The 211,705-nt window shown below is 69.4% G+C and carries 216 protein-coding genes, 2 tRNA genes, 1 pseudogene and 1 riboswitch (1 of these 220 running past the window's edge); of the genes and pseudogenes, 138 read left to right on the top strand and 81 right to left on the bottom strand.

What is annotated here, in order from left to right; genetic code table 11:
- Together ESP70_RS18825 and ESP70_RS18830 are read left to right on the top strand one after the other, a co-directional pair.
- Window positions 1-412 carry the 3' portion of an enoyl-CoA hydratase-related protein gene (locus tag ESP70_RS18825; protein ID WP_149690866.1) on the top strand. It extends 338 nt beyond the left edge of the window, so only the last 412 of its 750 coding nucleotides appear in the window; its start codon lies beyond the left edge, outside the window; the stop codon is at window positions 410-412.
- An 11-nt stretch (window positions 413-423) separates the two neighbouring features.
- Window positions 424-906 (top strand): pyridoxamine 5'-phosphate oxidase family protein, encoded by a 483-nt coding sequence (locus tag ESP70_RS18830; protein WP_149690867.1) that lies wholly within the window; start codon window positions 424-426, stop codon window positions 904-906.
- Window position 907: 1 nt separating this feature from the next.
- Here ESP70_RS18830 and ESP70_RS18835 read toward each other — a convergent pair whose 3' ends face one another.
- Window positions 908-1,693: an enoyl-CoA hydratase/isomerase family protein gene (locus ESP70_RS18835; RefSeq protein WP_149690868.1), complete on the bottom strand. Its 786-nt coding sequence runs from the start codon at window positions 1,691-1,693 to the stop codon at window positions 908-910.
- 135 nt (window positions 1,694-1,828) lie between these two features.
- Between ESP70_RS18835 and ESP70_RS18840 the strand changes: the two genes are divergently transcribed.
- From ESP70_RS18840 to ESP70_RS18875, 9 genes are all read left to right on the top strand, one after another.
- Window positions 1,829-2,257: a Zn-ribbon domain-containing OB-fold protein gene (locus ESP70_RS18840; protein WP_149690869.1), complete on the top strand. Its 429-nt coding sequence runs from the start codon at window positions 1,829-1,831 to the stop codon at window positions 2,255-2,257.
- Window positions 2,254-3,420 (top strand): thiolase C-terminal domain-containing protein, encoded by a 1,167-nt coding sequence (locus tag ESP70_RS18845; protein WP_149690870.1) that lies wholly within the window; start codon window positions 2,254-2,256, stop codon window positions 3,418-3,420. Before ESP70_RS18840 ends, ESP70_RS18845 begins: the two co-directional genes overlap by 4 nt.
- Before the next feature lie 255 nt (window positions 3,421-3,675).
- Entirely contained in the window at window positions 3,676-5,592 is a 1,917-nt protein-coding gene (locus ESP70_RS18850) for a branched-chain amino acid ABC transporter permease (RefSeq protein ID WP_188110708.1), read from the top strand.
- The gene (locus ESP70_RS18855; protein WP_149690872.1) at window positions 5,582-6,397 is read left to right on the top strand and encodes an ABC transporter ATP-binding protein; all 816 of its coding nucleotides are present in this window, start codon (window positions 5,582-5,584) and stop codon (window positions 6,395-6,397) included. The genes ESP70_RS18850 and ESP70_RS18855 overlap by 11 nt, the downstream gene beginning before the upstream one ends.
- A complete protein-coding gene (locus tag ESP70_RS18860; RefSeq protein ID WP_149690873.1) occupies window positions 6,390-7,097 on the top strand; it encodes an ABC transporter ATP-binding protein in 708 nt (235 codons plus the stop codon). Before ESP70_RS18855 ends, ESP70_RS18860 begins: the two co-directional genes overlap by 8 nt.
- 59 nt (window positions 7,098-7,156) lie before the next feature.
- Window positions 7,157-8,401 (top strand): ABC transporter substrate-binding protein, encoded by a 1,245-nt coding sequence (locus tag ESP70_RS18865; protein WP_149690874.1) that lies wholly within the window; start codon window positions 7,157-7,159, stop codon window positions 8,399-8,401.
- 151 nt (window positions 8,402-8,552) lie between these two features.
- Window positions 8,553-10,010, top strand: a complete 1,458-nt coding sequence (locus ESP70_RS18870) for an aldehyde dehydrogenase family protein (protein ID WP_149690875.1) — start codon at window positions 8,553-8,555, stop codon at window positions 10,008-10,010.
- A 213-nt stretch (window positions 10,011-10,223) separates the two neighbouring features.
- Entirely contained in the window at window positions 10,224-11,144 is a 921-nt protein-coding gene (locus ESP70_RS20235; protein ID WP_188110709.1) for a DUF7065 domain-containing protein, read from the top strand.
- A 20-nt stretch (window positions 11,145-11,164) separates the two neighbouring features.
- Window positions 11,165-12,238, top strand: coding sequence for a phosphotransferase (locus ESP70_RS18875; protein ID WP_188110710.1), 1,074 nt, complete (start codon window positions 11,165-11,167; stop codon window positions 12,236-12,238).
- 306 nt (window positions 12,239-12,544) lie between these two features.
- On the opposite strand, the gene ESP70_RS18880 is transcribed toward ESP70_RS18875, so the two are convergent.
- The 3 genes from ESP70_RS18880 to ESP70_RS18890 are packed head-to-tail and all read right to left on the bottom strand — an operon-like array spanning window position 12,545 to window position 14,940.
- Window positions 12,545-13,525: an aldo/keto reductase gene (locus ESP70_RS18880; protein ID WP_149690877.1), complete on the bottom strand. Its 981-nt coding sequence runs from the start codon at window positions 13,523-13,525 to the stop codon at window positions 12,545-12,547.
- Window positions 13,526-13,549: 24 nt separating this feature from the next.
- Window positions 13,550-14,275, bottom strand: coding sequence for a cysteine hydrolase family protein (locus ESP70_RS18885; RefSeq protein ID WP_149690878.1), 726 nt, complete (start codon window positions 14,273-14,275; stop codon window positions 13,550-13,552).
- The gene (locus ESP70_RS18890) at window positions 14,272-14,940 is read right to left on the bottom strand and encodes a sugar phosphate isomerase/epimerase family protein (protein WP_149690879.1); all 669 of its coding nucleotides are present in this window, start codon (window positions 14,938-14,940) and stop codon (window positions 14,272-14,274) included. Before ESP70_RS18890 ends, ESP70_RS18885 begins: the two co-directional genes overlap by 4 nt.
- Window positions 14,941-15,048: 108 nt before the next feature.
- Between ESP70_RS18890 and ESP70_RS18895 the strand changes: the two genes are divergently transcribed.
- Both ESP70_RS18895 and ESP70_RS18900 read left to right on the top strand, forming a co-directional pair.
- Entirely contained in the window at window positions 15,049-15,345 is a 297-nt protein-coding gene (locus ESP70_RS18895; protein ID WP_149690880.1) for a hypothetical protein, read from the top strand.
- A 25-nt stretch (window positions 15,346-15,370) separates the two neighbouring features.
- The gene (locus tag ESP70_RS18900) at window positions 15,371-16,813 is read left to right on the top strand and encodes an aldehyde dehydrogenase (RefSeq protein WP_149690881.1); all 1,443 of its coding nucleotides are present in this window, start codon (window positions 15,371-15,373) and stop codon (window positions 16,811-16,813) included.
- Window positions 16,814-16,825: 12 nt separating this feature from the next.
- On the opposite strand, the gene ESP70_RS18905 is transcribed toward ESP70_RS18900, so the two are convergent.
- From ESP70_RS18905 to ESP70_RS18915, 3 genes are all read right to left on the bottom strand, one after another.
- Window positions 16,826-17,308, bottom strand: coding sequence for an HtaA domain-containing protein (locus ESP70_RS18905; protein WP_188110711.1), 483 nt, complete (start codon window positions 17,306-17,308; stop codon window positions 16,826-16,828).
- Between the two features lie 81 nt (window positions 17,309-17,389).
- Window positions 17,390-18,139 carry an SDR family NAD(P)-dependent oxidoreductase gene (locus ESP70_RS18910; protein WP_149690883.1) on the bottom strand — a complete coding sequence of 250 codons (750 nt, stop codon included), beginning with the start codon at window positions 18,137-18,139 and terminating at the stop codon, window positions 17,390-17,392.
- Window positions 18,136-19,440, bottom strand: coding sequence for an acyl-CoA dehydrogenase family protein (locus tag ESP70_RS18915; protein WP_149690884.1), 1,305 nt, complete (start codon window positions 19,438-19,440; stop codon window positions 18,136-18,138). The genes ESP70_RS18910 and ESP70_RS18915 overlap by 4 nt, the downstream gene beginning before the upstream one ends.
- A gap of 231 nt (window positions 19,441-19,671) precedes the next feature.
- Here ESP70_RS18915 and ESP70_RS18920 point away from each other — a divergent pair, with 231 nt between their 5' ends.
- The 6 genes from ESP70_RS18920 to ESP70_RS18945 all read left to right on the top strand — a co-directional run bounded on the left by ESP70_RS18920 (window position 19,672) and on the right by ESP70_RS18945 (window position 25,610).
- Window positions 19,672-20,559: an SDR family NAD(P)-dependent oxidoreductase gene (locus tag ESP70_RS18920; RefSeq protein WP_149690885.1), complete on the top strand. Its 888-nt coding sequence runs from the start codon at window positions 19,672-19,674 to the stop codon at window positions 20,557-20,559.
- Window positions 20,556-20,768 carry a ferredoxin gene (locus tag ESP70_RS18925; RefSeq protein WP_149690886.1) on the top strand — a complete coding sequence of 71 codons (213 nt, stop codon included), beginning with the start codon at window positions 20,556-20,558 and terminating at the stop codon, window positions 20,766-20,768. Before ESP70_RS18920 ends, ESP70_RS18925 begins: the two co-directional genes overlap by 4 nt.
- Window positions 20,769-20,778: 10 nt before the next feature.
- Window positions 20,779-22,011, top strand: coding sequence for a cytochrome P450 (locus ESP70_RS18930; RefSeq protein WP_149690887.1), 1,233 nt, complete (start codon window positions 20,779-20,781; stop codon window positions 22,009-22,011).
- An 81-nt stretch (window positions 22,012-22,092) separates the two neighbouring features.
- Window positions 22,093-23,742, top strand: a complete 1,650-nt coding sequence (locus ESP70_RS18935; RefSeq protein WP_149690888.1) for an AMP-binding protein — start codon at window positions 22,093-22,095, stop codon at window positions 23,740-23,742.
- Window positions 23,739-24,794: a phosphotransferase family protein gene (locus ESP70_RS18940; protein WP_149690889.1), complete on the top strand. Its 1,056-nt coding sequence runs from the start codon at window positions 23,739-23,741 to the stop codon at window positions 24,792-24,794. The genes ESP70_RS18935 and ESP70_RS18940 overlap by 4 nt, the downstream gene beginning before the upstream one ends.
- 12 nt (window positions 24,795-24,806) lie before the next feature.
- Entirely contained in the window at window positions 24,807-25,610 is an 804-nt protein-coding gene (locus ESP70_RS18945) for an SDR family NAD(P)-dependent oxidoreductase (RefSeq protein WP_149690890.1), read from the top strand.
- 148 nt (window positions 25,611-25,758) lie between these two features.
- Here the strand turns inward: ESP70_RS18945 and ESP70_RS20715 are convergent.
- A pseudogene (locus ESP70_RS20715) lies at window positions 25,759-26,160 on the bottom strand (MFS transporter); the annotation flags it as partial.
- 149 nt (window positions 26,161-26,309) lie between these two features.
- On the opposite strand from ESP70_RS20715, the gene ESP70_RS18955 reads away from it, so the two are divergent.
- Together ESP70_RS18955 and ESP70_RS18960 are read left to right on the top strand one after the other, a co-directional pair.
- Window positions 26,310-28,619, top strand: a complete 2,310-nt coding sequence (locus ESP70_RS18955) for a CoA transferase (protein WP_149690892.1) — start codon at window positions 26,310-26,312, stop codon at window positions 28,617-28,619.
- A 14-nt stretch (window positions 28,620-28,633) separates the two neighbouring features.
- Window positions 28,634-29,854, top strand: a complete 1,221-nt coding sequence (locus tag ESP70_RS18960) for a cytochrome P450 (protein ID WP_149690893.1) — start codon at window positions 28,634-28,636, stop codon at window positions 29,852-29,854.
- Window positions 29,855-29,872: 18 nt separating this feature from the next.
- Here the strand turns inward: ESP70_RS18960 and ESP70_RS18965 are convergent, their stop codons facing one another.
- From ESP70_RS18965 to ESP70_RS18975, 3 genes are all read right to left on the bottom strand, one after another.
- Window positions 29,873-30,703 (bottom strand): mycofactocin-coupled SDR family oxidoreductase, encoded by an 831-nt coding sequence (locus ESP70_RS18965; protein ID WP_149690894.1) that lies wholly within the window; start codon window positions 30,701-30,703, stop codon window positions 29,873-29,875.
- A 159-nt stretch (window positions 30,704-30,862) separates the two neighbouring features.
- Window positions 30,863-32,368 carry a hypothetical protein gene (locus ESP70_RS18970; protein WP_149690895.1) on the bottom strand — a complete coding sequence of 502 codons (1,506 nt, stop codon included), beginning with the start codon at window positions 32,366-32,368 and terminating at the stop codon, window positions 30,863-30,865.
- A complete protein-coding gene (locus ESP70_RS18975; RefSeq protein ID WP_149690896.1) occupies window positions 32,365-33,135 on the bottom strand; it encodes a crotonase/enoyl-CoA hydratase family protein in 771 nt (256 codons plus the stop codon). The genes ESP70_RS18970 and ESP70_RS18975 overlap by 4 nt, the downstream gene beginning before the upstream one ends.
- Window positions 33,136-33,253: 118 nt before the next feature.
- Here ESP70_RS18975 and ESP70_RS18980 point away from each other — a divergent pair, with 118 nt between their 5' ends.
- Window positions 33,254-34,018, top strand: a complete 765-nt coding sequence (locus tag ESP70_RS18980) for a crotonase/enoyl-CoA hydratase family protein (RefSeq protein ID WP_149690897.1) — start codon at window positions 33,254-33,256, stop codon at window positions 34,016-34,018.
- A gap of 3 nt (window positions 34,019-34,021) precedes the next feature.
- Here the strand turns inward: ESP70_RS18980 and ESP70_RS18985 are convergent, their stop codons facing one another.
- On the bottom strand, window positions 34,022-34,975 hold the full coding sequence (locus tag ESP70_RS18985) for a PDR/VanB family oxidoreductase (protein WP_149690898.1): 954 nt from the start codon (window positions 34,973-34,975) through the stop codon (window positions 34,022-34,024).
- 122 nt (window positions 34,976-35,097) lie between these two features.
- Here ESP70_RS18985 and ESP70_RS18990 point away from each other — a divergent pair, with 122 nt between their 5' ends.
- From ESP70_RS18990 to ESP70_RS19015, 6 genes are all read left to right on the top strand, one after another.
- On the top strand, window positions 35,098-36,276 hold the full coding sequence (locus ESP70_RS18990) for a thiolase family protein (RefSeq protein WP_149690899.1): 1,179 nt from the start codon (window positions 35,098-35,100) through the stop codon (window positions 36,274-36,276).
- A 40-nt stretch (window positions 36,277-36,316) separates the two neighbouring features.
- Window positions 36,317-37,147: a mycofactocin-coupled SDR family oxidoreductase gene (locus ESP70_RS18995; protein WP_149690900.1), complete on the top strand. Its 831-nt coding sequence runs from the start codon at window positions 36,317-36,319 to the stop codon at window positions 37,145-37,147.
- 94 nt (window positions 37,148-37,241) lie between these two features.
- On the top strand, window positions 37,242-38,393 hold the full coding sequence (locus ESP70_RS19000) for an acyl-CoA dehydrogenase family protein (protein ID WP_188110713.1): 1,152 nt from the start codon (window positions 37,242-37,244) through the stop codon (window positions 38,391-38,393).
- Window positions 38,390-39,349: an acyl-CoA dehydrogenase family protein gene (locus tag ESP70_RS19005; RefSeq protein ID WP_149690902.1), complete on the top strand. Its 960-nt coding sequence runs from the start codon at window positions 38,390-38,392 to the stop codon at window positions 39,347-39,349. Before ESP70_RS19000 ends, ESP70_RS19005 begins: the two co-directional genes overlap by 4 nt.
- The gene (locus ESP70_RS19010) at window positions 39,349-40,167 is read left to right on the top strand and encodes an SDR family NAD(P)-dependent oxidoreductase (protein WP_149691066.1); all 819 of its coding nucleotides are present in this window, start codon (window positions 39,349-39,351) and stop codon (window positions 40,165-40,167) included. Before ESP70_RS19005 ends, ESP70_RS19010 begins: the two co-directional genes overlap by 1 nt.
- A 31-nt stretch (window positions 40,168-40,198) precedes the next feature.
- Complete coding sequence (locus ESP70_RS19015) at window positions 40,199-41,692, top strand: class I adenylate-forming enzyme family protein (RefSeq protein ID WP_149690903.1); 1,494 nt, start codon at window positions 40,199-40,201, stop codon at window positions 41,690-41,692.
- Between the two features lie 13 nt (window positions 41,693-41,705).
- Here the strand turns inward: ESP70_RS19015 and ESP70_RS19020 are convergent, their stop codons facing one another.
- On the bottom strand, window positions 41,706-42,473 hold the full coding sequence (locus ESP70_RS19020; protein ID WP_188110714.1) for an SDR family NAD(P)-dependent oxidoreductase: 768 nt from the start codon (window positions 42,471-42,473) through the stop codon (window positions 41,706-41,708).
- A gap of 102 nt (window positions 42,474-42,575) precedes the next feature.
- On the opposite strand from ESP70_RS19020, the gene ESP70_RS19025 reads away from it, so the two are divergent.
- Genes ESP70_RS19025 through ESP70_RS19035 form a run of 3 tightly spaced genes read left to right on the top strand, consistent with a single transcriptional unit; the run spans window position 42,576 to window position 45,482 of the window.
- Window positions 42,576-43,385 carry an enoyl-CoA hydratase/isomerase family protein gene (locus tag ESP70_RS19025; RefSeq protein ID WP_149690905.1) on the top strand — a complete coding sequence of 270 codons (810 nt, stop codon included), beginning with the start codon at window positions 42,576-42,578 and terminating at the stop codon, window positions 43,383-43,385.
- Window positions 43,382-44,374 carry an acyl-CoA dehydrogenase family protein gene (locus ESP70_RS19030; protein WP_149690906.1) on the top strand — a complete coding sequence of 331 codons (993 nt, stop codon included), beginning with the start codon at window positions 43,382-43,384 and terminating at the stop codon, window positions 44,372-44,374. The genes ESP70_RS19025 and ESP70_RS19030 overlap by 4 nt, the downstream gene beginning before the upstream one ends.
- A complete protein-coding gene (locus tag ESP70_RS19035) occupies window positions 44,361-45,482 on the top strand; it encodes an acyl-CoA dehydrogenase family protein (protein WP_149690907.1) in 1,122 nt (373 codons plus the stop codon). Before ESP70_RS19030 ends, ESP70_RS19035 begins: the two co-directional genes overlap by 14 nt.
- 18 nt (window positions 45,483-45,500) lie before the next feature.
- Here ESP70_RS19035 and ESP70_RS19040 read toward each other — a convergent pair whose 3' ends face one another.
- Complete coding sequence (locus ESP70_RS19040) at window positions 45,501-46,385, bottom strand: FadR/GntR family transcriptional regulator (protein WP_149690908.1); 885 nt, start codon at window positions 46,383-46,385, stop codon at window positions 45,501-45,503.
- 56 nt (window positions 46,386-46,441) lie between these two features.
- A complete protein-coding gene (locus ESP70_RS19045) occupies window positions 46,442-47,350 on the bottom strand; it encodes a CoA transferase (protein WP_188110715.1) in 909 nt (302 codons plus the stop codon).
- 344 nt (window positions 47,351-47,694) lie between these two features.
- Between ESP70_RS19045 and ESP70_RS19050 the strand changes: the two genes are divergently transcribed.
- The 7 genes from ESP70_RS19050 to ESP70_RS19080 all read left to right on the top strand — a co-directional run bounded on the left by ESP70_RS19050 (window position 47,695) and on the right by ESP70_RS19080 (window position 55,140).
- Entirely contained in the window at window positions 47,695-48,711 is a 1,017-nt protein-coding gene (locus ESP70_RS19050) for an enoyl-CoA hydratase/isomerase family protein (protein WP_149690910.1), read from the top strand.
- Entirely contained in the window at window positions 48,698-50,008 is a 1,311-nt protein-coding gene (locus ESP70_RS19055) for an amidohydrolase family protein (protein ID WP_149690911.1), read from the top strand. The genes ESP70_RS19050 and ESP70_RS19055 overlap by 14 nt, the downstream gene beginning before the upstream one ends.
- Before the next feature lie 183 nt (window positions 50,009-50,191).
- Window positions 50,192-51,025, top strand: a complete 834-nt coding sequence (locus ESP70_RS19060) for an acyl-CoA thioesterase (RefSeq protein ID WP_188110716.1) — start codon at window positions 50,192-50,194, stop codon at window positions 51,023-51,025.
- Window positions 51,026-51,082: 57 nt separating this feature from the next.
- Window positions 51,083-51,847: a 3-hydroxyacyl-CoA dehydrogenase gene (locus ESP70_RS19065; RefSeq protein ID WP_149690913.1), complete on the top strand. Its 765-nt coding sequence runs from the start codon at window positions 51,083-51,085 to the stop codon at window positions 51,845-51,847.
- Window positions 51,844-52,833 (top strand): NAD(P)H-dependent flavin oxidoreductase, encoded by a 990-nt coding sequence (locus tag ESP70_RS19070; RefSeq protein WP_149690914.1) that lies wholly within the window; start codon window positions 51,844-51,846, stop codon window positions 52,831-52,833. Before ESP70_RS19065 ends, ESP70_RS19070 begins: the two co-directional genes overlap by 4 nt.
- Window positions 52,834-52,861: 28 nt before the next feature.
- Window positions 52,862-53,983 carry an NDMA-dependent alcohol dehydrogenase gene (locus tag ESP70_RS19075; RefSeq protein WP_149690915.1) on the top strand — a complete coding sequence of 374 codons (1,122 nt, stop codon included), beginning with the start codon at window positions 52,862-52,864 and terminating at the stop codon, window positions 53,981-53,983.
- 404 nt (window positions 53,984-54,387) lie between these two features.
- Entirely contained in the window at window positions 54,388-55,140 is a 753-nt protein-coding gene (locus tag ESP70_RS19080; protein WP_149690916.1) for an enoyl-CoA hydratase/isomerase family protein, read from the top strand.
- A gap of 352 nt (window positions 55,141-55,492) precedes the next feature.
- Here ESP70_RS19080 and ESP70_RS19085 read toward each other — a convergent pair whose 3' ends face one another.
- Both ESP70_RS19085 and ESP70_RS19090 read right to left on the bottom strand, forming a co-directional pair.
- Entirely contained in the window at window positions 55,493-55,900 is a 408-nt protein-coding gene (locus ESP70_RS19085; protein WP_149690917.1) for a carboxymuconolactone decarboxylase family protein, read from the bottom strand.
- A 51-nt stretch (window positions 55,901-55,951) separates the two neighbouring features.
- Entirely contained in the window at window positions 55,952-56,581 is a 630-nt protein-coding gene (locus ESP70_RS19090; RefSeq protein WP_149690918.1) for a TetR/AcrR family transcriptional regulator, read from the bottom strand.
- A gap of 130 nt (window positions 56,582-56,711) precedes the next feature.
- Between ESP70_RS19090 and ESP70_RS19095 the strand changes: the two genes are divergently transcribed.
- The 3 genes from ESP70_RS19095 to ESP70_RS19105 all read left to right on the top strand — a co-directional run bounded on the left by ESP70_RS19095 (window position 56,712) and on the right by ESP70_RS19105 (window position 59,782).
- A complete protein-coding gene (locus tag ESP70_RS19095; protein WP_149690919.1) occupies window positions 56,712-57,257 on the top strand; it encodes a DUF302 domain-containing protein in 546 nt (181 codons plus the stop codon).
- A gap of 163 nt (window positions 57,258-57,420) precedes the next feature.
- The gene (locus tag ESP70_RS19100; RefSeq protein WP_223148803.1) at window positions 57,421-58,755 is read left to right on the top strand and encodes an amidase family protein; all 1,335 of its coding nucleotides are present in this window, start codon (window positions 57,421-57,423) and stop codon (window positions 58,753-58,755) included.
- Between the two features lie 202 nt (window positions 58,756-58,957).
- A complete protein-coding gene (locus tag ESP70_RS19105) occupies window positions 58,958-59,782 on the top strand; it encodes a Rossmann-fold NAD(P)-binding domain-containing protein (protein ID WP_223148804.1) in 825 nt (274 codons plus the stop codon).
- Between the two features lie 9 nt (window positions 59,783-59,791).
- On the opposite strand, the gene ESP70_RS19110 is transcribed toward ESP70_RS19105, so the two are convergent.
- The 3 genes from ESP70_RS19110 to ESP70_RS19120 are packed head-to-tail and all read right to left on the bottom strand — an operon-like array spanning window position 59,792 to window position 63,971.
- Window positions 59,792-60,454: a cupin domain-containing protein gene (locus ESP70_RS19110; RefSeq protein ID WP_149690921.1), complete on the bottom strand. Its 663-nt coding sequence runs from the start codon at window positions 60,452-60,454 to the stop codon at window positions 59,792-59,794.
- Complete coding sequence (locus tag ESP70_RS19115; protein ID WP_149690922.1) at window positions 60,451-62,016, bottom strand: AMP-binding protein; 1,566 nt, start codon at window positions 62,014-62,016, stop codon at window positions 60,451-60,453. Before ESP70_RS19115 ends, ESP70_RS19110 begins: the two co-directional genes overlap by 4 nt.
- Complete coding sequence (locus ESP70_RS19120) at window positions 62,010-63,971, bottom strand: alpha-ketoacid dehydrogenase subunit alpha/beta (RefSeq protein WP_149690923.1); 1,962 nt, start codon at window positions 63,969-63,971, stop codon at window positions 62,010-62,012. Before ESP70_RS19120 ends, ESP70_RS19115 begins: the two co-directional genes overlap by 7 nt.
- Window positions 63,972-64,182: 211 nt before the next feature.
- Here ESP70_RS19120 and ESP70_RS19125 point away from each other — a divergent pair, with 211 nt between their 5' ends.
- The 8 genes from ESP70_RS19125 (at window position 64,183) to ESP70_RS20245 (ending at window position 72,363) form a co-directional block, all read left to right on the top strand.
- A complete protein-coding gene (locus ESP70_RS19125; RefSeq protein WP_149690924.1) occupies window positions 64,183-65,115 on the top strand; it encodes an alpha/beta hydrolase in 933 nt (310 codons plus the stop codon).
- Between the two features lie 81 nt (window positions 65,116-65,196).
- A complete protein-coding gene (locus tag ESP70_RS19130) occupies window positions 65,197-66,489 on the top strand; it encodes a sugar ABC transporter substrate-binding protein (RefSeq protein WP_149690925.1) in 1,293 nt (430 codons plus the stop codon).
- Window positions 66,490-66,491: 2 nt separating this feature from the next.
- Window positions 66,492-68,021 (top strand): sugar ABC transporter ATP-binding protein, encoded by a 1,530-nt coding sequence (locus ESP70_RS19135; RefSeq protein ID WP_149690926.1) that lies wholly within the window; start codon window positions 66,492-66,494, stop codon window positions 68,019-68,021.
- Window positions 68,022-68,028: 7 nt separating this feature from the next.
- On the top strand, window positions 68,029-69,048 hold the full coding sequence (locus ESP70_RS19140) for an ABC transporter permease (protein ID WP_149690927.1): 1,020 nt from the start codon (window positions 68,029-68,031) through the stop codon (window positions 69,046-69,048).
- Window positions 69,045-69,878, top strand: coding sequence for a mycofactocin-coupled SDR family oxidoreductase (locus ESP70_RS19145; protein ID WP_149690928.1), 834 nt, complete (start codon window positions 69,045-69,047; stop codon window positions 69,876-69,878). Before ESP70_RS19140 ends, ESP70_RS19145 begins: the two co-directional genes overlap by 4 nt.
- Before the next feature lie 49 nt (window positions 69,879-69,927).
- Entirely contained in the window at window positions 69,928-70,761 is an 834-nt protein-coding gene (locus ESP70_RS19150) for a mycofactocin-coupled SDR family oxidoreductase (protein WP_149690929.1), read from the top strand.
- Between the two features lie 53 nt (window positions 70,762-70,814).
- A complete protein-coding gene (locus ESP70_RS19155) occupies window positions 70,815-72,164 on the top strand; it encodes a flavin monoamine oxidase family protein (protein WP_149690930.1) in 1,350 nt (449 codons plus the stop codon).
- 34 nt (window positions 72,165-72,198) lie between these two features.
- Window positions 72,199-72,363: a hypothetical protein gene (locus ESP70_RS20245; RefSeq protein ID WP_188110717.1), complete on the top strand. Its 165-nt coding sequence runs from the start codon at window positions 72,199-72,201 to the stop codon at window positions 72,361-72,363.
- A gap of 17 nt (window positions 72,364-72,380) precedes the next feature.
- On the opposite strand, the gene ESP70_RS19160 is transcribed toward ESP70_RS20245, so the two are convergent.
- The 3 genes from ESP70_RS19160 to ESP70_RS19170 all read right to left on the bottom strand — a co-directional run bounded on the left by ESP70_RS19160 (window position 72,381) and on the right by ESP70_RS19170 (window position 74,727).
- Entirely contained in the window at window positions 72,381-72,980 is a 600-nt protein-coding gene (locus tag ESP70_RS19160) for a TetR/AcrR family transcriptional regulator (RefSeq protein ID WP_149690931.1), read from the bottom strand.
- Window positions 72,981-73,052: 72 nt separating this feature from the next.
- Window positions 73,053-73,850 carry a type 1 periplasmic-binding domain-containing protein gene (locus ESP70_RS19165; RefSeq protein WP_149690932.1) on the bottom strand — a complete coding sequence of 266 codons (798 nt, stop codon included), beginning with the start codon at window positions 73,848-73,850 and terminating at the stop codon, window positions 73,053-73,055.
- A gap of 22 nt (window positions 73,851-73,872) precedes the next feature.
- A complete protein-coding gene (locus tag ESP70_RS19170) occupies window positions 73,873-74,727 on the bottom strand; it encodes an alpha/beta fold hydrolase (RefSeq protein WP_149690933.1) in 855 nt (284 codons plus the stop codon).
- A 165-nt stretch (window positions 74,728-74,892) separates the two neighbouring features.
- Between ESP70_RS19170 and ESP70_RS20605 the strand changes: the two genes are divergently transcribed.
- Entirely contained in the window at window positions 74,893-75,648 is a 756-nt protein-coding gene (locus ESP70_RS20605) for an AMP-binding protein (RefSeq protein ID WP_281287350.1), read from the top strand.
- On the top strand, window positions 75,600-76,505 hold the full coding sequence (locus ESP70_RS20610) for an AMP-binding protein (protein WP_342780201.1): 906 nt from the start codon (window positions 75,600-75,602) through the stop codon (window positions 76,503-76,505). The genes ESP70_RS20605 and ESP70_RS20610 overlap by 49 nt, the downstream gene beginning before the upstream one ends.
- 16 nt (window positions 76,506-76,521) lie before the next feature.
- Here the strand turns inward: ESP70_RS20610 and ESP70_RS19180 are convergent, their stop codons facing one another.
- Both ESP70_RS19180 and ESP70_RS19185 read right to left on the bottom strand, forming a co-directional pair.
- Window positions 76,522-76,770: an HPr family phosphocarrier protein gene (locus ESP70_RS19180; RefSeq protein WP_149690934.1), complete on the bottom strand. Its 249-nt coding sequence runs from the start codon at window positions 76,768-76,770 to the stop codon at window positions 76,522-76,524.
- 37 nt (window positions 76,771-76,807) lie between these two features.
- Window positions 76,808-77,572 (bottom strand): DeoR/GlpR family DNA-binding transcription regulator, encoded by a 765-nt coding sequence (locus ESP70_RS19185; RefSeq protein WP_149690935.1) that lies wholly within the window; start codon window positions 77,570-77,572, stop codon window positions 76,808-76,810.
- Between the two features lie 112 nt (window positions 77,573-77,684).
- On the opposite strand from ESP70_RS19185, the gene ESP70_RS19190 reads away from it, so the two are divergent.
- Both ESP70_RS19190 and ESP70_RS19195 read left to right on the top strand, forming a co-directional pair.
- A complete protein-coding gene (locus ESP70_RS19190; RefSeq protein ID WP_149690936.1) occupies window positions 77,685-79,337 on the top strand; it encodes a phosphoenolpyruvate--protein phosphotransferase in 1,653 nt (550 codons plus the stop codon).
- Between the two features lie 31 nt (window positions 79,338-79,368).
- Window positions 79,369-79,908, top strand: a complete 540-nt coding sequence (locus ESP70_RS19195) for a DUF1697 domain-containing protein (RefSeq protein WP_149690937.1) — start codon at window positions 79,369-79,371, stop codon at window positions 79,906-79,908.
- A gap of 3 nt (window positions 79,909-79,911) precedes the next feature.
- Here the strand turns inward: ESP70_RS19195 and ESP70_RS19200 are convergent, their stop codons facing one another.
- Window positions 79,912-80,373: a PPOX class F420-dependent oxidoreductase gene (locus ESP70_RS19200; protein WP_149690938.1), complete on the bottom strand. Its 462-nt coding sequence runs from the start codon at window positions 80,371-80,373 to the stop codon at window positions 79,912-79,914.
- Window positions 80,374-80,436: 63 nt separating this feature from the next.
- Window positions 80,437-81,945: an ABC1 kinase family protein gene (locus tag ESP70_RS19205; RefSeq protein WP_149690939.1), complete on the bottom strand. Its 1,509-nt coding sequence runs from the start codon at window positions 81,943-81,945 to the stop codon at window positions 80,437-80,439.
- A 121-nt stretch (window positions 81,946-82,066) separates the two neighbouring features.
- Here ESP70_RS19205 and ESP70_RS19210 point away from each other — a divergent pair, with 121 nt between their 5' ends.
- On the top strand, window positions 82,067-82,867 hold the full coding sequence (locus tag ESP70_RS19210) for an adenylate/guanylate cyclase domain-containing protein (protein WP_149690940.1): 801 nt from the start codon (window positions 82,067-82,069) through the stop codon (window positions 82,865-82,867).
- On the opposite strand, the gene ESP70_RS19215 is transcribed toward ESP70_RS19210, so the two are convergent.
- Together ESP70_RS19215 and ESP70_RS19220 are read right to left on the bottom strand one after the other, a co-directional pair.
- Window positions 82,864-83,277, bottom strand: a complete 414-nt coding sequence (locus tag ESP70_RS19215; RefSeq protein ID WP_149690941.1) for a cyclic nucleotide-binding domain-containing protein — start codon at window positions 83,275-83,277, stop codon at window positions 82,864-82,866. The genes ESP70_RS19210 and ESP70_RS19215 overlap by 4 nt on opposite strands.
- 121 nt (window positions 83,278-83,398) lie before the next feature.
- On the bottom strand, window positions 83,399-84,415 hold the full coding sequence (locus tag ESP70_RS19220; protein ID WP_149690942.1) for an aldose epimerase family protein: 1,017 nt from the start codon (window positions 84,413-84,415) through the stop codon (window positions 83,399-83,401).
- 150 nt (window positions 84,416-84,565) lie between these two features.
- Here ESP70_RS19220 and ESP70_RS19225 point away from each other — a divergent pair, with 150 nt between their 5' ends.
- From ESP70_RS19225 to ESP70_RS19245, 5 genes are all read left to right on the top strand, one after another.
- The gene (locus ESP70_RS19225) at window positions 84,566-85,150 is read left to right on the top strand and encodes an RNA polymerase sigma factor (RefSeq protein WP_149690943.1); all 585 of its coding nucleotides are present in this window, start codon (window positions 84,566-84,568) and stop codon (window positions 85,148-85,150) included.
- Window positions 85,141-85,404, top strand: coding sequence for an anti-sigma factor family protein (locus tag ESP70_RS19230; protein WP_149690944.1), 264 nt, complete (start codon window positions 85,141-85,143; stop codon window positions 85,402-85,404). The genes ESP70_RS19225 and ESP70_RS19230 overlap by 10 nt, the downstream gene beginning before the upstream one ends.
- A gap of 74 nt (window positions 85,405-85,478) precedes the next feature.
- Window positions 85,479-86,543, top strand: coding sequence for a class I SAM-dependent methyltransferase (locus ESP70_RS19235; RefSeq protein WP_223148805.1), 1,065 nt, complete (start codon window positions 85,479-85,481; stop codon window positions 86,541-86,543).
- Window positions 86,544-86,552: 9 nt separating this feature from the next.
- On the top strand, window positions 86,553-87,278 hold the full coding sequence (locus ESP70_RS19240) for a flavodoxin family protein (RefSeq protein ID WP_149690945.1): 726 nt from the start codon (window positions 86,553-86,555) through the stop codon (window positions 87,276-87,278).
- A gap of 32 nt (window positions 87,279-87,310) precedes the next feature.
- A complete protein-coding gene (locus ESP70_RS19245; protein WP_149690946.1) occupies window positions 87,311-87,721 on the top strand; it encodes a nuclear transport factor 2 family protein in 411 nt (136 codons plus the stop codon).
- A 9-nt stretch (window positions 87,722-87,730) separates the two neighbouring features.
- Here ESP70_RS19245 and ESP70_RS19250 read toward each other — a convergent pair whose 3' ends face one another.
- The 3 genes from ESP70_RS19250 to ESP70_RS19260 all read right to left on the bottom strand — a co-directional run bounded on the left by ESP70_RS19250 (window position 87,731) and on the right by ESP70_RS19260 (window position 89,805).
- On the bottom strand, window positions 87,731-88,300 hold the full coding sequence (locus ESP70_RS19250) for a TetR/AcrR family transcriptional regulator (RefSeq protein ID WP_149690947.1): 570 nt from the start codon (window positions 88,298-88,300) through the stop codon (window positions 87,731-87,733).
- 156 nt (window positions 88,301-88,456) lie between these two features.
- On the bottom strand, window positions 88,457-89,350 hold the full coding sequence (locus ESP70_RS19255; protein WP_149690948.1) for a ribokinase: 894 nt from the start codon (window positions 89,348-89,350) through the stop codon (window positions 88,457-88,459).
- A complete protein-coding gene (locus ESP70_RS19260; protein ID WP_149690949.1) occupies window positions 89,347-89,805 on the bottom strand; it encodes an Lrp/AsnC family transcriptional regulator in 459 nt (152 codons plus the stop codon). The genes ESP70_RS19255 and ESP70_RS19260 overlap by 4 nt, the downstream gene beginning before the upstream one ends.
- A gap of 165 nt (window positions 89,806-89,970) precedes the next feature.
- Here ESP70_RS19260 and pdhA point away from each other — a divergent pair, with 165 nt between their 5' ends.
- The 3 genes from pdhA to ESP70_RS19275 are packed head-to-tail and all read left to right on the top strand — an operon-like array spanning window position 89,971 to window position 93,304.
- Window positions 89,971-91,056, top strand: coding sequence for a pyruvate dehydrogenase (acetyl-transferring) E1 component subunit alpha (gene pdhA / locus ESP70_RS19265; protein ID WP_149690950.1), 1,086 nt, complete (start codon window positions 89,971-89,973; stop codon window positions 91,054-91,056).
- On the top strand, window positions 91,056-92,045 hold the full coding sequence (locus ESP70_RS19270; protein ID WP_149690951.1) for an alpha-ketoacid dehydrogenase subunit beta: 990 nt from the start codon (window positions 91,056-91,058) through the stop codon (window positions 92,043-92,045). Before pdhA ends, ESP70_RS19270 begins: the two co-directional genes overlap by 1 nt.
- Window positions 92,042-93,304: a dihydrolipoamide acetyltransferase family protein gene (locus tag ESP70_RS19275; protein WP_149690952.1), complete on the top strand. Its 1,263-nt coding sequence runs from the start codon at window positions 92,042-92,044 to the stop codon at window positions 93,302-93,304. Before ESP70_RS19270 ends, ESP70_RS19275 begins: the two co-directional genes overlap by 4 nt.
- 13 nt (window positions 93,305-93,317) lie before the next feature.
- Here the strand turns inward: ESP70_RS19275 and ESP70_RS19280 are convergent, their stop codons facing one another.
- Together ESP70_RS19280 and paaZ are read right to left on the bottom strand one after the other, a co-directional pair.
- Complete coding sequence (locus ESP70_RS19280) at window positions 93,318-93,623, bottom strand: EthD family reductase (RefSeq protein WP_149690953.1); 306 nt, start codon at window positions 93,621-93,623, stop codon at window positions 93,318-93,320.
- Window positions 93,624-93,644: 21 nt separating this feature from the next.
- Window positions 93,645-95,690 (bottom strand): phenylacetic acid degradation bifunctional protein PaaZ, encoded by a 2,046-nt coding sequence (paaZ, locus tag ESP70_RS19285; protein WP_149690954.1) that lies wholly within the window; start codon window positions 95,688-95,690, stop codon window positions 93,645-93,647.
- A 112-nt stretch (window positions 95,691-95,802) separates the two neighbouring features.
- Between paaZ and paaA the strand changes: the two genes are divergently transcribed.
- The 5 genes from paaA to paaE are packed head-to-tail and all read left to right on the top strand — an operon-like array spanning window position 95,803 to window position 99,574.
- On the top strand, window positions 95,803-96,750 hold the full coding sequence (gene paaA, locus ESP70_RS19290; protein WP_149690955.1) for a 1,2-phenylacetyl-CoA epoxidase subunit PaaA: 948 nt from the start codon (window positions 95,803-95,805) through the stop codon (window positions 96,748-96,750).
- The gene (gene paaB, locus ESP70_RS19295) at window positions 96,747-97,040 is read left to right on the top strand and encodes a 1,2-phenylacetyl-CoA epoxidase subunit PaaB (RefSeq protein WP_149690956.1); all 294 of its coding nucleotides are present in this window, start codon (window positions 96,747-96,749) and stop codon (window positions 97,038-97,040) included. Before paaA ends, paaB begins: the two co-directional genes overlap by 4 nt.
- Before the next feature lie 6 nt (window positions 97,041-97,046).
- The gene (gene paaC, locus ESP70_RS19300; protein WP_149690957.1) at window positions 97,047-97,988 is read left to right on the top strand and encodes a 1,2-phenylacetyl-CoA epoxidase subunit PaaC; all 942 of its coding nucleotides are present in this window, start codon (window positions 97,047-97,049) and stop codon (window positions 97,986-97,988) included.
- Entirely contained in the window at window positions 97,988-98,476 is a 489-nt protein-coding gene (paaD, locus tag ESP70_RS19305; RefSeq protein WP_149690958.1) for a 1,2-phenylacetyl-CoA epoxidase subunit PaaD, read from the top strand. The genes paaC and paaD overlap by 1 nt, the downstream gene beginning before the upstream one ends.
- Window positions 98,477-99,574 (top strand): 1,2-phenylacetyl-CoA epoxidase subunit PaaE, encoded by a 1,098-nt coding sequence (paaE, locus tag ESP70_RS19310; RefSeq protein ID WP_149690959.1) that lies wholly within the window; start codon window positions 98,477-98,479, stop codon window positions 99,572-99,574.
- Here paaE and ESP70_RS19315 read toward each other — a convergent pair.
- Genes ESP70_RS19315 through ESP70_RS19325 form a run of 3 tightly spaced genes read right to left on the bottom strand, consistent with a single transcriptional unit; the run spans window position 99,571 to window position 102,645 of the window.
- Complete coding sequence (locus tag ESP70_RS19315; RefSeq protein ID WP_149690960.1) at window positions 99,571-100,182, bottom strand: TetR/AcrR family transcriptional regulator; 612 nt, start codon at window positions 100,180-100,182, stop codon at window positions 99,571-99,573. The two genes, paaE and ESP70_RS19315, sit on opposite strands and share 4 nt — an antisense overlap.
- A gap of 29 nt (window positions 100,183-100,211) precedes the next feature.
- The gene (locus tag ESP70_RS19320; protein WP_149690961.1) at window positions 100,212-101,375 is read right to left on the bottom strand and encodes an acyl-CoA dehydrogenase family protein; all 1,164 of its coding nucleotides are present in this window, start codon (window positions 101,373-101,375) and stop codon (window positions 100,212-100,214) included.
- Between the two features lie 52 nt (window positions 101,376-101,427).
- Window positions 101,428-102,645: a homogentisate 1,2-dioxygenase gene (locus tag ESP70_RS19325; RefSeq protein WP_149690962.1), complete on the bottom strand. Its 1,218-nt coding sequence runs from the start codon at window positions 102,643-102,645 to the stop codon at window positions 101,428-101,430.
- A 67-nt stretch (window positions 102,646-102,712) separates the two neighbouring features.
- Here ESP70_RS19325 and ESP70_RS19330 point away from each other — a divergent pair, with 67 nt between their 5' ends.
- Window positions 102,713-103,537, top strand: coding sequence for a hypothetical protein (locus tag ESP70_RS19330; protein WP_149690963.1), 825 nt, complete (start codon window positions 102,713-102,715; stop codon window positions 103,535-103,537).
- A complete protein-coding gene (gene fahA, locus ESP70_RS19335) occupies window positions 103,534-104,685 on the top strand; it encodes a fumarylacetoacetase (RefSeq protein ID WP_149690964.1) in 1,152 nt (383 codons plus the stop codon). Before ESP70_RS19330 ends, fahA begins: the two co-directional genes overlap by 4 nt.
- A gap of 87 nt (window positions 104,686-104,772) precedes the next feature.
- On the opposite strand, the gene ESP70_RS19340 is transcribed toward fahA, so the two are convergent.
- The 6 genes from ESP70_RS19340 to ESP70_RS19365 all read right to left on the bottom strand — a co-directional run bounded on the left by ESP70_RS19340 (window position 104,773) and on the right by ESP70_RS19365 (window position 110,813).
- Window positions 104,773-105,405, bottom strand: coding sequence for an IclR family transcriptional regulator (locus tag ESP70_RS19340; RefSeq protein ID WP_149690965.1), 633 nt, complete (start codon window positions 105,403-105,405; stop codon window positions 104,773-104,775).
- A 37-nt stretch (window positions 105,406-105,442) separates the two neighbouring features.
- Window positions 105,443-106,807: an FAD-binding oxidoreductase gene (locus ESP70_RS19345; protein ID WP_246162097.1), complete on the bottom strand. Its 1,365-nt coding sequence runs from the start codon at window positions 106,805-106,807 to the stop codon at window positions 105,443-105,445.
- Between the two features lie 7 nt (window positions 106,808-106,814).
- On the bottom strand, window positions 106,815-107,948 hold the full coding sequence (locus tag ESP70_RS19350; protein ID WP_149690966.1) for an AI-2E family transporter: 1,134 nt from the start codon (window positions 107,946-107,948) through the stop codon (window positions 106,815-106,817).
- Between the two features lie 36 nt (window positions 107,949-107,984).
- Entirely contained in the window at window positions 107,985-108,893 is a 909-nt protein-coding gene (locus ESP70_RS19355) for a zinc metalloprotease (RefSeq protein ID WP_223148806.1), read from the bottom strand.
- A 100-nt stretch (window positions 108,894-108,993) separates the two neighbouring features.
- Window positions 108,994-109,668, bottom strand: a complete 675-nt coding sequence (locus ESP70_RS19360; protein WP_149690968.1) for a uracil-DNA glycosylase — start codon at window positions 109,666-109,668, stop codon at window positions 108,994-108,996.
- The gene (locus ESP70_RS19365; protein ID WP_149690969.1) at window positions 109,665-110,813 is read right to left on the bottom strand and encodes an MFS transporter; all 1,149 of its coding nucleotides are present in this window, start codon (window positions 110,811-110,813) and stop codon (window positions 109,665-109,667) included. Before ESP70_RS19365 ends, ESP70_RS19360 begins: the two co-directional genes overlap by 4 nt.
- Window positions 110,814-110,858: 45 nt before the next feature.
- On the opposite strand from ESP70_RS19365, the gene ESP70_RS19370 reads away from it, so the two are divergent.
- Entirely contained in the window at window positions 110,859-112,073 is a 1,215-nt protein-coding gene (locus ESP70_RS19370; RefSeq protein ID WP_149690970.1) for an MFS transporter, read from the top strand.
- A gap of 11 nt (window positions 112,074-112,084) precedes the next feature.
- On the opposite strand, the gene ald is transcribed toward ESP70_RS19370, so the two are convergent.
- Window positions 112,085-113,194 (bottom strand): alanine dehydrogenase, encoded by a 1,110-nt coding sequence (gene ald, locus ESP70_RS19375; protein WP_149691070.1) that lies wholly within the window; start codon window positions 113,192-113,194, stop codon window positions 112,085-112,087.
- Between the two features lie 133 nt (window positions 113,195-113,327).
- On the opposite strand from ald, the gene ESP70_RS19380 reads away from it, so the two are divergent.
- A complete protein-coding gene (locus ESP70_RS19380) occupies window positions 113,328-113,795 on the top strand; it encodes an Lrp/AsnC family transcriptional regulator (RefSeq protein ID WP_246162098.1) in 468 nt (155 codons plus the stop codon).
- A 76-nt stretch (window positions 113,796-113,871) separates the two neighbouring features.
- The gene (locus ESP70_RS19385) at window positions 113,872-114,264 is read left to right on the top strand and encodes an OsmC family protein (protein ID WP_149690972.1); all 393 of its coding nucleotides are present in this window, start codon (window positions 113,872-113,874) and stop codon (window positions 114,262-114,264) included.
- Here the strand turns inward: ESP70_RS19385 and ESP70_RS19390 are convergent.
- The 3 genes from ESP70_RS19390 to ESP70_RS19400 form a co-directional block, all read right to left on the bottom strand.
- On the bottom strand, window positions 114,251-114,856 hold the full coding sequence (locus tag ESP70_RS19390; protein ID WP_149690973.1) for a GNAT family N-acetyltransferase: 606 nt from the start codon (window positions 114,854-114,856) through the stop codon (window positions 114,251-114,253). The genes ESP70_RS19385 and ESP70_RS19390 overlap by 14 nt on opposite strands.
- A 67-nt stretch (window positions 114,857-114,923) precedes the next feature.
- A complete protein-coding gene (locus tag ESP70_RS19395) occupies window positions 114,924-116,360 on the bottom strand; it encodes an alpha,alpha-trehalose-phosphate synthase (UDP-forming) (protein ID WP_425458400.1) in 1,437 nt (478 codons plus the stop codon).
- A gap of 21 nt (window positions 116,361-116,381) precedes the next feature.
- The gene (locus ESP70_RS19400) at window positions 116,382-117,371 is read right to left on the bottom strand and encodes a Gfo/Idh/MocA family protein (RefSeq protein ID WP_149690975.1); all 990 of its coding nucleotides are present in this window, start codon (window positions 117,369-117,371) and stop codon (window positions 116,382-116,384) included.
- Window positions 117,372-117,520: 149 nt separating this feature from the next.
- Here ESP70_RS19400 and ESP70_RS19405 point away from each other — a divergent pair, with 149 nt between their 5' ends.
- The 15 genes from ESP70_RS19405 (at window position 117,521) to ESP70_RS19475 (ending at window position 129,806) form a co-directional block, all read left to right on the top strand.
- On the top strand, window positions 117,521-117,817 hold the full coding sequence (locus tag ESP70_RS19405; RefSeq protein WP_056211900.1) for a DUF3263 domain-containing protein: 297 nt from the start codon (window positions 117,521-117,523) through the stop codon (window positions 117,815-117,817).
- An 8-nt stretch (window positions 117,818-117,825) separates the two neighbouring features.
- Window positions 117,826-118,353 carry a LytR C-terminal domain-containing protein gene (locus tag ESP70_RS19410; RefSeq protein WP_149690976.1) on the top strand — a complete coding sequence of 176 codons (528 nt, stop codon included), beginning with the start codon at window positions 117,826-117,828 and terminating at the stop codon, window positions 118,351-118,353.
- A 4-nt stretch (window positions 118,354-118,357) separates the two neighbouring features.
- Complete coding sequence (gene otsB / locus ESP70_RS19415) at window positions 118,358-119,149, top strand: trehalose-phosphatase (protein WP_149690977.1); 792 nt, start codon at window positions 118,358-118,360, stop codon at window positions 119,147-119,149.
- The gene (locus tag ESP70_RS19420; protein WP_149690978.1) at window positions 119,139-119,588 is read left to right on the top strand and encodes a hypothetical protein; all 450 of its coding nucleotides are present in this window, start codon (window positions 119,139-119,141) and stop codon (window positions 119,586-119,588) included. The genes otsB and ESP70_RS19420 overlap by 11 nt, the downstream gene beginning before the upstream one ends.
- Before the next feature lie 221 nt (window positions 119,589-119,809).
- A riboswitch (SAM riboswitch) is annotated at window positions 119,810-119,922 on the top strand.
- Window positions 119,923-119,931: 9 nt separating this feature from the next.
- Entirely contained in the window at window positions 119,932-121,203 is a 1,272-nt protein-coding gene (thrC, locus tag ESP70_RS19425) for a threonine synthase (RefSeq protein ID WP_149690979.1), read from the top strand.
- A 25-nt stretch (window positions 121,204-121,228) separates the two neighbouring features.
- Entirely contained in the window at window positions 121,229-121,507 is a 279-nt protein-coding gene (locus tag ESP70_RS19430) for a MoaD/ThiS family protein (protein WP_149690980.1), read from the top strand.
- Window positions 121,508-121,589: 82 nt separating this feature from the next.
- Window positions 121,590-121,790, top strand: a complete 201-nt coding sequence (locus tag ESP70_RS19435) for a cold-shock protein (RefSeq protein WP_056211909.1) — start codon at window positions 121,590-121,592, stop codon at window positions 121,788-121,790.
- 108 nt (window positions 121,791-121,898) lie between these two features.
- Window positions 121,899-123,728, top strand: coding sequence for a hypothetical protein (locus tag ESP70_RS19440; RefSeq protein WP_149690981.1), 1,830 nt, complete (start codon window positions 121,899-121,901; stop codon window positions 123,726-123,728).
- A complete protein-coding gene (locus ESP70_RS19445) occupies window positions 123,725-123,913 on the top strand; it encodes a hypothetical protein (protein WP_149690982.1) in 189 nt (62 codons plus the stop codon). Before ESP70_RS19440 ends, ESP70_RS19445 begins: the two co-directional genes overlap by 4 nt.
- Window positions 123,910-124,278 carry a hypothetical protein gene (locus tag ESP70_RS19450; protein ID WP_149690983.1) on the top strand — a complete coding sequence of 123 codons (369 nt, stop codon included), beginning with the start codon at window positions 123,910-123,912 and terminating at the stop codon, window positions 124,276-124,278. Before ESP70_RS19445 ends, ESP70_RS19450 begins: the two co-directional genes overlap by 4 nt.
- The gene (locus ESP70_RS19455; protein WP_246162099.1) at window positions 124,275-125,522 is read left to right on the top strand and encodes a hypothetical protein; all 1,248 of its coding nucleotides are present in this window, start codon (window positions 124,275-124,277) and stop codon (window positions 125,520-125,522) included. Before ESP70_RS19450 ends, ESP70_RS19455 begins: the two co-directional genes overlap by 4 nt.
- 22 nt (window positions 125,523-125,544) lie before the next feature.
- On the top strand, window positions 125,545-126,114 hold the full coding sequence (locus ESP70_RS19460) for a dihydrofolate reductase family protein (RefSeq protein ID WP_149690984.1): 570 nt from the start codon (window positions 125,545-125,547) through the stop codon (window positions 126,112-126,114).
- Window positions 126,115-126,274: 160 nt separating this feature from the next.
- Window positions 126,275-127,906: a chaperonin GroEL gene (gene groL, locus ESP70_RS19465; protein ID WP_056211920.1), complete on the top strand. Its 1,632-nt coding sequence runs from the start codon at window positions 126,275-126,277 to the stop codon at window positions 127,904-127,906.
- A gap of 172 nt (window positions 127,907-128,078) precedes the next feature.
- Window positions 128,079-128,648, top strand: a complete 570-nt coding sequence (locus tag ESP70_RS19470) for a nucleotidyltransferase family protein (RefSeq protein ID WP_149690985.1) — start codon at window positions 128,079-128,081, stop codon at window positions 128,646-128,648.
- Window positions 128,649-128,669: 21 nt separating this feature from the next.
- On the top strand, window positions 128,670-129,806 hold the full coding sequence (locus ESP70_RS19475) for an XdhC family protein (protein WP_188110718.1): 1,137 nt from the start codon (window positions 128,670-128,672) through the stop codon (window positions 129,804-129,806).
- Between the two features lie 2 nt (window positions 129,807-129,808).
- Here the strand turns inward: ESP70_RS19475 and helR are convergent, their stop codons facing one another.
- Both helR and kynA read right to left on the bottom strand, forming a co-directional pair.
- Entirely contained in the window at window positions 129,809-131,971 is a 2,163-nt protein-coding gene (gene helR, locus ESP70_RS19480) for an RNA polymerase recycling motor ATPase HelR (protein ID WP_149690986.1), read from the bottom strand.
- Between the two features lie 123 nt (window positions 131,972-132,094).
- Window positions 132,095-132,940, bottom strand: a complete 846-nt coding sequence (gene kynA, locus ESP70_RS19485) for a tryptophan 2,3-dioxygenase (RefSeq protein WP_149690987.1) — start codon at window positions 132,938-132,940, stop codon at window positions 132,095-132,097.
- Between the two features lie 52 nt (window positions 132,941-132,992).
- On the opposite strand from kynA, the gene ESP70_RS19490 reads away from it, so the two are divergent.
- The 10 genes from ESP70_RS19490 to ESP70_RS19535 all read left to right on the top strand — a co-directional run bounded on the left by ESP70_RS19490 (window position 132,993) and on the right by ESP70_RS19535 (window position 142,536).
- Entirely contained in the window at window positions 132,993-133,910 is a 918-nt protein-coding gene (locus ESP70_RS19490) for an ATP-binding cassette domain-containing protein (RefSeq protein WP_223148807.1), read from the top strand.
- Complete coding sequence (locus tag ESP70_RS19495) at window positions 133,907-134,725, top strand: ABC transporter permease (RefSeq protein ID WP_149690988.1); 819 nt, start codon at window positions 133,907-133,909, stop codon at window positions 134,723-134,725. Before ESP70_RS19490 ends, ESP70_RS19495 begins: the two co-directional genes overlap by 4 nt.
- A gap of 40 nt (window positions 134,726-134,765) precedes the next feature.
- Complete coding sequence (locus ESP70_RS19500; protein WP_149690989.1) at window positions 134,766-136,046, top strand: GAF domain-containing protein; 1,281 nt, start codon at window positions 134,766-134,768, stop codon at window positions 136,044-136,046.
- Window positions 136,047-136,120: 74 nt separating this feature from the next.
- A complete protein-coding gene (exaC, locus tag ESP70_RS19505) occupies window positions 136,121-137,644 on the top strand; it encodes an acetaldehyde dehydrogenase ExaC (RefSeq protein ID WP_149690990.1) in 1,524 nt (507 codons plus the stop codon).
- Between the two features lie 25 nt (window positions 137,645-137,669).
- Window positions 137,670-138,059, top strand: coding sequence for a DUF779 domain-containing protein (locus tag ESP70_RS19510; protein WP_056211930.1), 390 nt, complete (start codon window positions 137,670-137,672; stop codon window positions 138,057-138,059).
- Between the two features lie 77 nt (window positions 138,060-138,136).
- Window positions 138,137-139,732: an AMP-binding protein gene (locus ESP70_RS19515; protein WP_149690991.1), complete on the top strand. Its 1,596-nt coding sequence runs from the start codon at window positions 138,137-138,139 to the stop codon at window positions 139,730-139,732.
- A 54-nt stretch (window positions 139,733-139,786) separates the two neighbouring features.
- Entirely contained in the window at window positions 139,787-140,164 is a 378-nt protein-coding gene (locus ESP70_RS19520; protein ID WP_246162100.1) for a type II toxin-antitoxin system PemK/MazF family toxin, read from the top strand.
- Window positions 140,161-141,183, top strand: coding sequence for a YihY/virulence factor BrkB family protein (locus ESP70_RS19525; RefSeq protein ID WP_149690993.1), 1,023 nt, complete (start codon window positions 140,161-140,163; stop codon window positions 141,181-141,183). Before ESP70_RS19520 ends, ESP70_RS19525 begins: the two co-directional genes overlap by 4 nt.
- A gap of 43 nt (window positions 141,184-141,226) precedes the next feature.
- Window positions 141,227-141,622 carry a cold-shock protein gene (locus ESP70_RS19530; RefSeq protein WP_056402941.1) on the top strand — a complete coding sequence of 132 codons (396 nt, stop codon included), beginning with the start codon at window positions 141,227-141,229 and terminating at the stop codon, window positions 141,620-141,622.
- A 71-nt stretch (window positions 141,623-141,693) separates the two neighbouring features.
- Complete coding sequence (locus tag ESP70_RS19535; protein ID WP_149690994.1) at window positions 141,694-142,536, top strand: AEC family transporter; 843 nt, start codon at window positions 141,694-141,696, stop codon at window positions 142,534-142,536.
- Here the strand turns inward: ESP70_RS19535 and ESP70_RS19540 are convergent.
- Window positions 142,456-143,931, bottom strand: coding sequence for an MFS transporter (locus ESP70_RS19540; RefSeq protein WP_246162101.1), 1,476 nt, complete (start codon window positions 143,929-143,931; stop codon window positions 142,456-142,458). The two genes, ESP70_RS19535 and ESP70_RS19540, sit on opposite strands and share 81 nt — an antisense overlap.
- 61 nt (window positions 143,932-143,992) lie before the next feature.
- On the opposite strand from ESP70_RS19540, the gene ESP70_RS19545 reads away from it, so the two are divergent.
- Window positions 143,993-144,739, top strand: coding sequence for a DUF3027 domain-containing protein (locus ESP70_RS19545; RefSeq protein ID WP_149690996.1), 747 nt, complete (start codon window positions 143,993-143,995; stop codon window positions 144,737-144,739).
- Window positions 144,740-144,784: 45 nt separating this feature from the next.
- Here the strand turns inward: ESP70_RS19545 and ESP70_RS19550 are convergent, their stop codons facing one another.
- Window positions 144,785-145,192: a DUF2530 domain-containing protein gene (locus ESP70_RS19550; RefSeq protein ID WP_246162102.1), complete on the bottom strand. Its 408-nt coding sequence runs from the start codon at window positions 145,190-145,192 to the stop codon at window positions 144,785-144,787.
- A 139-nt stretch (window positions 145,193-145,331) separates the two neighbouring features.
- Between ESP70_RS19550 and ESP70_RS19555 the strand changes: the two genes are divergently transcribed.
- From ESP70_RS19555 to ESP70_RS19565, 3 genes are all read left to right on the top strand, one after another.
- Complete coding sequence (locus ESP70_RS19555) at window positions 145,332-146,339, top strand: esterase-like activity of phytase family protein (protein ID WP_149690997.1); 1,008 nt, start codon at window positions 145,332-145,334, stop codon at window positions 146,337-146,339.
- Window positions 146,340-146,408: 69 nt separating this feature from the next.
- A complete protein-coding gene (locus ESP70_RS19560; protein ID WP_149690998.1) occupies window positions 146,409-147,848 on the top strand; it encodes an NCS2 family permease in 1,440 nt (479 codons plus the stop codon).
- A 22-nt stretch (window positions 147,849-147,870) separates the two neighbouring features.
- On the top strand, window positions 147,871-148,389 hold the full coding sequence (locus ESP70_RS19565; protein ID WP_149690999.1) for a gamma carbonic anhydrase family protein: 519 nt from the start codon (window positions 147,871-147,873) through the stop codon (window positions 148,387-148,389).
- On the opposite strand, the gene serC is transcribed toward ESP70_RS19565, so the two are convergent.
- Window positions 148,390-149,496, bottom strand: coding sequence for a phosphoserine transaminase (gene serC / locus ESP70_RS19570; protein WP_149691000.1), 1,107 nt, complete (start codon window positions 149,494-149,496; stop codon window positions 148,390-148,392).
- Between the two features lie 101 nt (window positions 149,497-149,597).
- Here serC and ESP70_RS19575 point away from each other — a divergent pair, with 101 nt between their 5' ends.
- From ESP70_RS19575 to meaB, 3 genes are all read left to right on the top strand, one after another.
- Window positions 149,598-151,403: a methylmalonyl-CoA mutase family protein gene (locus tag ESP70_RS19575; protein ID WP_188110719.1), complete on the top strand. Its 1,806-nt coding sequence runs from the start codon at window positions 149,598-149,600 to the stop codon at window positions 151,401-151,403.
- 76 nt (window positions 151,404-151,479) lie between these two features.
- Window positions 151,480-153,660, top strand: coding sequence for a methylmalonyl-CoA mutase (gene scpA, locus ESP70_RS19580; RefSeq protein ID WP_149691002.1), 2,181 nt, complete (start codon window positions 151,480-151,482; stop codon window positions 153,658-153,660).
- Window positions 153,660-154,631 carry a methylmalonyl Co-A mutase-associated GTPase MeaB gene (meaB, locus tag ESP70_RS19585; RefSeq protein ID WP_149691003.1) on the top strand — a complete coding sequence of 324 codons (972 nt, stop codon included), beginning with the start codon at window positions 153,660-153,662 and terminating at the stop codon, window positions 154,629-154,631. The genes scpA and meaB overlap by 1 nt, the downstream gene beginning before the upstream one ends.
- A gap of 24 nt (window positions 154,632-154,655) precedes the next feature.
- On the opposite strand, the gene ESP70_RS19590 is transcribed toward meaB, so the two are convergent.
- Window positions 154,656-155,981 (bottom strand): hypothetical protein, encoded by a 1,326-nt coding sequence (locus ESP70_RS19590; RefSeq protein ID WP_149691004.1) that lies wholly within the window; start codon window positions 155,979-155,981, stop codon window positions 154,656-154,658.
- A gap of 43 nt (window positions 155,982-156,024) precedes the next feature.
- On the opposite strand from ESP70_RS19590, the gene ESP70_RS19595 reads away from it, so the two are divergent.
- Window positions 156,025-156,816, top strand: coding sequence for a transglutaminase-like domain-containing protein (locus tag ESP70_RS19595; protein ID WP_149691005.1), 792 nt, complete (start codon window positions 156,025-156,027; stop codon window positions 156,814-156,816).
- On the opposite strand, the gene ESP70_RS19600 is transcribed toward ESP70_RS19595, so the two are convergent.
- From ESP70_RS19600 to ESP70_RS19610, 3 genes are all read right to left on the bottom strand, one after another.
- Complete coding sequence (locus tag ESP70_RS19600; RefSeq protein ID WP_149691006.1) at window positions 156,804-157,451, bottom strand: NADPH-dependent F420 reductase; 648 nt, start codon at window positions 157,449-157,451, stop codon at window positions 156,804-156,806. The two genes, ESP70_RS19595 and ESP70_RS19600, sit on opposite strands and share 13 nt — an antisense overlap.
- Window positions 157,452-157,766: 315 nt before the next feature.
- Window positions 157,767-158,687 (bottom strand): hypothetical protein, encoded by a 921-nt coding sequence (locus ESP70_RS19605; RefSeq protein ID WP_149691007.1) that lies wholly within the window; start codon window positions 158,685-158,687, stop codon window positions 157,767-157,769.
- A gap of 70 nt (window positions 158,688-158,757) precedes the next feature.
- The gene (locus tag ESP70_RS19610; protein ID WP_223148808.1) at window positions 158,758-159,540 is read right to left on the bottom strand and encodes a TetR/AcrR family transcriptional regulator; all 783 of its coding nucleotides are present in this window, start codon (window positions 159,538-159,540) and stop codon (window positions 158,758-158,760) included.
- Window positions 159,541-159,633: 93 nt separating this feature from the next.
- Between ESP70_RS19610 and ESP70_RS19615 the strand changes: the two genes are divergently transcribed.
- A complete protein-coding gene (locus ESP70_RS19615) occupies window positions 159,634-160,596 on the top strand; it encodes an ABC transporter ATP-binding protein (protein ID WP_149691008.1) in 963 nt (320 codons plus the stop codon).
- A complete protein-coding gene (locus ESP70_RS19620; protein WP_149691009.1) occupies window positions 160,593-161,402 on the top strand; it encodes an ABC transporter permease in 810 nt (269 codons plus the stop codon). Before ESP70_RS19615 ends, ESP70_RS19620 begins: the two co-directional genes overlap by 4 nt.
- Window positions 161,403-161,583: 181 nt before the next feature.
- On the opposite strand, the gene ESP70_RS19625 is transcribed toward ESP70_RS19620, so the two are convergent.
- Complete coding sequence (locus ESP70_RS19625; RefSeq protein WP_149691010.1) at window positions 161,584-162,687, bottom strand: citrate synthase 2; 1,104 nt, start codon at window positions 162,685-162,687, stop codon at window positions 161,584-161,586.
- Window positions 162,688-162,723: 36 nt separating this feature from the next.
- Here ESP70_RS19625 and pdxH point away from each other — a divergent pair, with 36 nt between their 5' ends.
- Window positions 162,724-163,368: a pyridoxamine 5'-phosphate oxidase gene (gene pdxH, locus ESP70_RS19630; protein WP_149691011.1), complete on the top strand. Its 645-nt coding sequence runs from the start codon at window positions 162,724-162,726 to the stop codon at window positions 163,366-163,368.
- Here the strand turns inward: pdxH and ESP70_RS19635 are convergent.
- From ESP70_RS19635 to rfbB, 3 genes are all read right to left on the bottom strand, one after another.
- A complete protein-coding gene (locus ESP70_RS19635) occupies window positions 163,365-164,672 on the bottom strand; it encodes a sugar nucleotide-binding protein (RefSeq protein WP_149691012.1) in 1,308 nt (435 codons plus the stop codon). The genes pdxH and ESP70_RS19635 overlap by 4 nt on opposite strands.
- 76 nt (window positions 164,673-164,748) lie before the next feature.
- Complete coding sequence (locus ESP70_RS19640) at window positions 164,749-165,216, bottom strand: adenylyltransferase/cytidyltransferase family protein (RefSeq protein ID WP_149691013.1); 468 nt, start codon at window positions 165,214-165,216, stop codon at window positions 164,749-164,751.
- 2 nt (window positions 165,217-165,218) lie between these two features.
- Window positions 165,219-166,217, bottom strand: coding sequence for a dTDP-glucose 4,6-dehydratase (rfbB, locus tag ESP70_RS19645; protein WP_149691014.1), 999 nt, complete (start codon window positions 166,215-166,217; stop codon window positions 165,219-165,221).
- Window positions 166,218-166,275: 58 nt separating this feature from the next.
- Between rfbB and rfbA the strand changes: the two genes are divergently transcribed.
- On the top strand, window positions 166,276-167,142 hold the full coding sequence (gene rfbA / locus ESP70_RS19650; protein WP_149691015.1) for a glucose-1-phosphate thymidylyltransferase RfbA: 867 nt from the start codon (window positions 166,276-166,278) through the stop codon (window positions 167,140-167,142).
- 70 nt (window positions 167,143-167,212) lie between these two features.
- Window positions 167,213-167,878 (top strand): DedA family protein, encoded by a 666-nt coding sequence (locus ESP70_RS19655; protein ID WP_149691016.1) that lies wholly within the window; start codon window positions 167,213-167,215, stop codon window positions 167,876-167,878.
- Here ESP70_RS19655 and ESP70_RS19660 read toward each other — a convergent pair.
- From ESP70_RS19660 to ESP70_RS19675, 4 genes are read right to left on the bottom strand one after another with little or no spacing between them, the layout of a single operon-like run.
- Window positions 167,875-168,168, bottom strand: coding sequence for a hypothetical protein (locus ESP70_RS19660; RefSeq protein WP_149691017.1), 294 nt, complete (start codon window positions 168,166-168,168; stop codon window positions 167,875-167,877). The two genes, ESP70_RS19655 and ESP70_RS19660, sit on opposite strands and share 4 nt — an antisense overlap.
- A gap of 44 nt (window positions 168,169-168,212) precedes the next feature.
- Window positions 168,213-169,499 (bottom strand): MFS transporter, encoded by a 1,287-nt coding sequence (locus ESP70_RS19665; protein WP_149691018.1) that lies wholly within the window; start codon window positions 169,497-169,499, stop codon window positions 168,213-168,215.
- Between the two features lie 39 nt (window positions 169,500-169,538).
- On the bottom strand, window positions 169,539-170,252 hold the full coding sequence (locus ESP70_RS19670) for a hotdog family protein (RefSeq protein ID WP_149691019.1): 714 nt from the start codon (window positions 170,250-170,252) through the stop codon (window positions 169,539-169,541).
- A gap of 9 nt (window positions 170,253-170,261) precedes the next feature.
- Window positions 170,262-171,614, bottom strand: a complete 1,353-nt coding sequence (locus ESP70_RS19675) for a cryptochrome/photolyase family protein (protein WP_223148809.1) — start codon at window positions 171,612-171,614, stop codon at window positions 170,262-170,264.
- A 46-nt stretch (window positions 171,615-171,660) separates the two neighbouring features.
- Between ESP70_RS19675 and ESP70_RS19680 the strand changes: the two genes are divergently transcribed.
- Both ESP70_RS19680 and ESP70_RS19685 read left to right on the top strand, forming a co-directional pair.
- Window positions 171,661-172,350 (top strand): iron-dependent transcriptional repressor DtxR, encoded by a 690-nt coding sequence (locus ESP70_RS19680; RefSeq protein ID WP_149691021.1) that lies wholly within the window; start codon window positions 171,661-171,663, stop codon window positions 172,348-172,350.
- Window positions 172,351-172,464: 114 nt separating this feature from the next.
- Window positions 172,465-172,947: a PGPGW domain-containing protein gene (locus ESP70_RS19685; protein ID WP_149691022.1), complete on the top strand. Its 483-nt coding sequence runs from the start codon at window positions 172,465-172,467 to the stop codon at window positions 172,945-172,947.
- Here ESP70_RS19685 and ESP70_RS20250 read toward each other — a convergent pair.
- Complete coding sequence (locus ESP70_RS20250; RefSeq protein WP_188110720.1) at window positions 172,932-173,756, bottom strand: DUF1707 SHOCT-like domain-containing protein; 825 nt, start codon at window positions 173,754-173,756, stop codon at window positions 172,932-172,934. The genes ESP70_RS19685 and ESP70_RS20250 overlap by 16 nt on opposite strands.
- Before the next feature lie 82 nt (window positions 173,757-173,838).
- On the opposite strand from ESP70_RS20250, the gene ESP70_RS19695 reads away from it, so the two are divergent.
- Complete coding sequence (locus ESP70_RS19695) at window positions 173,839-175,038, top strand: S8 family serine peptidase (protein ID WP_188110721.1); 1,200 nt, start codon at window positions 173,839-173,841, stop codon at window positions 175,036-175,038.
- Between the two features lie 6 nt (window positions 175,039-175,044).
- On the opposite strand, the gene ESP70_RS19700 is transcribed toward ESP70_RS19695, so the two are convergent.
- A complete protein-coding gene (locus ESP70_RS19700; RefSeq protein WP_149691025.1) occupies window positions 175,045-175,914 on the bottom strand; it encodes a DUF1707 SHOCT-like domain-containing protein in 870 nt (289 codons plus the stop codon).
- Between the two features lie 95 nt (window positions 175,915-176,009).
- Here ESP70_RS19700 and ESP70_RS19705 point away from each other — a divergent pair, with 95 nt between their 5' ends.
- The 3 genes from ESP70_RS19705 to cofE are packed head-to-tail and all read left to right on the top strand — an operon-like array spanning window position 176,010 to window position 179,324.
- A complete protein-coding gene (locus tag ESP70_RS19705; RefSeq protein ID WP_149691026.1) occupies window positions 176,010-177,350 on the top strand; it encodes a dihydrolipoyl dehydrogenase family protein in 1,341 nt (446 codons plus the stop codon).
- A 29-nt stretch (window positions 177,351-177,379) separates the two neighbouring features.
- The gene (cofD, locus tag ESP70_RS19710) at window positions 177,380-178,357 is read left to right on the top strand and encodes a 2-phospho-L-lactate transferase (protein WP_149691027.1); all 978 of its coding nucleotides are present in this window, start codon (window positions 177,380-177,382) and stop codon (window positions 178,355-178,357) included.
- A 1-nt stretch (window position 178,358) separates the two neighbouring features.
- Window positions 178,359-179,324, top strand: a complete 966-nt coding sequence (gene cofE / locus ESP70_RS19715) for a coenzyme F420-0:L-glutamate ligase (protein ID WP_149691028.1) — start codon at window positions 178,359-178,361, stop codon at window positions 179,322-179,324.
- 128 nt (window positions 179,325-179,452) lie between these two features.
- Here the strand turns inward: cofE and cofC are convergent, their stop codons facing one another.
- From cofC to ESP70_RS19730, 3 genes are read right to left on the bottom strand one after another with little or no spacing between them, the layout of a single operon-like run.
- Entirely contained in the window at window positions 179,453-180,103 is a 651-nt protein-coding gene (gene cofC, locus ESP70_RS19720) for a 2-phospho-L-lactate guanylyltransferase (RefSeq protein WP_149691029.1), read from the bottom strand.
- Window positions 180,100-182,619: a bifunctional FO biosynthesis protein CofGH gene (locus tag ESP70_RS19725; protein WP_149691030.1), complete on the bottom strand. Its 2,520-nt coding sequence runs from the start codon at window positions 182,617-182,619 to the stop codon at window positions 180,100-180,102. The genes cofC and ESP70_RS19725 overlap by 4 nt, the downstream gene beginning before the upstream one ends.
- A gap of 58 nt (window positions 182,620-182,677) precedes the next feature.
- The gene (locus ESP70_RS19730) at window positions 182,678-183,673 is read right to left on the bottom strand and encodes a DNA topoisomerase IB (RefSeq protein WP_149691031.1); all 996 of its coding nucleotides are present in this window, start codon (window positions 183,671-183,673) and stop codon (window positions 182,678-182,680) included.
- 122 nt (window positions 183,674-183,795) lie between these two features.
- Here ESP70_RS19730 and fgd point away from each other — a divergent pair, with 122 nt between their 5' ends.
- Window positions 183,796-184,803, top strand: a complete 1,008-nt coding sequence (gene fgd / locus ESP70_RS19735; RefSeq protein WP_149691032.1) for a glucose-6-phosphate dehydrogenase (coenzyme-F420) — start codon at window positions 183,796-183,798, stop codon at window positions 184,801-184,803.
- Between the two features lie 32 nt (window positions 184,804-184,835).
- On the opposite strand, the gene ESP70_RS19740 is transcribed toward fgd, so the two are convergent.
- Window positions 184,836-185,717 (bottom strand): AraC family transcriptional regulator, encoded by an 882-nt coding sequence (locus tag ESP70_RS19740; protein WP_149691033.1) that lies wholly within the window; start codon window positions 185,715-185,717, stop codon window positions 184,836-184,838.
- An 88-nt stretch (window positions 185,718-185,805) separates the two neighbouring features.
- Between ESP70_RS19740 and ESP70_RS19745 the strand changes: the two genes are divergently transcribed.
- Both ESP70_RS19745 and ESP70_RS19750 read left to right on the top strand, forming a co-directional pair.
- Window positions 185,806-186,609 (top strand): MBL fold metallo-hydrolase, encoded by an 804-nt coding sequence (locus ESP70_RS19745; protein WP_188110722.1) that lies wholly within the window; start codon window positions 185,806-185,808, stop codon window positions 186,607-186,609.
- The gene (locus tag ESP70_RS19750) at window positions 186,600-187,007 is read left to right on the top strand and encodes a nuclear transport factor 2 family protein (RefSeq protein WP_149691035.1); all 408 of its coding nucleotides are present in this window, start codon (window positions 186,600-186,602) and stop codon (window positions 187,005-187,007) included. The genes ESP70_RS19745 and ESP70_RS19750 overlap by 10 nt, the downstream gene beginning before the upstream one ends.
- A gap of 12 nt (window positions 187,008-187,019) precedes the next feature.
- Here the strand turns inward: ESP70_RS19750 and ESP70_RS19755 are convergent, their stop codons facing one another.
- A complete protein-coding gene (locus ESP70_RS19755) occupies window positions 187,020-187,721 on the bottom strand; it encodes an EthD domain-containing protein (RefSeq protein WP_149691036.1) in 702 nt (233 codons plus the stop codon).
- Window positions 187,722-187,730: 9 nt separating this feature from the next.
- On the bottom strand, window positions 187,731-188,222 hold the full coding sequence (locus ESP70_RS19760) for a MarR family winged helix-turn-helix transcriptional regulator (protein WP_188110723.1): 492 nt from the start codon (window positions 188,220-188,222) through the stop codon (window positions 187,731-187,733).
- Window positions 188,223-188,361: 139 nt separating this feature from the next.
- Between ESP70_RS19760 and ESP70_RS19765 the strand changes: the two genes are divergently transcribed.
- Window positions 188,362-189,849, top strand: coding sequence for an MFS transporter (locus ESP70_RS19765; protein ID WP_149691038.1), 1,488 nt, complete (start codon window positions 188,362-188,364; stop codon window positions 189,847-189,849).
- A 64-nt stretch (window positions 189,850-189,913) separates the two neighbouring features.
- On the opposite strand, the gene ESP70_RS19770 is transcribed toward ESP70_RS19765, so the two are convergent.
- Window positions 189,914-189,987, bottom strand: a tRNA-Arg gene (locus ESP70_RS19770).
- Between the two features lie 94 nt (window positions 189,988-190,081).
- On the opposite strand from ESP70_RS19770, the gene ESP70_RS19775 reads away from it, so the two are divergent.
- The 4 genes from ESP70_RS19775 (at window position 190,082) to ESP70_RS19790 (ending at window position 193,007) form a co-directional block, all read left to right on the top strand.
- Window positions 190,082-191,020 (top strand): extracellular catalytic domain type 1 short-chain-length polyhydroxyalkanoate depolymerase, encoded by a 939-nt coding sequence (locus ESP70_RS19775; protein WP_188110724.1) that lies wholly within the window; start codon window positions 190,082-190,084, stop codon window positions 191,018-191,020.
- Between the two features lie 4 nt (window positions 191,021-191,024).
- A complete protein-coding gene (locus tag ESP70_RS19780) occupies window positions 191,025-191,801 on the top strand; it encodes an HAD-IIA family hydrolase (protein ID WP_149691040.1) in 777 nt (258 codons plus the stop codon).
- Window positions 191,802-191,935: 134 nt separating this feature from the next.
- A complete protein-coding gene (locus ESP70_RS19785; RefSeq protein ID WP_281287356.1) occupies window positions 191,936-192,832 on the top strand; it encodes an NAD-dependent epimerase/dehydratase family protein in 897 nt (298 codons plus the stop codon).
- Window positions 192,819-193,007: a hypothetical protein gene (locus tag ESP70_RS19790; RefSeq protein WP_149691042.1), complete on the top strand. Its 189-nt coding sequence runs from the start codon at window positions 192,819-192,821 to the stop codon at window positions 193,005-193,007. The genes ESP70_RS19785 and ESP70_RS19790 overlap by 14 nt, the downstream gene beginning before the upstream one ends.
- Here the strand turns inward: ESP70_RS19790 and mscL are convergent.
- The 3 genes from mscL to ESP70_RS19805 form a co-directional block, all read right to left on the bottom strand.
- Window positions 193,004-193,414 (bottom strand): large conductance mechanosensitive channel protein MscL, encoded by a 411-nt coding sequence (gene mscL / locus ESP70_RS19795; protein ID WP_149691043.1) that lies wholly within the window; start codon window positions 193,412-193,414, stop codon window positions 193,004-193,006. The genes ESP70_RS19790 and mscL overlap by 4 nt on opposite strands.
- Before the next feature lie 61 nt (window positions 193,415-193,475).
- Window positions 193,476-194,069, bottom strand: coding sequence for an SAF domain-containing protein (locus ESP70_RS19800; RefSeq protein ID WP_149691044.1), 594 nt, complete (start codon window positions 194,067-194,069; stop codon window positions 193,476-193,478).
- A 67-nt stretch (window positions 194,070-194,136) separates the two neighbouring features.
- The gene (locus tag ESP70_RS19805) at window positions 194,137-194,448 is read right to left on the bottom strand and encodes an FmdB family zinc ribbon protein (protein ID WP_149691045.1); all 312 of its coding nucleotides are present in this window, start codon (window positions 194,446-194,448) and stop codon (window positions 194,137-194,139) included.
- An 85-nt stretch (window positions 194,449-194,533) separates the two neighbouring features.
- Between ESP70_RS19805 and ESP70_RS19810 the strand changes: the two genes are divergently transcribed.
- Both ESP70_RS19810 and ESP70_RS19815 read left to right on the top strand, forming a co-directional pair.
- Entirely contained in the window at window positions 194,534-195,898 is a 1,365-nt protein-coding gene (locus ESP70_RS19810) for a hemolysin family protein (RefSeq protein ID WP_149691046.1), read from the top strand.
- Window positions 195,895-196,932, top strand: a complete 1,038-nt coding sequence (locus ESP70_RS19815; RefSeq protein ID WP_149691047.1) for a hemolysin family protein — start codon at window positions 195,895-195,897, stop codon at window positions 196,930-196,932. The genes ESP70_RS19810 and ESP70_RS19815 overlap by 4 nt, the downstream gene beginning before the upstream one ends.
- 62 nt (window positions 196,933-196,994) lie before the next feature.
- Here ESP70_RS19815 and ESP70_RS19820 read toward each other — a convergent pair whose 3' ends face one another.
- Window positions 196,995-197,555, bottom strand: coding sequence for a 5-formyltetrahydrofolate cyclo-ligase (locus ESP70_RS19820; RefSeq protein ID WP_149691048.1), 561 nt, complete (start codon window positions 197,553-197,555; stop codon window positions 196,995-196,997).
- Window positions 197,556-197,578: 23 nt separating this feature from the next.
- Here ESP70_RS19820 and ESP70_RS19825 point away from each other — a divergent pair, with 23 nt between their 5' ends.
- The 7 genes from ESP70_RS19825 (at window position 197,579) to ESP70_RS19855 (ending at window position 203,112) form a co-directional block, all read left to right on the top strand.
- Window positions 197,579-198,949: a UTP--glucose-1-phosphate uridylyltransferase gene (locus ESP70_RS19825; RefSeq protein WP_149691049.1), complete on the top strand. Its 1,371-nt coding sequence runs from the start codon at window positions 197,579-197,581 to the stop codon at window positions 198,947-198,949.
- Window positions 198,950-198,954: 5 nt separating this feature from the next.
- Complete coding sequence (glp, locus tag ESP70_RS19830) at window positions 198,955-200,511, top strand: molybdotransferase-like divisome protein Glp (protein ID WP_342780200.1); 1,557 nt, start codon at window positions 198,955-198,957, stop codon at window positions 200,509-200,511.
- Between the two features lie 2 nt (window positions 200,512-200,513).
- Window positions 200,514-201,002, top strand: coding sequence for a cyclic pyranopterin monophosphate synthase MoaC (gene moaC, locus ESP70_RS19835; protein WP_149691050.1), 489 nt, complete (start codon window positions 200,514-200,516; stop codon window positions 201,000-201,002).
- A complete protein-coding gene (locus ESP70_RS19840; RefSeq protein WP_149691051.1) occupies window positions 200,999-201,484 on the top strand; it encodes a MogA/MoaB family molybdenum cofactor biosynthesis protein in 486 nt (161 codons plus the stop codon). The genes moaC and ESP70_RS19840 overlap by 4 nt, the downstream gene beginning before the upstream one ends.
- A gap of 35 nt (window positions 201,485-201,519) precedes the next feature.
- Window positions 201,520-202,074 carry a GNAT family N-acetyltransferase gene (locus ESP70_RS19845; protein ID WP_281287358.1) on the top strand — a complete coding sequence of 185 codons (555 nt, stop codon included), beginning with the start codon at window positions 201,520-201,522 and terminating at the stop codon, window positions 202,072-202,074.
- Between the two features lie 91 nt (window positions 202,075-202,165).
- The gene (gene sepX / locus ESP70_RS19850; protein ID WP_149691053.1) at window positions 202,166-203,008 is read left to right on the top strand and encodes a divisome protein SepX/GlpR; all 843 of its coding nucleotides are present in this window, start codon (window positions 202,166-202,168) and stop codon (window positions 203,006-203,008) included.
- A 31-nt stretch (window positions 203,009-203,039) separates the two neighbouring features.
- Window positions 203,040-203,112, top strand: a tRNA-Ala gene (locus tag ESP70_RS19855).
- A gap of 96 nt (window positions 203,113-203,208) precedes the next feature.
- On the opposite strand, the gene ESP70_RS19860 is transcribed toward ESP70_RS19855, so the two are convergent.
- The 3 genes from ESP70_RS19860 to ESP70_RS19870 all read right to left on the bottom strand — a co-directional run bounded on the left by ESP70_RS19860 (window position 203,209) and on the right by ESP70_RS19870 (window position 206,010).
- The gene (locus ESP70_RS19860) at window positions 203,209-203,823 is read right to left on the bottom strand and encodes a VTT domain-containing protein (RefSeq protein WP_149691054.1); all 615 of its coding nucleotides are present in this window, start codon (window positions 203,821-203,823) and stop codon (window positions 203,209-203,211) included.
- Window positions 203,824-204,043: 220 nt separating this feature from the next.
- Complete coding sequence (locus ESP70_RS19865) at window positions 204,044-205,351, bottom strand: sensor histidine kinase (protein ID WP_149691055.1); 1,308 nt, start codon at window positions 205,349-205,351, stop codon at window positions 204,044-204,046.
- Window positions 205,348-206,010, bottom strand: a complete 663-nt coding sequence (locus tag ESP70_RS19870; RefSeq protein ID WP_149691056.1) for a response regulator transcription factor — start codon at window positions 206,008-206,010, stop codon at window positions 205,348-205,350. Before ESP70_RS19870 ends, ESP70_RS19865 begins: the two co-directional genes overlap by 4 nt.
- Window positions 206,011-206,101: 91 nt before the next feature.
- Here ESP70_RS19870 and ESP70_RS19875 point away from each other — a divergent pair, with 91 nt between their 5' ends.
- From ESP70_RS19875 to ESP70_RS19890, 4 genes are read left to right on the top strand one after another with little or no spacing between them, the layout of a single operon-like run.
- Window positions 206,102-207,619: a hypothetical protein gene (locus ESP70_RS19875; RefSeq protein ID WP_149691057.1), complete on the top strand. Its 1,518-nt coding sequence runs from the start codon at window positions 206,102-206,104 to the stop codon at window positions 207,617-207,619.
- Complete coding sequence (locus ESP70_RS19880) at window positions 207,616-208,368, top strand: polyprenol monophosphomannose synthase (protein ID WP_149691058.1); 753 nt, start codon at window positions 207,616-207,618, stop codon at window positions 208,366-208,368. The genes ESP70_RS19875 and ESP70_RS19880 overlap by 4 nt, the downstream gene beginning before the upstream one ends.
- Window positions 208,358-208,825: a GtrA family protein gene (locus tag ESP70_RS19885; RefSeq protein ID WP_149691059.1), complete on the top strand. Its 468-nt coding sequence runs from the start codon at window positions 208,358-208,360 to the stop codon at window positions 208,823-208,825. The genes ESP70_RS19880 and ESP70_RS19885 overlap by 11 nt, the downstream gene beginning before the upstream one ends.
- A gap of 7 nt (window positions 208,826-208,832) precedes the next feature.
- Window positions 208,833-209,798 carry an LLM class flavin-dependent oxidoreductase gene (locus ESP70_RS19890; protein ID WP_149691060.1) on the top strand — a complete coding sequence of 322 codons (966 nt, stop codon included), beginning with the start codon at window positions 208,833-208,835 and terminating at the stop codon, window positions 209,796-209,798.
- On the opposite strand, the gene ESP70_RS19895 is transcribed toward ESP70_RS19890, so the two are convergent.
- Window positions 209,795-211,171, bottom strand: a complete 1,377-nt coding sequence (locus tag ESP70_RS19895) for an NAD(P)/FAD-dependent oxidoreductase (protein WP_149691061.1) — start codon at window positions 211,169-211,171, stop codon at window positions 209,795-209,797. The genes ESP70_RS19890 and ESP70_RS19895 overlap by 4 nt on opposite strands.
- A 58-nt stretch (window positions 211,172-211,229) precedes the next feature.
- Here ESP70_RS19895 and ESP70_RS19900 point away from each other — a divergent pair, with 58 nt between their 5' ends.
- Window positions 211,230-211,574 carry an MmcQ/YjbR family DNA-binding protein gene (locus tag ESP70_RS19900; protein ID WP_149691062.1) on the top strand — a complete coding sequence of 115 codons (345 nt, stop codon included), beginning with the start codon at window positions 211,230-211,232 and terminating at the stop codon, window positions 211,572-211,574.
- Window positions 211,575-211,705 lie beyond the last annotated feature (131 nt).

Genomic DNA, 211,705 nt, shown 5'->3' on the forward strand with positions numbered 1-211,705 from the left:
GTCACGCACCGCGACATTCGGGCTGCCCGAGACGCGACGCGGCGTTGTCGCATCGTCCGGTGCCCTGCTCCGCGCGGCGCGCGACCTGCCGCCCAAGATCGCCCGCGAGCTGCTCATCAGCGGCGCGACCCTGACGGGCGAGCGTGCCCACCAACTGGGACTCGTCAACCGGGTCGTCGAGCCGGGCGAGGCGCTGGACGCGGCCCGCACGCTGGCCGACGAGATCTGCCTGTCGTCCCCGTTCGCCGTGCGGCAGACGCTCGCGGCGCTCGACACCCAGCTTGCAGACGGTGATGCCGCCGGCTGGGCCGCGACGGCCGGGGCGGTCGACGCCGTCCTCGCCTCCGACGACATGGCCGAGGGCGTCAGTGCCTTCTTCGAGAAGCGAACACCCCGGTGGACCGGGCGATGACAAGGAGCACCATGAGCGAGGTCAAGCAGCAGAAGCGCGGACGCCGTATCGCGATGTCGCCCGAGGAGGTCGACGCATTCCTCGGCGAAGAGCGCACGTGTCGCGTCGCCACCGTGACGGCCGACGGCCGACCGCACGTCATGCCGATGTGGTTCGTGTGGGACGGCACCAGCGTATGGCTCAACTCGATCGTCAAGAGTCAGCGGTGGACCGACCTGACCCGCGACCCGCACGTCGCGGTGGTCATCGACGCGGGCCACGAGTTCTACGAGCTGCGCGGCGTCGAGGTGCAGGGCACGATCGAGGTCGTCGGCGACGTGCCGCGCACCGAGCAGCACGAGCCCGAGCTGGTGCGGCCCGAAGCGCTGATGGCGTCGAAGTACACGTCGTCCGACGAATTCCGTCCCGACGGGCGTCACGCCTGGCTGCGGATCACGCCGACCAAGTTGGTCAGCTGGGACTTCCGCAAGAACCCGGCCCTGCAGCCGTCCTGAGTCAGCGGGTGTCGCTGCTGAGGTCGCGCGCCCGCTCGCTGAAGCGGCTGAGCGTCCCGGCGGCGGCCTCGCCCTCGAACCGAGAGCGATGGCGCTCGGTCTCGACGGCGATGTAGTCGCGCAGGCCGAGGTGTTCAGCGTCGACGAGGTTGGCCTTGATGAGGCGCAGGGCCACCGGGTCGCGCAGCGACAGCTCGGTGACGAGCGCGTCGACGTCGTCGGCGAAGGTCTCGGTCGGGAACACCCGCGACACCAGCCCGATGTCGAGGGCGACGTCGGCGGTGATCTTGCTGGGCAGCAGGTAGAGCTCGCGCGCCCGGGCGGAGCCGAGCATGCGGGTCAGCGTCCAGCCGGCGCCCATCTCGCCGGATACGCCGACCTCGAGGAAGGCGACCGCGATCTTGGCCGTGCTCGCGGCGACGCGCAGGTCGCACGCGCTGGCCCACGCGAACCCGGCCCCGGCGCAGCCGCCGTTGATCGCGGCGACGGTGATCTGCGGCATCTCGACCAGCAGGGCGCCCGACAGGTACGACTCGCGGGTGGGGATGGACGCGGGTTGGCCGTGCTCGCGATGCAGGTCGGCGCCTGGGCAGAAGGTGGGGCCGTTGCCGGTCAGGACGACGACGCTGAGGTCGTCGCGAGCCGCGAGGGTCTCGAGCGCGGCGTGCACCTCCTCGACCATGTGGGCCGTGACGGTGTTGCGCCGTTCGACGCGGTCGAATCGCAGGTACGCCACCGGGCCGCGGACGTCGATCTTGATCGTGTCGTACGGAAAGGTGTCAGTCACATCGGGTCTCCCGTCGTGCGCCCGCGCGACAGGGCGGCGGTCTTGTGTATGTAATCATTGTCAAGATGATGACCTCAGGGCACTGTAGACCACGACGGGCACACGGTCATTCCCGGCGACACGAGACGAGACGAGATGGCGAACGAACGCGACCAGGTCCACCCGTTCAGCGCACGGGTCGACGCCCCCTACTGGGACGGCCTGGCCGACGGCACCCTGAAGATCCAGCGATGCGACTCGTGTCGCGAGTGGCGCTGGCCCGCTGACTGGCGATGTGGCAGCTGCGGCAGCTACGACCTCGGCTGGGAGGTGGTTGAGCCAACCGGCATCGTCTACAGCTGGATCCGCACCCGTCAGCCGTTCGTCGCCGCGTACGCCGACCTAGTGCCGTACGTCAACGTGCTGGTCGAACTGCCGCAGGCCGGGGGAGCGCGGCTCATGGGGCTGTTGACCGGTGACACCGACGACGTCGAGGTCGGGCGCCGTGTGGTCGGGAACTTCCAGCCGGCGAGTGCGCGCACGATCGACCTGCCGGTACTGACCTGGACGCTGGAGGCAGCATGAACCGGCCGAGCGGAGTCGCCGCGATCGGGTATGGCGCCACCCCCTACTACAAGCGCGGTCAGTCGCCGCACGCCGAGCGCAAACTTCTGCTGATGGCGATCGACGAGGCGGCGCGGATGGGCGGCATCGACGCGGCTGACATCGACGGCTTCGTGTCGTACGGCGCCGACCTCGAGGACGGACCGCGACTCACGGCGCCTCTCGGCACGAAGGAGCTGCGGTGGAGCAGCCTCGTGTGGGGAGGTGGCGGAGGCGGCAGCGCCGGCGCGATCGCCCAGGCCGAGGCGGCGATCCTGTCGAGCCAGGCCGAGACGGTCGTGGTCTACCGGGCGACGGCAGAGTCGACTAGCGGCCGGCTGAGCTCGGCGGTCATACAAGGCGTGTTCGGCGCTCAGTACCGCGCGCACGGCATCGACTCGCCGGTGCAGGCCTTGGCTCTGCGCACGCAACGCATCCTGGAGGGGGCAGGTGTGCCGCGCAGCGCCTTGAGCGCGATCGCCCGGGCCAGCTACTTCCACGCCAACCACAATCCGGGCGCGGTGGGTGAGGCGATCGAGCTCACGGAGGAGATGTACGAGCAGTCGCGGCTCGTGGTCGACCCTGTGCGGCTATTCGACTCGTCGCGCGAGAACGACGCGGCGGCGGCCATCATCTTCACGTCCGCGGAGCGCGCGAAGGACCTGACTGACAAGCCCATCCACTTGCTGGCGTCGGCGTACGGCGCCGACGGCCCCAGGTGGGGCGAGATGGATGAGAACCACGAGCCGTACATTGCGTCGTCCCAGGCCTCGGCCGGCCGGCGCATCTGGGCGCGCACTGGTCTCGGCCCGTCCGACATCGACGTGATGCAGCTGTACGTCAACTTCACCGGCCCGCCGGTCTCGGCGATCATCGACCTCGGCTTCTGCACGGCGGAGTCGGCGGGCGAGTTCTTGACGTTTGAGAACCTCATCGCGCCGAACGGTGTGCTGCCGATCAACACCAGCGGCGGCGACATGGCCGAGGGATTCCTGCACGGCATGGGCAACGCCGTGGAGGCCGTGCGACAGCTGCGCGGGGAGTCGAGCAACCCCGTGCCCGGGGCGAAGACGTGCTTCGTGTCGGGCGGTCCGATCTCCGAGCTGAGCAGCGCCGCGCTCTTCTCGACGGAGCCGCTCGACTGACGTGCGCCTTCCGAGCCGTCGAACGGCGTCCGCCCGACCGGGTGGACGCCGTTCGTGTTTCGTTGCGGGAAACATCAAAAGGTCGTTTTGTTATAAATCCTTGTCAAGATGACATCTTTATGTCACGATCGGTCTGAACGTGACTCAGCACACACCTGCGCAGGAGCCCCCAATCGTGACGCACGACCGCACCACACCTACCCGGACGAAGGCCGCGACGCCGGCGACCGTCCGAGCCCGCGAAGAAGGTGCCTCATGACGGACTACCTGCCCATGTTCGTCAGCGGCATCGCCGACGGCTCGGTCGTGGCGATCGCCGCGATGGGCCTGGTGCTGTCGTACAAGGCCTCCGGCATCTTCAACTTCGCCCACGGCGCCATCGGCGCCGTGGCCGCCGGAGTCTTCTACCAGCTGTACCACCTGAACGGCCTGCCCGCGTGGCTCGCGCTGATCATCACGCTGGTGGCCGTCGGTCTCGTGTTTGGCTTCCTAATGGAGCGCGTCGCGTATTTCGTGGCGAGCGCCAGCGCGACCATGAAGGTCGTCTCGACGATCGGCATCATGATCTCGCTGTCGTCGCTGTTCAACATCCGCTACGGCGGCATCACCAAGGAGTTCCCGAGTTTCCTGCCGCAGGAGACCTTCACGTTCCTCGACGTGAACATCGCCTACGAGCAGGTCATAGTCATCGCGCTGGGCCTCGCGCTCGCGATCGGCATGACGATTTTCTTCCGCACCACGCTGCTCGGCCGTGGCATGCGCGCCATCGTCGATGACCCGCAGCTTGTCGGCCTGATCGGCCTCAACCCCACCACGGTGCGTCGCTGGGCCTGGGTCATCGGCGTGACGTTCGCTGCGATCGCCGGCGTCTTCATCGCCCCGAATATCGGCCTCGACGGCACGACACTCACGCTGCTGGTGGTCGAGGGCTTCGGCGCCGCCGCGATCGGACGCTTCTCCAGCCTGCCGCTGACGTACCTCGGCGCAGTGCTGATCCAGATCGGCGTCGCCGTCACGGGCAAGTATTCCGCCGACCATCCGTCGTGGCAGAGCGTCCCGTCGGCCCTGCCGTTCGCGGTGCTGTTCCTCGTGCTGCTGCTGAGCCCCAAGGGCTGGCTGGTCGAGGTCGGTGCGAGCCTGCAGCAGCGGGTCACCACGATCCCCAACCAGAGCCGCAAGATCGGCGCTGCCAAGCTCGTCCCGATGGTGGCCTTCATCATCGCCGTGCCGTACCTGTTCCAGGACCACATGCTGGCCTGGACCAAGGGCATGGTCTTCGTGATCCTCATGCTCTCGCTGAGCCTGCTGGTGCGCCTGTCCAACCAGGTCTCGCTGTGCCAGATGACGTTCGCAGCCGTCGGCGCCGCAGCGTCGTACCACCTGATCGACCACGGTATGCCGTGGTCGGTCGCCCTACTCGGCGCGGGCCTCGTCGCGATCCCGATCGGTGCATTCGTCGCCATCCCGGCGGTCCGCCTGTCGGGCGTGTACCTCGCGCTCGCCACCCTCTCGTTCGGCCTGTTCATGCAGACCTTCATGTTCGAGATGCCGTTCATGTTCGGCGACAATCCGCTGCCGCTCATCACGTCGCGCCCCAGTTTCGCTGAGTCCGACAAGGCGTACTTCTACATGATCCCCATCGTCGGCGCACTGTGTTACGGGCTCGTCCGCCTCATCGAGCGCGGCAGGCTTGGCCAGTTGCTGCGCAGCAAGGCCGACTCCCCAATCGCCCTCGAGTCGCTCGGTGTCAACATCGCCCTGCTGCCGCTCGTGGCCTTCTGTGCCGCCGCGTTCCTCGCCGGCATCGCCGGTGCGCTGCTCGGTCCCAACATCGGCGTGGTCAGCAAGGGCGACTTCCATACCATCCCGACGTCGCTGCTGCTTGTCGCGCTGCTGGTGCTCAACGGCCGCGAGCGCCGGATCGGCTCGCTCGGCGCGTCGCTCGGCGCGGCCATCGGCCTGGTCGTCCTGCCGGAGTACATCACCTCGTACGACTGGTTGCAGGGCCTCAACCTCTTGTTCGGCGTCCTCGCCGTCGAGGCGGCGCTCGCGTCGACCCGCAGCTCGAAGACCAAGGCAGTTCCGCCCGGCGAGCCCGCCCCGATCGAGACCGTGCCCGGGAGCTCAGACCCCGTCGCCGCTACGCCCGTGGGAGGCAGCCATGTCCAGTGACACCTTCAGCGGCCTGCGCACGCGCGGCCTGACCGTCCGCTACGGCGGCGTCCTCGCGGTCGACAGCGTCGACCTCGACGTCTCCGGCACGGGCATCACGGGCCTCATTGGCCCCAACGGCGCCGGCAAGACGAGCCTGTTCAACGCGTGTGCCGGGCTGGTGCGCGCGTCGGAGGGCACGGTCGAGCTGTTCGGCAAGGACGTCACGCGCCAGAAGACGCACAAGCGTGCCCGCAACGGCTTCGGCCGCACGTTCCAGCGCGTCGAGCTGTTCAAGACGTTGACCGTCCGCGACAACGTGGAGATGGGGCACGAGGCCGCGTACGTGTGGCGTCACCCCTATTCGCTGCTGCGGGCCCTGCCATCGGAGAGGCGCGAAACGCGGCGCGTGGCCGAGGAGGTCATGGAACTGTGTCAGATCACCGACCTCGCCGACCGGGTCGCCGGCTCGCTCTCCACGGGTGAGCAGCGCATGGTCGAGCTGGCCCGCGTGCTGGCCGGTCCGGCCCGCCTGCTGCTGCTCGACGAGCCCTCGTCGGGTCTGACTTCGCTCGAGCGCGGCCGGTTCGCCGAGATCCTGCTCGACGCCACCAACGCCTTGGGTCGTGGGGTCTTCGTCGTCGAGCACGACATGGACCTCGTCGCCCGCATCTGCACCAACGTCTACGTCCTCAACTTCGGGAAGTTGATCTTTGCCGGCTCGATGAAGGATGCGCTCGCCAGCGAGACCGTCCAGCGCTCGTACCTGGGGGAGTCGGTCCCGACCGTGGACGAGGCCGCTTCCGAAGGAGCTGTCAATGCTTGAGCTCGAGAACGTGACGGTGGGCTACACCAGTGCCAGCAAGACCCTTGACGGCCTGTCGCTGTCCGTCCCGGACGGCTCGGTCGTCGCCCTGCTGGGCCCCAACGGCGCAGGCAAGACCACGACCCTCCGCACCGCGTCGCGCATGATCCCGCTGCAGAGCGGCCGCATCACGTTCGAGGGCAAGGACGTGTCGAAGCTCGCCCCGCACCAGATGAGCAAGCTCGGCCTGTGCCACGTGCCCGAGGGCCGCGGGATCTTCCCGGCACTGTCGGTGCGCGACAACATCGCGCTGTTCGGTCGCGGCATGCCGCCGTCGGAGGCCGTCGACAAGGCGATCGACGCCTTCGCGTTCATCGAGCACCGCATCGACCTCCCAGCCGGCAGCCTCTCCGGCGGTGAGCGCCAGATGCTCGCGCTGGTCCGCGCATGGCTGACGCGCCCCAAGATCGTCCTTCTCGACGAGGTGTCGATGGGCCTTGCGCCCCTGATCGTCGACGAGGTCTACGCCTTCATCCGAAGGCTGGCCGAGGAGGGCATCTCCCTCCTCATGGTCGAGCAGTACGTGGATCGCGTGCGGAGGTTCGCGGACCACATCTATCTCATGCGAAGCGGCGAGATCCGGTTCTCCGGGACACCGCACGAGCTGGGCTCCGAGGAAGACATCCTCGGGCACTATCTCGGGGCGGCTTTGCAGGAGTGACATCCCGGGCACAGCACCCGCTGTGCGTCCGGCGGCAACATCTCACGATAGGAATCGGTATGCAGCGCAAGTTCAATCGCACCAGCGCCATCGTCGCGTCGGTTGCGGCGATGGGACTCGTCCTGGCCGCATGTAGTGACAGCGGAGGCGGGGACTCCGAGTCGAAGTCACCCATCTCCATCGGCCAGGTCGGCAACTACTCGGGACCCGTGCCCGGACTCGCCGACCAGGGCAAGGGCCTCGAGGCTTGGGTCAAGACCGTCAACGCCGAAGGCGGCGTCGACGGCCACAAGATCGAGCTGCACACCGCAGACGCCAAGGGTGACCCGGCATCCGAGGTCTCGCAGGTCACGCAGATGGTGTCCAAGGACAAGGTCGTCGCGTTCGCCGGCATGGGCCTGACGACGCTGTCGGGCTCGGCTCCGTTCCTTGAGAAGCAGGGCATCCCGGTCATCGGTGGCAACACGAGCGACGTCACGTGGGCCGTCAAGCCCGACTTGTACGTGCCCGGCTCGGGTCTCATCGGCACCTACCTCCAAGGCTTCGCGGCCGTGCCGGAGGGCAAGGAGAAGATCGGCCTCATCTACTGCAAGGAGTCGGCAGGCTGCACTGCGGTCAAGACCGTCATGATTGACCTGGGCCTGACCAAGGCCAACGGCGGCGACCCGGTCTACAACGCCGAAGTCTCATTGGCGGCCCCGAGCTTCACGGCTCCGTGCCTCGCGGCCAAGCAGGCCGGCGTCCAGACCTTGGCTGTGGCCTTCGACGGTGCCAACCTGATCCGCCTGGCCAAGGACTGCGCCAAGCAGGGCTTCAAGCCCACGTACGCCTTCGGCGGCACCGTGGCGACCGACGAGGTCGCGGCCTCGGGCGTCGTGGAGGGTGCCGTCTCCGGTCAGTCGCAGGCTGCCTGGTTCAAGACAGACGGTGAGATCGGCAAGCACCGCGCCGCCATGGCGAAGTACTTCCCGAAGGATCCGGTGACCAGCAACACCGTCGCAGGCTGGGTCTCCGGTCTCGCGCTGCAGAAGGCGATCGAGAACGCGCTGGCGGACGACCCGGACTCCAAGCTGACCAGCGAGGACATCCGCAACGGCCTGGGCAAGATCAAGGACGAGACGTTCGGTGGCACCACCCCGCCCGTCACGTTCACTGCCGACGGCGTGCAGGAGCAGAGCTTGTGCGGCTTCTCGATCACCGTCAAGGACGGCAAGTGGGTCGAGAACGGCACCGACGCCATCTGCCCGCCCGATACGGTCAAGACCGTGGCCGACAAGGCGATCGCGACGCTCTCAAAGGGCTGATCGCAGTGAGCAACGGTAGTTGGCCGGGCCGTCAGGCCCGGTCGGCTGCCCTCGGTGTCCGGCGTCCCCCTCCAGTGGCGCCGGGCACCGTGCTTGCATGACATGAGCAGCAGACATCCACGAACACCCTCGAAGCGACCAGGAGCCAAGCATGACGACGATGGAAGACCGCGCGAAGACCCTCCCCAACCAGCTGATCATCGGCAATGAGTTCATCGGGTCGGCGTCGGGCGGCTCCTACGACCATGTCAACCCGTCGACGGGTCGCGCCCAGCAGACGATCCCCATGGCCGGCCTCGACGAGGTCGACCGCGCCGTCGCGGCCGCCCGCGCGGCGCTGCCCGAGTGGAGCCGCTGGAACCCCGTCGACCGCAAACGGGTGCTGCAGCGCTTCGCTGACCTGATCCGCGAGAATGTCGACGAGCTCGCGATGTTCGCCTCGCTCGAGATGGGCGGCCCCATCAGCGTCACCCCCTACGTCGTGCACTGGGGCGCCGACTGGGTCGAGGAGGCAGCGGGCTGGGCCGACCGTCTCGCCGGTGAGACCCGTCCGCTGTCGTCCCGTGGCGTCCTGGAGTACACGGCCGTGGAGCCCTTCGGCGTCGTCGCGGCGCTCTCGACCTGGAACGGGTCGACGGGCGCGTTTGCGATGTCGATCGGCGCCCCGCTGGCCGCGGGCTGCACCGTCGTCGCCAAGCCGTCCGAGCTGGCTCCGTTCGGTGCCATGCGCACCAGCGCGATCGCGCTCGAGGCCGGCCTTCCGCCGGGTGTCCTCAACCTGATCACCGCCGGCCCCGAGGCGTCCGAGGCCCTCGTGTCGCACCCCGGCATCAACAAGATCACCTTCACCGGTAGCCCGCAGACCGCCCGCAAGATCGCGGCGGCCGCAGCGCAGCGCCTGACTCCCGCAGTGTTCGAGCTCGGTGGCAAGTCCGCCAGCTTGATCTTCGGCGACGCCGACGTCGACCGCGCCGTCGCGAGCGCGATGCAGCTCGTCCAGAACTCAGGCCAGGTGTGCACGCTCGGCTCGCGCTTGCTGGTGCACAGCTCGGTGCGCGACCAGTTCGTCGAGAAGCTCGCGGCCGCCGCGGCCGCCACGCCACAGGGCGATCCGTTCGCCGACGGCACCGTCATGGGTCCGGTCATCAACGAGGCAGCCGCCGACCGCATCGTCGGCATGATCGATCGCTCCCGCGAGTACGGCACGATCGTCACCGGCGGCGAGCGTCTGGGCGGTGACCTTGCCGAGGGTTTCTTCATCGCACCTACCGTGGTCGAGCTGCCCGACAACTCCGGTGAGCTGGCGCAGGAGGAGGTCTTTGGGCCCGTCGTCGGCGTCATGACCTTCGAGGACGAGGACGAGGCGGTCGCAATCGCCAACGACTCCGAGTACGGCCTCGCAGGGTTCGTGTTCACCGGAGACGTGGGCCGCGCCCACCGGGTCGCTGCTGCGCTCGACACCGGCAACGTCGGCGTCAACGGTGGCACCACGCCGGCCGGCGCGCACATCGGCTTCGGCGGACGCAAGCAGAGCGGCTACGGCAAGCAGGGCGGCCTCGCTGGCGTCACCGAGTTCGTCAACCACAAGACCGTTCAGGTCCTGCTCTAGGTGACTTGGGACATCGAGGAGGACAGGCTGCTGCGGGAGGTCGTGCCGTCGATGCGAGGCCGTGGCCGCGGAGCGGTCGTGAACCTGGTCAGCCCCGCGAACTCCGGGTGGTCGAAGGACCCGGTGTCGACGGAGGGCGTGTCGCACACTCCTGAGCGCGGCGCGAGCCCAGTCAACATGCATTCCAAGACCCAACGAACCATAGAATCTAAGGTGACCGTGTTTCGTACCGCGTTCGACGAGAGCGACCTGCACAGCCACGTGGCTGACGAGGGCGACCAGATGTGGCAGGAGAGCTTCTGCATCGTCTGGCACGACCCGATCACGCAGAGCGGCGGCAACCACCACTTCAGCCTGTGGCGCAACCAGGGCATCGCCGACATCTGGAGCTGGGTCGTCGTCGAGGGCAAGGAGGTCGCCCGCGAGCAGGTGCACGACATCCCGATCCCCGACGAGGACTACGCCGACACCACGGTCGGCGGCATGCACGCGATCTGCGGCAACGACTTCCAGCACTACACGCTGGTGCACACCTTCGAGGGCTGCACCGTCACGATCAGGTACTCGGCCTACCTGCCGCCGGTCGAGCTCGACTACGCGAGCGGCGGGGCGTCCCTCGGCAAGCGGCACTTCGAGACGCTCGGCACGGTCGAGGTCACGGTGGAGCTCGGCGACCGCGTGCTCGACCTGACCGGCGTCGCGTTCCACGACCACTCCTGGGGCCACCGCGAGCTGGAGCGCAACCCCGCCGGCCAATGGATGTTCGGGGTGTTCGGACCCGACCTGATGGCGTCGGTCTACCTGCGCCAGACCGTCGACGGGCCCAGCCAGGACGGCTGGGTCTACGACCACGGCGACCTCAAGCGGGTGCAGTCGGCGTCGGTGCAGGCGACGATCGCCGGCGACGGCCTCTACCCGCGTCGCGCGATCTTCGACGTGTGGACCGAGGGCGGCGGGCACCGGTTCACCGGCGAGCTCCAGGCTGGGGCCGTCGAGGGAGGCATCGGCCTGCTGGCCGGCGACGGCCTCATGACCTTCGAGTGCGGGGGACGCCTCGGTGGCGGCCTCGTCGAGCTCAAGCCGCTGCGCTTCGCCCTGCCCGAGCACCGAGCCGTCCTGCGGCTCCCGGATTGACCCGACCGCGAGGAGACACCATGACCAGCCCCACCGACGCCGTCGCGACGATCGACTTGCCCCGGTCGCTCGAGGACGTCACCGTCCCCTGGATGTCCGAGGCCCTCTCGGCCCGGTTCCCCGGCACCGTGGTCGCGTCGATGACCGAGGGATCGACCATCCGCGGCATGGCCACCAAGATCCAGCTGCACCTGACGTACGCCGACAACCCGCACGGCCTGCCGCCGTCGATGTGGCTCAAGACCGGCTTCGAGAAGCACAGCGAGCGGTCGGCCGAGCTCTATGCCGCCGAGGTCAACTTCTTCCGCGTCGTCGCTCCGGCCGTGCCCACCAACTCGCCACTGACGTTCTTCGAGGCGATCGACGGCGAGACCGGCAACGGCGTTCTGCTGATGGAGGACCTCACGCTGCGCGGCGTACGCTTCGGCGACCAGACCCAGCCGCTGACGCCCGACGTCGCCGCGTCGCTGCTCGACGTCCAGGCCCGCTACCACTCCTTCCTCGCCGAGTCAGCCGACGACCTCGACCTGTCATGGCTGACCGTCGGTGGCGCCATCCACTCCGTCGACGTCGCGGGCGAGTACCTCGAGTTCTGGGAGACCGCCTCGCAGGCGCCTCGGTTCCGGTTCGTGCCCGAGGAGCTCGGCGACCCCGTGCGCATCAAGGCCGGCCTAGACCGGATGATCGCGAACGATCGGCAGGAGTCGCAGTGGCTCGTCCACGGCGACGTGCACCTGGGCAACGTCTTCTTCGACGACCAGGGCAACGGCGGCTTCCTCGACTGGCAGACCGTCATGCGGGGCACGTGGGCATTCGACGTCGCGTACTTCATCGTCGTGTCGCTCAGCGTCGAGGACCGGCGTGCCCACGAGCAGGACCTGCTGCGCACGTACCTCGCCCGCCTCGAGGAGTACGGCGGCCACGCGCCCAGCTTCGAGGACGCCTGGCTTGCCTACCGGCAGCACGTCATGTGGACGTTCCTCATGGTGCTGTGCCCGGTCGAGCGGCAGGCCGAGGAGATCTGCACCGCGCACGCCGAGCGCATCTGCGCGGCCCTGGTCGACCTGCAGGTGCTGGAGTCACTGGGCGTCTAGTTCACCCCCCGGTCCGGGTCTGTGCCGTTGCTAAGGACGAGATCTTCAACGGCACAACTCCGCCAGTCTCGTTCACGGCTGACGGGGTCAGTAGCAGAGCCTGCGTGCGTTCTCGATCGTCGTCAAGGGCGGCAAGTGGGCCGAGAACGGCTCGGAGCCGATCTGCCCTCCGGCGGCTGTCGGCGAGAGCGCCGACAAGATCGTGAAGGAGCTGGCGAAGGGCTGAGCCCTGCCGATACAGCAGTGGCGGGCGGGTCCAGGTGGCGCCCACCACTGTTGGTCCCTTTCCTGCCGTCGACCCGCGCCTCAGAACCCCTCAGGGAGGCGCGGCGTGTACGGCTCCTCGAGGCGCCGCAGCTCGTCCGCGGTGAGCTCGAGGTCGAGCGACGCGATCGCGTCGTCGAGCTGGGCCATCGAGGTCGTGCCGACGATCGGTGCGGTGACGACCGGCTGCTGGCGCACCCAGGCGAGCGCCACCTGGGCCCGTGAGGCACCCCGCTCGGCGGCGACCGCCGCGACGGTCTCGGTGATCGCCCGGTTGGAGTCGTCCGACTGGCGGTAGAACCCCTGGGCGATGGTGTCGTGGTCGCTGCGCGTGGTGGACGTGTCATCCCACGCGCGGGCGAGGCGTCCGCGGGCGAGCGGGCTCCACGGGATGACGCCCATGCCGAAGTGGTTGCACAGGGGATGCATCTCGCGCTCCTCCTCGCGCTGCAGCAGGTTGTACTGGTCCTGCATCGCGACGAATCGCGTCCACCCGTGGGACTCCGCGGTGTGCTGGGCGTCGGCGAGCTGCCACGCCGGCATCGACGAGGCGCCGAGGTAGCGCACCTTTCCGGCCTTGACGACGTCGTGCAGCGCCTCCATGGTCTCCTCGATCGGGACGGTAGGGTCCCACCGGTGGATCTGGTACAGGTCGACGTAGTCGGTGCCGAGGCGACGCAGGCTGTGGTCGATCTCCGACAGAATCGCGGTGCGCGACAGCCCGGCGCCGTGCGGGCCGGGACGGGTGCGGGCGAACAGCTTGGTCGCGATGACGACGTCCTCGCGGGGTGCGAGGTCGGCGAGCGCCCGGCCGAGGATCTCCTCGCCCGTGCCCCCGGAGTAGACGTTGGCGGTGTCGAACGTCGTGATGCCCGACTCGAGGGCGCGCTCGATGAAGGGCCGGCTCGCGGCCTCCGAGAGCGTCCACCCGTGGCCGCCGGCCGACGAGTCGCCGAAGCTCATGCACCCGAGCACGAGGGGCGAGACCTCGAGCCCGCTGCTGCCGACCTTGATGTGCTCCATGGTTCCTCCGGTGGGGTGGTGGTGTCAGACGAGCGCGTCGAGCACCTGGACGGCGGTGACGAGCTGGGCCGGGTACGCGCCGATGAAGTGCTTGGCCGCGGCCTGGTCGGCGTCGCTCAGCGCCGCGGTGCAGTCGGTGACGAGGTACTGGCGGTAACCGAGGTCGAAGCCGGTCGAGACCGACAGCAGCACGCACGCGTTGGTGACGGCGCCCGCCCAGAGCAGGGTGTCGATGCCGCGGGAGCGTAGCTCGCGGTCGAGGTCGGAGCCCGTGAACGCGCCCGAGCCGGACTTCACGACCGACAGGTCGCGCGGGTCGGGGCCGAGCGCCGGCAGCGGATCGGCGCCCCAGGTGCCTTCGCGCGCGCCGGCGGCGTGCACGTAGGGCGCGAGCGCTGGCACCACGTCGGACGCGTCGTAGGTGCGGGTCGCGAGTCGCGCGTGGACGACGAGCACCCCTGCGTTGCGGGCGGCAGCCAGCACCTCGACCAGGCGGGGGAGCAGGGTCGAGGCGAGCCGGCGCTCGAGGTGGTCGGCCTGGGTGGTCGACCCGGCGGCGCGGAGGATCTGCAGGTTCGTGCCGGCGGGGTCGGACTGCCAGTTGATCAGGTCGACCAGCACGATCGCGGTGCGGTCTGCGCGCAGGGATGCCCACGGGTCGTCTGCGTCGAAGGCGGAGTCGTTGTACCAGTGGCCGCGCATGCCCTCGGGCAGGACGGCAGAGGAGGTCGACTCGTCGAACCTGGTCACGCCGTGGCCTCCCGCCCCGCAGCGAGGTCGGCCAGCATCGGTCGTACGACCTCGGCGAGCTCGGCCGCGTGCCGCGGTGGGTCGTCGAGGGGCCAGCCCATGTGCGGCAGATCGAAGTACTCGATCGACAGCAAGCCGGAGTAGTCGAGGCTGTCGAGCGCGCCGAGGACGCCTCTGACGTCAACCTCGCCTTGGGCGGCCGGCAGCTGCCCGACGCCCAGCGCGGCCTGGCGCAGCTGCACGTGGTCGGCGTGCGGCAAAAACGCCAGCACGTCGCCGCCCCACTGGGTGACGTGCCCCGTGTCTACAACGAGGCGCACGCCGGGCACCTCGTCGAGCAGCCGGTGGATCGCGGCGTCGGAGCCCAGCAGCGACCCGGCCCACGGCTCGACCCGGGGCTCGTCGACGGTGCGCAGGCGCGCGACCATCTCGTCCCAGTCCCTGTGGGGTGCGGGTGCCGGCCACGCCCAGCCGCGTCCGGGACCCGGGCCCATGCGGATGCCGACGGGCAGGGCGAGCCCCTCGGGGTCGTCGTCACCGACCAGGTCGAGGTGGTCGAAGCCGAGTCGCTGCGCCGCGACCGAGGCGGTCGCCGCGTCCGACGTCCACGCGAGGCGGCACACGCCGAGCGGCCACCGCTGGGGCGGTGGGGTGGGGTCGGTCATGATGGGCTCCTGACTGCCGGAACGCGTGACGCACCGCACGCTCCGGTGATTCTTTTGATACATTAACTTACAATCCTTTTGAAGATAGAAGACCGGGAGCACACAACGATGAAGCCTCAGGTGGGACAGCGGCTCGGCAGCGTCACGAGCGAGATCGAGGTCATCGTTGTGCGACCGCCCGCGGACGACGTCGACCTGACCTGCGGCGGCGCGCCGATGGCCCCCGCCCCCGCCGAGCGCAGCGGCGAGCCCGACGCGGGTGGCGGCGCCCTGCTCGGCAAGCGCTACCACCACGTCGCCTCCGGCATGGAGCTGCTGTGCACGAAGGCTGGCGCGGGAACCCTCGCCGTCGACGGCGAGCCCCTCGGCGTCAAGGAAGCCAAGAACCTCCCGTCGTCCGACTGACCACACTCCGCGAGCAAGGACGCCCATGACGACCCTCGAGCACCTCTGGATCGACAACGCACCCCACCGACCGCACGGCTCGGGCCTGGTGCACCTTGTCAACCCCGCGACGGAGCAGGAGATCGGCACGGCGCCCGAGGCCGACGCGGCCGACGTCGACGCCGCCGTGCAGGCCGCCAACCGCGCACTGCATGACCCCGCGTGGCATGGCCTCACGCCGGCCGGACGCGCCGAGCTGCTCCGCGCCCTGGCCGACGCGATCGACAAGCGTGCTGCCGAGCTGGCCGAGCTGATCACGACCCAGAACGGCATGCCGATCAAGATGGTGCGCTGGGGCAACGTCGCCGGCACCTCGGCCTCGTACCGCTACTTCGCCGACCTCGCCGAGGCCACACCGATCGAGCAGGAGCGCGTCACGCCTTACAGCCGCACCCGCGTGCGCCGCGACCCCATCGGCGCCGTCGGCATCATCGCGCCGTGGAATGGGCCGCAGATCCTCGTGGCCTGGAAGCTCGGTCCCGCGCTGGCGTCCGGATGCACCGTGGTGCTCAAGCCGGCTCCCGAGACGAGCCTCGACGCCCACCTGCTGGCCGAGGCCGCGGCCGATGCGGGCTTCCCGCCCGGCGTGTTCAACGTCGTCACGGGCGGACGCGAGACCGGTGCCGCGCTTGTGGCACACCCCGGCATCGCCAAGATCGCGTTCACGGGCTCGACCGCCGCCGGCCGCGAGATCGCCAAGGTCTGCGGCAGCCAGCTCAAGCCGGCGACTCTCGAGCTCGGCGGCAAGAGCGCCGCGATCCTGCTTGACGACGCCGACCTGTCGCTCATCAACGCCCAGGTCACCCGCATCTTCTCGCCCAACTCCGGGCAGGTCTGCTACTCCTGCACCCGGGTGCTGGCGCCCCGCTCGCGCTACGACGAGTCGGTCGAGGCCGTCGTCGAAGGCATGGGGCTCGCGCGCCTCGGCGACCCGCTGCTCGACACCACGAACTTCGGCCCCCTCGTCAGCTCGCGCCAGCGCGACCGTGTCGAGGACTACATCGGCATCGGCAAGAACGAGGGTGCCGACGTCGCGCTGGGCGGCGGACGTCCGGCCGACCTCGACCGCGGTTTCTTCGTGTCGCCCACGGTATTCCGCGGCGTCGACAACTCGATGCGCATAGCCCGCGAGGAGATCTTCGGGCCCGTGCTCGTCGTCATCCCCTATGACGATGACGACGACGCCGTCCGCATCGCCAACGACTCCGACTACGGCTTGGGCGGCACGGTGTTCACGTCCGACCCCGAGCGCGGCCTGGCAATCGCACGACGGGTCGAGACCGGCACGGTGGGCATCAACGGCTACGAGCCGACGCTCGACTCGCCGTTCGGCGGGGTCAAGGGCAGCGGTATGGGACGCGAGCTGGGCCCCGAGAGCCTCGATGGGTACGTCGAGCTCAAGTCGATCTACAATGCTCCGCCGCTGTAGCGGGTCGGTCGCTCAGTCGGCCGGCAGGAAGATCGCGAGCGGCGAGAACGGCTCATCGACCTGGTAGACGTCGTTGAACAGTGCGACGCCCTCGACCGTCAGCGCGACGTCGGTGGCCAGCCAGATGCGCAGGTCCTCGTTGGTGGGACGCGGCTCGAGGGTGAACCTGACGAGCGGTAGTCGGGTGTCGCCCTCGACGTCGCGCGGCTCGACGACGGTCATTTCGCCGCGCCCGTCGGTGACCTTGACGAGCGGGTGCGCGATGCGGACGAACATCATGCCGGCGTGCGCCGCGAACCGCAGGTCGCCTCGGAACGCGAACGTGCCGGCGTCGACGTCGGAGGCCTCGGGATCGGGCTCGAACACCATGACGTTGCCTTCGGTGGCGGTGACTCCGTCGTGCAGGCTGGCCCGGCCGTCGGGGGTACGTCCGACGTAGTCGAGGAAGCTCGACTTGATGCCCCAGTGCAGGCCGAGGTGCTGCTCGTCGCTCACGATGTCTCCTTGGTGCAGGACGCTAAGGGTCTGTCCAGAACTTTAGGCCCGTCCTCGGAGACCGCCCGGCGCGGCGTCACGTCAGTACAACCCGCCGTCGACCCGGATGAACGCCGCGGTCGTGAAGGACGAGTGTGGGCTGGCGAGGTACAGCGCCGTGGTGACCACCTCGTCGGGACGCCCCGGGCGTCCGACGCTGCTCTGCGTCGTGGTGCGAGCCTCCTCGCTCCAGTGCTCGGCGACGTCGGTGAGAAACGGCCCGGCCGACAGCGTGTTGACCCGCACGTTCGGCCCGTACTCGCGGGCGAACACGTGGGTCGATGCGTTGAGGGCGGCCTTCGCGGCGGCGTAGGGACCGAACTCGGGCTTGGGCCGGATGCCTGCGAACGACGAGACGTTGATGATCGAGCCGCCGTCGCCGGCCGCCATGCGTGCCCCGATCAGCGCCGACAGGCGGAACGGCCCCTTGAAGTTGACGTCCATGACCTTGTCGATGAGCTCGGCCGTGGTGTCGACCGACGACGGCGACAGCGGCGACATGCCGGCGTTGTTGACCAGCACGTCGACGTGGCCCATCTCGGCGTACGCGCGCTCGACCAGCGCGTCGATCTCGTCCCACCGGCCCACGTGGCACGCGACAGGCAGGGCGCGGCGACCCAGCGCCTCGATCTCGGCGGCGACCTCCTCGCACGCGTCGAGCTTGCGGCTCGTCACCACGACGTCGGCGCCGTGCTGGGCGTAGGCCAGCGCGATCTCGCGCCCCAGCCCGCGGCTGCCACCGGTGACCAGGGCGACCTTGCCCTCCAGCGAGAACAGGTCGGGACCGCTCACAGATCCACCCCGGCCGCGGCGAGCGCGGCGGCGTGGTGCTCGCGGGCGGCGGCGAGGCGGGTCGGCACGTGCTCGCTCGGGAACAGGCCCGCGGCGGGCTGCTGGCCGCGGAGGACGCCCTTGGCGATCGTCGTACGGTGCACCTCGGTCGGGCCGTCGACGAGCCCGATGTGCGGGGCGCTGGACCACCAGCCGGCGAGCGGGGTCTCACGTGTCGTGCCCAGCGAGCCGTGTAGGTGGACGGCGCGCTGCAGGATGTCGTGCAGCACCTTGGCCATCTGCACCTTGCACATCGCGATACCGGTGCGGGCCGCCCCGTGCGGCTGGGTGTCGATCGTCCAGGCGGTGTGCAGCACCAGCAGGCGCAGTTGTTGCAGCTCGATCCACGACTCCGCGAGCATCGTCTGCACTGACTGCTTCTGGGCGAGCGTCGAGCCCTGCGTCGTGCGGGACACTGCCCGCTCCGTCATCATGTCGAAGATCCGGTGGCACTTGCCGACCGTGCGCATCGCGTGGTGGATGCGGCCGCCCCCGAGACGGGCCTGGGCGACCTTGAAGCCCTCGCCGGGGCCGCCGAGCATATGGTCGGCCGGCACCCGGACGCCGGTGTAGCGGACGTACGCGTGGGTGCCCTCATCCTCGCGCGACTCGACGAACGTCGCGACGTTGCGGACGATCTCGACCCCGGGCGTCTCGGCCGGGACGATGAACATCGACATGCGCTGGTGCGGTCCCGCTTCGTCGTCGGTGACGGCCATGACGATGAGGAACGAGGCGTATCGGGCGTTCGACGTGAACCACTTCTCGCCGTCGATGACCCACGAGTCGCCGTCCTGCCGGGCCCGGCACGTGAACTCCTTGGGGTCGGCGCCCGCGTGTGGTTCGGTCATGGAGAACGCTGAGACGATATCGCCGTCGAGCAGCGGCTGCAGGTAGCGGTCCTTCTGCTCCTGCGTGCCGAACATCGCCAGGATCTCGGCGTTGCCGGTGTCGGGAGCGGCGGTGCCGAACACTGTCGGGGCCCAGTGCGACCGACCGAGCACCTCGTTGAGCAGGCCGAGCTTGAGCTGGCCGTAGCCGGGGCCGCCAAGGTCGGGGCCGAGGTGGCAGGCCCACAGGCGCTGCTCCTTGACCTTCTCGCGCAACGGGGCGATCACGGCTCGCGACACTTTGTTGCGGACGTCGTATGGCGCACCGCCGTCGGGAAAGACGAGGTCGAGGGTTTCGCACTCCTCACGCACGAACGTGTCGGCCCAGTCGAGCTTGGCTTGGAACTCGGGATCGGTGGAAAAGTCCCACATGCGAGCGGACCCTTTCGTCGGGCTCCCCCAGGCTGTCGAGCGGGGGGAAGCGATCTTCTCGCACCCTAGCCATAAACATTTAATGCTTGCAAGGATAACTACGATGTGTGAGACTTGGCGAAGAGTGACTGGCGCCACATCGCCGGGCCTGTGACAGGTCGCGGCGGCTCAGGGCCAGAGCTTCCCCAGACACGAGATTTCACAGGCCCAGAGGGGTCGAGGAGGAGAACCATGCGTCTCAAGGACAAGGTCGTCGTCATCACCGGTGCGGGTTCGGGTCTGGGACGCGTCTCGTCCCGGCTGTTCGCACAGGAGGGGGCGAGGGTCGTCATCACCGACATCTCCGAGGCGCGCGCCAAGGAGACGCTCGAGCAGGTGTTGGGCGACGGCAACGAAGCGATCGCCGTCAAGGCCGATGTCACGATCGAGTCCGAAGTCGAGGCCGCCGTGCAGGCGGCCGTCGACACCTACGGACGCCTCGACGTCATGTTCGCCAATGCGGGCATCCCGGCCAAAGGATTCGGTTCCGCGGCGCTGGAAAACATCACCGAGGAGGAGTGGGACGAGACCAACGACGTGGTCCTTAAGGGCGTCTTCTTCTCCGTCAAGCACGCAGTCCGGGCGATGAAGAACAACCCCGGCGGTCCTGCCGGCAGCTCGATCATCTGCACCTCATCGGCCGCCTCGATGGCCGGCTACCCCGGCTTCCCGCAGTACGGCGCGGCCAAGGGTGGTATCAACGCGTTCGTCCGCCTGTGCGCCGCGTGGGAGATCGGCAAGTACGGCATCCGCATCAACGCGATCTGCCCCACGCACGGCATGTCGGCCAACTTCATCCTGCCAGGCGATGCGCCGGTGCTCGGCAAGTCGCACGAAGAGATGCAGGGCGAATGGATCAAAGAGCACTCGCCGATCCCGCTCAAGCTCGACCGCGCCCCGAACTTGCTCGACAACGCCTACCCGGCGCTATTCCTCGCCTCCGACGAGTCGATGTACATGTCGGGCGTCTCGATCCCGATCACCGACGGAGGCACACTGGCCACAGTGGCCATCCCGTTCGGTGACAACTGGCGCGAGGACCTCTACGGGAACGCCTCGGGGGAGGCGCAGCAGGCATGAGACAGCAGCGCCCGCCAGTCGAGATCGATCGCGATCTGTGCGTCGGTCACGGCCGCTGCTACAACAAGGCGCCGGGACTGTTCTACGCAGACGACATGGGTCTCGGGCATGTCAAGGACGTCATCGATGACAACGCCACCCCGCCTGACCTGGCGCGCATCATCCGGGCTTGTCCCGAAAGCGCCATCCACCTGACCGCGACGAGCTAGGAGACCACGCATGACCGACACCGCCATCGACATCGAGGCACTGCGTGCGTCGCACGCGCGCCAGTACGACCCCTACAGCACGGCGACGATCCAGGAGCACCTCGACGACATCGCCGACCGCCGCGAGAACCTGCCGATGTCCTTCTCGGAGAAAGGCGGCTTCTGGCTCGCCACGACGTACGACGACATCGCCGGCATGCTGCGGCGCAACAACAAGGGCTTCATCAGCTTCCCGAACATCCCCGACGGGGTCCTCGCCTTCGGCCAGAAGCGGCAGATCCCGATCGAGCTCGACGGCCCGATTCACGCGCAGTATCGCAAGCTGCTCGACCCCCTGTTCTCGCCGTCGAAGGTCAAGGGCATGGAGGAGCAGGTCCGCCAGATCGCGATCGACCTCATCGCCGGCTTCGCCGACAAGGGCGAGGTGGACCTCGTCCCCGAGTTCGCGTTCCCGTTCCCGGGGACGGTGTTCCTGTCGGTCATGGGGTGGCCCGTCGAGGACGCCGACATGATGAACAAGTGGGTCGGCGCCTTCCTGCACGGCGTGCCCGGTGGCACCGAGGAGGAGACCCTCGCGGCGCGCGTCGACGCGAGTGAGAAGTCGCGCGCGTACATCCAGGCGATTGTCGACGACCGACGCGCCAACCCGCGCGACGACATCACGACCGCGATCGTGCAGGCGGAGTTCGACGGCGAGCCGATCCCGGACGAGGACCTTTCTGACCTGTTCATCCTGCTGATGATGGCCGGCCTCGACACGACGGCCAGCGTCATCGCCCAGAGCATGGCGTACTTCGCCAAGAACCCCGCCAAGTGGGATGAGATGTTCGCCGACCCTGACGACATCGACGCCGCGGTCGAGGAGCTGCTGCGCTGGACGTCGCCAGCTGTGCCGACGCGCAACGTCGCCGACGAGTCGGCCGAGGTCGGTGGCCTCGAACTGCCTAAGGGCGAGCGCATCCACTGCCCGCTGGCCGCCGCGAATCGCGATCCGAAGTACTACCCGGACCCCGACGAGATCCAGTTCGACCGCGACCCGCATCCGCACCTGACCTTCAGCCTGGGCACGCACCGGTGCATCGGCGTCCACCTGGCCCGCCAGGAGCTCCGCATCGCATTCGAGGAGCTGCGCCGCGTCATGCCGACGTTCCGGCTCGCCGACGGCGTCGAGCCCAAGGAGCACCTGTCGCTTACCTGGGGCGTCGAGGACGTACGCCTGGTCTTCACGCCGCAGGATTCGTAGGAACCCCGAGGTGTGAGACGTGACCCGTCACGTCTCACACCTCGTCATGTTGACCAGCCCGACCAGCACAGGAGCACCGAGATGACGCCCCCCGTCGAGACCCTCGTCGACGAGCCGAGGAGCTACGGCTTCCTCCAGCTCTGGGACGCGGTCGCCACGTCGATCCCCGACCGTGAGTGCATCGTGCAGGGTGAGCGCCGGCTCACGTGGTCGCAGGTCGCAGACCGTACGACGCGGCTGGGCTGGTGGCTGACCGGGCTGGGCATCGGCGCCCGTCCGGGGCCCATCGACGACTGGCAGTCGCCCAACGACCTCGTGGGCCTGCTGATGCGCAACAGCTCCGAGTACCTCGAGGCGAGCCTTGCCGGGTATCGGTCGCGCTGCGCACCGTTCAACGTCAACCACCGCTACCAGGCCGAAGAGCTCGCGTACCTGCTGACCGACGCGCGCCCGTCGGCCATCGTCTACCACCTCGAGTTCGCCCCCGTACTCGCCGAGGCGGCCCGGGTCGCGGGCGTCGACCTGCCGCACCTGATTCACGTGCCCGACGCGTCTGGGGAGCAGCCGCTGCCCGGCTCGGTGGCGTACGACGACGCCCTCGCGCAGGCGGTGGAGCCGACCGAGCCCGTCGAGCCGAGCCCCGACGACGTCCACGTCCTCTATACCGGTGGCACCACAGGGATGCCCAAGGGCGTCATCTGGCGCCAGCGCGAGCTCGCCGGACGCACGTGCGGCATCACGGTCAAGTCGCTCGAGGCGGCACACGCCGACGCCCCGCGCCGGGCGTGGCTGCGGGCGTACCCGGCCCCGCCGCTGATGCACGGCACCTCGTCGTGGTTCTCTTACGGCGCGTGGTCGCGCGGCGGCACGATCGTCCTGTCGGAGGACCACAGCTTCGATGCCGTGCGGGCGCTCGAGCTCATGCGCGACGAGAGCGTGGCCCACCTGGCCATCGTGGGCGACGCGTTCGCACAGCCGCTGCTGCGGGCGCTGGCCGACGGTGAGGAGCCGCCGTCGACTCTGAAGTACGTCTTCTCCAGCGGTGCCGCACTCGCGTCGACAGCGTGGGCCGAGCTCGACCGATACTTCCCGGGCCTACAGCTCGTCAACGCCCTCGGGTCGTCCGAGACGGGACCTCAGGCGGTCAAGACCAGCAGCGGTCAGAGCCAGTTCTCGGCCGGGCCCGACACGATCGTGGTCAGCGAGGACTACTCGACCCTGCTGTCGGCGGACAACCCCGGCACGGGCTGGCTTTCCAACGGCGGCGACATGCCGCGCGGCTACCTCAATGACGAGACCCGCACCGCCGGGACGTTCCGCGTGATCGAAGGACGTCGCCTGTCGGTGTCGGGCGACCGGGCCGCGGTCGACGAGACCGGCGCCATCACGTTCCTCGGCCGCGAGTCGGGCGTCATCAACTCCGGCGGCGAGAAGATCTACGGCGAGGAGGTCGAGCAGGTGCTGCTCTCCCTGCCCGAGGTCGACGAGGCCTTGGTCTTCGGCCGGCCCAGCGAGAAGTGGGGCCAGGAGGTCGTCGCGCTGCTCGTGTCGAACACCGGCCAGCGCCTCGGTCGTGACGACTTGCGTGCTGCGTGCGGTGACCGGCTCGCCGGCTACAAGGTGCCCAAGCAGGTGGCGTGGGTCGACGCGATCCGCCGCCACAACAACGGCAAGGCCGACTACGCGTGGGCGCGCGAGACGATCGAGGGGCTGCTCGAGGTCTCAGCATGACGGCTGAGGCGTCCGCGCCGTCGATCGACGTCACGGCCCTCGGGCCCTGGCTGGACGAGGCGGGTCTGCCCGGTGCGGGCGACGAGCTGACGATCACGCCGCTCACCGGCGGCGCGTCCAACGAGGTCTACCGGCTCGAGCGCGGGGGCGCTGCGGTGGTGCTGCGCCGCCCGCCCGCCCACGCGGTCGAGGAGCGCTCGGCGACTATGATGCGCGAGGCACGCGTGCTTGGTGCGCTGGCCGACACCGCGGTGCCGCACGCCCGGCTGCTCGGGTCGTGCGAGGACGCCTCGGTGATCGGCTCGGCGTTCTACGTGATGGAGCTCGTCGACGGCTGGTCGCCGATGTCGGCAGGTTCGCGCGGGCCGGTCCCGTTCGACACCGACCATGAGGCGCGGGCCGGGCTGGGACGCGAGATCGTCCGTGGCATAGCCGAGCTGGCGTCGGTCGACTGGCGCGCGGCGGGACTCGAGGGCTTTGGACGTCCCGATGGCTTCCACGACCGGCAGGTGCCGCGGTGGACGTCGTTCCTCGACAAGGTCGCGTTCCGGGACATCCCGGGCCTCGACGCGGCCGGGCGGTGGCTGACCACGCACCGTCCCCGCACGTGGGAGCCGGGCATCATTCACGGCGACTACTCGTTCGCCAACGTCATGTTCGGGCACGGCACCCCGCCGCGGCTTGCCGCGATCGTCGACTGGGAGATGGCCACGATCGGCGACCCGCTGCTCGACCTGGGCTGGCTGCTCATGCGCTGGCCCAGCCCCGACGGACCCCGGCCGACCGGCTCGTTCGACATGGACGGCATGCCCACGCCTGCCGAGGTGCTCGACCTGTACTCCACGGTGTCGGGGCGTCCCGTCGACGAGATTGACTACTACCTGACCTTGGCCTGCTTCAAGAACGCGATCGTGCTCGAGGCAGGCTTCGCCCAGTACATGAAGGGCGACGCCGACAACCCCAAGATGGCCCTGTTCGGCGACATGGTGCTCGAGATGGCCGAGCTGGCCGCCCGGGTCAGTGCTGGGTCGTCGCTGCCCAGCGCGGGCTGAACGGACCGGTCGATGGCTAACGACGAGGTCCCGTTCCGGGTGGGTGACGCCCCGGTCATCGACCTCGCCGGGCACGTCTCGGTCGTCACGGGGGGCAACAGCGGCATCGGCCTGGGCATCGCTCGAGGCCTGGTGCGCGCCGGCGCCGACGTCGCCGTCGTGGGCAGGGACGAGGAGCGCAACACCACAGCCGTGGCCGAGCTCGCCGCCGTGGGCGGAGGCACGGCCTGGGCCTACCACTGTGACGTGTCGGACGAGGCCGAGGTGGTGCGGACCATGGCGCAGACGAGGTACGACCTCGGGCCGATCCGGTCGCTGTTCGCCTCGGCCGGCGTGCCGAGCTCCGGGTCCGCGTTCGTCGACCTGACGCTCGACGACTTCCGTCGCGTCCTCGCGGTCAACCTCGAAGGCGCGTTCCTGTGCTTCCGCGAGGCGGCGCGGCACATGGTGCACGACGAGGTGTCGGGAAGCCTGGTCGCGATCGCGAGCCTGTCGGCCGTGCACGGGCAGTCCCGCGGCCAGAGCTACTCGGCCAGCAAGGGCGGTCTCGTGGCGATGGTGCGCGCGTGCGCGGTCGAGCTGGCCCGCGATGGTATCCGCGCCAACGTGATCCTGCCTGGAGCATTCGACACGCCCATGGCCGCACCGTTCCAGCGCACCGAGGCGTGGGACGCGAAGATCAGGCCGCGCATCCCGCAACGGCGCCCCGGCCACGCCGACGAGGTGGCGGGTGCCGCGGTGTACCTGGCGTCACAGGCTTCGGCGTACCACACAGGCGACACTCTGGTGATCGATGGCGGCTACTCGGTCTACTGACCCGGCGGGGTCGTGATCGCAGATGACGCATCCGCGGCGGGTGCCGGGCGTCGGCGGGGGATTGCCACGGCGCACAGCACGACCATCGAGAGCCGATGCCCATCGCGGCGGTCGCCCACCCGACGGCGGCGGGCAGGCGACGGATGACCAGCTGGTGGCGCATGATGCTGAGGGAGATCGACATCATCGGCAGCGACATACCATGCAGCACCCGACCGACCAGCAGCACCGCGAGGTTCGGGGCGAGGGCGCAGACGACCGAGCCGACGATCAGGAGCCAGATGCAGATGACGAACACGCGACGGTTGCCGAACATGTCGGCGAGCCGGCCGGCCACGGGGTTGGCGACGGCTCCGGTCAGGAAGAAGCCGGTCGCGACCCACGACGTGCTCGACGGGCTCGTGCCCAGCTCGCCCGGCAGCACGGGGATGAGGGGGATGACCACGTTGAAGATCATGCACACCAGCAGGCTCGCGCTGGCGGGGGCGGCCACGAGCGCGTGGCGGGGCCGGTCCTCCGGCGGAGCCGACACGGGCGCGACGGCAGCCATGACATCCTCGCAGCGGGCTGGGCTCACTGTGCCAGCGAACTGCTCTTGCTGTAAATCCTTGCAAAGATGACTAGGTTCTGCGAGAGTTGGTGAGTGGTGACGGCGGTATTCCGCGACCACGCTATGACGACATTTGGGAGTGATCGCACGTGAGTGACGCAGCGTCGCGCGACGACGAGGTCCGCGAGGCCGCACTGGCAGGTGTGAGGGTCGTCGAGATCGCCACCGGGCTGGCTGCGCCAGCCGCCACTCGCCTCCTCGCGGAGGCCGGGGCCGACGTCGTGAAGGTCGAGTCGCTCGACGGCGACCCCACGCGTGAGCGTCACCCCGCGGCCTTCGCGTCGTGGAACCGCAGCAAACGGTCCGTCGTCCTGGACGTCGACTCCGCCGACGGACTCGAGGGCGTCCACACCCTGATCGACCTCGCCGACGTGGTCGTGCACGACCTTCCGGCCGCCCGCGCCACGGCGCTCAGCCTCGACACCGCGTCGGTCACCGAGCGTCATCCGGGCGTCGTCGTGGCGTCCGTCCCCGCCTACCCCGTGGGCCATCCCCGCGCCGACGACGACGTTTCCGACTCACTCGTGCAGGCCGCCGAGGGTCTGATGGACGAGCAGCAAGGTCACCGCGAGGGGCCCGTGTTCGTGCGCATCCCGTACTCCAGCTGGTCGGCTGCCTACCTCCTCGCCGCCGGCACCGTGGCGCGCCTGGTGCAGCGCGAGCGCACCGGTTTGGCGTTGCCCATCTCGACGAGCCTGTTCCAGGGCGCGCTGTCGGCTGCGGCCCTCTACTGGCAGCGCTGGGAGCGGCTGCCGGAGACGCTGACCCGCCACACGCTGCCCAAGATCGACCCCGACGCCGCACTCAGCATCTTCGAGTGCTCCGACCACCGCTGGGTGCAGCTCGCCGGAGCTGTCGGCGGCTGGATCGAGTCGCCGCCGGTGCTCGAGGCCCTGGCGCTGATGGATCGGGTCGAGCTGTCCGAGATCGGTGTCACCCGCGCCAACCAGGAGCAGTGGAACGAGGTGTTCCGCCAGCACGACAGCGAGTGGTGGAGCGCCGTGCTCGCCGAGGCCGACGTGCCGTGCATGATCGTTCGCGAGCTGGGGGAGTGCTTCACGTCCGACCAGGCCGCGGTCAACGACTACGTGGTCGAGGTCGACGACGCTGTCGTGGGCAAGGCCCTGCAGGCCGGCCCGACGGTGCACACCACGCCCCGCAGCGTCGTTCGCTCCGCGGCCCCCGCGCTCGGAGCGTCCACGCTCGACGACGTCCGCGCCAGCTGGGCCGTCGCCCCGACGCGTCCGGTCGCACCCACCGCGCTGCCGGCCGACACGCGCCCACTTGCCGGGCTGCGTGGGCTCGACTTCGGCACGGCGATCGCCGGGCCGTTCGGGGCCCAGTGCCTGTCCGACCTCGGCGTCGACGTCGTCAAGGTCGAGCCACTGCGCGGCGACCGCGGCCGGGTGCTGACGCAGTTCGCCGGCAGCCACCGCGGCAAGCGCGCCATCGCACTCGATCTCAAGAACCCCGCCTCGCGTCCGATCCTCGACGGCCTGCTCGAGCGCTGCGACGTCGTGCTGCACAACATGCGCCTCGCCCCGGCCTCGCGCCTCGGCCTCGACGGTCCAGGCCTTCGGGCCACCAACCCGCGCATCGCGTTCAGCCACGTCAGCGCCTACGGCCCGGCCGGCAACATGGCCGCGCTGCCCGGGTACGACCCTACCGCCCAGGCGTTCACGGGCTGGGAGCACGCGATCGCTGGCGAGGGCAACCCGCCCGTGTGGCTGCGCAGCTCGGTGTTCGACGTCCAGGCCGGCCTCGCCAGCGCGTTCGGTGCCGTCGTCTCCCTGTTCCAGCGCGAGCGCACCGGGCTGCCCGGCGACGCCGCCACGTCACTGCTCGCCGTCGGCATCACCGCGTCGTCCGAGCTGGTCGTCGACCCCGTGACAGGGCAGGCCAGCGAGATCGAGGTGCTCGATGCCGGCCAGCACGGCCTGTCCGACACCCACCGCATCTACCAGCTGGCCGACGGCTGGATCGCCGTCGCCGCCCTGGCGGCCGACGAACAGGCCGCGTTTCGCGACGTCGTCGGAGCGGGCGACCCGGCCGACGCGCTGGCAGGACGTTCCGTCGCCGCGACGCTGGCCGCGATGGCCGAGGCGGGCGTGCCCGCGAGCCCTGTGCGCCTCGACCAGCTCGACGCGTTCCACGACAACCCGGTGCACCACACGCTCGGCGTCAGCCGCACGCTGCAGACCCCTGGCTTCGGCCAGATCGACCTCGTCGGCGGCTGGTGGGACTTCGGGCCCGCCCCGGCCGACGAGTCGGTGCCGGCTCTCGGCCAGCACACCCACGAGGTCCTGCGCGAGCTGGGCCTCGACACCGACGCCGTCGAGTCGCTGCTCGCGGACGGCGTCATCGGCGTGGCGCCCCGCGTCCCCACCCTGTCGGACTGAAGAGGAGATCCATCGTGTCCAAAGAACCGGTCATCACGTTCGACCACCACTCTGCCGAGTTCGCCCACGACTCGGTGCAGCGCTTCGCCGAGCTGCGGTCGCGGGACGTCCCGCTGGGCTTCACCGAGAGCCACGAGGGCTTCTGGGTCGCATCGAGCTACGAGCTGGTGCGCGAGATCCTCAGCGACAACGACACGTACACGGTCGAGCGCAGCGCGGACGGCACCAAGGGCGGGAAGCTCATCCCCACTTCGGCCAAGGCGCCGGCGATCATCCCCGGCATCCTCGACGGCGAGCCGCACGACCGCCTGCGTCGTCCGCTGCGCTCGCTGTTCGCCAAGCCCAACATCGAGCGCACCGTCGCCCCCGTCGCCAAGCAGCTCGTCAGCGACCTTCTCGACCAGGTCGTGCCGCTCGAGGAGTTCGACTTCGCGACCGGCTTCAGCTTCAGCCTCACGGTCAACACGATCTTCGAGTTCGTGGGCCTGGCCGAGGTGGAGGACCGGGAGAAGTTCATCCTGATGCTCGAGGACGCCTTCGCGATCGACCCTGAGATCGGCGCCGATCGTGACGCGCTCGCGGGGTCGACCTCGGTGCAGTTCGCCGCGGCGTCCGACCTGGTGCGCGACGTCGTGCGGGCGCGCGTGGCCGACCCCACCGAGGACCTCATCTCCAAGATGGCGGCACCCGGCACCGACCTCACCGAGGACGACGTCGTGGCGCTGACGCTGTCGATCATCCTCGGTGGTGTCCGTACGACCGCCGCCTCGCTCGACAACATGGTCGAGCACCTCGCGAGCCACCCCGACCTGCGCGACGAGCTGCGTGAGGACCCGTCGCTCATTCCGTCGGCCGTTGAGGAGATGCTTCGCCTGTTCACAGTGACCCCGCTGGTGGCGCGCACCGTCACCACCGAGACGGAGCTCGGCGGCGTCACCCTCCACGTGGGCGACCGCGTCGCCGCGGTGCTGGCGCTCGCCAACCTCGACGAGGACCAGTTCCCCGACCCGCTCGAGGTCGACACCGACCGCAGCGACGGCATGCACGTGACATTCGGCCTGGCCACGCACTACTGCCTCGGTCTGTGGCTTGCGCGTATGGAGCTGCGCATCGCCCTTGAGGGCATCCTCGAGCGTATGCCGTCGTATGAGGTGGTCACCGAGCGGGCGCAGCGGTTCAGCCGGCTCGGGGTCAACAACGGATACGCGCACCTGCCGGTCCGCCCCAACGTCTGAACCCGGCCCGCGAGGGCGTCACGACGAGTTCTTTGCCATCATCCCCGCGCTGACTGTCAGCACGTCGCCCGTGACGTAGCGGGCCGCGTCGGACGCGAGGTGCATGATGGTACGGGAGATGTCGACGGGCTCGACCCACGGGACCCGTTGGGGATGGAACTTCGCCATCTCGACCCGGAACTCCTCCATCGTCGGGTTGCTCGACGCCGGCAGGAATGCCTTGACGAGCTTGTCGTTGACCGCCATGGGCGTGTCAACGCTGCCGGGGCAGACGACATTGGCGGTGATGCCGGTTGGGGCCAGGTCGAGGGCAATGTCCTTGATCATGCCGATGATGCCCCACTTGGACGCCGCATAGTGCGCTGCCCGTCCGTACGCACGACGGCCGGCCATCGAGGAGATCGCAATGATGCGGCCCGATCCTTGGTTGAGCATGACGGGAAGGACGGCCTTCACCGCGTTGAAGACGCCGCCGAGGTTGGTGGCGACTACTCTCTCGAAGTCGTCCACGGCGAGCTCGGCGATGGGAGCGTTGTGCAGGATGCCGGCGTTTGCGATCAAGATGTCGATGCGGCCGAGCTCGGCAACGGTCCTGCTGACGAGGTTCTCGAGATCGGCCGGCACGCGGACGTCACCCTGCACCGCGATGCACTGACGGCCCTGCTCCGTCACGAGGCGGCGGGTCTCCTCCAGGTCGGCCAGCGTTGACGACGGATAGGGCACGTCGAGGGGAGCGCACAGATCCACCAGCACGATGTCGGCGCCCTCCCGGGAGAACTCGACGGCGTGGGAACGACCCTGCCCGCGAGCCCCGCCAGTGATGAGCACGACCTGATCGGTGAATCTCATCTCTGCTCCTTGTCCGGCCCGCTGGCGAGAGTCCTGCCTGTGCTGTCGGTGGCCCAGCCATCGTCGAGCCCGACCCGCTCGACGACCGTGGACGCGCGGCAGTCGAGCGAGCCGGTGAGGGGCATGGACAGGCCTATCCTCATGCCCGGCCCCGCACGATCACTCCGCGCCAAGAGTGAAGAGGCGCCGCTCGCCGGCCGTCACGACGCGTCCGGCGAGGCCGATCGGGTCGCCCTCGGGGTCGACGAGCGTGTTCATCGTCGCGGTGTCGTCCTTCGACACCCGGATGCCTACCCGTGCGCCGTCGGGGTTGAGGCCGATGACGTAGCCGCGTGCCGGAACGCCCTCGCGGTCGAACTCGACCGTGAACGTCTCGATCTCCAGCGGGCCGACCCAGGTGTCGTCGACCGTGAAGGGCGGGTTCTCGTCCTCGGTGACGATCGACCACGAGAAGCCGTGCTCGGGCTTCTCGGTGCGCAGGATCGTCGTGGCGTGCTTCGTGAGGTACTCGCCGTTGGCGAACACCAGTCCGGTGCCGCCCGTCGCGCGCAACTTCTGCACGGCCGACACGAGCGCGTGCGACGAGTAGTTGTTGTGCGGGCCGCCGAACGACGTCAGCCCGCCCGTCGTCGTCAGCTCCGCGTCACGGTCGAGGCCGAGGTGCAGGGCACCGAGCTTCGGGACGATCGGGAAGCAGCTGTAGAGGTCGACGACGTCGAGGTCGGCGGCAGTGGCCCCCGCCAGCTCGAGCGCCGTGTCGAGCGACCGCTCGAGCCCGGGTGCCCGGCCGTACGTCTGGCGCTCCAGCACGTCCTCACTGTCGGTGTCGACCGCTCCGGCGTCGACGTAGACGCGCTTCTCCTCGGGGATGCCGAGGGCGTCGGCACGCTCCACGCTGGCCAGCAGCACGGCCGCGGCCTGGTCGACGCGGTTGAGGGCGTTCATCAACAACGGGTACGGGTAGCAGATCATGCGGTTGCGACCCTCGGTCGTCGTGATCTCCTCGGCCGACACTGCCTCCTGGTTCCATGCGGCTTCCCGCGTCGCCGCGACCTCGCTGAACCGGGAGTACATCTGGCCCGACCACGCCTGCGACTCCGCGAACGACATCCCGAGATCGTGGCGCAGCCGGTTCTCCCACAGGGGGTAGATGCGGATGGGGGCCACGAGGCCGAGGTCCCACATGCGCTCGGTGCCGCCGGTGGCGCGCGAGAACTTTCCGGGGCCACCGGGGGAGTGCGACCAGTCGGCCGCCGCGGCCGGGTCCTTGGCGGCACCCAGCAGTTCCAACGAGGCCTGGGCCTCGCCGCCGCACAGCACGGCAAGGTCGGCTTCGCCCGTGGCGATCTTGGCCGCGAGCTCGGTCAGCACCGCGACGGGCTGATGCCCGCCGACCTCGCTGACCGTGCTCTTGGCCGCGAGGGCACCGATGCGTCCGGCGACCGAGGCCGACACGTCGTCGTACGCCCACGAGACGACCTGCACGACGCCGACCGCGTCGACGTCGGCCAGCGCGGCCCGGTCAATGCCGGCGTCGTCGGTGGCCAGGACGATGGCGCGGTCGATCAGGTCGAGTGGCTCGACGGCCTGCTCGGGCGTGCGCTCACGGTTGTTGCGGAGGTCGCCGACGCCGATGACGACGACCTGACGGTCGCCGCGGGTCACGAGGCGCTCCACTCCGGCGGACGCTTCTCGATGAAGGCCTTCACGCCCTCATGGAAGTCTTTGGTCGCGGCGACGTTGGCGACGGCAGACTTCGAGCTCGCCCAGCCTTCCTGCTCGTCGAGGTAGGTGGCCTCGATCATGACCTTGCGGGACAGCTGCACTGCGATGGGTGCGTTGGCCGTGATGCGTGCCGCGAGCACCTTGGCGCGCTCCAGGGCTTGGCCGGGCTCGGAGACCTCGTTGATGAGGCCACGTTCGAAGGCGACCTGGGCCGGGTACCCGTCGCCCGTCAGGGCCCACTCCATAGCGATCGCGTAGGGGATACGGCGCCCGAGGCGGAACAGTCCGCCGCCGCCGGCGACGATCGAGCGCTTGACCTCGGGCAGCCCGAATGACGCCGTCGAGCCGGCGACCACGAGGTCGCAGGCCAGGATGATCTCGGTGCCGCCCGCGAGGGCAGGCCCCTCGACCGCGGCGATGATCGGCTTGGTGCGGTGACGTCGGACGATGCCGCCGAAGCCCCCGCGCTTGGTGTTGAGCGCTCGGGCGTTGCCCGAGCCGACCTCCTTCAGGTCTGCGCCGGCGCAGAACACCGGGGGAGTGCCCGTGATGATCGAGACCCAGATGGAGTCGTCGGCCTCGATCTGGTCGATCGCGTCCTCGATGCCTTGGGCGACCTCGCCATTGACCGCGTTGCGGGCCTCCGGCCGGTCGATCGTGATGACCGCGAGGTGACGGTCCGGGTCGGGCTGGTACAGAACTCCCACAGTGCGTCCTATCGTCAGGGCGCGATGTCGTGTACGACACCGGCATGTCATTATTTCACATACATTTCCATCTTAACAAGGATTAGAGAGCCGCGACTCTCGCCCCTAGGAGGTCAGCATGCCGGTCACGACGATCGAGAAGGCCGACGGCGTCGCCGTCCTGACGATGAACCGCCCCGAGTCGCGCAACGCGATCAACGTCGAGCTGAGCCAGGCCATCGCGGACGCGCTCGACGACATCGAGGCCGATGCGTCGGTCACGGTGACGGTGCTGGCCGGCGCGGGTGGGACCTTCTGCGCGGGACTCGACCTCAAGGCGTTCGCCGAGGGCGAGTGGCCCGAGATCCCCGGACGCGGCCTCGCCGGTCTGACAGAGTGGGAGGAACGCACCAAGCCGATCATCGCCGCGGTCGAGGGCTGGGCCCTGGCCGGCGGGTTCGAGCTGGCCCTGTCGTGCGACCTGATCGTCGCCGCGAGTGACTCCCGGTTCGGGTTGCCCGAGGTCAAACGCGGGCTCGTCGCCGCCGGTGGCGGGCTGCTGCGCCTGCCGCGCACCCTGCCATACCAACTGGCGATGGAGCTCGCCCTGACCGGCAACCCGCTCACCGCCGACCGCGCCTACCACCACGGCATGGTCAACGCCGTGGCGGAGCCAGGCGGCGCGACCGCAGCGGCCGTCGAGCTGGCCCGGGTCATCGCGGCCAACGGTCCGTTGGGGCTGGCCGCGAGCCGCACGATCATCAACCACGTGACGGGCTGGACCGACGCCGAGGAGTTCGCTTGGCAGCTCGCGATCACCCAGCCGGTGTTCGACTCCGCCGACGCGATCGAGGGCGCCACGGCGTTTGCCGAGAAGCGAGCCCCGCGCTGGACCGGCGCCTGACGGCTACAGCTCGAGCGTCAGCTTCGGGCAGGCGGCACGCGAGACGCAGATCATCATGGTCTCGTTCGACGCCTGCTCGTCGGGGCTGAGCACCGAGTCGCGGTGGTCGGGCTCGCCGGCCAGCACGACGGTCTCGCAGGTGCCGCACGTGCCCTCCTCGCAGGACGACCAGGCCTCAACCCCGGACGCGCGGACTGCCTCGAGGATCGATTGGTCGGGGGTGACCGTGATGGTCAAGCCCGACTCGGCGAGCTCCACCTCGAACGCGTCGGCCGAGGCCGGCTCATTGAACCCCTTGGGTGCGAAGCGCTCCACGTGCAGGGCGCCCGACGGCCACGCGGCTGTGGCAGCCTCGACCGCGTACAGCAGCGGCTCGGGGCCGCAGCAGTAGACGAGGGCGTCGGCGCGGGGCGTGCCGAGGATGCCCTGCAGGTCGAGCAGGCCGCGCTCGTCCTGCGGGTGCAGCTCGACCTCGCCGCCTCCCAGCATCTCGAGCTCGTCGCGGAAAGCCATCGACGACCGCGAGCGTCCACCGTAGTGCAGCTCCCACGTGGCGCCGCGGCGCTGGGCCTCGCGCACCATCGGGAGGATCGGCGTGATGCCGATGCCGCCGGCGATGAACACGTAGTGGTCGGACGGCTCGAGCGCGAAGTGGTTGCGGGGCCCGCGGGCCGTGACGTCGGTGCCGGGAAACAGCCGGTCGTGGACATGCGACGACCCGCCGCGGCTCGACGGTTCGCGCAGCACGCCGATGCGCCACCGCGCCCGGTTGTCGGGGTCGCCGCAGAGCGAGTACTGCCTTGTCAGGTCCGGTGCGAGGTCAAGATCGATGTGCGCGCCGGGCGACCACGCGGGCAGATCTGTGCCGTCGGTCGAGCCCAGCTCGATCGTGAGGACGCCGTCGGCGGCCTCCGTCCGCGTGACGACGCGGGTCGCGATCTTCGACTCTTCGTGCATTCTCACCGTCCCCGGGCACGTACGCCCATTGTTCTTCTCGAGGCCCGGGCTTGTTGACGCAACCCGTTCCGCGAGCCTATCATCCCTCTAATCTTTGTAAACATTATGAATTGGAGATCTCGATGCGCCAGGCCGTCATCGTCGACGCTGTCAGAACCGCCAGCGGAAAGGGCAAGCCGGGGGGCGCGCTCTCGGGCGTGCATCCTGCGGATCTCTTCGCAACGGTCCTCGAGTCACTCGTCGAGCGCACGGGTATCGATCCAGCAACGATCGACGACGTCATCGCCGGTTGCGTCAGCCAAGCCGGCGACCAGGCCATGAACATCGCGCGCACCGCTGCGCTCTCGGCGGGCTACCCCGAGTCCGTCGCTGCCACCACGATCGACCGCCAGTGCGGCTCGAGCCAGCAGGCGGCGCACTTCGCGGCGCAGGGTGTCATGGCCGGTGCGTACGACATCGTGGTCGCGGGCGGCGTGGAGTCGATGAGCCGGGTGCCGATCGGGACGCCCGCCATCGGTCGCGACCCGTTCGGCGAGAAGATGCACGCCCGCTACAGCGAGGGGCTGGTCAACCAGGGCGTCTCCGCTGAGCTCGTGGCCGAGCGCTGGAAGATCGACCGCGAGACGCTCGACGAGTACTCGGCGCGCTCGCACCGCCTGGCGTCCGAGACCGGCGCGGCCGGCGGGTTCGACCAGGAGATCGTTCCGGTGACGGTGGAGGGCGGCACGCACCTCATCGACGAGACGGTCCGCTCGACCACAACCGCCGAGGGCCTCGCGGGTCTCAAACCGTCGTTCCGCACGGACGGCACCGCGGCCCGCTTCCCCGAGGTGGCGTGGAGCATCACACCCGGCAACTCCTCGCCGCTCACCGACGGCGCATCGGCGATGCTGATCATGAGCGAGGAGAAGGCCAACGCCCTCGGGCTCAGGCCCCGCGCGCGCTTCCACTCGTTCTCGGTGTCAGGCGACGACCCGCTGATGATGCTGACCGGCCCCATCCCGGCCACTCGCAAGGTGCTCGAGCGCTCGGGGCTGACCCTCGACCAGATCGACACGTACGAGGTCAACGAGGCCTTCGCGTCGGTGCCGCTGGCCTGGGCGCGCGAGCTCGGTGCCGATCTCGATCGCCTGAACCCTCGCGGCGGCGCAATCTCGCTGGGGCACGCGCTCGGCGCCTCCGGCACTCGCCTGATGACCACGATGCTGCACCACCTCGAGGCGACGGGCGGTCGCTACGGGCTGCAGACGATGTGCGAGGGCGGCGGCATGGCCAACGCCACGATCATCGAGCGCTTGTGACCTGCACACCTCCTACCCACCCCGACGAGAGGCGCCCCGCATGACGACAGGACTCGACGGCAAGGTCGCGCTGATCACCGGCGCAGCCCGCGGCCAGGGACGGTCGCACGCGATCGCGCTGGCCCAGGAGGGCGTCGCGATCATCGCGACCGACATCTGCCACCCGATCGACACCGTGCCGTACGACCTGGCGACCGACGCCGACCTGGCCGAAACGGCCAAGCTGGTCGAGGAGGCGGGTGGCCGGTGCATCACGGCGGTCGCAGACGTGCGCAGCCGCCTGGACCTGGTGGCCGCGGTCGAGGCGGGAGTCGAGGCGTTCGGTCGTCTCGACGTCGTCGTGGCCAACGCGGGCGTCGCCCAGGGCTTGCCGCCGCAGGAGACCACAACGGTCGACGAGCAGTGGGCCGACTACATCGCGATCAACCTGACGGGCGCGTGGAACACGATCAAGGCCGCGCAGGAGGCCATGGTGTCGGCCGGCAATGGCGGGTCGATCATCATCACAAGCTCCACCTCGGGCCTCAAGGGCATGTCGCGTGGCGACGCACGCGCCGACGCGTACACCGCGGCAAAACACGGGCTTGTCGGCCTGATGCGGGCCTACGCGATCGAGCTCGGCCCCGCCGGCATCCGCGTCAACACGGTCCACCCCACGGCCATGAGCACGCCGATGGTCGACAACCCCGCGATGGCCGCGTGGGTCGAGGCCAACGTGTCGCGCGTGGCTGGGGGCTTTGGCGACGCGATGCACAGGGGACGCATCGAGGTGCAGGAGATCTCCGACGCCGTGGTGTTCCTCGCGTCGGACCGTGCGCGGTCGATCACGGGCGTCGCATTGCCGGTGGATGCCGGCTTCTCGATTGTCTGATCACTTAAGGTTCTAAACCTTGCAAAGATAAACAGTTTATGAAACGCTGAACTCCCGCGGTACGTGCCGCGGGAGATGAATGATGGAGGATGCGGTGGACTTCAAGGACTCCGAGCGCAGCGCAGCGTTGCGCCAGGACCTCAGGGGGCTTGTCTCCGATGCCGTGCCTGAGACGTTCCTCGGGGCGTTCACCAGCGACCCGAAGGACCTTGAGCTCGCGCAGTCGTTCTGCCGGCTCCTGGCCAAGAAGGGTCAGCTGACGCCGGCCTGGCCCGTCGAGTACGGCGGATCGGCCTCGAGCCAGTGGGAGCAGACCGTCGTCCGCGAGGAGATGTGGGCGCACTTCGAGCCCCGCGGCGCGCAGTACATGGGCGTCAACTGGGTCGGCCCGGCCATCATGCGCTTCGGCACCGACATCCAGAAGGCCGAGCACCTCGGCCGCATCGCCTCCGGCGATGTCATCTGGTGCCAGGGCTTCTCCGAGCCCGAGTCAGGTTCCGACCTCGCCTCGCTGCGCACGGCCGCGATCGCCGATGGTGGCGGCTGGCGGATTGAGGGCCAGAAGGTCTGGACGTCGTACGCGACCATGGCGGACTGGTGCTTCCTGCTGGCCCGCACGACCCGCGGCGAGAAGAAGCACCACGGCATCACGGTCTTTCTCGTGCCCATGGACCGCCCCGGCATCCGCGTCGTCCCGATCAAGGCCATGGTCGGTCCCCACCACCTCAACGAGGTGTTCTTCGAGGGCGTCAAGGTCGGCCCTGAGGACGTCCTCGGCGAGGTCGACGGTGGCTGGAACATCGTCCGCGAGGCCCTCGCCTTTGAGCGCGTGGGCATCGCCCGCTACGCCCGCTGCGACCGCCTGCTCAACCTCGCGCCGTCCGCGCTCGGCGACCGCTGGGATGGCCTGCCGATCGAGCTGAAGCAGCGCTGGGCTGCGGCGCTCCTCCACGTCCGTCAGGCTCGCTTGCTGGCGTACCGAGTCATCGAGATGCAGGAGACCGGGGCGGTGGACCCGGCCGACGCCGCGGCGTACCGCATCGCGGCGACGACGGCCGACCAGGAAGCCGCCGAGGTGCTGATGGACATGCTCGAAGAGCGCGCCGTCGGGGCCGAGAAGCCCACCGACCTGTTCGACCGCGCCGTTGACGACCACTGGCGCTATGCCCAGGCGGCGACCGTCGCGTCGGGAAGCATCGAGGTGCAGCGGATGCTGCTCTCGCGATCACTGCTGAGGACGTCATGAACACCGAGCTGACCGAAGAGGCCCTCGAGATCGGACGCGTCGTGCACGCGGCCCTCACCAAGGCAGGCGGGGTCGACATCGCCCGCGCCGTCGAGGGCGGCACCGCGGGCCCCGACGCGACGGACATTCTGGCGCGCATCGGTGTTTGGGAGCTCCGACCGCGCGAATCCGTCGATGACGCGGAGGCCGCGGCCGCGGTGTGCCGCGCCGCCGGACGAGTCGCCCTGCCTGTGCCGGTTGCCGAGCGTCTGTCGTCGGCTCCCGAATCAGGCTACGACGCGCTCGCCGTGGTGGGTGCCGTGCCGCGCGTGAACCTCGCCGCTGCCTCGTCGGACCTGCGCTGGGCGGTCATCGACGGTGCGGGTGTCCGCTCGCCTGTCACCTCGATCGGCCCCATGCTCAACACCCAGCTCGGAGGCCTCGTGTCGCCGGTCGAGATCGGCGCCGGCGAGGATGACCTCGCGGCGCTGCCGCTCGCGCTCACGCTCCCGTGCTGGACGCTGCTCGGCATGATGGACAGCGCCATGGCGATGACCCGCCAACACCTGCTCGACCGCAAGCAGTTCGGCCAGCCCCTGGCGTCGTTCCAGGCGCTGCAGTTCCGCCTGGCCGACACCGCTACGGCGCTGCTGGGCTTCGACGAGCTCGCCAAGTACACGCTCTGGTCGGTCGTCACGGGCCAGCCCGGTGCGCTGGTCGATGCGATCGCGTGTCGCCTCGCGGCGATCGAGACCGCCGAGATCCTGTTCCGTACGGGCCATCAGATGCACGGCGCGATGGGCTTCTGCGATGAGGTCGACCTGTCGTGGCTCTCGCGCCACAGCCAGCCGGCCCGCCGCCTGCCGTGGGGCAAGTCGCAGACCCAGGCCCGTCTCCTCGACGCCATGACCGAGCTGCCGTTCGACGGCCTCTACGGACAGGGTCTGGTCGGGATCGTCCCGACCGCCACGGGGTGATGGCACGCGTCGCGGTCGTCACGGGCGCCAGTCGTGGGGTGGGCGCCGCCGTGGCGCTCGGCCTCGCGCAGGACGGCCACGATGTCGTGGTGGCCTACCGCCGCGACCACGACGCGGCCCGCGAGGTCGTGGCGGCCATCGAGGCCATCGGACGCCGGGCGGTCGCCGTTGCGGCGTCGCTCGCGGACCCCGACGGGCCCGCCACGATCGCGTCGACGGCGATCGACACGTTCGGCCGGGTCGACACCCTCGCGCACTGCGCTGGCGTCGCATGCCCTGGCGCCGACGTCGTGGACACACCGGTCGCCGAGTTCGAGCGCCAGCTGGCCGTCCATCTGTACGGGCCGCTGCGTCTGACCCAGGCGCTCGTCCCGCACCTGCGCGAGCAGGAGCGCTCGGCCGTCGTGTTCGTCTCGTCTGCTGTCACCGACCACATGCGCGGCCTCGGCTCGCCGTACAACGTTGGCAAGGCCGCGATGGAGGCCCTGGCCCGCACCCTCGCCAACGAGGAGCGGTATCACGGTGTGCGCGTCAACATCGTCGCGCCGGGTCTGGTCGACACCGAGCTCGGGCGGCGTTTCATCCGCGCGGCCCACGGCCGAGACATCCATGACCTCGCACCCCTGCTGCCTTTCGGCAGCGTCTGCGCCCCCGAGGACGTCGCGGCCGTTGTGCGGTTCCTCGCCTCTGAGGGAGCCGCCCACCTCAGCGGCGTCCGGCTGCCCGTGAACGGCGGGGACGATGACGTGTCGTCGAACGTAGCGGCCACCCGAGTCGCACTCGACGAGCTCGCCGACGGCCCAAGGGTGGGACCATGACCACATCAGTGCACAGAAACGGAACGTCCACGTGAACATCTCCATGCTCCTCGAGATGGCAGCAGACGGCTACGGCGACCGCATCGCGGTGGGCTCGCTGGCCGGCGGCGTCTCCTACACCCGACTCCGCGACGAGTCCCGGGCCGTGGCGTCCGAGCTGACCCGCCGCGAGGCCGACCGCCTGGTGCTGGCCAGCGTCAACATCGACGAGATTCCGTCTCTGCTGTTCGGCAGCGCGATGGCGTCCAAGACCTTCACGGCCGTCAATTACCGTCTCGCCGACGACCGCCTCCGCGACGCCGTCGCGCGCTGCGCCCCCGCGGTGGTCGTGGCCGACCAGAGCACGGGTGCGCGCATCGCTGGAGTGCCGGGCCTGGACGACGTCCCCGCATCCGCGCTCGTCGGCGCCGTGCCCGGCGACGCGGCCGACCTGGCCGAGCCCGACCCCGACGGCGTCGCGATCTCACTGTTCACGAGCGGCACCAGCGGTGCGCCCAAGACCGTGCTGCTGCGCCACCGCAACCTCGTCTCATACATCATCTCCACGACCGAGTTCATGGGCGCTGAGGAGGGCGAGGCCGCGCTGGTCAGCGTCCCGCCGTACCACGTGGCTGGCATGGCGTCGGTGCTGTCGAACGTCTACCTGGGCCGCCGGGTCGTCTACATGGCGCAGTTCGACGCCCACGAGTGGACCGCGACGGTCGATCGCGAGGGCGTCACCCATGCGATGATCGTGCCCACGATGCTCTCGCGCATCCTCGACGTCATCGAGGAGACCGGCACGACGCTGTCGTCGCTGCGCCACCTGTCGTACGGCGGCGGCCGCATGCCGACCCCCGTCGTCCAACGCGCGCTGACGCTGTTGCCTGAAGTCGCGTTCGTCAACGCGTATGGCCTCACGGAGACCAGCTCGACGATCGCCCTGCTCGGCCCCGCCGACCATCGGGTGTCCTTCGGCCACGCCGATCCCGCCGTGGCCGCGCGCCTCGGCTCCGTCGGGCGCGCCGTGCCCGGCATCGAGTTGCAGGTCTGGGGCTTCGACGGCCGGCCGGTGGCACCGGGCGTCAAGGGCGAGATCGTCGTGCGCGGCGAGCAGGTGTCGGGCGAGTACGACGGCAACGACGCCAAGGACGCCGACGGCTGGTTCCACACCAATGACAACGGCTGGCTCGACGACGAGGGCTACCTGTTCATCGAAGGCCGTGCCGACGACGTCATCGTCCGCGGCGGCGAGAACATGTCGCCCGGCGAGATCGAGGACGTCCTGCTCCAGCACCCGAGCGTCGCGGAGGTTGCGGTCGTCGGCATGCCCGACGAGGAGTGGGGCGAGGCCGTCGCGGCGTTCATCGTGCCGGCGGACGGTGCCGCGGTCGACGCCGACGAGCTGCGCAGCTGGGTGCGCGAGCGCCTGCGGTCGTCCCGCATGCCGAGCGTCGTCGAGTTCCGCGAGGCCCTGCCCTACAGCGAGACCGGCAAGCTGCTGCGGCGCGAACTGCGCGCGCAGCTCGCCGAGACGGGGAGGTAGCTCGCGCGACGGGTCAGCGGGCGGTCCAGCCCCCGTCGACCATGATCGTGTGGCCCGTGACGTACGAGCTGGCGTCGCTGGCCAGGTAGAGCAGTGCACCGTCGAAGTCGGCGGTCTGGCCGTGGCGCGGCAGCATCGTGTTGTCGAGGATCCAGCTCTGCACCTTGTCGTGGTGGATGACGCCGCCGGTCATCTCGCTCTCGAAGAAGCCCGGTGCGATCGCGTTGACCCGGATGCCGTGCTTGCCCCACTGGATAGCCCAATGGCGCGTGATGGCCTCGAGTCCGCCCTTCGAGGCGCCGTAGGCTGCCTGCGGGAAGAAGTCGAGTCCCACCAGGCCGGCCATGGAGGTCACGTTGACGATGACTCCGCCGCCGCGCTCCTTCATCGACGGGAACACCGCCTGCGCGAGCGCGATGGGCGACAGGAGGTTGACGTCGAGCGTCGTCTGGATCTGCTCGGCGGTCTCGTCCTCGGCCCTGACGCCGCCGGCGATGTACGCCGCGTTGTTGACCAGCACGTCGATCGGGCCCATCAGCTCGACCGCGCTCTCGACGAGGGCCGGCACGCCGGCGACGTCGGACAGGTCGTGCGGCAGGGGGACGCATCCCGGGTGCTCGGCGACGATCTCGTCGAGCAGCTCGGCTCGACGACCGATGATGCCGACCGTGGCGCCCGCTTCGGCGAGCGTCGACGCGAACCGGCGGCCGAGGCCTGCGGTGGCGCCGGTGAGGAGGACCACCTTGCCCTCGAGGCTGAACAGGTCACTGGCACGCGGCATGGGTCGAGCTCCGATCATGGGCGGTCGAGGGCGGTATCATCGTATACCTTGCAAAGATAATAGACTAAAGTGCTGCCACACCCTGTCGACGGAAGGCTACTCATGACGACCCCGGCTTACGAGACGATCGAGCTGACGCGACCCGCCGAGGGCGTCGCCCAGGTCATGATCAACCGCCCGGAGGTGCTGAACTCCTTCAACGAGCAGATGCGCCGCGAGTTTGCTCAGGTCTGGGCCGAGCTGCGCGGCGACGACTCGGTCCACGCGATCGTGCTGACCGCGGCCGGCGACCGCGCCTTCTCGACCGGCCTCGACGTCACCGAGCGCATCGGCGACAACGACAGCCCGTGGGTCGACACGGCCGACCCGTGGCGCGAGTCCGAGGACCCCGGACGCCAGCTCGGCCCCAAGACCAACGAGGTCTGGAAGCCCGTCATCGCCGCCGTCAAGGGCATGTGCGCGGGCGGAGCGTTCTACTGGATCGGGGAGTGCGACATCGTGCTCGGCACGCCCGAATCGACGTACTTCGACCCGCACGTCACGTACGGCATGGTGGCGGCCCTCGAGCCCATCAGCCTCACCTACAAGATGAGTTACGGCGAGGTCGTCCGTATGGCCATCATGGGCCTGCACGAGCGCGTGACGGCCGAGACGGCCCGCCAGACCGGTCTCGTCAGCGAGATCGTCGAGGGCGACCAGATCGTCGAGCGGGCCGTGTCGCTGGCCGCCACGATCGCCAGCCAGCCGGCTGCCGCGGTACAGGGCACGATCAAGGCGCTGTGGCAGTCGCGCGACCTCGGCCGTTCGCAGGCCATGGCGACGGCCCTGATGTATACCCAGGTCGGCAACCCGATCGCCGCCGCCGGGCTCGACCGCGCGGCCTCCAAGCCGTCCGGCTGGTCGCCCCGATGACCGCGACGCTGCACGAGTCGGAGGAGGACGTCGCGCTGCGGCGCACCGTCGCCGACATCGCCGAGCGGTGCCGCTCCACCCGCGCCGCCGAGGTGGACGACCACACGAGCTGCTGGGGTGCCCTCGTCCGGTCGGGTCTCACGGAGCTGCGTGGTGCCGACGACGACGGTGCGCCGCTGGCAACCGTCGGCCAGGTCGTGATCGTCGTCGAGGAGATGGCGCGCGCGGTCTGCGGCGCTCCGCTGGTCGGCACGCTACTGGCAACCGAGCTGCAGCGCCTCGCCGACGTCGACCACGTGGTGCCCGACGAGGCCCTGACCGTGCTGCTCGACCAGGAACTGCGCGGGCTGGCGGCCGACGACGCCCTCGCGTGGGACGCCGGTGTGCCAGTGACCCACGCCGTCGGGCTCGACGGCGAGAACCTCGTGGTGAGGGCGCTCGAAGGCGCCACCGGCAGCCAGGATCTCTCCCGTCCCGTGGCCGTCCCGGCCGGCGATGCCGAGCTCGTCGGCGGCACGCTCGACGCCGATGCCCGCACGGCCTTCGAGGCGTTCGCGCACGTCGTCCTCGCGGCCGACCTCCTCGGCGCCTCGGGCGCGGTGCTTGAATCAGCCATTGAATACGCTGGCCAGCGCGTGCAGTTCGGGCAGCCGATCGGCACGTTCCAGGCCGTCCAGCACCTGTGCGCCCGCGCGCACGTGCAGGTCGAGGCCCAGCGCAGCGCTGTGCTGTTCGCGGCCTGGTCGCTCGACTCCGGCCAGGGCGACGTCGTCCCCGCCATCGTGGCCAAGGCTTACGGCGCCTCCGCAGCCGTCGAGGTCGTCGAGAAGGCTGTGCAGGTCTTCGGCGGAGTCGCGATCACCTGGGAGTTCCCGGCGCACCGCCACCTGCGGCGCGTCCTGCTAGACGCCGAGGTGCTCGGCAACGGCTCGGCCCTGAGCGGCCACCTGTTTGACGTCGTGGAAGGTCGGTCCGATGGACTTCAGTGACAGCAGCGAGATCGCGGAGTTCCGATCGGGGCTGCGCACCTGGCTCGTCGACCACACCATAACGCCGGAAGCCGAAGAGTCCGAGGCGATGTTCCTCAAGCGGTGGCACCAGGTGCTGTTCCGCGGAGGCTGGGTCGGCTTGTCATGGCCCACGGAGTACGGCGGCAAGGGCCTCAGCAACGCGTATGACGTGGTGCTCAACGAGGAGATCGGTGCCAGCGGCGCCCCCGACGCGCCCCGCATTGGCTACATGGGTCGGGCCTTCCTTCAGTGGGGCACCGAGGAGCAGCGGGAGCGCTTTCTGCCCGGCTTGCTGAGCGGCGACGACTACTGGTGCCAGGGCTTCAGCGAGCCCAACGCGGGGTCTGACCTCGCCAACCTGTCGACGCGCGCGGTCAAGGACGGTGACCGGTATCGGATCACGGGCCAGAAAGTCTGGACGAGCTACGCCGAGTATGCCGACTACTGCATCCTGCTGGCCCGCACGGGCGAGCCGGGCGGGCGCCACAAGGGCGTGTCGGCATTCGTCGTGCCGATGAAGTCCGCGGGCATCGACGTACGGCCGATCGTGGCTGCGACCGGCGAGTCGGAGTTCTGCGAGATGTTCTTCGAGGACGTCGAGGTGGCCGAGGAGAACCGCATCGGGGCCGAGGGCGACGGCTGGGCCATCGCCATGATGACCGTTGCGTACGAGCGCGGCGCCGCCGATGTCGGCTACCTGTCGAAGTTCGGTGCAGCGCTGGGCGAGTTGCGCACGCTTGTGAGCAGTGACGGGCACGTGCCGCCCCTCGCGCGGCAGCGCCTCGGTGAGCTCGAAGTGCGGTTTCGTGTGCTGACTGAGCACGTCCGACGCCGGCTTACCGAGCGTGAGCAGAACGACTCGCTGCCGGGACCGGAGATGTCGGTCGACAAGATCCTCATGACAGACGTCGACCAGACACTGCATCGTGCCGCTCTGGAGTTGCTCGGGCCCTCAGTGCTGACGACCGGACCGGGGTCGCGCTGGCTCGAGAAATACATCTACTCGAGGGCGGCGTCCATCTACGGCGGATCGGAGCAGGTGCAGCTCAACATCATCGCGCAGCGACTGCTCGGAATGCCGCGTTGAGACTAGTGCCTGCATTCATCAAAGTGAGCTGACCCAGGCGCGTCCGCTCGGCAGGTCGACGCCGGCATACAGGCGGGAGCTGTCGGACTGGCGCGCTGTCTCATCGCGCAGGCCGCGTACGGCGCGAGCCGAGGACGCGTCGACAACACGGTCGCCGAACAGGCTGAGCATGCTCTGTTGGGAGGCCGCCAGGTGAGTACGGGCAGAGCGCTCGGCGCCGGAACCATCGCCATTCAAGATCTTCTCGGCGATGCGGGTGTGTGCCTCGAGGACCGAACGCTGCGCCTCCTCGGTCGGGTACTGACCCAGCTCGCTGGCCTCGTGTGCCCAGATCTCCTCCTGGGCCGACCAAATCGCCACCAGGCTTCGCACCAGCAGACGTGTTGTCCGCGAGGGTGTCTGAGCGACGACGAGATCATGGAACTGGCGGGCGCGATGTGTGAACACCGGGCCGTCGCCCATGGCTTCGGCCGTCTGCTGCAGGTTGAGTTCGAGGATCGGCCGCAGAACTTCTCGTACATCGACGTCGTCTGCGCACGCCTGTGCGCAGACCGGTTCGAATGACAGGATCGACCCGCCGAGGTCCCGCAAACGAATCTGGTCTCCTTGAAGAGCCATGCCAACGGCGTGCGACACGGATCCGCCGTCGGGGCGATGGATGACGGCACCGCCGACCTTGCCGCGCCGTACGGTGATGAGTCCTTCACCCTCGAGAATGCGAAGGGCTTCACGAAGTGGAGGCGCACTCACGCCGAACATCGCCACCAGATCGTCCTGCTTGGGGAGCAGACCTGACGTGTGAACACTGTTGAGGATCTGCTCGCGGAGCTCAGATGCGATCAGCTCGGCCAGGCGCGGCTGGACGCGGGCGCGGCGCGGCGAATCTGAGATCGGATCTAACATCGCACGTCCCCTGTATTGTCGGTGGCGTCCATTCTAGGAACCCAGTTTGGACATTCTTATTTAAGTTTACACTGATTGTGGCCGGAATCGGGTATTCCCGCCGCGTGGGCGGCGACACCACTCATGGCCAGGTCGACCACCCACGACCCGCCTTCGCTCAGGCACGCCAGCGCCGCGAGAGCCGCCCTCAGGCCGGTCAGCGGGTCGGCGATGGCGTCGCCGACGAACACAGGTCCGTTCGCGTCGTGTGCAACAAGCCCGCCAGCGACTGCCGCGTCATCCCCGTACGCGATTCGCTCCGCCGGCCGTGGATAACCCGTCAGGCGCAGCCATACGCGAGGTCGCTTGTCCGGCATGATGCTCTCGGCATCGACGCCGAGCTGGCGCAGCGCTCGTGGCCGGCTTGCCTCGATCACGACGTCGGCCTCGGTGACAAGCTCGCGCAGGTGGTTGCGCCCGTCTGGACTCGTCAGATCCACATGCTCTGTTTGATGTCCGTCGTGAAGGCGATCTCGCCAACGGTCGTTCACGTCTTCGCCCCGTCCCGTACGCACATCCACGACAGTCGCTCCACTGCGGTGGAGCACGTGGGCGGCGAGTGGCGCGGCCCAGAGTGCGCCGAGGTTGACGACAACCGGTCGTTCTTGCCGCCTTGGCCGCGATGTCTTCGGCCATGGAGTGATGCTCCAAGGACGGGCATGCATCTGCTCCCCGAGGCCGGCCGCCGCGAGGCCGAGTGTCGCAGCGCGGTCAACCGCTGAGGCGGTCTCGACCCGGGAGGCCCACATGGCGATCTCCGACCAAGGATCTGATGCTTCGCCGCTCACGAGGGCGGGCACGAGCTCGAAGTCGGACGAGCGAGCCAGGCTGATCGCGAGCCAACCGTCGCGGGTCGGCAACAGTCGCGCCGTTCCATTCGCCGACTTCGTGCCGCCGCGGCTCAGAGGCAGGATGTCGCGACGCATGCCGAGCAGGGCGGCGCCGTCGTCGGCAACTCCGCCAAGCGCGCGAATAGCGAGAGTGAGACCGCGCGCCGCAGTGCCCGGGGCTCCGACGGGCACAAGTAACGGACCACTCGGCCGCCCGGTGAGCGCAGCCAGTCCTGTCGCCGCCCAGTCCTCGTCCGAGCTCGTCTCTGGACAATCGACCACGCAACCGTTGAACACGACGGCGGCTGCCGGCGGGCGGGTGTCGGGCTCGGCGCCGAGCTCTCGCAGCAGCGAAGCCGCCACTGTCGCTGCCGGCCAAGACTGCGCAGCCAGAGGCTTCCCAGCGAGAGGGAGGGTTCTCATGCTGCAAGGATGGCAGCATGTCGTGGGTCGAGGTCGGATCGCAGCTGTGGTCGCCGCGTGGCGCCGAACTGGGCATCGGGCCGGACGGTAGGCCAACGACGCCCGTCGTGATTCTCACCGACGGACTATCGGCTCCGTCGAACGACGCGTATACCGAAGAACCTGGCCCGGTCGTGGTCGTCCTCGCGAGCTCGTCCGCCGAGGTGGCTCCGGCACTCGCGGAGCGAGCCGATGTCGTGCTGGTCGAGCGTGACCCGGATCGTCGGGCGGTCGCAGTGGCCGATCCCCTGGCATCCGCACGAGCGTTGGCGACCATCGTGTGCGAGCGGCCTACCAGTTCCTTGAGCCTGGTCTGGTTGCTTCGTTCCGAGTCGTATCGAGACCTTCGTCGCGGACTGGTGGCGGAGTCGGCCACGTACTCGATGCTGCTCGCAGGCGAGGAGTTCCAGCGTTGGCGCGAGGACCGCCCCCGTCGCTCCCGGGAGCAGGCGGCCACACCCCGCACCCGGGTGTCTCGTGACGGGGACGTGCTGCGCGTGACGCTGACGCATCCCAGCAGGCGCAATGCTATGGACGCACAGATGCGGGACGAACTGCTGGAGGCGTTGGAGCTCGCTCGCTGGGACGAGTCACTGTCGGTCGTGCTCGACGCCGACGGGCCCTGTTTCAGCTCAGGCGGTGATCTCGACGAGTTCGCGACCACGCCTGATCCATCGAGAGCTCACCTGATTCGAAGCACAGCCTCGGTGGGCGGAGTGCTGGCCGAGTTGAGCGGGCGGGTGCTGGTCCGGGTTCATGGCGACTGCTTCGGCGCGGGCGTCGAGTTGCCAGCCTTCGCGGGCCGGGTCGTCGCTCGTCCCGGGACGACCTTCACGCTGCCGGAGATCTCGATGGGCCTCGTGCCGGGGGCCGGTGGCACGACGAGCATCCCCCGACGGATCGGGCGCCATCGCACCACTTGGTGGGCGTTGTCAGGCCGAACCCTGGACGCTTCGACAGCACTCACGTGGGGTTTGATCGATGCCACCGAATGAACCCTGGCTGCTCCGTTCGGTCGAGGTCGGCACGGATCTTGTGGATTGCCGGATCGCCGAGGGACGGGTTGTCGACGTCGCGGCGGGGCTCGACCCCTTGCCGGGGGAGGGTGTCGTCGACGGCGCCGGGGGAGCGCTCCTGCCCGGCCTGGCTGACCACCACGTACACGTGCTTGCCATGGCCGCTGCGCGCGCGTCGATCGACCTCGCCGGCGCAACCGACCTGGATCATGCGCCGGCTCCTGAAGGATCCGGCTGGTTGCGAGTCGTCGGCGCGGGCAGCGAGCTGACCCGGCACGATATCGATCGCCATTGGGGCGATCGTCCCGTCAGAGTGCAACACCGCAGCGGAGCGCTCTGGACGCTCTCCACGGCGGCGGTCGAGGTGCTGGCCAAGGGACTCGCGGAGACCGAGCGGGAATCGGGCCAGCTGTGGCGCGCAGACCGGCGGCTGGGCCATCTGCTGGCCGAGGTCGACGACGGGCTGGATGCACACCTGGCGGACGTCGGTCGCGACTTGGCGGCGCGTGGTGTCACGCACCTCACCGATGCCACCCCTGACCTGGACGCGAGAGGTCTGGAACGCATCGTGTCCGCGGTCCCACAGCACGTGCTTTCGATGGCGGAGTCTGGAGGGGGTCCACGCAAGATCGTGCTGCCGGATCACACGGCGATCGATTTCGATGAGTTCCGTGCGACCGTGCGGGCCTGCCATGGTCAGGGTCGACCCGTAGCAGTGCATGCGGTCACCGCGACCGCCCTGGCTGTCGCCATCGCAGCCTTCGACGAGGTGGGCACGCTGTCCGGCGACCGGATCGAGCACGCCGCGATCTGTGAGGACGCCGCCGCCGAGCGGCTCGCCGAGCTTGGTCTGACGGTCGTCACCCAGCCCACAGTCTTCGCTCGGCACGGTGCGAAGTTTCGCCAGGAGAGCGCGCCAGCCGAGCGGCCAGCGCTGTGGCGGCACGCGGGTCTGCTGGCTCGCGGTATCCGAGTAGTCGTGAGCAGCGATGCTCCGTACGGCGACCCGGATCCCGCCCGGACGCTTCATGCCTGTGCCACCCGACCTGACGAGGGCGTACGAGCGGACGTGGTGCTGGAGTCGTACTTGTTGGAACCCAATCGACTCGAGGCTGCCGTGCGCACGGTGGCCCCGGGCGCCGAGGCCAGCCTTTGCCTGCTCGAGGTGCCGATCCGCCACGCGCTGGCGGCTGTCGAGACCGGCGGCTCGTTGGGTGTTCGCGCCACCTTCATCTCAGGTAAATGTGTGTACGCACGGGATTTCAAATCCTTATAAGGACTATATACTTTTAAAAGTCAAATTGGTATGCTTGCGACTTCGAGAGTGCATGTCGACGGGCGAGGAGTTAGTCGTGGGGAGACCGACCGGCACTGGACCCGTCAGGACGAGAGCGCTCCACCTCTCGTGAGCGCGACTTTCGAGGCATCATCTTCTGCCGAGCCGGAAGCCATGAGGAGCTTGTCGGGCATCCTCCGGCTGGATCAACTCGAACCGACCACGTTCCGCGCCGATGCCCGACACGGCGTGGCCGGGAGGGTTTTCGGCGGGGAGGTCGCGGCGCAAGCCGTGATGGCCGCGACGGCCACCGTGGCACCTGGCCGGCTGCTTCATTCGGTTCACACGTACTTCTTGCTGCCTGGTGACTCGTCGGTCCCGGTGATCTATTTCGTTCGTACCGAGCGCGACGGCGGCACGTTCAGCAACCGCTCGGTCGCGGCCCACCAGCATGGCCGTGTCATCTTCACGATGACGGCCTCGTTCCAAGTGCCCCGCCACGGAGTGGCACATCAGGTGCCCAGCCTCCGCGCCCCATCGCCCGATGTCGTGCCGGTGCCCGCGGTGACCTTCGCCCAAGACAAGGCGACGACCGACTGGCTCGACGGGCTGATGAGCCGCATCCCGGTCGAGCTCCGGTTTCCTGAGGACTTCGAGCGCAACGCGCAGCCGGTGCGCTCCCAGCCGTTCACGCGGGCATGGATGCGCTCCGCCGAGCGGTTGGCCGACGACCCTTCGGTGCAGGCGGCCGCCGTCGTGTACCTGTCTGACCTCCTGATGCTCTCGACAGCGCTCGTACCTCACGGGATCGCGATCGATGACCCCGGCGTCCTGTTCGCCACGGTCGACCACACGGTGTGGTTCCACGCGCCTTGCCGCGCCGACGACTGGTTCATGTACGAGGTCGAAAGCGACTGGGCCGGAAGCGGTCGCGCGCTGTGCCGCGGTCGAGTCTTCGACCAGAACGGTCAGCTGTGCGCCACCACCATGCAAGAAGGAGCCATCCGCGTTTCATAGTCCCGTAGCCACAGCGTCGGGATCCTCGTCATGTGCACACCCAGAAAGGTATTTCGTATGGACATCAGCACCACAGTCGCCCTCGTGACAGGGGGCGCTTCAGGGCTTGGCCGGGCGACCGTCGACGCGCTTATTGCCCGGGGCGGAAGGGTGGTTATCGTGGATCTGCCCGGATCGGCCGGTGAGGAAGTCGCGGCCGACCTTGGTGATGTCGTGCGGTTCGCGGCTGCGGATGTCCGTGACCCTGAGGCAGTGCAGGCGGCGGTCGACCTCGCGAGTGAGCTGGGCGATCTCCGTGTCGCAGTGAGCTGCGCCGGGACGGGTGATGCCGTCAAGACCGTGGGTCGTGGCAATGTGCCCTATCCGCTGGACGCGTTCCAGCGGGTCGTCGAGATCAACCTGGTTGGTACGTTCAACGTGATCCGGCTCGCGGCCGCTCGCATGGCGGAGCTCGACCCGCTCGGCGAGGAGCGCGGCGTAGTCATCAACACGGCCTCCGTGGCGGCGTTCGACGGTCAGATCGGCCAGGCGGCGTACGCGGCATCGAAGGGCGGCGTGGTCGGGATGACCCTGCCCATCGCGCGGGATCTGTCGAGTCTCGCGATTCGCGTAGTGACAATCGCCCCAGGCTTGTTCGACACTCCGCTCTTGGCCTCGCTGCCCGAGGAAGCTAAAGCCTCGCTCGGTCGTCAGGTGCCGCATCCGGCTCGTCTCGGTAGACCCACCGAGTTCGGCGAATTGGCTGCACACATCGTCGAGAACGCCATGCTCAACGGTGAGACGATTCGTCTCGACGGCGCCATCCGGATGACTCCCCGATGAGGGCCCCGACGTTCCGCAACCGGTTCACCGAGACCTTTGGTGTGAGCGTGCCCATCATTCAGGGTGGCATGCAGTGGGTGAGCCGGGCGCCGCTCACCGCCGCGGTCGCCGAGGCAGGCGCTCTCGGCTTTCTTGGCGCACTGACACAACCCACACCTGACGATCTGATGCGGGAGATCGCGAGAACGCGAGAGCTCACGGATCAACCGTTCGGAGTCAACCTGACCATCCTTCCGTCGATCAACCCGCCACCGTATGACGAGTACCGGGCGGTGATCATTGAGGCCGGCATCACAGTGGTGGAGACTGCAGGCTCCAATCCCGCGTCTCACCTGCAGTTCTTCTCTGCTGCGGGGGTCAAGGTGATTCACAAGTGCACGAGTGTCCGTCACGCTCTCAGCGCGCAGGCAGCAGGGGTGGACGCCGTCAGCATCGACGGTTTCGAGTGTGCAGGCCATCCGGGCGAAGATGATGTGACGGGTCTCGTGCTGCTGCCGGCCGCCGCGGACGCCCTCGACATCCCCGTGATCGCCTCCGGCGGTTTTGCCGATGGTCGCGGGTTGATGGCGGCCCTCAGTCTCGGCGCCGACGCAGTGACGATGGGCACGCGGTTCATGTGCACAGCGGAGTCGCCGGTGCACGAAAACGTCAAGCGAGCGATCGTGGAAGCCGGCGAGCGAGATACTGAGCTGATCTTCCGCGAGCTCAGGAACACTGCTCGAGTGGCCTCGAATGGCGTGAGCCGCCGGGTCGTGGACATCCTGTCCAATGGTGGCGAGTTCGCCGACGTCAAGGACTTGGTCGCTGGCGTGCGCGGACGCAAAGTCTTCGAAGAAGGTGATGTCGAGGCGGGCATTTGGACGACAGGCATGGCGCAAGGACTGATTCGCGACATCCCGCGAGTCGCGGACCTGATAGATCGGATCATGGCAGAAGCGGCCGACGTTCACGCGGCGGCCGGGTCCGGGTTTGCCGTGAGCGTATGACATTCGAGCACGGAGCTCGAGGTCGCCGATGAAGACGCGTGGCGCCGTGGTTGTTGCTCCAGGGCGACCTTATGAGGTCGTTGACCTGGTGCTGGATGAGCCGCGGGCCCGCGAGGTTGTGGTCAAGATGTCAGCATCGGGCATCTGCCATTCGGATGACCATCTCGCCACGGGAGACCTGCAGGTCCAGACCTATCCGTTCTGTGGTGGGCACGAGGGATCCGGCGTCGTGGTGGCCCTTGGAACAGACGTCACCGAGGTCGAGGTGGACGACCACGTCGTGTTCTCGTTCGTCCCGGCGTGCGGCAGGTGCAGGTGGTGCGCGGCCGGCCAGCAGAATCTCTGCGACCTTGGGGCGCACGCTCTGAGTGGGTGCCGTCCAGATGATCCCTCGACGTGGCGGGTGCATACGCCGGATGGCCGACCGGTGGGGCAGATGAGCTCGATCGGTACGTTCTCCGAGCACACAGTTGTCAACGTCGCGTCGGTCATCAAGGTTGACCGGGACCTGCCGCTACACGTCATCTGCCTACTCGGTTGCTGTGTCAGCACCGGCTGGGGTAGCTCCGTCAACGATGCTCGGGTCGAGCCGGGCGACACGATCATCGTCATGGGTCTCGGTGGCATCGGGATGAACGCCGTTCAGGGCGCTCGGCATGCCGGAGCTGGGTGTGTGATCGGCGTCGATCCTGTGGCGATGAAGCGGACGTTGGCGAGCGATTTCGGCGCGACTCACGCAGTCGCCTCGATGCAAGAAGCTGGCCGACTGGCGCGCTCGCGTACTGATGGTCAAGGCGCCGACAAGGCCGTCATCGCAGTCGGCGTCCTCGCTGGAGATCACTTGGCAGAGGCATTGTCGACCGTGCGCAAAGGGGGCACCGTGGTCATCACGAGTGTCGCTCCGATGACCGATCTCGGCGCCCCCATCAGCCTCTTCCAGGTGGCCATGCTGCACCAACGGATTCAAGGATCCATCTACGGAGGTTGCAATCCGAGGCGCGACATTCCACGCCAGGTACAGATGTATCGCGACGGCCAACTGATCCTTGACGAGCTCGTGACCAAGACGTACTCCCTTGACGACATCGGTCAGGGATTCGCCGATCTTCGTTCTGGGCTCAACTTGCGTGGTGTGGTCACGTTCAACTGACGATGCCGCCGGACGGCGCCATCAGATCACGGCTTGGCCCCGGCCCGACTCGACAGCCAATTGGAGGATGAAATGGAGCCGTACGAGGTCATCGACATGTCCGTCGTGTCGTGCGCACACGGTGGTCACGTGAGAGCGGTGACAGTCTCCGATGGTGCAGCGCGAAGTGTCCGTGAGTGGACCGTTCCAGAGATCTGGACCGCGATCTACCAAGGGCAGGTGTTCCTCGTCCGTGATCCATCGCAGCAGGGAGCGCGGGTGGTTGCCACGGAGTACTGCCGTTGTGGATGGGGGACTCTCCGCACCATCGACTCCGAGGCCACCGAAGGTGACCTCATCCCGTCGCGATCCAGGATGAACGCCCAAGGTCTACAGCACACTCAGTCGCGGGGTCACTGACGGTGATGGAGTCGCTCAGCCTTTCGATTCACGATGGCATCGCCCATCTTCGGTTGACCCGTCCCGACCGTTCGAACGCGTTCGATCTGGCGGGCGCTCACGCGTTCGACGCTGCGGTTCGCAGGATCGAGCGGGACGACGATGCGCGAGTCGTCCTGCTCAGTGGGGCTGGATCAAGGTTCTGTGCCGGAGGGGATGTCTCAAGTATGATCGCCGCCGAGAACAGAGGGGCGTACGTCCGGGATCTCGCGGATACCCTCGACGCGGCCTTGCAGCGCTTGGACTCCATGACCAAGCCGACAGTCGTGGCGGTGCAGGGTGCGGTTGCGGGTGCTGGGATCGGCGTGATGCTTGCGGGCGACCTGATCGTGGCTGAGCGGGCAACGAAGTTCGTCACGGCCTACGCCGGAATCGGGCTCACGCCCGACTGCGGAGTTTCGTGGTTGCTTCCGCGGGCCGTTGGGCAAATGCGAGCCTTGCAGATGATCCTGACACCGACCGTGGTCGATGGCGAGACTGCGTTGTCATGGGGCCTGGTCAGCGAAGTCGTGGGCACAGATGCACTGGCCCGCGCTGAGGAACTTGCGCGCTCGCTCGCAGCCGGCCCCGCGGAGGCACTGGGACACGCACGTCGTTTGTTGCGGACGTCATGGTCTGTCGATCGCGCGACGGGCGGCGCGGAAGAGACGCGAACCATCGAGCGGGCCATCCTCTCTCCCGAAGCAGCGGCGTTGATCGATGCCTTCGGTAGAGGTTGAATCCTGAACGCGGAGGGCGCAAGCACATCGTGAATACACACGTTCGTAGGTCATAAGTCTCCTGCTGAGGTTCGCCTGCGCTCATGCATCGACTCCGGAAGGTCGTCGATCAGCCAGGCGGTCGCGGTGAGAGCTGGGTTCCAGCTTTGGGCCGGGCGCTCTACGTGTGCCCCCGGCGCACCCCCGCGGCGCAATCGCGGGCACCGTTGCCACAGATACGACTGAAATCACAGGCAGAAACTCCATCCTGCGTCACTTGTAATGAGGATGTCGCGGGTTCGAATCGTGTCGGAGGCTCAGGGAATTTCGGGTCCGGACTGCGCAATCAGGTGATGGCTGCCGCATTCTGAAGTCATTCTTGTTCCGCGAAGACTTCCGCCGCGATCTGGTAGCACTCGAAGGCTCGCGCAACGCCGCCGTACACGGCGATCTGGATGAAGACTTCAACGATCTCTTCTTTTGTTGCGCCGGAGTTCAGTGCGATACGCAGCTGTCCCCGCAACGGCTCCAACGTGCCTAGCGTTGCGGCTACCGTCACGGAGACAAGTGCTCGGGTCCGGACATCGAGATGCTCATCTCGCGGCCACACGTCGCCGAACGCGTGGACCGTGGCGATCCGCTTGAAGTCCTCGGAATTGGCAGGTTCGCTCGGTGTGCTCTGGAGGAACCGCTCCAGGCGGAAGCCGAGAAGCGCCTCAGCATTGTCGAGAGCTTGTGCGAAGGGTGCGTGAGAGTCGTTCTGATCAGGTTGATCGGACATGGCTGTCTACCTCCGTTGCGAGCAGTGATGTGCGAGTCGACTGAAGAAATCTCATTGGCCTGTCTCCATCCTTGTGCTGGTTCCGCCGATTCCCTCGATCAGACTCGTCGCCACATTCTGGGCGTCCTCGAAAGGTTGGGTGTCATTGAGTGAGGCGGACATGGCGCGAGCGCCTTCGAAGAGCACGGCGAGTTGCCGGCCCACGGCCTCGGGGTCGTGAGCACCCGCTTCGGCGGCGGTTTCGATCAAGCGAGCGATGAAGGACCTCTTGTGGTGTTCGACCAGTGCTGCGACGTCGGGCATGGTTCCGGCTGTCTCCACGGCGGCGTTGTGCATGGGACAGCCGCGTAGGACGGTGTTCGGCTTGGGGTCATCCGGCCGCACGGAGAACAGGGCAAGAAGGCGTTCGCGGGCGCTGATGTCGCGACGCTCCAGCATGGTTTCGACGTGCAGCGGGCCATCAGGTTCCGATTCGAGCCGTCGCAGGTACGCGCTGACGAGCGCCTCCTTGCTCGAAAAGTGCTGGTAGAGAGTGCGGGTCGACACGTGGGCGGCATTCGTCAGTCCTGCGATGCCGGTCGCGTGGATTCCGTCGCGCGCGAAGAGCTCGACTGTGGTGCGCAGGATCCGCTCCTGCGCACCACGGCCTCCCTTGGAGGCGCCTTCTGGTGGGTGCGGCATGCGTTAAGTATAGCGATCGTTTTACCTCGGACGAATTGGCTGCTACCCTCGAGTCAAGGTAAAGCGATCACTGTACTTTGAACCTTGACGAGCGCGCTTCCGCCTCGCAACAAGGAAGGAATCGAGATCCATGTCCACTCAGAACGCTGTCTCAACACCCCATGAGGTCATCCGGTGGTCGATTGATACAGAAGCGTCCTTTGCCGACTTCCGGGACCGGTACGAGGCAGCTGTGCCGGTCGTGGATCTCCAACGGATGGCTCAACTGCGCGCCGAGCACGCTAGCTGGGACATCGTGATGGCTGCTGCCGCGGAGAACGCGCCACACGGCTTCATGCGGTTCTGGGGCAGCGATGTCAGTGAGCTCATGCAGCTCGCGGGTGATTCTGGCGCCTGCGTCACCTACCTGATGGGAAATCACACGATTGCCGAACGTATGTATCGGCATGATCCGGCAGTGATGCTGTACGCCCCGTTGCGGACGACGATTCACCTCGACGAGCAGGGTCTGACCCGGTTCTCGATCGATCAACCCAGCACCCGATTTGGCAGCTTCGACGCCCCGGAGATCGCTGCTGTCGGAGCAGAGCTGGATCGCAAGGTCGCCGATCTCCTCGAGCTCCTGAACGTTCGGGTTCCAGCTGCCTTGACTGCCGCTCCCGGTTCCCAGATGTGATCCCGAGACGACCAAGCCCAGAGAGGTACTCATGAACGACCAGGAAGCATTCACTGACATCGAGCCCACGTCTGACGAGGATTCTCTCGCCGAGCTCGGCGTAGCAGCGGCTGCTGCTGCAATCCGCGACGGTGGCATCACGTCTGAGGCCTACACCTCCGCCATGCTGAGCCGCGCTCGACGATTGTCCGGCCTCAACTCGTTCATCACGATTGACGAATCCGCCGTGCTGGCGGCAGCGGTAGAGGCAGACAATGCTCGCGCCGCAGGAATCGTGGCGCCGCTGCTCGGAGTCCCGGTCGGGGTGAAGGACAGCTACCAGACGCGTGGCCTGCGTACGACCCTCGGCGTGAAGACATTGGCACAATTCGTGCCGGAGACGGACGCCGACGTCGTGGCCGCCATCAAGGCGGCCGGCGGGCTCGTGTTCGGCAAGAACAACCTCGTGGAGATGTCTTTCGGGCTGACTGGCCACAACCAACACCACGGACAGGTCAAGAACCCTCACGCCCCCGATCATGTCTCGGGTGGATCATCGAGTGGCTCCGCGGCCGCCGTGGCTGCAGGCATCGTGCCTGCGGCGTTGGGCGGCGACACGGTCGGCTCCATCAGGGTGCCGGCTTCCCTGTGTGGGGTGGTCGGTTTCAAGCCCACCACGGGACGATGGCCGCGCGATGGCGTCGCACCGATCTCGCACACGCTCGACACGACGGGCGTGTTTGCGCGTACGGTCGAGGACTGCATGGTGGTCGACCAGGTCGTCACGAACGAAGCTGGCTCTCAGCCTCACCGATCCGATCTGAAGGGCGCCAGACTCGCCTACGCGCCCAGGCAGTACCTGGATCTCGTCGACGCCGAGACCATGGCGCAATTCGAGGACGCGTTGCTCCGTCTGAGGGACGCCGGAGCCGAAGTTGAGGAGGTCGACCTTGGCGACGACTTCTCCGAGATGGCGGGCCGGGTGACGTGGGACATCTTCTTCCGCGAGACGAAGGAAGGTGTTTCGGAGTTCCTCCGCCGCAATGAGTTCCCGGCCTCGTTCGAGGAGATCTACCGCGACCTGAAGCCGCAGCTCAAGGACGTGTGGGGCCACCTGGTCCTGCCGAGCGGACCGGGCCACCTCACCGAGGACGCCTACAGATCAGCAATGTCTGTCGACCGTCCGGAGATTCAACGTCGCCTCGGCGACGTGTTCACCTTGGGTGGATTCGACGCTCTGGTGTTTCCCACCACGCCCTCCGCAGCCCCCTCAATTGACCAGCAGTGGAAGTTCACGATCTCAGGAGTGGAGGTCGACGACCTGGTCCTGGCCAAGAACACGGTGCCCACCAGTGGCGCCGGGATACCGGGTGTCAGCATCCCCACTGGGTTGAACCGTTCGGGCCTGCCCATCGGGATCGAGTTCGACGGCGCACACGGTCATGACAGGAAACTCCTCGACCTGGCGCGTCAAGCGGAGTCCGTGTTCGAACCTCTGCCGGCTCTCCTGTCGCACTAGTCAGTGGCGCGACACCATTCGCTCAACTGTCGTGCCATCCCGCGGTGCCGCCGCCAGCGAGTCTGCGCCGCTCGTGCCCGCAGGATGTCGCGGGTTCGCCTCCTGTCGGAGGCGGGAAGATTCAGGTCTGACCAATCGGATCGCGCACGAGTCGAGCGGGGTGAGGCGCCGGCGCCATGGCCTGAGCGCCTAGCCTCGTGACGTGACTCCGGACGTGGTGCTGGTCGGCTGTGGCGACCTTGGTGGTGACGTGGGCCAACGGCTCGCCGCGCGGGGCCACGCCGTGCTCGCCCTGCGCCGCCGCGCCGAGCTCGTCCCGCAACCTCTGCGGGGTCTGTCAGTGGATCTCACCCGCGAACAACCAGACCTTCCGCCGCTCGACCTGGCGTACCTGGTCGTGGCGTTGACCGCCAGGCCCCGGACCGAGGAGAACTACCGCGCGACGTATGTCGAGGGCATGACCCGCGCGCTCGACGCGCTGGCCGCATCCGGTCAGGTACCGCGGCGTGCAGTGCTCGTGTCGTCGACGGGAGTGTTCGGCGACCTGGACCCGGCCGTGCTGGCCGACGAGTCCACGACTCCCCGCCCTGCCGATGGGCCGGCACGGATGCTGCTCGAGGCCGAGCGGGTGTTCTCCGATCGAGTGCCGGGCGGCACGGTCCTGCGCCTCTCAGGGCTTTACGGCCACGGCAGCACGCGACTGGTCGACCAGGTGCGCGCCGGAACGGTGACCGACCCGAACCGGTGGACCAACCGCATCCACCGCGATGACGCCGCCGCCGCGGTGGTCCATCTGCTCACTCGGGACACGCCGCCGGAGCCGCTCTATGTCGGGACCGACGACGAGCCCGCGCTCCTGGGCGATGTCGCTGCCCACCTGGCCGCACAGATGGGCGCGCCCGCCCCTCCTTCAGCCGACGCGGCGCTCGGACACGGCAAGCGGTTCACCAACGCGCGTCTGCGCGCCAGCGGCTGGGCGCCAAGCTTCCCGACCTACCGCGAGGGCTACGCGGGCCTGTCGGCATAGCCGCCAGCGTCATCCGACGACGAACCACACGGCGCGGACGAGCTGGTCGGTCGTGTTGCGCAGCCGGTGGGGCACGTCGCCGCGCAGGTGGATCGCCTCTCCGGCGCTGAGCGTCCGCTGGTCGCCGTTGACCTCGACCGTCAGGCTGCCTTCGAGGACGTAGCCGTAGTCGTCGCCGGGGTGCTGCTGCGGCGAGTCGCCGGGCGCCGAGTCGGATCCGGGGTCGTACTCCGTCAACAGGAACTGCACGTGGTGGTCGGCAGGGGTGTCCGCCAGGCGCTTCCAGCGGACGCCGTTCTGCAGGGTGAGGTACTCCTCGAACTCCGCGGCGTCCTGCTTGTCGAGCACCCGGGGACGCGCTGGCGAGGGTCCGCCGTCACGGCCCGTGTCGACGCTGCTGCCGAGCAGCTCGTCGAGCGAGAGGTTGAGCTCCGACGCGATGGCGAACAACGTGTTGACCGCAGCCTTGCTCTGGCCGAGCTCGAACTGCGACAGGAACGATGCGGAGACCCCGAGCCGGCGGGCGAGCTCGCGCACGGAGATGCCGAGCCGTTCACGCTCGGCGCGGACGTTCTGGCCGACCGTGGTCCCCAGGCCGCCGCCGTGCGCCCCGTTGGCCTTGGGCCCGGGACGTCCTGATCCGCGCGACGACGTTCCCCCGTTGGCTGTCATCTCCGCGACTCCACTTCGGTAGGCAACGCGGCCCAGCCTAGACCCTCACGCAGCCGGAACTTCTGGATCTTGCCGCTGGCGGTGCGGGGTAGCTCCATGACGATCTCCAAACGCTCGGGACTCTTCTGGACGGCAAATCCTGCGTCGACGAGGTGCGCGCGCAGCTCGTCGAGGGTCGGGGGACCAGCTGAGGCGGGTACGACGAAGGCGCACGCGCGCTCGCCGAGTGTGTCGTCGGGATAGCCGACGATCGCGACCTCGCTGACGAGGGGGTGGTCGAGGAGCGCCCACTCGACCTCGGCGGCGCTGTACTTCTCGCCGCCGCGATTGATGATGTCCTTGATCCGCCCGGAGATGTGCAGGGTCCCGTCGGGCTCGATCACGGCCGTGTCGCCCGTGCGGAAGAACCCGTCGGGCGTGAAGCTGGCGTCGTTCAACGACGCGTCGACGTAGCCGAGGAACAGCTCTGGCCCGCGGGCCAGCAGCTCGGGCACGCCGTCGGCGGCCCGGATGGTCATCTCGTTCTGCCCGATCACGGTGCCCTCGCCGTCGGCCGCCGCGTCCAGGTCGCCGAACGGGTCTGCCATGGCGAGCGTCGGCAGCTCGGTCGACCCGTACGTCCGCACGACGGCGGTGCCCATCACGGCGTGTGCGCGCCGCACGAGGTCGGGCGGGATGTCCGCGCCGCCACAGATGAACGTACGCAGGGAGGAATGGCTGTCGTACGTCTCGCAGAGGCCGCGCAGGAACGGGGTGGCGCTCACCGTGAACGTGCAGCGCTCCGCCTCGATCAACGCGACGGCCGGCTCGGGGTCCCACCGATCCAGCAGCACGGCGGCCGCGCCGATGTCTGCCGTCAGCACGACGGCGTACGAGAGGCCCGTGATGTGGCTGAGTGGCGACGGCATGAAGACCCGGTCGGCCGAAGTCAGCCGGCAGGCGTCCCGGATGCTCGCGCTCTCGGCGAGGAGCGTGCGATGGCTGTGCAGGGCGCCTTTGGGGGCCGACGTCGTGCCCGAGGTGTAGAGCACCAGGGCGACGTCGTCGGCCGCTGTCGAGACTGCCAGTGTCGCAGCCGACTGCATGGCCTCGAACGGCGTGATCCCCTCGACCTCGGCCGTCATGCGTACGCCGACGACGAGCCGCCCCGGCGCCAGGTCCCTCAGCTCGACGGCGTGGTCGTGGCCGCGATACGTCATCGGTGCGACCAGGACCGCGGGATCGACCTGGTCGATGATGAACGCCAGCTCGTGGGCGCGATAGATCGGCACGACCGGCAGCACCACCCCGCCCGCGAGCCACGTGCCCCACACCGCGACCACGGTCTCCCACCAGTTGGGCAGCTGGATGAGCACGACGTCGCCGGTGACCAGCCCACCCTCGCGCAGGGCGCCGGCGAAGGCCTCGGCCTGCGCCATGAGCTGGGCGTACGTGAGGCGGGTCGTGCCGTCGACCAGCGCCTCGGCGTCGGGGAAGGCCGTCGCGGCGACGCGCAGTCGGTCGGGCAGCGTCGCCGCGGGTGTCGCCGCTGCGAGGTGGTGGGGTCGCGTCGCGGTCAGCATGCCATGACCTCGCGTGCCGCGGCGACGATGTCGGCCGCCCCCGCCTCCCACACCCGTTCGAGCACCGGGGCGTACGGCGCCGGCGAATAGCTGGCGCCCACCCGGACGACGGGCGCGTCGAGCGACCAGAAGCCGGGTCCGACGGCCATCGCGGCGAGCTCGGCGCCGACGCCGAAGTCCGTCACGGCCTCCTGGGCGATCACCATGCGGTTGGTGCGGGCGAACGACTCGAGGACAGTCTCCCGGTCGAGCGGGACGATCGTGCGGAGGTCGATCACCTCGGCGTCGATGCCCTCGGCCGCCAGCGTCTCGGCCGCGTCGAGGGCGTGCGTCACCATGCGCGACCACGCGACGATCGTGACGTCGGCCCCGGGGCGTACGACATGGGCCTTGCCGAGCGGCAGGCGGTACGACGCGTCGGGCAACGCCGACTTCTTCTCGTAGAGCAGCCGGTGCTCGATGAACACGACCGGGTTGTCGTCCTCGATCGCGCTGCGCAGCAGCCCGTACGCATCGGTGCCCGAGCTCGGCATCACGACGGTCAGCCCGGGGATGTGGGCGAGGATCGCCTCGAGACTCTGGGAGTGCTGGCTGCCGGACGACCGGCCCGACCCGAACTGGGTGCGGACGACCATCGGCACGGTGACGGCGCCGCCGGTCATGAAGCGCAGCTTCGCCGCCTGGTTCATCAGCTGGTCGAGGCACACGCCGAGGAAGTCGAGATACATCAGCTCGACGACCGGCCGCAGCCCGGCCATCGCCGCTCCGACGCCGAGCCCCATGATCGCGGACTCGGAGATCGGGGTGTCGAGGACCCGGCCGGGGTGCGCCTCGGCGAGCCCGCGAGTCAGGCCGAACACGTTGCCCCCGGCGACGTCGATGCCGGCGAGGAACACCGAGGGGTCGGCGTCGAGCGCGTCGCCGAGTGCCTGCCGGATGATCTTGGACTGCGACACGACCGGACGATCGGCGGCAGGGCGAGCGGGCTCGGGCGTGACTGACCGTGGGGCGTAGACGAAGTCGTGTGCCGACGCGGCCGGTGGCTCCGCCGATGCCCGGGCGAACTCCTCGGCCTCGTCGACGGTCGCCAGGGCCTGCTGCTCGATCGTGGCGAGCTTGTCCTCGGACACGCCGCGGGCGAGCAGTCGTACGCGCGTGAGGGTGAGGGGGTCGGCGGCCGCGACCTCGGCCGCCATCGTGGCGGCGTCGCGATAGCGCTGTTGGTCGCCCTCGTAGTGGCCGTGCACCCGTACGGTCGACGCCTCGACGAGGATCGGGCCCTCGCCGCGGCGGACCCGTTCGAGGACGACCCGCATGCCGTCGGCCACGGCCTCCACGTCGGCGCCGTCGAGCTGGACGACGTCGATCCCGTACGCGAGTGCGCGCTGGGGGATCGGGACGGGGTGCTGGTCCTCGGCGCGGGAGAACTCCGAGAACCCGTTGTTCTCGCAGAAGAACACCACGGGCAGGTGCCAGAGCGCGGCGAGGTTGACCGCCTCGTGGAACGCGCCGGTCGCCACGGCGCCGTCGCCGAAGAAGCTGACCACGGCGTCGCCCGCCGCCTTGGCGCGCTGCGCGTGCGCGGCGCCGACGGCGATCGGCAGGCCAGCACCGACGATGCCGTTGGCGCCGAAGATGCCGAGGCTCGGGTCGGCGACGTGCATCGAGCCGCCCCGGCCCCGGCAGGCGCCGGTCTCCTTGCCCATGAGCTCGGCGAGCACGCGTCGGGGCTCGAGGCCCTTGGCGAGCACGTGGCCGTGACCGCGATGGGTCGAGGTGATGATGTCGTCGACGCGGGCGTGGAACAGCGCGCCGACGGCACACGCCTCCTGCCCGATCGAGGTGTGCACGAAGCCGGGGATCGCGTCCTGGGCGTACAGCGTGGAGATGCGTTCCTCCATGCGCCGGATGACCGACATCCGGCCGTACGCGTGCAGCAATTCGTCGCTGTCCATGTGGCGTGAGCACCTCCGTCCCGATCGTGCGGCTCTCCGGACAGTAGACCGGCGATCCCCACGGTGTCCAGTGACACTTGACAGAAATTTCTGTCCAGTGACACTTGACGCCGAACGAAATCTGGTGTCCAGTATCACTTGACAACTGATGTGACTGCCATCACGCCGATGGTGATCACGCCACCCGAACCCACACCCCAAGGGAGCGCAGATGCGCCGAGAAGATGTCGAGTTCCTGAGCGAGGGGACGACTGTCCGCGGCTGGCTCTACCGTCCGGACGGCGACGCCGGTGACGTGCCGGCGGTCGTCCTGGCCGGTGGCTGGTGCTACGTCCGCGAGCTCGTGATGCCCTACTACGCCGAGGCGTTCGCCGCTGCCGGCATCGCCGCGTTGGTCTTCGACTACCGCAACCTCGGGGTCTCCGACGGGGAGCCCCGCCAGCATCTCGACCCGACCGCCCAGGTCCGCGACTACCAGAACGCGCTGAGCTTCCTCGAGCGCACGCCCGGCATCGACGCCGACCGGCTCGGCGCCTGGGGCATCTCCTACTCGGGAGGCCACGTCCTGCGCATCGCGGCGACCGATCCGCGGGTCAAGGCGATCGTGAGCCAGATCCCGGTCGTCGACGGCTACCGCAACATGCGCCGGGTCCACGGCACGATGGGCTGGCGCCGGCTGTGGCAGGCGATCCTCGAGGACCGCCAGTTGCGCTACGAGGACCCCGCCAAGCGGCTCTACCTCCCGCACGCCACCGAGGAGCCCGAGAACGAGGTCTCCGCCTGGCCGTTCCCGGAGACCAAGACGACGTTCGCCCAGCTGCAGGCCACCGAGGCTCCGCTCTACCAGAACCTCAGCACGATGGAGTCCGTCGACCTGCTGCTCGACTACGACGTCAACTACTTCGTCGACCGCATCTACGACACGCCGACCCTGATGATCGTCGCCGAGGGTGACGACCTGACCCTCTGGGACCTCGAGATCGAGAGCTTCAACGCGATCCCGACGCACAAGAAGGAGCTCGTGGTCCTTCCGCACACCTCACACATGACGCTCTACAGCGATCGCGACAAGCTCGCGGCCGCCGCGGAGCACGCCACCTCCTGGTTCGTCCGGCAGCTGCTGTCGGACCGCACGGAGGACTGAAAGCCGCCCACCACGGTCGACGCGTACGCGGAGATCCCCCACCACGGCCGTTCGGCCACCTGCACAAAAGGACCCCCCATCATGGCTTCAACCGAATCAAAGATCGTCGAGTACGCCAAGAACGGCCACTTCGCGAGCCCGGTCTCACGGCGCTCCTTCCTTGCAGTCGCCGGAGCCGCCGGCATCACCCTCGGCGTCGCCGCGTGCGGCGGGAGCACGAGTGACGGCTCGAAGTCCTCCGGAGGCGGCGGGGGCAAGGTCAAGGAGAAGGCCTGGATCCAGGTCACGACCCTGTCGAACGACTTCTTCGTCGCGTTCAACGAAGGCGGCAAGCAGGCCATGAAGGCGCTCGGCGTCCAGGTGGCCTCGCTGGAGGACCAGGGCAACGTCAACACCGCCCTCGGTCAGGTCGGCAACGTCAAGGCCGCCGGCGGCAAGTCGATCTTCGGCACCCCGGCGACCGAGGCCCAGGCGGCAGCGGTCACCAAGGCGGCACAGGCTGCCGGCATCCTCTACGCCAGCTCCTACACCGCACCGGCCTGGTACACGCCTGCGGACGCCGACAAGTGGGTCCGCTTCATCACGCCGATGTCGACCAAGATCGCCGAGGCCACGGCTCGGGCGTTGTTCGATGAGGTCGGCAAGAAGGGCACGATCATCCACGTGCCCGGTCAGAAGGGCTCGTCCGCGGACGACCAGCGCACCGCCGGCCTCAACGCGGCACTCAAGGACTATCCCGACATCACCATCGTCACGGCGTCGCCCGGCAACTGGACGTCGGAGGACGCGCGCAAGTCGTTCACCAACATCCTGCCCAAGGTCAAGGACTTCGTCGGGGTCTTCGCGCAGAACGACAGCGAGGCCGCAGGTGTCATCGCGGCCCTCGACGCGCAGGGCATCAAGGACAAGGTCGTGACGGGCTTCGACGGCAACCAGCAGAACGTCCAGTACATCGCGGACGGCAAGCAGTTCCTGACCAGCGCCACGATCGGCGGACTGACGGCAGGCCTGCTCGGCGTGACGACGTTCGACGCGCTCAACGGCGTGAAGTTCAAGCTGCCCGAGACGTTCCTCGCCCAGGGCGCCCTGCTGGTCAAGCCCGACTCGGCGGACAAGGTGCTGAAGTCGATCTACCAGAAGCAGCTGCCGTTCGACTGGGCCAAGATGAGCAAGGCGCTGAACCCGGACTCCTGGGACCCGCAGACGGTCCTCAACCCGATCGACCCCAAGGAGTACTACGCCGGCGTCAAGCAGGACCAGTACAAGCTGAACTCGGCGTGGGACTCGGCCGACATCGAGGGCGTCCGCAAGGAGTACGACGCGGCGTTCAAGACCGGCCCCCTGTTCGAGTTCAAGAGCGATCTCGTCGCCTGACGATGTCCACCACGTCAACCATCGAGCTCACCGGCGTCTCCAAGACGTACGGTCCGGTCCATGCCCTGCGCGACGTCTCGCTCGAGGTACGGCCGGGGGAGGTCCTCGGCCTCATCGGTGAGAACGGTGCCGGCAAGTCCACGCTCATCGGGGTGCTCAGCGGCACCGTCCGGCCCGACGCAGGGACCATGCAGGTCCACGGGCAGGCGGCGCCGCTGGGCGACCCCCGGGCGCTGAGCTCGCTCGGCATCTCGGTGGTCGTCCAGGAGCAGGCGCTCGTGGAGTCGCTGCGCGTCTACGAGAACATCTACCTCGGCAGGGAGAGCGCCGTCGGCGGCCGTGGGCCGGGCCGCCGCCGGCGCCTGCGGGCGGCGGCGAGGAAGCTGCTCGAGGACCTGCACATCACGGGCGTCGATGCCGATGCCGTCGTGGTCGAGCTGTCGTACCCGCAGCGCCAGCTGATCGAGATCGCGAAGGCGTTCTCCCGTACGCGCACCGGCTCGGCGGCTCCGGTGATCCTGCTGGACGAGCCCACCAGCGCGCTGAGCGAGACCGAGGTCGAGATCCTGTTCTCGCTCGTGGAGCGGTGGAAGGACCGGGTCTCGTTCATCTTCGTCTCGCACATCCTGCAGGACGTCCTCAAGATCAGCACCCGGTTGCTGGTGCTGCGCGACGGCCGCGCGATCGAGACGCTCCCCAACGTCGGGGTCTCGCCCGAGCACCTGCACGAGCTCATGGTCGGCAGCGAGCGCAGCGCCGACTACTACCGCGAGGACGAGCAGGGCGGTGCGAGCGCCGAGGAGCCGGTCGTCGAGCTCCGCGGGGCGAGCGTCACGGGCGAGTTCGAGGACGTCGACCTGGTCATCCGGCCCGGCGAGATCGTCGGCGTCGCCGGCGTCATCGGATCGGGCAAGTCGACGCTCGCGGCAGCCGTCGCGGGCGCCGAGCGCCTCCACACCGGCGAGCTGCTGCTCGACGGCCGCCCTCGTACGCGATGGAACGTGGCCAAGGCGGTGCAGGAAGGCGTGCTGTACGTGCCGCCCGAGCGCGCCCACGACTCGCTCTTCACCACGACGTCGATCCGGTCCAACATCTCGATCGGCTTCCTCGACCTGCTCCAGACTCCGTGGAACCGCCTGATCCGGCTGCGGGAGGAGCGCACGCGATCCACGGCGCTCGCCAAGCGCCTGCAGATCAAGGCGCCGTCGCTCAGCACGCCGATCGGTGAGCTCAGCGGCGGCAACCAGCAGAAGGCCGTGTTCGCCCGGTGGCAGGGCCGCCGGTGCCGCGTCCTCGTGCTCAACGACCCGACGCGCGGCATCGACGTCGGGACCCGCGAGGAGATCTACGGACTCATCCGGGAGATGGCCGCAGACGGCATCGGTGTGCTGCTGTGCGCCGAGTCGCTCGAGGAGGTCATCGGCATGTCCGACCGGATCATCGTCATGAAGGACGGTCGGGTCACCGCCGAGCTGTCCTCACCCACAGCCGCCAAGCCGACCGAGGTCGACGTCATCAAACACATGATGTGAGGAACCCATGACCAACGTGATAGCCCCGCAGACACCCACGTCGCCCCCTCCGGCTCCCCCCGGCGGAGGGGGGCGTGGGGCCCTGGCCCGCCTCGACCAGTACCGCAACGTGCTCGTGCCGACGATCGCCGTGATCGCGCTGGTGATCTACTTCCAGTCGCAGACCTCGTCGTTCGTGTCGGCCGACTCGGCCCAGAACATCCTGCGCCAGATGGCCTTCCTGACGGTCCTCGCGCTCGCCGGCACGTTCGTGATCCTGATCGGTGGCATCGACCTGTCGGTCGCCGCCAACGCGACGCTCGCCGGCATCCTCATCGCGACGTGGATCGACGACTTCGGCGGCACGCTCGCGATCGTCATGGTCATCGCGGTCGGTGCGTTCGTCGGCCTGGTCAACGGCATCATCACGACCTGGCTGAAGGTGCCGTCGTTCCTGGTGACGCTCGGCATGATGTCGATCCTCGACGGCGTGTCCAACTCGATCTCGGACGGCGGCCCCGTGTCGTACCAGTCCGGGCTGCTGCAGACGCTCATCAACGACTCGACGATCCCCAATGTCCCCAACGGTGCCCTGATCGCGATCGTGCTGACCGCGATCGCCACGGTCGTCGCGTTCGCCACGCCGTTCGGCCGGCACATGTACGCGGTGGGCGGCAACGAGCGGGCCGCGGGTCTGAGCGGCGTACGCGTGCGGGCCGTCAAGCTCGCGGTGTTCGCACTCGCCGGTGGCGTCGCTGCGATCGCCGGCATCATCTTCACGGGTCAGGCCAGCACGGGCGTCCCGATGGGCGCCGATGCGAGCCTGCTCAACTCGATCGCCGCGATCGTCGTCGGCGGCACGGCGTTGTCGGGAGGCGTCGGCGGACCTCACCGTACGCTCCTCGGCGCGCTCGTCATCGTGCTGTTGAGCGCCGGGATGGACATCACATCGGTCGACCCGTACACCCAGCTCGTCGTCAAGGGCGCCGTCGTCATCGCGGCCGTCGCCCTCACGATCGATCGTCGTCGCTACGGGATGATCAAATGACCGGGCGGATGGCGGGCAAGGTCGCGTTCGTCACGGGTGCCGCCCGCGGGCAGGGTCGCAGCCACGCCGTGCGACTCGCCGAGGAAGGCGCGGACATCATCGCGATCGACCTCTGCGAGGACCTGCCCGAGGTGCCGTACCCGCTGGCCACCAAGGCCGACCTCGACGAGACCGTGCGCCAGGTCGAGGCGCTGGGTCGTCGCATCGTCGCCCGCGTCGCCGACGTACGGGACTCCGCCTCGATCGACGCAGCGCTCCGCGAGGGCGTCGACGAGCTGGGCCGCCTCGATGCCGTGTGCGCCAACGTGGGGATCAACAACCCGGCGCCGGCGCACGAGATCACCGAGGAGCAGTGGCACACCGTCATCGACATCGACCTCGGCGGCACGTGGCGCACCGTGAAGGCCGCGATCCCGTATCTCGTCGGCCAGGGCACCGGCGGGTCGATGGTGCTCACGAGCTCGGCTGCGGGCCTCAAGGGCTATGCCAACATCGCGCACTACACCGCCGCGAAGCACGGCATCAACGGCCTGATGAAGACCCTGGCCCAGGAGCTCGCCGAGCACCACATCCGCGTCAACACCGTCAACCCGACCCAGGTCGACACCCCGATGATCATGAACGACCCGATGTACCGGTTGTTCTGCCCCGACATCGAGAACCCCACCCGCGAGGACTTCGCCCCGATCTCGCAATCGATGAACGCTCTTCCCATACCGTGGGTGGAGTCTCGGGACGTCAGCAACTCCGTGCTGTTCCTGCTCTCTGACGAGTCCAGGTACATCACCGGTGTCGCACTGCCGGTCGATGCCGGCGTGCTCATCAAGTAGAACCAGGCGGCCGCACGCGTGGCCGCACGCATCCCGAGGAGGACGGAACATGGCAGGACGAGTCGAGGGCAAGGTCGCCTTCATCACCGGCGCAGCACGCGGACAGGGCCGCAGTCACGCGGTCAAGCTCGCGGAGGAGGGCGCCGACATCATCGCCGTCGATGCACTCAAGGACATCGACACGGTCACGTACCCGATGGCCACCGACGAGGACATGCAGGAGACGGTGCGACTGGTCGAGGCGACCGGGCGCCGCATCCACTCCGCGCACGCGGACGTCCGTGACTTCGAGTCGCTGCGCATCGCCCTCGACGCGGGCGTCGAGCAGTTCGGCCACGTCGACATCGTGTCGGCCAACGCCGGCATCCTCTCGTTCGGCGCTGTGGAGGAGCTGTCGGAGGAGACCTGGGCGCAGATGATCGACATCAACCTCAGCGGCGTCTGGCGCACCGCGAAGGCGGCGATCCCGCATCTCATCAGGCAGGGCACGGGCGGGTCGATCATCCTGACGTCGTCGGTCGCGGGCCTGCGGTCGTACGCCGGAGTGGGCCACTACGTCTCCGCGAAGCACGGCGTCGTCGGGCTCATGAAGACGTTGGCGCAGGAGCTGGCCGAGCACCACATCCGCGTCAACACGGTCAACCCCACGCAGGTCGACACGCCCATGGTGCAGCACCCCGACATGTACAAGCTGTTCAGCCCCGACATCGAGAACCCGACCAAGGAGGACTTCGCGCAGGCGTCCGGCGAGTCGATCCTCTACCCGATCCCATGGGTCGAGTCGATCGACGTCAGCAACGCGGTCCTGTTCCTGGCCTCGGAGGAGTCGCGCTACATCACCGGCGTGGCGCTGCCGATCGACGGTGGCGTGCTGGTCAAGTAGCCGCGGGCGGCGCCTGCGGCGGTCGAATCACGTGGTTCGTGTAGGACTGGACCATGACGAATCAAGAGGTCGACGTCCTGGTCGTGGGCGCCGGAGCGACGGGACTGTCCGCCGCGTACGCCCTGCAGCGCGCGGGCAGGTCGGTGCTGGTGCTCGAGTCGCGCGAGCGGGTCGGTGGCCGGCTGTGGACCGACGAGGTCGATGGCGTCGATCTCGAGATCGGCGGTCAGTGGGTCTCGCCTGACCAGGACGCGCTGCTGGCGATGCTGGGCGAGCTGGGCCTGGAGACGTTCGAGCGGCACCGCGAGGGCGAGTCGATCTACGTGGGCCTCGACGGCCAGCGGCGTACGTTCACGGGTGAGCAGCTCCCGGTCGCCCACGCGGTCGAGGCCGAGATGGCCCGGCTCACGGCCCTGCTCGACGAGCTGTCGGGGCAGATGGACCCGGCGAGGCCGTGGGACATGCCGGGTGCCCGAGAGCTCGACCAGGTCACGTTCCTCGGCTGGCTCGAGCAGAACTGCAGCGAGCCAGAGGCGCGCGACAACATCGGCATGTTCATCGCACAGGCCATGCTGACCAAGCCCGCGCACACGTTCTCCGCCCTGCAGGCCGTGCACATGGCCGCGAGCGCGGGCAGCTTCAGCAACCTGGTCGACTCCGAGTTCATCCTCGACAAGCGGGTCATCGGCGGCCTGCAGCAGGTGCCGCTCCGCCTGGCCGAGCGACTCGGCAGCGCCGTGCGCACGGGCCGCGACGTCGAGAAGGTCGCCTGGACCGACGCCGGCGTCACGGTCTCGTCCGGCGACCTCACCGTCAGTGCTCGTCACCTCGTGCTCGCGATCCCGCCGACCGCGGTCACCCGCGTGCGCTTCGAGCCGCCGCTGCCGTCGATCCAGCGTGAGACCCGCCAGCACCAGTCGTTCGGGCAGGTCATCAAGGTGCACGCGACGTACGAGTCACCGTTCTGGCGCGACGCCGGGCTCTCGGGCACGGCCTTCAGCCCGTACGAGGTGGTGCACGAGGCGTACGACAACACCAACCACGACGAGCCGCGGGGGACGCTGGTGGGCTTCGTCTCGGACCTGCAGGCCGATGCCGTGCTCAGGCTGTCGGCAGACGAGCGGCGCGAGGTCGTCCTGTCGTCGCTGTCGACGTACTTCGGCCCTCAGGCCGCCGCGCCGCTGACCTACTTCGAGAGCGACTGGACCTCCGAGGAGCTCGGCAGCGGAGCGTACGGCTCGAGCTTCGACGTCGGCGGGCTCACCCGGTTCGGGCCCCGTCTCCGGGAGCCGGTCGGCCCGATCCAGATCGGCAGCTCGGACGTGGCGGGCCTGGGGTTCCAGCACGTCGATGGCGCCCTGCGCGTCGGGGCGGAGCTGGCCGAAGCCATCGTCGAGGGTTGACGGGCCAGCGCGCCGGCTTCTTCGGCGGAGTGCGGTGGGCCACGCGCCAGGCGACGATCGCGATGGTGAGGTAGACGGCGTAGCCGGCCAGCCGCGCTGGCTCATCCTGCTGGGCGTTTTCGGGCTGTTCGCCCTGGGCGTCTACCTCGTCGAGCTGCGCAACCTGCGACGCACCCGCAAGGTGACGCCCCGGCACTGAGCCGGCTCAGCTCGCGTCTAGCGCCGCAGCAGCGTTTGCACTTGCTCGCGGATGTCGGCCACGACGGTCTCGTCGCTCACGGCGGGGTCCGCGTGGGTGGCCATGCTGAGGAAGCCGATCGCCGAGATGATGTGAGCCAGCGTCGCAGCGTCGTCGACGAAGGACTCGTCGCGCGCGAGGGCGGCGGCAAGGGCCTCCTCGGTCCGGGCGGAGATTGCGAGCGCCTCACCGTGATGTGGCTCGTCATGGTCACCGAACACCATTTCGCGCAGGTACGTACGACCATTGGCGATCTGGGTGCGGTTGCACTCCACGATGGGCTGCATGATCGCCATCACCGCACCCAGCGCGTCCGGGACCGACTCGGCCGCCTTCCGGCCCCGTTCGAGCGCCTCGGCGTAGTGCGTGTTCTGCACCATGAGGAGGAGCTCGCCCTTGGTCTTGGCATAGAGGAACAGCGTCCCGGTGCCGATGTCAGCCTGGTCGGCGATCTGCTGGGTCGTGACGTCCTCGACGCCGTGCTCGGCGAACAGCTCGCTGGCGGCCGTGAGGATGCGGTCGAGCTTCTCCTGCTTGTTGCGCTCGCGCCGGCCGAGCGGCTGGGAGGCGAGAGTCATGGCGCAACCTCCGGGTCTGGGCTCTGACAGGGCCGGGCTCCATCCTTCCACGGAGGAGCGACCGGCACCGGCCTACGCCTCGTGGTGCGGGAGGACACGGGCGTCCTTCACGTAGGTGAGGGCGGCCGTGACGTCGTACGCATGGATCGTCGCGGCCAGCGGAATGAGCTGCTCGGACAGGCCCCGGATGGCGTCGCCGGCGAAGAACGCGTCACGAGCCGCGTCATCGGCGAACCCGAGCATCACCGAGGCGTGAAAGCGCTGGTCCTCGGGGTTGTCGTGGGCCACGTTGGGGGTGTCCCACAGCTTCTGGCTCCAGGGCAGGAACGTCTGCGTGCGCAGCTCCTTCAGGAGTCCGGTCCCGGCCATCGCTGACACGAGCTGCGTGTTGACGAGCTTCCGGAACGTCCGTGCGCTCACGCCGTCGCGGCGACGCACGTAGATGACGGCGCGCGAGCCGACCGGCTCGCCGGGTGCGACGTCGTACCAGCGGGACATGCCCGGGAGGCCGGCGTAGAGCAGGGTGCGGCGGAAGACGTTGATCTCGTCCTGGTACGCCATGGCGTTCTGCTTGCGCCCTTGGAGCGTGGAGAGCACGCCCTTGAGGGTGACCTCGGCGATGCCGTCGATCTTGCGGTCGTGCGGGATGGCGGTAGCGATGCCGGCGGTGGCCGGCCAGCGGCCCACATTGTCCTCGGCGACGTGGATCTGCCGGTACTCCTTGAGGCCGCGGTTGGCCGAGATGATCCCGGAGTGCGGGCCCTTCCAGTAGTCCATGCCGGTCTGGCGAGGCTGGTCGGTCCGCACCCACAGCAGGATCGAGCTCGAGAGCTGCTTCCTGGCCTTCGGTGCGGCGGTTGAGGTGCTCATGATCGTTCCTTCGGTCGTGAGGTCAGCGGTTCAGGAACTCCACGGCGAGGGGGGCGAACTGCTCGTGGAACTGGAAGATGCCGCCGTGTCCGGAGTCGGGGTAGATGACGAGCTCGGAGCCCGTGATGCGGCGGTGCAGGTCCTCGGACAGGACGGAGGGCACCATGCGGTCGTTGTCGCCGTTGGCGATGAGCGTCGGCTGGGTCAGCTTCGACAGGTCCGACGGCGTGCCGCGGCCGTACTTCTTGATGGCCTTGAGCTGGGTCTGGAACGCCGGCATCTTCATCTTCGCGTCGCGGTCCTCGGTGCGCTCCTCGAGTCGCTTGACGAACGCCTTGGCGGCAGGCTTGCCGGTCGCATTGCGGTTGAAGAACAGGAACTCCTTGGGGTCGGATCGTGTCAACGTCGCGCGCAGGATGTCCCAGTAGGTGACCCCGGCGATCTTGTCGATGTCCTTGCCTCCGCGCGGGCCGGTGCCGGTCAGCACGAGCCTGCGGACGAGCTCGGGGTGCTTGACGACGAGATCCTGGGCGATCATGCCGCCGAGAGAGAACGAGAAGATGTCGATCTGGTCGAAGCCGAGGGCCTTGATGAACGCGTACGCGTCGTCGGCCATGGCCTCGACGCTGTCGGGCACCTTGCCGGACGAGCCGCCGACGCCCTTGTTGTCGAACGTGATGACGTGGCGGGTCTTGGCGATGGGGTCGACGATGCGCGGGTCCCAGTTGTCGAGGGTCGCGGCGAGGTGCACGAAGAAGATGACGGGGATGCCTTCCTTCGGTCCCAGCTCCCTGTAGGCGTACGTCGTGCCGTTGGCCGTGATGGTCTTGGCGGGTGCCTTCGCGTATGTGGTGACGATGTCTTCCGTGCTGCTCATGATCGATCTCCTGTGAGGTGGTGGGTGTGCTCAGAAACGAGCATACTCATTTATGAGTTGACTCAGAAACTTTTGTCAAGTCGGCTGGTCTGTTGGTGGAATGTGGAACTCGGGTCGCTGGTGGGGGACGATGCAGGGAGGCCACCACGGGAGGGAACAGCAAGCATGGATCTCAGCGTCGCAACGGGCACGACCGAGTCACCGCAGCTCACGACCACGATCGGTGCGAACCTGGTCGCCACCGTGCAGCAGCACGGTGCACGGGAGGCGCTGGTCGACTGCGTCAGCGGTCGCCGCTGGACGTACGACGAGCTGCTCGCTGAGGTCGATCGCGTGGCGCTCGGCCTGCTGGCCCTCGGGGTGACGAAGGGGGACCGGGTCGGGATCTGGGCGCCGAACTGCCCGGAGTGGACGTTCGTGCAGTACGCGACGGCGCGCATCGGCGCGATCCTCGTCAACGTCAACCCGGCCTATCGGAGCCATGAGCTGTCGTTCGTCGTGGGTCAGTCGGGCATGCGGACGATCGTCGCGGTGCCGGAGTTCAAGGGTTCCAGCTATGCCGACATGATCGCGGAGGCGCAGGCCGAGCACCCGTCGCTCGTCGACGTCGTGCTGATCGGGACCGACTCGTGGGAGCAGCTCTGCGAAGCCGGTCGCGGTGACGATCGGGCCCGGCTCGCGGAGATCGAGGGTGGGCTCGACGCAGCCGATCCGATCAACATCCAGTACACGTCCGGCACGACCGGGTTCCCCAAGGGCGCGACGCTCTCGCACCGCAACATCCTCAACAACGGTTGGTTCGTCGGCGAGCTGATCGACACTCCGAGGAGGACCGGGTCTGCATCCCGGTGCCGTTCTACCACTGCTTCGGGATGGTCATGGGCAACCTTGCGTGCACGACGCACGGCGCCACCATGGTGATCCCCGCACCGTCGTTCGACCCGGTGGCGACGCTCGAGGCAGTGGCCGCCGAGCGGTGCACGTCGCTGTACGGCGTGCCGACGATGTTCATCGCGATGCTCACCGAGCCGGTCGTCGACACCCTCGACCTCACCTCATTGCGCACCGGCATCATGGCCGGGTCGCCGTGCCCGGTGGAGACCATGAAGCAGGTGATCGGCCGGCTCGGCATGACCGAGGTCTCGATCTGCTACGGCATGACCGAGACCTCGCCGGTCTCCACCCAGACCCGCACCGACGACTCGCTCGAGCGGCGCGTGTCGACCGTCGGCCGGGTCGGGCCGCACCTCGAGGTCAAGATCGCGGACCCGGGCACCGGGGAGGTGCTGCCGCACGGCGAGGCGGGCGAGCTCTGCACGCGCGGATACTCGGTGATGCTCGGCTACTGGGACCAGCCGGAAAAGACCGCCGAGGCGATCGACGCCGACGGTTGGATGCGCACGGGCGACCTGGGGGTCATGGACGCCGACGGCTACGTGACCATCACCGGCCGTATCAAGGACATGGTGATCCGCGGCGGCGAGAACATCTATCCCCGCGAGATCGAGGAGTTCCTCATGACGCATCCCGACGTGCTCGACGCCCAGGTGATCGGCGTCCCGGACGACAAGTACGGCGAGGAGCTCATGGCGTGGCTGCGCCTGCGCGACGGTGCCGCGCCGGTCGATGCGCCGGCCCTGCGTGAGTTCTGCACCGGCAAGCTGGCGCACTACAAGATCCCTCGTTATGTGCACATCGTCGACGAGTTCCCCATGACGGTCACCGGCAAGGTCCGCAAGGTCGAGATGCGGAAGGCCGCCATCGAGCTGCTGCGGTGACGCCGCGGCGGGCGGGTTAGCCGTCGAGGTTGCTGGCGACCAGGTCGGCGATCGTCGCCAGCATCGCCTCGTCGTCGGACTCCACGATGACCTCGTCGCCGAACTTGGCGCCCAGCGTCATGATCATGAGCGCGGAGCCGGCGTCCACTGCGGGCTTGTCCGCCATGGCGAGCGTGACGCCGCTCGTCGCCGCCTGGGCGATCAGGGCGGCCGGTCGGGCGTGCAGGCCCACGGTCGAGCCGACGGTGACGGTCTTGGTTGCCATGGTGCTCATCCTCTGTGTCGGGTGTGGTCAGGGTGGTTCATGCGAGTACGACCTCGACGTCGTGGGCTCGCAGCGCCTCGAGCTCGCGCTGGTCGGCGCCCTTGTCGGTGATCACGATGTCGAGGTCGTCATAGGAGGCAAAGGCGAAGACGTGCTCGGCGGAGAACTTCGACGCGTCGAACAGGGCGACGACCTTGCGGGCCGATCGCACGAAAGCGCGCTTGACGGCGGCCTCCTCGCTGTCGGGTGAGCTCAGGCCGTGCTGCGGTGATGCGGCGCTCGTCGCCAGGAAGCACACGTCGACCTGCACCGAGGCGAGCGCATCGACGGTCGAGTGACCGGCAGCCGCGGAGGTGACGCCGCGCACGCGCCCTCCGAGCATGTGCAGCTCGACCGACGGGATCGTCATGAGCTTGGCAGCGGTCGGGATCGCATGGGTGATGGCGGTGAGCTGGTGGTCGTGCGGGATCAGGTCGACGAGGTGGCTGATCGTCGTACCGGCGTCGAGCACCATGCTGCCGCCGGCGGCCGGCAGGTGGGCCGCGGCTGCGCGGGCGATGCGGCCCTTCTGATCGGCGTTCGGGACCGCGCCCTCGGGTCCGGCTGCAGGGATGCTCCGTCTGCGCGCCGCGACTGCGCCGCCGTGCACCCTCTGGGCCAGGCCGTCGCGCTCGAGGACCGCGAGGTCGCGGCGGATCGTCTCGCTGCTGACGTCCAGCTCCTCAGCCAGGGCGATCACGGCGAGCCGGCCGTCCTGGACCAGGCGCTCGACGAGGAGCTGCTGGCGTTCTGCGGCGTACACGGCGCTCCTCGCGGACAGATGTGGGTTTGTGTGGCTATGCCTTTGGTACGTATTGTTTTACGCCCGAGTGTGTGTAAAGTCAACCAACACCATCCAGCGCTGGAGGAGCAGCATGACGTCGACGATCCTGCACGGCAACGGTGTGGTCCCGGGCATCGGCACCGGGCCGGTCGTCCGGCCGAGCCCTCGTCCCGAGGCCCCGTCCGATGAGGAGAGCCTCGACCCGGAGGTGGGTGCGGCCAAGTTCAGCGAGGCGGCGAGCATCGTCGCCGACCGGCTGGCCGCTCGGTCCGAGCAGGCCAGCGGCGCGGCAGCCGAGGTGCTCCTGGCGACGTCGGCGCTCGCACGGGACCGTGGCCTGGTGGCGCTGGTGCAGAAGCGATTGGCCGACGGCGTGGGCATCTGTGCGTCGACGGTGGGCGCGATCGATGAGCTGAGCGCGATGTTCACCGCTGCCGGCGGGGTGATGGCCGAACGCGTCACGGACCTCGAGGACATCCGCGATCGCGTCGTCGCCGAGCTCACGGGGCAACCCGAGCCGGGCATCCCGAGCCCCGACGTCGCATCGGTGCTGTGCGCCGACGACCTCGCGCCGGCCGACACCGCGACCCTCGATCCGGTGGCGATCGTGGCGATCGCCACCTCGCTGGGCGGCGCGACGAGCCACACCACGATCATCGCCCGCCAGCTCGGCATCCCGTGCGTGGTCGGCACCGAGGGCCTCGACGACATCGCCGAGGGCACGACGGTCCTGGTGGACGGCGCCACAGGCGAGGTCGTCGTCGATCCGGATGCCGACCTCGTAGGGGAACGCGCAGACGCCGCCGCAATGCTGCGGGCGGCCGCAGCGTCGTGGCGGAGTCCCGGTGCGACGTCCGACGGGCATGCGGTCGACATCCTTGCCAACGTCCAGGACGGAGCGGGGGCTCGCAAGGCGGCCGAGACCCAGGTGCAGGGCGTCGGGCTGTTCCGCACTGAGCTGTGCTTCCTCGACCGCGACGTCGAGCCCTCCGTCGACGAGCAGGCAGCGATCTACCGCGAGGTCTTCACCGCGATGGGCGACCGCAAGGTCGTCATTCGTACGCTCGACGCCGGGTCCGACAAGCCCATCGGCTTCGCCACGATCAAGGACGAACCCAACCCCGCCCTCGGCGTCCGCGGCATGCGACTCGGGCTGCGGGACGAGGGGCTGATGGACCGCCAGCTCGATGCCATCGCACTGGCCGCCGAAGGATCGGCCGCACCGGTGTGGGTCATGGCGCCGATGGTCGCCACCGAGGACGAGGCCGAGTGGTTCGGCGCCAAGGTGCGTGCACGCGGCCTCATGCCCGGCGTGATGATCGAGATCCCCAGCGCCGCGCTGCTCGCCGACCGCATCCTGCGCCACGTCGACTTCGTCTCGATCGGCACCAACGACCTGAGCCAGTACGCCTTCGCGGCCGACCGGATGGCGCCGTCGCTGTCGGAGCTCACCGATCCGTGGCAGCCGGCGCTCCTCGGTCTCATCGAGCGCGTGGCGCGGGCCGGAGCTGAGGCCGGCAAGCCGGTCGGCGTCTGCGGCGAGGCCGCCGCCGATCCGCAGCTCGGTTGCGTGCTGGTCGGGCTGGGCGTCAGCTCGCTCTCCTCGGCGGCCTCCGCAGCGCCGCTCGTGGGCGCGACCCTGGCGCGGGTGTCGCTCGAGGCGTGCCGGTCGGCGGCTCGTGCGGCGCTCGGGGCCAGAGGGCCCGCGGCAGCACGGGAGGCCGCGGCCGCGCAGCTCGTCTGAGCTGTCCGACCCATGCGCGAGGATCGACCTCATGACGTACGTCGTGCTGTTCCGTGGCATCAACGTCGGTGGCCGCAACAAGGTCCCGATGGCGGCACTGCGCGACCACCTGGGCGCCGACTTCGCGAACGTACGCACCTACATCCAGTCCGGCAACGTGCTGCTCGACAGCGACCGGTCCACGGCTGAGGTGACGGCGCACATCGATGCCGGCCTGCGGTCGGCGTTCACCCTCGACTCCGACCTCGTACGCGTGCTGGTGCTCGACGCCGACGCGTTCCGTGAGGTCGTCGCCGAGGCCCCTGACGGCTTCGGCGGCGACCCCGACACGCATCGCCATGACGTGTTCTTCTACATGGGCGTCACCGCGGCCGAGGTCGAGCCCCATGTCGTGGTCAACCCCGATGTCGACGAGGTCTTCGTGGGCCGCCGTGCGCTCTATCACCGCCGCGTCACGGCACTGGCGACCCGGAGCCGGGTCAACAAGATCATCGGCTCGCCGGTCTATGCCGGCATGACGATCCGCAACTGGAACACCACGACCAAGCTCGCGGCCATGCTCGACGAGTGAGCGTCAGGCCAGACGGGCGGGGAAGCCGCCGGTCGCGACGGGTCCCCACCGCGTCGGGGTGATGCGCATCAGGCACTTGCCCTGGTCGAGCATGGCCTGGCGGTACTCCGCCCAGTCCGGGTGCTCTCCGGAGATGTTGCGGAAGTACTCGACGAACGCGTCGAGCCCTTCCGGCACGTCCAGCACCTCGCACGTCCCGTCGACCTGCACCCACGGGTCGTTGAAGTCGTCCGACAGCACCACCACGCTGACGTCAGGCCGTTTGCGGGCGTTCTTGGCCTTGGCGCGCTCGGGATAGGTGGAGATGACGATCCGGCCGGAGTCGTCGACGCCACCCGTGACCGGCGAGGCCTGCGGTGAGCCGTCGGCGCGCTGCGTGATGACGATCATCCGGTGGCGCGGTCGGACGAACTCGACGAGCTCGGACTGGCTGACCTGGGTCGACGTGGCGATCTGGCGTGGCATGACGTACGTCCTTCCGGCGGCGCGGGTGCGGCTCCTTCGATCGTACGGACGCGGGCCAGCGGGTCAGGCCACGCCCGCGACCTCGACGGGCTCGGCGAACAGGTCGAGCAGGATCTCCTGGACGACCTCGAGCACGTCGGTGTCGGGGGCGACGCTGGCGGCGAAGCCGGACAGGTAGAGCAGGTTCTTGAAGAACAGCACGAGGTCCTTGGGCATCCGGAAGCCGTTGCGAGCCAGGACCTGCAGGAGCCGGCCGAGCGTCAGTCCGAGCTGGTCGAACGTGACTTGGCCGCGCGACCGGTCCTGCAGGAGGTCGAGCTCGGCCTGCAGCTCGGCGACGACCGTCGCGGTGTCGGCGTCGGCGGCGATCGCGCCGAACGACTGCATCGCCGCGATCTGTCCCTCGGCGTCGTTGGTCGCCCAGGCCGCGAGGTACTCGACGAGGCCGGAGCGCTGCTTGGCGCTCAGCCGGCCGGTGATGCCGAAGTCGACCAGCGAGAACGTCTGCGTCGCGTCGTCGATCAGGACGTTGCCGCCGTGCAGGTCGCCGTGGAAGACGCCGTGCCTCATGGTGGCCTCGAGGACGCCCTTGATGCCGAGCTGCAGCAGGCGTTGCCCTTCGGACCGGCTGAGCCGGCCCTCGAGGTGCGCGTACGAGACGCCGGGGAGGTACTCCATGACCAGCAGTCGCTCGGTGACCATGCCCGGAACGGGCCGCGGGGTGTTCATGTGGTCGGCGCCCAACGCCTCGAGCACGGCGCTGGAGTCGACCAGGTTGGCCGCCTCGAGCTGGAAGTCGAGCTCCTCGAGGGCGAGCTGGGCGAACAGCTCGACGAAGCCCCGGAGGTTGGCCGAGCGAGCGCCGGCATGCAGCTTCTCGGCGGCGGCCGCCGCAAGGGCCAGCGTCTCGATGTCGGCACGGAAGCGCCGGCGCAGGCCGGGGCGGCGCACCTTGACGACGACCTCGGTGCCGTCGTCGAGCCGGCCCCGGTGGACCTGGCCGATCGACCCGGCAGCCAGGGGCTCGTCGTCGAGCCAGGCCAGGCGGCTCCGCTGGTTGCCCAGCTCGCGGTCGATCACCTCGTGCGCGACGCCGGGCGGCAGCGGCGGAGCCTCGTCCCGGCACCACGCGAACCCCTCGACCCATGCGGCCGGGAGCAGTCCCTCCGCCGTGGCGATGAACTGGCCGAGCTTGATGTAGGCCGGGCCACCGGCGCGTACGAGACGCTGGGCCCGGTCCAGAGTGCCGGCGCTCGCGTTGGGCGGCTCGACCCGCAGGCCGACGGCGCAGGCGCCCGCCGCCAGCAGCTGCAACGGGGCATCGGGCGCAGCGGTGGCGAGCAGTCGCCAGCCCGTCGACGCGAGCGACGCGAGAGTGTCGGGCCAGAGCCGTGGCGCGGCCAGGCGATCGGCCTCGCGCGCCAGGGTCTTGCGGCGGACAGTTGCCTCGCGGTGCCAGACGAGCGCCTGCTCGGTCAGCCCGGGCACGGCCCGCAGGCGGGTCGAGCGGCGGATGAGCTCGTCGACCGTCGGCTCGGCCGAGAACGTGACATTGCCGATGGCAGATTCCATACTCGGAGTATGTCCCAGGTTCCGTTCCAGCAGGAGTGCCCATGCGGGTGAGTCCCATCACGCCTCGACGGATGAGCTCGAGGCACCCACGCGGTCGGCGGGCTGCCGCTAGTGTGAGCCGGTGACATCGCTCGAGGTCGTCCTGGCCGCATCGACCACGGTGCTGGCGGTCGGGCTGCTGGTCACCGTGCTGAGGCTGCGCGCGGCCCGGCGCGAGATCGAACGGCTGAGCCGGCGGACCGACCGGAGCCGGCTCGTGCCGTCTCCCACGGATGCGGTGCGAACCGTCGTCGGGACGGCGATGAAGGTGCGGGACCAAGGATTCAGCGGGGCTCTCCGCAGCTCGATCGACGAGCTCGCGCTGTGGGCCGACGTCGAGCGGCCCGACCTGGCCCGGCTCGCCAGCGCGGACGGCTCGGTGACGATCCTGTTCAGCGATATCGAGGGGTCCACGTCGCTCAACCATCGACTGGGTGATCGCGGCTGGGTGCAGCTGCTCTCGAAGCACGACCGGCTCCTCAAGCACGCCATCGAGGCCCACTCAGGCCACCTGATCAAGAGCCAGGGCGACGGCTTCATGGTCGCGTTCGCCGAGGCGAGCCAGGCCGTCGCCGCAGCGTCGGACATCCAGCGGCGGTTCCACCGGGTCCGGCCGGGGTCGCGGCTGTGGGGGGTCAAGGTACGTATCGGTGCGCACAAGGGCTCGGCGGTGCACCGCGACGGCGACCTGTTCGGCCGCAACGTCGCCTTCGCCGCGCGCGTCGCGGCGCAGGCCGAGGGTGGGGAGGTCCTGGTCAGCGAGAGCGTCGTCGAGTCACTGCCCGAGGACACCGTGACGGTGCTGGCGCCCCGTGCGGCAGAACTCAAGGGCGTACCGGGAACGCACCAGCTCTATCCGATCGACTGGAGCGCCCGCCACTAGGAGTCGTTGGCCATGCGGCTCTCTGCGGTGCTGCGGAGCGTGTCGGCGAACGTCGGGTCCTGCTCGATGAGCGACTCGAGGGCGGAAGCCTCCAGGCGCAGCGCACGGATCGCGGTCGAGGCGATGACGGACGCGCTTCGCAGCAGATGGTTGACGAGGGCGATCTCGCCGAACACGTCGCCGGGGCCGAGCGTCGCGAGGACCTTGCCCGACTTGCGGATCTCGACCTCGCCCTCGAGCACGATGTAGGCCGAGTCCGCCGGCGTCGACTGCATGATGATCGACCAGCCCTGCGGGATCGAGACCGGTGTGCCCACGGTGGCGAGCGTCTTGATCAGCTCGTCGTCGAAGTCGGTGACGCGGCTCAGGTCCGCCTGGACCTCGGGGTCGATCTTCTGCCTACGGATCATGGGGAGTCCTTCGATCGAGAGTGCGACTGCGGCGTCGCCGCCGGGGCCCACGGTAGCGACAAATGGGGACATCCGCCCGGATTGTGTGGGCAGACACGCCCTGCTCGGGCGGGTCGCCCGCTCAGACGACCGAGAACTCGTACCGCACCACGTTGACGTAGGTCTCGCCCGGCCGCAGGACCCGCTGCGGGAACTCCGGGTGGTTGATCGAGTCGGGGAACGTCTGCATCTCGGCGGTGACGCCGGCGAATGCGGCGTACGTCCCGAGGTCGCCCTTGGCGCTCGCGCCCTCGAGGTAGCCGCCGGCGTACACCTGGATGCCGGGCTGATCGGTGACCAGGGTGAGTCGTCGACCGCTCTGCGGATCGGTCAGCGTCGCGACCTGACGCATGCCGTCGCCGTCGAGCACCCAGTTGTGGTCGTAGCCTGCGTTGTCGACCTCGTCGATGTGCGCGCCGATCGGCGTCGGCTCCCGGAAGTCGAAGGGCGTGCCGGCGACGCTGAGCACCTCGCCCGTCGGCAGCAGCTCGGCGTCGACCGGGGTGTAGGCGCCAGCGTCGACCTGGAGGACCTGGTCGAGCACCGTGCCGGAGTCGTGACCCGCCAGGTTGAAGTACGCGTGGTTGACCAGGTTGACGATCGTCGGGCGATCCGTCTCGGCCTCGATGCGGATCTCGAGCGCGGAGCCGTCGAGCGTGTAGGTGACCCGGGACTCGAGGGTGCCGGGGTAGCCCTCGTCGCCGTCGGGGGACGTGTGCGAGAACGTCACAGCGTCGCGCGCGGCGTCGAGCTCGGTCGTCCAGACGTACGTGTCGAAGCCCCGCTTGCCACCGTGCACGTGGTTCGCGCCCTCGTTGCGGGTGACCTCGTGCTCGGTGCCGTCGACCGCGAAGCGGCCCTTGCGGATGCGGTTGGCGTAGCGGCCGGCGGTGACGCCGAAGTAGTACTGGTCGCCGGGCAGCTCGTCGTACGACTTCCGGCCCAGCACGACGTCGGCGAGCACGCCGTCGCGGTCTGGGGCGTGCAGCTCGAGGATGCGGGCGCCGAGGTCGGCCAGCACGACGCGGCACTGCTCGTTGGAGATCGTGACGACGGTGATCTGGCGGTCGCCGGCGGTGGCCGTGAAGCTTTCGAGCATCGGAAGAACTTTCTGGAAAGGGGTCGTTGCCCCACCCTCAGAGGTGGGTCACGGAGCTCCTCCTCACCGCGGCAGCACTCTAGCCGAGAGGGGCGACACGGCTCCAAAGGGCTATGGCGGCCGCGAGACGGCCGGTCCTAGGCTCCGAGAATGGACGACCACCAGCTGGTCGAACGTCTTCGTGGCGGTGACGAAGGCGCCTTCGTCTCGCTCGTACGGCAGCACCAACCGGGTCTGCTCAGGTTGGCGGAGTCGATCGTCGGCAATCGGGCGGTGGCCGAGGAAGTCGTGCAGGACACGTGGCTCGCGGTCTGCAAAGGGGCGGACGCATTCGAAGGGCGATCATCGCTCAAGACCTGGATCTACACGATCCTCGTCAACCGGGCCCGGTCCACCGCGACACGGGAGCGCCGCAGCGAACCGGTGGACAACGACGCGTACCACGGATGCTTCGACTCGTCCGGCGCCTGGGCGACAGCGCCTGTCCCGTGGTCGGAGAAGGTCGACGACGAGATTGTCGCGCGCCAGTTCGCCAAGCTGGTGTCCCAGGTCCTGCCCGACCTTCCGGACGCCCAGCAGCAGGTCCTTCTGCTACGCGATGTGGAGGGACTGCCGGCCGCCGAGGTGGCTACGCTCCTGAGCATCAGCGACGGCAATCAGCGAGTCCTGCTGCATCGGGCCCGGTGCAGCATCAGGCGGCATCTCGAGAATGCGATGGGCGGCGAATGGTCGTGATCTGGTGGAAGAAGCGCCGCGGCATCGTGTGCGAGCAGGCCGTTCGCCTGATGGCGGGTTACCTGGACGGTGTCCTGCCGGAGGCCGACCGCGCCCGGCTCGAGGCCCACCTCGCTGAGTGCCCGCACTGCAGTGAGCACCTCGCCCAGCTGCGCATCGCGATCTCTGCCGCGGGTCACGCCCAGCCCGATGACCTGCCTGAAAAGGCGATCGACGACCTGGTGGCGGTGTTCCGCCGCTGGCAGCGGGAGTAGCACGACCGAAGTTTCTGTAACGCCGGGCGGTCTCACAGGGACTACTCATCGGGGCGACAGAAAGGAACGGTTTCATGACCACCACGATTGACGAAGCCAAGCTCGATGCCTTCATGGGTCAGCTCGCGGGCTACATGACGGGCGCGACGGTATGTCTGGGCATCTGGCTCGGCGACCGGCTCGGGCTCTTCCAGGCACTCAACGGCGGGGGGCCCACCACGGCCGACCAGCTCGCCGAGCGGACCAACTGCCACCCGCGGCTGGTGCGCGAGTGGCTCAACTCCCAGGCGGCCGGCAAAGTGCTGACGTACGACGGCGCGACCGACACCTACGAGCTGTCACCCGAAGTGGCACTGGCTGTGGCCGACGAGGACTCCCCGGCCTTCACCGCGCGCGGCCTCAGTGTCCTCAACTCGCTGTTCATCGACGCCGAGAAGGCCGCCGACACGATCCGCGGCACTGGGGCGCTGAGCTGGGTCGATCACGACCACCACTTGTTCGACGGCACCGAGTGGTTCTTCCGCACGGGCTATCGCGAAGGGCTGCCGGTGTGGATCGACGCCCTCGACGGCGTGTCCGACGTCCTCCATGCGGGCGGCACCATCGCCGACGTCGGGTGCGGCCACGGCGCGGCTGTCGTGGTGCTCGCCGACCTCTACCCGGAAGCGACGCTCACGGGCTTCGACTTCCACGCACCGTCGGTCGAGACCGCGAAGGAACGTGCCGTCGAGGCTGGGGTATCGGACCGCGCGTCGTTCCGCCAGGCGGACGCCCAGGGGTACGACGGCAGCTACGACCTGATCTGCTTCTTCGACTGCCTGCACGACATGGGCGATCCCGTCGGGATCCTCCGCTACGCCAAGGAGCACCTCAACCCGGGCGGGACGATCCTGCTGGTCGAGCCGTTTGCGCTGGACGATCTCGCCTCCAACATCGCGGACAACCCGATGGCGGCGATCTTCTACACCGCCTCGGCGACGATCTGCACGCCGAACTCTCAGTCACAGGAGGTCGGGCTCGGCATCGGTACGCAGGCCGGCGCAGCCAGACTGCGCGAGGTGGCGAACGAAGCCGGGCTGACGCACGTACGAACGGCCGACCAGACACCGTTCAACCTCATTCTCGAAGTCCGACCCTAGGACGTGACGATGACTGCCGAACCCGCAACTGACGTCGACTACTCCGACCTGAGCGCCGTCTTCATCAACTGCACGCTCAAGCGATCACCCGAGGTTTCCAACACCGAGGGCCTGGCCGCGATCTCGATCGACATCATGCGCAAGCAGGGTGTCGCGGTCGAGTCGATCCGAGCCGTCGACCACGAGATCGCCACGGGCGTGTGGCCGGACATGACGGAGCACGGCTGGGAGCGCGACGACTGGCCCGGGATCTTCGACAAGGTCATGGCTGCTGACATCCTCGTGCTGACGACACCGATCTGGCTCGGTGAGAAGTCATCCGTGTGCACGCGGATCGTGGAGCGCCTGTACGGCAACTCGAGCCAGCTCAACGACGCGGGCCAGTACGCGTACTACGGGCGGGTCGGCGGGTGCCTGGTCACGGGCAATGAGGACGGCGTGAAGCACTGCGCCATGAATGTTCTCTACTCGCTCCAACACCTCGGGTACGTCATCCCGCCGCAGGCGGACTCGGGCTGGATCGGCGAGGCCGGGCCCGGGCCCAGCTACCTGGATCCGGGCTCCGGAGGGCCGGAGAACGACTTCACCAACCGGAACACGACGTTCATGACGTGGAACCTGCTGCACCTCGCGCGCATGCTCAAGGACGCAGGCGGCATACCGGCACATGGCAACCAGCGTTCGCTGTGGGACGCCGGTTGCCGGTTCGACTCCGACAATCCCGAGCATCGCTGATCCAGGCCGGGGGCGTGGGGGATCATGTCCCCATGGAAGACCCGCTCGAGGCCGCCGTCGAGACGTACCTGTCCGCACTGCGGGAGGCCGACGTGGAGCGCGTGCTGTCGTTGTTCGCCCCGGACGCTGTCGTGCACTCGCCTTTGTACGGACCCATGGCGCCGAGCGACTTCTACCCGCGGCTGTTCGCGGACACGAGCGCGGCGAACCTCGAGCTGCGGTCGGTGATGCACGGGCGCGACACGACCGGCGTACGGACGATGAGCTTCTGGTTCCACTTCGACTGGCGGCTCCCGTCCGGAGCCGCAGCGCCGTTCGACGTCGTCGACGCGGTGACGCTGGACGACGACGGCTTGTTCACCTCGCTGCACATCCTGTACGACACCGTGGACGTGCGGCCGGCCTTCGAGGCGGAGATCGGTCGGCCGTCCTGGCGACCGTAGACGTTCTCGTCAGGCGAGCAGGCGGCTGCCGAGGCCGTCGAGCACGATGTCGAGGATGCGGTCGTGCCAGTCGTGGCGTTGTGTCGCGGTCCGGTCGCCGTTGATGCGGGCCAACGGGTAGGAACCTGACGTGCCCTTGACCGATGTGGTCAGGGCGAGGTTGCCGGCGATCTGGACCGCGACGGTGGCGTCCTCGATCGTGAAGCCCTGCTTGTGCAGCGACGAGATGTAGGGCGTGACCTGGCCGACGATGCGCTCGGGCCACTTGGGCGGCGAGAGGGCGACGACGTCGTAGCCGGGGTAGCGCTCGCAGATCGTCCAGACCGCGCGGGCCACGTCGCCGAGCAGCTGGCGCCACGGCAGGTCGGGCTCGGGCCAGTCGACCGAGAGGGCTGCCTTCTCGATCGCCGCGACAAGCAGCTCGTCGCGATCCGTGACGTAGCGATAGAGACCCGAGTGCGCCACCCCGAGCCGCGCCGCGATCGACGGCATGCTGAAGGTCGCGATCCCGTCCTCGAGCACGGCGTCGACGATGAGCTCCAGGCTGAGGGAGCGTGGCCGGCCTGGTCTGCGGTCCATGCTTCGATCGTACGTTCAGCGCTCGCGGGCGCACGGGGAGGTCCGTCGACGGGTCCCGGGCAGAGCGCCGGCGGGGGCCGTTGCCGCGAGACACCGCGACGCCGCCGACGCCTGCCCTGCCGCGATACCCACCGGGACGCCGGGCCAAACCGAGCCCTACGGCTGCAGCGCCTCGACTTCGGCGCGCGTGGGTATCGAGTCCTGTGCGCCGGACCGCTGGACCGTGAGCGAGGCGGCAGCGCCGGCGATCGGCATGGCGCGTTCCACGGGCCGGCCGGCAGCGAGGCCCGCGGCGAGGACTCCGCAGTACGTGTCACCGGCCGCGGTCGTGTCGACGACCGGAACCGTGAGGGCCCGGGCTCGTATGACCGGCAGATCGGCGCGATGCAGCTCGGAACCGCCCGCGCCGAGCGTCACCAGGAGCACCGGGAAGCGGGCGACGAGGAGCTGGATGGCCTCGTCGAGATCGTTGGTGCCGGCGACCGATCTCGCCTCGTGCTCGTTGACCACCAGCACGTCGACCTCGCGAGCGAGCTCATCGGTGAGCGGCGCCGCCGGGGCGGCGTTGAGAATGAACGGCACGCCCGAGCGGCGCGACCGTGCGGCCTCGGCCACGAGCTGTTGCGGTGTCTCCAGCTGGGCGAGGACCACGTCCGCCGTGTGGAGCAGTTCTCGATCGGGGGCGTCGATGGCGAGGGCAGCGTTGGCGCCCGGTGCCACGACGATCGCGTTCTCGCCGGCGCGGTCGACCGTGATGAGGGCAAGCCCCGAGGACTGACCGGCGACCACGGCGACGCGCTCCGTGCCGACCCCGGCCCGGCCCAGCTGGTCGAGCAGGTAGTGGCCGTCCGGATCGTCGCCGACGGCTCCCACGATGCTCGTCGAGGCGCCACCGGCCCGGGCCGCCGCGACCGCCTGGTTGGCGCCCTTGCCGCCCGCGCTCCGGCGCGCGGCGGTCGCCAGGACGGTCTCACCGGGGGCGGGGATCGTGTCGCACGTCAGCGCGAGGTCTACGTTGAGGCTGCCGACCACGACGACCCGTCCGGTCATGACTGGCCCGTCCGTTCGGGCGAGGACTCCTCGAACACCAGCAGCGTGCGCGTGCTGAGGATGCCCGGGATGCCCTGGATCTCGTCGAGCACCAAGCGCCGGAGGTCGGCGTTGTCCCGCGCGCGTACGAGCATCACGACGTCGAACTCGCCGCCGACCAGCGCGATGTGCTCGACGCCGTCGAGGGCCCGCAGTTGGGCATGGATGCTGCGCCAGTCGGGCTGGCGCACGTTCATCGTGAGGTAGGCCGAGGTGCCGAGGCCGCGACCGACGGGATCGACGAGTGCGGTGTAGCCCTTGATGACACCGGACTCGGCGAGCCGCTCGACGCGTGCGTACGCATTGGCGCGCGAGATGTGGACCTCTTCGGCGAGCTGGCGCATCGACAGCCGACCGTCGCGCTCGAGGGCATCGAGGATGCGGGTGTCGATGTCGTCGATCGGCGCTCCGGCCATCTGTCTCTCCTGACTGGTGTGACGTGGGTCATGCTGGACGTACGGCCACCTGAAATGTCACTTGGCGAGACATCTTCTCGACAATCATGCAGCACTTGAACCCGGATGGCCATGTGGCGCACTGTTCTGTGAACAGACGTATGTCTTCGAAAGGTGTGCATCCCGGTGCCGAGCCATGACTTCCTGCCCTCCGAGCAACCCGTCCAGCTGCTCGACCAGGACGGTCGACGCGTCGAGGATCCGAAGCGTGCGTTCCCGTCGGACGAGGACCTGCTGCGGGCGCACGAGGCGCTGGTGGTGGGCCGCCGGATCAACGAGCAGGCGTACGCATTGGTGCGCCAGGGTCGGCTCGCGGTCTATCCGTCCTCGTACGGGCAGGAGGCGTGCGAGGTCGCGGCCGCGCTGGTGCTCGACGACCAGGACTGGCTGTTCCCGACCTACCGTGACGTCGTCTCGATCATCGGCCGCGGGGTCGACCCGGTCGAGACGCTGACGCTGCTCAAGGGCGACTGGCACTGCGGCTACGACCCGACCGAGCACCGGGTGGCTCCCCAGACGACCCCGCTGGCGACTCAGCTGATCCATGCGGTCGGCGTCGCCCACGCGGCGACGCTGCGCGGCGAGGACACCGTCGTCATGGCGATGTGCGGCGACGGGGCGACGAGCGAGGGCGACTTCCACGAGGCGCTCAACTTCGCAGCGGTGTTCAAGGCGCCCGTCGTGTTCTTCGTGCAGAACAACGAGTACGCGATCTCGGTGCCGCTCGCCCGGCAGACCGTCGCGCCGTCGCTGGCGCACAAGGCGGTCGGCTACGGCATGCCGGGGGAGCGGGTCGACGGCAACGACGTCGCCGCGCTGCTGTCGGTGCTGGGCGACGCCGTGCACGCTGCTCGCAGCGGCGCTGGACCGTCACTCGTCGAGGCGCACACCTATCGGATGCAGGCGCACACCAACGCCGATGACGCCACGCGCTATCGGCAGGACGACGAGGTCGCGGCGTGGCAGGGCCGTGACCCGTTGCTGCGCTCCAAGGCGTACCTCACGGGTCGAGAGCTGCTCACCGACGAGCGGACCGCCGAGATCGCCGCCAAGGCCGAAGCGGTGGCAACCGTCATGCGCGACGGACTCATGCAGGACGTCGAGCCGGTTCCCGGTGACCTGTTCGAACACGTCCATGCGACGCCGACGCCGCAGCTGCGCGAGCAGGCGGCGTTCCTCGCCGATGAGCTCTCGCGAGAGAAGGTCAGCTGATGGCCGAGCACGAGAAGATCACGATGGCGCAGGCGTTCAACCAGGCGCTGCGCGATGCGATGACGGCCGACGAGTCGGTGCTGATGTTCGGCGAGGACGTCGGCGCGCTCGGTGGCGTCTTCCGGGTCACCGACGGGCTCACGGCGGAGTTCGGTGGCGCCCGCTGCTTCGACACGCCGCTCGCCGAGTCCGGGATCATGGGCTTCGCCGTGGGGCTCGCGATGAACGGCATGCGGCCCGTCGTCGAGATGCAGTTCGACGCGTTCGCGTATCCGGCGTTCGAGCAGATCGTCAGCCACGTCGCCAAGATGCGCAACCGCACCCGCGGCGCCCTGAGCATGCCGATCACGATCCGCATCCCGTACGCCGGAGGCATCGGCGGCGTCGAGCACCACTGCGACTCGTCGGAGGCCTACTACGCGCACACGCCGGGGCTGACGGTCGTCGCGCCGGCGACCGTCGCCGACGCGTACACGCTGATGCGCGAGGCCATCGCGTCGCCCGATCCGGTCGTGGTGCTGGAGCCCAAGAAGCTCTACTGGAGCAAGGACGAGGTCGACCTCGACGAGGTACAGCCCGGCATCGGCCGCGCGGTCGTACGCCGTGAAGGCACCGACGCGACGCTGATCGCGTACGGCACGTCGGTGCCGATCGCGCTCGAGGCCGCTGATGCCGCCGCGGCCGAGGGGCGCAGCCTGCAGGTCGTCGACGTCCGCTCGATCGTGCCGTTCGACGACGAGACCGTCTGCGCGGCCGTACGCTCGACCGGTCGTGCCGTGGTGGTCGCCGAGGCCCCTGGCTTCGCGAGCGTCTCGTCGGAGATCGTCGCGCGGGTCACCGAGCGGTGCTTCCACCACCTCGCAGCGCCGGTCCGCCGGGTCACCGGGTTCGACATTCCGTACCCGCCGCCCAAGCTCGAGCACCTCCACCTCCCGAGCGTCGACCGCGTGCTCGACGCCGTCGACACCCTCCAGTGGGACGACGTATGAGTGAGCGCCAGACCTTCGTGCTGCCGGATCTCGGCGAAGGGCTCACCGAGGCCGAGGTCGTGCGCTGGCTCGTCGCGGTCGGTGACGAGGTCGTCGTCGACCAACCGGTCGTCGAGGTCGAGACCGCCAAGTCGATCGTCGAGGTCCCCTCGCCGTACGCCGGCCGGGTCAGCGAGCTGCACGGCGAGGAGGGTGGCACGGTCGCGGTCGGGAGTCCCTTGATCTCGGTGGAGGCCGCGCTGGTACCGGCCTCGGCTGCGGAGACCTACCGCCAGGAGGAGCAGGCCGGATCGGGCAACGTCCTCATCGGCTACGGCACGCCAGAGGGTGCCGGCTCCGGCCGTCGGCGTCGTCCGCGCTCGACTCCGGTCGCTGCGGCGCCCGCGTCATCGACCTCGGTGCCCCGGGTGTCGTCCCCGCTGGTACGCCGGCTGGCCAGGGAAGCCGGCGTGTCCATCCTCGGCATCACCGGCACCGGCGTCGACGGGCTCATCACCCGGCACGACGTCGAGGCCGCGATTGCCGCCGCTGCGCCGCGCGTCGAGTCCACGGGCCGGGCCGGCCTCGAGGTCGCGCAGCGCACGCCGATGAGTGGCTTCCGCAAGGCCGTCTCGGCAGCGCTGTCGCGCAGTCGCAGCGAGATCCCCGAGGCGACGGTGTGGGTCGACGTCGACTTCACCGAGCTGTTCGCCATCCGTGCGGCGGCCAAGGCCGCGGGCAAGCCCGTGCCGGGTCTGCTGGCCTATCTCGCCCGGTTCACGGTCGCGGCGCTGCGCGCCCATCCCGAGCTCAACGGCGAGGTCGACACGGTCAACGACGAGCTGATCCAGTACGCCGGCATCAACCTCGGCCTCGCGGTGCAGACCGACCGCGGTCTGCTGGCCCCGGCCGTGCTCGACGCGCACCGCCTGACCACAACTGAGCTCGACACCGAGATCCGCCGGATCACCGTGGCGGCACGGGAGGGACGGGCGACGCAGGAGGAGCTCACCGGAGGCACCTTCACGCTCAACAACTACGGAGCGTTCAACGTCGACGGCAGCGCCGCGATCATCAACCACCCGCAGGTCGCGATCCTGGGCTTCGGCCGGGTCATCGACCGCGCGTGGGTCGTCGACGGCGAGCTGGCGGTGCGCAAGATCGCGCAGATGTCGTTCGTGTTCGATCACCGCGTGTGCGACGGCGGTACGGCGGCGGCGTTCATGCGGGTCGTGGCCGACGCGATCGAGTCACCCGGCTCCGCCATCGCGAACCTCTGAGAGGCGACCGCGCTCAGAGGTTGGTCTCGGTGACCTCGCCGGTGAACGTCGTCATGGAGGCGACGTCGAACGTCTGCGCGTCGGCAGCGGTCTTGGCCATCTCGGGCGACTTCAGCGCGGTCTTGAGAGCATCGGCGTCGTCGAACCACAGCTCGGCGACGAAGTAGGGCGCGTCGCCGCCCATGGCCCGAGGATGCGAGCGGACGAAGCGTCGAAGCCCCGGCAGCGTCGAGGCCAGAGGGACGTGCACCTCGGTGTAGTGCTGCTCGAACGCCTCGGGGTCGGCAGGCACGCCGTACTGGACCGTGATGCGGTGCATGGAGTTCTCGTTTCGACAGGCTCAGTGAGCGGTGGGGGGCCAGGTCTTGGCCACGAGGGTCAGGACGTCGTACGTGGCGACGGGCTGCCCCTCGGCGTTGGCGACGACGGCGTCCCATCGCACCTCACCGTAGTAGGCGCTGTTGCGCGGCGTGATCTGCTTGACGGTCAGCGTGACGTCGATCGTGTCGTCGGCCTTGACCGGCGTGAGGAACCGCAGGTTGTCGACGCCGAAGTTGGCCAGCACCGGGCCCGGATCGGGATCGACGAACAGGCCTGCGGCCAGGGACACGACGAGGTAGCCGTGCGCGACGATCCCGCCGAACAGCGGGTTGGCGGCAGCCGCCTCGGGGTCGGTGTGCGCATAGAACGTGTCACCGGTGAACTCGGCGAAGTGACCGATGTCGTCGAGCGTGACGGTGCGCGACGCCGAGCGGATCGTGTCGCCGATGCGCAGCTCGGCGAGGCTCTTGCGGAACGGGTGCACGTCGTCGATGCGCTGCTCAGAGCCTTTGATCCACTGCCCGGTGATCGCCGTCAGCATGTCGGGCGACGCCTGGATCGCGGTGCGCTGCATGTGGTGCAGGACGCCACGGATGCCGCCGAGCTCCTCGCCGCCACCGGCGCGCCCGGGCCCGCCGTGCACCAGCATCGGCAGCGGCGAGCCGTGGCCGGTCGACTCGGGGGCAGCGTCGCGGTCGAGCACGAGGATGCGGCCGTGCCACGGTGCGAGGCCGAGCGTGATCGCCCGCGCGACGGTCGGATCGTGCGTGACGAGGGAGCCCGCGAGGCTGCCCTGTCCGCGCGCCGCGAGGGCGATCGCGTCGTCCACCGAGTCGTACGTGATGACGGTGCTGACCGGGCCGAACGCCTCGACGTCGTGGGGCTCGCCGGCGCCGGCGGTCGCCCGCAGCAGGATCGGCGACATGAACGCGCCGGCCTCCGCGTCCGCGTCGACGACGTCCACGCGGTCGGGGTCGCCGTAGACGATCTCGGCGGAGCTGCGCAGGATCTGCACGGCCTTGCGGACCTCGTCGCGCTGGGCGAGGCTCGCGAGGGCGCCCATGCGTACGTCGGGGTTGGCCGGGTTGCCGACCGTGACCTTGGCGAGGCGCGCGCTGATCGCCGCGATGACCTCGTCGGCGATTGCAGCGGGCACGATCGTGCGGCGGATCGCGGTGCACTTCTGCCCGGCCTTGACGGTCATCTCGGCGACGACGCCCTTGACGTAGAGGTCGAACTCCGGGTCCTCGGGCGTCACGTCGGGGCCGAGGATCGAGCAGTTGAGGGAGTCGGCCTCGACGCCGAGCTGCACCCCGCCATGCAGCACCGACGGGTGCTGGCGCAGGGTCGCGCCGGTGCTCGCGGAGCCGGTGAACGCGACGGAGTCCTGGGCGCCGAGCTGGTCGAGCAGGCCTTCGGGGCTGCCGCACAGCAGCTGCAGCGAGCCCTCGGGCATGAGGCCGGAGTCGATGATGCGGCGCACGACGAGCTCGGTCAGGTAGGCCGTCTGGCTCGCCGGCTTCACGATCGTCGGCAGGCCGGCGAGGAATGCCGGTGCGAGCTTCTCGAGCATGCCCCAGACCGGGAAGTTGAACGCGTTGATCTGCACTGCGACACCCGGCCGCGAGGTCCAGACGTGCTGGCCCAGGAACACGCCGGTCCGGCCGAGCTGCTCGGTCGCGCCGTCGAGGATCACGGTGTCGTTGGGGAGCTCGCGCGTGCCCTTGCTGGCATAGCTGAAGACCGTGCCGATGCCACCGTCGATGTCGACCTGCGAGTCGCGAAGGGTCGCGCCGGTATGCGCCGACAGTGCATACAGGGGGTCCTTGTCCTCGCCGAGGTGCTTGGCGACGGCCTTGAGGATGCTGGCGCGCTGGTGGAACGTCAGGGCGCGGATCGCGGGTCCACCGACGGTGCGGGCGTGCTCGACCATCGCGGAGAGGTCGAGCCCGGTCGCCGAGATCCGGGCAACCTCTTCACCTGTGGACGCGTCGAGAAGGGGCTTGCCTTCGTCGCTGGCGCGGAACCAGGAGCCCCCGGCATAGCTTTCGAGCAGTGCACTCACGGGTCGGAGCCTTTCGTCGATGAACAGCGTTGCGCGAACCTGATGTCGCGTGCAAGACTATTACAGACCGTTCGGTCAGTAAATGGTTGACGCGACATTTCTGGAGGCGTGCATGACGCTGGCACCCGAGGCCGACGAGAGCGAGCTGCGGGCGGTGTTCGAGGCGACGATCGAGCGGCACGACCGCATCGAGCCGCGCGACTGGATGCCTGAGGCGTACCGCAAGACCGTCATCCGGCAGGTCGCTCAGCACGCCCACTCCGAGATCATCGGCATGCAACCCGAGGGCAACTGGATCACCCGGGCGCCGTCGTTGCGCCGCAAGGCGATCCTGCTGGCCAAGGTGCAGGACGAGGCCGGCCACGGGCTCTACCTCTACTCCGCGTGCGAGACGCTCGGCGTCTCCCGGCTCGAGCTGACCGAGATGCTGATCAACGGCAAGCAGAAGTACTCCTCGATCTTCAACTACCCGACGCTGTCCTACGCCGACGTCGGCACGATCGGCTGGCTCGTCGACGGCGCCGCGATCTGCAACCAGGTGCCGCTGTGCCGCACGTCGTACGGGCCCTACGGCCGGTCGATGATCCGCATCTGCAAGGAGGAGTCGTTCCACCAGCGCCAGGGCTACGAGCTGCTGGCGACGATGATGCGCGGCACCGACGAGCAGCGCGAGATGGTGCAGGAGTCGGTCAACCGCTTCTGGTGGCCGGCGCTCATGATGTTCGGCCCGCCCGACGACGACTCGCCCAACACCGCGCAGTCGATGGCGTGGGGCATCAAGCGCAACACCAACGACGACCTGCGTCAGCGCATGGTCGACATGACCGTGCCGCAGGCCAAGGCGCTCGGCGTGACGCTGCCCGATCCCGAGCTGAGGTGGAACGAGGAGCGCCAGTCGCACGACTTCGGCTCTCCGGACTGGGACGAGTTCAAGGACGTCATCACGGGCAACGGCCCGTGCAACACGCAACGCATCGCGCACCGCCGCCGCGCGCACGAGGACGGCGCCTGGGTGCGCGAGGCCGCGATGGCATTCGCCGCGAGGGGAGCAGAGGCATGACCGATATCCAGGGTGACTGGCCGTTGTACGAGGTGTTCGTCCGGGGCAAGCGCGGGCTCAACCACGTGCATGTCGGCTCGCTGCACGCCGCCGACGACGAGATGGCGGTGCGCCATGCCCGCGACGTCTACACCCGCCGCAACGAGGGCGTCAGCATCTGGGTCGTCCGGTCGGACGCGATCACGGCCTCGAGCCCTGACGAGAAGGACCCGCTGTTCGCCCCGAGCGGCGACAAGGTCTATCGCCACCCGACGTTCTACGACATCCCCTCCGACGTTCCCCACATGTAGGCGGCCATGAGTCACACACCTGATCCGAGCCACCTGCCCGACCACGACTCCGTCTATGACGGCCTGCTCGGCGGTGACGACTCCCAGTGGGCGTTCGGCACCGACTTCGAGGACCCGCTCGCCGGCGTCGACACAACGGTGCCCGACGGCGTCGACACGCACGAGCTCGCGACCTACTGCCTGATGCTGGCCGACGACGCCCTCGTGATGTCGCACCGGCTGTCGCAGTGGTGCAGCAACGCGCCCGACCTCGAGGAGGACATCGCGCTGGCCAACATCGCGCTCGACCTCTTGGGTCAGGCCCGGCTGCTGCTGGCCCGGGCCGCCGCCGCGGATCCCTCGGTCGTACCGGCGCTGCCTGCGGGGTCGCCGGTCCCGCCGGAGGACGCCCTCGCGTTCTTCCGCGGTGATCGCGAGTTCCGCAACGTACGCCTCGTGGAGACCGACAACGGCGACTTCGCGGTGACGATTGCCCGGCTGCTGCTGTTCTCGACCTGGCGCCTCGCGCTGCTGCAACGCCTTGCCGCCAGCCGCGACCACGTGTTGTCGGCTGTCGCGATCAAGGGCGTCAAGGAGATGACCTATCACCGCGACTACGCAGGTCGCTGGTTCCTCACGCTCGCGCGGGGGACCGAGGAGTCCCGTCGCCGGCTGATCGCCGGCCTCGAGGCGACCTGGCCGCTGCGGGCCGAGCTCTTCACGACTCATCCCGTCGAGCTGGCCGTCGCGGGTTCGGGCGTCGGGGTCGACCCGTCGACCGTGGCCGACGAGGTTGACGTGCTGCTGGAGCAGGTCTTCTCGATGAGCGGCGTCGACCGCCCCGACATCGCGCCTCTGGCCGGCGTACGCGGGGAGACCGGGCGCGACGGACTGCACACCGAGGCGTTCAGCCGGCTGCTGGCCGAGATGCAGGTCGTGGCCCGGGCGCACCCCATGGGGAGCTGGTGATGGTCGCCGCGCGTGAGGCCGCCGCGTCGGTGACGGATCCGGAGATGCCGATGCTGACCCTCGAGGACCTCGGCGTGCTGCGCGACGTCGAGGTCGACGACGAACGAGTCGTCGTGACGATCACGCCGACCTACTCCGGCTGCCCGGCGATGGCCACGATGCGCGACGACCTGGTGCACCGGCTGCGCGACGAAGGGTTCGACGACGTCGAGGTGCGCGTCAGCCTGCATCCGGCCTGGTCCAGCGACTGGATCACCCCTCGCGGGCGCGCCGCGCTCGTCGAGCACGGCCTCTCGGCACCCGGACCGGCACCGTCGCACGACGGCCCCGTCGTCCTGTCGCTGCAGCCCACCCGCCGTACGCTCGCCTGCCCGCGCTGCGGCTCGTCCGAGGTGGACCTCACGTCCGAGTTCGGCCCCACCGCCTGCAAGGCCCTCTATCGCTGCGCGGCGTGCCTGGAGCCCTTCGAGCACGTCAAGGAGATCTGAATGGTTTCGACAGGCTCAACCGGCGTGGCCCCGGTCTTGGCTGCCCGCGCCGCGTTCCACACCCTCACGGTGGCGTCGGTCGAGCAGCTGACCGAGGACTCGGCCGCCATCACGTTCGAGGTGCCTGAGGACCTGCGCGAGGCGTACGCCTTCGCGGCCGGCCAGTCCTTGACGATCCGCCGGATGATCGACGGGCAGGACCACCGTCGTACGTACTCGATCTGCGCCGCCGTCGGTGAGCGCCCGCGCATCGGCGTGCGGGAGATCCCCGACGGCGTGTTCTCGAGCTGGCTCGTGCACGACGTACGCCCAGGGGACCGCGTCGAGGTGCAGACGCCGACGGGCACCTTCCGCGCCGATCCCGAGGCGGGTGGCAGGCACCTCTGCATCGCCGCCGGCTCCGGCGTCACGCCGATGCTGTCGATCGTGTCGTCGATGCTCAAGCACTCGGACGCCCAGGTCACGATGCTCTACGGCAACCGCACGAGCCAGTCGGTCATGTTCGCCGAAGAGCTTGCCGACCTCAAGAACCGCTACGGCCCACGCTTCGACCTCGTGCACGTCCTCTCTCGGGAGCCGCGCGACGTCGAGCTGTTCTCGGGCCGGCTCGAGGCGGATCGGCTGCGCCGGCTGCTGGCGGCGCTGGTGCCGGTCGGCGCCGTTGACCACGTGTGGCTGTGCGGCCCGTTCGGACTGATCGCCGATGCGCGCGCGGTGCTCGACGAGCTCGGCGTCGAGCCCACCAAGGTGCACTTCGAGCTGTTCTACGTCGACGAGCCCCCGCCGGAGCTGCATCGCGCCGACGCGGTCGTCTCCGGGATCACGAGCGACGTCACGATCGTGCTCGACGGGCGTACGACCACAGCACCCATGCCGCGCGACCAGAGCGTGCTCGACGGTGCCGCGGCGACGCGCAACGACCTGCCGTTCGCCTGCAAGGGTGGGGTGTGCGGCACATGTCGGGCCAAGGTCACCGACGGCGAGGTCGAGATGCGCCGCAACTACGCGCTCGAGGACGCCGAGGTCGACGCCGGCTTCGTCCTGACCTGCCAGAGTCACCCGGTGACAGAGACCGTGACCGTCACCTTCGATGCCTAGCCCTCGTGCAGGGCGAGACCGTCGAATGCCAGCGTGGCGATCGAGGTCGCGAGGATGTCGGGGTCGACCGGGCCACCGGGGCGGTACCACTCGACGAGTGAGTTGACCATGCCGAACAGCAGCCGGCTGATGAGGTCGGGCGGGATGTCGGCGCGCAGCGCACCCTCGTCGACCGCGGCCTGCACGAGCGTCGCCAGGCGCTCGTCGATGCGGCGCCGGCGCTTGAGGGCGGCCAGCTCGACCTCGCTGTTGCCGTGCACGCGCAGCAGCAGCGTCACCGCCGGCAGGTGCTCGACGAGGATCCCGACCGACTCCTGCACGACGGTGCGCAGTCGCTCGTACGCACTGGTGCCCGGCTCAGCGGCTGCGGCGGAGTCGACCGCGGCCGACAGCCCGTCGAGCGCCTCGTCGAGGGCGGCGGCGAGGAGGTGCTCCTTGCTCGGCACGTGGTGATAGATCGCCGACTTGGTCAGCCCGAGCTCCTTGGCGAGGTCGCCCATGCTGGTGCCGTCGTAACCCTGGCGGTTGAACAGCTCGATCGCGCGACGGAGCACGGTCTGCTGGTCATAGCCGGGCCGGCCGCGTCGGGGTGCTGCCGCCTCGGTCATGGCCCAAGCGTCTCACGCGGGGCGGGCGGCTAGGCGAACGCCGAGAGGCCCGTCAGCTCGCGGCCGATCGTCAGCTGGTGGATCTCGGCGGTGCCTTCGTACGTCAGCACCGACTCGAGATTGTTGGCGTGGCGCATGACGGAGTACTCGCCCGAGATGCCGTTGGCGCCGAGGATCGTCCGCGCCGTGCGGGCGATCTCGAGGGCGACGCGGGTGTTGTTGAGCTTGCCGGCACTGACCTGGGCGGGCTTGAGGATGCCGGCCTCCTTGAGGCGCCCGAGGTGGACGCTCAGCAGCAACGCCGTGCCGTGGGCGACGCTCATGTCGGCGAGCTTGCCCTGGGTCAGCTGGAACGCGCCGATCGGCTTGTCGAACTGCGTGCGGGTCGTGGCGTAGTCGATCGCCGTCTCGAGGCACGATCGCGCCGCACCGGTCGTGCCGAAGACGATGCCGAAGCGGGCCTCGTTGAGCGCACCGAGCGGACCGCGCAGGCCCTCGGCGCCGGGCAGCAGCGCCGAGCCGGGCAGCCGCATGTCCTCGAACGTCAGCTCGCTGGTGACCGACGCCCGCATCGACATCTTGTGCTTGATGGCGCGGCCGGAGAAGCCCGGGGTGTCGGTCGGCACGACGAAGCCGCGGATGCCGTCGTCGGTCTGCGCCCACACCACGACGACGTCGGCGACGCTGCCGTTCGTGATCCACATCTTCGCGCCGTTGACGACCCAGTCGTCGCCGTCGCGCTTGGCGCGCGTACGCATGCCGTTGGGGTTGGAACCGTGGTCGGGCTCGGTCAGGCCGAACGCCCCGACGTAGTCGCCGGCGGCCATGCCGGGGAGCCACTGCTGCTTCTGCTCCTCGGAGCCATAGGCATGGATCGAGTACATCGCCAGCGAGCCCTGCACCGAGAACAGCGAGCGCAGTCCGCTGTCGATCGCCTCGAGCTCGATGCTGGCCAGCCCGTACGCCGTGGGGCCGACGCCGGCGCAGCCGTAGCCCTCGAGGTGCATGCCCAGCAGGCCGGCGCCGCCCATCTGCTTGGCGATCTCGCGGGCCGGCAGCTCGCCGGTCTCGGCCCACTCGGCGACGTGCGGCGCGAGCTGGTCCTGAGCGAACCGGCGAGCGGTGTCGCGGATGGCCCGCTCCTCGTCGCTCAGCAGGTGGTCGACGTCGAGCAGGTCATGCGGTGCGTTCATGGATCCACCTTCTCAGAGCAGGGTGTCGATCGTTCAGGGGCTACGGCAACGGCTAGGAGTCGAGCCTGCGGCCGGCCCAGGACCAGGCGTACGCGTCGTCCTCGGCGGCGAGACCGCCCTCGCCGAGCTCGAGCGGCCGGAACGTGTCGACCATGACGGCGAGCTCGTCGAACGCCTCGACGCCGAGGCTCGCCTCGATCGCGCTCGGCTGCGGCCCGTGGGCGTACCCGCCGGGGTGCAGCGAGATCGACCCCTTGTCGATGCCGGATCCTTTGCGTGCCTCGTAGTCGCCGTCGACGTAGAACATGACCTCGTCGGAGTCGACGTTGGAGTGGTAGTAGGGCACCGGGATCGCCAGCGGGTGGTAGTCGACCTTGCGCGGGACGAAGTTGCAGACCACGAAGTTCTGGCCCTCGAACACCTGGTGCACCGGCGGCGGCTGGTGCACGCGGCCGGTGATGGGCTCGTAGTCCGACACGTTGAACGTGTAGGGGTAGAGGCAGCCGTCCCAGCCGACCACGTCGAAGGGGTGGGTGTCGTACGTCATCCGGCTGCCGACGATGCCGTTGGCGCCGGAGCCGCGGTGCTTGACGAGGACCTCGACGTCGATGCCCTCGACGAGCAGGGGAGTCTCCGGGCCGTGCAGGTCGCGCTCGCAGTAGGGCGCGTGCTCGAGCAGCTGGCCGTAGCGCGACAGGTAGCGCTTGGGCGGTGCGACGTGGCTGTTGGACTCGATCGCGTACGCGCGCACCCCGCCCGTTGAGCCTGTCGAAGCGTCGGGGAGCCAACGGTGCGTCGTGGCGCGGGGGATGATGACGTAGTCGCCGGTGCGGAACGACAGGGCGCCGAAGACCGTCTCGACCGTGCCGGAGCCGGCCTCGATGAAGACGCACTCGTCGCCGATCGCGTTGCGGTAGAGCGGCGAGGGAGCGCTGCCCACGACGTACGAGATGCGGACGTCGCCGTTACCGAGCACGAGGCGGCGGCCGGTGACGAGGTCCGTGGCCGAAGGGTCGGTGTCGGCGAACAGCGAGGGCAGGCGCAGGTGGCGGGGCTTGAGCGGGTGGTTGGCGGTCGTGGCGTGGTCGGGGAGGTCCCAGACCTCCGACGCGACGATGCCCGACGGGACGCCGAGGTGGTAGAGCAGCGACGAGTCGCTCGAGAAGCCCTCCTCGCCCATGAGCTCCTCGCGGTGCAGGGCACCCTCGGGCGTACGGAACTGCGTGTGGCGCTTGGGCGGGATCTGCCCGACGCTGCGGTAGTGGGCCACGAGGACTCCTGTGTCCGGATAACGGATACAACTATCCGATAATAACATGACCCGCTAGGGTGATGGCGTGACAATTCCTGGCCGTCTCACCGCGCTGGTCGACGACGCCGCGATGTTCCCGCCCGGCAACGCGCCCGTCGATGTCGCGATCCGCGAGCACCTCGGTCATCGCTCCAGCGCGTACGCCCCGCTGATCGGACCGTTGCTGGTCCGCGACACCGATGTCGATCGCGTGCCCGAACTGACGCACGAGTCGCTTGCGATCGGGGTCGTCGCGACCTCGGGTCCGCGCGGGCTGGAGCAGTCGATCGCCGCGCTGCACGACGTCCCGCACATCCGGGTGGTCGCGTTCGAGATCCCGCTGGGTGACCTGTCGGCGGGAGAGCTGGTCTCCGCGCTGGCGGTGCCGGACGATGTCACGGTGTCGGTCGAGCTGCCGCGTGTGCCGGCCGGCCCTGGCGCCGAGTGGCTCAACGCTGCGGACGAGATCCGCGCCGCCGGCTGGCAGGTCAAGTTCCGCACCGGCGGAGTCGAGCCGTCGGCCCATCCCGACGAGCACGAGCTCGCCGCGGTGCTGGCTGCGCTGGTGCCGCGCCGGTTCAAGCTGACGGCGGGACTGCATCACGCCGTGCGCAACACCCAGGCCGGGACAGGCTTCGAGCAGCACGGATTCGTCAACATCATGGTGGCCGTGCGCCGGCTGCTGGTCGGCTCCACCGCGGATCAAGCGGCTGAGGTGCTCGCGATCCGCGATGGTGGCAGGCTGGCGGCCGAGGTCGGGTCGTGGACCGCTGACGACGCGGCTGCCGTGCGAGAGACGTTCCGTGGCTTCGGCTGCTGCGGCGTGACCGAACCATACGAAGACCTCCTCGAGCTGGGACTGATCGCATGACCGGATTCGGAATCGACCACCTGCCCTATGGCGTCGCATCGCACGAGGGGCGTGAGCTGGTCGTCGTACGCCTCGATGACGATGTGATCGACCTGGCTGCGTTGGCTGCGGTGTCGCCGCCCGGTCTCGACCCCGCGGTGTTGGCGGGTCCGTCACTCGGTCCGCTGATGGCTGCCGGCCCTGGCGCGTGGGCGGCCGTACGCGCATGGCTCCAGGACGTTCTCCCTGGCTCATCTGCCGGGCGCATCCCGCTGGCCGAGGTCGAGATGCGGATGCGGAGGCCGTTCATGGTCGCGGACTACGTCGACTTCTACGCCTCCCTCAATCACGCCTCCAACGTGGGCAGGATCTTCCGCCCCGACGCCGAGCCCCTGTTGCCCAACTGGCGACACCTGCCGGTCGGCTACCACGGTCGCGCCGGCACCGTCGTCCCGTCCGGCACCCCGATCGTCCGCCCTGCCGGTCAACGCCGACCGGGCGCTGACGGGCGTCCCGGCTTCGGGCCGTCGCAGGCACTGGACATCGAGGCCGAGCTCGGTTTCGTCGTCGGTGCACCGAGCCGCATGGGCGAGCCCGTGCCGGCCGGCGCGTTCGCCGATCACGTGTTCGGGGTGACGTTGCTCAACGACTGGTCGGCTCGCGACATCCAGGCCTGGGAGTACGTCCCGCTGGGCCCGTTCCTCGGCAAGTCGTTCGCGACCTCGATCTCGCCATGGATCACCCCGCTCTCCGCGCTGCAGGACGTACGTACCCCGTTGCCGGGCCAGGACCCGGAACCGCTGGACTACCTGCAGGTCGCCGAGCCGGCCGGCTATGCCATCGACCTGGAGGTCGTGGTCAACGGCACCGTCGTGTCACGGCCGCCGTACGCATCGATGTACTGGTCGCCCGCCCAGATGCTGGCCCACATGACCGTCAACGGTGCCTCGCTGCGTACGGGTGACCTCTACGGCTCGGGCACGATCTCCGGCCCCGACCGCGACCAGCGCGGATCGTTCCTCGAGCTGTCGTGGGGCGGCACGGAACCGTTCGCGCTCGCCGACGGCACCACCCGAACGTACCTCCAGGACGGCGACACCGTCACGATCCGCGCCACCGCCGGCTCGATCACCTTGGGCGAGGTCGCAGGCACGATCACCTCGCGCTGAGCGGTGGATCGTCCACCTTGACGGTCGAGCGGTGGATCTTCCACCGTTTGGTCGCTCATACGGTGGAGAATCCACCGCCCGAGGTGCCTAGGCCAGGGCTTCGGCGACGGCTTGCGCCGCGGCCAGCACGAGCGGCTCGACGGTCTTGGCGTCGATGTCGTGCAGGCTGACGATGCCGACCGACGCCTCGAGGCCGGGCACGCCCCGCACCGGCGCGGCCAGTCCCGCGGCGCCGGGCTGGAGCTCGCCGGAGGTGCTGGCGACACCGTCCTTGGCAGCGCGGCCCAGCAGGATCGCCTTGCCTGCCGCGCCGGCGTCAAGGCGGTGACGCGCACCGACCCGGTAGGCCACGTGCATGTCGCTGCGGCTCGGCTCGACCACGACGAGTGCCACGGCGTCCTCGCCGTCGGCGATCGTCAGGTGCGCCGTCGTCCCGCTGGCATCGGCGAGCCGCGTGAGCGCCGGGGTGGCGCGCGACTTGAGCTCGGGGAGGTACGCGTTGCGGAACGCCATCATGCCGAACCCGGCGCCGATGCGACCCTGCTCGTCGCGGTGCAGCAGGTCGTGCTCCTCGAGCGTGACGATGAGCCGGTAGGCCACGGTGCGGCTGATCCCGAGTGACTCGGCGATCTCGTTGATCGTGAACCGCGACTCCGACCCGGCGACGAGCCCCAGGATGCGCAGTCCACGGTCGAGCGTCTGCGCGGTCTCGGCTGCCATCGGTCCTCCTCGGTCGGTCGTTGAAGTCTGGCAGGCGTCAGAACACCGCGCCGGGATTGAGGATGCCCTGCGGATCGAGGGCGGCCTTGACCCGGCGGTTGAGGTCCATGGCCTCCGGGCCGAGATAGGCCGGCAGCCAGTCCTTCTTGAGCCGGCCGACGCCGTGCTCGCCCGTGATCGTGCCGCCGAGGCCGATCGCCAGATCCATGATCTGACCGTATGCGGCTTGAGCCCGCGCACTCTCGTCGGGATCGGACGCGTCGAACACGATCAGGGGGTGCGTGTTGCCGTCGCCGGCGTGCGCGACGACCGCGACGGTGATGACGTGCTCCTCGGCGATCGCCTCGATGCCACGGACCAGTGCCCCGAGCTGGGGGACGGGCACACCGACGTCCTCGAGCAGCAGCGAGCCCTGGCGCTCCAGCGACGGGATGACCATGCGGCGCGCCACGACGAACGCTTCTCCGGTCTCGGCGTCGTCGGTGGAGAACACTTCGGTGCTGTGGTTGGCCTGGCAGATGGCGGTGACCTCGGCGATCTCGGCGACGCCGTGGGTCGCGGGCTCGTCGGACTGCACGACGAGCATGGCCTCGGCGGTGCGGTCCAGGCCCATCATCGTGACGTCCTCGACGGCGTTGATCGACGTGCGATCCATGAGCTCGAGCATCGCCGGGCGCATCGTGCGGGTGAGGTCGAGGACTGTCCGGGTCGCGTCGTCGAGCGATGCGAACGTGGCGACGAGTGTGCAGGGCGGGCGCTGTGCCGGCACGAGCCGCAGCAGGACGCGCGTGATGATCCCGAGCGTGCCCTCGCTGCCGACGAACAGCTTGGTCAGCGACAGCCCCGCGGCGTCCTTGAGTCGCGGACCACCGAGCTCGACCGCGGTGCCGTCGGCGAGGACCACGGTCATGCCCAGGACGTAGTCGCTCGTGACGCCGTACTTGACGCAGCACAGCCCGCCCGCGTTGGTCGCGACGTTGCCGCCGATCGAGCAGATCTCGTACGACGAGGGATCCGGCGGGTACCAGAGCCCGTGCTCGGCAGCGGCGGCCTTGACCTCGGTGTTCAGGGCGCCGGGTTCGACGACGGCGATGCGGGTCGCCGGGTCGATCTCGACCGCGCGCATACGCTCCACCGAGACGACGAGGCAGCCGGAGAGCGCCGACGCTCCACCGGACAGCCCGGTCCCGGCGCCACGTGGGACGACGGCGAGTTCGTGGCGGGCGGCGAAGCGTACGGCTGACTGCACGTCCGCCGTCGACGTCGCGCGTACGACCGCGAGGGGGACACCGGCTCCGGGGTCGTTGGCCCGGTCCCACCGGTAGCCGGCCATCCGGTCCGGGTCGACCAGCAACGCTCCGGCGGGCAGCTCAGCCGCGAGCGCGTCGAGGTCGGGTGTCACCGCGGGCTCAGTCCTCCGCGAGCGTCTCGGCGGACTGGGCGTCCTCCTTGGGCGCCAGCACCGAGACGGAGTCGTCGATCCGCTCGTTGAGGTAGCGGAGGATCTCGGCGACCGTCGCGATGACCGGCACGGCGAGGAACGCGCCCGTGATGCCGAACAGCGAGCTGCCGGCGGTCACGGAGAGCAGCACGACGGCGGGATGGAGGTTCATGTTCTTGCCCTGGAGCCACGGCGACAGGACGTTGCCCTCGAGCTGCTGGACGAAGACCACGATGCCGAGCGCGATGAGTGCGTCGCTCGTGCCGTTGGTGACCAGCGTGACGAGCACCGCGAGCGCGCCGCTGACGAAGGCACCGATGATCGGGATGTAGGCACCGAAGAACGTCACGACGCCGAGCGGGACCGCGAGCGGCGAGCCGAGGATGGCGAGACCGCCGCCGATGATGACGGCGTCGATCAGGGCCACGAGGGTCTGCGTGCGGATGAAGCCGCCGAGCGTGCTCCAGGCCCGTTCCATGACCTCGACGAGGTGGACGCCGGCGCGCTGGCCGCCGAGCGCGCGGACCCACGGGAGGAACTTGTGGCCGTCCTTGACGAAGAAGAACGTCAGCATCAGGACCAGGACCAGGTTGACAATGACCGACGTCGCGGTGCCGATCGTCGAGAAGACGCCGGAGCTGATCGCGCTGGCGCTCTCGGTCAGCTTGCCCTGCACCGCCTCGATCGCGCGGGTGATCTGGCCGTCGGAGAGGTTGAGCGGCTCGCCGGTGACCCAGTCGCGGATCTTTTGGAGGCCGTCGGAAGCCCCGTCGGCAACCTGGCTGGCTTGGCCCGCGACCTGTGGAGTGAGGACCGCGATGACTCCGACGACGCCGCCGATGAAGCCCAGCACGATGGTGGCGGCGGCGAGGGCGTCGGGCCAGCCCTTGGAGCGGAGCCAGGCCGCCGGGGGACCGAGGACGGTCGTGACGATGAGAGCCAGCGCGACGGGATAGAGGACCATCCACACCGTGCCGATCAGGTGACCGAGGATCCACGCCGCCACGGCGATGACGATGAGGCGCAGGCCCCAGCGCTGCAGGGTCGCGAGCCCCTCGTCGATCACGACACCGCGATCACGGATCTTCTTGTCCTTGGCCACCTGCCCAGCCTAGGGCCATGCGGGTCCCGGCACGCGTTAGCCGGCGCCGCCCGCACGGAAGTCGACCCATGCGTCGTTCATGCGCTCGACCTGGCCGGGCGTGAACATGTTCATGCAGGAGTCCTGGCTGTAGTCCATGAAGTTGTGGATCGGGTCCTTGCCGGGCGCGGTGCAGGTGTCGGCGCCGGTGGGGCAGTCGAACTGCGGCTGGCCCTCGCGCGGGGTGTCGGCCACGAAGTCGCCCGACGCCGAGCAGCCGCTCTTGAACGTGTGCTCGAGCATCAGCCAGTGGCCGACCTCGTGGGTCAGGGTGTCGCCGAGGGAGTACTTGCCCTGGTTGCCGCCGGGCATCGACTCGTCGAGCATCACGACGCCGTCGATGAAGTCGCGGCCGTGGTTGTAGCCCTTGGGGAAGTACGCCCAGCCGAGCAGTCCGGCGCCGATGTTGGCGGAGTAGACGTTGAGGGTCGTGGAGTCGCCCTCGTACAGCTCCTGCTTCATGTCGCGCTCGTTCTTGCCCGGCACGACGGTGTACCACGCAGGGTTCGTGGTCCAGGTGATCTTGGTGAGGCCGAAGCGGAACGGCGAGTTGGCGGCGTTGGCGGCGGTCTTGCCCGAGTACGAGTCGTTGAGGACCGTCATCTGGGCGGTGATCATCTTCGTCCAGCGGGTCTTCTCTGTCGTGGAGAGCGTGTGGTCGGAGATCACGTGGAAGACCGTCGGGATGTGCACGCTGCCGTTGGGCAGGCGCGGAGCGTCCTTGATGACGCCGTACGCGTTCGCCTCGTTCTTGGAGTAGAGCTCCGGCTCCTTGGCCGTGCTGCCCTTGGCGACGCGCGCGGCACTGGGCGCGCAGTCCTCCGCACCGGGTGAGGCGGCCGCCGAGACGGTCTGGCTGGCTCCGGCGGCCGTCAGGAGGCCGCCGACCAAGGCAGCGACGGGCATCCAACGAATCATCGAGCGACGACGCATGTTCTTGTCCCCTTTGGTGCGGCGGTTTCAGACAAGGTACGCCCTGCGGGGTCAGTCGGCGAGCCGATTCGTCCTAGACCTGCAGCCGCCAGTCGACGGGCTCGGCGCCTTGGGCGGCGAGGAGCTCGTTGGCCCGGCTGAACGGCTTGGAGCCGAAGAATCCGCGCGACGCCGACAGCGGGCTGGGGTGCACCGACTCGATGCGCGGCACCTCGCCCAGCATCGGCGCCAGGCTCTGCGCGTCGCGGCCCCAGAGGATTGCGACGAGCGGAGTGCCCCGGGCAACGAGGGCCCGGATCGCCTGCTCGGTGACGGTCTCCCAGCCCTTGCCGCGATGGCTGGCCGGCGTGCCGGGTCGCACGGTCAGGACGCGGTTGAGCAGCAGCACGCCCTGCCGGGCCCACGGGGTGAGGTCGCCGGAGGGGGACCTCGGGATGCCGAGGTCGGTCTCGAGCTCGGTGAAGATGTTGACGAGGCTGCGGGGGAGCGGGCGTACGTCGGGCGCCACCGAGAACGACAGCCCGACGGGATGGCCAGGGGTCGGATAGGGGTCCTGGCCGGTGATGAGCACGCGTACGTTCGACATCGGCTCGGCGAACGCCCGCAGGATGTGGTCGCCGGCGGGCAGATAGGGACGCCCCGCGGCGAGCTCGTCGCGGAGGAACTGGCCCATCGTGTGGATCTGCTCCTCGACCGGTGCCAGCGCCTCGGCCCAGTCCGGAGCCATGAGCTCGCTGAGCGGCTTCATGCCTCCTCCTTCCGCAGGGCCGACGGGGCGAGCAGGCCGGCCAACAGGCAGCCGACGATCGGCACCGCGAACGCCGTGGTGAGCGACACCCAGTTGGTGAGGATGCCGATGATCGCGGGGCCGGCGAGCAGGCCGAGGTAGCCCGTGCCGGTGACCCGCGCGAGGTAGGTGCCGGCCGCCGTCGGGTCGATGTTGCCGGCCGCGCTGAAGAACTGCGGGACGCAGCCCGCGAGCCCCACACCGAAGATGGCCCACGCGACGATCGCGACGGCCGGGTTGGGCGCGAGTGCCGCCCCGAGCAGGCCGGCCGCACCGACGAGCGCGGCCCGTTGGACGTACGCGGCGGCACCGATGCGAGCGACGACGCGGTCGGCCACGAGGCGTACGAGGGTCATCGTGATCGAGAACGCGCCGAACGCCCAGGCGGCGACGGTCTTGCTCGCGTCGAGGGAGTCGTGCAGGTGGACCGTGCTCCAGTCGTACGCGACGCCCTCAGACAACAGCAGCATGAACGCGAGCAGCGACAGCACGACAACGCGAGGGGTCCACGGCGCGTGGGCGCGCGCGGCGCCGGACTCGCGGGTCGTGCCAGGGGAGGGTGGCAGCAGCGTGGGCCGGACCACGAGCGTGAGGATGAGGCCGAGCACGCCGGCTGCGGCGAGGGTCAGCCGGACGTCGACGTCGAGGGCGATCAGGCCGCCGCCGATGATCGACGCGAGCAGTCCGCCGAGGGAGAAGAACGCATGGAACGCGCTGATGATCGGCCGGCCGTACGCCCGCTCGACCTCGACCGCCTGGGCGTTCTGCGACACGTCGATGACGCCGTTGAACGCGCCGAGCAGGGCGAGGGCGACCGCGAGCGCCGGGACGTTCGTGGCGAGGCCCGGCCCGACGAGGCACGCGCTCAGCACGAGCCCGGCGATCACCACGACGACCCGACTACCGAACCGGTCGATGAGCCGGCCGCCGACCTGCATGCCGAGCAACGCGCTGCCACCCAGGAGCAGCAGCAGGTAGCCGAGCACGACGGTGCTGGCGCCCGTACGGTCGCGGATCTCGGGGATGTTGACGACCCACATGCCGAGGAGGAAGCCGTTGAGGGCGAAGATCGCGAACGTCGACCGTCTCGCGGCTGATGGCGGCATGCTCCGACCCTATCGAGGCCGCCGGTGCCCTACAGTTGTCAGGCTGTGTCAGCAATCGCCGCCTACCGCGCACTCCTGCGGATCGTCGGGCCCGCCTACATCCTCGTAGCCTTCCTCGGGCGGATTCCACTTGCCATGAGCCAGCTCGGCGTCCTGGTCCTGGTGAGCTCCAAGCTCGACAGCTACGGCGCGGGCGGCGCCGCGGCGGGCATCCTCGCGATCGCCAACGCCATCGGCTCGCCGCTCGCCGGCACGGTCGCCGACCGCATCGGCCAGCGCCCCGTCGTGCTCGTGCAGTCGCTCGTGGGGGCTGCGGGCCTGGCCTCGGTCGTGCTGGTGACCGATCCCGACGCGTCGCGCGCGCTGATCTTCGGCGTCGCCGGCGTCACCGGATTCGCGATGCCGCAGGTCGGGCCGCTCGCGCGCGTACGCTGGAGACCCATCACGCGCGACGAGGGCGATCAGCGACGCCTCGTGGACGCCGCGTTCTCGTACGAGGGAGCGGCCGACGAGGCGTCATTCGTGCTCGGCCCGGCGATGATCGGCGTCCTCGCGATCCTTGCGGAGCCGGCCGGAGCACTCCTGGCCGCGGCCGTGATCCTGGCGGTGTTCGGGTCGTGGTTCGCGATCCACTGGACCTCCGAGCTCGTGGCGAAGAGCTCCACGACCGGCGGCGCCGGTTCCGAACCGCTCTGGTCCGTCGCGTTCGCGGTGCTCGTGGTCGCGCAGCTGTGCATCGGCACGATCTTCGGCAGCGTCCAGACCGGCACCGCTGTGCTGGCCCGCGCCGACGGTCACGCCGGCAGCGCCGGGCTGATCCACGCCGTGCTGGGCATCGGCAGCGTGACCGCCGGGCTCGCGATCACGGCCCTGCCCGAGCGCATCCTCTACGCCACGCGCATGCTCGTCGCCGCCGTCGGCCTGCTCCTGCTGTCGGCGCCGTTGCTGCTCGTCGACTCGATCGGCTCACTGATCCTGGTCATCGCGCTGCTCGGCTTCGCCGTGGCGCCCTACATGATCAGCAACTTCGCCCTCGCCGGGATCCTCGTGCCGGTGCACCGGGTCGGCGCGGCCATGACACTGCTCGCGGGAGCGACCGGCATCGGCTACGCCCTCGGCGCCTCGATCGCCGGCAGGCTCGCCGACGAGGGCGGGCACACGCCGGCGTTCGCGGTCACGGTCGGCGCAGCCGGTGTCGCGGTGCTGCTGGCCGGCGTGGCCAACAAGGCGCTCCGGGAAGCCCGCCCCTACGTCGCCTGACCAGCCAAGCGTCAGAGCGCCGAGAGCGGGGTGACCTCGAGGTCGAGGGCCTCGCCGACGGCGGCGTTGACGAGGTGGCCGTCGTGCGTGCTGAGGCCGCCGGCGAGCGCGGCGTCGTCGTTCACGGCCGTCTTCCAGCCCTTGTCGGCGAGCGCCACGGCGTAGGGCAGCGTCACGTTGGTCAGCGCGTACGTCGAGGTGTGCGGCACGGCGCCCGGCATGTTGGCGACGCAGTAGAAGATCGAGTCGTGGACCTTGAACGTGGGGTCGTCGTGGGTCGTCGCGTGCGAGCTCTCGAAGCAGCCGCCCTGGTCGATCGCGATGTCGACCAGCACCGAGCCGGGCCGCATCGTGGAGACGAGGTCGTCGCTGATGAGCTTGGGTGCCTTGGCGCCGGGCACCAGCACAGCGCCGACGACGAGGTCGGCCTGCCGCACGGCCTTCTCGATCGCGTACGCGTTGGAGGCGATGGTCGTGATGGCGCCGCCGAACTGCGCGTCGACCTGACGGAGCCGGGCGACGTTGAGGTCGAGGATCTGGACGCGCGCGCCCATGCCGTGTGCGACCTGCGCCGCGTTGACGCCAGAGACGCCTGCGCCGATCACGACGACATCGGCCGGGTGGACGCCGGGCACGCCGCCGGGCAGCACGCCGCGGCCACCGCCGCTGCGCATCAGGTGGTAGAAGCCGACCTGCGGGGCGAGCTTGCCGGCGACCTCGGACATCGGGGCCAGCAGCGGCAGCGAGCGATCGGGCAGCTGCACGGTCTCGTACGCGATCGAGGTCGTGCCGGCCGACAGCAGGGCGTCGGTGCACTCGCGGCTCGCAGCGAGGTGGAGGTAGGTGAACAGTGTCTGGCCACGGCGCATGCGGCCGTACTCCTCGGCGATCGGCTCCTTGACCTTGAGCACCAGCTCAGCGTCGGCCCACACGTCGTCGGCGCGGTCGAGGATCTTGGCGCCCGCGGCGACGTACTCGTCATCGGTGATCGACGAGCCGAGGCCGGCGTCGTGCTCGATGACGACGTCGTGGCCGTGGCGGGTCAGCTCGTGGACGCCGGCGGGCGTGATGGCGACGCGGTACTCGTGGTTCTTGACCTCGCGGGGGACACCGACCAGCATGACGTGCTCCTTCAGACGGAATAGTGTCTCCATGGTGAATCACCTGCGGATCAGTGCGCAACTTACCGAACAAGATTCTGTATGATCGAGAATCGCTGCTCATGACACCGAATGACGATCCGCAGGAGTGCCCGTGCCGAATGATGTTCGCGAGCTCGATGACATCGACCAGAGGATCATCACGGAACTGCGCCGCCAGGGCCGGCTGCCCAACAACGCGCTCGCTGAAAAGGTCGGCATCGCGGCCTCCACCTGCCTGACCCGGTTGCGCAGCCTGATGGACCGTGGCGTCATCGCCGGCTTCCACGCCGAGGTCGATCCAGCGTGGATCGGCCGGCCGATCCAGGCGATGATCGCGGTGCGCCTGCGCGGTGACGCGCGCGGTGCGATCAACGAGTTCTCCGACCGGCTCGCCGGGATGCCCGAGGTGCTCAACGTCTACTTCCTCGCCGGCGCCGACGACTTCCACGTGCACGTCGCAGCGCAGGACCCCGACGACCTGCGGGCGTTCGTCGTCGACCATCTCAGCTCGGCGCCGGAGGTCGCGCTGACCGAGACCAACCTGATCTTCGAGCACAAGAGGGGCAGACTGGCGGAGTGAGCGAGCGCAGCGAGCGAACCACGGGCGCACCATGGCGCCGCTTCCGTATCGTGGGTTTGTCTACGGAGGCGACGACATGACGGCCATCACAGCGACATTCCGGACGATTCCCGGCACGCAGGCGGCTGAGGGCCGCACGGGTGAGCACGCCGTGGTCGTCGATCGGCCGGCCGGCGTCGCCGGGGGCGCCGGAGCCGGGATGAACGGCGGGCAGCTCCTCGCGCTCGCGATCGGTGGCTGCCTCGCCAACGACGTCCGCTACGTCGCGGCGGTCCGCAACGACACGATCGACGACGTCCAGGTCGACGTGTCGCTCGAGATCGACAACGGCCTCGTCACCTCGGCGGATGTCGTCATCCGCCTGGTCGTGCCGGACGGCGTCGACACCGCAGCGCTGGTGGATGAGGCGGTGGCGGCCTCGACCGTGCTGGCAGCCGTACGCGACGGCTTCCCGGTCACGGTGCGCTGACGGCCAGTCGTTCCTCGAGAGCGTCGCGGGCGGCGGGCCACTCGTCGTCGGTCATCGAGAACAGCACGGTGTCGCGCCACGACCCGTCACGCCGGATGCGGTGCTTGCGGAGCACCCCTTCGCGTACGCCGCCGATGCGGGTGACCGCGGCCTGCGAGCGCTCGTTCTTGATGTCGACGTGCCAGACGACGCGGGCACAGTCGAGGCCGTCGAACGCGTGGCGCAGCAGCAGGAGCTTGGCCTCGGTGTTGACGCCCGTACGCCAGAAGCGCCGGCCGAGCCACGTCGACCCGATCGCGACGGTGCGGACCGTCGGGTCGATGTCGTAGTAGGTCGTGAGGCCCGCGACCTCGCCGGACGCCTGGTCGACCTGGACCCAGGGGACCGTGCAGGGCCTCGTCAGGTAGAGCCCGACGAGCGCCTCGGCCTGCTCGATCGTGTCGGGCCGGGCGAACGCCTGCCAGGTGAAGACCTCGTCGTCGTCCGACGCCCCGAGCACGCCCGCGGCATGGTGTGGCTGGAGCTGTTCGAGCCTGACGTGGTTGCCCGTCAAGGTGGGTGCCGCGTAGTAGTCCTCGGGGCTCACGCTCATGCCCCCAACCTATCGACCGGAGGCACGGGCTCCGTGAGCCTGTCGAAAGGATCAGGGGTTGGGGGGTCTAGACGGGGCGGGGGTTCTTGGCGTGCGGGTTGCGGACCAGCGTGAGCTCGCGCAGGAAGTTGGCCGCCCATAGCTCGATGTCGTTCTCCATGACCTGCTTGCGCATCGCCTTCATGCGGCGGGCGTTCTCTCGAGGGCTGGCATTGATCGCCGCGAGCATCATGCTCTTCATGCCGTTGATGTCGTGCGGATTGACTTGATAGGCCGACTTGAGCTCGGACGCCGCGCCGGCGAACTCGCTCAGCACCAGGGCGCCACGATCGTCGTAGCGGCACGCGACGTACTCCTTGGCGACGAGGTTCATGCCGTCGCGCAGCGGCGTCACGACCATGACGTCGGCGGCCCGGTAGAGCGCGGCCATCTCGGCGCGCGGGTAGGACGCGTGGAGATAGGTCACGGGTTGCTGGCCGATGCGCGCGACGTCACCGTTGATGCGCCCGACGAGGCGGTTGATGTCGTCGCGCAGGATCTTGTACTGGTCGACCCGCTCGCGCGACGGGGTCGCGACCTGCACGAACACCGCATCGTCGACGTGCAGCGAGCCGTCGCTGATGAGCTCCCCGAACGCGCGGAGCCGCTGCCGCAGGCCCTTGGTGTAGTCGAGCCGGTCGATGCCCAGCAGCATGGTCCTGGGGTTGCCGAGGCTCTCGCGGATCTCGGCTGCCCGGGCGATGACCTCGGGCGTACGGGCGAGCTCCTCGAAGCCGGCCGCGTCGATCGAGATCGGATAGGCCTGCGCGAGGACGGTACGCCCGTCGGGCAGGTAGATCATGTCGCGATGCGTCTTGTGGCCGACCCGCTGGCGTACGAGGCGGACGAAGTTCTGCGCCGCTCCGGGCATCTGGAAGCCGACCAGGTCCGCGCCGAGCAGACCCTCGAGGATCTGCCTGCGCCACGGCAGCTGCTGGAACAGCTCTGCCGGCGGGAACGGGATGTGCAGGAAGAAGCCGATGCGGAGGTCCGGGCGCAGCTCGCGCAGCATCGTGGGCACGAGCTGCAGCTGGTAGTCCTGCACCCACACGACGGCGTCGGGCTTGGCGATCTTGGCGGCTCGCTCGGCGAAGCGGCGGTTGACCCGGACGTACGCATCCCACCACTCACGGTGGAACTCCGGCGGCGCGACGACGTCGTGATAGAGCGGCCAGAGCGTGGAGTTGGAGAAGCCCTCGTAGTACTCGGCGACCTCGTCCTCGCTCAGGTGGACCGGCACGAGGTGCAGTCCGTTGTGCACGAACGGCTTGAGCTTCTCGTCGGCCGCACCGTGCCAGCCGATCCACGCGCCACCGTTGCGGCGCATCACGGGCTCGAGGGCGGTGACCAGGCCGCCGGGGGAGGTGCGCCACATCGTGCCGCCGTCGGGCGACGTCACCCGGTCGACGGGCAGACGGTTGGCGATCACCACGAAGTCTGCGGTTCCCGTCACCATGTCGGGCAGCCTAGCGCTGTGTGGCGGCGCTCACCTGTCGGCGACGCCCAGCTGGGCCAGGATCGTTGCCATCTGACGCATGATCGAGACCGTCTCGTCGAGGGGAAGCAGCGCCGATTCGGTGGCGCCGGCGCGCAGGCAGGCCGCGACCTCCTCGATCTCGTGGGCGTACCCATGACCCGTGACGGGCTCACTGATCGTGTCCACCCGGTCGTCGTGCCAGTGCGTGAACGACGTCGCGGTGGGGAAGCGGGACGGCACCTCGATGAGCCCGGCGTCACCGGCGATCGAGGCGCGATTGTCGGTGTGCGCGACCTGGGTCCAGGAGATGCTCGCCACGGCACCGCTGTCGTACGCGAGGGTGGCTCCGCCGCTGACGTCGATGCCCTCGGCCGACAGCGTCCCGGCGGCGACGATGCCGGCCGGCTCGCCGAGGATCAGGTGCGCGAACGTCAGGGAGTAGATGCCGACGTCGAGCAGTGCGCTCGCCCCGAGCGCCGGGTCCCAGAGCCGTGCGGTCGTGGCCGGCCCGACGAAGCCGCGGGCGGCTCTGAGCTCGCCGATCGTCCCGAGGGCGCCGCCGGCAGCGAGCTCGGCGACCCGCCGGATGTTGGGGTTGGCCCGCATCGCCATGGCTTCGGCGAAGAACAGTCCGCGCGTGCGGGCCTCGGCGACGAGCGTCTCCGCGTCGGCGGGGTTCATCGTGAGCGCCTTCTCGCACAGCACCGCCTTGCCGCCCTCGAAGCACGTCATGACGTCCTCGAAGTGCCGGCTGTGCGGAGTGGCGACATAGATGACGTCGACGTCCGGGTCGGCGGCCAGGTCCTCGTACGATCCGTGCGCCCGGGCTGCGCCGAACGTGTCGGCGAACGTCCGGGCGGCGTCGAGCCGGCGAGAGCCGACCGCGGCCAGCTCGTTGCCCTCGACCAGGGCCAGGTCGCGCACGAACGACTCGGCGATGCGACCCGTGGCCAGGATTCCCCACCGGATGGGCGTACGCGTCCCCGAATCGGTCGTCATGACACACAGCCTGCCATTCGGCGAAGCAAATGACACCGGTGTGATTCGTGGCCTAGGATGACCAGCATGAGCGAGCGCCAGCGAGCGAATCTTGAGGCAGGGATCATGCCATTGCCTCCGTGTCGTTGGCTTGTGGTGGAGGTAATGGCATGAGCGCCGTGGAGAAGTCGAACGCCGGAGCGCCGGCAGCTGCAGAATCGCTGTCGGAGCGCGACCGCGAGATCCTGGCGCTCGAGCGGCTGTGGTGGCAGTACGCCGGTGCCAAGGAGCAGGCGATCCGCGACAAGTTCGACATGTCGGCGACGCGCTACTACCAGGTGCTCAACGCCCTGATCGACCGTGAGGACGCCCTCGCGTACGATCCACTCCTGGTCAAGCGTCTTCGCCGCCTGCGCGCCCAGCGCCAGCGCAGTCGTTCGGCCAGGCGTCTCGGCATCGACCTCTGAAGGTTCCCATGGACCACCGCAGGACCCCGACTGGCAAGGCATACGTACCCGCCAGCTGGTTCATCGTCCTGACGATCATGCTGTGCGTCGGCGCTGCCGGCTGGCTGGGCTGGCTGTTCGTCGACGACGACCCCGAGACCGCGCCGACCACCAGCACGTCGGCCCCGCCGGCGACGAAGACGACGCCGACCCCCTCGCCGAGCAAGACCACCGAGACGAAGCCGTCGCCCACGCCGAGCGAGTCGAGCGCGTCGCCCGAGGCCGATCGCACAACACCCGTCGCGGTGCTCAACAACACGACGATCCAGGGACTGGCGGCGACCTACTCCGCCCAGGTGCGCTCGGCCGGCTGGACCACCGTGACGATCGGCAACTGGCGCGGCTCCATCGCGGGCAACACCGTCTACTTCCCGCCGCAGCTCGCGGAGCAGGCCAAGCTGCTCGCCGCCGACCTCGACATCAGCCGGGTCCTGCCGAGCGTGGCACCGATGCGGACCGACCGGCTGACGATCATCCTGTCCGGCCCGCAACAATAGGCGGATGCCCGCCTCCGTCCGCACCGCCGTGATCGCTGATCCGGCCGGAACCCTGCTCGCCCTCGACTTCGACGGCACGCTGGCGCACATCGTCGACGACCCGACGCAGGCGTACGCCCACGAGCGGTCCGTCGCTGCCTTGGCAAGGCTCGGCCGTGTGCTCGGCCAGGTCGCGATCGTCACCGGGCGTCCCGTCCGCCAGGCGCTCGAGCTCGGCGGCTTCGCCGGCGTCGAGGGCTTCGAGCAGCTCGTGATCTGGGGCCAGTACGGCGCCGAGCAATGGGATGCGACGACGTCGGAGATCGTCGAGCCCGACCGCCCCGAGCCGATCAGCCGCCTCGCCGACGAGCTGCCCGGTTGGCTCGAGGAGCGCGGCGCCGGACACGTACGCATCGAGGACAAGGGCCTCGCGATCGCGGTGCACACCCGCGGCATCGACGCGAGCCTGCTCGACGAGCTGGCCCAGCCGCTAGCCGACCTCGCCGGCGGCCTCGGCCTCGTCGTCGAGCCGGGACGCCAAGTCATCGAGATGCGCGCCCCGGGCGTCGACAAGGGCGACTCCGTGCGGGCGCTGGCCTCACGCCTCGGCGCCCGCCAGGTGATCTTCGCCGGCGACGACCTCGGTGACCTGCCGGCGTTCGCGGCGGTCGAGGACCTGCGGCGGTCCGGCGTCGGCGGACTGCTGATCTGCTCGGCGTCGGCGGAGCAGGACGCGTTGGTGGCCCGCGCCGACATCGTCCTCGACGGGCCCGATGCCGTGGCCGACTGGCTGGAGCAGCTCGCCGATGAGTTCTGATCCGGTGCTGCCGCACACGCGGTGGACGCGCGTGCGTACGGTGCTCAACTGGATCAATCTCAGCACGCCGCTCGGTCTCCTGATCGCCCGGATCGGCGGTGCGTCGATCACGCGTCGCGGGCGCGGGACCTACCTCGCGACGGGCTACCGGTTCGGCTTCCCGGTCGCCAGCGCATTCACGATCGGCAGCGTCATCGCGAGCAAGCACGACCTCGACTGGGTGCGTGCCCGGCCGGTGCTGCTGCAGCACGAGGACCGGCACTGCACGCAGTACGCGTTCGTCCTGGGAGTCGTGATGCTGCCGTTCTACTTCCTCTGCGTCGGCATCTCCTACGCGATCGCCGGCGACCACTCGTCGTACAACCCGTTCGAGCGCCTCGCCAACCTCGCCGACGGCAACTACCCGCCCCCGCGCACCCGTTTCTCCCGCAAGCCCTGAGCAACAGCTGGCGGTTTACCAAGAGGTCAGGGGAAACTTCGCGATCGCTCGCACTCCGCACGGCAACCTGCCACTCCGCAAGGCGCGCGCACCCTGAGGAGTGGCTGTTGGCCCTGACCTCTTGGTAAACCGCCAACCCGGGAGTGACCGAAGGGCGAACAGTCCGTGTCCGACATGCGGACCGAGTGGACACATCGTGAGACGCGCCCGTAGGCTGAAACCACTCATCACGAGGGGTACAGGGACACGGCCCTATGACGCCCCAGCAACCAGTCGCTCATCGACCAGGTGCTCAATCCGTCCCGGACGACAGTCGATCCGGGAAAGATGAAAGGTCACTTCTGTGAGTACATCAGCTCCAAGCCTCGCCGCTCCCGCTCTGCGCGAAGGTGCCTTCGGCAACGCCGTCGAGCTCGTCTGCCGCGAGTGCGGCACGACGCGCGAGCTCGGTCCGCACTACGTGTGCGCGGAGTGTTTCGGCCCTTTGGAGATCCGGTACGACTTCCCGGCCATCACCCGCGAGCAGATCGCGGCCGGCCCCAACAACATCTGGCGCTACAAGGCCCTGCTCCCCGTCCCCGACGACATCGAGCTCAGCCCCAACCTCGAGCCCGGCTTCACCCGGCTCCTCAAGGCCGACAACCTCGCCGCCGAGCTGGGCCTCAAGAACCTCTGGGTCAAGGACGACAGCACCAACCCCACCAACTCGTTCAAGGACCGCGTCGTGGCGTGCGCCCTCAGCGCTGCCCGTGAGTTCGGCAGCAAGGTCTTCGCCTGCCCCTCGACCGGCAACCTCGCCAACGCCGTCGCCGCTGCCGGCGCCCGCGCCGGAATCAAGACCGTCGTCTTCATCCCGAGCAACCTCGAGACGCCCAAGCAGGTCAACTCGGCGGTCTACACCGAGAACCTCGTCGCGGTCGACGGCAACTACGACGACGTCAACAAGCTCGCCTCCGAGATCGCCGGCGAGCAGGACGGCTGGGCGTTCGTCAACGTCAACGTCCGCCCGTTCTACGCCGAGGGCTCCAAGACGCTGGGCTACGAGATCGCCGAGCAGCTCGGCTGGCGCCTGCCCGACCAGATCGTCATCCCGGTCGCCTCCGGCTCACAGCTGACCAAGGTCCACAAGTCGTTCAAGGAGCTCATCGCCCTCGGCCTCGTCGAGGACAAGCCCTACAAGGTCTTCGGCGCCCAGGCCACCGGCTGCTCGCCGGTCTCCGAGGCGTTCCGCGAGGGCTGGGACGTCGTACGCCCCGTCCGGCCCGACACGATCGCCAAGTCGCTCGCGATCGGCAACCCGGCCGACGGCGTGTACGTCCTCGACATCTGCCGCGAGACCGGCGGCGCGATCGCCGACATCTCCGACGACGAGGTCCGCGACGCGATCGTCCTGCTGGCGCGCACCGAGGGCATCTTCACCGAGACCGCGGGCGGCACGACCGTCGGTGTGCTCAAGAAGCTCGTCGAGACCGGCCAGCTCGACCCCGAGCTCGAGACCGTGGTGATCAACACCGGCCACGGTCTTAAGACCCTCGACGCGGTCACCGACCTGGTCGGCCCCGCCGCCACCATCGCCCCGACGTACGAGGCCTTCGTGGCCTCCGGCATCGCCTGAGTCCAGAGCACACCCAAGGAGCACTGTGAGCATCAACGTACGCATCCCGACGATCCTGCGGACCTACACGCAGGACCAGTCACAGGTCACCGCCGAGGGCGACACCCTCACCGAGGTCATCGAGTCGCTCGAGGGGACATTCCCCGGCATCAAGGCGCGGGTCGTCGACGAGCAGGGCAAGCTGCGCCGCTTCGTCAACATCTACGTCGCGGAAGAGGACGTGCGCTTCGCCCAGGGTCTGGACACGCCCACCCCGGCGGGCACGCAGGTCTCGATAATCCCTGCCGTCGCCGGGGGTTGCTGAACTCGCGGCACAGCCTTGTAGGCTCTGCGCATGAAGGGGCTCCGGCAGGTGGGTTCCTCCAGGATCAGGTGGGAGTGGCGGCATGGTGCAAGGCACCGTCAAGTGGTTCAACGCTGACAAGGGCTACGGCTTCATCGAGGTCGAGGGCCAGGACGACGTCTTCGTCCATTGGTCCAAGATCGCGTCAGACGGTTACAAGACTCTCGAGGACGGCCAGAAGGTCGAGTTCGAGGTCGTCGACGGACCCAAGGGTCGCGAGGCCCACGAGGTCATCGGGCACTGAGTCCGTGAAAGAACCCGGTCCGGGGGGACCGGGTTTTTTCATGCCCGAAACAGGCGCGTGACGCATGTGACACTTGCGATGTCACATACTCGCTGACATACTCCCGGTATGTTCATTTCTGCCGCAGAGCCCGTCACCGCGCCCGCCGGAGGAGCCGAGCTCGGCCAGGTCATCGGCCTCTCGATCGCCGCCGGGCTGGTGACCTGCGTCCTGCTGGTCATCGCCTGGGCGCACCGCACGCACCGCATCGAGTGGATCCAGCGCGCCGGCGAGCGACTGGGTGCGCGCACCGGCGAGCCCGGCTGGGCGTCGATCCCGACGCTGTTCGTCGCGAGCTCGCTGATCGTCGCGCTGCTCGGCTTCATGTGGGACGTCAGCCTGCACGCCGGCCGAGGCCGCGACGCCGGGCCCCTCGCGAATCCCGCGCACTACCTGATCCTCTACGGGCTCTTCGCCCTGTTCGTCGCCGGCATGTCGGCGGTCATCTACGCGCGTGACGGCGAGAAGCCTGGCATCGCCGCGGTCCGCATCACCCGCAACTGGTACGCCCCGGTCAGCGGCATCTTCATCGCCGCGTGCGGCCTCTACGCCCTGATCGGTTTCCCGCTCGACGATGTCTGGCACCGGCTGTTCGGGCAGGACGTCACCCTCTGGGGACCCACCCACCTGATGCTGATCGGCGGTGCCGGGCTGTCCACCGCCGGCATCATCCTGTTGCACCGCGAGGCCGACTTCGCGATGCGCCAGAACGGCAAGGAGATGCCGACCTGGCTCAAGACGGCGACCCTGTCGATCGGCTTCGGCGCGCTCCTGATCGGGCTGTCGGTGTTCCAGGCCGAGTTCGACTTCGGCATCGCCCAGTTCCGCATGGTGTTCGCGCCGCTCATGATCGTCGCCGCTGCAGGCGTCACCTTGGTCGCCGCCCGTCTCTACGTCGGCCCGGGTGCCGCGATCGTCGCCGCGGTGTTCTTCCTGCTGATGCGCGGCATCATCTCGTTCATCGTCACGGACTTCTTCGGCGAGGCGCACCACGTGTTCCCGCTCTACCTCGGCAGCGCGGTGCTGATCGAGCTGCTCGCGTTCACGCAGCTGCGCAACAAGCCGCTGTGGTTCGGCGCGATCGGCGGCCTGCTGATCGGCACCGTCGGTCTGGTCATCGAGAAGCTCTGGAACGACCGGGTCTTCCAGTTCCCGTGGACCCAGGACATGTGGCTCGAGGGTCTGCTCATGGCCGTCCCGGTCGCGATCGCGTCGGGCCTGTGTGGGGCATTGTTCTCACTCGGCCTGCAGGGCCGGCTGCCCGCGGCGAAGATCAGCCGCACGATCATCACCGCTTCTGTGCTCGTCATCGCGGCCGCGGTCGCCAACGGGCTGCACGCCACGGTGCCCAAGAACGCCTCGGCGAGCTTCGCGCTGACCCAGGTCGGCACCGCCGCCCACCCCGAGGTCACCGCCAAGATCACGGTCGAGCCGGCCGGCCTCGTCGACAAGCACCCGACCTGGGTGCAGATCACGGCCTGGCAGGGCGGTGGCGCGGGCGTCGTGACGGATCGCCTCCGGCGTACCGGCGACAACACGTGGGAGTCGACCAAGCCCGTGCCGGTCGGTGGCAACTGGAAGACCCTGCTGCGCGTGCAGGACGGACGTACGCTCGCCGCCGTGCCGATCTTCATGCCGGCCGATGCGCCACTGAAGGTCAAGGAGGTCCCCGCCTCGGCGGAGTTCACCCGCAAATTCGTGCCGGAGATCGACATCCTGCAGCGCGAGCGCAAGGGTGACACGTCGCCGTGGCTGTGGGGTGCGGCCAACATGGTCGTGCTGCTGTGCAGCCTCGCGATCATCATCGGCATCTCGGTGTCGGTCGCCCGCGTGGCGCGCCGCATCGAGGAGCACGAAGCCGACTCGTCGGGAGACCGTACGCCTACCCTGACGTCATGACGCCGGGCGGAGACCAGATCCTTGCGCACCACGCTGCCCTGCTGGCGATCCCGGCGATCGTCCCGGCCCTCGTGGTCGTCGGCGTGATCCTCTACATCGCCCGCAAGGACCGGCGTGAGGAGCGCGAGGAGCGCGAGATCATCGAGCGGGCCTTCGAGCCCGAGGACGACAAGGAGAACCCGTGAGGATCGCAGCAGCGCTGCTGGCCTGTGCCCTTGTCCTGACTGGCTGCGGCGGGTCGGACGGGTCGGACGGCTCGGACGGTGCCAAGGGTTCCAAGAGCGGCGTCACGGTCGACATCGCGATCAAGGACGGCAAGGTCACGCCGCAGGGCAAGCGGGTCGACGTCAAGGCCGGGGAGTCGGTGACGCTGCACATCACCTCCGACGCCGACGAGGAGATCCACGTGCACTCCGACCCCGAGCACGAGTACGAGGTCGCCCCGGGCGCTGACGTCACCGAGTCGTTCACGCTCAAGACCCCCGGCCAGGTCGCGGTCGAGGCGCACCACCTCGACGTCACGATCGTGCAGCTCGTCGTCACGCCGTGATCGCCGCCGGGCTCCAGGCCCACGGGCTCGGCGGGTCGACCGACCTGCCGATCCCGTTCCTGTACGCGATGGTCGGCGCCTCGTGGGCGCTGACGATCTCGTTCGCCGTGCTGGCCCTGGCGTGGAAGGAGTCGCAGTTCGCGGCCGAGCCCGATGCCACCGAGCCGCCACCTCGACGTCCGTGGCTCGCGGTCGTCGGCCTGGTGCTCACGGCCTGGCTGCTCGTCGCGCTGTACGCCGGACCGTCCACCGCCGGCAACGGCGGCCTCGGCGGGTTCTACATCTTCGTCTGGGTCGGTCTCGTGCCGCTCGCGCTGGTCGCGGGCCACGTGTGGCGCGACCTGTCGCCGTGGCGGACGATCACGTCGCTGCTGGGTCCGGGCCGGTGGGCGTACCCCAAGCGGCTCGGCTACTGGCCGGCCGTGGCCGGGCTGTTCGCGTTCGTCTGGCTCGAGCTGGCCTCTCCGGATCCGGGCTCGATCCATGCCGTACGTGTCTGGGTCGCGGTCTATGTCGTCGTCACGATCGCCGGCGGCATCGCCTTCGGCCCGCGGTGGTACGACCGCGCGGACCCGTTCGACGTCTACAGCGCGATCGTCGCGAAGCTCTCGCCGTTCGTACGGGACGGCCGGTGGCGCGTGCACAACCCGCTCCGCACGCTGCCCTCGGTGCCCGTCGATGCGGGGCTCGTCGCGGTGCTCGCGACGCTGCTGGGCTCGACGGCGTACGACAGCTTCTCGGCCTCGTCGTTCTGGCAGGGCAGGACGCTATCTACGTGGCAGCACTCCTTGACCCTGCTGGGCTTCTGCGCGGTGGTCGCCGTGCTGTTCATCGGTGCGGCTCGCGCGACGGGCGGGGTCAGCGCGGGGGAGCGGCGGCTGCTGCCGGGCCGGCTGGCCCACTCGCTGGTGCCGATCGTGGTGGGCTACATCTTCGCCCACTACCTGACCTACCTCGTCGAGAAGGGGCAGGCGGTGTTCTTCGCCCTGCTCGACCCGCTGGGCCGCGGCTGGCATCCGCTGGGCGATCCCGACACGTCGTACGTCCTGTCCCAGCACACCTCGACCCTCGCGGCCCTCAAGGTCACGTTCGTCGTCGCCGGCCACGTGCTCGCGGTCGTCGCGGCGCACGACAAGGCGCTGGCGCTGCTGCCCAAGGGGCACCGGCTGAGCGGGCAGGTCGCGATGCTGCTGCTGATGGTCGGCTACACGTTCACCGGGCTGTTCCTGCTGTTCTCTGTCTGATCCGGTGGGTAGCGTCGCGAGCATGGCGACGATCTACAACACGGCGACGACCCTCGACGGCTATCTGGCGACGACCGACAACTCGCTCTCGTGGTTGTTCGAGGTGCCCGGCGCTGATGACGCCGAGTCGTCGTTCGGCGACTTCCTCGACGGCATCGGCGCGATGGCGATGGGCTCGACGACCTACGAGTGGCTGCTCGAGCACGAGTCACTCGTCGACAACCCGGCCAGGTGGCAGGAGTGGTACGCCGACCGTCCGACCTGGGTGTTCACCCATCGCGACCTGCCGATCATCGCGGGAGCCAACGTCACGTTCACCAGCGACGACGTCCGCGCGGTGCATGCCGAGATGGCGGCTGCAGCGGGAGAGTGCGACATCTGGCTGATGGGCGGCGGTGACCTCGTCGGCCAGTTCGACGACGCGGGCCTGCTCGACCGCATCACCGCCACGATCGCGCCGGTCACGCTCGGCGCGGGCGCGCCCTTCCTCCCGCGGGACATCCGATCCGACCGATTGACCCTGACGTCGATCCTCCAGCGGGGTCAGTTCGCCGAGGTCACGTACGACGTGAAGCCGAAACCGACAACCTGATTGCGCGGCGTTGATTAGCACTCGTATGATGAGAGTGCTAACCGGATCAGACCGATGAGGTTGTGGGCCGCGGCGAGAAGGGTTCGCCGCACGCCGCAGCCGTCCGTCGCGGGCATCGCCTGGTCATCCACGTCGACAACCAAGTCGGAGAAACGTACACATGGCAAAAACCATTGCTTTCAACGAGGAAGCGCGGCGCGGCCTCGAGCGCGGGATGAACCAGCTCGCCGACGCCGTCAAGGTCACGCTCGGCCCCAAGGGTCGCAACGTCGTCCTGGAGAAGAAGTGGGGAGCCCCCACGATCACCAATGACGGTGTGAGCATCGCCAAGGAGATCGAGCTCGAGGATCCCTACGAGAAGATCGGCGCCGAGCTCGTCAAGGAGGTCGCCAAGAAGACCGACGACGTCGCTGGTGACGGCACCACGACCGCCACGGTCCTCGCCCAGGCCCTCGTCCGCGAAGGCCTGCGCAACGTCGCGGCCGGCGCCAACCCGATGGGCCTCAAGAAGGGCATCGAGGCCGCCGTCGAGGCCATCAGCTCGCAGCTGCTGGGCATGGCCAAGGACGTCGAGACCAAGGAGCAGATCGCTTCGACCGCCTCGATCTCCGCTGCTGACACCACGGTCGGCGAGATCATCGCCGAGGCCATGGACAAGGTCGGCAAGGAAGGCGTCATCACGGTCGAGGAGTCGAACACGTTCGGCCTCGACCTGGAGCTCACCGAGGGCATGCGGTTCGACAAGGGTCACCTGTCGGGCTACTTCGTCACCGACGCCGAGCGCCAGGAGACCGTGCTCGAGGATCCCTACATCCTCATCGTCAACTCCAAGATCAGCTCCGTGAAGGACATGGTCCCCGTCCTCGAGAAGGTCATGCAGGCCGGCAAGCCGCTGGTCATCATCGCCGAGGACGTCGAGGGCGAGGCTCTCGCGACGCTGGTCGTCAACAAGATGCGCGGCACGTTCAAGTCCGTCGCCATCAAGGCGCCCGGCTTCGGTGACCGCCGCAAGGCCATGCTGGCCGACATCGCGATCCTGACGGGTGGCGAGGTCATCAGCGAGGAAGTCGGCCTCAGCCTCGAGACCGCCGACCTGACGCTGCTCGGCACGGCCCGCAAGGTCGTCACGACCAAGGACGAGACCACGATCGTCGAGGGCGGTGGCTCCGACGAGCAGATCCAGGGCCGCGTCAACCAGATCAAGGCCGAGATCGAGAACAGCGACTCGGACTACGACCGCGAGAAGCTCCAGGAGCGCCTCGCCAAGCTCGCCGGCGGCGTGGCCGTCATCAAGGTGGGTGCGGCGACCGAGGTCGAGCTCAAGGAGCGCAAGCACCGCATCGAGGACGCCGTCCGCAACGCCAAGGCGGCCGTCGAAGAGGGCATCGTCGCCGGTGGTGGCGTCGCGCTCGTGCAGGCGACTGCTGCGGTCTTCGAGAAGCTCGAGCTCACGGGTGACGAGGCCACCGGCGCGAACATCGTTCGCACCGCGGCGTCCGCCCCGCTCAAGCAGATCGCGATCAACGCCGGCCTCGAAGGTGGCGTCGTCGCTGAGAAGGTTGCCGGACTCGAGTCGGGCTGGGGCCTCAACGCCGCGACCGGCGAGTACGTCGACCTGATCGCCGCGGGCATCATCGATCCGGCCAAGGTCACGCGCTCGGCGCTGCAGAACGCAGCCTCGATCGCGGCACTGTTCCTCACCACCGAGGCCGTCGTCGCCGACAAGCCGGAGCCCGCTCCGGCCGGCGGAGGCGCCCCGGACATGGGTGACATGGGCGGCATGGGGTTCTAGTCACGCAGCAACGCAAGGTCACCTCGCGAGGTGATTGAGCGAGGTCGCGTTTCTTGGTGAGCCAGCGCCGGGTGCTTCCCGGGCTGGGGAGTTCACTCACCAGGAGTCCAAGACGAACGGCCCTCACCGGATCGCGGTGGGGGCCTTCGTCATGTCCCGGCACACTGGTGGCATGACCGACGTCGCCGGGGTGCTGCTGGCGGCCGGCGCCGGTACGCGCATGGGTCGGCCCAAGGCGCTGGTCGAGGGCCCCGACGGCACGCCGTGGGTCGTGTCGGCGGTCCGCACCCTGCGCGACGGTGGATGCGGCGCGGTCGTGGTGGTGATCGGCGCCGAGGCCGAGACCGTGCGTGCGTGCCTCGCAGGGGAGGACGTCACGATCGTCGAGCCGCCCGACTGGGCCGACGGCATGGGTGTCTCGCTGGGCGCCGGTCTCCGCGCCCTCGAGGCGCACGATGCGGCCTTGGTCCATCTGGTCGACCTGCCGGACGTCGGCCCCGATGTCGTACGCCGGCTGGCCCGCCACGCCGCGGTCGACGTGCTGGCCCGGGCCGACTACGGCCACGGGCCGGGGCACCCGGTCCTGCTCGGTCGCGACCACTGGGCCGGGGTGATCGCGTCGGTGGTGGGCGACCAAGGCGCTCGGGCGTACCTGGACCAGCACGACGTGCTCGCCGTCGACTGCCGCGACCTGGCCACGGGGGTCGACGTCGACCGGCCCGGACCTATGCTGGGCCGATGACGAGCGACGTGGGCCGGCACCGTGCGTGAGGTCATGTCGCCCTTGCTCGCCGCGTGGCGCCGGGGTGAGACCGCAGCGCTGGCGACGGTGGTGCACACCGAGCACTCCGCGCCGCGACCACCCGGCGCCTCCATGCTGGTGCTCGCCGACGGCACGGTGCACGGTTCGGTCTCCGGTGGTTGTGTCGAGGGCGCCGTCTACGAGCTGGCGCAGACCGTCCTCGCCGACCGGGCGGCCGCTCTCCAACGGTTCGGCATCAGCGACGAGCAGGCGTTCACGGTTGGACTGACCTGCGGCGGCACGATCGACGTCTTCGTCGAGCCGATCGGTCCGGACCTCTTCACGGGTCTTGACCGACTCGCGGGCGACGTCCGGGCCGGCGACCCGGTCGCGATCGCGACGGTCGTCGAGCACCCCGACCAGGACTGGATCGGCCGGCGCATCGTCGTACGCCCCGGATCGGTCGACGGCACGCTCGGCCATCCGCGGGCGGACGACGCCGTGACGGATGACGTACGTGGGCTGCTCGACGCCGGGACCACCGGGACCCTGGCGTACGGTCCGGCGGGCGAACGCATGGAGACCGGTATGCGGGTCTTCGTCTCGAGCTTCCAGCCTCGGCCCCGGATGATCGTCTTCGGTGCGATCGACTTCGCCGCCGCCGTGGCGCAGCAGGGGGCGTTCCTCGGCTATCGGGTGACGGTCTGCGATGCGCGGGGAGTCTTCGCGACACCGTCGAGGTTCCCCGCCGCCGACGAGGTCGTGGTGGCGTGGCCGCACGACTATCTCGAGCAGCAGGTCGACGACGGTCTGCTCGACCGACGCACGGTGATCTGCGTCCTGACCCACGACCCGAAGTTCGACGTCCCGGTCCTCGACGTCGCGCTGCGCCTGGACGGCGCCCAGCGCCCAGCCTTCATCGGCGCAATGGGCTCGCGCCGTACGCACCTCGACCGGCTCGCGAGGCTCCGCGAGGCCGGCCTCGGCGACGACCACCTCGCCCGGCTGTCGAGCCCGATCGGCCTGGACCTCGGTGGGCGTACGCCCGAGGAGACGGCGGTCTCGGTCATGGCTGAGATCATCGCGCAGCGTTGGGGCGGCTCGGGGCTTCCGCTGTCCGCCTCGGGCGGTCGGGTGCACCACGAGCACGCACCCTGACGTCAGCTTGTGAGGACCACGAGCTGCTGGGTCGCGCGCGTCATCGCGACATAGCGATCGACAGCGCCCTCGACGCCGTCGCCGAACGTCTCGGGATCGATCAGGACCACCAGGTCGAACTCGAGTCCCTTCGACAGCTCAGGCCGGAGCGACCGGACCCGTGGCCGCTCCGCGATGGCGGCGGTGCTGATGATGCACGCGATGCCCTCGGCATGCTCCGCGAGCCAGGCGTCGAGGATCTCGTCGAGCTCGCCGACGGCACCATTCGCCACCGGGATGCCGCTGCGACGGATCGACGTCGGCACATTGGCGTCGGGCAGGGCCGCCCGGATGACCGGCTCGGCCTCGGTCATGACCTCCTCCGGCGTGCGGTAGTTGATGCTCTGCGCCTGCACCGTGACCTGGTCGAGCCCGGCCCGCTGGAGTCGTTCGGGCCAGGTCTCGGCGAACCCGCGCCGCGCCTGCGCGCGGTCGCCGACGACCGTGAAGCTCCGTGACGGGCAGCGCAACAGGAGCATCTGCCACTCCGCGTCGGTCAGCTCCTGGGCCTCGTCGACGACGATGTGCGCGAACGGGCCGGTGAGCTCGTCCGGCTCCGGAGTCGGCAGCGCCGAGGTGTCGACCAAGGTCTCCTTCAGGTCCTCGTGGCGCAGCATCGTGACGAGCCCTTCGCCGTACTCGTCGCCATCGGCCGACGAGGCGATCAGGTCGTCGATGACCCGGCCCATCTGCTCACGCTCGGCCGCGACCGCTGCCGCCCGTCGGCGCTTGCGGCGAGATGCCTCGACGTCGCCCAGGCGTTGCCGCGCGGCGTCCAGCAGCGGCAGGTCGGAGTCGGTCCACGCCTGGGCATCGGACCGCTGCAGCAGCCTGACCTCGTCGGCGCTGAGCCATGGGGCGCACATGCGCAGGTAGGCCGGCACCGACCAGAGGTCGCCGACCAGGTCTGCTGCGTCGATCAGCGGCCACGCCCGGCCGAACGCGTCGACCAGCTCCTCGTTCTGGGTCAGCGATCTGCGCAGCAGCTCCGGCGAGACGTCGCCGTCGTCGTCGTGCTTGTCCATGAGGATCGTCAGCAGCTCCTCCCAGACCTGGTCGCGCGCCTCGTTGTGGGGCGTGCCCGGCTCGGCCGCCCCGAACGCCTCGGCCCAGTCGGCGGTGCTGAGCCAGATCTCGGACCAGTCGGTCTCGACCGTCATCGGCTTGGTGGGCGGTTCCTCGTAGAGCCGGACCGCCGGCTCGATGGCGCGCACCATGTCGGCGGTCGACTTCAGGCGAGCCACCTCGGGATCGGATTCAGGGCGCGCCCCGACGCCGTCCGGCACGAGGTCGCGCAGGGTGCACGTCTGCACGCCCTCCTCGCCGAGGCTCGGCAGGACGTCGGCGACATAGCTGAGGTACGGCTGATGCGGGCCGACGAACAGCACGTCGCCGCGGCGGTGTCCCAGACGAGGGTCGGCATAGAGCAGGTATGCCGCGCGGTGCAGCGCGACGACGGTCTTGCCGGTGCCGGGCCCGCCGTCGACGACGAGGGTGCCGCGGGATCCGGCTCGGATGATGGCGTCCTGGTCGGCCTGGATCGTCCCGAGCACATCGCGCATTCGAGGTGACCTCCTGCCGGCCAGGCTGGCGATGAACGCGGACTGGTCGTCGAGGGCAGCGTGTCCCTCGAGACCGTCCCGCGTGAACACCTCGTCCCAGTAGTCCGTGATCAGGCCCCGCGTCCAGCGGAACCTGCGCCGGCTCACCAGCCCCATGGGGTTCGCGTGGGTCGCGCCGAAGAACGGCTCGGCGGCGGGGGAGCGCCAGTCGAGCAGCAGGCGCCGGCCGCCGCTGTCGGTGAGGCCGAGCCTGCCGACGTACGCGGACTCGCCGCCGGCATCGACGATGCGGCCGAGGCACAGGTCGAGCCCGAACCGGCGCAGGGTGCGCAGCCGGGCGGTGAGCCGGTGCACCTCCATGTCGCGGTCGAGCGCCTCCTGTCCGATGCCGCCGGGCGCCTTGCGCTCGGTATCGAGTCGTTCGGACAGCTCGGCGATCGACTGCTCGAGGGTGTCCTGGATCGCCGCGAAGTGCCGCTCATCGGCGGCGATCAGTGCTGGATCTGCCTTGGTGGGGTGGTCGGTCAGGTTGAAGGCGCTTTCACGCAAGATGGTGGCTCCCATGTCGGTCGGTGTGGCTCCGGCCGGCCATTCTGGAGCACCATGGGGGTCTTGCGGCAAGCCCCCTGGTCCGCTATAGATTGGTGGTAGAGGGGCGGTTCGCCCCTCTTTTTGCTGCCCGCCCGCCTACGGGGCGCCGATGTGCGTGCGTACGTCCAGGAGCTCAGGAAAGAACTGGAGCTCGAGGGCCTTCTGCAGGAACGTCACGCCGGACGAGCCGCCGGTGCCGCGCTTGAACCCGATGATGCGCTCGACCGTCTTGAGGTGCCGGAACCGCCACAGCTGGAAGCTGCCCTCGACGTCGACGAGCTCTTCGCACATCTCGTACGCCGCCCAGTACGCGTCGGGGTCGGCGTAGATACGGCGCAGCACCTCGATCACGCCGGGATCGGCGACGTACGGCTGCGTGACGTCGCGCTCCAGCACGGTTGCGGGCACCGCATGCCCCTGGCGGGCGAGGAATCGCAGGAACTCGTCGTACAGGCTCGGCGCCTCGAGGTCGGCCTGCAGCGCCGACCGCAGCGCGTCATCGTGCTCGAAGACCTTGATCATCTGCGGGTTCTTGTTGCCGAGCAGGAACTCGACGGTGCGGTACTGCGGCGACTGGAAGCCTGACGCCTTGCCGAGCGAGTCGCGGAACTGGGCGTACTCGATCGGGGTCAGCGTCTCCAGCACGGCCCACTGCTCGAACATCTGCCGCTGGATCGCCTTGACCCGCGCGAGGCGCTTGAGCGCGGGCGGCAGGTCGTCGGCGGCGATCAGGGCGATCGCGGACCTCAGCTCGTGGGTCAGCTGCTTGAGCCACAGCTCGGTGACCTGGTGCTGGATGATGAACAGCATCTCGTCGTGGTGGTCCGACACGGGGTGCTGTGCGGACAACAGCGTCGGCAGCCGGAGATAGCTCGCGTACGTCATCTCGCCGCGCAGATCGGTCGCGACCCCGTCCTCGATCGGCCGAAAGGACTCACTCATACCTGCACGGTATGCCGTCGCCGGCTCGGTCCCGCGTGACAGGGTGGTGCGCATGGCACTGATCAAGGCGGTGGGGCTCGGCAAGACCTACGGGTCCACGCGCGCCGTCAACGACCTGTCGTTCGAGGTGCACCCCGGCAGCGTCACCGGGTTCCTCGGCCCCAACGGCTCCGGCAAGTCGACGACGATGCGGCTCATGCTGGGGCTCGACCGGGGCGACGGCGCCACGACGTACGACGGCCGGACGTTCGCCGAGCTCGACCACCCGATGCGGCACGTCGGCGCGCTGCTCGAGGCCAAGCCGTTCCACCCGACGCGCCACGCCCGCAACCACTTGCGCATGCTCGCCGCCGCCAACCGTATCGCCGACTCACGCGTCGACCAGGTCATGGAGATGGTCGGCCTGGCGACCGTCGCCAAGGGCAAGCCCAAGAAGTTCAGCCTCGGCATGGGCCAACGCCTGGGCATCGCCGCGGCACTGCTCGGCGACCCCGACACGTTGATCCTCGACGAGCCGAGCAACGGGCTCGACCCGCAGGGCATCCAGTGGCTGCGCTCCCTGCTCAAGCACCTCGCCGGCGAGGGCCGTTCGGTGTTCGTGTCGAGCCACCTGCTGCAGGAGATGGCGGTGCTGGCCGACGAGCTCGTCGTGATCGGTCGCGGCAAGATGCTGGCCAACGGGGCGGTCTCCGACTTCATCTCGCACAGCGGCCTCGGCACGGTCGAGGTGCGTACGCCGGACGGGGCGACGCTCGCGCCGGCGATCGAGGCACTGGGCGCGACGATCGTCCGCGACGGTGACAGCCTCGTCGTCAGCGGGGCCACCGCCGAGCAGATCGGCGAGGCGGCACACTCCGTCGGCGCGCGCCTTCATCAGCTCGCAACGCGTGACGCCACCTTGGAGGAGGCCTTCCTGGAGGCGACCGGGCTGTCCGAGGAGTTCCGTGGGTCGACAGGAGACCTCGCATGATCGACGCCCTCCGCTACGAGTACGTACGACTCCGCACGCTCCGCTCGACCTACTGGCTCATCGGCATCGCGATGACGTTCCAGCTCATCATGTCGATCGTCCTGGCGGCCGTGATCGCCCAGTCCGACTCGTTCGGCCGCGGCAACGATGCGTTCGACATCATCGCGACGATCGGCGCGTCGAGCGGCTTCGCGCCGCTGTTCATCGCCTACATCATCGGTCTGCTCGGGGTGTTCTCGACGGGTCACGAGTACCGCCACGGGATGATCCGCGCGACCCTCACCGCGATCCCCAGTCGTACGCATGTGTTCGCTGCCAAGGTCATCTCGACCGTGGTGATCTCGGCCGTCGCCGCGCTGCTCTGCATCGTCATCGCCCTGCTGAGCATCGTCGCCTTCGGTCTCGACTTCCCCAGCACCAGGGCCCTGGTCAACATGACGGCGGGCACACTGATCTTCACGGCGCTGTTCTCGCTGTCCGGTCTGGCCTACAGTGCGCTGACCCGCAACCAGACCGCCGCGGTCGCCCTGCTGATGCTGGTGCCGTCGATCGTCGAGCAGATCATCCGCGCGATCGTCATCGTGATCAAGAGCGCCTCTGACGAGCCGAGCTCCGACGGCGGCATCATGAACATCCTCAAGTACCTCCCGTACGACGCCGGCGGCAAGCTCTACACGAGGGCGTCGCTGGACGACCTGTTGTCGTTCCTGGGGTTCGTCCCGTTCGGGGCGGTCGGCGGCGGCATCGTCATGGGCGTCTTCGTCGGCGCGCTGCTCGCCGGCTCCTACGCGCTGTTCATCCGTCGCGACGCATGATTCCAGTGACTGACGTCACACGGGGTCGTACACTCCGGGCATGGCCCGCCACGATCTCGCGATGCCGCCGGGTGCCGATCCGGCGGCGCTGTCGCGGCATCTCGAGGAGGCGCACGACCAGTTCGTGAGCACGGGCCAGGTCGACTCCGGCCTGCGCCAGCTGGTGTTCGACTCGTGGCGGCGCAGCGTCGAGGGCGGGCTCGACCCTGAGCAGGCGCTCGCGGCCATCCGGCTCGACGACGTGGCCCTCGCCGACATCCGTGACTCGCACCCGCTGGCGACCGGGATGCCGGTCATCCGCCGGCTCCTCGTCGAGAGCGCCGCCGAGGCCGGCCTGCTCGTCGCGGTGAGTGACGCCGCAGGACAGCTGCTGTGGGTCGAGGGCGACTCCTCGCTGCGCACGCGTGCCGAGGACATGCACTTCCTGCCCGGCGCCGACTGGAGCGAGGCCAGCGTGGGCACCAACGCACCGGGCACCGCGCTCGCGCTCGACCGACCCGTCCAGATCTTCGGCGCCGAGCACCTGGCCCGGCAGGTCACTCCGTGGAGCTGCTCAGCGGCGCCGATCCACGACCCCGACACCGGAGCGATCCTCGGCGTCCTCGACCTGACGGGTGGTCCCGACGTCGCCACCGCACAGAGCCTGACCCTCGTACGCGCGACCGTCGCGGCGGTCGAGGCCGAGCTGCGGATCGAGCGGCTCAGCCCGGCCCCGACTACCACGGCGAGCAGTGGCTGGTCGATCCCGGCGCTCGAGGTGCTCGGCAGCCGCGGCGCGACCCTGCGCCACGGCACCACGACGACCCGGCTGAGCCTGCGCCACAGCGAGATCATGGTGCTGCTCGCCGAGTCCCGCGACGGCATGACGACTGCTGAGCTGTCGGTCGCGCTGAGCGACGACGAGCAGGCGCAGGTCACGATCCGCGCCGAGCTGTCGCGGTTGCGGGCGGTGCTGGGACCGATCGAGCTGGCCTCCAGGCCCTACCGGCTCGGCAACGAGATCGGCACCGACATCGACCGGGTGCGCGAGGACCTCGCCGCCGGGCGGGTGCGGAGCGCCGTGGCCCACTATCGCGGGCCGGTGCTGCCCGCATCGACCGCGCCGGCCATCGAGCAGCTGCGCGACGAGATCCACATGCTCGTACGCTCGTGCCTGCTGAGCGCGGGGGATGCCGACGCGCTGCTGTCGTTCGCCGACACGGCCCATGGCCGCGACGACTTCGAGATCTGGGAGCGCGTCCTCCAGATCCTGCCGCCCACGTCGCCCCGCCACGCGCAGGTCGCCGCTCAGGTCGCGAAGCTCGACGCCGAGTTGGGCTGACCGGGCTCTCGCTGCAACGTTCGGGCAACGGTCGCGTGACTACGGTCACAGCAACCCCGACCTGAAGGAGCACCATGACCGTCTACGCGCAGCCCGGAGCCGAAGGAAGCGTCGTCACCTACAAGCCCCGCTACGACAACTGGATCGGTGGCGAGTACGTCGCTCCGGTCAAGGGCGAGTACTTCGAGAACCCGTCGCCGGTCAACGGCAAGGTGTTCTGCGAGGTCGCCCGTGGCACTGCAGAGGACATCGAGCTGGCACTGGATGCCGCCCATGCCGCGGCGCCGGCGTGGGGCAAGACGTCGGTCGCCGAGCGGGCCAACATCCTCAACAAGATCGCCGACCGCATCGAGCAGAACCTGGAGATGCTCGCCGTCGGCGAGACGTGGGACAACGGCAAGCCCGTGCGCGAGTGCATGGCCGCCGACCTGCCGCTGGTGGTGGACCACTTCCGCTACTTCGCCGGTGCGATCCGTGCCCAGGAGGGCGCGCTCTCGCAGCTCGACAACGACACCGTGGCGTACCACTTCCACGAGCCGCTCGGCGTCGTCGGGCAGATCATCCCGTGGAACTTCCCGCTGCTCATGGCGGTCTGGAAGCTCGCCCCGGCGCTGGCGGCCGGCAACGCCGTCGTGCTCAAGCCCGCTGAGCAGACACCGGCGTCGATCATGCTCCTGATGGAGCTCATCGCCGATCTGCTCCCGGCCGGCGTCATCAACGTCGTCAACGGCTTCGGCGTCGAAGCCGGTGCGCCGCTCGCCTCGAGCAGCCGCATCCGCAAGATCGCCTTCACCGGCGAGACCACGACCGGCCGCCTGATCGCCCAGTACGCCAGCCAGAACCTCATCCCGGCGACGCTCGAGCTCGGCGGCAAGAGCCCCAACATCTTCTTCGAGGACGTGGCCAGCAAGGACGACGCGTTCTACGACAAGGCGCTCGAGGGATTCGCGATGTTCGCCCTCAACCAGGGCGAGGTCTGCACCTGCCCGAGCCGCGGGCTGATCCAGAACTCGATCCTCGAGCAGTTCCTGCCGGCGGCGACCGACCGGGTCAAGCAGATCGTCCAGGGCAACCCGCTCGACACCGACACGATGATCGGCGCGCAGGCCAGCAACGACCAGCTCGAGAAGATCCTGTCCTACTTCGAGATCGGCGTGCAGGAGGGCGCCCGGATCATCACGGGCGGCGAGCGCGTCGATCTCGGCGGCGACCTGTCGGGCGGCTACTACGTGGCGCCGACGATCTTCCAGGGTCACAACAAGATGCGGATCTTCCAGGAGGAGATCTTCGGACCGGTCGTGGCGGTCACCGGCTTCGACGACTACGCCGACGCCATCGAGATCGCCAACGACACGTTGTACGGCCTCGGTGCGGGCGTCTGGTCGCGCGACAGCAACACGGCATACCGCGCCGGTCGCGACATCCAGGCTGGTCGGGTGTGGACCAACTGCTACCACCAGTACCCGGCGCACGCGGCGTTCGGCGGCTACAAGTCGTCCGGCATCGGCCGCGAGAACCACAAGATGATGCTCGACCACTACCAGCAGACCAAGAACCTGCTGGTGTCGTACGACCAGAACAAGCTCGGCTTCTTCTGATGGTCCACGGGATGGGAGACCCGTCGTGACGGTGGAACGCGTCGCGATCACCCCGGAGGCTGCGGCCCTGCTCCGCAGCCTCCGGGCGTCTCACGCCATGCCGCTGATGTTCCACCAGTCCGGCGGGTGCTGCGACGGGTCGGCACCCATGTGTTTCACCCAGGGCACGTTCCTGACCGGGCCGCAGGACGTCCACCTCGGTGAGCTCGACTACGGCGGACCGGAGCCGGCGCCGGTGTGGATCTCGCGCGAGCAGTTCGCCTATTGGTCGCACACCCACATCACGATCGACGTCGTGCCCGGCCGGGGCGCAGGGTTCTCGATCGAGGGCCCGACCGGTAACCGGTTCATCATCCGCTCGCGGATCTTCACGGAGGCCGAGACCGCTGAGCTGGCGACGTACGTCACGCCCTGAAACCGTAACTCGTTGTTACACTTTCGAGGTTCTGGCCGGCGCAGTAGCGTCATGGCGAACGCACCCAAGGGAGTTGCATGAGCGAGCTGGGCTACACGCTGAAGGTCTTCCGTCAGATCGGGATGTTGAAGCCGGTCCTGCCTCACCGCCTGATCGGCGCCGGATTGCAGCTCGTCAAGTGGGGACCGGGGCTGCCGTCGGGCGTCAACGCCGCGGCCAAGCGCTTCCCCAACCAGCTCGCGATCATCGACGACGCCGGCGAGATCACCTGGACCGAGCTCGCCGAGCAGATCAACCAGTTCACGCAGGCACTCAAGGACCGCGGCATCGAGGCGGGTGACTCCGTTGCGGTGCTGTCGCGCAACCACCGCTACATGATCATCGCGCTGATCGCCGTGATGCAGGCCGGTGGCCGGGTGCTGCTGCTCAACACGATGGCGAGCCGTTCACAGCTCGGCGAGCTGGCCAAGCGCGAGGGCGCCAAGCTCGTGATCCTCGACCAGGAGTTCCTCGAGGTCGGCGCCGATGTCGAGGACGACTCGATCATCCTGTGCTGGGCCGACGACGACGCGCCGGACCGCTACCCGACCGTCGCCGGCCTGCTGACCGGCCAGCCGACCAAGGCGCACCCCAAGCCCGCGCGGCACGGCCAGATCATCATCTTCACGTCCGGCACCACAGGGCTGCCCAAGGGCGCCAAGCGCGAGGAGCCCGCGGACCTCAAGCCGCTCATCGCGTTCTTCGGCGCGATTCCCTATCGCGGCAACTCCACGGTCGTGCTCGCGGCGCCACTGTTCCACTCGTGGGGCCTGATCAACTTCGGCTTCGGCCTGTCGACCGCGCCCACGTACGTCCTGCGGCGCCGGTTCTCCGCAGAGCAGGTGCTGCGCGACATCGACCAGCACAAGGCCAAGGTCCTGGTGGTCGTGCCGCTCATGATGCAGCGCCTCGTCGACGCCGACCCGGTCATGGTCGAGAAGACCGACGTCTCGTCGCTCGAGGTCACCGCCAGCAGCGGCTCGGCCCTGGCCGGCGACCTCGCGAACCGGTTCATGGACCTGTTCACCGACTCGGTCTACAACTTCTACGGCGCGACCGAGACCGGCTGGGTCACGATCGCGAGCCCCAAGGACCTGCGGGAGGCGCCCGGCACCGCCGGCAGGCCGCCGTTCCGTACGTTCGTCAAGATCCTCGACGCGGACGGTCGCGAGGTCCCCCAGGGCGAGACCGGTGTCATCCACGTCGGCAACGACATGCCCTTCGGCGGCTACACCGATGGCAACACCAAGGCGTTCGCCGATGGGCTCATGAACACCGGCGACCTCGGCTTCTTCGACGAGAACGGCCGGCTGTTCGTGTCGGGCCGCGACGACGACATGATCATCTCCGGCGGTGAGAACGTCTTCCCGCGTGAGCTCGAGGACGCGCTCATCGAGCACCCCGACATCTCCGACGTCGTGGTCACCGGCGTCGAGGACCCGGCGTTCGGCCAGGCACTCGCGGCATACGTCGTGGTCAAGGACGGTGCGTCGCTCACCGAGCAGGACCTCGTGGCGTACGCCAAGGAGCACGTCGCCCGGTTCGCGGTGCCGCGCCGCACGATGTTCCTCGACGAGCTGCCGCGCAACCCCACCGGCAAGGTCATGAAGCGCGAGCTGCCGGAGTTCGAGTAGTCGGCAGGCGACGATCAGCACGCCCCGTCGCGGCGGCTGTGGCAGGCTGACCGCGTGGACATCGCGTACGACCCGCACCCGGACGGGCGGCCAGACCCGGGTGAGGTCGTGTGGACGTGGGTGCCGTACGAGGACGATCCGACGCAGGGCAAGGACCGGCCGGTCCTGATCGTCGCTCGACAGGGGGAGACCCTCGTCGCCATCCCGATGACGTCGAAGGACCACGACCGCGATCTGGCCCAGGAGGCCGCCGAGGGCCGGTTCTGGTTCGACCTCGGCAGCGGCCCGTGGGATCCCGCAGGCCGGCCCAGCGAGGTGCGGCTCAACCGCTTCCTCACGGTCGACCCGGCGGCCGTACGCCGTGAGGGTGCCGTCCTCGACGAGGCACGCTTCACCGCGGTCGCCGCGGCGCTGGAACCGTACCTGCCATGACCCCGCACATCGGCCCGGTCGACGCCTTCCAGCGCAAGCACCCCGTGATCAGCTTCCCGATCGCTGTGGTCTACAAGTACTTCGACGACCAAGGGCCCTACCTGGCGGCGATCATCGCCTACTACGCGTTCATCGCGATCTTCCCGCTGCTGCTGCTCGGCTCGTCGATCCTCGGATTCGTCCTGCAGAACAATGCGGACCTCCGCGACGAGCTGCTCAACTCCGCGCTCAGCCAGTTCCCGATCATCGGCACCCAGCTCGGCGAGCCCAAAGGGATCAAGGGCAGCACGACGACGATCGTCATCGGCTCGGTCGTCGCGCTCTATGGCGCCATGGGCCTCGGACAGGCGGTCCAGAACGCGGCCAACATCGCCTGGTCGGTGCCCCGCAACAGCCGGGCCAACCCGATCATCCTGCGCCTGCGGAGCATCCTGTTCCTGGCGATCAGCGGGGCCGGGATCCTCGCGCTGGCGATCGCCACCTCGGTCCTGGCCAATCCCGATCTCGTGGGCGCGGAGCTCGAGTCGACGCTTCGCTCGGTGATCCGGTTGGTCGGATTCGTCCTGACGCTGGTGATCTTCGTGAGCGTGTTCCGGCTGATCAGCCACGGCCGTGCCGGTTGGCGTTCGGTCTTCCCCGGTGCGGTCGTCACGTCGCTCCTTTGGCAAGGGCTGCAATGGGTCGGCAACACGTACGTGCGCGAGGTCATCAGGAAGGCCGAGGGCAACGACATGAACGGCACGTTCGCGGTGGTCCTCGGCCTGATCGCGTTCATCTTCATCGCGGCGATCATCGTCGTGCTGGGACTGGAGGTCAACGTCGTCCTGCGCCGACACCTCTACCCGCGTGCGCTGCTGACCCCGTTCACCGACAACGTGATCCTGACCAAGGCCGACCAGAAGGCGTACGCCGCCTACGCCAAGTCGCAGCGGCACAAGGGCTTCCAGTCCGTCGAGGTCACGTTCGAGGACCGCACCCCGAAACCACCGCCGCCCACGGAGGCGAAGCCGTCCGACTAGGCTGGAGGCAGTAGCAAGCCATCGACGACCAGAGGACAGCGCCATGCCCACGGGCAAAGTGAAGTGGTACGACGCGGACAAGGGATTCGGCTTCCTGACGCAGGAGGACGGCCCGGACGTCCACGTACGCTCCGACGCGCTTCCCGACGGCGTCACGACGCTCAAGGCCGGCACCCGCGTCGAGTTCGGCATCGTGCAGGGCAGCCGCGGCGACCAGGCCCTCCAGGTGCGCGTCCTCGACCCCGTCACCTCGGTCTCGCGAGCGCAGTCGCACGCGCGCCGCAAGGACCCCGAGACGATGGCCGTCATCGTCGAGGACCTCATCCGCCTGCTCGACACGATCGGTGAGGGCTACCGCCACGGTCGCCACCCCGATGGCAAGAAGGCCAAGTCGGCGGCCCAGGTGCTCCGCGCCGTCGCGAGCGAGCTCGAGCTCTGACAGGCGTCATCCAGGGCTTCGGGGTCATCGGGATCCTGATCGCTCTGGGGCTCGGCCTGGCCCACGCCGGGGTGCTCGACCGCGACTCCCAGCGGGTGCTGTCGCGGCTGGTCTACTTCGTGGCGACGCCGTCGCTGCTGGTCGACCTGCTGGCGCGCACCGACGTGTCGGATGTGCTGGGCGTCGGCTTCGCGATCGCCGGACTCAGCGTGCTCGCGGTGCTCGTCGTCTACGTGCCGGTCGCCCGCCGCCGTGGCCGCTCGATGTCGCACATCGTGATCGGTGCGCTGTCCGCGTCGTACGCCAATGGCGGATACCTCGGCCTGCCCATCGCTGTGTACGTCCTCGGCGACGCGGCGTTCGCGGTGCCGGTCATGGTGCTGCAGCTGATCGTCTACGCGCCTCTGGCGCTCTCGATGCTCGACCTCGAGGCGACCGGCCGCCGGCCGACCCTCGGCGCCCTGGCCCTGTCGGGCGTGCGCAATCCGGTTTCGGTCGCGGCCGTGTGCGGGGTGCTGATCTCGGTGCTGGGGATCCACCTCCCCGACATCGTCGGTGAGCCGATCAAGCTGCTCGGCGGGATGGCGGTGCCCGGAGCGCTCCTGGCGTACGGCGTCTCGCTGCGGTTCGGCGGCGCCATCGGCACGGCCCACCGCCGGGAGATCGCGGTCATCGCGCTGCTCAAGCTGGTCTGGATGCCCGCCGTGGCGTACGTCCTGGCGCGCTTCGCGTTCGGCCTCGAGTCGCACGAGGTGTTCGGTCTGACGGTCATGGCGGCGCTGCCGACAGCCCAGAACGTGTTCGTCTACGCGTCGAGGTTCCAGCGATCGGAGCTACTGGCCCGGGACAGTGTCGCGGTCACCACGCTGCTCTCGATACCCGTGCTGTTCGGTCTGGCGGCCGTCCTCGCCTGACGTGCCCTTGGCGCGGTTGAGCACGAAGGCCAGCCACGCGACGAGGATGACGGCCGTGACCAGCAGGCCGATGCGCGGCGTCGCGTCGAGCGTGAACAGGCCGATCCCGATCAGGCCACCGATGACCCACGACAGCTGAAGGAGCGTCTCGGAACGCGCGAACATGCTCGTGCGGACCCGCTCGGCCACGTCGCGTTGGATCAGCGCGTCGAGGCTCAGCTTGCCGAGCGACTGGCACAGCCCGACCGTCAGGCCGAGGACGACGGCGGTCCACCACGTGAAGAACACCGCGACCGTGACGACGACCGCGACGTCGAGCACGAGCACCGCGATGACGACGCGTTCGGGCCGTCGGGACTTGGTCAGCGACGCGATCAGCGTGCCGATCGTGTTGCCGGCGCCGGCGCCGCCGATCACCAGGCCGAGCAGCACGGTCGCGTTGCCGTGCCAGCCCATCGAGTCCGGAGGGTCACGCAGCGTGAACGCCATGAAGATCGTGAGGAAGCCCGAGAGCAGCCGCAGGCCCGAGTTGCTGCGCAGGGCGTTGACGACGTCGCGGGAGATGCTGATGCCCTTCTTGGCCGCACCGGTCGCGATCTTGGAGAGGTCGACCTGCTCCTCGCCCTCGCTCGAGTCGACCCGGGCGGGCAGCAGGATCGCGAGGATCGTGCCGACGACGAACAGCAGCGCGGCGTAGCGGACGGCCCACTCGGCGCCGATGGCCGCAGCGCCGCCGGCCAAGGGGGCCGAGATCGCAGCGGCTCCGGTGCCGGTCAGGGAGATCCGTGAGTTGGCCTTCACCAGCGTGAACTCCGCGGGCAGCAGGCGGGGCACGGCAGAGGCGCGGGTCACGCCGTACGCCTTGGAGGCCACGAGACAGCCGAGCGCCGCGAAGTAGAACGACGGGGGAGGGTTGTCGGACGAGATCGCCCCGGCCAGGACCCAGCAGCAGAACGCGCGAATGGCGAGGGTCGCACCGATGGCCCAGCGGCGGCCACGGCGGAAGCGGTCGAGGAACGGCCCGATGAGCGGCGCGACGACGGCGAAGGGCAGCATCGTCAGGACGAGGAACAGCGTGACCTGGCCGGTGGCCTCTCCGGTCGGCACGGTGAAGAACAGCGTCCCGGCCAGCGAGATCGCGAACGCCGCGTCGCCGGCGGTGTTGAAGGCGTGCAGCTCGAGGAGCCGAGACAGGCCGCTCTCGCCGGCGCCCCCGGAGTGGGTGAACCGCCGCGATGCGGTGAAGGCCGACGTGCTGCCCTTGGCCACGAGCCGCGCGGTGCCGGACGACACCCGGCCGGCGATCTGCGCGGAGCGGCTCAGGCGTGACTGCTCGGGCGGCTCGACGCGCGTCGGATCCAGCTCGCGGTCGTCCTCGTCTCCGTACCCGTCCACGTCGTCTATCCTGCCTCACCCCGCGAGCCACGGCCGTCCGGACATGGGCGACAATGGGGGAATGCCGATCGATGAGCAGCTCGCCGCCGCAGTCGACGTCGCCCGTGTGGCCGTCGACGAGGCCGCAGACGCCGGAACCGTCGGCGATCACGTGCGCGCCGTCGAGGACGGCGAGCGTCTCGTCTCGCACCAGTTCGCGTGCACCAAGCCCGGCTACGCGGGTTGGTACTGGTCGGTCAGCGTGTCCCGCGCACCCGACAGCGACCGGGTCACGGTCAACGACGTGGTCCTGCTGCCCGGCGACGACGCGATCATCGCTCCGCCCTGGACGCCCTACAAGGAGCGCATCCGCCCCGGCGACCTCAGCCCGGGTGACGTGCTGCCGCCCGACGAGGACGACATCCGCCTGGTCCCGTCGTGGACTGCTGGTGACGGCGACGAGCAGACGCCGGACCGCTTCTTCGCCCGCGAGGTCGGCCTCGGCCGCGAGTGGGTGCTGTCCTTTGAGGGCCGCGAGCTGGCCGCCGACCGCTGGCAGGAGGGCGAGCAGGGCCCCGACGCCGCGATCGCCCAGCAGGCCTCGGGCGTGTGCCATTCGTGCGGCTTCATGGTGAGCCTCGCCGGTCCGTTGTCCGACCGCTTCGGTGTCTGCGCCAACGGCATGGCCAACGACGACGGCAAGGTCGTCTCGTTCGATCACGGCTGTGGTGCGCACTCGGGTGCTCGTCTGAGCCGTTCGGCCAGCGCCCAGGCGCTGCCCCCGCCGGTGTTCGACACCGTCGGCGTCGACGAGGTCGAGCACTACTAGCGGCAGCCGCTCGAACTACCGGCCTCGCTAGGGGCCGGTGTGTTCTCAGTCGAGGCGGCGGCGACGGCCGGGCTGCATGCGCAGGGCGTTGCGGCGCCGGCGACAGTACTCGATGCCGATGAGGCCCAGCCCGAAACCGGCGAGTGCGGTCCACAGCCACCACGTGCGGCCGTTCTCGTCGAGCGTGCCGATGAACGGCAGCAGGGCGACCGCGATGACGCCCCAGACGATCGTGCCGACCGTCATGGTGCGGACACCGTCGACGTCCATGGGCTCGACCTCGGCGACGCGGTGGGTCTTGCTGCCGATCTCGAGCTCGGTCAGCTCGGGCCGGCCGAACTCGTGACGACGGGCGGCGCGCTCGAGCCGGGCGATCTCACGATGCCCCATCTTGCGCTCGATCGTCTCGGGTCCGTCGCCCTGACGGATGACCCACTCGTCGTCGTTGCTCACAGCTCGGCCCGCGTGGAAAGGGCACGGTACGCAGACCGTGCTGTGATGCCTTGATGGTTCACTCGCTGGCGCTCGCTCACGTGCTCACCCTACCGCCGCGGGCTCCTGACGATTCGGGTGCTGTCATGCTGATCCTGCAATGAATCCGCGCCATCGTCGCCTGCTGATACCGGGCCTCCTCATCGCCTTGCTGGTCGTCGTGCTCGTGAGCTCGCTGGCTCGCCGGGCCGACGGCGCCGAGGCGGGTCCCGACATCGTCAGCCGGATGACCGACGCCAGGATCACCGAGTCGAGCGGGCTGGCGATCAGCGTCAAGCACGACGACCTGGCCTACACGATCAACGACTCGGGCAATGCGCCGATCGTGTTCGCCGTCAAGATCTCCACCGGCGCGGTCGTGGGGACGACCACGATCACCGAGAACACGCCGATCGACACCGAGGCCATCGCGATCGACGGCGACGGGGTGCTGTGGGTCGCAGACACCGGCGACAACCAGGAGCGACGCACGGACATCGCGCTGTACGCCCTGCCGGAGCCGGGTCCGGGCGACCACTCGGTCGCCGCGACGCGCTACCCGTTGACGTACCCCGACGGTCCCGCCGACGTGGAGACGTTGCTGATCAACCCCCGCACGGGCGCGAAGGGCGTCGTCACCAAGGGACTGTTCGCCGGTGAGCTGCTCGCGCTGCCCAGCAAGCTCGTCGCGGACCGGCCCAACATGGCCAAGGACACGGGCCACGAGATGCCGGCAGTCGTGACGGACGGCGTGATGTCGGCCAACGGCCGCTATGCCCTGCTGCGGACCTACAGCAACGTCCACCTGTACGACGCGAGGACCTGGAAGTCGATCCGCTCGGCGGAGACGCCCCCGCAGCCGCAGGGCGAGTCGATCGCGATCGAGCCGAGCCAGAAGTCGTTCCTGATCGGCAGCGAAGGCGCTGACTCGGCGCTGATCCGCATTCCGCTGACCCTGCCGAAGACGCCGGACGACAAGCCGACCACGACGCCCACGCCGACCAAGGCAGCAACCGAGAAGCCGGCTGATGACGCGGGCAACGGGTTCGCCGGCAGCGTCTGGCTGTGGGCGATCGGCGGGGTCGCGCTCCTCGCCGCCATCGCGTCAGCAACCACCAACCGGACGTAGCCTTCCCGCCGCGCGAACGGGTCTGGCATGCTCCTTGCGACCGACGTGTCCACCTCGACCAGGAGTGCCATGACCAGCACGCTCGAGCAGTACTTCAAGATCAGTCAGCGCGGGTCCTCGATCGGCAAGGAGGTGCGCGGTGGCGTCGTCACGTTCCTGACGATGGCCTACATCGTCGTGCTCAACCCGATCATCCTGGCCGGCGTCGCTGACGAGGACGGCAAGTTCCTGGGCGGTGGCTCCACGCCCGGCTCCGGCTTCGCCACCATCGCTGCGGTGACGGCGCTCGTCGCGGGCGTGCTGACGATCCTCATGGGTGTCGTCGCCAACTTCCCGCTGGCGCTCGCCACGGGGCTCGGCCTCAACGCGTTCGTCGCGTTCTCGGTCGCGTCGCAGATGACGTGGGCCGACGCCATGGGGCTGGTGGTCCTCGAGGGCCTGATCATCCTGCTGCTGGTGCTGACCGGGTTCCGAAAAGCGGTGTTCGACGCCGTGCCACGTCAGCTCAAGACCGCCATCGCCGTGGGCATCGGCCTGTTCATCACGCTCATCGGCCTGGTCGACGCCGGCTTCGTGCGGACGACCGGCATCGGCGCACCTCCGATCCAGCTCGGCATCGGCGGCCACCTCGAGGGCTGGCCCGTGCTGGTCTTCATCGTCGGACTGCTGCTGATGATCGCCCTGCACGCACGCGGCGTGCCCGGCGCGATCCTGATCGGCATCGTCGCCACCACGATCCTCGCGGTCATCGTGCAGGCGATCGCCGACCTGCCGGCCAGCGGCGGCAAGGCCACCTCCAAGGGCTGGAACCTGAACGTCCCGGAATGGCCCGACAAGGTCTTCGCCAAGCCGGACTTCTCGCTGCTGGGCGACTTCAACCTGTTCAACGGCTTCGAGCGCGCGGGTGTCGTGACCGCGGCGCTGCTCGTCTTCACGCTCCTGCTGGCCGACTTCTTCGACACGATGGGCACGATGACCGCGATCGGCGCCGAGGGCGGACTGAACGACGAGGACGGCACGCCGGTCGGCGCGCAGAAGATCCTGATCGTCGACTCGATCGCCGCTGCCGCGGGTGGCGCAGCAGGCGTCTCGAGCAACACGTCCTACATCGAGTCGGCCTCCGGTGTGGGTGACGGTGCGCGTACGGGACTCGCGTCGGTCGTCACCGGCGTGCTGTTCCTGCTGTCGACGCTCGCGGTGCCGCTCGTCGAGCACATCCCCAACGAGGCGGCGGTGCCCGCCCTCGTGCTCGTCGGCTTCCTCATGATGAGCCAGGTCAAGGACATCGCCTGGGACGACTCGGAGATCGCCATCCCGGCATTCCTCACGATCGTGCTGATGCCGTTCACCTACTCGATCACCGCCGGCATCGGCGCGGGCTTTATCGCGTACGTCGTGATCAAGCTCGTCAAGGGCAAGATCGCCGAGATCCACCCCCTGATGTGGCTGATCGGGGTGCTGTTCGTGATCTACTTCGCGATCGACCCGATCACCAGCTGGGTCGGCTGAACGCCGTAGGTACGTTGGGCACATGCTCATCGCACTCGGAGACAAGGCCCCACGCGTGGCGGACACGGCGTGGGTCGCACCCAATGCGACCCTCGCCGGGTCCGTCGTGATCGAGGACGGCGCCAGCATCTGGTACGGCGCGGTCCTGCGTGCCGACAACGAGCCGATCACGATCGGCAGGCGATCGAACGTGCAGGACAACTGCGCGTTCCACGTCGACAAGGGCAAGCCCGTGCTCCTCGGCGAGGGGGTCTCCGTCGGGCATGGAGCGGTGGTCCACGGCGCCACGATCGGCGATCACGTGCTCGTCGGCATGGGCGCGATCATCATGAACGGTGCGGTCATCGGCGAGGAGTCTCTGATCGCCGCCGGCGCCCTGATCTCCGAGGGTGTCGAGATCCCGCCCCGCTCACTGGTGGCCGGCGTGCCGGGCAAGGTGCGCCGGGAGCTGACCGACGACGAGGTCGCCACGCTGCACCACAACGCGGAGATCTACGAGGAGCACCGCGAGCTGCACCGCAAGGGCGCCGAGGTCATCTAGCTAGAGGTGCTCGACGACGTAGTCGATGCTCTTCGTGAGCTGGGAGATGTCGTCGGGCTCGATCGCCGGGAACATCGCGATGCGCAGCTGGTTGCGGCCCAGGCCGCGATAGCCCGCGACGTCGACGATGCCGTTCTCGCGCAGTGCTGCGGTGACCGCGTCCGCGTCGACGCCCTCGAGGTCGATCGTCCCGACTACGAGCGAACGGTCGGCAGGGTCGGTGACGAACGGTGTGGCGTACGTCGAGGCCTCGGCCCACTCGTAGAGCCGCGCCGACGAGTCGCTCGTACGCTTGACCGCCCAGTCGAGCCCGCCGTGCGCGAGCATCCAGCGCACCTGGTCGTCGATGAGGAACAACGTCGCCAGCGCGGGCGTGTTGTAGGTCTGGTTCTTGCGCGAGTTGTCGACCGCGCTCGGCAGGTCGAGGAATCCCGGGATGTGCCGGCCTCCGGCCTTGATCTCCTCGGCGCGGGCGATCGCCGCCGGCGACATCAGGGCGACCCACAGCCCGCCGTCGGAGGCGAACGTCTTCTGCGGCGCGAAGTAGTAGACGTCGCTCTGCGACACGTCGAGCGGCAGACCGCCGGCTCCGGAGGTCGCGTCGATCAGCATGAGCGCGCCCTCGTCCGCACCCGCGACCCGTTCGATCGGCACCATGACACCCGTCGACGTCTCGTTGTGCGCCCAGGCGTACGCGTCGACGCCCGGCTCGGCGACCGGCACGGGGTGGGTCGTGAAGTCGCTCTCGAGGATGTGCGGATCGGCGAGGAACGGTGCACGCTGCACGGCGGTCGCGAACTTGCGGGTGAACTCCCCGTGCACCAGGTGCTGGCTGCGCTCGCGGATCAGCCCGAACATCGCGGCGTCGAAGAATGCGTGCGAGCCGCCGACCCCGAGCACGACCTCGTATCCGTCGGGCAGGGTGAACAGGTCGGCCAGACCCTCGCGGAGGCTGCCGACGAGATGGCGTACGGGCGCCTGCCGGTGCGACGTGCCCATCAACGAGTCGCGGGTGGCTGCCAGCGCGTCGAGCGCCTCGGTGCGCACCTTGGACGGGCCGGACCCGAAGCGTCCGTCCCCGGGCAGGAGCTCCGCAGGAATCTTCACGCCCCGATTCTCCCAGCACGCAGTGGTGGCGCGTGTAACACCCTCGTCACATTCGTCACATTGAGTGGCTGGTATCACCGGGTATTCGTACGATGCCCCTTATGGCCTCTGACGGATCGGTCGATGTCCCCCTGTCCAAGGGGCTCGAGCACACGCAGGACGAGTGGGAATCGGCGACCGCGGCCGTGCTCCGCAAGGCGCGGAAGCTCGCCGACGATGCGCCCGACAGCGACGTCTGGCGCAAGCTCGCGACGACGACGCTCGACGGCATCACCGTCGCCCCGCTCGGCACACCGTCACTGACCCGTGAGCTCCCCGACGGCGGGCTGCCCGGCCAGGCGCCGTTCACCCGCGGCAGCGCCGCCACGAGCGAGCTCGAGGGCTGGGACGTACGCGCCTGGTTCGCCGACCCCGATGCCGCGCGCACCGCGAAGGACGTCGTCACGGACCTCGAGAACGGCGTCAACTCGCTGTGGCTCTCGGTCGGTGGCGGGGCGATCCCGTCCGACGCGCTGACAGCGATCCTCGAACCGGTGTTCCTCGACCTCGCTGCCGTCGTCCTCGACGCCCCGGCCGAACCCGTCGAGGCGGCTCGCGCCCTCGCGGCGGTTCTCGCCGACAAGGGCGTCACCGCAGCACCCGGTACGTCCTTCGGCGCCGACCCCCTCGGCGCGACGATCCGCGGGCACGGCGTCACCGACCTCGGCATCGTGGCCGAGATCGCCGCGCTGGCGCAGACCCACGGCGCACGCGCCGTCACGGTCGACGCGACGGCGGTGCATGACGCCGGTGCCTCCGACGTCCAGGAGCTCGCCTACTCGCTCGCCGCCGGAGCCACGTACCTCCGAGCCCTCGTCGCGGCCGGCCTCGAGGTCGACGCCGCTGCCGCGCTGATCGACTTCCGCTACGCCGCCACGGACGAGCAGTTCCCGACGATCGCCAAGCTCCGTGCCGCCCGGCGCCTCTGGAACCGGGTCGCCGAGCTCAGCGGGGTCACCAGCGCCGCGGCCGGCCAGCTGCAGCACGCGGTGACGTCGCGGCCCATGATGGCGAAGTACGACCCCTATGTGAACATGCTCCGCACCACCGTCGCGGCCTTCGCCGCAGGCGTCGGGGGAGCGGCGTCGGTCACGGTGCTGCCGTTCGACGAGCCGCTGGGCCTTCCGGAGGCGTTCAGCCGCCGGATCGCGCGCAACACCTCGAGCCTGCTGATCAGCGAGTCCCACGTCGCCGCGGTCGCCGACCCGGCCGGTGGCGCACACGCCGTCGAGAAGCTCACCGACGACCTCGCCCGCGCCGCCTGGGCGCTGTTCGGCGAGATCGAGGAGCGGGGCGGCCTGGTCGAGGCGCTCGACTTCCTGCGCGAGGCCATCGCAGGGACCGTGTCGGCCCGGGCGCTCGACATCGCCAAGCGCAAGCGACCCATCACCGGCGTCTCGGAGTTCCCCAACCTGCACGAGGAGCTGCCCGAGCGCCGGCCTTACGGTCACCCGCTCGAGGTGCACCGCTACGCCGGCGAGTACGAAGCCTTGCGTGACGCACCGGCGTCGAAGCCGGTGTTCCTGGCATCCATGGGCACCGTCGCGGCCTACACCGCACGCGGCACGTTCGCCGCCAACCTGCTCGCCGCCGGCGGCATCGACACCGTCGTCGCCGGACCCACCGAGGGCGTCGCCGACGTCCTCACGGCGTACGACGCTGCCGGCAATCCCACGACGGTGTGCCTGGTCGGCAACGACAAGGCTTATGAGGAGTGGGGCGCCGACCTGGTCACCGCCCTGCGCGAGGCCGGAGCGACGCACGTCGTGGTGGCCGGCAAGGCAGACATCGGCGCCGACACCACCGCCGCGGCCGGCCTGGACGCCCTCGCCTTCCTCCGTGAGACCCGAGAGAGGTTGAGCGCATGAGCGAGCGCCAGCGAGCTAACAACAAGGGAGCCATGCCAGTGCCTTCGTATCCTTGCTTCTCCACGGAGGTGATGGCATGACCATTCCCGAGAGCTTTGCCGGGCTGCCGCTGGACCCCGAGCAGCCGTACGAGCCGGACGCCGACACCTACGCGCGCGCCACTGACGGTGCCGAGCCCTGGACCGCGCCCGAGGGCATTGACATCGAAGGGCTCTACACCGCGGCCGACCTCGAGGACGTCGACGCGCTCGACACCTATCCCGGCCTCGCGCCGTTCCTCCGGGGCCCCTACCCGGCGATGTACACGACGCAGCCGTGGACGATCCGCCAGTACGCCGGCTTCTCCACCGCCGAGGAGTCCAACGCGTTCTATCGCCGCAACCTCGCCGCCGGCCAGAAGGGGCTCAGCGTCGCATTCGACCTGGCGACCCACCGCGGCTACGACTCCGACAACCCACGCGTCGTCGGCGACGTCGGCATGGCCGGCGTGGCGATCGACTCGATCTATGACACCCGCAAGCTGTTCGAGGGCATCCCGCTCGACGAGATGAGCGTGTCGATGACGATGAACGGTGCCGTGCTGCCGGTGCTCGCGCTCTACATCGTCGCCGCGGAGGAGCAGGGTGTGCCGCCCGAGAAGCTCTCCGGGACCATCCAGAACGACATCCTCAAGGAGTTCATGGTCCGCAACACCTACATCTATCCGCCGGCACCCTCGATGCGGATCATCTCGGACATCTTCGCCTACACCGCGCAGAAGATGCCGCGCTTCAACTCGATCTCGATCTCCGGCTATCACATCCAGGAGGCCGGGGCGACGAACGACCTCGAGCTCGCCTACACGCTGGCCGACGGCGTCGAGTACATCCGCGCCGGCCTCGACGTGGGACTCGACATCGATGCGTTCGCGCCCCGGCTCAGCTTCTTCTGGGCGATCGGCATGAACTTCTACATGGAGATCGCCAAGCTCCGCGCAGCCCGGGCGCTGTGGACGCAGCTCGTCGCCGACTTCAACCCCAAGAACCCCAAGTCGCTGAGCCTGCGTACGCACAGCCAGACCTCGGGCTGGTCGCTGACCGCGCAGGACGTGTTCAACAACGTCGGGCGCACCGCGATCGAGGCGATGGCCGCGACCCAGGGCCACACGCAGTCGCTGCACACCAACGCGCTGGACGAGGCGATCGCCCTGCCGACCGACTTCAGCGCCCGCATCGCCCGCAACACGCAGCTCCTGCTGCAGCAGGAGTCCGGGACGACCGACATCATCGACCCGTGGGGCGGCTCCTACTACGTCGAGCGGCTGACCCATGACCTCGCCAACCGTGCCTGGGCGCACATCCAGGAGGTCGAGAAGGCCGGCGGCATGTCCAAGGCCATCGAGGCCGGCATCCCGAAGATGCGCATCGAGGAGGCGGCCGCCCGCACGCAGGCACGCATCGACTCCGGCCAGCAGGCCGTCATCGGCGTCAACACGTACCGGCTGGCCGACGAGGACCCGCTCGACGTGCTCAAGGTCGACAACAAGGCCGTCTACGCCTCGCAGATCGCCAAGCTCGAGCGACTCCGCGCCGAGCGCAACCAGGACGACGTCGATGCCGCCCTCGCTGCCCTCACCAAGAGCGCCGAGCGCGGCTCGACGAGTGACGGCTCGCTCGACGACAACCTGCTGACCCTCGCGGTCAACGCGGCCCGCGCCAAGGCGACCGTCGGCGAGATCTCCGACGCGCTCGAGAAGGTCTACGGGCGCCACCAAGCCGTGATCCGTACGATCTCTGGTGTGTACCGCACCGAAGCCGGCCAGGGTGGCAACATCCAGAAGGTCATCGACGCCACTGCGGCGTTCGAGCAGGCCGAGGGTCGCCGCCCGCGCATCCTCGTCGCCAAGATGGGCCAGGACGGCCACGACCGCGGCCAGAAGGTCATCGTGACGGCGTTCGCCGACATGGGCTTCGACGTCGACGTCGGCCCGCTGTTCTCCACGCCGGAGGAGGTCGCCCAGCAGGCGGTCGACGCCGACGTGCACATCGTCGGGGTCTCCTCGCTGGCGGCCGGTCACCTGACACTGCTGCCGGCGCTCAAGGCGGCGCTGGCCGAGATGGGCCGCCCGGACATCATGGTCGTCATCGGCGGCGTCATCCCGCCCGACGACGTCCCGACGCTCAAGGACATGGGCGCCGCCGCGGTGTTCCTGCCCGGCACGGTGATCGCCGACTCCGCACTCGACCTGCTCGACAAGCTCCAGACGACAACCCACTGATGGTCGACGTCGCTGACCTCGCCGACGACGTCCGCGTCGGCAAGCGCGCGGCGATCTCGCGGGCGATCACGCTGATCGAGTCGAGCCGCGCCGACCACCGGGCCGAGGCGCGCGAGCTGCTCGGCCTGCTCACACCGGAGGCCGGGGGAGCCGTGCGCGTCGGCGTCTCCGGCGTGCCCGGTGTCGGCAAGTCCACGTTCATCGAGGCGCTCGGCATGCACCTCGTGGAGGAGGGGCACCGCGTCGGCGTGCTCGCGGTCGATCCTTCGAGCGTACGCACGGGTGGCTCCGTGCTCGGCGACAAGACCCGCATGTCCCGGCTCGCGGTGAGCCCCGATGCCTACATCCGGCCGTCGCCCAGCGCCGGCACCCTCGGCGGTGTCGCCCGAGCCACGAGCCAGGCCATGACGGTGCTCGAGGCGGCCGGGTTCGACGTCGTGCTGATCGAGACCGTCGGTGTCGGCCAGTCCGAGATCACGGTTGCCGGCATGGTCGACACGTTCCTGTTCCTGACCATCGCGCGCACGGGCGACCAGCTCCAGGGCATCAAGAAGGGCATCCTCGAGATCTCCGACGTCGTCGCGGTCAACAAGGCCGACGGCGAGCGGGTGCAGGAGGCCGAGGCGACGTCCAAGGACCTCGCCGGCGCACTGCGCATGGTCTACGCCGGGGGCACCGGCTGGGTCCCGCCGGTCCTGACCTGCTCGGCGTTGGAGGGCACCGGCATCGACACGGTGTGGAGCCGCGTCATCCGGCACCGCGAGTTCCTCGGCAGCACGGGTCTGCGCGAGAAGCGAGCCCAGCAGCAGCTGGACTTCACCTGGGCGCTGGTCCGCGACGAGCTCGACCAGCGGCTGCGCACCGATCCTCGGGTCGCCGCGATGCGCGAGGAGATCCGCGAGGCCGTGCTGTCGGGCGAGATGCCGGCCGCCACCGCCGCCGACCGCATCCTCGAGGCGTACGACTCGTAGTTCCTGACTCCGTGGCGCGGACGTCTACGGGTCGTCGCGACCTTCGGTCCAGCCTGCGACGACATCGTCGTGCGCCCGGCTGTCCTCAGGGCTCCCGTCGCTCTGCGGTCTGAGCTTGATGCGTTCTGCGCCGTCGAAGAAGATGTCGCCGCCCGGCAGAACCACGCGGAACGTGGCAGGGCGCTCAGGGTGCCACGACCGCGCGAGCGCGATGCCGACGCGGCGCGGCGAGGCCGAGGGGCGCACGGTGACATCGACCTGAGGGAGTCCGTCGTCGACCCGGGTGATCGTGATGGCGTCGAAGAGACCCGCATCCCCGAGGGTGGCTGCCGTGTCGAGCCATGCCTCACCTTGGGGCCCGCGCTCGACCGTGATGCTGTCGAGGTGCGCACGGTAGGTCACGCGCAGCGTGGTGTGCTCTCGAGCCAGCCCTGCATGCAGCTTCTGATCGATGCTCCGGGCTTGAGCCAACGTGTCGGTCGTGATCTCGAGGCCGCCCTCGCTCACGTCGAAGTCGCGAAAGCCGGGCTCCCGGCGGACCTGGCGGAGGAGCGGTGCCACCGTCGCTGCCTGCTCAGGCTTGAGGCCGTACAGGTCGAGATCAGGATCTGTCGTGATGTCGACGAACTGGATCGCCGCAGAGCCGGCGACCTTGGCGGCCTTCCGCGCCTGCGGGGCCTTCGACCGGACCACGATGGAGAGGAAGTCCTTGTCGAGGCGCGCCGTCCGCACTGCGGTCACCTTCTGCACGGCTGCGAGGACGTCCAGCTCCGCCTGCGGCCAGGCTCCGCGATCGGCCTCTCCGAGGATCTCCGGGTCCTTACTGGCGAATCTGAGATGAGCTGCGCCCGACATGTCGAGGAGCATCTGGCCGTGCTCGACGAACGCGGAGAAGGAACCCGCTTCGAGACTCATGAAGGCCAGCCACTGTCCTTCGAGCTCGCGGAACTGGGCCTTGACCGGAGTGTCGAGATCCAGGACCTGTCGCGCCGCATCGGCTATCGGTTGGGTGTCCTTGGACCTGGCAGTGAGCTCGATCGCCGCGCCGCGGTCACCGGTCTGGCCGACGGTGATCCTGGCCGTGTCGCCGCGCTCCGGATCGAGCATGTCGATGACGCGGTCAGACGCCGAGGCGATGTCGTTCGCCGATGCGGAGTCGCTCATCCGGACCTCGGGTGAGCAGCTCCAGCTTCCGGGGCCCTCCTGGGAGCAGGTGCCGTTGACCGAGCTGATGTGGTCGACGTCCTTGACCGCACTCCGGAGCTTCTCGTCGCCGTACGGCTCGCCGCTGCAACCAGACAGCGCAGCCAGCATCGCGACGGCCAGCAGTGTCTTTCGGCGCCCCCGCATCGCCCCAGTATGACTGCCACTGGCCATGTGAAACGATCGGGCGGTGAAGCGATCCGTCTCGGCCCATCTGCAGCTCCACCTTCACGACCACGCCGACCTGATCTTCTCGATCGCCGTCGCCGACGGGCATGCGACGACCGAGACATTCACGATCGAGTCCGGCGGCGTCGAGCTCGAGGCGCACGAGATCGCCGGGCGTCACGGCACCCGGCTGCACCGCCTGACGGGGCCGCCCGGGCACATGACGATCAACTACGCCGCCGAGGTCGTCGGCCAGTCCGAGCCGGCCGCGGTCGAGGAGCTCGACCTCATCGAGTATCGCCGGCCGAGCCGCTACTGCGAGTCCGACACGTTGTTCTCGACGGCCAACTCCGAGTTCGCGGGCGTGCACGGCAAGGAGCTGCTCGACGCGGTCAGCTCATGGGTCGGCGCGCACCTGTCGTACGTGCCGGGTGCGAGCCAGCCGACGGACGGCGCGGTCGCGACGATGCTGGCCCGCGAGGGCGTCTGCCGCGACTACGCGCACCTCGTCGTGGCGCTGCTCCGGGCGCTCGACGTTCCCGCCCGGCTCGCGTCCGTCTACGCACCGGGGCTCTACCCGATGGACTTCCACGCGGTCGCCGAGGCCTACATCGAGGGTGCGTGGCAGGTCGTCGACGCGACCACGCTGGCGCCTCGCGGCAGCCTGCTGCGCATCGCGACGGGACAGGACGCGTCCGAGACGGCGTTCCTGTCGCAGCACTGGGCTCGGGTCGACCTGCTCTCGATGAATGTCACTGCGGTCGTGGACTCGTTGCCGACCGACGACCTCGCCCAGCTGACTCAGCTGCGCTGACCTGGAGTGGCCGCCTGGGCCGCTGCACGTAGCTCCTCGGCGGTGAGCCGCGGGCCGTAGCCGGGGGTGTCGGGCTGGACCCGCCAGCCCTCGGCGAGCGGTCCGAGGTCGACGGCATCGAACCCGATCTCGTCGATGAACGCCGCGACGCTCGCCTTGGCTGCCTCGTCGTCGGAGGCGACGGCGAGTGCACGTCGGTCGGGCGTGCCGGCTTCCTGCGCCTCGGCCGTGATGGCCGCTGCCTGGATGTGGTTGAACGCCTTGACCACGCGGGCGCCGGGGAGGTGTCGCTGCAGGAGCTCCGAGCTCGTCAGCGACCCGTCCTGCAGCTCGGTGATGTCGCCGTCGCGCTGCGCGTAGTAGTTGTTGGTGTCGATCACCGGCTTCCCCGCCAGCGGCGCGGCCGGCACGGAGCCGATCGCGTGCACCGGCGTCGTGACGACAGCGATGTCGGCGGCGTCAGCGGCCTCCGTGGGAGTGCCGGCCCGCGCTGACGGCCCGAGCTCGCTGACGAGGTCCGCCAACGTCTCCGGCCCGCGGGAGTTGCTCACCACGACGTCGTGTCCGTGTGCGATGGCGGCACGGGCGAGCTGGCTGCCGATGTGTCCGGCGCCGATGAGTCCGATGGTGCTCATGCAGGCGACAACCGTCGCGAAGGCGTAGGTATTTCCGACAGGCTCCTCCGCACAGTGCGACGCGGAGGCAGGGAGGCCTCCGCGTCGATCGGACCAGCTTCGAGGGAGTAACTCTGAAGGACTAGTTCCGAATAGCCCTAACTAACTACATTCTGCGCTAATGTCAAGACTGCACATGACGACCCGTCTCGGATAACGTCTATGTCACAGGTTGTCAGGTCCGACCCATTCGGGGGGATGGTCGGACCGTCGTATGACCCGGCGCAGGGGCGCCGATAGGCCGGCCATCTCGGGGGGATGGCCGGCCTCGGGCGTTCAACGCAGCGTGAGCCTCGCGTAGTCGTACGTCCCGCTGGTGATCCGCCAGCCGCCGACCTTCCAGCTCGAGCCTTCCTTGCGCAGGAAGAACATCGCATGCGTCGGCACGGTCAGCATGTCGTCGCGCCGCTCGGCCGGGTTGAAGACCGGCACCGCGGCGGCCGCGTCGAGGACGGCCACGATGCGCGGCTCGGCCTTCGAGCGGTCGACGCTGATCGCGACCTTGGACCATCTCGGGTTGATCCACACCGCCCGGTCGCGGTAGCCGTCGGCCGAGTACGCCGTGCCGTAGAACACCCGGCCACTGCCGGCCGACGTGCGCGTGGCACCGGCCAGGGTGCCGTCGCCGCGGAGCACGACCAGCCCCAGCTCTTCGCGCACGTCGAGGCTGTCGGGATCGGCGACGAACGCGTCGACGCGCGGCCGGAACGCGGCTGTCGTCGACGATGCGAGCGCCGGCAGCACGAAGTCGAGGTCCTGCGCGTCGTACGAGTCGCGGGGGATCGCCAGTCGGGAGTAGCGCTTGCCGAAGATGAATCGCACGGCCGCGCAGGCGGCGTCGTCGACCGCGGCCTTGCCGAAGACCTCCACGGCCTCGGTGGCGCCTGTTGTGCGTACGGCGGGACACCAGTCGACGCGGTCGCCGTCGAGGGTGACGGAATCCGGGCGGCCGGGCCACGGACCTCGTACGCTCGCGGGTGCGCGCGCAGCCGTCGGCCTTGCGGGCTTCGCGGGCGGACTGGGCGTCGTCGCGGTCGGCGTCGGACTCGGGGTCGTGGCCGTCGTCGCGGTGGCTGAGGGCTTCGCCGTGTCACCGTCCGTGACGCTTCCGTCGGGGGAGGTCAGACCGATCACGACGCTGACGAGCACCACGGTGGCGATCAGCCCCGCGAGCACGGTGATCCACTTGGACCTCACGCGGGTCAGCATAGGCGCAGAACGTGAGGGTCTCGCTGCCTTGCCGTCGAGCCACAACGTGTCGGACCAGCTACGACGACGCCAGCTTCTCGATCAGCAGCTCGACGCCGTCGAGGAGGCGGGCCAGGCCGAACTCGACCTTGTCGCCTACGGACTGCTCGAACGCGCCGGACTCCCAGATCGCCGTCATCGTGGGGAATCGTTCGGGGGAGTAGTACGTGCCCCAGAAGCTGCTGCGGGAGTCCCAGTAGTCGTCGGCCGTGATGCCGGTGTTGGAGGACACGCTGGTGTCGGTGATGACGCTCCGTGCGACGCCGAACACGTGCGACTCGACGAGGCCGGCGACCTGGACGACCTCGTGGTTGGGCAGGCCCGTGAGGGTGACGGCCCGATAGAGGTCTTCCTGCGCGTCCATCACGTGAGGACCCAGGGGCATGCGCCAGAGGTTGGAGCGGATCAGCCACGGATGGGTCTGGTACATCGCCCAGGCCTGGCGGGCGTGGAACTCGACCTGCTCGCGCCAAGGTGCCGAGCGGTCAGGCATCTTGCGGCCGGCCCACGCCCGGTCGACCATGAGCTCGAACAGCTCGTCCCGCCCGGGGACGTACGTGTAGAGGCTCATCGCGCCGACGCCGAGGTGCGCTGCGACGTTGCGCATCGAGAGCTTGTCGACCCCGTCGGCTGCGGCGACCGCCATGCCGGCGTCGATGACCTGGTCGAGGGTCAGCTTCTGCTTGGGTCCGCGACCGGCGGGAGTCGGTGGGTCCCACAGCAGCCGGAGCATGTGACGGCCTTCGGGTGTGCCCCAGGTCAGCGGATCCGTGTCGGGGATCGCGGGCCGCTCGTCGTTCATTCCAGTCCTGTTCGTCGCCACGTTCTTGTCACACCGTACACCGTATGATGTAATCTCCAGCAACTCAGTACGACGTACGGAAAAGAGACCCAGATGATTCACACCCAGCAACTGACCCGGACCTTCGAGTCCGGCAAGGAGACCGTCGAGGCGGTGCGCGGCATCGACCTGGACGTCGCCGAGGGCGAGCTCGTCGCATTCCTCGGCCCCAACGGCGCGGGCAAGTCGACGACGCTGCGCATGCTGACCAGCCTGCTGCCGCCCACGTCGGGCACGGCGACGGTCGCCGGCATCGACGTCACGGCCGATCCGGCCGGCGTTCGCAGCCGCATCGGCTACATCGGCCAGAAGGACGGCGCCGGCCACAACTACCGCGTGTGGGACGAGCTGCTCATGCAGGGCCGGTTCTACGGGCTCGACAAGCAGCGGGCCACCGAGCGGGCGGACGAGCTGCTCGGCACGTTGGACCTCGAGGGCATGAAGATGCGCAAGGTCAGCACCCTGTCGGGCGGCCAGAAGCGACGGCTCGACATCGCGCTCGGACTCATCCACGAGCCGGCGCTGTTGTTTCTCGACGAGCCGTCGACCGGCATGGATCCGCAGAACCGGGCCAACCTCTGGGACCACATCCTGCGCCTGCGCGAGGAGTTCGGCACGACCATCGTGCTGACGACGCACTACCTGGAGGAGGCCGACACGATGGCCGAGCGGGTCGTCGTGATCGACCACGGCCGGATCATCGCCGACGACACCGCAGAGGCGCTCAAGGCCGAGCAGGCCGGCGACCGGATCACCGTGACGGTCAGCGCCGACGACCTGCCCACGACCCGTGAGGTCGTCGGTCAGGCCGGCACGGAGGTCGAGGAGGTGCCGGCCGACGGCTGCGCGGCCATCTCGTTCCGCGTCGATGCCGGACCGGTCGCCCTGCCTCGTGTCCTGCACGCCCTCGGCGACAAGGGCGTGGCCGTCAACGCGGCGACGCTCAAGCAACCCACCCTCGACGACGTCTTCCTCAACCTCACCGGACGCAGCCTGCGCGAAGGAGCAGAAGCATGAGCACGATCACCGATTCCGCCGCCACCTCGGCACGCATGGCCCGCAGCTCCCTCCTAGGCGACATCAAGGCCGTCTGGACGCGGGAGACGCTCACGATCCTGCGCGACCCGTTCTCATTGATCTTCTCCCTGATCCAGCCGTTGGTGTTCCTCGGCCTGTTCGCCCCGCTCCTGGCCGGCGTCGCCGACGACGGTCTGGGCTTCGGCTCGACGCTGCAGTTCTTCCTGCCCGGTGTCGTCGTGATGATCACGATGTTCGGCACGTCGATGACCGGCGCCAACCTGCAGTTCGAGATCATGACCGGTGCGTTCGAGCGGATCCTCGCGACGCCGCTGGCCCGTCAGGCGCTGCTGATCGGTCGGGCGCTCAAGGAGCTGACGCCGCTGGTCGTCCAGGCGCTGATCATCACGTTGGTCGCGGTGCCGTTCGGCTTCGACCTCTACCCGGCGCACATCGTCCTCGGCCTGCTGATCCTCGGCGTGTTCGGCGTCGGCGTCGGTGCCCTCTCGTACGCCTTGGCGATCGCGACCCGCAAGAACGAGTGGGCGTTCTGGGCGGTGCAACAGTCGTTGCTGTTCCCGTTGCTGATCCTCTCGGGCATGATGCTCCCGCTCGAGACCGGCCCGGACTGGATGCAGGCGCTGTCGAAGGTCAACCCGCTGACGTACATCGTGGACGCCGAGCGCGTGCTGTTCTCCGGCACGTTCGACGACAGCGCCGTGGTCTACGGGATCGTCGCCGCGCTGGTGACCTGCGCGGTCGGCCTCTGGGTCGGCGTCCGCACCGTCACCAAGAGCATCCTCTAGGTAGATGCACGAAACGCCCCTCCCGATCATCGGGAGGGGCGCTTCGTACATCTCAACCTCAGCCGGCGAGCGACACATCCAACCCGAGCTCGCAAGGACCACGTCTCAGGTCTAGCTGTGCGACACCGTTACCGATCGCAACCGAAGCGGCCGGTCGCCGCGATCGCACCGTGCAAAGGGCTCATTGACCCCAAGCACTATCCCAACCATCTACTTCGTCCGCGCGGCGGGAGGCGGGGCCGGTGTAGATCGCGGAGGGACGGATCAGGCGGCCCGTGCGCTTCTGCTCCAGGATGTGCGCGCTCCAGCCGGCCGTGCGGGCCGACGTGAACATCGCGGTGAACATGTGCGGCGGGACCTCGGCGTAGTCGAGGACGATCGCGGCCCAGAACTCGACGTTGGTCTCGAGCACGCGGTCGGGGCGGCGCTCGCGGAGCTCCTTGAGCGCGGCCTCCTCGAGCGCGACGGCAACTTCGGCGCGCGGGGCATTGAGCTCCTTGGCCGTGCGTCGCAGGGTGCGCGCACGCGGATCCTCGGCGCGGTAGACACGGTGGCCGAAGCCCATGAGGCGCTCACCGCTGTCGAGCAGCCCCTTGACGTACGCCGTGGCGTCGCCGGACTTCTCGACCTCTTCGATCATCGTCAGCACGCGGGCCGGAGCACCGCCGTGCAGGGGGCCGGACATCGCGCCGACGGCACCCGACAGGGCGGCGGCGGCGTCGGCGCCCGTTGAGGCGATGACGCGGGCCGTGAACGTCGAGGCGTTCATGCCGTGCTCGGCGGCCGACACCCAGTAGGCGTCGATGGCCTTGGCGTGGTTGGGGTTGACCTCGCCGCGCCAGCGGGTCAGGAAGCGTTCGGTGATCGTCGAGCACTTGTCGATCTCGGACTGCGACACCATCGGCTGGCCGACACCGCGCGCGGCCTGGGCGACATAGGAAAGGACCATGACCGCAGCGCGGGCAAGGTCCTCTCGAGCCTGGACGTCATCGATGTCATAGAGCTGCTTCATGCCCCACGCGGGAGCGGTCAGCGCGATCGCGCTCTGTACGTCGGCGCGGATGTCGCCGGAGTGGACCGGGATCGGGAACGGCTCGGCGGGCGGCAGGCCCGGCTCGTAGGCTCCGTCGACCAGAAGGCCCCAGATCTTCTCGAACGGCACGCGGCCGACGAGGTCGTCGATGTCGACACCGCGATAGCGCAGTGCAGACCCTTCCTTGTCGGGTTCGGCGATCTCGCTCTCGAACGCTACGACGCCTTCAAGTCCATGGTGCACTTCAGTCATACGCTGCATTCTGCCCTGCGTCGTTACCGTGGAGTCATGGAGACCCCTGATTTGGCGCGGATGCGTGAGGAGTACGCCCGCGAAGGCCTCGACGAGGCGACCGCCGGCGATGATCCGCTGGCATTGCTGGGGCGCTGGCTCAACGAGGCGATCGACGCCGGTGTGCACGAGCCCAACGCCATGGCGCTCGCGACGGCGACGGCCGACGGGCGCCCCTCGACGCGCATCGTGCTGCTCAAGGGGCTGGACGATCGCGGGCTCACGTTCTTCACCGGCTACGAGTCGCGCAAGGGCGCCGAGCTCGAGGCCAACCCGTGGGCCGCAGCGGTGATGCTGTGGCATCCGTTGCAGCGCCAGGTGCGCGTCGAGGGCCGGGTGACCCGCATCGACGAGGCCGAGTCGGACGCCTACTTCCAGTCCAGGCCGCGAGGCTCGCAGATCGGCGCCGTCGCGTCGCCGCAGTCCCGCACGATCGCGAGCCGCGAGGTGCTGGAGCGGCGGGTCGCCGAGGTCGAGCGGGTGTTCGAGGGCCAGGAGGTCGTACGCCCGCCGGTGTGGGGTGGCTATCGGATCGCGCTCGACTCGGTCGAGTTCTGGCAGGGCCGGCAGAGCCGTCTGCACGATCGCATCCGCTACCTCCGCCAAGGCGACGGCTGGCGCCGTGACCGGTTGGCGCCTTAGGGCGTACGGGGCGCGAGGGTGCTGTGCTGCGGGCGCGGGGCCAGCTGCTTGTCGGTGCCGTAGGACTCGGTCGACACCCCGATGACGTCGTCGGCGCTGCGGCCCTCGGCGACGAACACCTCGCGGGCGATGTCGGCCCAGGACCGGGGCTCACCGCCGCCGGTGATGTGGTGGATGCCGTACGGCGCTCCGGACGACAGCAGCCCGACGATCCCGTCGGCCAGCTCGCGGGCCGTGGTGAGCCGGCCGAACTGGTCATCGACGACCTGTGGGCGTACGCCGTTGCGGGCCAGCCGTTGCATCGTGGCGACGAAGTTGGCGCCGTCGCCGACGACCCAGCTGGTGCGCACGACGTAGTGCTGGGGGACCGTCGAGGTCACCGCTTCACCGGCCGCCTTGGTCTGGCCGTAGACGCCGAGCGGCGAGACCGGCTCATCGACGGTGTGGTCCGGCTCGGTGCCGTCGAAGACGTAGTCGGACGAGACCGTCACGAGCGTCAGCCGGTGCTGGATCGCGATCCTGGCGAGCGCGGCGACCGCGGTGACGTTGACGGCCCATGCCTGGCGTCGCCCTTCAGGCGTCTCGGCGGCGTCGACGGCGGTGTAGGCGGCGGCGTTGATGATCGTGTCGACGTCGTCCCAGCGCACGCGGTCGTACGTCGAGGGATCCGCCAGGTCGAGGTCGGCCCGCGTCAGTGCGAGCGCGTCGGGCAGGGCTTCGCGGAGCGCGCGGCCCAGCTGTCCGTCGGCGCCGAGGATCACCGAGCGCCGGGGCGGCACCGGGACGACGTCGGCCAGGCGCGGGTGGTCGCGATCCTTGTCGGAGATCTCGACGAGCGGCAGGGGCCAGGGGATGTTGACGGTCTCGTCGGCGAGGTTGAGGTTGGCGTACTCCGCCTCGGAGCTCCAGTGCGCGTTGACGAGGTAGGAGTAGGCCGTGCCGTCCTCGAGCGTCTGATAGCTGTTGGCGACGCCGCGCGGCACGAACACCGCCGTGCCCGGGTCGAGCTCGACGGTGTGGGTCGCGCCGAACGACTCGCCCGCCCGCAGGTCGACCCATGCGGCGAAGACCCGGCCGGTGGCGATCGACACGAGCTTGTCCCAGGGCTCGGCGTGGATGCCGCGGGTCGTGCCGGCCGAGGTGTTGAAGGCGACGTTGTGCTGCACGGGGCCGAAGTCGGGCAGTCCGGCGCCGACCATCTTGGCGCGCTGCCAGTTCTCCTTGAACCAGCCGCGGCCGTCGGCGTGCACCGCCAGGCGTACGACCAGCAGCCCCGGGATCGGGGTCGTCTCCACAGTGCTCATGTCATCACCCTCAAGACAAGCCGACGATACGAGGGCGATGACATGAGTGCCCCTCGGTCCACTCGCTGGCGCCCGCTCATGTCAGGTCGCGGTAGTGCTCGAGCAGGCGGCTCATGACCGCGAGTGCGTCCTGCATCTCGGTGATGTGCTTGGGGTCCAGCACCCGCAGCATCTGCTTGATCTCGGTGCTGGAGATGCCGTCGGTGCGGGGCAGGTAGACGACCTCGCACAGCTCCTTGAGCTCGTCGAACTTGCCGGCCCAGTCCTCGCCGATCGCGAAGACGTCGACCCCGTGCTCCTTGATGTCGCTGGCCTTCTGCTCCCACGAGGTCTCGGGGATCACGAGGTCGACGCCCTTGATGCTGCTGATGATGCGGGCCCGGTCCTCGTAGGAGACGACCGACGTCTTGCCCTTGCCGGCGTTGAACTCGTCGGTCGACACCGCGATGATCAGCCGGTCGCCCATCTGCGACAGCCGCTCGATGAGGTTGAGGTGGCCGATGTGGAACAGGTCGAACGTGCCGTAGGTCAGCACCGTGGTCATGATCATTGCCCCTGACGTGCGTACATGGACTCGGTCGCGGCCTTGCTGGTGCGCCACCAGCCCTCGTTGGCTCGGTACCACTCGACCGTGTCCGCCAGGCCCGTCGCGAAGTCGCCGAACTGCGGCTGCCAGCCCAGCTCGGTGCGCAGCTTGGACGAGTCGATCGCGTAGCGGCGGTCGTGGCCGGCGCGGTCGGTGACGTGCTCGAAGTCGTCGGCGTCCCGGCCGAAGATCGCCAGGAGCTGGGCGACGACGTCGCGGTTGTTCTGCTCACCGTCGGCGCCGATGAGATAGGTCTCGCCGATCGCGCCGCGCTCGAGGATCGTGAGGACCGCGCTGCTGTGGTCGTCGACGTGGATCCAGTCCCGCACGTTGAGTCCGTCGCCGTAGACGCGTGGCCGCAGGCCGTCGATCAGCTGGGTGATCTGGCGGGGGATGAACTTCTCGACGTGCTGCCACGGCCCGTAGTTGTTGGAGCAGTTGCTGATCGTCGCGCGTACGCCGAACGAACGGACCCAGGCGGCCACGAGGAGGTCGGAGCCGGCCTTGGTTGCCGAGTAGGGGCTCGAGGGGTTGTAGGGCGTCGCCTCGGTGAACCGCTGCGGGTCGTCGAGGTCGAGGTCGCCGTAGACCTCGTCCGTCGAGATGTGATGGAAGCGCACGTCGTGCCGGCGGGCGGCCTCGAGCAACGTGAAGGTGCCGACCAGGTTGGTCTGGACGAACGGCGTCGGGTCGTTGAGCGAGTTGTCGTTGTGCGACTCGGCCGCGAAGTGGACCACCGCGTCGTGCGTGCCGACGAGGTCGTCGACGAGTGGAGCGTCCGCGACGTCGCCGACCACGAGCCGGCAGCGGTCTGCAGGCAACCCGTCGAGACTCTCGCGGCTCGCGGCGTAGGTCAGCTTGTCGAGCACCGTGACGTCGAGGTCCGTCGTCGTGACGAGATGACGCACGAAGTTGGAGCCGATGAAGCCGGCCCCTCCGGTCACCAGGACGTTTCGCATGGGGCCAGAGTAGTGGTGCGTGTCATCCGTCCAGCCACTCATCCCTAGGATGTGCGGCATGCGCGGAATCATCCTCGCCGGTGGCACCGGCTCACGCCTGCACCCCGTCACGCGCGCGGTGAGCAAGCAGCTGCTCCCGGTCTACGACAAGCCGATGATCTACTACCCGTTGTCGACCTTGATCCTGGCCGGGGTCACCGACGTCCTCGTCATCACGACGCCCCACGACGCCGCGCAGTTCGAGCACCTCCTCGGCGACGGGTCGCAGTTCGGCATCTCGATCACGTACGCCGTGCAGCCGAGCCCTGACGGCCTCGCGCAGGCGTTCGTGATCGGCAAGGACCACATCGGCACCGAGTCCGCTGCGCTGGTCCTCGGCGACAACATCTTCTACGGCGCCGGTCTCGGCACGCAGCTCGCGAAGTTCACCGACATCGATGGCGCGGTCATCTTCGGCTACCGCGTCGCCGATCCGTCCGAGTTCGGCGTCGTCGAGTTCGACGCCAACGGGGTCGCGATCTCGCTGGAGGAGAAGCCGGCGGTGCCCAAGAGCCTCTACGCCGTGCCGGGCCTCTACTTCTACGGCAACGACGTCGTCGAGATGGCCGAGGGCCTCGAGCCGTCCGCGCGGGGGGAGCTCGAGATCACCGATCTCAACCGCCGCTACCTCGACGAGGGACGGCTGCAGGTCGAGCCGTTGGAACGTGGCGTCGCGTGGCTCGACACCGGCACGTTCGACTCGCTCGGCGAGGCCGGTGAGTTCATCCGTACGGTGCAGAAGCGGCAGGGCCTCTCGATCGGCTGCCCCGAAGAGGCCGGCTGGCGGCTCGGACTGCTGAGCGACGACGGTCTGCGGCGGCAGGCCGAGGCGTACGCGAAGAGCGGCTACGGCAACTATCTCCTGGGCCTGCTCGAGCACGGCTGAACGCCTGCTGTTCATCCGGCAGCCACCTGGTTGCCGGGGTTGCGTCACGCGGCGCCGCCATCGTGGAGGCATGACAGCAATCGCGCTGACCCTCGCGCTGGGCTTCGGCCTGGCCTTCGCCGAGTCCGGTCTCGGCCTCGGGATCGTGCTGCCCGGTGAGACGGCGATCGTCGTGCTGGCCGCCACGATGGGCTCGCCCGCAGAGATGGTTGCTCTCGGCATCGTCGTGATGCTCGGCGCCACGTGCGGCGACCACGTCGGCTACCTCCTGGGCCGTCACTATGGCGACTCGCTGCGTGAGACCAAGGCAGTCAAGCGCCTCGGTGTGCGCCACTACGACCGCGCGACAGACCTGCTGCGGCGTCGCGGCGGGCTCGCGGTGTTCGCCACGCGCCTCGTGCCGATCGTACGAACCCTCACGCCGGCCGCCGCTGGTGCCTCAGGCCTGGAGTACCGCAGGTTCGCGCCCGCCTCCCTCGCTGGTTCCGCGACGTGGTCCGCGGCGTACGTCGGCGGCGGCTCGACCGTGGCCGCGGTCACCGCGATGACGACCGACGCGTTCGGCCGGGCCACCTGGCTGTTGCTGGTGCTGCTGGCACTGGCCCTGATCCCGGTGCTGATCATTCGCACCGTCGTGGGCGTACGCCCGGTGTCTGCCGCACCGGACGTGGCGTCCCTCGAGCTCGCTGCCCGGCGGTCGAGGTTCTCGCCGCTGGTCAGCGACCTCCAGCACTAGAGGATGAGCACGCCGGCGACGACCGCGGGGACGGCGCCGAGCAGGATCCACGGCGCGAACGCCGGACGACGATGCACCAGCCGGATCGCGCCGAGCGCGACGATCCCGATGACCGCCATGACGGCCAGCAGGATCGTGCCGTCGCTGCGGCGGCCGTCGTCCACGATGCTGCGGATCACCGCCACCAGCGCGCCGATGGGGAACGACGAGACGGCGAGGATCAGGAACGACACGACCCATCGCTGCACCTGCTCGGTCGTGAGCTCGCGGCGTACGCGTGTCCTGGCCATGGGCACAGTATGTGCCCGGGCGTCCGGGACAGGCGCGGCGCCGGTCAGTCCCGCAGGGGCCCGCTGATCCGGTAGCGGACGAACGACGGCACCGCGAGCGAGGCGATCACGACGCCGACGACGACGAGGGCGCCGCCACCGGCCGATGCCGCCGCCGTGCCGACCGCGACAGCCGTGGCGCCGTGCAGGGTGTCGGCAATGCGGGGACCGCCGGCGACGACGACGATGAAGACCCCTTGCAGCCGGCCGCGCACGGCGTCATCGGCCGCGGACTGCAGCATGCTGCTCCGGAACGCGGCCGACGCGGTGTCGGCGGCGCCGCCGATCACGAGCATCAGGAGCGCCAGGACCAGCATGGGCGTGCGCCAGTGGTCGGCGAGGCCGACTCCGGTGCCGAACCCGATCATCGACAGGCCCCAGACGACGATGCAGACGATGACGGCCCGACCCTGTCGCTCGACGCGGGAGACCCAGCCGCTGAAGATACCGCCGATCACGGCTCCGGCGGGGATCGCTGCGAACAACAGGGCGAACACCAGGCCGCCGTTGTCGGGACCGCCGAAGTCGAGGTGGGCGATCTCGGGGAACAGCGCCCGTGGCATGCCGAAGACCATCGCGATGAGGTCGACGACGAACGACATCAGCAGCACGGGCTGCGTGCGCAGATAGGTGAAGCCCTCGACGACGGCCTTGATCCCAGGCACGCCGGCGGCAGCGTCGAGCACCGGGAGGCGAGGCAGCCGGATGACGGCGCTGAGCGTCGCGAACAGCGTGAACGTGTCGATCAGGTACATCCACTCGAACCCGATGACCGGGATCAGGACGCCGGCGACCAACGGCCCGGCGATCGCGCCGGCCATCATGACCGTCGTGTTGAGCGAGTTGGCGGCCGGCAGCAGCGTCAGGTCGAGCAGCTTGGGCAGCACTGCGCTGCGGGTGGGCTGGTTGACGGCGAAGAACGCCTGTTGGACCGAGAACAGCGACAGCAGGAGCCACACGTTGCCGTTGCCGGCGGCCGCCTGCAGCCAGAACAGCGCGCTGGTCACGATCAGCCCCACGGTCGTGAAGATGAGGATCGTGCGGCGGTCGAACACGTCTGCGAGCGCACCGCCGTACAGGCCGAACACGATCAACGGCACGAGCCCGAAGACGCCGGCGAGCCCGACGTAGGCCGAGGAGCCGGTGTCGGCGTAGATCTGGGCAGGGACCGCGACGACGGTCAGCTGGGCGCCGACGACCGTGATGATGTTGGCGGTCCAGAGCCTGCGGAAGTGCTGGTTGCGCAGCGGCCGGGTGTCGGCGAAGAAATGGGAGAAGGATCGCCGTGCCACGTCAGGAGAATCTACGGCACGCGCCCAGCGCGACTCGGGTCAGGAGAAGGCGGCGATGTCGATCAGGATCCAGGTCTGCTCGGCGCGACCCAGCAGCTCGCCGTCCGCGGTGTAGAGCGCGGTGTCGGTCAGGAACTTGCGACCCTCCTGGGACTCCAGGTGGCCGGCCGCGAGACACGGCTCGCCCGCCTGGGGGCGGCGTTCGACCTGTGCCGTCATCCGGCCCAGCACCATGGTGTTGCGGCTGAAGTCCGCCGCCCAGCCGCCGGGACAGTCCAATGCGGCCCAGGTGACGGGCAGGTCAAGGCCGTCCTCGCCGTCGAACGCCTCGTGCGGCGTCCACGGTGCGGCGGTCACGCCGGGGTGGGCCGGGTCGACCGGACCCGCGAACAGGCGCAGCCCGTCGCCCGCGTCGCGCGCCGTGCCGCAGGTGAAGCAGTGGTCGAACGGGTGATGGGTGAAGCCGGGATAGTGGGCGAGACCCGCGGCTGCCTCCTCGGACGTCGGGCACGGTGCCACGTCACGCGAGAACGTACCGGGTGCCGCATCGCCGATCACGGCGCCGCCTGCGGTCAGCAGTCGTACGTGGTCGCCGTCGCGCTCCCAGCTGAGGGGTACGTCCAACGGTGGCGGGATCCGCAATGTCGAGGTGACGGGTCCGTCGCTGTCGACCTCCTGGCCCAGCAGGCCGGCGACGTAGCCGCCGTTGCCGGAGTGAAGGGGACCGTTGAACTGACCCGGAATCGTGACCACATGACAACCCTAGAGCGCCGCATGGCGACGCAGTGACTCCGTGCGCTCCGCCGCGTGGTCGACCATCGGGGCCGGGTAGTCCGCGGGGGGCTCGTCGAGCTCCCACGGCGTGTGGACGTGCCGGGCGTCGACGTCGGCGAGCTCCGGCACCCAGCGGCGTACGTAGGTGCCGTCGGGGTCGAACTTCTTGCCCTGGGTCATCGGGTTGAAGACCCGGAAGTACGGCGCCGCGTCCGTGCCGCACCCCGCGACCCACTGCCAGCCGTGCTGGTTGGACGCGAGGTCGGCATCGACCAGCAGCTCGAGGAAGTGCCGGGCGCCGTGCTGCCACTCGATGTGGAGGTCCTTGACGAGGAAGCTCGCGACGATCATGCGGACCCGGTTGTGCATCCAGCCCTCGCCCTTGAGCTGCCGCATGCCGGCGTCGACGATCGGGATGCCGGTGCGGCCGGCCTTCCACGCCTCCAGCGCCTCGCCCGGCTCGTCGTACTCCATCGCCGCGAATGCGGGGTTGTAGTAGCCGAATGCCGAGTCCGGCCGCTGGTGCAGCACGTCGGCGTAGAACTCGCGGAACGCGAGCTCCCGGACGTACGCCGTGGCGCCCTTCGAGCGCAGCGGTGCGAGGTCGGCCAGCATCGTGCGCGGGTGGATCGTGCCCCACTTGAGGTGCACCGACATGCGGGACGTCCGGTCGTCGCCGGGCAGGTCGCGGGCCTCGTCGTAGTCGGCGACGTCGTCGGCGAGGAACGCCTGCCAGCGTGCTGTGGCGGCCTGCTCGCCCAGCGGCGGGAGGGTCATCCCGGCCGGCACGGGGACGTCGGGAACCTGGTGCGTACGCCCGTCGGGCCGGATCCACGGCACGTCGGTCGCCTCCGGGGCCGGTCCGCGCCAGCCGTGCTCGCGCCACGCCCGCGCGTACGGGGTGAAGACCCGGTAGCCCGAGCCGTCGGCCTTCGTGACGCGACCCGGCGCCACGGCGTACGGCGAACCCGTCCTGACCAGGAGGATGTCGTGGCAGGCCAGTGCCTCCTCGACACGGCGATCGCGCCGGGAGCCGTAGGGCGCGAAGTCGGCCGCGACGTGCACGCTCGTGGCGCCGGCGGCACGTGCGACGCGGACGACCTCGTCGACCGGATCGCCATGCACGACGTGGAGACCGCCGATGCGATCGGAGAGGTCTGCCAGCAGCTGTGACAGGGCAGCCGTCCGGGTCGATGCGGTGGTCGTCCAGAGCCGGTCGTCCAGCACGAACAGCGGAACCACGCCGTCCGGCCCGGAGGCCAGCGCCTCATGGATCGCCGGATTGTCAGCCAGCCGCAGGTCCCGTCTGAACCACATCACCGAGGTCGTCACGTGTCCCATTGTCCGGGGGGAACGGCGATGCCGCAGGACGTGGAACAATGGCCTGGTGAGCGAGCTGATCGACACCACCGAGATGTACCTCCGCACGGTCTACGAGCTGGAGGAGGAGGGCATCACGCCGTTGCGCGCGCGCATCGCCGAGCGCCTCCACCAGAGCGGCCCGACCGTCAGCCAGACCGTGGCGCGCATGGAACGCGACGGTTTGCTCACGGTCGAGGGCGACCGCCACCTCGAGCTGTCACCCAAGGGCCGCCAGCTCGCGACTCGCGTGATGCGCAAGCACCGGCTCGCCGAGCGGCTGCTGACCGACATCATCGGCCTCGAGATCGAGTACGTCCACGAAGAGGCCTGCCGCTGGGAGCACGTGATGTCCGAGCAGGTCGAGCGCCGGCTCGTCGAGCTGCTCGAGCACCCGACGGAGTCGCCCTACGGCAACCCGATCCCCGGGCTCGCCGAGCTGGGCGAGCTGGGTGAGGACGCCGACTTCCTCCACGGCGTGCAGCCGATGACCAAGGCCGTCAGCGGCGCCGTCGAGCCGATCCGTCTCGTGGTGCGCCGCATCGCCGAGGAGCTGCAGAAGGACACCGAGGTCATGTCGGTCCTCCGCAGGGTTGGTGCGCTGCCGGGCAACGACATCCTGGTGTCGCAAGGACACGACGGCCTGGTCGTCGCGCGGCAGGGTGAGACCGCCGAGATCGACGCCGAAGCGGCCGTCCACGTCTTCGTCTCGGTCTGATCGTCCGGGACGTCCCGTACGCCGTCCCGGTTCTTCATCCGGGATGACCCTGGTTCTCGCTCTTCTCGCCGGGTTGTGCCCCTTCTGTGGTGGACCGGCTGGCAGAATTGACCCATGACAGTCGGGACTGCCTTCAAGAGCTGGTTCCGACGCACGGGCAGCGAGATCCTCGGCTGGATCCTGACGGTCGCCGGCGTGATCCTGATCCCGGCGCCGGGTCCTGGCACGCTCGTGCTCGTCGCCGGCATCTCGCTGCTGTCGCGCAACTACGTGTGGGCGCAGAAGCTGCTCGGCCCGCTGGAGCGCAGGGCGATCGAGGCGGCCAAGTTCGGCGTCGCCACGTGGCCGCGCATCTTCCTCAGCTTCCTCGGCGGTGTGTGGCTCGTGGGTCTGGGCGTCGTGTGGTGGATCAGCCCGGAGATCCCGGAGTTCTCGATCCTCAGCGTGGGCTTCGGCCCGGAGCTGCCGGCGCACGGCTGGGGCACCGCCATCGGACTCTGGACGTCGGCGATCGCCGCCTGGGGCCTGCTGGCCTACAGCGTCGTCCGGTGGCACGAGCCCCGGGGCCCGAGGACCAAGGCTCACTCGAACGCGTAGCGGGAGAGCTCCTTGCCGTCGAGGCTGAACGTCCAGTAGCCGTTCTCGCTGTACTCGTTCGACACGTAGACCGAGAACGTCGGCTCGTCGCCGGAGTTGCGGATCACGACGTACGTCGACGTGACGTCCTCGACCCCCAGCACCGAGGGGGAGCGCTTGACCGCCCTGGCGTACGCCGTGGGGTCGACCGCTGCCAGGTCGATCGAGCCGGCGCCCGCCGGCCGGCTGCCCTTGCTCGGATCGCCCTCGAACCCCTTGGCGAAGTACCAGTTCTCCACGCGGCGCTCGTCGTCCTTCATGACGACCTCGATGCTGGCGTAGTCGGGATAGATCGCGGCCGAGTCGACGATCGTCGTGCCGAACTTCGCCTTGGTCAGCGCCACGAGCTGCTCGAACCCGGCGGCCGTGTGGAGCTCGAGCTTGTCCTTGGGATTGGGCGCCTGGGTGGTCTCTCCCGGAGCGGCCGGCGCGTTGTCGTCGCCCCCGGCGCTGGAGATCCAGACGACGACGGCGATCGCGGCCGGGACCAGCAGCGCGATGAGCAGGCGAACCAGGAAGCGGCGCGGCAGCCGCGTGGTGGAGGCGTCGCCGGAGGACGTCTTGAAGGCGGCGGCGACCTTCGACGGCAGCTTGGCGGCGGGGCCGAGATCGGCGACGAGATCGGCGAGCTGCTGCAGCGTCGTGGCCTGCAGCGCTGCCTGCGTACGCGTCTCGCGCTCCGCGTCGTTGATCCGGCCGTCCGCGTAGGCGGCTTCGATGTCCTCCAGGCAGCTGTCGCGGTCAGCATCGCTCGCTCGGGTGGACACCATGTCGAGCACGATATCTGCAGTCGCACTTCGAGCGGGTCGTAACCGCTGACCTCGGCGGGCGTTGTTCACCAGGGGACGAAAGGTGACCGAGGTGCGTATGCGGATCGGACGAACGGCCGGGGCCATCGGGCTCATCGCCACCGTGATCGCCGCGGGGTCCTCCGGCGCCACCGCTGCGGACGACGGTGGGCTGAGGCGAACGGCGACGGAGATCCTCGCGACCGCCACGCCGGGCGACCCGCTCAAGGTCGTGACCACGACGCGTACGGCGGGCGCCCCCGAGATCACCACGAAGGTCGCGTCCAGCCGCTCCAATGCGCTCGACCTCATCGTCGCCGGGCTCAAGAAGCGGTCGACCGTCGGCGTCGACATCGCCCACGAGGTGCACATCGACCTCTCCGACGACCCGCTCCGCGCCAGGCAGTGGGCCCTCACGCGGCTCGGTGCCGAGACGGCGTGGAAGACCTCGACGGGTCGCGGCGTCGTCGTTGCGGTCATCGACACCGGGGTGCGGGCCGGTCACGTCGATCTTCGGGGCCACATCCTCACGGGCTACGACTTCCTCGCGCCGGGCACGCCGCCCACCGACGAGAACGGCCACGGCACGCACGTCGCCGGCATCATCACGGCGATCGCCAACAATGGGCGCGGCATCGCCGGCCTCGCCCCCAACACGCGGGTGCTGCCCATCCGCGTGTTGGACCGTTCCGGGGTGGGCGATTCCGCGACCGTGGCCAAGGGCATCGTGTGGGCCGTCGACCACGGCGCCAAGGTCATCAACCTCTCGCTGTCATCGACGCGCAGCGACACCGCCGGACGCGCCGCCGTCGCGTACGCGATCTCCAAGAACGTCGTCGTGGTGGCCGCCGCGGGCAACAACGGGTGCGGCCTGTTCGGGTCGCCGCGCAGCTATCCAGCCGCCTACGACGGTGTGCTCGGGGTCGGCGCGATCCAGTCCAACGGCGCGGTCGCGTCGTTCTCGAGCTGTGGCAGCTGGGTCGACGTCGCCGCTCCTGGCAGTGGGATCCTGTCGACCACCTCGGCAGACCCGGACCCGTCGCTCGGCTGCCCGCCGCACTTCTGCACGCTGTCGGGCACGTCGATGGCCTCGCCCTACGCGGCGGCCGCGGCGGCGCTCGAGATCGCCAAGGTCGGCTCCGGGGTGAGCCAGGCAACGATCCGCTCGCTCATCCAGTCGACCGCTGATGACGCCGGGTCGACGGGCTACGACACGCGTACGGGCTACGGCGTCATCAACCCGCGCCGGATGCTCGCCCGCTGAGGCTGATCAGGGTGCCTTGTACGTCGTGACCGTCGCGCCGTTGAGCCGCATCGTCCAGTAGCCGGTGTCGTTCGAGGCGTTGGTGACGTAGACCGACATCACGCTCCGGCCCGAGCGGTTGTCGAAGATCAGGTAGGTCCGGTCGGCGTCGCGCACGTTGAGCTGGGCCGGTGCTCGCCGGATCGCCCTGGTCAACGCGGTGACGCGTACGTCGCGCAGGTCTGCCGGCCTCGAGCCCGGCCGGCGCGGGCTCGCCGTCGGGTTGTAGGGGAAGCTGCCGTTGTAGTACCAGCGTTGCGAGTGGTCGGGGTCGCCGGAGATCGGCACCTCGATCGTCGCGTAGTCGGGATAGATCACGGCGCTGAGGTATCGCGTGCTGCCGATCTTGGCGCGCATGTCGTCACGGAGCTTGACGAAGCCGTTGCGGGTCAGCAGCTCGGGGTGCGCGGCGGCAGCCGTCGCGGTCGGCCGGGTGATGCCCGGGACGCTCGGACCCGTCGGGGAGCTGTCGGTCGCGTTGTCGAACACCGACGTGGCGAACGCCGCGCCGCCCGCGACCGTGAGCCCGAGCGCCCAGAGGATCAGTCGGCGCAAGCCGAAGACTGTCGCGAACCTGCCGACCGAACGCCCGAGCTGCGGGCTCGTGAGGGCGTCGCCGACGACGGTGCCGAACGACTCCTTCGGAGCGGCTGCCGGGGCAGGAGCGCGGCCGTTGTCGGTCACCAGCGCCGCGAGCTCCGACAGGGTGGTCGCGTCGGCGACCTTGGACGATCGGGTCGCGAACTCGGCGGCGTCGATCCGGCCGCTGGACAGCAGCTCCTTGAGCTCGTCGAACGCCCCGCGTCGATCGTCGTCAGTCGCCGGCACGCCCTCCATGCAGCGCAGCGTAGCCACGGAGAGGCGGTCTCGGAGGCGAAATCACCGCACGGGTCCACTGGCTCCCGACCCGGGACATGCCAGAGGATGGGGGCATGAGTGCTCATGAGTGTGATGTCGTCGTAGTCGGTCTCGGTCCCGGAGGCGAAGCGCTCGTCGCGCGGCTCGCCAAGGCCGGGCTCGCCGTCGTGGCCGTCGAGGCCGAGCTGGTGGGCGGCGAGTGTCCCTATTGGGGCTGCATTCCCTCCAAGATGTTCATCCGTGCCGGCAACCTGCTCGCCGAGGCCCGGCGGATCGCGCAGCTGTCGGGCGCCGCGACCGTCACCCCTGACTTCTCCGTCGTTGCCAAGCGGATCCGCGACGAGGCCACCGACAACTGGGACGACACGGTGGCCGCCGATCGGATCACCGCCGCCGGCGCCACGCTCGTACGCGGACGCGGGCGATTGACCGGCGATCGTACGGTCGAGGTGAATGGCGAGACGTACGTCGCGTCCAAGGGCGTCGTGCTCAACACCGGTACGACCGCAGCGGTGCCGCCGATCCCGGGACTCGCCGAGACGCCGTTCTGGACCAACCGCGAGGCGCTCAAGACCGAGCAGGCTCCCGCCTCGCTGATCGTGATCGGCGGCGGTGCGATCGGCCTCGAGCTGGCCCAGGCCTACTCGCGGTTCGACACCGAGGTCACGGTGCTGGAGGTCGCGCCGCGCATCCTCGCGCCCGAGGAGCCGGAGTCGTCCGAGCTGCTGGCCACGGTCTTCGAGTCCGAGGGCATCGGCGTGCACGCCGGCATCACGATCGACCGGGTCGACCACGACGGCAGCCGGTTCACCGTCACGTGCGGCGACACGACGTACGAGGCAGAGCAGCTGCTCGTGGCTGCCGGCCGCAAGTCGCGGGTCGACGACATCGGGCTCGAGACGGTCGGCGTCGAGGTCGGCAAGTTCCTGACCGTCGGCGACGACATGCAGGTCACCGACGGGCTCTGGGCGATCGGGGACATCGTCGGCCGTGGCGCGTTCACCCACCTGTCGATGTATCACGCGGAGCGGGCCGCCAAGGCGATCCTCGGCGAGCCACTGGGGGCGTACGACGGCAGCTTCCCGCGGGTCACGTTCACGGATCCCGAGGTCGGCGGCGTCGGCCTCACCGAGGCCCAGGCCCGCGACAAGGGCCTCAACGTACGGGTGGGGCTGACCGACGTCGCCGCGAGCAGCCGCGGGTTCGTCCACGGCGTGGGCAACGCAGGGCTGATCAAGATCATCATCGACACGGACCGCGACATCATCGTCGGCGCGACCAGTGCCGGGCCGACGGGCGGCGAGACGCTCTCGGCGCTGGCGTTCGCCGTACGCGCGGAGATTCCGCTCGAGACGCTGCGCAACACGGTCTACGCCTACCCGACGTTCTGGCGGGCGATCGAGTCGGCGCTCTGACCCGTCGGGCGCTCAGGCAGACTGGGCCCATGCGGATCACGGTGCTGTCGGGTGGGGTCGGTGGGGCCAACTTCCTCAAGGGGCTGCTGGCCGCCGTGGGGCCTGAGGACGAGGTCACGGTCATCGGCAACACCGCCGACGACATCTGGCTGTTCGGCCTGCGGGTGTGCCCCGATCTCGACACCGTGATGTACACGCTCGGCGGCGGCATCGACCCCGAGCGCAAGTGGGGCCGCACCGACGAGACGTGGAACGCCAAGGAGGAGCTGACGGCGTACGGCGTCGACAAGACGTGGTTCGGGCTCGGCGACCGTGACCTCGCGACGCACCTCATCCGCACCCAGATGTGGCACGACGGCGTCGGTCTCGCCGCGATCACCGAGCGGCTCTGTGACCGGTGGCAGCCCGGCGTCCGCCTGCTCCCGATGACCGAGGACCAGGTCGAGACCCACATCGGGATCGACGGCGCTGACGGGATCGACACGATCCACTTCCAGGAGTACTGGATCCGGCTCGGCGCTCGCGTCCCGGTGCGCGAGGTCACCTTCACGGGCGCCGGCGAGGCCACGGCAGGACCGGGTGTCGTCGAGGCGATCCTCAGCGCCGACCGCGTGATCCTCCCGCCGTCCAACCCCATCGTGTCGATCGGCGCGATCCTGTCGGTCGCCCCCGTCGCCACCGCCCTGCGTACGACCTCGGCCCCGGTCGTCGGCGTCTCGCCGATCATCGGTGGCGCCGCCGTGCGGGGCATGGCCGACCAGCTGCTGACCGGCCTCGGCATCGAGATCAGTGCCGCCGGGGTGGCCCGCCACCACGGCGCTCGTACGTCCGGGGGAGTCCTCGACGGCTGGCTCGTCGACGGCGCCGACGCGGGGGAGCTGAGCGCGATCGAGACGGCCGGCATCGCTGCCAAAGCGGTGCCGCTCTACATGACGGACGACGCGACCACGGCCCAGCTGGCCCGCGACACCCTCGCCCTGGCCGACTCGCTGGCCGCCGGGCGCTGACATGGTGCTGCGCGCGTGGCCGCTCGAGGGCATCGGTGAGATCCGGCCAGGCGCCGATCTCGCTGCGGTCATCGTCGATCACCTAGCCGAGCCCCTCGAGGACGGCGATGTCGTCGTGGTGACCAGCAAGGTCGTCAGCAAGGCGGCCGGGCTGGCGACGACCGGAGACCGTGACTCGCTGATCGATGCGGAGACCGACCGGGTCGTGGCTCGTCGAGGCCAGACGCGCATCGTCCGTACGCGCTCCGGGCTCACCCTCGCCGCGGCCGGGATCGACGCGTCCAACCTCGAGGCCGGCACCGTGATCCCGCTGCCTCGCGACCCCGACGGCGCGGCACGTGACCTGCGGAGCCGGCTCGAGGAGCTCACAGGCGTACGTCTCGGCGTCATCGTGAGCGACACGGCCGGGCGGGCATGGCGCATCGGGCAGACCGACATCGCGATCGGCGCGTCTGGCATCGCGCCCCACCTGTCGTTCGCAGGTGTCGAGGACGCATATGGCAACCTCCTCGCGGTGACCTCGCCCGCGGTCGCCGACGAGATCGCCGGCACCGCCGACCTGGTGGCCGGCAAGCTCGACGGTCAGCCGGTCGTCGTGGTGCGGGGGCTGCCGGTCGCCTGGCTCGGCTCCGACGAAGGGGCTGGCGCCCTGATCCGTGACGACGACGGTGACCTGTTCGGCCTCGGCGCCCGCGACGCGGTGCTGGCTGCGACCTCGCGCGGTGACCTGCCGCGGGGCTTCCCCGTCGCCGACGAGGAGGACGATCTGCTGGCACTCGCGCGGGCCGGCACCGATCTCTCGCTCGCCGATGTGACGGTGGCCGCGGACGGCTCGCTCGAGGTGCGCGCCCTGAGCGAGGACGGCGCCCCCGAGGCATACGTCGAGGCCGGAGCCCTGGCCGAGCGCCTGCGCATCCTCGCCCGCGCCCTGCGCCGCGAGGTCGTGATCGCGGTCGTCAGTGACTGACCCCCGCTGAGGAGTCACTCCCGTAGCGCTGAGGAGTCACTGCGATGGTGGTGAGGAGTCGCTGCGGTCGTGTTGAGTGACTCGTCAGGGGCACGGGAGTGACTCGTCAGGGGCACCGGAGTGACTCGTCAGCGGCTGAGGGCTGAAGCTTCGTCGGCGGTGAGGTCGGCGTATGCCTGGCGGGTGTGCGGTCCGAGGCTGAGCCGTTCGGCGGCGGCGAGGTCGATCAACACGTCGACGTCCTGACGCAGGGCACCTGGCGCGACCAGCTCGTACGCGCCGAGGCCGCGGTGCCGCTCAGCGGAGCCGGGGCCGTAGCCGGGACGCATCAGCTCTGGCGAGCGGCTCGTCAGGATCGTCGTGCCGTCACCGTTGGCGTCCGCGACGAACGCGAACGGGTGTGTCGCCGCCTCGCGCAGCAGCTCGCCGAGTGCGTCGGGCGTCAGCGCGGGCAGGTCCGACGGGACGACGGCGACGGGCACGTCCGGCCGGTGCTCGCCGGCCCACGCGATGCCGTGCCGGATCGCCGAGCCCAGGGTGTCGAGCGACCGGTCGCCGGGTTCCTGGATCACGTGGGCGCCGGCCGCGCGGACGTGATCGACGACCAGGTCGCCCTGCGTCACGACCACGACGTCGCTGACCTCCGGGCAGGCGAGCACCGCGGCGAGCGTGTCGCGGGCGAACGCCTCGGCGAGGGTGCGTCGTACGTGCGGATCGGCGTGCAGGCGCGACTTGGCCTGGTCCCACGCCTTCATCGGCACGATCGCGGTGTACGTCATCCGGCCGCCTGGACCGGGGACAGCCGGCCGTACGTCGTGGTGCGCTGGACAGCAGGGCGGCCGGCCAGTGTCGCCATCGTCTCGAGCTCCTCGATCGACTTGCGGGAGCCGTTCGTCGAGCCGGCCATGCGGCTGATGGTCTCCTCCATGAGCGTCCCGCCGAGGTCGTTGACCCCGCCCTGCAGGACCTGGGTGCAGGTCTCGGGGCCGAGCTTGACCCACGAGCACTGGATGTTGTCGATCAGGCCGTGCAGCATGATCCGTGCCAAGGCGTGCACCGCGCGGTTGTCGCGCACCGAGGGGCCCGGCCGGGCGACGCCGGCGAGGTAGATCGGCGAGGACTGGTGCACGAACGGCAGCGGCACGAACTCGGTGAAGCCACCAGTCTCGCGCTGCAGGTTGCCGATCGTGCGCAGGTGGCCGACCCAGTGACCGGGGTGGTCGACGTGGCCGTACATCATCGTCGAGGTCGTCGGCAGGCCCACCTCGTGGGCCGTGCGGATGACGTCGAGCCACTCCGACGTCGGCAGCTTGCCCTTGGTCAGGACCCAGCGGACGTCGTCGTCGAGGATCTCCGCGGCCGTGCCGGGCAGCGAGTCGACGCCGGACTCCTTGGCCTGCACGAGGAAGTCGCGCACCGACATGCCCGTGCGCGTCACGCCGTTCATGACCTCCATGGGGCTGAACGCGTGGACGTGCAGACCGGGCTCGCGCTGCTTGACGGCAGCGGCGATGTCGAAGTACGCCGTGCCGGGCAGCTCGGGGTCGATGCCGCCCTGCATGCAGACCTCGGTCGCACCGAACGCCACGGCCTCGGTGGCCCGGTCGCCGATCTCGTCGAGCGACAGGGTGTAGGCGTCGGCATCCGTACGTCGCTGGGCGAACGCGCAGAAGCGGCAGCCGGTGTAGCAGACGTTGGTGAAGTTGATGTTGCGGTTGACGATGTAGGTGACCTCGTCGCCGACCGCCTGTCGGCGCAGGTCATCGGCCAGCGCCGTGACGGCGTCGAGCTGAGCGCCCTCGGCGGTCATGAGGGTCAGCGCGTCGGCGTCCGACAGGCCCGCAGGGTCCCGTTCGGCCGCCCGCATCGCTGCGGCGAACCCGCCGTCGCCGACCCCGACCAGTGCCGCGTCGCGGCCCGGCTGGCTGTCGCGCAGCACCGACCAGTCGCCGTAGACGTCCTCGAAGTCGCTGCGCCGGTCGGTCGTACGCCCCACCGTGTCGATCTCGGTGTGCAGGTCGGTGCGGCCCTTCGAGAGCCAGCCCGTCGTGGACCAGCCGCCGTCGGGCTCCTGCCAGGGCAGTCCCTCCGGGATCGCGTCGGCGCGGGCCAGCCCGTCGTCGGCGACCAGGGCGTCGACGTGCGGGCGCAGGCGCGGGTCGAGCCACGGCTCGGACAGGAACTGCGGGTGCGCCGTGAGCCGCTCGGTCAGCGTGAACCCGCGCTCTGCGGCGAGCTCGGCCAGCGCCGTGATCTGCGGCCACGGCTTCTCGGGGTTGACGTGGTCGGGGGTCAGCGGACTGATGCCGCCGAAGTCGTCGACGCCGGCGTCCAGCAGCGCGCGGCAGTCGTCGAGCCCCACGAGGTTGGGCGGCGCCTGGACCCGCATCGCGGGCCCCATCAGGATGCGCGTCGTGGCGATCGCGGCGAGATACTCCTCGACCTCGAGGTCCGGCGTCAGCCGCATCGCCGTGTCGTCCTTCGACACGAAGTTCTGGATGATGACTTCCTGGATCGACCCGTAGGTGCGGGCGATCCGCCGCAGCTCGAAGATGCTCTCGACGCGGTCGTTGACGGTCTCGCCGATGCCGATCAGCAGCCCGGTCGTGAAGGGGATGTTGAGCCGCCCGGCGTCCTCGAGCACCCTCAGGCGTACGGTCGGGTCCTTGTCGGGGCTGGCGTAGTGCGCCTCGCCCTTCTCCTCATACAGGCGACGGCTCGTCGTCTCGAGCATCATGCCCATCGACGGGGCGGTCGGCTTGAGCCGCGACATCTCCTTCCAGCTCATGACGCCGGGGTTGAGGTGCGGCAGCAGCCCGGTCTCCTCGAGCACCCGGATCGCCATCGCGCGTACGTACTCCAGCGTGCTGTCGTAGCCGGCGGCCTCGAGCCACTCCTTGGCGTCGTCCCAGCGGTCCTCGGGCCGGTCACCGAGGGTGAACAGCGCCTCCTTGCACCCCATTGCGGCGCCCTTGCGGGCGATGTCGAGCACCTCGTCGGGCGACAGGAACGGGGCGGGCAGCCGGCCCGGGGTCGTCGCGAACGTGCAGTAGTGGCACCGGTCGCGGCAGAGCCGGGTCAGCGGGATGAAGACCTTCTTGCTGTACGTCACGACACCCGGCCGGCCGGCCGCCTCGAGGCCCGCGTCGCGGACCCGCGCCGCAGCGGCCATGAGCCGGCGCAGCTCGTCGCCGCGGGCACTCAGCAGACCGGCTGCTTCTCGTGCGTCGATCGTCTTGCCCGCGACGGCCCGCGTGACGGCCCGGCTGATCTCGCGGTCGCTCGGTGCGCTCATTCAGCAATTGTGGTCCCCACGTCCACGCGCGGACGCGCCGACCCGCTCAACGCAAACTTCAGGCTCGCCGCAGGATGCGTAGGACCTGGCGTTCGAGGGTGCGGCTCATGGGGGACCCGGGCGCGACGCGGCGATGATCGGCACGCACCGTGACGCCGTCCTCGAACAGGTCGATGATCCGCGGATCGACGTACGAGGTCCGGGCGATCGCGGGCGTGTTGCCGAGGTGCTCCGAGACCTCGCGCATCGCCGCTGCGACGGACTTCTTGCGCCGGTTCGGCGTGCTGCCGTCGCTGCGCGCCAGGGCGAGGGCGGCGATCGAGGTGCCGCGCCAGGTCCTGAAGTCCTTGGCCGTGTAGTGCTCGCCGATGATCTCCTTGACGTACGCGTTGACGTCGTCGGCGTCGAGGTCGCGCCACCGTCGGCCCTCCTTGTAGGCGAGCAGACGATCGCCGCCTCCGCGGCGCCGGCGCAGCGTCTCGATGACCTCGCGCACCCGTTGGTCGCGCACCGTGACCTCGACGAGCTGGCCGGACTTGGCCGGGTAGGAGAACGTCATGCCGGTCCCGGCGCCGTGCACGTGCTGCTTCTCCAGCGTCGTGAGGCCGTAGCTGCCGTTCTCCTCGACGTACCGCTCCGAGCCGATGCGGAACATGCCGAGGTCGAGCAGGCTGAATGCCGTCGCGGCGACCCGTTCCAGGGTCAGGTCGTCGCCGGCGAGGTGGCGGCGGGCCTCGAGGCGGTGCTTGAGCAGCGACGCGGCGAAGCCTTCCATGCGCTCGAACTTCTCGGTGTCGCGCCGGACCCGCCAGTCCGGGTGATAGATGTACTGCCGCCGACCTGCCGCGTCGGTGCCGACCGCCTGCAGGTGGCCGTTCTCGACGGCGCAGATCCACACCTCGTTCCACGCCGGCGGGATCACGAGCTGCTTGCACCGCAGGACCTGCTCGGGCTCGAGCGGCCTGCCGTCCTCGTCGAGGAAGCGGAAGCCACGACCGTGCCGGACCCGCGACCAGCCGGGCGAGCTCGCGGACGTACGGCGCAGGCGGACCATGGTGAGATCACGCTAGGTGACGTCCCACCCCACCGCATGTCGTAGCGACTCTCGCGACCTCCCGGCCGGCCGGCCCGGTGGCCGTGTCATGGTTCAACCTCGGACACCCTGAGGAGAGCAACGTGGAGCTGAGGATCGGTTACAAGGCATCGGCCGAGCAGTTCGCGCCGAGGGAGCTCGTCGAGCTCGGCGTCCTCGCCGAGGCGGCCGGCATGGACACCGCGGTCGTGAGCGATCATTTCCAGCCGTGGCGGCACGAGGGTGGCCACGCGCCGTTCTCGTTGGCGTGGCTGACCGCGGTGGGTGAGCGCACCTCGTCGATCCGGCTGGGCACGTCGGTCATGACTCCGACGTTCCGCTACAACCCGGCCGTGGTCGCGCAGGCGTTCGCCACGATGGGCTGCCTCTATCCCGACCGCATCCTGCTCGGCGTCGGCACCGGGGAGGCGCTCAACGAGGCGGCGTCGGGCTTCGTGGGGGAGTGGCCGGAGTTCAAGGAGCGCTTCGCCCGGCTACGCGAAGCCGTCGACCTGATGCGGCAGCTCTGGACGGGCGAGCGAGTCGACTTCGAGGGTGACTACTACCGCACGGTCGGCGCGTCGATCTACGACGTACCGGACGGCGGGGTCCCGGTCTACGTCGCCGCCGGCGGACCGGTCGTGGCGCGCTATGCGGGGCGCAAGGGCGACGGCATGATCTGCACGTCCGGCAAGGGCATGGAGCTCTACGAGGACAAGCTCATGCCCGCGCTCGCCGAGGGAGCCGACAAGGCCGGCCGGTCGACCGACGACATCGACCGCATGATCGAGATCAAGGTCTCGTACGACCCGGACCCGCAGGTCGCGCTCGAGAACACCCGGTTCTGGGCGCCCCTGTCGCTGACCGCCGAGCAGAAGCACAGCATCGACGACCCGATGGAGATGGAGGCGGCCGCCGACGCCCTGCCGATCGAGCAGGTGGCCAAGCGGTGGATCGTCAGCTCGGACCCCGACGAGGTCGCGGCGCTGGTCAAGCCCTACGTCGACGCGGGCCTCAACCACCTGGTGCTGCACGCCCCCGGTCATGACCAGCGGCGCTTCCTCGAGCTCTTCACGACGGATCTGGCGCCTCGGCTCCGCGCTCTGGGCTGAGCCGCGGTCGGGCCCGACGAGGGGTGACCGGTTCAGCCGGCCCTGCGGAACGCCCCAGGGGTGACGCCCGCCCGGGCGCGGAAATAGGCAGAGAAGTTCGACGGGTCGTCGAAGCCCAGCCGCTCGGCGATCTCGGCCACGGGAGCCTCGCCATGGCTCAGCAGCCGCTTGGCCTCGAGCACGACCCGCTCGTCGATGAGCTGCTTGGCCGACCGGCCGGTGTGCGCCCGCGCCAGCCGGTTGAGGGTCCGCGGCGAGTAGCCGAGCCGCTCGGCGTAGTGCGTCACCTGGTGCCACTCGCCGAACCGTCGGTCGATCTCGTCGCGGAACCAGATGTATGCCTCGTGGGTCGCGGCGGGCCCAGCCGTCTGGTCGGCCGGCTGGGCGAGCGCCAGCTGCGTGAGCAACGCGCCTGTCGCGTGGGCGAGCGCAGCGTCGCGCACGTCGGTGCGGTCGCCTGTCGGCTGCCGTCCGCAGGCGAGCAGCAGCGCCCAGGCCTCGGCGACCGGCGTTCGCTCAATCAGTGACGCCGGCCAGACGTTCGGGATCGCGGTGCCGGAGGTCCGCACCAGCTCGCGGGTGCGGTCGTCGATCGCGTGCGCGGCGAACAGCACGCTGGGTCCGTCGATGTCATCGATGCGGCCCCACTGGTGCGTCTGGCCGGCGCGCACCCACAGCACGTCGCCGGGCCCCAAGGCGTACGCGGTGAAGTCGACCGTGTGGGTGGCCGTGCCCTCGTCGACGCGGAGCAGCATGTCGAAGTCGAGGCGCTGCGGGGTGAGGAACTCCGCCGGTCCGCCGCGTACGCGCATCCGCTCGAGGTCGAGCACCTCGATGTCGCCGACCTCGGGGGTCGGCGGGTCGAACTGCACCGGTCGGATGTCATCTGATGCCGGATGTCCCGTTTTCACCATGTGGTGTCCCGTCATGACCGTGTGCAGTGAGGCTGAGGAGCCTATTTTTACAGGTGACACCACAAGTTCACCACAGATCGGAAGACTCATGACTCTCACCTACACCGTGTTCGACGCGGCACCCGGCTCGCTCAACAAGACCAGCGTCGTCGTCAGCGGCGAGACCGAGGCTCTCGTCGTCGACGCCGGGTTCACCCGCGCAGACGGCCACCGCATCGTCGCCGAGGTCCTCGACTCCGGCAAGACGTTGACCCGCGTCGTCATCACGGCCGGCGACCCCGACTTCTACTTCGGCGCCGAGGTCATCGCCGACGCCTTCCCGGAGGCCACGTTCTCCGCGCCCGCCGACGTCATCGAGCACATCCAGCACTCGTACGAGGGCAAGCTCCAGGCGTGGGCCCACCTCGGCGCCAACCTGCCGACCCGCCTCGTCGACATCGCCGAGCTGACCGAGACCGTCCTGACGGTCGACGACACCCAGATCGAGGTGCGCCGCGGCAGCGACCAGCTCGGCGACCGCGCCTGGTACCTGTTCGAGCCGGCCTCGCGCTCGCTCATCGGCGGTGTGCTGCTGTTCGAAGGCCTGCACGTGTGGACCGCCGACAGTGCCACCCCCGAGCTCCGCGCAGAGTGGGTCCGCGTCCTCGAGACGCTCGAGGCCCTCGCTCCGGCGTACGTCGTCGCCGGTCACCGCGTCGCCGGCGCGCCCACCGACCTCACGGCGATCACGCACACCCGCGACTACCTGCGCTTCTTCGAGCAGACCGTCACCGAGTCCGCCACCGCCGAGGACGCCAAGGCCAAGCTGCTCGCGGCCTACCCCGACGCCGGCCTCGTCATCGCCGCCGATCTCGGCACCAAGGTCGCCAAGGGTGAAATGACATGGGGCTGATCGACGAGGCGTCGCCCGCCCAGCTCGTACGCCGCCAGTACCTCGCGTCCGCCGCGGGTGACCTCGAGGCGCTGCGGGCGACCCTGGCGCCCGACGTCGAGTGGACCGAGATGGCTGGGTTCCCACTCGCCGGGACCTACCGGACCCCGACGGGCGTCACGAGCAACGTCATGGAGAAGCTCGGCGCCGACTGGGACGGCTGGGCGGCGCACGACGACACCTATGTCGTCGACGGCGAGAACGTCGTCGTGCTGGCGCGCTACACGGCGCAGCACAAGGGGACCGGCAAGCCGCTCCCCGTACGCGTGGCTCACCACTTCATCGTGCGCGGCGGGCTCATCGTCCGCTTCGAGCAGTTCGTCGACACCGCACTCGTACGGGACGCCGCGACGGCGTGACCTGCGCCCGGATCAGGATGACGCGAAGGGTGATCTCAGCAGGTAGCGGCTCGTCGGCACCGTGTCGATGTGGTCCGTCGCCCCGAACGCCGAGGTGCTGGCCACCATGCGCGTCATCCGGTCATGGAGGTCCGCATCGTCCGCGGCGCCGAAGAAGGCGTGGAGGTCCGTGGTCGCCGCGTCGGGGAACAACTCCTCGACGATGCCGTCGATCGCCGGCGCGTCGGGAGTGAGCGCGCGGACCACGACGTTCTGGGTGTAGCCGAACGTCGCCTGCGTCTCGATCGCCGCCGGGGTGTGGTCGACCTGCCACCGCGTGAGCCACGTGGCGCGATCGAGCTCCGGCGGCCGGCGCAGCAGTGCGACGTTCGCGAACCCCGGGCACCGGTCGCCGAGGCGATCGGGCGGCGGTATGGGCACTGACTCGGTCACAAGGTAGGCCGCGAGGGACTCGCAGTGATCTGCCAGCAGCTCGATGGCCGCGGTGACCTGTGCGCCGTACGACTGCTGCGCCCAGATGCTGACGACCGCGGCTACCGGGGGTGCGAGCGTCGTCAGGGTCATCAGCGAGTCGCGGACCGCGCCGTCGCGGACGTTGGTCGCAAGACCCGCGATGCCCAGGTCGAGCAGCTCGTCACCGACGGGTCCGCGGATCCGTTCGCACCACTGGTCGTCAGGCTCCGCGGCGCGGAGCAGCACGACGACCTTCTCCACGGCCCTGCCTCAGGCCGAGGTGGCGAGGGTGTCGGTGTCGGTTGCGATACGACCGAGGAGGGTCAGGAGCAGGTCCCGGTCCTCCTTGCTCACGCCGTCGAGCGCCCGCGCCTCGGCGGCATCGCGGGCGGTCGCGAACGTGGCGAACATCCGCCGGCCGGCTTCCGTGATCTGGGGAATGCGGACCCGACGATCCGACGGGTCGACGGTCCGCACGATCAGCTCCTGCCGCTCGAGCCGGTCGAGCACCGTGATCAGGGTCGTCTTGTCGACGCACACGACACGGCTCAGCTCGAGCTGGGTCCGTTGCTGGCCGTCCTCGAGCGCCGCCAGCACGAGCCAGTCACGCGCGTCGTTGAGGCCCATCTCCGCGGCGGCGTGGTCGAGGTAGATCGTCACGCGGTTGACCGCGGCGTGCAGAAGGATCGTCAGGTCGGCCGGGTACGCCGCAGCACAAGCGGCCAGCGCCTGCGTCTCGGACTCGTGCAGCGAACTTCCCATGACCGCAGGGTATCGCCCCATCGACATATGTTCAACGTCGGATAAGTCACACTCGGATCGTCTGGACTCGGATGATTGTGTCTCGTACGTTATGGGATGTCGATGAACGCCATCACCCACAACGTAGTGAAGGAACACCATGACCACGATCCAGAACGAGACGCCGACCGGCGTCGACCCGCGTCGATGGCTGGCGCTGGTCGTCATCGCCGTCGCGCAGCTGATAGTGGTGCTCGACGCGAGCATCGTGAACATCGCCCTGCCGTCCGCCCAGGACGCGCTCGGCATCTCTGACGCCAACCGCCAATGGGTCGTCACCGCGTATGCCCTGGCGTTCGGCGGACTACTCCTCCTGGGCGGCCGCATCGCTGACTTCGTCGGCCGCAAGCGCGCCTTCATCATCGGCCTCGTCGGGTTCGGTGTGGCCTCCGCGGTCGGCGGCCTCGCGCAGAACCAGGGCGAGCTGTTCGCCGCCCGCGCGCTGCAGGGTGCGTTCGCCGCCCTCATGGCGCCGGCTGCGCTCTCGCTGATCAGCGTGACGTTCACCGAGCCCAAGGAGCGCGCGAAGGCATTCGGCGTCTACGGAGGCATCTCCGGCGGCGGCGCAGCGCTGGGCCTGATCCTCGGCGGTGTCCTCACCGAGTACGCCTCGTGGCGCTGGACCCTGCTGGTCAACACGCCGATCGCCATCGCGACGGCCGTGGCCGCTGCGATCCTCGTCCGCGAGAGCCGCGCTGAGGGCAAGGCTCGCTACGACATCCCCGGTGTCGTGACCAGCACGCTCGGCCTCGTCGCCCTCGTGTACGGCTTCACCAAGGCCAACGAGAGCGGCTGGTCGGCCACGAGCACGATCCTGCTGCTGGGCGCCGCCGTCGTCCTGCTCGTCTCGTTCGTCGTGATCGAGCGCAACACCGCTGAGCCCCTGCTGCCCACCCGGGTCTTCCTCGAGCGCAACCGCGCCGCGGCGTTCCTCGTGTCGCTGCTGCTCGGACTCGCCCTGTTCGGCATGTTCCTGTTCCTCGTCTACTACATGCAGGGCACCCTGCAGTACTCCGCCGTGAAGTCCGGGCTCGCGTTCCTCCCCTTCAGCGTCGGGGTCGTGGGCGGAGCAGGCGTGGCGAGCGCCCTGCTGCCTCGCATCGGGCCGCGCCCGCTGATGGTGGGTGGCACGCTCGCTGCCGCGGTCGGCATGTTCCTGTTCGCGCAGATCACGGTCGACGGCAGTTACGTCACCACGGTCCTGCCGGCGCAGATCGTCATGAGCCTCGGCGTCGGACTCGCGTTCGTCGCGCTCTCGAGCACCGCCCTCATCGGTGTCGAGGACCACGACGCAGGTGTCGCCAGCGCGCTGGTCAACACGACGCAGCAGGTCGGCGGCTCGCTGGGCACCGCATTGCTCAACACGATCGCCGCCACCGCGACGACCAGCTACATCGCAGCCAACGGGGTCGCCCAGACCTCCCAGGGCCTGGTGCACGGCTACACGGTCGCCTTCAACTGGGGCCTGGGTGCGCTGCTCCTGGCCGCCGTGCTGTCGCTGGTGCTGGTGACCAAGCAGAGCCCGCCGGCCGCCGCCGAGGGTGACGAGACGCCGTTCGAGCACGCCGAGGAGCTCGTGGTCGTCTAGTCGGCTGCACAACCACCGAAGTCCCCCGCGAACACGCTTCGCGGGGGACTTCGGCGTCACGGTGTGCCCCCGACAGGAATCGAACCTGTGGCCTACCGCTTAGGAGGCGGTCGCTCTATCCGACTGAGCTACGGGGGCGTGAGGACTCAGGTTATCCAGTCTTGGTACCAACCCATACGATCGCCTCTATGCGCCATCACCTCAGACGCCTGTGCGCCACAGGGTCCGGGCAGTGAGGCGGCTGCTGGTCCTCGCCGCGATCGTGGCACTTCTCGCAGCGGGGACGGCGTCATGCGGGAAGGCCGACACGATCCGCAAGCCGGGTGACGAGTGCACCCCGGCCAAGTCCCTCCCAAGCGGCTCCACGCAACGCACGATCGAGTCCGGCGGCCAGCTGCGGCACTACCTGATCCACGTGCCTCCGGGCTACGACGGCTCGACCAGGACCCCGCTCGTGCTGCTGTTCCATGGCCTCGGCGGCACGCCACAGGGTGTCATCGACACGACGAGCATGGCCGCTCTGGCCGACAAGAACAACGCGATCCTCGTGGCGCCGCTCGCCCGCGGGCGCATCACGGAGTGGGACTTCAAGACGCCCATCAGTCAGCCGACGTCCGACCTGGCGTTCGTCCGCAACCTCGTCAAGGAGGTCAAGTCCGACGGCTGCATCGACTCGTCGCGGGTCTACGCCGCCGGCTTCTCCAACGGCTCGGTGCTGGCACTCGCCCTGGCGTGCGACGGTTCGACGAAGTTCGCCGCGTACGGTGCGGTCTCCGGCCCCTATTGGAACGACTCGTGCCGGTCCTCGCCGCCGGCGTCGATCGTGTACTTCCACGGGCTCAAGGACAAGACCGTCCCCTATGCGGGAGGTGAGACCGTCATCGGACCGCTCCCGCCGGTCAACGAGGTCATGGCGAGCTGGGCGTCGCACGACAGCTGCCCGGCCGCCAGTGCGACGACGACGGTGTCCCAGCACGTCCGGCACTTCACCTGGAGCAAGTGCAAGAAGGGCTCCGACGTCAATGTGTACGTCGTCGACAACGGCGGTCATCGGTGGCCCGGTGGCAAGCCGGCGCCCTCAGGTCGTGTGTCGGGCGTCATGACCCAGGAGATCGACGCCAGCAGCCTGATCTGGAAATTCTTCGATCAGCACACCGCTGGTGGACAATAGGAGCATGACCAAGGCGATCGAGACATGGCTGACCGACATGGACGGCGTTCTCGTGCACGAGGAGAAGGCGATCCCCGGGGCGGCCGACTTCATCGCCCGCCTGACCGAGACGGGACGCAAGTTCCTCGTCCTGACGAACAACTCGATCTTCACCCCGCGAGACCTCTGCGCGCGTCTTCGCGTCGCCGGCATCGACCTGCCCGAATCGGCGATCTGGACGTCGGCGCTGGCCACCGCCAAGTTCCTGAGCGAGCAGCGTCCCGAGGGCACCGCCTACGTCATCGGTGAGGCCGGCATGACGACGGCGCTCCACAACGTCGGCTACATCATGACGAGCCGCGAGCCCGACTACGTCGTGCTGGGCGAGACCCGGACCTACTCGTTCGAGGCCATCACCCGCGCGATCCAGCTGATCGAGAACGGCGCGCGCTTCATCGCGACCAACCCCGACCCGACGGGCCCGTCGCCCGGAGGATCACTGCCGGCCACCGGCTCGGTCGCGGCGCTGATCACCAAGGCGACCGGCGTCGAGCCCTACTTCGTGGGCAAGCCCAACCCGCTCATGATGCGCAGCGCCCTCAACCAGATCGAGGGTCACTCCGAGACGACGGTCATGATCGGCGACCGCATGGACACCGACGTCCTGTCGGGCCTCGAGGCAGGCCTGCGGACGTTCCTGGTGCTCACCGGGTCGACCGCGCCGGGCCAGATCGAGCGCTTCCCGTTCCGGCCGACCCAGGTCTTCGACTCGATCGCCGACATCGTCCCGCTCGTCCAGTAACCGTAAAGTTACCAATCGGTAACACGTCGACCGCGAGAATTGTTATCCTTTCGTAATCTCCGGCGGGCCCACAGGCCTCGACCGGGGATTCCCCTGGCGGATGGTGCCGGGGGATCCTCCACCAGGGAGAGAACGTGAAGGTTTTTCTCACGGGTGCGAGCGGAGTCATGGGCCGATCGTCCATCGCCGCGTTGCACCTCGCGGGCCACGAGGTCGTGGGCCTCGCGCGCACGCCTCAGAGTGCCGCTCAGATCGCCGCGACCGGCGCCGAGACGTGCCTCGGTGACGTGTTCGACCTCGACGCGATGGCGGCCGGCATGCAGGGCTGCGACGCCGTCGCCAACCTCGCAACCAAGGTGCCAGTGGGCACCGGCGCGCTGCGACCCGGTTCGCTCAAGGCGATCGACCGGATCCGTCTGCACGGCTCCCGGGTCGTCACGGAGGCGGCGCAGCGGGCGGGCGTCGAGCGCATCATCCAGCAGAGCCTCAGCTTCATGTACGCCGACCTCGACGACGACTGGATCGACGAACACAGCCCCGTCGACGTGACCCACGCGACCGAGCCGGTCGTCGTCGCCGAGAGCAACGTCAAGGCGATCGAGGCCGCCGGCGGCACCGCGGTCAGCCTGCGCTTCGGCCTCATCACGGGCAACGACCGCAACTCCGCGTGGTTGTTCCGGCGCGCGGCGGCCGGGCGCGCGATCGGCCTCGGCGCGGAGCAGTCGTGGATGCACGTCATCCACCCCGACGACGTCGGATCGGCCGTCGTGCACGCGCTGACCGCGCCGGGCGGGGTCTACAACGTCGGGGCCGAGCCGGTGCAGCGTCGCGACTACGTCGACACGATCGCCCTGGCGGCCGGCCGACGGCACGGCCACTTCCTGCCCGGCTGGGTCCTGCGACTCGGCGGCGAGAAGCTGGAGATCCTCACCCGTTCGCAGCGGGTCAGCTCCCAGCTGTTCAGCGATCGTACGGGCTGGCATCCCTACCACCCCAAGCTCACGCCGGACTGGTTCGATGACCTCGTCTGAGCGGCCCGCCAAGCTCAGCAAGCACGAGCGGGAGCGTCGGCGGAGAGCCGCCGAGCTGCTCGGCGACCTGCTCCCCGACACGACGCGAGACGAGACGTCAGAGGGTTGGGGCGAGAAGGAGTCATCGTCCCGCGACGACGACTACCTCCGCGACGTACCCCCGCACCACGGCTAGACCGGCGGGCGCTGCTGACGGACGAGCGAGTCGCGGATCTCGCGCAGCAACGCGATGTCCTCGGGAACAGCCTCGGGCTCGTCGGCGCCCGGTCCGGGCTTCCGGAGTGCTTGGAGCTTCTGCACCGGGACGACGATCGCGAAGTAGATCACGGCCATCGTCACGACGAAGATGATCAACGCATTGACGATCCCGCCGAGGTTGACGAACGTCGCGTCGCTGTCGGTGATCTGGAAGCCGAAGCCCTTTGAATCTGCGTCGCCACCGCCGACGCTCGCGACGATCGGCTTGACGAAGTTGTCGCCGAAAGCGGCGACGAGGCTCGTGAACGCGACGCCGATCGCGATGCCGACGGCGAGGTCGACGACGTTGCCGCGCATCAGGAAGTCCTTGAAGCCCTTGATCATGGTGCCCCCTACGGATTGGGTGTGAGTCCCCTCGACCCTAGCGAGAGCGCACGCCAACCGACTAGGACGACGTGATCACGCTGAATCGCGCCTCGAGCGCGGCCGTCGCCAGCGCGAGGGCGATCTTCTCGGTCGTGACGATGCCGACCGACACGACCTCGGTGTCGCCGCCGGACGGCGGCAGCGTGACGATCTCGACGGACCGGGCCACGACCTCGGCCTTGCTCTCGCCGTCCGGGTCGACCGCGATGACGTCGACCCGGTCGCCGACGTGCAGGCCGGTGAGCCCGTCGGCGCGATCGACACGGATCGTCGTGAGCACCGCGTCGTCGGCGTAGCCGGACAACGCATCGTCCTGCAACACGCGGTAGTCGGTGATCGCCTCGCCCTCGCGCATCGGCCCAGCGACCCGGCGGCCGATGGCGTCACCGCGGCCGAGCCCGTGCGACGGTCTGGCCGATGGGGAGACCGTCGTCGTACGCACGTCGGAGGCCGTGAGCACATGGCCACTGCGCAGGTCGCGACTCGTCACCAGCACGGCGGTGCCATCGGGTTGCTGGCGCAGCGCGGACAGCGCCGTCAGGACAGCGAGTCCGGCGAAGAGGGCAGCCAGGCTGCGACGGTGCTCGAAGACGAAGCGGTGGATCCGGTCCATGCCCGGACTCTAGGAAGATCCGCCGGACGGCGCTGAGCGCTGTCCACAGACGGTGGGAGCCGAAGGCTCAGGCCGCGGATTCCTTGCCGGACTTCTTGGCCGGCGTGGAGCTCGCCGAGGACGACGAGTCGGACGAGGACGAGCTCGAGGTCGACGAGCTCTCCTTGGCGGCCGGCTTGGCGGTGTCGCTCGAGGACGAGCTGGAGCGGCTGTCGTTGCGGTAGAACCCGGAGCCCTTGAACACGACACCGACCGCGTTGAAGACCTTGCGCAGGTCGCCGCCGCAGTTGGGGCACACGGTCAGCGCATCGTCGGTGAAGCTTTGCTGGACTTCCAGCGCTTCTCCGCAGTCCTTGCACTGGTACTGGTACTTCGGCACGTCATGCTCCCGCTCGATCGATGGTGCACCCCAAGGGTACAGTTGCCCGCACCGTGACCTGTCCCATCCCTCCCGGAGCCCGTCGATGACCGAATGGCTGCTCCTGGCCACGTCGTTGCTCCTGATGCTGGCGTGCGGGGTGTTCGTCGCCGCGGAGTTCTCGTTCGTCACGGTCGACCGGGCCACGATCGAGCGTGACGCGGAGGCCGGCGACAAGGGTGCCCAAGGCACCCTTCTGGCGCTGCGCACGCTCTCGACACAGCTCAGCGGCGCCCAGCTCGGCATCACGATCACCAACCTCGTCATCGGCTTCCTCGCGGAGCCCGCCATCGGCAAGCTGCTGCACGATCCGCTCGAGTCGGCCGGCCTCGAGGACGGCACGCTCAGAGGCGTCGCGTACGCCATCGCGCTCGTCGTGAGCACCGTCGTCACGATGCTGGTCGGCGAGCTGGTGCCCAAGAACTTCGCGCTGGCGCTCCCGCAGCGCACGGCGGCAGTGACGCAGTGGCCGCAGCGGATGTTCACCAAGGCCATGGCGTGGCCGATCCGTGCACTCAACGGGCTGGCTAACGCGATCCTGCGGTTGCTCGGCGTCGAGCCGCAGGAGGAGCTCCGCTCGGCCCGCTCTCCGGTCGAGCTGCGATCCCTCGTGCTGCGCTCGGCGCAACAGGGCGCGATCGACGACGAGACCGCCGATCTCGTGGCCCGCAGCATCGCGTTCGGCGACCGCACCGCGGCTGACGTTCGTACGCCCCGGGTGCGCGTGCACTTCCTCGAGGGGCGCGACACGGCGTTCGACGTCATCGAGGCGGCCCGACAGACCGGGCACTCGCGCTTCCCGGTCATCGGCAAGAGCCCCGACGACGTCATCGGCATCGTGCACATCAAGCGGGCCGTGGGCATCGAGCCCGACCGTCGCCGCAGCGTACGCATCGCCGACATCACCGATCCCGCGACGATCGTGCCGGACAGCATCGAGCTCGACCCGCTGCTGGCGTTGCTGCGTGAGCAAGGCATGCAGATGGCGATCGTCATGGACGAGTACGGCGGCACGGATGGCGTCGTCACGCTCGAGGACCTGGTCGAGGAGATCGTCGGCGACATCGCCGACGAGCACGACCGGCTCTCGTCGCGCAGCCGCCATCGCCGCGACGGCACCTGGTCGCTGTCGGGCCTGCTGCGCCCCGACGAGGTCGAGGAGCAGACCGGTGTCGCGCTGCCCGAGGGCGAGGACTACGAGACGATCGCCGGCCTGATCCACGAGAAGCTCGGCCGGATCGCCGCGCGCGGCGATGCCGTGACGTTGCACCTCGACCGCACGCCGGATGACGAGGAGGACGACCCCGAGCCGCTCGTCGTGACGCTGACGGTGGAGCGCATGGAGGGTCGCCGGATCGACCGGGTCTCGCTGACCGTCGACGACGAGGGCGACGGCGGTGATGACACGTGAACGGTTTCGTCGGAGTGCTCGTGACCGTCGTGCTGCTGGCGCTCAACGCGCTGTTCGTGGCGTCCGAGTTCGCGTTGATCTCGGCGCGACGAACGCAGCTGGAGCCCCGCATCCAGGCCGGCTCGCGGCCCGCGCGCATGGCGATGCGGGCGATCGAGAACATCACCCAGGTCATGGCCGCAGCCCAGCTCGGCATCACGATCTGCTCGCTGGGGCTCGGCGCTGTCGGCGAGCCGGCGATCGCGCATCTCTTCGAGCCGCTGTTCGAGACGCTGCACGTCCCGCACGGCGCGGTGCATCCGCTGTCGTTCGTCATCGCCATGACGATCGTGGTGTTCGCGCACGTGGTCCTCGGCGAGATGGTTCCCAAGAACCTCGCGCTCGTCGGGCCCGACCGTGCGGCGCTGATCCTCGGGCCGTTCATGCTGGCGGTCGTCGCGATCCTCAAGCCGTTCGTCGTGACGCTCAACGGCACGGCCAACATGATCATCCGGCTGTTCCGCATCGAGCCCAAGGGCGAGGTCGCCTCGACCTACTCGCACGACGAGGTCGCCGGCCTGGTCGAGGAGTCCCGGCGTGAAGGCCTGCTCGACGAGGACGAGTACGACCTGGTGTCGGGAGCGCTCGACTTCCACGAGGGCACGGTCGACGAGGTGCTGCTGCCGAGCGCCGGGCTCGTGACGATCCCGCCGACCGCGACGCCGGTCGACGTCGAGCGAGCCTGCGCCGAGACCGGCTTCTCACGGTTCCCGGTGCTCGACGGCACCGGCGAGATCGCCGGCTATCTGCACATCAAGGACGTCCTGGAGACCGACGACGCGTCGCGCCTCGAGACGATCGCCGACAAGTGGCTGAGGCCACTGGCGACGGTCGTGGCCGGCTCGGGGCTCTATGAGGCGCTGCGCACGATGCAGGCCCGCGGCTCGCACATGGCCCGCGTCGCCGACGAGTCGGGCGCCGTGCTGGGCGTCATCATGCTCGAGGACGTCCTCGAAGAGCTCGTCGGCGAGATCCGCAGCGCCGAGCGCGCCTAACCCTCTCGTCAGCGGGCACAAACCCTCTCGTCAGCGTCAGGGCACGAACCCTCTCGTCAGCGTCAGGGCACGCGGAACAGGCCGCCCGGGGTGACCGCCATCTGCACGGGCACGTCGTGCGGCTCGTGCGGCAGCTCGGCGAGCAGCTCGTGGGTGAAGACCAAGGCGCAGAGCGGTGCGCGTACGCCCTCGAGCGCCCGGTCGTAGTAGCCGGCGCCGCGGCCCAGCCGGTGTCCCGCATGGTCGACCGCGAGCGCGGGCACGATGACCACGTCGCACGTCGTCAACGCGTCGCGACCGAGGCGCTCGCCCGCGGGTTCGGGGATGCCGAGCGGGGTCGTGGCGAGGGACGCCGTGGGGTCGTACGCGACCCAGTCGAGGGTGTGGTCGTCGAGGCTCAGCGGCACGACGACCTCGATGCCCCGCTCGAGCAGGCCCGTGATCAGCGGGACCGTGCCGGGCTCGGACGGCATCGAGAGGTAGCAGGCGACCCGCTTGGCGCGCGCGACAACGGGGGCTGCGAGCACGTGGAGCGCGATGGCGTCGGCCGCCTGCCTGCGCACCTCTGGGGCCATGGCGCGACGCTTGGCGAGGAGGTCCAAACGCGCCTGTTCCTTCGTCACGCGCTGACGCTAGCGTATGTGCAATGTCGGGACTGGCGATGGCGCAGCAGCGCATGACGGAAGCTGGCGTGCCCCAGCGAGCGATCGATGTCTTCTCCTCCTTCTACGCCAAGCTCGAGCAGGGCGACAGCGGGATGATCCGTGAGGCGGACGTCGAGCCGCTCGACGGCATCGACCACGCCGGCTCGCTCCAGCTGAGCGACGAGGAGTGCCGCGCCGCCGCAGGGGTCACCGCGGTCATCAAGCTCAACGGCGGCCTGGGCACCTCGATGGGCCTCGACAAGGCCAAGACGCTGCTGTCCGTGCGCCCCGACCTCACGTTCCTCGACGTCATCGTCGGCCAGGTCCGCCACCTGCGCCAGACCCTCGACGTGCGTCTGCCGCTGCTGTTCATGAACAGCTTCCGCACGCGTGACGACACCTTGGCGGCGCTGGCGAGGTACGACGACCTCGAGGTCGAGGGCCTGCCGATCGACTTCCTGCAGAACCGCGAGCCCAAGCTGCGCGCCGACGACCTGACCCCGGTCGACTGGCCGGCCGACCCGTCGCTCGAGTGGTGCCCGCCGGGTCACGGTGACCTCTACACCGCGCTCGAGGTCTCCGGCATCCTCGACGCCCTGCTTGACGCGGGCTATCGCTATGCCACGGTGTCGAACGCCGACAACCTCGGCTCTGCCCCGGACCCGGCGATGATGGGCTGGTTCGCCGCGTCGGGCGCTCCCTATGCCGCGGAGGTGTGCCGACGTACGCCGGCCGACGTCAAGGGCGGCCACATCGTCGTCCGCAAGAGCGACGGCCGGCTCGTGCTGCGTGAGACCGCCCAGGTCGCGCCGGAGGACGCCCCGGAGGCGGACGACCCGCAGCGGCACCAGTACTTCCACTGCAACAACCTGTGGTTCGACCTGCGGGTCATGAAGGCGACGCTCGAGGCCCGCGACGGCATCCTCGGCCTGCCGCTGATTCGCAACGCCAAGACCGTCGACCCCACGGATCCCTCGTCGACCAAGGTCGTGCAGATCGAGTCGGCGATGGGTGCCGCGGTCGAGGTGTTCGAGGGCGCGACCGCGATCGAGGTCGATCGGTCGCGGTTCCTGCCGGTCAAGACCACCAACGACCTGATGCTGCTGCGGTCGGACGTCTACGGCGTCGGCGAGGACTTCCGCGTCCGCGCCCAGGTGAGCTCGGCGCCGCTGGTCGACCTCGACCGCCGGTTCTACACGACGATCGCCGACTTCGACGCCCGCATCCCGGAGGCTCCGTCGCTGGTCGACGCCACCTCGTTGAGGGTCAAGGGTGACTGGCGCTTCGGCCGGGGGGTCACGGTGCGTGGCGACGTGGCGCTCGACGACTCCGGCGCGGCCCAGAGCGTCCCGGCGGGCGCCCAGTTAGGCTGACTCGCATGTCACCTGGAGAAACCGACGACGGGCCGGAGCAGAACATGCTGCCGCTCGGCTCGGACACTCCGCCCGATCCGATCCCCGGATTCCCGTCGAGCCCGGCCGGCGAGGGTGAGCAGACCGAGCCCGTACGCCTGCCGCCGACTCCGCCGGCTGAGCCGCCCGCCGAACCAGCCCCGCCGGTTGAGCCCCGTGAACCGGCCCCGCCGGTTGAGCCTGTCGAAACCCCTTCCGTCGCTTCGACAAGCTCAACGACCGAGTCCTCGCCGGAGCCAACCCCTCCTGCTCCCACCTCCACGGCCAGCGCGCGGCCCCGGCCGGCCAGCGTCCGCGAGGGCATGCTGACGGTCGAGGACCATCTCGAGAAGATCCTGCGCGGCATCGGGCCGCTTGGTGCCTATGACCAGCCGCTCGTCGAGTCCCTCGGCCTGCCGTTGCACGAGGCGTTCGTCAGCCCGTCCGACCTGCCGTTGTTCGACAACTCCGCGATGGACGGCTACGCCATTCGCTCGGAGGACCTCGTGGGCGCGAGCCGCGAGCAGCCCGTCGTCCTGCCGGTCGTCGGTGAGATCGCCGCGGGCTCGGGCCGGCCGTTCGCGATCAGCGCAGGCACGGCGGTCAAGATCATGACGGGCGCGCCGATCCCGCGTGGCGCCGACGCCGTCGTCCCGTTCGAGAAGACCGATCGTGGCAACGCCCGCGTCGAGATCTACGAACCCGCCGCTCGCGGCGCCTGCATCCGGCCCAAGGGTGACGACATCAAGGCCGGCGACACGGTGCTCGCCGAGGGCACGGTGCTCGGCCCCCGCGAGATCGGGCTGCTGGCCTCGCTCGGCGCGCCCCGCGCCAAGGCCCGGCCCCGGCCCCGTGTCGTGGTCATCTCGACCGGTGACGAGCTCCGTGAGCCCGGCACGCACCTCGACTTCGACTCGATCCACGACGGCAACAGCTACATGCTTGCCGCGGCCGTACGCGATGCCGGTGCGATCTGCTATCGCGTCGGTGCCGTCGACGACAGTCCGCGTACGTTCCGCAAGGTGCTGTCCGAGCAGCTCGTCCGGGCCGATCTGGTGGTCACGAGCGGCGGCATCAGCAAGGGCGATCACGACGTCGTCAAGGAGACGCTGTCGGCGCTGGGCACGGTCGACTTCGTCGAGGTCGCGATGCAGCCCGGCAAGCCACAGGGCTTCGGCAAGGTGTTCGACGAGCAGACGCCGATCATCACGCTGCCGGGCAACGCCGTGTCGGCCTACGTCTCGTTCGAGGTGTTCGTGCTGCCGGCGATCCGCCGCATGATGGGCCGCACGCCCTACCGCCGGCCGATGGTGCACGCGGTCTTGGCCGCCGACCTCACGTCGACCCCCGGCATCCGCCAGTACGTTCGCGGGGTCTTCGAGGTGACCCATCGTGGTGCCAAGGTGACCCCGATCCTCGGCAACGGCTCGCACCTGATCGGCTCGCTGGCCAAGGCCAACGCGTTGATCATCGTGGGCGAGGACCAGACCGCGCTCAACATGGGCGACACGGTCCGCACGCTGGTGCTGGATCGGCCGTTCTGACCATGCCTGACCGGCTCACCCACGTCGACGACTCCGGCGCTGCCCGCATGGTCGACGTCACTGCCAAGGACGTCACCGCTCGCGTGGCCACGGCTCGTGGCCGGGTCGAGGTCAGCGCCGAGGTCATCGCCCTGCTGCGCGGCGAGGGGGTGCCCAAGGGCGACGCGATCGCCACGGCCCGCATCGCCGGGATCATGGCGACCAAGCGCACCCCCGACCTGATCCCGCTGTGCCACCCGCTGGCCATCGGTGGGGTCGAGGTCGACCTGGTCGTCGAGGACGATGCCGTGGCCATCAGCGCGACGGTGCGCACCGCGGATCGTACGGGCGTCGAGATGGAGGCGCTCACCGCTGTCAGCGTCGCGGCGCTGACCGTCGTCGACATGGTCAAGGCCGTCGACAAGCTGGCCCGCATCACCGACATCGAGGTCGTCGCCAAGTCGGGCGGCAAGAGCGGCGACTGGACGCGGCCGACATCGGGGCAGGCATGAAGGCAGCCGTCGTGGTCGCGTCCAACCGGGCGTCGACCGGGGTCTACGAGGACACGACCGGGCCGCTGATCGTCGAGGCGTTGACGGCGTGGGGCTTCGAGGTCGGCGCGCCTGCGGTCGTGGGCGACGGTGAGCCGGTGGCCGAGGCCATCCGCTTGGCGCTCGCCGAGGGGGTCTCGGTCGTCCTGTCGACCGGCGGCACGGGCATCAACCCGACCGACCGCACCCCTGAGGCCACCCGGCCGCTGCTGGACCGCGAGCTGCCGGGCGTCGCCGAGGCGATCCGTGCGCACGGCGTCGCCAAGGGCGTACCGACCGCGATGCTGTCGCGTGGGGTTGCTGGCGTCTCGGGCAAGGCCGTCATCGTCAACCTCCCGGGCTCGCGTGGCGGCGTCAAGGACGGTCTCGAGGTGCTCGCCGACGTCCTGCCGCACGCCGTCGACCAACTGATGGGCGGCGACCACCCGGGCGGTGTGTCCTGAGTCCGGGCTGGCCGGTCGTCCTCACGCACGGACGGATCGGCGTCCGTCCGCTGCGCCGTCGCGACGCGCGCACGTGGTCTCGGCTGCGTGCCGAGAACGCCGACTGGCTCGGTCCGTGGGAGGCGACACTGCCGCGTGAGGCGGGCCCGCCGGCCACGTCGTACGTCGGGATGATCGGCACGCTCCGACGACGGGCGCGGCTCGGCCAGGCCATGCCGTTCGTGCTGACGTGGGACGACGAGATGGTCGGCATGCTGACCGTCAACGGCATCACCTGGGGATCGGCGCGCTGGGCCAGCCTCGGCTACTGGGTCGCCAAGAGTCACGCCGGCAGGTCGATCACGCCGACCGCCGTGGCGCTGGTCTCGGACCACCTGCTCACGACCGTCGGGCTGCACCGCATCGAGATCGCGATCCGGCCCGAGAACGCGGCCAGCCTACGGGTCGTCGAGAAGCTCGGGTTCGTCGAGATCGGCGTGGCCCGGCGATTCCTGCACATCGCGGGGGAGTGGCGCGATCACCGGATGTTCCAGGTGCTCGCCGAGGACGTACCAGCGGGGCTCGTCGCCCGCCTCGGCCCGCCTTCCTGAGTCACCGAGTCACACGCGTCCCACAAGTTCTCAGGCGACACACGGCCGTGGGTGCCGGGTATGCGGACCCGCACCGCCTACCGTTTTGCTCGTGGGTTCGAGCAGTGGGTTGATCATCGCGTTTGTCGTGGCCGTCTGGGCCGCGTACTTCGTGCCCCTCGTGCTGCGCCGATACGACGAGGCCAGCAAGAACGCCTCGGTCGAGGCCTCCGGCTCGCAGTCCCGCGTCATCGCCCGACCCGCTGCGAAGCCCACCGCATCGGTCGCCGAACCTGTCGCCTCGGTCATCGCGCCTGCCGCCGTGATCGTTGAGCCCGTCGAAGCGACACCTCCGGCCCGTACGCTCGACCGTCCCGCGGCGCGCCTCGCCGCGCGGCGCCGTCGTCGCACCCTCCTGACCCTGCTCGCCGTGGCTGTGCTGACCAGCGGCCTCGCCGCCGCCTCGGTCATCGCACCGTTCTGGGTCGCGGCTCCCGTCGCGCTGATCGTGGCGTGGCTCGTCGCCTGCCGCATCCAGGTCCGCGGCGAGCTCGGCATCGCTCGCGTCAAGACACCGAGGCAGCCGAGGGCCGACAAGAAGTCAGTCTCGACCGCCGCAGACGAAGAGCAGACGATCGTCGTCTCGGGCCAGTTCGAGGACATCAACCCCGGACTCAAGCACCAGATGGAAGACGTCCCGCTCGAGGCCAACGCGCTCGACGACCAGATCGTGATCGCGGTGCCGTCCGTCTCGACGACCGGCGAGGCGCTCTGGGACCCGCTCCCGGTGACCCTGCCGACCTACGTCACCAAGCCCCGCGCCGGGCGCACGGTTCGCACGATCGACTTCGGCCAGGCGGGCGCCTGGACCTCGGGACACATCGAGGGCGAGGACGTCGAGCTGCCCCAGCGCAACGACGACACCGGGGATGAACGCCGGGCCGTCGGTCACTGAACCAGCCTGATAAAGTTGCGAGGCAGCACGAGGGGCATTGGCGCAGTTGGTAGCGCGCTTCGTTCGCATCGAAGAGGTCAGGAGTTCGAATCTCCTATGCTCCACACAAGATCAAGAACCCCGGGCGCTCTTTGCCCGGGGTTCTTGGCTTGTATCGGGACAGCGGAGTGTCCTAGCTCCACACAAGGTCGACGTCCCGGCTAGATCGCTAGGCGTGAGCGGCGGCCGTGCCAGTAGGCGAGTGCGCCCGGTACGACCGACAGCCCCGCCAGGCCGATCGTGATGACTTCGATGTGGGCTGCGACGAACGCGATGCCGCCGAACAGGATCCCGGCCTCGATGATGCCGACGGACCAGAGCGCGGCGCCGACGAGGTTGTACGCCGTGAAGCGCCTGCGAGGCATGTGACCGATACCGGCGACGGTGGGCACGAACGTCCGCACGACGGGTACGAAGCGGGCCAGCAGCACGGCTTTGCCCCCGTGCCGGTCGAAGAAGGTCTGCGCCCGGTCGGCATGCCGCTGCGCGAAGATCCGTGAGTCGGGCCGCGAGAACAGCCGCGAGCCGAAGCGACGGCCGATCAGGTAGCCGACCTGGTCGCCGGCCACGGCCGCCGTGAACACGCTGAGCGCCAGCAGCCAGCCCGGCAGCCCGATCACCCGGGACGCGACGAGTGCGCCGGAGATGAACAGGAACGAGTCACCGGGCAGGAAGAACCCCAGCAGCAGCCCGCTCTCGACGAAGACGACCGCCATGACGAGGAGCAGCGCTGCAGGCCCGAGGGAGTACAGCAGCGGGGTCAGGACGGCGATCATGCGGTCACGCTAGATGCGGCGACCTGACTGCTGCCTGACGGCTTCCTCGCCGTTGATCAGGTCGGGGCCGCCGCACGCAGTAGCGACGGCCCCTCACTCCCTGAAGAGTCGAGCCCCGCCCGGGCCCGCAGGGGAAGCAGGGACCGGACGGGGCTCAGGGGTTGACCCATGTCGAACATCCTGGGGCCGCCAACCTGCACGCAACCTGACTGCGACCGGATCAGTTGCGCGGCAGGGTCAACGTGAAGCTCGTGGGATCCGACGTCGAGGTGACCCGCACGTCACCCCCGAGCGTACGAGCGACGCGTCTTGCCAGGGCCAGACCGAGTCCCGCGCCGTCGCTCCGGGGCCCGCGATGGCCGGAGACGAACACCGACTCGGCGTCGTCGGGCGCCATGCCCTCGCCGTCGTCGCTCACCGTGATGTCGACCGTACGTGCATGGGTCTCGACCGTGAACGTGACCGATGTGGCGGCATGGCGGAGGGCGTTCTCGACGACGGGGGAGAGGGCGCGGACGGCGTGCTCGGTGGGCGCCGCGATGCCGACGTCGCCGACGTCGGCCGAGACCGCGATGCCGGCGGGGTCGAGGTGCTTGAGCGTCGTCGCGACCAGCGCGCCGGCCGTCGTCCGTGCGTCGGGCCGCGGCGCGTTGCGGGCGATGGCCAGGAGGGACGAGATCGTCGTGCTCATCCGGTCGACGACCTCGACGACCCGGCCGAACCGCTCGCGCAGGTCCGGGTCGGAGGTCGTCATCATGCCGAGCTCGGCCTCCCCGCGGATCGCGGTCAGCGGGGTGCGCAGCTCGTGGGCGAGCTCCGAGGTCAGTTGCTGCTCACCGCGCAGTGCACCGGCGACCCGGTCGAGCAGGACGTTGAGCGTACGGCCGAGATGGCCGAACTCGTCGTCGGTGTTCGAGGCCTCGAATCGGGAGTCCAGGTCGTGCTCGCTCCAGTCCTCGGCCCGCAGAGCCATCGACTCGACGGGCCCCAACGTACGTCTGACGGTCCACCAGGCGATCGCCGCCGAACCGCCGGTCACCGCGAGGCCGACGATCACCAGCCCGAGCAGCGTGAGGTTGCGCGTGGAGTCGTAGGGCTCGAGCCGGGCGGCGACGACGACCACCGCGGTGACCTTGCCGTCGCGGGTGACCGGGACGGCGAGGAACGAACGCTCGTAGCGGTCGACCTTCGCCTCGGTGCGTACGTTCGACAGCGAGGCGGCCGCGGCGGTGACCTTGTCGGCGACGTGCGGGCCCTGCACGAGATCGCCGTCGGCCGTGAAGATCCAGGTGGTGTCGTCGATCGAGTCGTCCTGCGTGTCGGGCGCCGTCACGGTCCCGTCGCTCGCCACGTCGACCGTCGCGGCGACCGCGGCCACCTGGTCGTGCAGCCGGTTGTCGATGTCGTTGCGGGTCAGCGCCGACAGCACCAACATGATCGTGGCCACCATCGCCACCATGGCGACGGCGGTGACGACGAGGGTCGAGAGCACGATGCGGGAGATGAGCGTGCGGCCGGGAGTCCTCATCGCAGGGTGAACCCGACGCCGCGCACCGTCGCGAGCTCGACGGGGGAGCCGACCTCGGCGAGCTTGACCCGCAGACGTCGGATGTAGGAGTCGATCGTGTTCTCGTTGACGATCGCCCCGTCGGGCCAGGCCGCAGCGACGGCGGCCCTGCGGCGCACGACGACACCGGGCTCGGCGGCGATCGCGGCGAGCAGTCGGTACTCCGTCGGCGTCAGGGAGACCTCGCGGGCGTCGGTGTGCACCGACATCCGGTCGGGATTGAGCGTCAGGCCGCTGATCGTGACCGGATCGGGCCGGCTGCGCCGGTGCAGCGCCTCGACCCGGACGAGGACCTCGGAGATCGCGAACGGCTTGATCACGTAGTCGTCACCGCCCGCGCGGAAGCCCGACACCCGGTCGTGCACCGCGTCGAGCGCCGTCAGGAACAGCACGGGGGCGTGTTGCCCGCCGGCGCGCAGGGCCTGGCACACGTCGCGGCCGTCGGCGTCGGGCAGGCCGACGTCGAGGATCAGCACCTCGACGCCGCTGGTCGCGCCGAGGTTGTCGACCGCCTCCCGCCCGTTGCGGGCGATCACGACCTGGTGGCCGCTCATCCGCAGGGCGTCGGTCAGGACGCGGCGGACGCCGGCGTCGTCCTCGCAGATGCCCACCACAGTCATGCCGCAATCGTGCACCACAGATCCACGAGCTGGGCACTCGTACGCCGACACAGTCAGGTCACAGACAGGTTGCCGGGACGACAGTGGCGGCATGACTGCCCTGGCCGACCGTTCGCTCCGGACACCGGCCGGCCTTGCGGTTCTGCCGGGCTGGACCGTCGCGGGCTCGGCTGCGGTGGCGGTCGCGGCGCGGCTGCCCTACCTGGCGCATGCGGCCAGTCCGGACGAGGCCGGCTTCCTGCTGGTCGGCGGGCAGTGGCACCGTGGCGGCTCGTCCCTGTACGGGAACCTCTGGGTCGACCGGCCGCCCCTCCTCATCACGATCTTCCGGCTGGCGGACGGGCTCGGCGGCCTGATGGCGTTGCGCCTGATCGGCTGCGTCGCGGTGGCGCTCGTGGTCCTCGGCGCCGCGCGGGTCGCCGCGATGATCGCTGGTCAGCGGGCCGCCGGGTGGGCTGCGATCACGGCCGCCGGCCTGTGCGTCAGCCCCCTGCTCGGCGGCTACGAGGTCAACGGTGAGCTGCTCGCTGCGCCCCTGACGCTCGCCGGGATGGCCGGCGTCATCCTCGCCGTACGTTCGACCGACCGCAGGACCGCGGTGCTGTCGGCCATGGCGGCGGGCGCGTGCGCCATGGCATCGCTGCTGGTCAAGCAGAACCTCGCGGACGCGGCGGTCTTCGGCCTCGTGGCGTTCGCACTGTCAGGCCAGCACTTCTGGATGCGGACACGCGGCGCGGTCACCGGCGCGTTCGCCACCGCGGCGGTGGTTGCGGTGTGGACGGTCGCGCACGGGACGTCGTTGGCGGGTGTGTTCGACGCGATGTATCCCTTCCGCATCCACGCCGACCAGGTCCAGGCCGCGGGCGGCAGCCAGCACTCGGTCACCCGCCTCACGAGCCTCGCCGTCGCGTTCGTCGTCAGCGGGCTGGCGGTGTTGTTGCTCGCCGTGGCGCGCGACGTCGTACGCCATCGGCGGCGCGACCCGCTGTGGTCGGCGCTCGTCGTCATGACGGGCTTCGGCGTGGTGTCGGTGCTGCTCGGCGGCAACTACTGGCACCACTACCTCGTCGAGCTCGTCGTGCCGCTTTCGGTGGCCACGGGAGTGCTGGCCGCACGTCGTGGCTTCGCCGCGCGCTCCGTGGTCGCGTACGTCGCGATCGCCGGGTGCCTGTGCTGGGCGCTCAACCTGACCGCAGCGCAGGGCAGCACGGGCCGCAGCGTGGGCCAGGCCGTGGCGGCCTCCGCGCAACCCGGCGACACGATCGTCACGGTCTGGGGACACGCCAACGTCACCTACGCGTCGGGGCTGTCCTCGCCGTACGCGCAGCTGTGGAGCCTGCCGGTCAAGACGCTCGACCCGCAGCTGACCGGGCTCGACGACGTGCTGACCGGTCCGGCGGCGCCGACCTGGGTCGTCGTGTGGCAGCGAGTGCCGACCTGGGGCCTCGACACCGCCCGCACGAGCCTGATCCTCGCGCACGACTACCGGCGTACGGGCACGGTCTGCGGTCGCACGATCTACCTCCGCGCCGGCGTCGACCGCCGCGCACCCACCGTCGTCGGCGACTGCCATGGCTCGCCGACTCGCCTGAAGGACCTCATCTCATGAACACACTCGTCGTCATCCCCACCTATGACGAGGCGCTCGGCATCGAGGCCACGCTCGACGCCGTGCTCGCCAGCGCCCCTGACGCCGACGTGCTCGTGGTCGATGACAGCAGTCCCGACGGCACGGCACTGCTGGTGCAGACGCACCCGTCGTACGGCCAGCGGATCTTCCTGCTCAGTCGCGAGGACAAGGACGGGCTCGGCGGGGCGTACCGGGCCGGATTCGCCTGGGCGCTCGTCCGTGCGTACGACGTGATCGTCCAGATGGACGCCGATCTGTCGCACCCGCCGAGCCGGATTCCCGCCCTCGTCGCGGCGCTCGACACCGCCGACGTCGCGATCGGCTCCCGCTACGTGCCCGGCGGCGGGGTGCGCCACTGGACCCTGCGCCGCCGAGCCATCTCGCGGGCCGGCAACACGTACGTCCGCACCGTGCTCGGCCTCGACGTCCATGACGCGACCGCGGGCTTCCGCGCCTTCCGCCGTGACGCACTGCTGCGGCTCGGCGCGCTGGACTCGGAGTCGAACGGCTACGCGTTCCAGATCGAGAACACCTGGCGGGCGAGCCGCATCGGGCTGACGACGACCGAGGTGCCGATCACCTTCACGGATCGCACGGTCGGCGAGTCCAAGATGTCGGGCGCGATCGTCCGTGAGGCTGTCGTGCGGGTCCTCGCGTGGCGCTGGCAGGAGCTGCGGAACGGACGCCGGGACGTCCCGATGCTGGCCGGGCAGCGTCATGGTGCCTGACGTCCTGGCCCGGCGGCTGACGCCGGAGGTGATCAGCTTCCTCATGGTCGGCGGCGCGGGGTACGTCGTGGACGTCAGCGCGTTCAACTACCTGCGCAGCCTGCCGGTGCTCGGCACGGTCGATCCGTCGGTGGCGAAGTGCCTGGCCGTCGCGCTGGCCATGGTCGTCACGTACGTCGGGAACCGGGCCGTCACCTGGCGGGGCGAGAGCTCGAGCGGGCGGCGCCGGGAGGTGGCGCTGTTCGTGCTGTTCAACGTCATCGGTCTGGGCTTCTCGGTCGTGACCCTCGCGGTGTCGCACGACCTGCTGGGGCTCACGAGCCGCCTCGCCGACAACATCTCGGCCAACGTCATCGGGCTGGCCCTCGGCACGGCGTTCCGGTTCTGGTCCTACAGGCGGTTCGTCTTCCGCGCCGCCGCGACGAGCCGGGAAGTTTCGCCGTCCCACGCTGGTTGACCCAGGTGTGAAGCTCTCGCTCCTGGACCGGTCCCGTACGCGGGCAGGCCGTCCCGAGGCGGAAGGGCTGACCGGCTCGATCGACCGGGCGATCAACGCCGAACGCCTCGGCTACGACCGGTTCTGGGTCGCCGAGCACCACGCCGTGCCGGGCATCGCCAGCGGATCGCCACCGGTCCTGCTCGCCGCGATCGGCGCTCGCACCGAGCGGATCAGGCTCGGGTCCGGCGGTGTCATGCTGCCGCACCACCAGCCGCTTGTCGTGGCGGAGCAGTTCCTGATGCTCGAGGCGTTGCACCCGGGCCGCGTCGACCTCGGGCTCGGCCGGTCTCTCGGCTTCACCGCGCCCGTGCGCGAAGCGCTGCGCGATCAGGCGCCCGACACGTTCGAGGACGACCTGCGCGACCTGCGGGCCTACCTCGACGGCGCCGCCGCCGTGACCGCGCGGCCGCAGGCTGCCGGGCGGGTGCCGATGTACGTCCTCGCGACCGGGCGGGGGACCGTCATCGCCGCTCGCCTGGGGCTGCCGGCCGTGATCGGCGGACCGATCCTCGTTGAGCCACGGCTCGTCGAGGTGCTCGAGGCGTACCGGAAGGACTTCCAGCCGAGCCCCGGGGTCGAGCGGCCGTACGTCGTGGTGTCGCTCGACGTGACCGTCGCGGATGACGACGCCACGGCCCGCAAGCTCGCGCTGCCGGAGGCGTGGGCGATGGCGCGGTCGCGGCAGACGGGGGAGTTCCCTCCGCTCGAGTCGGTCGACGACATCCGCCGCCAGACCTGGACGACCCAGGTGCGGGACCGGGTCGAGTCGTCCCTCGATCGGGCCGTCGCCGGGAGCCCGCAAACCGTCCGCCGGGCGCTGGAGCGGCTCGCCGAGCGGACCGGAGCAGACGAGCTGCTGGCGTCGACCTCGACGTACGACCGCGACGCGCTGTTCGCCTCCGACGAGGCCCTGCGCGACCTGGTCAACTAGCTGTCGAAGCCCAGGCCGAACCGGTCGAGCAGGCGGAGCCAGAGGTTGCGCCGGCCCGTGCGGTCCGCGCGTTTGAGCGACCACGTCGTGATCTGGATACCGATCCACGCGAACGGCTCGGGCGGGAACGGCATCGGCTTGGTGCGGACCATCTCGAGCCGCGTGCGCTCGGTCTGCTCGCCCGACAGCAGGTCGAGCATGACGTTGGCGCCGAACCGCGAGGCCCCGACGCCGAGCCCGGTGTAGCCCGTCGCGTAGGCCACCGCGCCGTGGCGGGCGGTGCCGAAGAACGCGCAGAACCGGGTGCACGTGTCGATCACGCCGCCCCAATGGTGCGAGAACCGCAGGCCCCTGAGCTGCGGGAACGTCTCGAAGAAGTTGGCTGCCAGCGTCGCGTACGTCTGCGGGCGGTGGTCGTACTTCGGCCCGATCCGGCGGCCGAAGTGATAGATCGCGTCGTAGCCGCCCCACAGGATCCGGTTGTCGGCGGTGATCCGGTAGTAGTGGAACTGGTTGCCCGAGTCCGAGAGTCCCTGCCGGTGCTGCCAGCCGATCGACGCGAGCTGCTCGTCGGTGAGCGGCTCGGTCATGAGCACGTAGTCGTAGACCGGCACGGTGTGGAACCGCAGCCGCTTGAGCAGCGACGGGAATGCGTTGGTCGCGAGCGCGACGCGCCGGGCGGTGACGGAACCGGTCTCGGTCACCAGGGTGGTGCGGCCATCGTGCTCCTTGAGGTCCTGGACCGGCGTGTTCTCGATGATCCGGACGCCGGCCGCCTCGGCTGCCGCGGCGAGACCCCAGGCCAGCCGCGCGGGGTCGAGCATCGCGGTGCCCTCGCGGTCCCACGTGCCGCCGAGGTACGTCGGGGAGTCGACCTCACGCCGCAGGGCCTCGGCGTCGAGGAAGTCAGGTGCCGAGGAGTCGTAGTCGGCGAGCTCGTGAGGTCGGGTCGCCACCGCGAGCTCGCCGGTGCGCCGGAAGTCGCAGTCGATGCCGTAGCGCTCGATCGTCGCGGCGATCTCGTCGAGGTTCTCGATGCCGAGACGGTGCAGCTGGTCGTACTCGTCGGGCCAGCGATCGCGCCCGTTGGCCTCGCCGTGCGTCAGGCTCGCGGAGCAGAAGCCGCCGTTGCGGCCGGTCGCCTCGCCGGCGAGGCGACCGGCCTCGATCAGGACGACGTCGCGCGCGGGGTCGCGTTCCTTGGCCATCAGCGCGGTCCACAGCCCCGTGAATCCGCCGCCGACAATCGCAAGGTCGGTGGTCAGGTCGCCGTCGAGCGCCGGCCGGGCCGGCGGCCGGTCCGGGGTGTCGAGCCAGAAGGGCACGGGCGCGGCATCGGACCAGCTGGTCCGGTTGTCCTGGGGTGCGGTCACGCCGTCATCCTGTCAGGCAACCGGGCGAACTGTCCGCGCCGAGGCGTACGTTCTGGGCATGATCACGGTCGAGGACGTGCGACGGGTCGCACTCCCGTTGCCCCGGGCCTATGAAGTGCTGGTGCGCGACCGGATCAAGTTCCGCGTCGGCAGCCTCGTCTTCGTCGCGTTCTCCCGCGACGAGACGCTCATGGGCTTCGGCTTCCCACGCGAGGAGCGCGAGCACCTCGTGTCGTCGAGGCCGGAGACGTTCCGGCTGCCGTCGCCCGGCGACATGCGCTATCAGTGGGTCGTCGCCGACATGGCGGCGCTCGACCCTGACGAGATGGAAGAGCTGGTGATCGATGCGTGGCGCATGTGCGTGCCCAAGGGCGTCGCGCGTGAATTCTTGGGTGAGGACTGAATCTGCCCGAACCGGCCTAGGGTCGCCAGCGGTGGTTGCGTTTCCAGGTGTCGGATCCGGGTGGCCGGTATTCGGGGTGGCCGTCGACGGGACTCATCCGGATGGCCCATCGCGTGTCGTGGATGGTGCGG

This window comes from Aeromicrobium ginsengisoli, from assembly GCF_004134905.2.
Lineage (GTDB): Bacteria > Actinomycetota > Actinomycetes > Propionibacteriales > Nocardioidaceae > Aeromicrobium > Aeromicrobium ginsengisoli.

Coding starts and splice junctions, on each gene's coding strand:
- ESP70_RS19320 (WP_149690961.1), bottom strand. CDS start 101,375: ATGAACGCACCGCATGACCTGCTCGACGTCGACCACCTGCTGAGCGAC.
- ESP70_RS18850 (WP_188110708.1), top strand. CDS start 3,676: ATGACGGACTACCTGCCCATGTTCGTCAGCGGCATCGCCGACGGCTCG.
- ESP70_RS18935 (WP_149690888.1), top strand. CDS start 22,093: ATGACGCCCCCCGTCGAGACCCTCGTCGACGAGCCGAGGAGCTACGGC.
- ESP70_RS19040 (WP_149690908.1), bottom strand. CDS start 46,385: ATGTTAGATCCGATCTCAGATTCGCCGCGCCGCGCCCGCGTCCAGCCG.
- ESP70_RS19765 (WP_149691038.1), top strand. CDS start 188,362: ATGACCACGATCCAGAACGAGACGCCGACCGGCGTCGACCCGCGTCGA.
- moaC (WP_149691050.1), top strand. CDS start 200,514: ATGCCTGACCGGCTCACCCACGTCGACGACTCCGGCGCTGCCCGCATG.
- ESP70_RS19525 (WP_149690993.1), top strand. CDS start 140,161: ATGACCCCGCACATCGGCCCGGTCGACGCCTTCCAGCGCAAGCACCCC.
- ESP70_RS19825 (WP_149691049.1), top strand. CDS start 197,579: ATGTCGGGACTGGCGATGGCGCAGCAGCGCATGACGGAAGCTGGCGTG.
- ESP70_RS19810 (WP_149691046.1), top strand. CDS start 194,534: ATGACCGAATGGCTGCTCCTGGCCACGTCGTTGCTCCTGATGCTGGCG.
- ESP70_RS18895 (WP_149690880.1), top strand. CDS start 15,049: ATGAAGCCTCAGGTGGGACAGCGGCTCGGCAGCGTCACGAGCGAGATC.
- ESP70_RS19625 (WP_149691010.1), bottom strand. CDS start 162,687: ATGACTGAAGTGCACCATGGACTTGAAGGCGTCGTAGCGTTCGAGAGC.
- ESP70_RS19490 (WP_223148807.1), top strand. CDS start 132,993: ATGGCACTGATCAAGGCGGTGGGGCTCGGCAAGACCTACGGGTCCACG.
- ESP70_RS19700 (WP_149691025.1), bottom strand. CDS start 175,914: ATGGAGGGCGTGCCGGCGACTGACGACGATCGACGCGGGGCGTTCGAC.
- ESP70_RS19620 (WP_149691009.1), top strand. CDS start 160,593: ATGAGCACGATCACCGATTCCGCCGCCACCTCGGCACGCATGGCCCGC.
- ESP70_RS19180 (WP_149690934.1), bottom strand. CDS start 76,770: ATGGCAACCAAGACCGTCACCGTCGGCTCGACCGTGGGCCTGCACGCC.
- paaA (WP_149690955.1), top strand. CDS start 95,803: ATGACGCTGGCACCCGAGGCCGACGAGAGCGAGCTGCGGGCGGTGTTC.
- ESP70_RS18965 (WP_149690894.1), bottom strand. CDS start 30,703: ATGAGATTCACCGATCAGGTCGTGCTCATCACTGGCGGGGCTCGCGGG.
- ESP70_RS19030 (WP_149690906.1), top strand. CDS start 43,382: ATGACCGCGACGCTGCACGAGTCGGAGGAGGACGTCGCGCTGCGGCGC.
- ESP70_RS19165 (WP_149690932.1), bottom strand. CDS start 73,850: ATGAGCACCTCAACCGCCGCACCGAAGGCCAGGAAGCAGCTCTCGAGC.
- ESP70_RS19440 (WP_149690981.1), top strand. CDS start 121,899: ATGTTCATTTCTGCCGCAGAGCCCGTCACCGCGCCCGCCGGAGGAGCC.
- ESP70_RS19760 (WP_188110723.1), bottom strand. CDS start 188,222: ATGGGAAGTTCGCTGCACGAGTCCGAGACGCAGGCGCTGGCCGCTTGT.
- ESP70_RS19245 (WP_149690946.1), top strand. CDS start 87,311: ATGGAAGACCCGCTCGAGGCCGCCGTCGAGACGTACCTGTCCGCACTG.
- pdxH (WP_149691011.1), top strand. CDS start 162,724: ATGGAGACCCCTGATTTGGCGCGGATGCGTGAGGAGTACGCCCGCGAA.
- ESP70_RS19730 (WP_149691031.1), bottom strand. CDS start 183,673: ATGGTCCGCCTGCGCCGTACGTCCGCGAGCTCGCCCGGCTGGTCGCGG.
- ESP70_RS19365 (WP_149690969.1), bottom strand. CDS start 110,813: ATGCCGCCATCAGCCGCGAGACGGTCGACGTTCGCGATCTTCGCCCTC.
- ESP70_RS19160 (WP_149690931.1), bottom strand. CDS start 72,980: ATGACTCTCGCCTCCCAGCCGCTCGGCCGGCGCGAGCGCAACAAGCAG.
- ESP70_RS19840 (WP_149691051.1), top strand. CDS start 200,999: ATGAAGGCAGCCGTCGTGGTCGCGTCCAACCGGGCGTCGACCGGGGTC.
- ESP70_RS19120 (WP_149690923.1), bottom strand. CDS start 63,971: ATGGACAGCGACGAATTGCTGCACGCGTACGGCCGGATGTCGGTCATC.
- ESP70_RS18840 (WP_149690869.1), top strand. CDS start 1,829: ATGGCGAACGAACGCGACCAGGTCCACCCGTTCAGCGCACGGGTCGAC.
- ESP70_RS19555 (WP_149690997.1), top strand. CDS start 145,332: ATGAATCCGCGCCATCGTCGCCTGCTGATACCGGGCCTCCTCATCGCC.
- ESP70_RS19235 (WP_223148805.1), top strand. CDS start 85,479: ATGACCACCACGATTGACGAAGCCAAGCTCGATGCCTTCATGGGTCAG.
- ESP70_RS19575 (WP_188110719.1), top strand. CDS start 149,598: ATGGCCTCTGACGGATCGGTCGATGTCCCCCTGTCCAAGGGGCTCGAG.
- ESP70_RS19705 (WP_149691026.1), top strand. CDS start 176,010: ATGAGTGCTCATGAGTGTGATGTCGTCGTAGTCGGTCTCGGTCCCGGA.
- paaC (WP_149690957.1), top strand. CDS start 97,047: ATGAGTCACACACCTGATCCGAGCCACCTGCCCGACCACGACTCCGTC.
- ESP70_RS19125 (WP_149690924.1), top strand. CDS start 64,183: ATGCGCCGAGAAGATGTCGAGTTCCTGAGCGAGGGGACGACTGTCCGC.
- ESP70_RS19565 (WP_149690999.1), top strand. CDS start 147,871: ATGCTCATCGCACTCGGAGACAAGGCCCCACGCGTGGCGGACACGGCG.
- ESP70_RS19900 (WP_149691062.1), top strand. CDS start 211,230: ATGATCACGGTCGAGGACGTGCGACGGGTCGCACTCCCGTTGCCCCGG.
- ESP70_RS19340 (WP_149690965.1), bottom strand. CDS start 105,405: ATGGCAGCCGAGACCGCGCAGACGCTCGACCGTGGACTGCGCATCCTG.
- ESP70_RS19740 (WP_149691033.1), bottom strand. CDS start 185,717: ATGGTGAAAACGGGACATCCGGCATCAGATGACATCCGACCGGTGCAG.
- ESP70_RS19085 (WP_149690917.1), bottom strand. CDS start 55,900: ATGTCCGATCAACCTGATCAGAACGACTCTCACGCACCCTTCGCACAA.
- ESP70_RS19355 (WP_223148806.1), bottom strand. CDS start 108,893: ATGCCCGTCGCTGCCTTGGTCGGCGGCCTCCTGACGGCCGCCGGAGCC.
- ESP70_RS19780 (WP_149691040.1), top strand. CDS start 191,025: ATGACCAAGGCGATCGAGACATGGCTGACCGACATGGACGGCGTTCTC.
- ESP70_RS19250 (WP_149690947.1), bottom strand. CDS start 88,300: ATGGACCGCAGACCAGGCCGGCCACGCTCCCTCAGCCTGGAGCTCATC.
- ESP70_RS19880 (WP_149691058.1), top strand. CDS start 207,616: ATGAACACACTCGTCGTCATCCCCACCTATGACGAGGCGCTCGGCATC.
- ESP70_RS18990 (WP_149690899.1), top strand. CDS start 35,098: ATGCGCCAGGCCGTCATCGTCGACGCTGTCAGAACCGCCAGCGGAAAG.
- ESP70_RS18925 (WP_149690886.1), top strand. CDS start 20,556: ATGAGACAGCAGCGCCCGCCAGTCGAGATCGATCGCGATCTGTGCGTC.
- kynA (WP_149690987.1), bottom strand. CDS start 132,940: ATGAGTGAGTCCTTTCGGCCGATCGAGGACGGGGTCGCGACCGATCTG.
- exaC (WP_149690990.1), top strand. CDS start 136,121: ATGACCGTCTACGCGCAGCCCGGAGCCGAAGGAAGCGTCGTCACCTAC.
- ESP70_RS19885 (WP_149691059.1), top strand. CDS start 208,358: ATGGTGCCTGACGTCCTGGCCCGGCGGCTGACGCCGGAGGTGATCAGC.
- scpA (WP_149691002.1), top strand. CDS start 151,480: ATGACCATTCCCGAGAGCTTTGCCGGGCTGCCGCTGGACCCCGAGCAG.
- ESP70_RS19035 (WP_149690907.1), top strand. CDS start 44,361: ATGGACTTCAGTGACAGCAGCGAGATCGCGGAGTTCCGATCGGGGCTG.
- fahA (WP_149690964.1), top strand. CDS start 103,534: ATGACCGGATTCGGAATCGACCACCTGCCCTATGGCGTCGCATCGCAC.
- ESP70_RS18930 (WP_149690887.1), top strand. CDS start 20,779: ATGACCGACACCGCCATCGACATCGAGGCACTGCGTGCGTCGCACGCG.
- ESP70_RS19195 (WP_149690937.1), top strand. CDS start 79,369: ATGACGTACGTCGTGCTGTTCCGTGGCATCAACGTCGGTGGCCGCAAC.
- ESP70_RS19515 (WP_149690991.1), top strand. CDS start 138,137: ATGAGCGAGCTGGGCTACACGCTGAAGGTCTTCCGTCAGATCGGGATG.
- ESP70_RS20250 (WP_188110720.1), bottom strand. CDS start 173,756: ATGGTGTCCACCCGAGCGAGCGATGCTGACCGCGACAGCTGCCTGGAG.
- ESP70_RS19390 (WP_149690973.1), bottom strand. CDS start 114,856: ATGAGCGTGAGCCCCGAGGACTACTACGCGGCACCCACCTTGACGGGC.
- meaB (WP_149691003.1), top strand. CDS start 153,660: ATGGTCGACGTCGCTGACCTCGCCGACGACGTCCGCGTCGGCAAGCGC.
- cofD (WP_149691027.1), top strand. CDS start 177,380: ATGCGGATCACGGTGCTGTCGGGTGGGGTCGGTGGGGCCAACTTCCTC.
- ESP70_RS18900 (WP_149690881.1), top strand. CDS start 15,371: ATGACGACCCTCGAGCACCTCTGGATCGACAACGCACCCCACCGACCG.
- ESP70_RS19360 (WP_149690968.1), bottom strand. CDS start 109,668: ATGAAGCCGCTCAGCGAGCTCATGGCTCCGGACTGGGCCGAGGCGCTG.
- ESP70_RS18985 (WP_149690898.1), bottom strand. CDS start 34,975: ATGCACGAAGAGTCGAAGATCGCGACCCGCGTCGTCACGCGGACGGAG.
- ESP70_RS19050 (WP_149690910.1), top strand. CDS start 47,695: ATGTCGTGGGTCGAGGTCGGATCGCAGCTGTGGTCGCCGCGTGGCGCC.
- ESP70_RS18915 (WP_149690884.1), bottom strand. CDS start 19,440: ATGTGGGACTTTTCCACCGATCCCGAGTTCCAAGCCAAGCTCGACTGG.
- ESP70_RS19685 (WP_149691022.1), top strand. CDS start 172,465: ATGACAGTCGGGACTGCCTTCAAGAGCTGGTTCCGACGCACGGGCAGC.
- paaB (WP_149690956.1), top strand. CDS start 96,747: ATGACCGATATCCAGGGTGACTGGCCGTTGTACGAGGTGTTCGTCCGG.
- ESP70_RS19200 (WP_149690938.1), bottom strand. CDS start 80,373: ATGCCACGCCAGATCGCCACGTCGACCCAGGTCAGCCAGTCCGAGCTC.
- ESP70_RS19115 (WP_149690922.1), bottom strand. CDS start 62,016: ATGCTGACCGCGACGCGACCCCACCACCTCGCAGCGGCGACACCCGCG.
- ESP70_RS19675 (WP_223148809.1), bottom strand. CDS start 171,614: ATGGGACACGTGACGACCTCGGTGATGTGGTTCAGACGGGACCTGCGG.
- ESP70_RS19145 (WP_149690928.1), top strand. CDS start 69,045: ATGACCGGGCGGATGGCGGGCAAGGTCGCGTTCGTCACGGGTGCCGCC.
- ESP70_RS18870 (WP_149690875.1), top strand. CDS start 8,553: ATGACGACGATGGAAGACCGCGCGAAGACCCTCCCCAACCAGCTGATC.
- ESP70_RS19255 (WP_149690948.1), bottom strand. CDS start 89,350: ATGACCGGACGGGTCGTCGTGGTCGGCAGCCTCAACGTAGACCTCGCG.
- ESP70_RS19130 (WP_149690925.1), top strand. CDS start 65,197: ATGGCTTCAACCGAATCAAAGATCGTCGAGTACGCCAAGAACGGCCAC.
- ald (WP_149691070.1), bottom strand. CDS start 113,194: ATGCTGGTCGGTGTCCCCCGCGAGGTCAAGAACCACGAGTACCGCGTC.
- ESP70_RS19800 (WP_149691044.1), bottom strand. CDS start 194,069: ATGGACCGGATCCACCGCTTCGTCTTCGAGCACCGTCGCAGCCTGGCT.
- ESP70_RS19315 (WP_149690960.1), bottom strand. CDS start 100,182: ATGACCGAGGCGGCAGCACCCCGACGCGGCCGGCCCGGCTATGACCAG.
- ESP70_RS19470 (WP_149690985.1), top strand. CDS start 128,079: ATGACCGACGTCGCCGGGGTGCTGCTGGCGGCCGGCGCCGGTACGCGC.
- paaE (WP_149690959.1), top strand. CDS start 98,477: ATGGTTTCGACAGGCTCAACCGGCGTGGCCCCGGTCTTGGCTGCCCGC.
- cofE (WP_149691028.1), top strand. CDS start 178,359: ATGGTGCTGCGCGCGTGGCCGCTCGAGGGCATCGGTGAGATCCGGCCA.
- ESP70_RS19790 (WP_149691042.1), top strand. CDS start 192,819: ATGACCTCGTCTGAGCGGCCCGCCAAGCTCAGCAAGCACGAGCGGGAG.
- ESP70_RS19745 (WP_188110722.1), top strand. CDS start 185,806: ATGACTCTCACCTACACCGTGTTCGACGCGGCACCCGGCTCGCTCAAC.
- groL (WP_056211920.1), top strand. CDS start 126,275: ATGGCAAAAACCATTGCTTTCAACGAGGAAGCGCGGCGCGGCCTCGAG.
- ESP70_RS19635 (WP_149691012.1), bottom strand. CDS start 164,672: ATGAGCACTGTGGAGACGACCCCGATCCCGGGGCTGCTGGTCGTACGC.
- ESP70_RS19500 (WP_149690989.1), top strand. CDS start 134,766: ATGGCCCGCCACGATCTCGCGATGCCGCCGGGTGCCGATCCGGCGGCG.
- ESP70_RS19270 (WP_149690951.1), top strand. CDS start 91,056: ATGGCCGAGCACGAGAAGATCACGATGGCGCAGGCGTTCAACCAGGCG.
- ESP70_RS20605 (WP_281287350.1), top strand. CDS start 74,893: ATGGATCTCAGCGTCGCAACGGGCACGACCGAGTCACCGCAGCTCACG.
- ESP70_RS19400 (WP_149690975.1), bottom strand. CDS start 117,371: ATGACGACCGATTCGGGGACGCGTACGCCCATCCGGTGGGGAATCCTG.
- ESP70_RS19875 (WP_149691057.1), top strand. CDS start 206,102: ATGACTGCCCTGGCCGACCGTTCGCTCCGGACACCGGCCGGCCTTGCG.
- ESP70_RS19615 (WP_149691008.1), top strand. CDS start 159,634: ATGATTCACACCCAGCAACTGACCCGGACCTTCGAGTCCGGCAAGGAG.
- rfbB (WP_149691014.1), bottom strand. CDS start 166,217: ATGCGAAACGTCCTGGTGACCGGAGGGGCCGGCTTCATCGGCTCCAAC.
- ESP70_RS19025 (WP_149690905.1), top strand. CDS start 42,576: ATGACGACCCCGGCTTACGAGACGATCGAGCTGACGCGACCCGCCGAG.
- ESP70_RS20610 (WP_342780201.1), top strand. CDS start 75,600: ATGGTCATGGGCAACCTTGCGTGCACGACGCACGGCGCCACCATGGTG.
- ESP70_RS19385 (WP_149690972.1), top strand. CDS start 113,872: ATGACGGCCATCACAGCGACATTCCGGACGATTCCCGGCACGCAGGCG.
- glp (WP_342780200.1), top strand. CDS start 198,955: ATGTCACCTGGAGAAACCGACGACGGGCCGGAGCAGAACATGCTGCCG.
- rfbA (WP_149691015.1), top strand. CDS start 166,276: ATGCGCGGAATCATCCTCGCCGGTGGCACCGGCTCACGCCTGCACCCC.
- ESP70_RS19655 (WP_149691016.1), top strand. CDS start 167,213: ATGACAGCAATCGCGCTGACCCTCGCGCTGGGCTTCGGCCTGGCCTTC.
- ESP70_RS18875 (WP_188110710.1), top strand. CDS start 11,165: ATGACCAGCCCCACCGACGCCGTCGCGACGATCGACTTGCCCCGGTCG.
- ESP70_RS19090 (WP_149690918.1), bottom strand. CDS start 56,581: ATGCCGCACCCACCAGAAGGCGCCTCCAAGGGAGGCCGTGGTGCGCAG.
- cofC (WP_149691029.1), bottom strand. CDS start 180,103: ATGACGTACACCGCGATCGTGCCGATGAAGGCGTGGGACCAGGCCAAG.
- ESP70_RS18845 (WP_149690870.1), top strand. CDS start 2,254: ATGAACCGGCCGAGCGGAGTCGCCGCGATCGGGTATGGCGCCACCCCC.
- ESP70_RS18890 (WP_149690879.1), bottom strand. CDS start 14,940: ATGACCGACCCCACCCCACCGCCCCAGCGGTGGCCGCTCGGCGTGTGC.
- ESP70_RS18920 (WP_149690885.1), top strand. CDS start 19,672: ATGCGTCTCAAGGACAAGGTCGTCGTCATCACCGGTGCGGGTTCGGGT.
- ESP70_RS19660 (WP_149691017.1), bottom strand. CDS start 168,168: ATGGCCAGGACACGCGTACGCCGCGAGCTCACGACCGAGCAGGTGCAG.
- ESP70_RS18830 (WP_149690867.1), top strand. CDS start 424: ATGAGCGAGGTCAAGCAGCAGAAGCGCGGACGCCGTATCGCGATGTCG.
- ESP70_RS18865 (WP_149690874.1), top strand. CDS start 7,157: ATGCAGCGCAAGTTCAATCGCACCAGCGCCATCGTCGCGTCGGTTGCG.
- ESP70_RS19460 (WP_149690984.1), top strand. CDS start 125,545: ATGGCGACGATCTACAACACGGCGACGACCCTCGACGGCTATCTGGCG.
- ESP70_RS19280 (WP_149690953.1), bottom strand. CDS start 93,623: ATGCACCGCATCACGGTCCAGTACGGCGTGCCTGCCGACCCCGAGGCG.
- ESP70_RS19410 (WP_149690976.1), top strand. CDS start 117,826: ATGGACCACCGCAGGACCCCGACTGGCAAGGCATACGTACCCGCCAGC.
- ESP70_RS19220 (WP_149690942.1), bottom strand. CDS start 84,415: ATGCTCGAAAGCTTCACGGCCACCGCCGGCGACCGCCAGATCACCGTC.
- ESP70_RS19640 (WP_149691013.1), bottom strand. CDS start 165,216: ATGACCACGGTGCTGACCTACGGCACGTTCGACCTGTTCCACATCGGC.
- ESP70_RS19010 (WP_149691066.1), top strand. CDS start 39,349: ATGGCACGCGTCGCGGTCGTCACGGGCGCCAGTCGTGGGGTGGGCGCC.
- ESP70_RS19405 (WP_056211900.1), top strand. CDS start 117,521: ATGAGCGCCGTGGAGAAGTCGAACGCCGGAGCGCCGGCAGCTGCAGAA.
- otsB (WP_149690977.1), top strand. CDS start 118,358: ATGCCCGCCTCCGTCCGCACCGCCGTGATCGCTGATCCGGCCGGAACC.
- ESP70_RS18980 (WP_149690897.1), top strand. CDS start 33,254: ATGCCGGTCACGACGATCGAGAAGGCCGACGGCGTCGCCGTCCTGACG.
- ESP70_RS19545 (WP_149690996.1), top strand. CDS start 143,993: ATGCCGATCGATGAGCAGCTCGCCGCCGCAGTCGACGTCGCCCGTGTG.
- ESP70_RS19725 (WP_149691030.1), bottom strand. CDS start 182,619: ATGAGCGCACCGAGCGACCGCGAGATCAGCCGGGCCGTCACGCGGGCC.
- helR (WP_149690986.1), bottom strand. CDS start 131,971: ATGGGAGCCACCATCTTGCGTGAAAGCGCCTTCAACCTGACCGACCAC.
- ESP70_RS18995 (WP_149690900.1), top strand. CDS start 36,317: ATGACGACAGGACTCGACGGCAAGGTCGCGCTGATCACCGGCGCAGCC.
- ESP70_RS19435 (WP_056211909.1), top strand. CDS start 121,590: ATGGTGCAAGGCACCGTCAAGTGGTTCAACGCTGACAAGGGCTACGGC.
- ESP70_RS19075 (WP_149690915.1), top strand. CDS start 52,862: ATGAAGACGCGTGGCGCCGTGGTTGTTGCTCCAGGGCGACCTTATGAG.
- ESP70_RS19560 (WP_149690998.1), top strand. CDS start 146,409: ATGACCAGCACGCTCGAGCAGTACTTCAAGATCAGTCAGCGCGGGTCC.
- ESP70_RS19045 (WP_188110715.1), bottom strand. CDS start 47,350: ATGCGTCGCGACATCCTGCCTCTGAGCCGCGGCGGCACGAAGTCGGCG.
- mscL (WP_149691043.1), bottom strand. CDS start 193,414: ATGATCAAGGGCTTCAAGGACTTCCTGATGCGCGGCAACGTCGTCGAC.
- ESP70_RS19600 (WP_149691006.1), bottom strand. CDS start 157,451: ATGAGCACCATCGGACTCATCGGCGCCGGACACATCGGCAGCCAGCTC.
- ESP70_RS18940 (WP_149690889.1), top strand. CDS start 23,739: ATGACGGCTGAGGCGTCCGCGCCGTCGATCGACGTCACGGCCCTCGGG.
- ESP70_RS19135 (WP_149690926.1), top strand. CDS start 66,492: ATGTCCACCACGTCAACCATCGAGCTCACCGGCGTCTCCAAGACGTAC.
- ESP70_RS18860 (WP_149690873.1), top strand. CDS start 6,390: ATGCTTGAGCTCGAGAACGTGACGGTGGGCTACACCAGTGCCAGCAAG.
- ESP70_RS19190 (WP_149690936.1), top strand. CDS start 77,685: ATGACGTCGACGATCCTGCACGGCAACGGTGTGGTCCCGGGCATCGGC.
- ESP70_RS19865 (WP_149691055.1), bottom strand. CDS start 205,351: ATGAGGACTCCCGGCCGCACGCTCATCTCCCGCATCGTGCTCTCGACC.
- ESP70_RS19100 (WP_223148803.1), top strand. CDS start 57,421: ATGCTGAGCCGCGCTCGACGATTGTCCGGCCTCAACTCGTTCATCACG.
- ESP70_RS19005 (WP_149690902.1), top strand. CDS start 38,390: ATGAACACCGAGCTGACCGAAGAGGCCCTCGAGATCGGACGCGTCGTG.
- ESP70_RS19445 (WP_149690982.1), top strand. CDS start 123,725: ATGACGCCGGGCGGAGACCAGATCCTTGCGCACCACGCTGCCCTGCTG.
- ESP70_RS19020 (WP_188110714.1), bottom strand. CDS start 42,473: ATGCCGCGTGCCAGTGACCTGTTCAGCCTCGAGGGCAAGGTGGTCCTC.
- ESP70_RS19530 (WP_056402941.1), top strand. CDS start 141,227: ATGCCCACGGGCAAAGTGAAGTGGTACGACGCGGACAAGGGATTCGGC.
- ESP70_RS19420 (WP_149690978.1), top strand. CDS start 119,139: ATGAGTTCTGATCCGGTGCTGCCGCACACGCGGTGGACGCGCGTGCGT.
- ESP70_RS19055 (WP_149690911.1), top strand. CDS start 48,698: ATGCCACCGAATGAACCCTGGCTGCTCCGTTCGGTCGAGGTCGGCACG.
- ESP70_RS19215 (WP_149690941.1), bottom strand. CDS start 83,277: ATGATCCGTAGGCAGAAGATCGACCCCGAGGTCCAGGCGGACCTGAGC.
- ESP70_RS19150 (WP_149690929.1), top strand. CDS start 69,928: ATGGCAGGACGAGTCGAGGGCAAGGTCGCCTTCATCACCGGCGCAGCA.
- ESP70_RS19750 (WP_149691035.1), top strand. CDS start 186,600: ATGGGGCTGATCGACGAGGCGTCGCCCGCCCAGCTCGTACGCCGCCAG.
- ESP70_RS19070 (WP_149690914.1), top strand. CDS start 51,844: ATGAGGGCCCCGACGTTCCGCAACCGGTTCACCGAGACCTTTGGTGTG.
- ESP70_RS19610 (WP_223148808.1), bottom strand. CDS start 159,540: ATGAACGACGAGCGGCCCGCGATCCCCGACACGGATCCGCTGACCTGG.
- ESP70_RS19080 (WP_149690916.1), top strand. CDS start 54,388: ATGGAGTCGCTCAGCCTTTCGATTCACGATGGCATCGCCCATCTTCGG.
- ESP70_RS19495 (WP_149690988.1), top strand. CDS start 133,907: ATGATCGACGCCCTCCGCTACGAGTACGTACGACTCCGCACGCTCCGC.
- ESP70_RS19240 (WP_149690945.1), top strand. CDS start 86,553: ATGACTGCCGAACCCGCAACTGACGTCGACTACTCCGACCTGAGCGCC.
- ESP70_RS19225 (WP_149690943.1), top strand. CDS start 84,566: ATGGACGACCACCAGCTGGTCGAACGTCTTCGTGGCGGTGACGAAGGC.
- ESP70_RS18945 (WP_149690890.1), top strand. CDS start 24,807: ATGGCTAACGACGAGGTCCCGTTCCGGGTGGGTGACGCCCCGGTCATC.
- ESP70_RS19170 (WP_149690933.1), bottom strand. CDS start 74,727: ATGAGCAGCACGGAAGACATCGTCACCACATACGCGAAGGCACCCGCC.
- paaD (WP_149690958.1), top strand. CDS start 97,988: ATGGTCGCCGCGCGTGAGGCCGCCGCGTCGGTGACGGATCCGGAGATG.
- ESP70_RS19590 (WP_149691004.1), bottom strand. CDS start 155,981: ATGCGGGGGCGCCGAAAGACACTGCTGGCCGTCGCGATGCTGGCTGCG.
- ESP70_RS19230 (WP_149690944.1), top strand. CDS start 85,141: ATGGTCGTGATCTGGTGGAAGAAGCGCCGCGGCATCGTGTGCGAGCAG.
- ESP70_RS19065 (WP_149690913.1), top strand. CDS start 51,083: ATGGACATCAGCACCACAGTCGCCCTCGTGACAGGGGGCGCTTCAGGG.
- ESP70_RS19205 (WP_149690939.1), bottom strand. CDS start 81,945: ATGGAATCTGCCATCGGCAATGTCACGTTCTCGGCCGAGCCGACGGTC.
- ESP70_RS19140 (WP_149690927.1), top strand. CDS start 68,029: ATGACCAACGTGATAGCCCCGCAGACACCCACGTCGCCCCCTCCGGCT.
- ESP70_RS19095 (WP_149690919.1), top strand. CDS start 56,712: ATGTCCACTCAGAACGCTGTCTCAACACCCCATGAGGTCATCCGGTGG.
- ESP70_RS19260 (WP_149690949.1), bottom strand. CDS start 89,805: ATGGCCGGAGCGCCGATCGACGACATCGACACCCGCATCCTCGATGCC.
- ESP70_RS19155 (WP_149690930.1), top strand. CDS start 70,815: ATGACGAATCAAGAGGTCGACGTCCTGGTCGTGGGCGCCGGAGCGACG.
- ESP70_RS18855 (WP_149690872.1), top strand. CDS start 5,582: ATGTCCAGTGACACCTTCAGCGGCCTGCGCACGCGCGGCCTGACCGTC.
- ESP70_RS19110 (WP_149690921.1), bottom strand. CDS start 60,454: ATGACAGCCAACGGGGGAACGTCGTCGCGCGGATCAGGACGTCCCGGG.
- ESP70_RS19870 (WP_149691056.1), bottom strand. CDS start 206,010: ATGACTGTGGTGGGCATCTGCGAGGACGACGCCGGCGTCCGCCGCGTC.
- ESP70_RS19275 (WP_149690952.1), top strand. CDS start 92,042: ATGAGTGAGCGCCAGACCTTCGTGCTGCCGGATCTCGGCGAAGGGCTC.
- ESP70_RS18880 (WP_149690877.1), bottom strand. CDS start 13,525: ATGGAGCACATCAAGGTCGGCAGCAGCGGGCTCGAGGTCTCGCCCCTC.
- ESP70_RS19860 (WP_149691054.1), bottom strand. CDS start 203,823: ATGATCGCCGTCCTGACCCCGCTGCTGTACTCCCTCGGGCCTGCAGCG.